At 59.5% G+C, this 230,686-nt stretch carries 200 protein-coding genes, 1 tRNA gene and 1 riboswitch; of the genes, 100 read left to right on the forward strand and 101 right to left on the reverse strand.

Going from position 1 to position 230,686, the window contains the following annotated elements:
- Window positions 1-496: 496 nt before the first annotated feature.
- On the reverse strand, window positions 497-718 hold the full coding sequence (gene thiS, locus OHL18_RS09505) for a sulfur carrier protein ThiS (RefSeq protein WP_263374628.1): 222 nt from the start codon (window positions 716-718) through the stop codon (window positions 497-499).
- A 139-nt stretch (window positions 719-857) separates the two neighbouring features.
- Here thiS and OHL18_RS09510 point away from each other — a divergent pair, with 139 nt between their 5' ends.
- Window positions 858-2,888 carry a DUF1800 domain-containing protein gene (locus tag OHL18_RS09510; protein WP_263374629.1) on the forward strand — a complete coding sequence of 677 codons (2,031 nt, stop codon included), beginning with the start codon at window positions 858-860 and terminating at the stop codon, window positions 2,886-2,888.
- On the opposite strand, the gene thiD is transcribed toward OHL18_RS09510, so the two are convergent.
- Entirely contained in the window at window positions 2,885-3,739 is an 855-nt protein-coding gene (gene thiD / locus OHL18_RS09515) for a bifunctional hydroxymethylpyrimidine kinase/phosphomethylpyrimidine kinase (protein ID WP_263374630.1), read from the reverse strand. The two genes, OHL18_RS09510 and thiD, sit on opposite strands and share 4 nt — an antisense overlap.
- Between thiD and pyrF the strand changes: the two genes are divergently transcribed.
- Window positions 3,738-4,490: an orotidine-5'-phosphate decarboxylase gene (pyrF, locus tag OHL18_RS09520; protein ID WP_263374631.1), complete on the forward strand. Its 753-nt coding sequence runs from the start codon at window positions 3,738-3,740 to the stop codon at window positions 4,488-4,490. The two genes, thiD and pyrF, sit on opposite strands and share 2 nt — an antisense overlap.
- A 178-nt stretch (window positions 4,491-4,668) precedes the next feature.
- Here pyrF and OHL18_RS09525 read toward each other — a convergent pair whose 3' ends face one another.
- Window positions 4,669-5,586 (reverse strand): dimethylarginine dimethylaminohydrolase family protein, encoded by a 918-nt coding sequence (locus tag OHL18_RS09525; protein WP_263374632.1) that lies wholly within the window; start codon window positions 5,584-5,586, stop codon window positions 4,669-4,671.
- Between the two features lie 214 nt (window positions 5,587-5,800).
- Window positions 5,801-5,980 (reverse strand): Rcat domain-containing protein, encoded by a 180-nt coding sequence (locus OHL18_RS09530; RefSeq protein ID WP_184217206.1) that lies wholly within the window; start codon window positions 5,978-5,980, stop codon window positions 5,801-5,803.
- A 262-nt stretch (window positions 5,981-6,242) separates the two neighbouring features.
- On the opposite strand from OHL18_RS09530, the gene OHL18_RS09535 reads away from it, so the two are divergent.
- Window positions 6,243-7,424 carry an acyltransferase family protein gene (locus OHL18_RS09535; RefSeq protein WP_263374633.1) on the forward strand — a complete coding sequence of 394 codons (1,182 nt, stop codon included), beginning with the start codon at window positions 6,243-6,245 and terminating at the stop codon, window positions 7,422-7,424.
- On the opposite strand, the gene OHL18_RS09540 is transcribed toward OHL18_RS09535, so the two are convergent.
- Window positions 7,418-8,560 carry a DUF2845 domain-containing protein gene (locus OHL18_RS09540; protein WP_263374634.1) on the reverse strand — a complete coding sequence of 381 codons (1,143 nt, stop codon included), beginning with the start codon at window positions 8,558-8,560 and terminating at the stop codon, window positions 7,418-7,420. The two genes, OHL18_RS09535 and OHL18_RS09540, sit on opposite strands and share 7 nt — an antisense overlap.
- A 98-nt stretch (window positions 8,561-8,658) precedes the next feature.
- Complete coding sequence (locus OHL18_RS09545) at window positions 8,659-9,690, reverse strand: CPBP family intramembrane glutamic endopeptidase (RefSeq protein WP_263374635.1); 1,032 nt, start codon at window positions 9,688-9,690, stop codon at window positions 8,659-8,661.
- Between the two features lie 143 nt (window positions 9,691-9,833).
- On the opposite strand from OHL18_RS09545, the gene OHL18_RS09550 reads away from it, so the two are divergent.
- On the forward strand, window positions 9,834-11,024 hold the full coding sequence (locus OHL18_RS09550; RefSeq protein ID WP_263374636.1) for a glycerophosphodiester phosphodiesterase family protein: 1,191 nt from the start codon (window positions 9,834-9,836) through the stop codon (window positions 11,022-11,024).
- Here OHL18_RS09550 and OHL18_RS09555 read toward each other — a convergent pair whose 3' ends face one another.
- Together OHL18_RS09555 and OHL18_RS09560 are read right to left on the reverse strand one after the other, a co-directional pair.
- The gene (locus tag OHL18_RS09555; RefSeq protein WP_263374637.1) at window positions 11,025-11,312 is read right to left on the reverse strand and encodes a pentapeptide repeat-containing protein; all 288 of its coding nucleotides are present in this window, start codon (window positions 11,310-11,312) and stop codon (window positions 11,025-11,027) included.
- A gap of 108 nt (window positions 11,313-11,420) precedes the next feature.
- Window positions 11,421-12,761, reverse strand: coding sequence for an inositol-3-phosphate synthase (locus tag OHL18_RS09560; protein ID WP_263374638.1), 1,341 nt, complete (start codon window positions 12,759-12,761; stop codon window positions 11,421-11,423).
- A 264-nt stretch (window positions 12,762-13,025) separates the two neighbouring features.
- Here OHL18_RS09560 and OHL18_RS09565 point away from each other — a divergent pair, with 264 nt between their 5' ends.
- Window positions 13,026-13,511 (forward strand): hypothetical protein, encoded by a 486-nt coding sequence (locus OHL18_RS09565; protein ID WP_263374639.1) that lies wholly within the window; start codon window positions 13,026-13,028, stop codon window positions 13,509-13,511.
- A 123-nt stretch (window positions 13,512-13,634) separates the two neighbouring features.
- Here OHL18_RS09565 and OHL18_RS09570 read toward each other — a convergent pair whose 3' ends face one another.
- Window positions 13,635-14,261: a DedA family protein gene (locus tag OHL18_RS09570; protein WP_263374640.1), complete on the reverse strand. Its 627-nt coding sequence runs from the start codon at window positions 14,259-14,261 to the stop codon at window positions 13,635-13,637.
- A 64-nt stretch (window positions 14,262-14,325) separates the two neighbouring features.
- Window positions 14,326-14,892: a TlpA family protein disulfide reductase gene (locus OHL18_RS09575; protein ID WP_263374641.1), complete on the reverse strand. Its 567-nt coding sequence runs from the start codon at window positions 14,890-14,892 to the stop codon at window positions 14,326-14,328.
- Between the two features lie 93 nt (window positions 14,893-14,985).
- On the opposite strand from OHL18_RS09575, the gene OHL18_RS09580 reads away from it, so the two are divergent.
- The 3 genes from OHL18_RS09580 to nth are packed head-to-tail and all read left to right on the forward strand — an operon-like array spanning window position 14,986 to window position 17,192.
- Window positions 14,986-15,819 (forward strand): chlorite dismutase family protein, encoded by an 834-nt coding sequence (locus tag OHL18_RS09580; RefSeq protein ID WP_263374642.1) that lies wholly within the window; start codon window positions 14,986-14,988, stop codon window positions 15,817-15,819.
- Window positions 15,820-15,855: 36 nt separating this feature from the next.
- On the forward strand, window positions 15,856-16,392 hold the full coding sequence (locus OHL18_RS09585) for a hypothetical protein (RefSeq protein ID WP_263374643.1): 537 nt from the start codon (window positions 15,856-15,858) through the stop codon (window positions 16,390-16,392).
- A gap of 44 nt (window positions 16,393-16,436) precedes the next feature.
- Window positions 16,437-17,192: an endonuclease III gene (gene nth / locus OHL18_RS09590; RefSeq protein ID WP_263374644.1), complete on the forward strand. Its 756-nt coding sequence runs from the start codon at window positions 16,437-16,439 to the stop codon at window positions 17,190-17,192.
- Here the strand turns inward: nth and OHL18_RS09595 are convergent.
- The 4 genes from OHL18_RS09595 to OHL18_RS09610 form a co-directional block, all read right to left on the reverse strand.
- Window positions 17,189-17,977 carry a uroporphyrinogen-III synthase gene (locus OHL18_RS09595; protein ID WP_263375727.1) on the reverse strand — a complete coding sequence of 263 codons (789 nt, stop codon included), beginning with the start codon at window positions 17,975-17,977 and terminating at the stop codon, window positions 17,189-17,191. The genes nth and OHL18_RS09595 overlap by 4 nt on opposite strands.
- Before the next feature lie 74 nt (window positions 17,978-18,051).
- Window positions 18,052-19,701: a GH35 family beta-galactosidase gene (locus OHL18_RS09600; RefSeq protein WP_263374645.1), complete on the reverse strand. Its 1,650-nt coding sequence runs from the start codon at window positions 19,699-19,701 to the stop codon at window positions 18,052-18,054.
- Between the two features lie 70 nt (window positions 19,702-19,771).
- Window positions 19,772-20,779 carry a hydroxymethylbilane synthase gene (gene hemC / locus OHL18_RS09605; RefSeq protein WP_263374646.1) on the reverse strand — a complete coding sequence of 336 codons (1,008 nt, stop codon included), beginning with the start codon at window positions 20,777-20,779 and terminating at the stop codon, window positions 19,772-19,774.
- Window positions 20,780-20,824: 45 nt separating this feature from the next.
- A complete protein-coding gene (locus OHL18_RS09610) occupies window positions 20,825-21,775 on the reverse strand; it encodes a diacylglycerol/lipid kinase family protein (RefSeq protein WP_263374647.1) in 951 nt (316 codons plus the stop codon).
- Window positions 21,776-21,921: 146 nt separating this feature from the next.
- Between OHL18_RS09610 and OHL18_RS09615 the strand changes: the two genes are divergently transcribed.
- A complete protein-coding gene (locus OHL18_RS09615) occupies window positions 21,922-22,725 on the forward strand; it encodes a cytochrome C assembly family protein (protein WP_263374648.1) in 804 nt (267 codons plus the stop codon).
- Window positions 22,722-24,026 (forward strand): glutamyl-tRNA reductase, encoded by a 1,305-nt coding sequence (gene hemA, locus OHL18_RS09620; RefSeq protein ID WP_317890483.1) that lies wholly within the window; start codon window positions 22,722-22,724, stop codon window positions 24,024-24,026. The genes OHL18_RS09615 and hemA overlap by 4 nt, the downstream gene beginning before the upstream one ends.
- 3 nt (window positions 24,027-24,029) lie before the next feature.
- Here hemA and OHL18_RS09625 read toward each other — a convergent pair whose 3' ends face one another.
- Window positions 24,030-24,251: a hypothetical protein gene (locus OHL18_RS09625; protein ID WP_263374649.1), complete on the reverse strand. Its 222-nt coding sequence runs from the start codon at window positions 24,249-24,251 to the stop codon at window positions 24,030-24,032.
- 124 nt (window positions 24,252-24,375) lie between these two features.
- On the opposite strand from OHL18_RS09625, the gene mutS reads away from it, so the two are divergent.
- From mutS to OHL18_RS09640, 3 genes are all read left to right on the forward strand, one after another.
- Complete coding sequence (gene mutS / locus OHL18_RS09630; RefSeq protein WP_263374650.1) at window positions 24,376-27,033, forward strand: DNA mismatch repair protein MutS; 2,658 nt, start codon at window positions 24,376-24,378, stop codon at window positions 27,031-27,033.
- Entirely contained in the window at window positions 27,030-28,205 is a 1,176-nt protein-coding gene (locus tag OHL18_RS09635; protein WP_263374651.1) for an anhydro-N-acetylmuramic acid kinase, read from the forward strand. The genes mutS and OHL18_RS09635 overlap by 4 nt, the downstream gene beginning before the upstream one ends.
- An 86-nt stretch (window positions 28,206-28,291) precedes the next feature.
- Window positions 28,292-29,746 carry an ABC transporter substrate-binding protein gene (locus tag OHL18_RS09640; protein ID WP_263374652.1) on the forward strand — a complete coding sequence of 485 codons (1,455 nt, stop codon included), beginning with the start codon at window positions 28,292-28,294 and terminating at the stop codon, window positions 29,744-29,746.
- A 535-nt stretch (window positions 29,747-30,281) separates the two neighbouring features.
- Here the strand turns inward: OHL18_RS09640 and OHL18_RS09645 are convergent.
- Window positions 30,282-31,193 (reverse strand): hypothetical protein, encoded by a 912-nt coding sequence (locus OHL18_RS09645; RefSeq protein WP_263374653.1) that lies wholly within the window; start codon window positions 31,191-31,193, stop codon window positions 30,282-30,284.
- Between the two features lie 245 nt (window positions 31,194-31,438).
- Between OHL18_RS09645 and OHL18_RS09650 the strand changes: the two genes are divergently transcribed.
- The 9 genes from OHL18_RS09650 (at window position 31,439) to OHL18_RS09690 (ending at window position 40,760) form a co-directional block, all read left to right on the forward strand.
- Entirely contained in the window at window positions 31,439-33,355 is a 1,917-nt protein-coding gene (locus tag OHL18_RS09650) for a glycosyltransferase family 4 protein (protein WP_263374654.1), read from the forward strand.
- Window positions 33,356-33,372: 17 nt separating this feature from the next.
- On the forward strand, window positions 33,373-33,672 hold the full coding sequence (locus OHL18_RS09655; RefSeq protein ID WP_263374655.1) for a hypothetical protein: 300 nt from the start codon (window positions 33,373-33,375) through the stop codon (window positions 33,670-33,672).
- Between the two features lie 27 nt (window positions 33,673-33,699).
- The gene (locus tag OHL18_RS09660; protein WP_263374656.1) at window positions 33,700-34,305 is read left to right on the forward strand and encodes a hypothetical protein; all 606 of its coding nucleotides are present in this window, start codon (window positions 33,700-33,702) and stop codon (window positions 34,303-34,305) included.
- Window positions 34,306-34,425: 120 nt separating this feature from the next.
- Window positions 34,426-35,031, forward strand: a complete 606-nt coding sequence (locus OHL18_RS09665; protein WP_263374657.1) for a hypothetical protein — start codon at window positions 34,426-34,428, stop codon at window positions 35,029-35,031.
- A gap of 86 nt (window positions 35,032-35,117) precedes the next feature.
- Window positions 35,118-35,708, forward strand: coding sequence for a hypothetical protein (locus tag OHL18_RS09670; RefSeq protein ID WP_263374658.1), 591 nt, complete (start codon window positions 35,118-35,120; stop codon window positions 35,706-35,708).
- Between the two features lie 51 nt (window positions 35,709-35,759).
- The gene (locus OHL18_RS09675; protein WP_263374659.1) at window positions 35,760-36,455 is read left to right on the forward strand and encodes a hypothetical protein; all 696 of its coding nucleotides are present in this window, start codon (window positions 35,760-35,762) and stop codon (window positions 36,453-36,455) included.
- A 110-nt stretch (window positions 36,456-36,565) separates the two neighbouring features.
- Window positions 36,566-37,681: a PspA/IM30 family protein gene (locus OHL18_RS09680; protein WP_263374660.1), complete on the forward strand. Its 1,116-nt coding sequence runs from the start codon at window positions 36,566-36,568 to the stop codon at window positions 37,679-37,681.
- A 110-nt stretch (window positions 37,682-37,791) separates the two neighbouring features.
- Window positions 37,792-38,673 carry a hypothetical protein gene (locus OHL18_RS09685; protein WP_263374661.1) on the forward strand — a complete coding sequence of 294 codons (882 nt, stop codon included), beginning with the start codon at window positions 37,792-37,794 and terminating at the stop codon, window positions 38,671-38,673.
- Between the two features lie 1,049 nt (window positions 38,674-39,722).
- Window positions 39,723-40,760 (forward strand): glycoside hydrolase family 5 protein, encoded by a 1,038-nt coding sequence (locus OHL18_RS09690; RefSeq protein ID WP_263374662.1) that lies wholly within the window; start codon window positions 39,723-39,725, stop codon window positions 40,758-40,760.
- A 4-nt stretch (window positions 40,761-40,764) separates the two neighbouring features.
- Here the strand turns inward: OHL18_RS09690 and OHL18_RS09695 are convergent, their stop codons facing one another.
- Entirely contained in the window at window positions 40,765-41,550 is a 786-nt protein-coding gene (locus tag OHL18_RS09695; protein ID WP_263374663.1) for a glycosyltransferase family 2 protein, read from the reverse strand.
- Between the two features lie 478 nt (window positions 41,551-42,028).
- On the opposite strand from OHL18_RS09695, the gene OHL18_RS09700 reads away from it, so the two are divergent.
- On the forward strand, window positions 42,029-43,603 hold the full coding sequence (locus tag OHL18_RS09700) for a S53 family peptidase (RefSeq protein WP_263374664.1): 1,575 nt from the start codon (window positions 42,029-42,031) through the stop codon (window positions 43,601-43,603).
- Window positions 43,604-43,772: 169 nt separating this feature from the next.
- Here the strand turns inward: OHL18_RS09700 and OHL18_RS09705 are convergent.
- Window positions 43,773-43,846: transfer RNA gene (locus OHL18_RS09705), tRNA-Gln, on the reverse strand.
- Window positions 43,847-43,943: 97 nt separating this feature from the next.
- Window positions 43,944-45,104: a VWA domain-containing protein gene (locus tag OHL18_RS09710; protein ID WP_263374665.1), complete on the reverse strand. Its 1,161-nt coding sequence runs from the start codon at window positions 45,102-45,104 to the stop codon at window positions 43,944-43,946.
- Between the two features lie 165 nt (window positions 45,105-45,269).
- On the opposite strand from OHL18_RS09710, the gene OHL18_RS09715 reads away from it, so the two are divergent.
- From OHL18_RS09715 to OHL18_RS09750, 8 genes are all read left to right on the forward strand, one after another.
- Entirely contained in the window at window positions 45,270-47,093 is a 1,824-nt protein-coding gene (locus tag OHL18_RS09715; protein ID WP_263374666.1) for a SpoIVB peptidase S55 domain-containing protein, read from the forward strand.
- Between the two features lie 134 nt (window positions 47,094-47,227).
- Window positions 47,228-48,235 carry an NAD(P)-dependent alcohol dehydrogenase gene (locus OHL18_RS09720; protein ID WP_263374667.1) on the forward strand — a complete coding sequence of 336 codons (1,008 nt, stop codon included), beginning with the start codon at window positions 47,228-47,230 and terminating at the stop codon, window positions 48,233-48,235.
- A gap of 199 nt (window positions 48,236-48,434) precedes the next feature.
- Window positions 48,435-50,570: a hypothetical protein gene (locus OHL18_RS09725; RefSeq protein WP_263374668.1), complete on the forward strand. Its 2,136-nt coding sequence runs from the start codon at window positions 48,435-48,437 to the stop codon at window positions 50,568-50,570.
- Window positions 50,567-51,001: a hypothetical protein gene (locus OHL18_RS09730; RefSeq protein WP_263374669.1), complete on the forward strand. Its 435-nt coding sequence runs from the start codon at window positions 50,567-50,569 to the stop codon at window positions 50,999-51,001. Before OHL18_RS09725 ends, OHL18_RS09730 begins: the two co-directional genes overlap by 4 nt.
- A 3-nt stretch (window positions 51,002-51,004) precedes the next feature.
- Window positions 51,005-52,279, forward strand: a complete 1,275-nt coding sequence (locus OHL18_RS09735) for an FtsX-like permease family protein (protein WP_263374670.1) — start codon at window positions 51,005-51,007, stop codon at window positions 52,277-52,279.
- A gap of 9 nt (window positions 52,280-52,288) precedes the next feature.
- Window positions 52,289-52,789, forward strand: coding sequence for a carboxymuconolactone decarboxylase family protein (locus OHL18_RS09740; protein WP_396274269.1), 501 nt, complete (start codon window positions 52,289-52,291; stop codon window positions 52,787-52,789).
- The gene (locus tag OHL18_RS09745) at window positions 52,786-53,517 is read left to right on the forward strand and encodes an ABC transporter ATP-binding protein (protein WP_263374672.1); all 732 of its coding nucleotides are present in this window, start codon (window positions 52,786-52,788) and stop codon (window positions 53,515-53,517) included. Before OHL18_RS09740 ends, OHL18_RS09745 begins: the two co-directional genes overlap by 4 nt.
- A gap of 250 nt (window positions 53,518-53,767) precedes the next feature.
- On the forward strand, window positions 53,768-56,245 hold the full coding sequence (locus OHL18_RS09750; protein ID WP_263374673.1) for an ATP-dependent Clp protease ATP-binding subunit: 2,478 nt from the start codon (window positions 53,768-53,770) through the stop codon (window positions 56,243-56,245).
- Between the two features lie 120 nt (window positions 56,246-56,365).
- Here the strand turns inward: OHL18_RS09750 and OHL18_RS09755 are convergent, their stop codons facing one another.
- Window positions 56,366-56,671 (reverse strand): YtxH domain-containing protein, encoded by a 306-nt coding sequence (locus OHL18_RS09755; RefSeq protein ID WP_184221510.1) that lies wholly within the window; start codon window positions 56,669-56,671, stop codon window positions 56,366-56,368.
- Window positions 56,672-56,761: 90 nt separating this feature from the next.
- Window positions 56,762-57,490 (reverse strand): uracil-DNA glycosylase, encoded by a 729-nt coding sequence (locus tag OHL18_RS09760; protein WP_317890502.1) that lies wholly within the window; start codon window positions 57,488-57,490, stop codon window positions 56,762-56,764.
- A 180-nt stretch (window positions 57,491-57,670) separates the two neighbouring features.
- Between OHL18_RS09760 and tig the strand changes: the two genes are divergently transcribed.
- From tig to lon, 5 genes are all read left to right on the forward strand, one after another.
- Window positions 57,671-59,104: a trigger factor gene (gene tig, locus OHL18_RS09765; protein WP_263374674.1), complete on the forward strand. Its 1,434-nt coding sequence runs from the start codon at window positions 57,671-57,673 to the stop codon at window positions 59,102-59,104.
- Window positions 59,105-59,134: 30 nt separating this feature from the next.
- Window positions 59,135-59,773 carry an ATP-dependent Clp endopeptidase proteolytic subunit ClpP gene (gene clpP / locus OHL18_RS09770; protein ID WP_263374675.1) on the forward strand — a complete coding sequence of 213 codons (639 nt, stop codon included), beginning with the start codon at window positions 59,135-59,137 and terminating at the stop codon, window positions 59,771-59,773.
- A 214-nt stretch (window positions 59,774-59,987) separates the two neighbouring features.
- On the forward strand, window positions 59,988-61,271 hold the full coding sequence (clpX, locus tag OHL18_RS09775) for an ATP-dependent Clp protease ATP-binding subunit ClpX (protein WP_263374676.1): 1,284 nt from the start codon (window positions 59,988-59,990) through the stop codon (window positions 61,269-61,271).
- Window positions 61,272-61,455: 184 nt separating this feature from the next.
- On the forward strand, window positions 61,456-62,013 hold the full coding sequence (locus OHL18_RS09780) for a hypothetical protein (protein WP_263374677.1): 558 nt from the start codon (window positions 61,456-61,458) through the stop codon (window positions 62,011-62,013).
- Window positions 62,014-62,165: 152 nt separating this feature from the next.
- The gene (gene lon / locus OHL18_RS09785) at window positions 62,166-64,592 is read left to right on the forward strand and encodes an endopeptidase La (protein ID WP_263374678.1); all 2,427 of its coding nucleotides are present in this window, start codon (window positions 62,166-62,168) and stop codon (window positions 64,590-64,592) included.
- A gap of 71 nt (window positions 64,593-64,663) precedes the next feature.
- Here lon and OHL18_RS09790 read toward each other — a convergent pair whose 3' ends face one another.
- From OHL18_RS09790 to OHL18_RS09805, 4 genes are all read right to left on the reverse strand, one after another.
- Window positions 64,664-64,810: a lmo0937 family membrane protein gene (locus OHL18_RS09790; RefSeq protein WP_263374679.1), complete on the reverse strand. Its 147-nt coding sequence runs from the start codon at window positions 64,808-64,810 to the stop codon at window positions 64,664-64,666.
- 156 nt (window positions 64,811-64,966) lie between these two features.
- On the reverse strand, window positions 64,967-65,248 hold the full coding sequence (locus OHL18_RS09795; protein ID WP_263374680.1) for a MoaD/ThiS family protein: 282 nt from the start codon (window positions 65,246-65,248) through the stop codon (window positions 64,967-64,969).
- A gap of 87 nt (window positions 65,249-65,335) precedes the next feature.
- A complete protein-coding gene (gene thrC, locus OHL18_RS09800; protein ID WP_263374681.1) occupies window positions 65,336-66,613 on the reverse strand; it encodes a threonine synthase in 1,278 nt (425 codons plus the stop codon).
- Between the two features lie 115 nt (window positions 66,614-66,728).
- Window positions 66,729-66,832, reverse strand: a riboswitch (SAM riboswitch).
- Window positions 66,833-66,953: 121 nt separating this feature from the next.
- Window positions 66,954-67,358 carry a response regulator gene (locus tag OHL18_RS09805; RefSeq protein WP_263374682.1) on the reverse strand — a complete coding sequence of 135 codons (405 nt, stop codon included), beginning with the start codon at window positions 67,356-67,358 and terminating at the stop codon, window positions 66,954-66,956.
- 238 nt (window positions 67,359-67,596) lie between these two features.
- Between OHL18_RS09805 and lpxB the strand changes: the two genes are divergently transcribed.
- The 3 genes from lpxB to OHL18_RS09820 all read left to right on the forward strand — a co-directional run bounded on the left by lpxB (window position 67,597) and on the right by OHL18_RS09820 (window position 72,151).
- Window positions 67,597-68,790 (forward strand): lipid-A-disaccharide synthase, encoded by a 1,194-nt coding sequence (gene lpxB / locus OHL18_RS09810; protein WP_263375730.1) that lies wholly within the window; start codon window positions 67,597-67,599, stop codon window positions 68,788-68,790.
- A 127-nt stretch (window positions 68,791-68,917) separates the two neighbouring features.
- On the forward strand, window positions 68,918-70,933 hold the full coding sequence (locus tag OHL18_RS09815; RefSeq protein WP_263374683.1) for a M1 family aminopeptidase: 2,016 nt from the start codon (window positions 68,918-68,920) through the stop codon (window positions 70,931-70,933).
- Between the two features lie 99 nt (window positions 70,934-71,032).
- Window positions 71,033-72,151: a Gfo/Idh/MocA family oxidoreductase gene (locus tag OHL18_RS09820; RefSeq protein WP_263374684.1), complete on the forward strand. Its 1,119-nt coding sequence runs from the start codon at window positions 71,033-71,035 to the stop codon at window positions 72,149-72,151.
- Window positions 72,152-72,248: 97 nt separating this feature from the next.
- Here the strand turns inward: OHL18_RS09820 and OHL18_RS09825 are convergent, their stop codons facing one another.
- Complete coding sequence (locus OHL18_RS09825) at window positions 72,249-72,938, reverse strand: L-ribulose-5-phosphate 4-epimerase (RefSeq protein WP_317890484.1); 690 nt, start codon at window positions 72,936-72,938, stop codon at window positions 72,249-72,251.
- Between the two features lie 118 nt (window positions 72,939-73,056).
- Here OHL18_RS09825 and argJ point away from each other — a divergent pair, with 118 nt between their 5' ends.
- The 4 genes from argJ to OHL18_RS09845 all read left to right on the forward strand — a co-directional run bounded on the left by argJ (window position 73,057) and on the right by OHL18_RS09845 (window position 80,577).
- A complete protein-coding gene (gene argJ / locus OHL18_RS09830) occupies window positions 73,057-74,325 on the forward strand; it encodes a bifunctional glutamate N-acetyltransferase/amino-acid acetyltransferase ArgJ (protein ID WP_263374685.1) in 1,269 nt (422 codons plus the stop codon).
- Between the two features lie 553 nt (window positions 74,326-74,878).
- The gene (gene aceE / locus OHL18_RS09835; RefSeq protein WP_263374686.1) at window positions 74,879-77,584 is read left to right on the forward strand and encodes a pyruvate dehydrogenase (acetyl-transferring), homodimeric type; all 2,706 of its coding nucleotides are present in this window, start codon (window positions 74,879-74,881) and stop codon (window positions 77,582-77,584) included.
- Between the two features lie 164 nt (window positions 77,585-77,748).
- A complete protein-coding gene (locus OHL18_RS09840; RefSeq protein WP_263374687.1) occupies window positions 77,749-78,606 on the forward strand; it encodes a thiamine pyrophosphate-dependent enzyme in 858 nt (285 codons plus the stop codon).
- Between the two features lie 63 nt (window positions 78,607-78,669).
- Window positions 78,670-80,577 (forward strand): capsule assembly Wzi family protein, encoded by a 1,908-nt coding sequence (locus tag OHL18_RS09845; protein WP_263374688.1) that lies wholly within the window; start codon window positions 78,670-78,672, stop codon window positions 80,575-80,577.
- A gap of 16 nt (window positions 80,578-80,593) precedes the next feature.
- On the opposite strand, the gene OHL18_RS09850 is transcribed toward OHL18_RS09845, so the two are convergent.
- Both OHL18_RS09850 and OHL18_RS09855 read right to left on the reverse strand, forming a co-directional pair.
- Window positions 80,594-81,547 (reverse strand): UDP-glucuronic acid decarboxylase family protein, encoded by a 954-nt coding sequence (locus OHL18_RS09850; protein WP_263374689.1) that lies wholly within the window; start codon window positions 81,545-81,547, stop codon window positions 80,594-80,596.
- A 171-nt stretch (window positions 81,548-81,718) separates the two neighbouring features.
- On the reverse strand, window positions 81,719-83,134 hold the full coding sequence (locus OHL18_RS09855; protein ID WP_263374690.1) for a UDP-glucose dehydrogenase family protein: 1,416 nt from the start codon (window positions 83,132-83,134) through the stop codon (window positions 81,719-81,721).
- Window positions 83,135-83,252: 118 nt separating this feature from the next.
- Here OHL18_RS09855 and OHL18_RS09860 point away from each other — a divergent pair, with 118 nt between their 5' ends.
- From OHL18_RS09860 to OHL18_RS09880, 5 genes are all read left to right on the forward strand, one after another.
- Window positions 83,253-85,523 (forward strand): GumC family protein, encoded by a 2,271-nt coding sequence (locus OHL18_RS09860; protein WP_263374691.1) that lies wholly within the window; start codon window positions 83,253-83,255, stop codon window positions 85,521-85,523.
- Between the two features lie 2 nt (window positions 85,524-85,525).
- Window positions 85,526-86,542: a polysaccharide biosynthesis/export family protein gene (locus OHL18_RS09865; RefSeq protein WP_263374692.1), complete on the forward strand. Its 1,017-nt coding sequence runs from the start codon at window positions 85,526-85,528 to the stop codon at window positions 86,540-86,542.
- Between the two features lie 63 nt (window positions 86,543-86,605).
- Complete coding sequence (locus OHL18_RS09870) at window positions 86,606-87,868, forward strand: glycosyltransferase family 4 protein (RefSeq protein ID WP_263374693.1); 1,263 nt, start codon at window positions 86,606-86,608, stop codon at window positions 87,866-87,868.
- 54 nt (window positions 87,869-87,922) lie between these two features.
- Window positions 87,923-89,107: a glycosyltransferase gene (locus OHL18_RS09875; RefSeq protein WP_263374694.1), complete on the forward strand. Its 1,185-nt coding sequence runs from the start codon at window positions 87,923-87,925 to the stop codon at window positions 89,105-89,107.
- 30 nt (window positions 89,108-89,137) lie between these two features.
- Window positions 89,138-89,734 (forward strand): LbetaH domain-containing protein, encoded by a 597-nt coding sequence (locus OHL18_RS09880; RefSeq protein WP_263374695.1) that lies wholly within the window; start codon window positions 89,138-89,140, stop codon window positions 89,732-89,734.
- An 88-nt stretch (window positions 89,735-89,822) separates the two neighbouring features.
- On the opposite strand, the gene OHL18_RS09885 is transcribed toward OHL18_RS09880, so the two are convergent.
- Window positions 89,823-90,206 (reverse strand): response regulator, encoded by a 384-nt coding sequence (locus OHL18_RS09885; RefSeq protein WP_263374696.1) that lies wholly within the window; start codon window positions 90,204-90,206, stop codon window positions 89,823-89,825.
- A 194-nt stretch (window positions 90,207-90,400) separates the two neighbouring features.
- Here OHL18_RS09885 and OHL18_RS09890 point away from each other — a divergent pair, with 194 nt between their 5' ends.
- From OHL18_RS09890 to OHL18_RS09900, 3 genes are all read left to right on the forward strand, one after another.
- Window positions 90,401-91,753, forward strand: a complete 1,353-nt coding sequence (locus OHL18_RS09890) for an ABC transporter ATP-binding protein (RefSeq protein ID WP_263374697.1) — start codon at window positions 90,401-90,403, stop codon at window positions 91,751-91,753.
- A 208-nt stretch (window positions 91,754-91,961) separates the two neighbouring features.
- Complete coding sequence (locus OHL18_RS09895; protein WP_263374698.1) at window positions 91,962-94,193, forward strand: hypothetical protein; 2,232 nt, start codon at window positions 91,962-91,964, stop codon at window positions 94,191-94,193.
- A gap of 99 nt (window positions 94,194-94,292) precedes the next feature.
- Complete coding sequence (locus tag OHL18_RS09900) at window positions 94,293-96,083, forward strand: ABC transporter permease (RefSeq protein WP_263374699.1); 1,791 nt, start codon at window positions 94,293-94,295, stop codon at window positions 96,081-96,083.
- A gap of 202 nt (window positions 96,084-96,285) precedes the next feature.
- Here the strand turns inward: OHL18_RS09900 and bshC are convergent, their stop codons facing one another.
- Window positions 96,286-97,893 carry a bacillithiol biosynthesis cysteine-adding enzyme BshC gene (gene bshC, locus OHL18_RS09905; RefSeq protein ID WP_263374700.1) on the reverse strand — a complete coding sequence of 536 codons (1,608 nt, stop codon included), beginning with the start codon at window positions 97,891-97,893 and terminating at the stop codon, window positions 96,286-96,288.
- 84 nt (window positions 97,894-97,977) lie between these two features.
- Here bshC and OHL18_RS09910 point away from each other — a divergent pair, with 84 nt between their 5' ends.
- The 4 genes from OHL18_RS09910 to OHL18_RS09925 all read left to right on the forward strand — a co-directional run bounded on the left by OHL18_RS09910 (window position 97,978) and on the right by OHL18_RS09925 (window position 101,470).
- Window positions 97,978-98,598 (forward strand): NUDIX hydrolase, encoded by a 621-nt coding sequence (locus tag OHL18_RS09910; RefSeq protein WP_263374701.1) that lies wholly within the window; start codon window positions 97,978-97,980, stop codon window positions 98,596-98,598.
- Between the two features lie 202 nt (window positions 98,599-98,800).
- On the forward strand, window positions 98,801-99,016 hold the full coding sequence (locus OHL18_RS09915; protein ID WP_263374702.1) for a cold shock domain-containing protein: 216 nt from the start codon (window positions 98,801-98,803) through the stop codon (window positions 99,014-99,016).
- 76 nt (window positions 99,017-99,092) lie between these two features.
- Complete coding sequence (gene polX, locus OHL18_RS09920; protein ID WP_263374703.1) at window positions 99,093-100,844, forward strand: DNA polymerase/3'-5' exonuclease PolX; 1,752 nt, start codon at window positions 99,093-99,095, stop codon at window positions 100,842-100,844.
- A gap of 200 nt (window positions 100,845-101,044) precedes the next feature.
- A complete protein-coding gene (locus tag OHL18_RS09925) occupies window positions 101,045-101,470 on the forward strand; it encodes a hypothetical protein (protein WP_263374704.1) in 426 nt (141 codons plus the stop codon).
- A gap of 38 nt (window positions 101,471-101,508) precedes the next feature.
- Here the strand turns inward: OHL18_RS09925 and OHL18_RS09930 are convergent, their stop codons facing one another.
- The 17 genes from OHL18_RS09930 to OHL18_RS10010 form a co-directional block, all read right to left on the reverse strand.
- Window positions 101,509-101,919: a hypothetical protein gene (locus tag OHL18_RS09930; RefSeq protein ID WP_263374705.1), complete on the reverse strand. Its 411-nt coding sequence runs from the start codon at window positions 101,917-101,919 to the stop codon at window positions 101,509-101,511.
- A gap of 35 nt (window positions 101,920-101,954) precedes the next feature.
- Complete coding sequence (locus OHL18_RS09935; RefSeq protein ID WP_263374706.1) at window positions 101,955-102,857, reverse strand: DMT family transporter; 903 nt, start codon at window positions 102,855-102,857, stop codon at window positions 101,955-101,957.
- A gap of 75 nt (window positions 102,858-102,932) precedes the next feature.
- Entirely contained in the window at window positions 102,933-105,356 is a 2,424-nt protein-coding gene (pnp, locus tag OHL18_RS09940) for a polyribonucleotide nucleotidyltransferase (RefSeq protein ID WP_263374707.1), read from the reverse strand.
- A 319-nt stretch (window positions 105,357-105,675) separates the two neighbouring features.
- Window positions 105,676-105,942 (reverse strand): 30S ribosomal protein S15, encoded by a 267-nt coding sequence (rpsO, locus tag OHL18_RS09945; protein WP_263374708.1) that lies wholly within the window; start codon window positions 105,940-105,942, stop codon window positions 105,676-105,678.
- A 137-nt stretch (window positions 105,943-106,079) separates the two neighbouring features.
- Complete coding sequence (locus tag OHL18_RS09950; RefSeq protein ID WP_263374709.1) at window positions 106,080-106,388, reverse strand: EthD family reductase; 309 nt, start codon at window positions 106,386-106,388, stop codon at window positions 106,080-106,082.
- Between the two features lie 25 nt (window positions 106,389-106,413).
- Complete coding sequence (locus tag OHL18_RS09955; RefSeq protein WP_263374710.1) at window positions 106,414-107,100, reverse strand: dienelactone hydrolase family protein; 687 nt, start codon at window positions 107,098-107,100, stop codon at window positions 106,414-106,416.
- Between the two features lie 74 nt (window positions 107,101-107,174).
- Window positions 107,175-107,405 (reverse strand): hypothetical protein, encoded by a 231-nt coding sequence (locus OHL18_RS09960; protein WP_263374711.1) that lies wholly within the window; start codon window positions 107,403-107,405, stop codon window positions 107,175-107,177.
- A gap of 80 nt (window positions 107,406-107,485) precedes the next feature.
- The gene (locus OHL18_RS09965) at window positions 107,486-108,385 is read right to left on the reverse strand and encodes a flagellin N-terminal helical domain-containing protein (protein WP_263374712.1); all 900 of its coding nucleotides are present in this window, start codon (window positions 108,383-108,385) and stop codon (window positions 107,486-107,488) included.
- A gap of 37 nt (window positions 108,386-108,422) precedes the next feature.
- Window positions 108,423-109,829, reverse strand: coding sequence for a flagellar hook-associated protein FlgK (gene flgK, locus OHL18_RS09970; RefSeq protein ID WP_263374713.1), 1,407 nt, complete (start codon window positions 109,827-109,829; stop codon window positions 108,423-108,425).
- Window positions 109,817-110,077, reverse strand: a complete 261-nt coding sequence (locus OHL18_RS09975; protein WP_263374714.1) for a hypothetical protein — start codon at window positions 110,075-110,077, stop codon at window positions 109,817-109,819. The genes flgK and OHL18_RS09975 overlap by 13 nt, the downstream gene beginning before the upstream one ends.
- Before the next feature lie 85 nt (window positions 110,078-110,162).
- The gene (gene flgM, locus OHL18_RS09980; protein ID WP_263374715.1) at window positions 110,163-110,477 is read right to left on the reverse strand and encodes a flagellar biosynthesis anti-sigma factor FlgM; all 315 of its coding nucleotides are present in this window, start codon (window positions 110,475-110,477) and stop codon (window positions 110,163-110,165) included.
- A gap of 61 nt (window positions 110,478-110,538) precedes the next feature.
- Entirely contained in the window at window positions 110,539-110,883 is a 345-nt protein-coding gene (locus OHL18_RS09985; RefSeq protein WP_263374716.1) for a hypothetical protein, read from the reverse strand.
- A complete protein-coding gene (locus OHL18_RS09990) occupies window positions 110,880-112,133 on the reverse strand; it encodes a flagellar basal body P-ring protein FlgI (protein WP_263374717.1) in 1,254 nt (417 codons plus the stop codon). The genes OHL18_RS09985 and OHL18_RS09990 overlap by 4 nt, the downstream gene beginning before the upstream one ends.
- 53 nt (window positions 112,134-112,186) lie before the next feature.
- Window positions 112,187-113,317: a flagellar basal body L-ring protein FlgH gene (locus tag OHL18_RS09995; protein ID WP_263374718.1), complete on the reverse strand. Its 1,131-nt coding sequence runs from the start codon at window positions 113,315-113,317 to the stop codon at window positions 112,187-112,189.
- Window positions 113,314-113,859: a flagella basal body P-ring formation protein FlgA gene (locus OHL18_RS10000; RefSeq protein WP_263374719.1), complete on the reverse strand. Its 546-nt coding sequence runs from the start codon at window positions 113,857-113,859 to the stop codon at window positions 113,314-113,316. Before OHL18_RS10000 ends, OHL18_RS09995 begins: the two co-directional genes overlap by 4 nt.
- 4 nt (window positions 113,860-113,863) lie before the next feature.
- Window positions 113,864-114,652: a flagellar basal-body rod protein FlgG gene (gene flgG / locus OHL18_RS10005; protein WP_184216993.1), complete on the reverse strand. Its 789-nt coding sequence runs from the start codon at window positions 114,650-114,652 to the stop codon at window positions 113,864-113,866.
- 60 nt (window positions 114,653-114,712) lie between these two features.
- Window positions 114,713-115,468, reverse strand: a complete 756-nt coding sequence (locus tag OHL18_RS10010) for a flagellar hook-basal body protein (RefSeq protein WP_263374720.1) — start codon at window positions 115,466-115,468, stop codon at window positions 114,713-114,715.
- A 424-nt stretch (window positions 115,469-115,892) separates the two neighbouring features.
- Here OHL18_RS10010 and OHL18_RS10015 point away from each other — a divergent pair, with 424 nt between their 5' ends.
- A complete protein-coding gene (locus OHL18_RS10015; protein ID WP_263374721.1) occupies window positions 115,893-116,720 on the forward strand; it encodes a methyltransferase, TIGR04325 family in 828 nt (275 codons plus the stop codon).
- 52 nt (window positions 116,721-116,772) lie between these two features.
- Here the strand turns inward: OHL18_RS10015 and OHL18_RS10020 are convergent, their stop codons facing one another.
- From OHL18_RS10020 to OHL18_RS10055, 7 genes are all read right to left on the reverse strand, one after another.
- Window positions 116,773-117,681: a hypothetical protein gene (locus tag OHL18_RS10020; RefSeq protein WP_263375732.1), complete on the reverse strand. Its 909-nt coding sequence runs from the start codon at window positions 117,679-117,681 to the stop codon at window positions 116,773-116,775.
- A 222-nt stretch (window positions 117,682-117,903) separates the two neighbouring features.
- The gene (ftcD, locus tag OHL18_RS10025; RefSeq protein WP_396274288.1) at window positions 117,904-118,830 is read right to left on the reverse strand and encodes a glutamate formimidoyltransferase; all 927 of its coding nucleotides are present in this window, start codon (window positions 118,828-118,830) and stop codon (window positions 117,904-117,906) included.
- Window positions 118,831-118,903: 73 nt separating this feature from the next.
- Window positions 118,904-119,728: an acyloxyacyl hydrolase gene (locus OHL18_RS10030; protein ID WP_263374723.1), complete on the reverse strand. Its 825-nt coding sequence runs from the start codon at window positions 119,726-119,728 to the stop codon at window positions 118,904-118,906.
- Between the two features lie 98 nt (window positions 119,729-119,826).
- On the reverse strand, window positions 119,827-120,570 hold the full coding sequence (locus OHL18_RS10035; protein ID WP_263374724.1) for a YebC/PmpR family DNA-binding transcriptional regulator: 744 nt from the start codon (window positions 120,568-120,570) through the stop codon (window positions 119,827-119,829).
- A 117-nt stretch (window positions 120,571-120,687) separates the two neighbouring features.
- A complete protein-coding gene (gene lysA, locus OHL18_RS10040) occupies window positions 120,688-121,965 on the reverse strand; it encodes a diaminopimelate decarboxylase (RefSeq protein ID WP_263374725.1) in 1,278 nt (425 codons plus the stop codon).
- 5 nt (window positions 121,966-121,970) lie between these two features.
- The gene (locus OHL18_RS10045; protein ID WP_396274291.1) at window positions 121,971-122,360 is read right to left on the reverse strand and encodes a PspC domain-containing protein; all 390 of its coding nucleotides are present in this window, start codon (window positions 122,358-122,360) and stop codon (window positions 121,971-121,973) included.
- An 88-nt stretch (window positions 122,361-122,448) separates the two neighbouring features.
- A complete protein-coding gene (locus OHL18_RS10055; protein WP_263374726.1) occupies window positions 122,449-123,687 on the reverse strand; it encodes a tetratricopeptide repeat protein in 1,239 nt (412 codons plus the stop codon).
- Between the two features lie 118 nt (window positions 123,688-123,805).
- Between OHL18_RS10055 and OHL18_RS10060 the strand changes: the two genes are divergently transcribed.
- Window positions 123,806-124,234, forward strand: a complete 429-nt coding sequence (locus tag OHL18_RS10060) for a hypothetical protein (protein ID WP_263374727.1) — start codon at window positions 123,806-123,808, stop codon at window positions 124,232-124,234.
- Between the two features lie 32 nt (window positions 124,235-124,266).
- Here the strand turns inward: OHL18_RS10060 and OHL18_RS10065 are convergent, their stop codons facing one another.
- Both OHL18_RS10065 and OHL18_RS10070 read right to left on the reverse strand, forming a co-directional pair.
- A complete protein-coding gene (locus OHL18_RS10065) occupies window positions 124,267-124,797 on the reverse strand; it encodes a hypothetical protein (RefSeq protein ID WP_263374728.1) in 531 nt (176 codons plus the stop codon).
- A gap of 109 nt (window positions 124,798-124,906) precedes the next feature.
- On the reverse strand, window positions 124,907-125,872 hold the full coding sequence (locus OHL18_RS10070; RefSeq protein WP_263374729.1) for a tetratricopeptide repeat protein: 966 nt from the start codon (window positions 125,870-125,872) through the stop codon (window positions 124,907-124,909).
- 158 nt (window positions 125,873-126,030) lie between these two features.
- Between OHL18_RS10070 and OHL18_RS10075 the strand changes: the two genes are divergently transcribed.
- From OHL18_RS10075 to OHL18_RS10095, 5 genes are all read left to right on the forward strand, one after another.
- Window positions 126,031-126,492 carry an SET domain-containing protein gene (locus OHL18_RS10075; protein WP_263374730.1) on the forward strand — a complete coding sequence of 154 codons (462 nt, stop codon included), beginning with the start codon at window positions 126,031-126,033 and terminating at the stop codon, window positions 126,490-126,492.
- 109 nt (window positions 126,493-126,601) lie between these two features.
- Window positions 126,602-128,659 carry a DNA polymerase III subunit gamma/tau gene (gene dnaX / locus OHL18_RS10080; RefSeq protein WP_263374731.1) on the forward strand — a complete coding sequence of 686 codons (2,058 nt, stop codon included), beginning with the start codon at window positions 126,602-126,604 and terminating at the stop codon, window positions 128,657-128,659.
- 20 nt (window positions 128,660-128,679) lie between these two features.
- Window positions 128,680-129,006, forward strand: coding sequence for a YbaB/EbfC family nucleoid-associated protein (locus OHL18_RS10085; protein WP_263374732.1), 327 nt, complete (start codon window positions 128,680-128,682; stop codon window positions 129,004-129,006).
- Window positions 129,007-129,020: 14 nt separating this feature from the next.
- Window positions 129,021-129,632: a recombination mediator RecR gene (recR, locus tag OHL18_RS10090; protein WP_263374733.1), complete on the forward strand. Its 612-nt coding sequence runs from the start codon at window positions 129,021-129,023 to the stop codon at window positions 129,630-129,632.
- 74 nt (window positions 129,633-129,706) lie between these two features.
- Window positions 129,707-130,702, forward strand: coding sequence for a metallophosphoesterase (locus OHL18_RS10095; protein ID WP_263374734.1), 996 nt, complete (start codon window positions 129,707-129,709; stop codon window positions 130,700-130,702).
- Here the strand turns inward: OHL18_RS10095 and gpmI are convergent.
- On the reverse strand, window positions 130,699-132,297 hold the full coding sequence (gene gpmI, locus OHL18_RS10100; RefSeq protein ID WP_263374735.1) for a 2,3-bisphosphoglycerate-independent phosphoglycerate mutase: 1,599 nt from the start codon (window positions 132,295-132,297) through the stop codon (window positions 130,699-130,701). The two genes, OHL18_RS10095 and gpmI, sit on opposite strands and share 4 nt — an antisense overlap.
- A 103-nt stretch (window positions 132,298-132,400) precedes the next feature.
- Here gpmI and OHL18_RS10105 point away from each other — a divergent pair, with 103 nt between their 5' ends.
- The 4 genes from OHL18_RS10105 to OHL18_RS10120 all read left to right on the forward strand — a co-directional run bounded on the left by OHL18_RS10105 (window position 132,401) and on the right by OHL18_RS10120 (window position 135,687).
- Window positions 132,401-133,123 (forward strand): hypothetical protein, encoded by a 723-nt coding sequence (locus OHL18_RS10105; protein ID WP_263374736.1) that lies wholly within the window; start codon window positions 132,401-132,403, stop codon window positions 133,121-133,123.
- A 26-nt stretch (window positions 133,124-133,149) separates the two neighbouring features.
- Window positions 133,150-133,683 carry a hypothetical protein gene (locus OHL18_RS10110; RefSeq protein ID WP_263374737.1) on the forward strand — a complete coding sequence of 178 codons (534 nt, stop codon included), beginning with the start codon at window positions 133,150-133,152 and terminating at the stop codon, window positions 133,681-133,683.
- 221 nt (window positions 133,684-133,904) lie between these two features.
- Window positions 133,905-134,294 carry an RNA-binding S4 domain-containing protein gene (locus OHL18_RS10115; protein WP_263374738.1) on the forward strand — a complete coding sequence of 130 codons (390 nt, stop codon included), beginning with the start codon at window positions 133,905-133,907 and terminating at the stop codon, window positions 134,292-134,294.
- Window positions 134,295-134,403: 109 nt separating this feature from the next.
- Window positions 134,404-135,687: a pentapeptide repeat-containing protein gene (locus tag OHL18_RS10120; RefSeq protein WP_263374739.1), complete on the forward strand. Its 1,284-nt coding sequence runs from the start codon at window positions 134,404-134,406 to the stop codon at window positions 135,685-135,687.
- Here the strand turns inward: OHL18_RS10120 and OHL18_RS10125 are convergent.
- The 3 genes from OHL18_RS10125 to eno form a co-directional block, all read right to left on the reverse strand.
- Window positions 135,684-137,129, reverse strand: coding sequence for an alpha-L-fucosidase (locus tag OHL18_RS10125; protein WP_263374740.1), 1,446 nt, complete (start codon window positions 137,127-137,129; stop codon window positions 135,684-135,686). The two genes, OHL18_RS10120 and OHL18_RS10125, sit on opposite strands and share 4 nt — an antisense overlap.
- Before the next feature lie 275 nt (window positions 137,130-137,404).
- Window positions 137,405-138,085 (reverse strand): hypothetical protein, encoded by a 681-nt coding sequence (locus tag OHL18_RS10130; protein ID WP_263374741.1) that lies wholly within the window; start codon window positions 138,083-138,085, stop codon window positions 137,405-137,407.
- 8 nt (window positions 138,086-138,093) lie between these two features.
- Complete coding sequence (gene eno / locus OHL18_RS10135; protein WP_263374742.1) at window positions 138,094-139,386, reverse strand: phosphopyruvate hydratase; 1,293 nt, start codon at window positions 139,384-139,386, stop codon at window positions 138,094-138,096.
- Between the two features lie 428 nt (window positions 139,387-139,814).
- Here eno and OHL18_RS10140 point away from each other — a divergent pair, with 428 nt between their 5' ends.
- Entirely contained in the window at window positions 139,815-140,798 is a 984-nt protein-coding gene (locus tag OHL18_RS10140) for a hypothetical protein (RefSeq protein ID WP_263374743.1), read from the forward strand.
- A 126-nt stretch (window positions 140,799-140,924) separates the two neighbouring features.
- Here OHL18_RS10140 and OHL18_RS10145 read toward each other — a convergent pair whose 3' ends face one another.
- The gene (locus OHL18_RS10145; RefSeq protein WP_263374744.1) at window positions 140,925-143,429 is read right to left on the reverse strand and encodes a serine/threonine-protein kinase; all 2,505 of its coding nucleotides are present in this window, start codon (window positions 143,427-143,429) and stop codon (window positions 140,925-140,927) included.
- A gap of 317 nt (window positions 143,430-143,746) precedes the next feature.
- Here OHL18_RS10145 and OHL18_RS10150 point away from each other — a divergent pair, with 317 nt between their 5' ends.
- A complete protein-coding gene (locus OHL18_RS10150; RefSeq protein WP_263374745.1) occupies window positions 143,747-145,330 on the forward strand; it encodes an EAL domain-containing protein in 1,584 nt (527 codons plus the stop codon).
- 11 nt (window positions 145,331-145,341) lie between these two features.
- Here the strand turns inward: OHL18_RS10150 and OHL18_RS10155 are convergent, their stop codons facing one another.
- Window positions 145,342-145,593, reverse strand: coding sequence for a hypothetical protein (locus OHL18_RS10155; protein ID WP_263374746.1), 252 nt, complete (start codon window positions 145,591-145,593; stop codon window positions 145,342-145,344).
- Window positions 145,594-145,647: 54 nt separating this feature from the next.
- A complete protein-coding gene (locus OHL18_RS10160) occupies window positions 145,648-147,459 on the reverse strand; it encodes a sodium:solute symporter family protein (protein ID WP_263374747.1) in 1,812 nt (603 codons plus the stop codon).
- 277 nt (window positions 147,460-147,736) lie between these two features.
- Here OHL18_RS10160 and OHL18_RS10165 point away from each other — a divergent pair, with 277 nt between their 5' ends.
- The 5 genes from OHL18_RS10165 to OHL18_RS10185 all read left to right on the forward strand — a co-directional run bounded on the left by OHL18_RS10165 (window position 147,737) and on the right by OHL18_RS10185 (window position 152,684).
- Window positions 147,737-148,150, forward strand: coding sequence for a response regulator (locus OHL18_RS10165; RefSeq protein WP_263374748.1), 414 nt, complete (start codon window positions 147,737-147,739; stop codon window positions 148,148-148,150).
- 145 nt (window positions 148,151-148,295) lie between these two features.
- Window positions 148,296-150,377, forward strand: coding sequence for a heme lyase CcmF/NrfE family subunit (locus OHL18_RS10170; RefSeq protein WP_263374749.1), 2,082 nt, complete (start codon window positions 148,296-148,298; stop codon window positions 150,375-150,377).
- The gene (locus OHL18_RS10175; protein WP_263374750.1) at window positions 150,370-150,978 is read left to right on the forward strand and encodes a cytochrome c-type biogenesis protein; all 609 of its coding nucleotides are present in this window, start codon (window positions 150,370-150,372) and stop codon (window positions 150,976-150,978) included. The genes OHL18_RS10170 and OHL18_RS10175 overlap by 8 nt, the downstream gene beginning before the upstream one ends.
- A complete protein-coding gene (locus OHL18_RS10180; protein WP_317890486.1) occupies window positions 150,975-151,268 on the forward strand; it encodes a hypothetical protein in 294 nt (97 codons plus the stop codon). Before OHL18_RS10175 ends, OHL18_RS10180 begins: the two co-directional genes overlap by 4 nt.
- Before the next feature lie 99 nt (window positions 151,269-151,367).
- A complete protein-coding gene (locus OHL18_RS10185) occupies window positions 151,368-152,684 on the forward strand; it encodes a carboxypeptidase-like regulatory domain-containing protein (RefSeq protein WP_263374751.1) in 1,317 nt (438 codons plus the stop codon).
- A 47-nt stretch (window positions 152,685-152,731) separates the two neighbouring features.
- Here OHL18_RS10185 and OHL18_RS10190 read toward each other — a convergent pair whose 3' ends face one another.
- The 3 genes from OHL18_RS10190 to OHL18_RS10200 form a co-directional block, all read right to left on the reverse strand.
- The gene (locus tag OHL18_RS10190; protein WP_263374752.1) at window positions 152,732-154,762 is read right to left on the reverse strand and encodes a glycoside hydrolase family 127 protein; all 2,031 of its coding nucleotides are present in this window, start codon (window positions 154,760-154,762) and stop codon (window positions 152,732-152,734) included.
- Window positions 154,759-155,922: a cellulase family glycosylhydrolase gene (locus OHL18_RS10195; RefSeq protein WP_263374753.1), complete on the reverse strand. Its 1,164-nt coding sequence runs from the start codon at window positions 155,920-155,922 to the stop codon at window positions 154,759-154,761. The genes OHL18_RS10190 and OHL18_RS10195 overlap by 4 nt, the downstream gene beginning before the upstream one ends.
- A 111-nt stretch (window positions 155,923-156,033) precedes the next feature.
- On the reverse strand, window positions 156,034-157,089 hold the full coding sequence (locus tag OHL18_RS10200; RefSeq protein WP_263374754.1) for a LacI family DNA-binding transcriptional regulator: 1,056 nt from the start codon (window positions 157,087-157,089) through the stop codon (window positions 156,034-156,036).
- A 160-nt stretch (window positions 157,090-157,249) separates the two neighbouring features.
- On the opposite strand from OHL18_RS10200, the gene OHL18_RS10205 reads away from it, so the two are divergent.
- Window positions 157,250-159,373, forward strand: coding sequence for a glutaminase family protein (locus OHL18_RS10205; RefSeq protein WP_263374755.1), 2,124 nt, complete (start codon window positions 157,250-157,252; stop codon window positions 159,371-159,373).
- Here the strand turns inward: OHL18_RS10205 and OHL18_RS10210 are convergent.
- Window positions 159,348-160,832 (reverse strand): glycoside hydrolase family 43 protein, encoded by a 1,485-nt coding sequence (locus tag OHL18_RS10210; RefSeq protein WP_263374756.1) that lies wholly within the window; start codon window positions 160,830-160,832, stop codon window positions 159,348-159,350. The genes OHL18_RS10205 and OHL18_RS10210 overlap by 26 nt on opposite strands.
- Window positions 160,833-161,150: 318 nt before the next feature.
- On the opposite strand from OHL18_RS10210, the gene OHL18_RS10215 reads away from it, so the two are divergent.
- The 3 genes from OHL18_RS10215 (at window position 161,151) to OHL18_RS10225 (ending at window position 163,356) form a co-directional block, all read left to right on the forward strand.
- Window positions 161,151-161,990, forward strand: coding sequence for a zinc metalloprotease HtpX (locus tag OHL18_RS10215; RefSeq protein WP_263374757.1), 840 nt, complete (start codon window positions 161,151-161,153; stop codon window positions 161,988-161,990).
- 37 nt (window positions 161,991-162,027) lie between these two features.
- Window positions 162,028-162,525: a DUF4149 domain-containing protein gene (locus OHL18_RS10220; RefSeq protein ID WP_263374758.1), complete on the forward strand. Its 498-nt coding sequence runs from the start codon at window positions 162,028-162,030 to the stop codon at window positions 162,523-162,525.
- 81 nt (window positions 162,526-162,606) lie between these two features.
- Window positions 162,607-163,356, forward strand: coding sequence for a ZIP family metal transporter (locus OHL18_RS10225; RefSeq protein ID WP_263374759.1), 750 nt, complete (start codon window positions 162,607-162,609; stop codon window positions 163,354-163,356).
- A 10-nt stretch (window positions 163,357-163,366) separates the two neighbouring features.
- Here the strand turns inward: OHL18_RS10225 and OHL18_RS10230 are convergent, their stop codons facing one another.
- Entirely contained in the window at window positions 163,367-165,133 is a 1,767-nt protein-coding gene (locus OHL18_RS10230; protein ID WP_263374760.1) for a carboxypeptidase-like regulatory domain-containing protein, read from the reverse strand.
- A gap of 165 nt (window positions 165,134-165,298) precedes the next feature.
- Window positions 165,299-167,053: a GWxTD domain-containing protein gene (locus OHL18_RS10235; protein ID WP_263374761.1), complete on the reverse strand. Its 1,755-nt coding sequence runs from the start codon at window positions 167,051-167,053 to the stop codon at window positions 165,299-165,301.
- 311 nt (window positions 167,054-167,364) lie between these two features.
- Here OHL18_RS10235 and OHL18_RS10240 point away from each other — a divergent pair, with 311 nt between their 5' ends.
- The 4 genes from OHL18_RS10240 (at window position 167,365) to OHL18_RS10255 (ending at window position 173,089) form a co-directional block, all read left to right on the forward strand.
- Window positions 167,365-168,765, forward strand: coding sequence for an efflux RND transporter periplasmic adaptor subunit (locus OHL18_RS10240; protein ID WP_263374762.1), 1,401 nt, complete (start codon window positions 167,365-167,367; stop codon window positions 168,763-168,765).
- A gap of 193 nt (window positions 168,766-168,958) precedes the next feature.
- A complete protein-coding gene (locus OHL18_RS10245; protein WP_317890487.1) occupies window positions 168,959-169,726 on the forward strand; it encodes an ABC transporter ATP-binding protein in 768 nt (255 codons plus the stop codon).
- Window positions 169,727-169,794: 68 nt separating this feature from the next.
- Window positions 169,795-170,340, forward strand: coding sequence for a GrpB family protein (locus OHL18_RS10250; protein WP_263374763.1), 546 nt, complete (start codon window positions 169,795-169,797; stop codon window positions 170,338-170,340).
- 85 nt (window positions 170,341-170,425) lie between these two features.
- Window positions 170,426-173,089 (forward strand): hypothetical protein, encoded by a 2,664-nt coding sequence (locus OHL18_RS10255; RefSeq protein ID WP_263374764.1) that lies wholly within the window; start codon window positions 170,426-170,428, stop codon window positions 173,087-173,089.
- Between the two features lie 85 nt (window positions 173,090-173,174).
- Here OHL18_RS10255 and OHL18_RS10260 read toward each other — a convergent pair whose 3' ends face one another.
- The 6 genes from OHL18_RS10260 to OHL18_RS10285 all read right to left on the reverse strand — a co-directional run bounded on the left by OHL18_RS10260 (window position 173,175) and on the right by OHL18_RS10285 (window position 180,273).
- Complete coding sequence (locus OHL18_RS10260; RefSeq protein ID WP_263374765.1) at window positions 173,175-174,773, reverse strand: amino acid permease; 1,599 nt, start codon at window positions 174,771-174,773, stop codon at window positions 173,175-173,177.
- A 122-nt stretch (window positions 174,774-174,895) separates the two neighbouring features.
- Window positions 174,896-176,365, reverse strand: coding sequence for an APC family permease (locus OHL18_RS10265; protein ID WP_263375736.1), 1,470 nt, complete (start codon window positions 176,363-176,365; stop codon window positions 174,896-174,898).
- 134 nt (window positions 176,366-176,499) lie between these two features.
- Window positions 176,500-177,126: a thiamine phosphate synthase gene (gene thiE, locus OHL18_RS10270; protein ID WP_263374766.1), complete on the reverse strand. Its 627-nt coding sequence runs from the start codon at window positions 177,124-177,126 to the stop codon at window positions 176,500-176,502.
- An 11-nt stretch (window positions 177,127-177,137) separates the two neighbouring features.
- Window positions 177,138-178,493, reverse strand: a complete 1,356-nt coding sequence (gene accC, locus OHL18_RS10275; RefSeq protein ID WP_263374767.1) for an acetyl-CoA carboxylase biotin carboxylase subunit — start codon at window positions 178,491-178,493, stop codon at window positions 177,138-177,140.
- A gap of 182 nt (window positions 178,494-178,675) precedes the next feature.
- Complete coding sequence (gene accB, locus OHL18_RS10280) at window positions 178,676-179,170, reverse strand: acetyl-CoA carboxylase biotin carboxyl carrier protein (RefSeq protein WP_263374768.1); 495 nt, start codon at window positions 179,168-179,170, stop codon at window positions 178,676-178,678.
- Between the two features lie 32 nt (window positions 179,171-179,202).
- Window positions 179,203-180,273 (reverse strand): M24 family metallopeptidase, encoded by a 1,071-nt coding sequence (locus tag OHL18_RS10285; RefSeq protein WP_263374769.1) that lies wholly within the window; start codon window positions 180,271-180,273, stop codon window positions 179,203-179,205.
- A gap of 62 nt (window positions 180,274-180,335) precedes the next feature.
- Here OHL18_RS10285 and OHL18_RS10290 point away from each other — a divergent pair, with 62 nt between their 5' ends.
- Window positions 180,336-181,229, forward strand: coding sequence for a metallophosphoesterase (locus OHL18_RS10290; RefSeq protein ID WP_263374770.1), 894 nt, complete (start codon window positions 180,336-180,338; stop codon window positions 181,227-181,229).
- Between the two features lie 25 nt (window positions 181,230-181,254).
- On the opposite strand, the gene OHL18_RS10295 is transcribed toward OHL18_RS10290, so the two are convergent.
- From OHL18_RS10295 to OHL18_RS10315, 5 genes are all read right to left on the reverse strand, one after another.
- Window positions 181,255-181,524: a helix-turn-helix domain-containing protein gene (locus tag OHL18_RS10295; RefSeq protein WP_263374771.1), complete on the reverse strand. Its 270-nt coding sequence runs from the start codon at window positions 181,522-181,524 to the stop codon at window positions 181,255-181,257.
- A gap of 117 nt (window positions 181,525-181,641) precedes the next feature.
- On the reverse strand, window positions 181,642-182,730 hold the full coding sequence (locus OHL18_RS10300; protein ID WP_263374772.1) for an MBL fold metallo-hydrolase: 1,089 nt from the start codon (window positions 182,728-182,730) through the stop codon (window positions 181,642-181,644).
- A gap of 59 nt (window positions 182,731-182,789) precedes the next feature.
- Window positions 182,790-184,577, reverse strand: coding sequence for an AMP-dependent synthetase/ligase (locus OHL18_RS10305; RefSeq protein ID WP_263374773.1), 1,788 nt, complete (start codon window positions 184,575-184,577; stop codon window positions 182,790-182,792).
- A 31-nt stretch (window positions 184,578-184,608) separates the two neighbouring features.
- A complete protein-coding gene (locus OHL18_RS10310) occupies window positions 184,609-185,289 on the reverse strand; it encodes a TetR/AcrR family transcriptional regulator (protein WP_263374774.1) in 681 nt (226 codons plus the stop codon).
- A gap of 240 nt (window positions 185,290-185,529) precedes the next feature.
- A complete protein-coding gene (locus OHL18_RS10315; RefSeq protein ID WP_449727816.1) occupies window positions 185,530-190,176 on the reverse strand; it encodes a glutamate synthase-related protein in 4,647 nt (1,548 codons plus the stop codon).
- A 199-nt stretch (window positions 190,177-190,375) separates the two neighbouring features.
- Between OHL18_RS10315 and OHL18_RS10320 the strand changes: the two genes are divergently transcribed.
- The 9 genes from OHL18_RS10320 (at window position 190,376) to OHL18_RS10360 (ending at window position 199,543) form a co-directional block, all read left to right on the forward strand.
- Entirely contained in the window at window positions 190,376-190,813 is a 438-nt protein-coding gene (locus OHL18_RS10320; RefSeq protein WP_263374775.1) for an arginine repressor, read from the forward strand.
- Between the two features lies 1 nt (window position 190,814).
- Entirely contained in the window at window positions 190,815-191,921 is a 1,107-nt protein-coding gene (gene argC, locus OHL18_RS10325) for an N-acetyl-gamma-glutamyl-phosphate reductase (protein WP_396274616.1), read from the forward strand.
- On the forward strand, window positions 191,918-192,700 hold the full coding sequence (argB, locus tag OHL18_RS10330) for an acetylglutamate kinase (RefSeq protein WP_263374776.1): 783 nt from the start codon (window positions 191,918-191,920) through the stop codon (window positions 192,698-192,700). Before argC ends, argB begins: the two co-directional genes overlap by 4 nt.
- Window positions 192,697-193,947 (forward strand): aspartate aminotransferase family protein, encoded by a 1,251-nt coding sequence (locus OHL18_RS10335; protein ID WP_263374777.1) that lies wholly within the window; start codon window positions 192,697-192,699, stop codon window positions 193,945-193,947. The genes argB and OHL18_RS10335 overlap by 4 nt, the downstream gene beginning before the upstream one ends.
- The gene (gene argF / locus OHL18_RS10340) at window positions 193,940-195,040 is read left to right on the forward strand and encodes an ornithine carbamoyltransferase (RefSeq protein WP_396274309.1); all 1,101 of its coding nucleotides are present in this window, start codon (window positions 193,940-193,942) and stop codon (window positions 195,038-195,040) included. The genes OHL18_RS10335 and argF overlap by 8 nt, the downstream gene beginning before the upstream one ends.
- A gap of 123 nt (window positions 195,041-195,163) precedes the next feature.
- Entirely contained in the window at window positions 195,164-195,490 is a 327-nt protein-coding gene (locus tag OHL18_RS10345; RefSeq protein WP_263374778.1) for a GIY-YIG nuclease family protein, read from the forward strand.
- A gap of 124 nt (window positions 195,491-195,614) precedes the next feature.
- Window positions 195,615-196,949: an argininosuccinate synthase gene (argG, locus tag OHL18_RS10350; RefSeq protein ID WP_263374779.1), complete on the forward strand. Its 1,335-nt coding sequence runs from the start codon at window positions 195,615-195,617 to the stop codon at window positions 196,947-196,949.
- 540 nt (window positions 196,950-197,489) lie between these two features.
- Window positions 197,490-198,917 carry an argininosuccinate lyase gene (argH, locus tag OHL18_RS10355; protein WP_263374780.1) on the forward strand — a complete coding sequence of 476 codons (1,428 nt, stop codon included), beginning with the start codon at window positions 197,490-197,492 and terminating at the stop codon, window positions 198,915-198,917.
- A gap of 8 nt (window positions 198,918-198,925) precedes the next feature.
- Window positions 198,926-199,543, forward strand: coding sequence for a GNAT family N-acetyltransferase (locus OHL18_RS10360; protein ID WP_263374781.1), 618 nt, complete (start codon window positions 198,926-198,928; stop codon window positions 199,541-199,543).
- Between the two features lie 58 nt (window positions 199,544-199,601).
- Here the strand turns inward: OHL18_RS10360 and OHL18_RS10365 are convergent, their stop codons facing one another.
- On the reverse strand, window positions 199,602-200,393 hold the full coding sequence (locus OHL18_RS10365) for an ABC transporter ATP-binding protein (RefSeq protein WP_263374782.1): 792 nt from the start codon (window positions 200,391-200,393) through the stop codon (window positions 199,602-199,604).
- Window positions 200,394-200,446: 53 nt separating this feature from the next.
- On the opposite strand from OHL18_RS10365, the gene OHL18_RS10370 reads away from it, so the two are divergent.
- Window positions 200,447-200,890 carry a MauE/DoxX family redox-associated membrane protein gene (locus OHL18_RS10370; protein ID WP_263374783.1) on the forward strand — a complete coding sequence of 148 codons (444 nt, stop codon included), beginning with the start codon at window positions 200,447-200,449 and terminating at the stop codon, window positions 200,888-200,890.
- Window positions 200,891-200,897: 7 nt separating this feature from the next.
- Here OHL18_RS10370 and OHL18_RS10375 read toward each other — a convergent pair whose 3' ends face one another.
- Window positions 200,898-201,656: an AIM24 family protein gene (locus tag OHL18_RS10375; protein WP_263374784.1), complete on the reverse strand. Its 759-nt coding sequence runs from the start codon at window positions 201,654-201,656 to the stop codon at window positions 200,898-200,900.
- 85 nt (window positions 201,657-201,741) lie between these two features.
- On the opposite strand from OHL18_RS10375, the gene OHL18_RS10380 reads away from it, so the two are divergent.
- The gene (locus OHL18_RS10380) at window positions 201,742-203,709 is read left to right on the forward strand and encodes a phospholipid carrier-dependent glycosyltransferase (protein ID WP_263374785.1); all 1,968 of its coding nucleotides are present in this window, start codon (window positions 201,742-201,744) and stop codon (window positions 203,707-203,709) included.
- A gap of 3 nt (window positions 203,710-203,712) precedes the next feature.
- On the opposite strand, the gene OHL18_RS10385 is transcribed toward OHL18_RS10380, so the two are convergent.
- The 7 genes from OHL18_RS10385 to tdh all read right to left on the reverse strand — a co-directional run bounded on the left by OHL18_RS10385 (window position 203,713) and on the right by tdh (window position 210,492).
- Window positions 203,713-204,405, reverse strand: a complete 693-nt coding sequence (locus tag OHL18_RS10385; RefSeq protein ID WP_263374786.1) for a glycosyltransferase family 2 protein — start codon at window positions 204,403-204,405, stop codon at window positions 203,713-203,715.
- A gap of 19 nt (window positions 204,406-204,424) precedes the next feature.
- Window positions 204,425-205,180, reverse strand: coding sequence for a hypothetical protein (locus OHL18_RS10390; protein WP_263374787.1), 756 nt, complete (start codon window positions 205,178-205,180; stop codon window positions 204,425-204,427).
- Between the two features lie 23 nt (window positions 205,181-205,203).
- On the reverse strand, window positions 205,204-206,340 hold the full coding sequence (locus tag OHL18_RS10395) for a radical SAM protein (protein ID WP_263374788.1): 1,137 nt from the start codon (window positions 206,338-206,340) through the stop codon (window positions 205,204-205,206).
- Window positions 206,337-207,743 carry a glycosyltransferase family 87 protein gene (locus OHL18_RS10400; RefSeq protein WP_263374789.1) on the reverse strand — a complete coding sequence of 469 codons (1,407 nt, stop codon included), beginning with the start codon at window positions 207,741-207,743 and terminating at the stop codon, window positions 206,337-206,339. The genes OHL18_RS10395 and OHL18_RS10400 overlap by 4 nt, the downstream gene beginning before the upstream one ends.
- Entirely contained in the window at window positions 207,740-208,492 is a 753-nt protein-coding gene (locus OHL18_RS10405) for a TIGR04282 family arsenosugar biosynthesis glycosyltransferase (protein WP_263374790.1), read from the reverse strand. The genes OHL18_RS10400 and OHL18_RS10405 overlap by 4 nt, the downstream gene beginning before the upstream one ends.
- Before the next feature lie 43 nt (window positions 208,493-208,535).
- Window positions 208,536-209,249, reverse strand: coding sequence for a class I SAM-dependent methyltransferase (locus OHL18_RS10410; protein WP_263374791.1), 714 nt, complete (start codon window positions 209,247-209,249; stop codon window positions 208,536-208,538).
- Between the two features lie 208 nt (window positions 209,250-209,457).
- Entirely contained in the window at window positions 209,458-210,492 is a 1,035-nt protein-coding gene (gene tdh, locus OHL18_RS10415; protein WP_263374792.1) for an L-threonine 3-dehydrogenase, read from the reverse strand.
- A gap of 142 nt (window positions 210,493-210,634) precedes the next feature.
- Here tdh and OHL18_RS10420 point away from each other — a divergent pair, with 142 nt between their 5' ends.
- Window positions 210,635-211,915, forward strand: coding sequence for a metallophosphoesterase family protein (locus OHL18_RS10420; RefSeq protein ID WP_263374793.1), 1,281 nt, complete (start codon window positions 210,635-210,637; stop codon window positions 211,913-211,915).
- Window positions 211,916-211,978: 63 nt separating this feature from the next.
- Here OHL18_RS10420 and OHL18_RS10425 read toward each other — a convergent pair whose 3' ends face one another.
- From OHL18_RS10425 to OHL18_RS10470, 10 genes are all read right to left on the reverse strand, one after another.
- Complete coding sequence (locus OHL18_RS10425) at window positions 211,979-213,232, reverse strand: MFS transporter (RefSeq protein WP_263374794.1); 1,254 nt, start codon at window positions 213,230-213,232, stop codon at window positions 211,979-211,981.
- A 141-nt stretch (window positions 213,233-213,373) separates the two neighbouring features.
- Window positions 213,374-214,192, reverse strand: coding sequence for a response regulator transcription factor (locus OHL18_RS10430; protein ID WP_263374795.1), 819 nt, complete (start codon window positions 214,190-214,192; stop codon window positions 213,374-213,376).
- Window positions 214,193-214,196: 4 nt separating this feature from the next.
- A complete protein-coding gene (locus tag OHL18_RS10435; protein ID WP_263374796.1) occupies window positions 214,197-214,523 on the reverse strand; it encodes a PilZ domain-containing protein in 327 nt (108 codons plus the stop codon).
- Window positions 214,524-214,640: 117 nt separating this feature from the next.
- Window positions 214,641-215,849: a hypothetical protein gene (locus OHL18_RS10440; RefSeq protein ID WP_263374797.1), complete on the reverse strand. Its 1,209-nt coding sequence runs from the start codon at window positions 215,847-215,849 to the stop codon at window positions 214,641-214,643.
- 102 nt (window positions 215,850-215,951) lie between these two features.
- The gene (locus OHL18_RS10445) at window positions 215,952-216,911 is read right to left on the reverse strand and encodes an aldo/keto reductase (RefSeq protein WP_263374798.1); all 960 of its coding nucleotides are present in this window, start codon (window positions 216,909-216,911) and stop codon (window positions 215,952-215,954) included.
- Between the two features lie 122 nt (window positions 216,912-217,033).
- Window positions 217,034-217,414, reverse strand: coding sequence for a hypothetical protein (locus OHL18_RS10450; protein ID WP_263374799.1), 381 nt, complete (start codon window positions 217,412-217,414; stop codon window positions 217,034-217,036).
- Between the two features lie 142 nt (window positions 217,415-217,556).
- Window positions 217,557-218,618, reverse strand: coding sequence for an aminopeptidase (locus tag OHL18_RS10455; RefSeq protein ID WP_263374800.1), 1,062 nt, complete (start codon window positions 218,616-218,618; stop codon window positions 217,557-217,559).
- 57 nt (window positions 218,619-218,675) lie between these two features.
- The gene (locus OHL18_RS10460; protein WP_263374801.1) at window positions 218,676-219,779 is read right to left on the reverse strand and encodes a carboxylate-amine ligase; all 1,104 of its coding nucleotides are present in this window, start codon (window positions 219,777-219,779) and stop codon (window positions 218,676-218,678) included.
- 159 nt (window positions 219,780-219,938) lie between these two features.
- A complete protein-coding gene (locus OHL18_RS10465) occupies window positions 219,939-220,952 on the reverse strand; it encodes an ATP-grasp domain-containing protein (RefSeq protein ID WP_263374802.1) in 1,014 nt (337 codons plus the stop codon).
- Between the two features lie 93 nt (window positions 220,953-221,045).
- Window positions 221,046-221,756, reverse strand: a complete 711-nt coding sequence (locus tag OHL18_RS10470) for an esterase family protein (protein WP_263374803.1) — start codon at window positions 221,754-221,756, stop codon at window positions 221,046-221,048.
- 64 nt (window positions 221,757-221,820) lie between these two features.
- Between OHL18_RS10470 and OHL18_RS10475 the strand changes: the two genes are divergently transcribed.
- The 4 genes from OHL18_RS10475 (at window position 221,821) to rimM (ending at window position 224,568) form a co-directional block, all read left to right on the forward strand.
- The gene (locus OHL18_RS10475; RefSeq protein ID WP_263375740.1) at window positions 221,821-222,774 is read left to right on the forward strand and encodes an alpha/beta hydrolase; all 954 of its coding nucleotides are present in this window, start codon (window positions 221,821-221,823) and stop codon (window positions 222,772-222,774) included.
- A 250-nt stretch (window positions 222,775-223,024) separates the two neighbouring features.
- The gene (rpsP, locus tag OHL18_RS10480; RefSeq protein WP_263375741.1) at window positions 223,025-223,279 is read left to right on the forward strand and encodes a 30S ribosomal protein S16; all 255 of its coding nucleotides are present in this window, start codon (window positions 223,025-223,027) and stop codon (window positions 223,277-223,279) included.
- A 268-nt stretch (window positions 223,280-223,547) separates the two neighbouring features.
- Window positions 223,548-223,874 (forward strand): KH domain-containing protein, encoded by a 327-nt coding sequence (locus OHL18_RS10485; RefSeq protein WP_263374804.1) that lies wholly within the window; start codon window positions 223,548-223,550, stop codon window positions 223,872-223,874.
- Window positions 223,855-224,568 (forward strand): ribosome maturation factor RimM, encoded by a 714-nt coding sequence (gene rimM / locus OHL18_RS10490; RefSeq protein ID WP_263374805.1) that lies wholly within the window; start codon window positions 223,855-223,857, stop codon window positions 224,566-224,568. The genes OHL18_RS10485 and rimM overlap by 20 nt, the downstream gene beginning before the upstream one ends.
- 12 nt (window positions 224,569-224,580) lie before the next feature.
- Here the strand turns inward: rimM and uxaC are convergent, their stop codons facing one another.
- Window positions 224,581-225,993, reverse strand: coding sequence for a glucuronate isomerase (gene uxaC, locus OHL18_RS10495; protein ID WP_263374806.1), 1,413 nt, complete (start codon window positions 225,991-225,993; stop codon window positions 224,581-224,583).
- 276 nt (window positions 225,994-226,269) lie between these two features.
- On the opposite strand from uxaC, the gene OHL18_RS10500 reads away from it, so the two are divergent.
- A complete protein-coding gene (locus OHL18_RS10500) occupies window positions 226,270-226,419 on the forward strand; it encodes a hypothetical protein (RefSeq protein WP_263374807.1) in 150 nt (49 codons plus the stop codon).
- 75 nt (window positions 226,420-226,494) lie between these two features.
- On the opposite strand, the gene OHL18_RS10505 is transcribed toward OHL18_RS10500, so the two are convergent.
- Window positions 226,495-228,093: a CRTAC1 family protein gene (locus tag OHL18_RS10505; RefSeq protein ID WP_263374808.1), complete on the reverse strand. Its 1,599-nt coding sequence runs from the start codon at window positions 228,091-228,093 to the stop codon at window positions 226,495-226,497.
- Window positions 228,094-228,466: 373 nt separating this feature from the next.
- Between OHL18_RS10505 and OHL18_RS10510 the strand changes: the two genes are divergently transcribed.
- The gene (locus tag OHL18_RS10510; RefSeq protein WP_263374809.1) at window positions 228,467-230,557 is read left to right on the forward strand and encodes a two-component system sensor histidine kinase NtrB; all 2,091 of its coding nucleotides are present in this window, start codon (window positions 228,467-228,469) and stop codon (window positions 230,555-230,557) included.
- Window positions 230,558-230,686 lie beyond the last annotated feature (129 nt).

Here is a 230,686-nt window from a genome sequence, read left to right on the forward strand (position 1 = left end):
GGAAATCGACAAAGAACGTCGATTCCCACATTACGCACCGCACGACGACGAAGGATTATTCAACAAGTACTTCAACAGATAGGCCTATACTGACATTTCTAATGGGCTAGCCACCCTGTCATTTCTAATGAGCTACAACAATTGTCACACCGAAGGGAGCGCACTATCGCCTGGCCGTAAGCTGTCTCCTCGCTCGATCTTTGGCGTATCCTAAAGGTGTATGGCGTTCCCTGTAAAAGTCTGCGTGGTCTGTTCTGAGGAGTTTGAGTTGAAGCCCAATAAGCCTGGCTTCGCAAACCGGTGCCCTAGCTGCAGTGAGCCAGAGTCGCAGGACTCAGGTGGCAAGCAAAGCATGGATGCGGACGAACGCAAAGCCAACGCTGAGGCGAACGAAGCCCGGCGTGCAGCGATGAAAGATCTGCTCTATCGAAAAGATCGCTGATTGCGGCATGACTGTAGGTTTTGAAGCTTCGCAAGAATTCGCCTGACGGTTGAACTACCTGGCCCCACCGCCCACAAAATGAACGAGTTCTACGCGGTCAGAATTGCTGACTTCGGTCTCCGCCCAGCTCGCTCTGGGCGCAATGGAGCCGTTGAGCTCAATCGCAACGCGATCGTCCTTGAGCCGGAGCGCTTCGATAAGCTTTGTGACAGTGGAACGACTCTCCAGCTCCGCGAAGACGCGAACCTGGCCGTTGAGGACAATTTCTAGTGCCATACGATTTTGAGAGTATCAGTTAGCCATGCGGTATGTTGATGGTCGACAGTACAACTCGGTGGAACACTACCCAGCTTAGGGTTCGGAACTTCTCTTGCCGATCTGGGTTCAAATTTTCGTAGCCTGCCGCGGAGGTCCCATGTCTCTACACGCAATCGGATCAAAGGCCTATTCGCTCATTGCCGGGCTCCTCATCCCTCTCTTGATTGCCCCAAACGGCAGCTATGGGCAATCCAGCGCAACAGCCCCTTTGGCGAAGCCGGCAAAGGTCGCTCAACTTAGTTCCGACGAGAAGTTGTTGCTTGTCCTGAACCGGTTTACCTATGGACCACGGCCGGGCGACATGGAAAAGTTGCGCGCGATGGGCTTGCAGGCCTGGTTTAACCGCCAACTGGCTCCTCAGACGATCGATGACAGTGATCTGGATCGACGGCTGGCGCGCTTTCCTGCGATGCAGCTCCCCCTTCCGCAGTTGATGGCGCTCTACCCCAATCGGCAGGCAATCCGGAAAGAGATGAATGGCAGAATGGATCGCCCTGGCGGTCAGATAGCGAACGCGATCTACAGAAACTCCATCGAGCGCTACAAAGACAAGTTGAAGAACAAGGCCGGTGAGGGCGAGCAAGGCCGGATGGCTGACGATCAGCCTCTGTCGCTTCCCCAGGATGCCGCGACGCTGATCGCGATGACCCCAGAGAGCCGTTTCGGTGCGCTTTGCAAGTTCACGCCCCAGCAGCTCACCGAGCTGCGTCGCTCTGCCCAACCTGCAGATCGAATCCGCCTGGTTGAGGGATTTACGCCGCAGCAGTTCGAGGCGCTGGCTGCCTTTGAATCTCCCGTAGGACTTGTGGGAGCCGAAGATGTGCAGACCAAACTCCTTCGCGACATCTACAGCGAGCGGCAGCTAGATGAAGTAATGGTTGACTTCTGGCTAAATCACTTCAATGTTTACATGAAGAAATCGCAGGATGCTCCTTATTATATTGAGAGTTACGAGCGTGATGTGATTCGACCGCACGCGCTTGGGAGTTTTGAGAGCCTGCTGGTTGCGACGGCTGGAAGTCCGGCGATGCTGAACTACCTCGACAACGCGCAAAGCGTCGGACCCAAGTCCTTGTTCGCGATGCGAGCCGGAATGCGGCCTGGGCAGCCTAAAAAACAGACGGGTCTCAATGAGAACTACGCCCGTGAACTTATGGAGTTGCACACGCTCGGCGTGAACGGCGGCTACACCCAGAAGGACGTGACCGAGGTGGCGAAGGTGTTCACCGGATGGACGGTTGGGTCGCCTGAGAAGGGCGGAGTTTCCTCGCGGGCGGAGTTCGACGAGACCAAGCACGAGCCCGGATCGAAGATGGTGCTTGGCGTGAAGATCAAAGAGAACGGGGAGAAGGAAGGCGTCGAGGTCTTGCACCTGCTGGCGACAAGCCCGCAGACGGCTCGCTTCATCTCCATGAAACTCGCCGTCCGGTTCGTGTCGGACGACCCTCCCCAGGCGCTTGTCGATCGGATGACGAAGACATTTCTTTCGTCCCATGGCGACATCCGCAAGATCTTGCTCGCGATGGTGAACTCTCCGGAGTTCTTCACCACGGCAACCTATCGCGCCAAGGTAAAGACGCCACAGGACTTCGTGATCTCGGCGATTCGCGCTTCGGGGGCGGAGGTGGAGAGCGCGGGTGCCATCTCCAATGTCATCGCCGATCTCGGGATGCCGGTATACGGGATGCAGACTCCGAATGGCTACTCCATGAAGGCAGATCCGTGGAACAGTTCGGCCTCGCTGATCGCCCGGCTGAACTTCGCTCTGGCTCTCTCGTCGAATCGGGTTGTTGGGGTGAAGGTGGACTGGAGCAAGCTTCTGGATGCTTCGGAGGGCGGGAAGTCGGGGGCGGAGCTCGGTCCGGAAGAGAAGGAATCGAAGCTCGAAGCGAACCTTATCCACATGGCTGCGAGCGAGCGCACGCGCGGCGCCATACTTGCGCAGGTGACCTCTGACCCTGAACAGCAGCAAGCGAGCCTGAAGCAGGTGGCGGTGGTTGACCGGAAGCGGGATCCCCTTGCTTTGGGCACTCCGGGCTTGCGCGGTGCAGTTCCATTGCCGACAGATACTCAGGCTTCGCTGGCGGCGGGACTGTTGTTCGGTTCGCCGGAGTTCCAGAGACGCTAGGCTGATCGGATCGGCCAGAGGTGGTTCATAGGCCCTCGGCCTTGACCGATGGGGACTGCGGATCGCAAGGCTTCGGCTACGTAGTTTTTGGCATTTTGTGCTGCTGTTGCCGTATCGTCCCCGAGAACCAGTCTGCTGAGCAGCGCGCTTGAGAGTGCGCAGCCCGTTCCGTGGGTCGATCTCGTCTCGATGTGCTCTCCCGCGATCCAGTGCTGCTCGCCTGCGGCAGTGACCAGAAGATCGTTGGGAGGAATCTGATCTCCTCCGGTCGCAAGTATGTGAATTGGTCTGCCTCCCAGGAGCGCCAGTTCCCTTTGCAGAGCTTCGGCAGCTCGGACGACCTGGTTTTGTGAGGCCAGATCTGAGTTCCCTGTCAGCCCACCCAGCTCGGCGTGGTTGGGCGTGACCCAGTCCACCAGCGGGAGTAGCTTTCTTCGCATGAGGTTGACTCCTGCGGGTTCGAGCAGCTCTCGGCCTGAGGAAGATCGAAGCACAGGGTCGAGCACAACCGGGATGGTTGAGCCGCGACTGCGGAGACGTTCAAGATAGTCACAGACCGCTGCGACCGCTGCGCTGGATCCCAGCATGCCGATCTTGATGCCGGCAGGTGGCAGGTCGTCGTCGAGGCACGCCAGGCTCTCTGCCAGGACTTCGCCTTCGACGGGGTAAACGGCCCGAACGCCCAAAGTCGATTGAACGGTCAAAGCCGTGATGCAGGAGGTGCCGAATAGACCATGCGCCGCGAAGACCATCAGGTCTGCTGTTACACCGGCACCTGATGATGGATCGAAGCCAGCGATCGTGAGGAGGGTCTGCACCTCTCCGATAGTATTCGTTACACTTGGAGGCATGGAAATCGCATCGCCTCACAGGCTGGGCCAGGCTGTCGTTGAAGGTCGACTGGATGCGAGAGACCGCCTCGCAGTGGCTCTGGACTTCCCTTCTGCCACTGCCGCGCTTGCCTTCGTCGACCGGCTTGAAGGGCGCTGCCGATGGTTCAAGGTGGGGATGGAGCTCTTCTACGCCGCTGGGAGCGGGCTGATCCACGACCTCCGCGAAAAGGGTTTTGAAGTCTTCCTAGACCTGAAGCTGCACGATATTCCGAATACGGTTGCTGGCGCGGTTCGATCGGTCACTGCAACCGGAGCCTCTCTGCTTACGCTTCACGCGTCTGGTGGCGAGCGGATGATGCTTGCTGCGGTTGAAGCGGCGCAGGCATCGGGATCGCCGAGACTCTTAGCGGTCACGGTCCTGACGAGCATGGACGCAGCCGATCTGAACGGGACGGGTGTAGCGTCGAGTCCACGCGACCAGGCTATCCGGCTGGCACTGCTGGCGCAGAAGTGTGGCGTTGCCGGGATGGTCTGCTCGCCGGAAGAGGTGGAAGTCCTGCGCGGCAAGCTTGATGTCGGCAATCTGCTGGTGGTGCCCGGGATTCGTCCGGCTGGCGCTCCCATTGGCGACCAGCGGAGGATTTCGACTCCTGGCTCGGCCATTCGCGATGGAGCATCGATGCTGGTTGTGGGCCGGCCGATCACGCAGGCGGCAGATCCGGCGCAGGCAGCGGCGTCGATTTTGGCTGAGATTGAAGCTGCCAGCTAGTAGCGACATATTGCGATCATTCTGAGGCGCAGCCGAAGAATCCCCACATTTTGCTCGTGCTGCCGGAAAGCTCTGTAGGCAGGACACAGAATGCGGGGATTCTTCCCCTTCGCTACGCTCAAGGGTCAGAATGACGGCCTCTTCGGATATGAAGAGGCTTGCGCGGACGATCTATCCCCTAATTCGCGATCTCCGTCTGCAGTTGAATATCGCTAAGCCGGAGCGCAAGCGATTTGGCGGAGCCGCCTCCCTTGAGAAACTCGCTCAGGTCGAGCTGAACGACGTCGAATCCAAGACGGGCCAGCCGGCGGGAGAGGTCGGGCGAGACCTTGTGCATCAGGATGGTCTCACCGACGTTAATGACGTTGCACGCAAACGCGGTGGCTTCGTCCTCGGAGACAGCGATTCGCTTTTCCGCAGGGTAGCTGGCTTCAATCGCCGCGCGTGAGGCTGCGTCGAAGGCATCCGGGAAGTACAGCAGATGGCCGCCGGAGAGCGGAGCGAAGCAGGTGTCTAGGTGGTAGAAGCGCGGATCGACGAGGTGCAGCGAGACGACCGGGAGATGCCAGGCTTGCGCCAGATGGCGGTGGCACTGGAGACAGGTGCGAACGCCGTGCGCCGCCCACAGGAGCTTGCCGTTGAAGTCGAAGATGGCATCGCCTTCGCCCTCGAAGGCGGTCTCGCGAGGCGTCTCCCAGAGGAGAAAGCCGTGATCGTGCAGCCAGCGCCGCACCGGTTGCTCTTCGACGCGGCGCTCGGGGTGAGCGAAGCTCGAGACGGCAGCGACGCCGTGCTGAACCACGGCGGTGTGGCCGACGAAGACCATGTCAGGCGATCCCTGTACGGCGGGAATCAACCGTACATCAGCGATCATCTGCAGCTGGCGATGCAACTCGCGCCACTGGGCGAAGGCGAGATCGCGGTTTAAGCGGTGAAGATTGCCCGCCATCCATGGGTTGATGACGTAGTCGACATCATACCACTGTGGGGCGCACATCAGGAAGGTCGGGGTATCGAATTGGGGGGGAGGTGGGGTGTTTCGGGAGGTTGTCGTGCTGCTCACTGTATCCAACTGCAAACCGGTACTGCTTTTCATGACAAGAGGTCCTGCTTTCAGTGCTTGAGTCTCCCCCTGTCCACACAGCTTCGTCAAGTGCTTCAAGCAAAATTAACGGTACCTCTATGGGATTGAATCAGAAGAGGTAACTTACGGCTGGGAGGGCGACTGCCGATTATTCGAGTCGACGCAAAAAGCCCCGTTGCCGGAGCTTATTTTGCTTATGAAACGAGTATGAGATCGATACCCTGGTTTAGAGCTTTTCGAAGAACTCGCACGCCGAGCAGGAGATGTACACTCCGCCGGGGATGCCGCGCTCGCGGTCTTTTACGCGCTTCACGATGCGGGTGGGCTTGGAGCACTTGGGGCAATCGGTGCTCTTGTTGGTATCCATGACTTTCTTGCGGTCGCCGGTCTTGGCAATCTTCGACATTGTCGTAATCTCCTGATGCTGATCTCTAGGCTGTCCACGGAAAGCACGACTCCAACCATGGCTGCCGGTTCGGGCAAGGCATCGGAGGGTCGGACGAGTGTTTGACGCCCTTCGATAAGTCTACATGAAGGAGCGCGATCAGGGGCTTTGCCATTGCATGAACATGATCCCGTGACGGCGTAGAGGCGGGAGGCCGCCTTGGGCCTCATGTATCCTTTCTCTATACGCAGCCTTGCCATACGACCGTTCGAGGAGATTGCCGTTGAAGCGAATTGTTGAACTGGACGGGGTGCGGACGGTAGCGGTTGCAGGCGTGATCGCCTGCCACTTCGCTCCCTTCTCGAACTGGTTCGGCCAGATTCCAGCGCACTACGGCGGTTTGGGAGTGGATATCTTCTTCGTCCTCTCCGGCTTCCTGATCACCACCATCCTGCTGGAGCTCAAGCACGCGGAGCATCCCTACAAGGTCTTCTACGCGCGCCGGTTCATCCGGATCATGCCGCCTTATATTCTGCTGCTGGTAATCGTCTACGGGATCGCCCTTTTCGCACACGATCCGATTGAGCCGCAGAAGTTCTTCGGACAGATCCTCTTCCTGCGAAGCTTCCTGAATATTGGGAGCGATCTGCATCGGCTCGTAGCGGTGATTCATCACCCAAGCCTGATCCCGAATCCATTTGCCATCACCTTCAACAAGTTTGTCGAACCGGATTACCCGATCCTGCCGATCACAGGTGCCCTGGGGCCGACCTGGTCGCTTTCGGTAGAAGAGTGGTTCTACGTTCTGTGGGCACCCGTGGTCCTGTTGCTCAACCGAACATGGATCGTCGCGGTGGGAGTTGCGATGTGCGTTGGGGGATTTCTGCTCCGGTGGATCATCAGCCCGCCTTCGATGATCCTGCGCTCGAGCGACATACTGATTGCGGGTGCGCTGCTGGCCCTTTGGATTGAGCACCGCAGAAGCCTCGATCCTCAAACGCAGCAGCGAAATGATCTTCTCTTCGGATTCGCTTCAGCGCTCTCGGGCGCTGTCTATCTGCTGCTTGTGATCGTGCATCGGGAACTTGTGAGCATGACGTTCGCCGAGTTCGCATTCGCGGGAGCCGTGGGTTGGCTGATCCTTCATGCGGGATCGTCGAACCCTGTCAGCTGGTTTCTACGGTTAAAGCCGATGGTCTATCTCGGTTCGATCAGCTACATGCTGTATCTGATCCACCTTCCCATGTACTTCCTAGTCCGGGCGGGTGTGACGCGAGTCGCAGGGGGAGTAAACCAGGAGGCCCGCTACTGGATCGTTTCCGTAACAACCGCCATTCTGTCGGTGGCGTTCTCTGCCGCGTCCTGGAAGTTCTATGAGTCGCCGATCCTGAAGCACAAAGACCGTTTCACGGACTGGGTGCTGGGGCGGAAAGAGCAGCTTGCAACGGTAGACACCACTCACTGAGTCGGTGGTGCCGGGGGAGATGCCGGCTGCTGCGTTGGGTCAGGAGCGGAACCGGTCTTCGACGGCGGAGGATACTGGACGCGATGGGCGTTGCTCACCGGCGCCGTATCGTCCTTCTCACCTGCCTGGCGAAGAGTCGGCGGAGCTACCGGGTGATTCGGGTCGATTCCATCGCCGAGAGCGATGTCTCGCTTGTCGGGCTCAGGAGCGAACTCGCCCATCTCGTTCTGGTCGTGAACCTCGATCGGCTTGCCTAACGCGGCAACCTTGACCAGCACGACGCGATCGCCTTTGAAGCGCACGAAGCGGACGGTCTGCGGGACATGGCCGTAGATCCATTCCTCGTAGTGAACGCCCTCCGGAGCGTCGTCGGCGTGTTCGCGGACTTTGCTTTCGGGTGCGCCTACAGAGGCGAGAACCATCTTGCGGTCCATCCCGACCAGGACCTCGTGTGCGGAGATAGATTCTTTGACTGGGGCGGGTAGGCTATCAGCGTAGGCGTCGGTGGAGGTCTTAGCACCGAAGTCGATCACAGGCGCGAGGAGAGCCTTCACCTCAGGCGCGGAGATCTCGGGCACTCCGTCCTTGAAGACGAGGGTGACGCGACTCCCCGTCGGGTCGTCACCCCGGCGCACGACCGGTGCATCGCCGAAGGAGACGTGGCTGAGAAAGCGATGCTTGGCGTAGGGGCCGCCGTTGACGTCGATCACGATCCGGTCGGGCTTGAAGGTCAGGGCCGTCACCACAACCCTGTCTCCGACGTTTGCGGAGGCGCCCTTCTCGTAGATCATCTTCTTGTACTCGGCAGGCCCGGGCGTGAGTTCGCCGTTCGCTTCGAGGGTCAGGCCCGGCCCCATGGGAAGCACGCGGTGGGCGAAGCCCTGCTCTGACTCGAGGTCGCGGATCAGCTCGCGGCGTCCGCGCTCTGAGAGGCGACCGTCGGGTAGCTGCATATGGGTGGGGGTGAAATCGGTCGATATTCCGGCGGTGGCGCTATGTTCGCCGACCACGAAGACATCCGGCTTCGGCTTCGCCGGTTCACCGTTCTGCGAGATGGCGGCGGTCGACGACGCGGCGATCAGAAATAAAGGGGCCCATCTGGACGCGGAGTTCACCATGTTGCACCTCAGATGCAAGTGATTCTCCGCTCATCCAGGAGGTTTGACAAGTCAATTGCGAAGGCGTAGCGACCGGAAGGTTCAATTTCGACACTGCGCTTTCAGCGGCGCCGGAACTAGCGGTCCGGCTCGACCGATCTAGACTGCGGAGTCGTGGGCAGAATCTGCACCAGAGCCGGAGGGGCTGGAGGAATCGACCGCTCCATCTCGGTGTGGGCGGCAGGCGGAGGAACATCCATTGCATACCCGGCGGGGATCAGCGGCTTCCGGGTGTAGTCCCATGCCCAATCGCTGCTAACGAGAACAACCGCAACGATGGCTGCGCCAAGCGGGATGAGGGTCCATGGGGCGGCCTCGATTCCGAAGAATCCGCCGGTCAGCCACGGGCGGCCGATCGCGCGAGTCTCCACGAAAGAGGCTAGATTATCGATGCCATTGACCGGCAGGCCAAACAGAATGCCCAGACTCGCGATCCAGGCAAAGTGAATTCCCCAGCCCAGCCAGAGGCCGTGGGTTCGCAGCCAGGCGAGGCAAAGGGCGACTCCGAAGAGCGTCCAGGCGATGACTGCTAGAAGAGTTGACTCACGGCTGAAGCTGCCGACGATCCCGAAGAGCAAGGAGATGACGACCGTCGCCCATGCCGGACCGATGGCGTCGATGAGGCGGCGAAAGGCGAAGCCGCGGAACCCGATCTCAGACGCGAGAGCCAGAACGGTGACGGTGGCGAGGTTCAGAGCCAGTAGGTAGATCGAACGCGGGGCGATCCAAAGGCGGACGTACATGGCCCCGAAGAGTGTCTGCGGGAGCACGGCCACCAGCACGATGCCCCAGCCGATCGCAGCTCCGGTCGCCCACTCTTTGCGTGACGATGGGCGACGCGGCAACCCAATCAGTTGGCGGATCGGGGTTCCAGCAGAGAAGATCGACTGTAGAAACATCGTGCCCGCGACGAGCAGGAAGAGCAGGAAGAGGGATTGAAGGAGTTGATAGCCGTCGCTTAGGTTCAGGCGTACCGTGATTCCACGGGCGGCCTGGGTCGCGAGTTGGTCTGCCGCAGCAAACCAGAGCAGCGAGGCGGCGACCACAGCCAATTGAATGGATCGGTGATGTTTCGATTCAGTTCGGATCTCGTTCTGCGGCAACGGCAAATTCATCTCCTGCGTCTATCGAGGCGTTCCTGTTGGGGCAGACCGTTCCCGACACCTCTAAGTTTATGCCTTTCCAGTTCAACCGGACTAGGACCGGGCGGTTCGTTCATCGCACTGTAACCAGAATCCCTGACGATCGATCGATGTTCTCTAAAGACTTGTTCGCCCTGCGGAGCTCCGCCGCTTTGCTTGTTGCCCTCGCTCCAACTGTGACCGTCGCTCAGCAGCCCGTGCAAAGTGAGAACCCGTACCAGCAGCTTATGAAGAGTGCGGCCGCGCACGCCAAGGCTAGCCACGATTCGACTATCCCGGCGCTCTCGCCGTTGGACTCGACCGTGATTGATGGGTCGGTGCCAGTTGCGGCGCTCCAGAAGCTGGGGATTAAGGTCGTTCCGTGGACGACGAACGATCCCGAGAAGATGCGGGCCGTAATTCGTACCGGTGTTGATGGGCTGATCTCTGACCGTCCCGATTTGCTGCAGAAGGTCATCGCGGAGGAGCGTGCGTCCTCACCGCAGATGGCCGCGAAGCTGAAGGACTTCAACGTTTCCGGCCATCGCGGTGGCCGTGGTCTGAGACCGGAGAATACGCTGCCTGCGTTTGAATCTGGCCTCGACAACCTGATCGACACCATCGAGACCGACACCGGGGTTACGACCGACCGCGTTTCCATGATCTGGCACGACCAGTTCTTCAACCCGCAGTCCTGCCGTAAAGCGGACGACTCGCCGTACACGATGGAGAACCGGATCTATCTTCGCGATATATCGAGCCACGATGCGCAGGCTACGCTGATCTGCGACAAGTTGAAGAATGCGCCAAACCAGTTTCCGGACCAGAAGAACGATCTTGCCCTCTCTCCGGTTGCGGTCGCCTTCGCCGCGCAGGAGCACCTCATCAGTCCTTACGTACCGACCTATGCAGAACAGCTCTTCCGCTTCACGGCTTTCTACACGGACTACTACCGCAACGGCGCGGGCAAGGCGACTCCGCATGCCGCCGAACGGGCGAAGGCTGGAGAACGGGTGCACTTCAATCTCGAAACGAAGATTCTGCCGGATTACGTTCCGCCGATGGACCCGAAGCTGAAGATTCCCGTGGAGATGCTGCAGAACCATACGGTCAGTCCGCAGGAGTTTGTGGACACGCTTTGCGGAGCGATCGTGCGGAACCACATGGAGGCGCGGTCGGATGTACAGAGCTTCGACTTCCGGACGCTGATTCTTGTGGAGCAGCAGTTCCCTGCTATCCAGACCTTTTACCTGACCCAGGATTCGAAGTCGTTCTCGACAGAGTTCGTGCCCGCCGCGTTGCGTCAGGAGCCTGCAAAGTAGCTACTTATTTGCTGCGTTGTAGGCGGCAAGAAGATCATCGATTGGGATGCCGTTGATCGTTGCGCCAGCCAGGTTGCAGTCAGCAATGGCGACTCCGCTCAGATTGGCGTCGTAGATCTTTGCGTTGTGCAGGTTGGCGTTGCGGATCGTCGCGCCTGCAAGGTTGACGTCATCCAGCAGAGCTCCGGAGAAGTTCACGTTCTGGAAGCTCGAGTCGGAGAGGTCGGCATCGACCGCGTCGATGCGCTGCCTCAAGTGCGCGAGTTTGCTGGTCTCAGGAGGATGCACGGGTGCCTCTTGCAGAGATGCTAATCCGCGCCGATGAAACCTTCAACAGAAGCAGGAACGCCCACTCGCGCATTGGAGTGGGCGTTTCCCGTTTGCGATGCGTCCCAGTTACTCGCCGTAGTACTCGAGGCCGAGGTGAGTGATGAGATCCTCGCCCATGATGTGGCGAAGCGTGTTCTTCAGCTTCATCTGTTGAATGAAGAGATCGTGCTCCGGGTAGATGCCGGGCGCGGTCTGCGGGGCCTTGAAGTAGAAGCTCAGCCACTCCTGGATGCCGAGGCCGCGCAGCGAAGGTGTGCGGGCCGCGAGATCGAGGAAGAGGCAGAGATCGAGCGCCAGGGGAGCTGCAAGGATGGAGTCGCGGCAGAGGAAGTCGACCTTGAGCTGCATCGGATAGCCGAGCCAGCCGAAGATGTCGATGTTATCCCAACCCTCTTTGTTATCGCCGCGGGGCGGGTAATAGTTGATGCGGACCTTGTGGTAGATGTCCTTGTAGAGGTCAGGATGAAGCTCCGGCTGGAGGATGTAGTCGAGCACGCCCAATTTGGACTCTTCCTTGGTCTTGAAGCTCTCGGGATCGTCGAGAACCTCGCCGTCACGATTCCCAAGGATGTTGGTGGAGTACCAACCGGAGATGCCGAGCAGGCGGGTCTTGAAGGCGGGCGCGAGGACGGTCTTGATGAAGGTCTGGCCGGTCTTGAAGTCCTTGCCGCAGATGGGCGCGTTCATCTTCTTTGAAAGCTCAACCAGTGCCGGGACGTCGACGGTGAGGTTGGGTGCGCCGTTGGCGAAGGGTATACCCTCTTTGAGTGCGGCCCAGGCGTACATCATCGACGGCGTGATGCCGGGGTCGTCGTCGACGAGGCCCTTCTCGAAGGCCTCGAGAGTCTGGTGAACCGCGGTGGGTTCGAGGAATATCTCGGTGGAGCCGCACCAGATCATGACCTGGCGATCGGTCTTCGTCTTGAACTCGGCAATATCATTGCGGATCTGGTTGGCGAGGTCGCACTTGTTCTTGCCGGTCTTCGACTTCTTTGCGGTAAGGCGCTTGACGTAGTGCTGGTCGAAGACGGCGGGCATCGGCTCGATGGATTCGAGATAGGGGCGGATGGATTCGAGTTGGTCGCGGTCGAGGACCTGTGCGGTCTTTGCTGCGTCGTAGAGGTTGCCGCCGAAGATGTCCCAGCCGGTGAAGACGAGGTCGTCAAGCTGGGCGATGGGGGCGAAGTCCCTGATGAGCGGGCTGCGGCCATCGGTGCGCTTGCCGAGCCGGATGGTGCCCATCTGCGTGGTCGATCCGATCGGCTTGGCGAGGCCGCGCCGTACTGCTTCCACACCAGCGATAAGAGTTGTAGCGACGGCTCCCATGCCGGGGATCATGATGCCGAGTTTTCCAGTTGCGGGCTTGATGCTGGCCGCGTCTTGCGTTGCGGCGCCGGGTGTTGACATGCTTGGCGATACCCTTCTTTTGCTTCAGTGTTCCGAGTTACGGACAATCTAAGTATCAAGCAGCAGGAAATTGCTTGCAAATCATTGCAAACAATAGGGATGCGGCGTTACCGGTAACTCCGGCGTTTGGCTGTCGATTGCCCCTTTGCTGCGCAGGCGACCCTTCACGCTCCTACATGGATCGTTATCGCTAACTTCATAGTCGCAGGAGCAAACGATCGCATCGGTCGCAAATGGCGCTACACTCGTGTAAGGTGAAGCGTCATGTTTGACTATCAGATCGAGCTCATTTGGCAAGGCCTGTTGGGCGCTGAAATTCGAGCAGCGTATTTCGGGGAGCTAAGCCATAGGCTGCTCCGTACCCAGAGATTGCTAACGTTAGCCAGCTTGTTGCTTTCTTCAGGAGCGGGTGTTTCTTTGCTTACATCCGTCCCGACCCAATACAGCTGGATCAAGCCGGCGATGGCCTTTCTCGCGGCGGGCATCAGCCTCTGGTCACTTGTGGCGAAGAACGAGCGCGGTTCGATCGACGCGGCAGATTTACATCTCCGGTGGAATAAGCTGGCCATGGGTTACGGTGACCTTTGGGCTAACGTTCACATTGATCGTGCCGCAGAGCAACTCGCAAAGCTGCGCGATCAAGAAGCGGATATCTCCAAGAGCAGTACCGCGATGCCCGACAAGAAAAGTCTTATGTTGAAATGCCAGGAGAACATCCTGATGCACCACCAGCATCAACTCGCTGCATGAGGAAGATCGCTTGAACGACGCTAACAAAAGAGCCAGCTACCCGCCGCTTCCAAGACCGCTCCCTCCGCCGCCAAAACCTCCACCACCGCCGCCACCACCGAAAAAGTAGGGATTGTCAGTAGCCTAAGCAGCCTCGACGCGGATGCGATTCTTCCAGTGCGTCCAGACGAACCACACGATTCCTGCAACCAGAACGACTTCCACGGCGAAGTGGAACTTGTTGAAGAAGGCCTTGAACTCTGGGTTGGAGTTCCATGTCGCTCCCAGCTTCATGCCAACGTAGGCCAGAGCGTAGCACCAGGGCCACGATCCGATGAAGGTGTAGATGTGGAAGCGGACCTGGTTCATCTTGGCTACGCCAGCGGGCAGAGCGATGAACGTCCGAACGATCGGGAGCATGCGGCCAATCAGCACCGTGATCGAACCGTACTTGTTGAAGAAGTAGTCCACGCGATCGAGGTCGTGGCGGCTGAGCAGGACGTAGCCGCCGAAGCGCTCGACCATTGGCCGGCCACCCCATGCGCCGACCCAGTATGCGGGGATCGAGCCGATATTCGAGGCCAGAGAGGCCACTGTCGCCAGGAGCACCAGTTGTAGCTGATTGTGTGCCAGGACAAAGCCCGCGAACGGCATAATGACTTCCGACGGGATCGGAATGCAGGCCGACTGGATGGCCATGAGCAGAGCGACGCTGGCGTAGCCGCCCGTGGAGATGAAGGCGACAAGGAGTGCAAGAATTTTCTCTGACATTGCCGAGAAGTATATCGGATGGCGATTTCAGGATCGTGTCTGGAAAGGTTTTTGGTCGACGTAACTACTTGTGCGGCTTCTGCAGGGCCTGTTCGATCTCGGCCTTCATGTGGTCGAAGTCGCCCTCGCAATAACCCACTGTCTGGAAGAGAATCTTTCCATCTCCATCCACAACGTAGCTGCGGGGAATGCCGGACTCAGCAAACAGGCCGTAGGTAGAACGCTTCGGGTCGGATGCGATGGGATAGCTGAAGTGACTGCTCTTTTGAAATGGCACGATCTCTTTGTCCGTCTGTTCGCGAGCGATGGCCATCATCACGAAGTTGGGATCTGACTTGTATCGCTGCCAGATTTCTTTTTCCAGACGCGGGATCTCGTACTTGCATGGGCCGCACCAAGTCGCCCAGAAGTTCAGAACGACGACCTTACCTCGCTGGCTCTTCAACGAGAATGTCTTCCCATCGCTGTCGGTCACCGTAAACGCCGGCATCTGTGTGCCAACCTTGGTGCGAGTTGCGGGGTCGCTTTCGGTGGAGCAGCTCTGCGCAGGCATGGAAGTTCCTCGCAGAAGAACCGTCAAGATGCAGCAGGTGAGCAGCTTCTTCAAGACGCCATTAGCAACTCTCTTCACAGGATCGCCTCTCGCCTAACCGTCGATTTGCATCAATCTATCATCCTGCGCCCGGATGCGTGAGGATTTATCATCTTGCCAGAGGGACAAGAGATGTCAGAGACAGTAATTGCTCCGGTCGAAGCCGGAACCGTAGAAGCACCGATTGGTACAGCCACAGCAGTGGCACCGCCCGCAGCATCGGGCCGTCCTGCGAGCAGCTATGGCGCGGCACCCCATGATCCATCGAAGCCGCCCGTGAAGCGACAGATTGTATGCTTCAGCTTTTACAAGGTGATGCCTGAGTGGCGGCGTCTTCCGAAGGAGACCAAGGCCACGCAGAAGGCGGAGTTTGCCGCCGTCATCTCCAAGTGGAACAAGCCGGGTGAGTTTCTCTCGCTGACCTACTCCACCATTGGAACCCGCGGCGATGTGGATATGTGCATCTGGTCCATTGGCTATGCCGTCGATGAGTTGAACCAGATGCGCAGCGAGTTGATGGGCACGGAGCTCGGCGGATACCTTACGTCGCCGCACAACTTCCTTGCGATGACCAAGCGCTCGCAGTACCAGATTGACCGCCCGGATGAGAGCGAAGGCGAAGGACGCGGCGCGATCCGTCCCGGCGGGCAGAAGTACATCTTCATCTACCCCTTCTGGAAGACGCGGCCCTGGTACCTTTTGTCTGCAGCTGAGCGGAAGCGACTGATGGACGAACACATTCGTATCGGCTTGATGTATCCGCGGGTGAAGCTCAATACTACGTACTCGTTCGGCATCGACGATCAGGAGTTTGTGGTGGCGTTTGAGACCAACTTCCCTGAGGACTTCCTTGACCTGGTGCAACAGCTTCGCGAGACGGAGATCAGTCTCTATACGCTCCAGGACACGCCGATCTTCAGTTGCGTCCGGCTGCCTGCTTCAGAGATGCTGAACCGGCTGGGATAGCGATGGCGAATGGGTAGGCAGATACGGTTTTACCTTATGCCCGACGACGTTGACTCTCTGATAGAGAAACTGAAGAATGAGCTGGAATGCCGTTCATTTCTCGCGAGTTCAACGTCATCTTTGCCGGTTGCTGTGACATCCAGCACCCTCTCGCGCTCCTCTTCGAAATTTGGCGGCTTAATCGGCTATGAGCGCTGTTATCTCACGCGCGACAGCACTGCACCCGAGATGCGATTCATTGAGAAGCAGGATTACTGGCTCGTTGATCCTAGCTCGGAAGCGATTGAGTTCGATGGCTGCGATTATGGTTCGCATTGGTTGTGTGAGGGACGTCTCTACTACCAAACAGACACCTTGAACAACACGGCAGACTGCTTACTTCCGAAAAGTCAGGCCTTCGTTGCATGGGCCGAGCAGATCTTCCGAGCGGCTAAGAAGCAGATGACTTGGAACAATGAGCTCAAGACTTACATAGGACGAGAGGCGGCGCAATGGGTAAGTCAAGGCGGCCAACTGGCAGATGAGCGAACGCGATCGCTCCTTCAACGAGCGGTAAGTGTGGGGTTGGTGTGAAGAAGTCGGCAGAGCTAAGTTTGACTCCACCGCAGAGGCTCAGCTTGGCGGCGCGAAAGCTCGCGATTGAGGGCGTGCCTGCTAAGAAAGCAAAGTCGATCGCCAAGTCTGAACCGGTAGCTCCAAAGGCAAACCCTGGGAAGACCAAAAAGCCGCTCGCACCGGAGCGCATCGCGGCAATTCTTGATGGACTGAGGAAGACCTATCCCGGTGTCGTTTGTGCGTTGAATCATCGCAATGCGTGGGAGCTTACGATTGCCACGATCCTCTCCGCGCAATGCACCGACGTGCGCGTGAACCTCGTCACGCCCGCGCTCTTCAAGGCTTTTCCGACACCGAAAGCGATGTCCGCCGCTTCCCTTCCCGAGCTTGAAGAGTTGATTCGGACGACGGGTTTCTTTCGCAACAAGGCGAAGTCGATTAAGGGCGCGTCTGAGGTCGTTGTGAAAGACTTCAAGGGACAGGTGCCGCAGACGATGGAAGAGATTCTGACTCTGCCCGGAGTTGCGCGCAAGACGGGCAACGTCGTGCTCGGCTCGTTCTATGGAATTGCTGTGGGCATTGTCGTAGACACACACGTGCTGCGGCTCTCAAAGCGGCTGGAGCTGACGAAGAACACCACTCCCGAAAAGGTCGAGCAGGAACTGATGAAGGTCATTCCGCAAGACCGGTGGATTCAGTTCTCACACGAGTTGATCCATCACGGAAGGCAGATCTGCGTTGCTCGTAAGCCGCGCTGCTCGGAGTGCTCGCTCGAGCATCTCTGCAACGCCTCCGACAAGACGTGGAGTTCACACTAGGGTTCCTTGAGATGTCGCGATATTGCAGCCGCAAGCGAGTCGATCGTCGGTTCATCCGCCTCGAAGGTTGGCTCGTATCCAAGTTCACGAAGAGTAGTTGAGGTGATCGGCCCAATCGAAGCCAGGGCGATTCCGTGTGGAATCTTCAGATCGATCGAGGCAAGCAGTGCCGCCAGATTTCTCGCCGTGGAGGAGCTGGTAAATGTAATGACATCCGGATAGCAGGCACGGTCTGCGAAGATCTCTTGAAGCGCAGGCAGCGTGCCGGGGGGCGTGACATTGCGATAGGCGGTAGCGATCGTCACGGAGTGCCCCGCCGCTTCGAGGGCCGTCGGAATCACATCGCGTGCCTCTTCGGCGCGAACCAGCAGGAATCTCTGCTGGCTACCGCACTCCGCCAGCAACGCATTAGCCAAAGACTCGGCGACGTACTCGGTTGGCACAAGCATAGGCTCGATCTCAGGCGCAAGTCGTGCCGCCGCGACCGCTTTGCCGGTCGCTGGACCGATGACTGCAATCCGCTTCAATCGCGGCAACGCTCCGAGCTCGCGCGCTCGCGTTGAAAGAGCTTGTGCCGCATTCGCGCTGGTGAAGACGACCCAATCCAGCTTGTCATCCGGTTGATCGAGCAGCCGAATCGCGGCGTCCAACTCCTCAAATGATCGCGGCGGAACGACCTCGATCATGGGCACGAGAACCGCCTCCGCACCGATGCGCTCGACCGCCGCAGCAAGCTCCGAGGCCTGGTGGCGCGTCCGCGTGATGAGTATCCGCGGCCGATTCAGGACCGTGCTCCGCTCGTATCGATTCGCTTGCTCACCGTGTCACTTTACAGCAAACCGCGCGATTCGCCCGGGAGCTATTCGAAGCGATAGAGCTTCACCTTCTCGATATGTAGTGCACGCGGATCGAAGCGGAAGTAGCTGCCCTGGTCGTTTTCGTCGCCGTTCAGTCGCCGCCCTGCGAGCCATGCGCCGTCGACGAAGTGCCCCTCGTCAATCGAAGCGATGCCGACTTGCTTGTCGCCTTGCGCGAGAGGCGTGAACGAGACCCTGTAGCCTTTGCCCGCTCCCAGGAACTCCTCTGGCCCCGTCTGAACCAGAAGCCCGAAGCCCTTCTCTGCGTGGTTACCAAAGATCTCGTCCAGGCTTACGTGAACGATGTACTCGCCCATCTTGAAATCAACGGAAGAGTTCGACTTATCCAGCAGGAAACCGTGGGTCTTCGCGTGGCCATGCTGGTCGAGTCCGCTGCCTTGCACTTCAAGCAGGGTGGGAACGATCTCTGCGATTGCCGCATAGCTCGCCGTCATCGCCTCTGTTCCTGGCTTGTCCCGCTCTGGTAGAGAGTCGATCGCGAAGGGGGAGAACCCGAGGGCTGCGTGTTCGCCCGTCGCGTAGAAGATATTCTCCGCGCCGGGTTCGCCGCCGTTTGTCTCCGGCAGAAAGAGCGGATTGCCATCGCGATGATATTTGGCTGTCCATCCCGCGAAATCAGACGCGTACAGGTCGGGCGTATACATGTCGAGGGACGGGCCCTTCTGCAGGCTTCGCGCTGCCTTCCACACATCCGTCACGCGGGGTTGCGGCCCGCCGCTGGGATAGTTGCCCGGCTTGCTGCTCCCTCCGCCAAGCCACGTGTTGACGAAGAGCGGCAAGGCGTATGCCTCTTTCCCCTTCGCGGCGACTGCGTGAACGTAAGTCGCGTAGTGCCATGCCATGAAGAGCTCCTCGGCACGGTCGGCGTCGCCGAAGATCTGCGTCCATGTCCCCGAAGACTTGCTGCCGTTCTCCTCCCATAGAGCACGGAACTCGGGATCGAGCGTCTCGCGATGCGCCACGAGGTACTTCATCAGCTCGGCTGGTACCTCCGCGGCGAACTCCTTGTCGGCGATGGCCGAGTGGTCGCGGGCCGCTCCAAGGATGCCCACCTCGTTCTCCACCTGCACCATCAGGACGGTGTGCTGCTCGGCGTCCACCTCTTTGATGTGTTGCATCAGGGCGGCGAAGGCGCGGGAGTCGGCGTCGCGGGTTGCAGGGGCGAAGGTGCTGAGGATGTTCACCTCTGCCCCATTGATCACCACACGCGGGAAGCGCTTCGTGTCCTGCTTGACCCACACAGGCGGATATCCCGACATGCCGTTCTTCCACGCCGCCAGCCATAGGAAGACGATGTGCTCATGCTGCTCGCGGGCCTGCGCGATCAGACCGTCGACGAGCGCAAAATCATAGTGACCTTCGGTAGGCTCGACTAGCTCCCAGGAGACAGGAGTCAGGACCGTATTCAGGTGCATCGCCGCCATCTGCGGCCAGATGGGCTTCATGTACTCCAGGCTGGACGAGCTGGAGTTGTGCAGCTCGCCGGCCAGCATGAAGTACGGTTTGCCGTCGACGATGAGCTGCGTCGTGGTCCCGCGCTTCTCCAGGTGGGGCATCGCCGGGGTTTGGGCAAACGATAGAGTTGAGGCTAGAAACGCACAGGAGACCAAGGCAACCGGGAAACTTCGCATGGTCGAACATTATGACAGCGCGGGGAAACATTTGTCAGCGGTAAACCGTTTCAGCATCGAAGTTTGGCCGTCACGCCACAGTCTCTGCCAGAAGCAGATCGAGTGCGCCTCTGGCCTTGAGATCGTCTGCGATTCTTTTACCTAATGCCTCTGCGTTCGGCTGCCGTACCATCGGCTCGATCTGGTCGAGCTGCACCATGGTCTCACCGTCGGGTGCGACCACCTGGGCATAGATGCGGTAGAAGTCGCCGGTCTGCGCGTCGCAAACGGGAGCTACGTGAATTCCCACAGGAAGCGAGCATCCGCCGCCCATCGCGTCGAGCGCGAATCTTTCTGTCTCAACACAGAAGCGCGTCTGAGGATGGTTGAAGAACTTGACCGCCCCGCGCACGAACTCGTCCCACTTTTCGTCAGGAGTGTCCGATGCGAGAAAGCCCTCGGCACGAGTCTCGATCGCCAGCGCTCCCTGGCCGGGTGCGGGACAGAGTTCGTCGGGGCAGAAGCGGTAATGGACCGACTCTGCGCGCTTCAAGCGGTCAAGGCCGGCTGCCGCTAGGACCAGCGCATCGCATTGCCCCGAAGCCAGCTTTTTCAAGCGGGTGTCGACGTTTCCACGAACTTCAACGAAGGTTACGTCTGGCCGGAGAGCAAGCAACTGAGCCTTGCGGCGAGGACTTGTGGTTCCAATGCGTCCGCCCTCAGGTAGGGTGTGCAGTCCCCAGAACTCTTCGCATACCCAGACGTCGCGAGCGTCGGCGCGTTTCGGGATGGCGACCAGCGTGAACTGCGGGGCGATCGTAGTCGGAAGATCTTTGAGCGAGTGCACCGCGAGGTCGATCCGTCCCGATTCCAGCGCTTCCTCGATCTCCTTGATGAAGATGCCCTTGCCGTCGAGGCCCGGCGGCAGAACGAACCCCGGCTGCTGCATTCGGTCGCCCGTCGTGCGGATCACTTCAAGTTCAACGGCGTAGCCGGCATCGCGCAGGGCGTAAAGGACATGGTTCGCCTGCCAGAGAGCAAGCTGCGAACCACGAGAGCCGATTCTGATCGGCCGTTTGCTATGAAAGTCTTTCGTCATCTGTTCTCTAAGAATACTTGAGAGCGAGGTGCGAGACGTATCAATTCAGCGAGAGGGAATGCCCGTTGGGATCAAGAGCGACAGGGCGTCCGGGACCAACCGGACGGAGATTGGAAGTCGACCGATCCACTCTCCATCCACCTGGGCATGCACATTCGAGTGCGGACCGATCGGTTCGCAGCGGAACTCGTCGGCGTCGATGGTTCGCAGCCACGGGTTCCTCCCGTGGATTCCCAGTTGTCCTGACACGAACCATGAGGGCAACGAGATCCGCCCCGGTGGCCGCAGATAAGAGAGCCGCAGGCTTGCCGAGTGGAGCGAACTCCCTTGCGTGAGCTTGCTGAAGAGGCCGCCGAGGTCTCCGACGCGGGCGCACATCGCGCTGACCGCGCGGTCCTCCTGCCAGCAATCGGAACCGGTCAAGCGGTAGGAGATGCGAAAGGGTGGAAAGCGGCGCGTCATGAAAAGCCGGGCAGCATGCGCGTAGTACGCCATGCGCCCCAAAGCCTGTTTCCCGGCGAGAAGGCTGTAGACCAACGCTCCGTCGGGTCCAGCGCCCGACAGTACTGAAAAGTATCTGCTCTGAAGTTCTGATCCGCCATTCCCTGCGGAGTACTCGACTCGGCCGACCGGGATCCTTGTGGCCGGAGCACCGGCGAGTTGCGAGATAGCCCGCAGCGGATCGGGCGATAGGCCGAGGTTTCTGGCCAACGCATTTGCGGTTCCCATCGGAACGACGCCAAGGGTTATGTTGGTTCCAACCACTCCCTGCATTACCTCGTGGACGGTGCCATCCCCGCCGCACGCGAAGAGAGTGTCCGCGCCTTCGCGAACAGCCTTTGCGGCCAGAGCGGCGGCTGTGTTGGGGCCGGTCGTCTCGATGCAGTTGGCGATAGTGCCCTGACCCTCCAGCTCTCGAATCATCGCCGGGAGGAGGGTCGCGAGATCGCGTAGTGAACCTGCCCTGGGGTTGACAATGAATGTGGCGCGGCTCATGCGATCAGCTTTACACGTCGGCGAGAGCTGGGCTAGAGGGCTGCCGTCAACGCTTTCAGCCCGCGCACCGCGATATACTCAGAGTTTGGGACAGAGTGTCGCGGGAACGTGTATCGCCCTGTCAACCGATATTGAATCATCAAGATATGTCTCTTCTCTGGCTCAAAGTCGCGGTTCTCTTGTACGGCGTTGCAGCGCTTGCGGTGCTGCCCGCCGCGCTCTACGACCGGCCGCGCTGGCGCCACGTTGCGATCCCGCTGACGATCGCGGCCGCCTTGTTCCACTTCGTCTCGCTCGCCGAGATGCTCTACGCTGCCCACCATAGTCGGCCGGTGGAGACGCACGAACTCCAGTCCCTGCTGGCGCTGATGCTGGTCGCTGGATTTCTGGTCGTCTATCTGCGATACCGCACCGTTGCGCTGGGAATCTTTGTTCTGCCGATAGCGTTTCTGCTCAGCGTCCTCGCGGCATTTCGGCCCGGGCAGGAGGAACTGCTACCGCTCCGCACAGGTTGGATCTTCTTGCATATTGCTTTGCTGCTTGCGGCTTACGCGGCGCTCTTTGTCAGCCTCCTCGCTTCCCTGCTCTATCTCATACAGGAGCGCCGGTTGAAGTCCAAGGCCCCGACCATACCGTGGCTTCCACCGCTCGAAACGACAGACCAGATAGCTCTGAAGAGCCTTCTCTTCGGCCTGCCGTGCATGACCGGCGGGTTGCTCATCGGCTCTCTCGTCGCCCAGCAGACGGTAGGCGCAAGCTACTTTCTTGACCCAAAGATCCTGCTCGCCTTCGCTATGTGGGTCGCCTACTGCGCGATGATCTTCATCCGGCGGCACTCCGGTTTGCGTGGCCGCCGGGCGGTCTATCTGTCGAGCTTCGTCTTTCTTGTCGTCATTACCGTCTGGGCCGCGAACCAGTTCTCCGCCGTCCACAGGTTCTCCGCCCCATGAGCCAGATATTGGACAACATGGATTCGAAAGGAACGGCGGTGGACGCTGCTGAGAGGCCAGCGACGCGTTCTCTTGTGCTGCTCGGCATCAATCACAATACCGCGCCGATTGAGGTGCGCGAACGTCTGTCGGTTCCTCTGACGCGGCTTGCCGACGCCACGCGATCCCTGCTTCATCAGCCCGGCGTTCGCGAGGGATTGATCCTCTCGACCTGCAATCGGATCGAGTTGCTCACCAGTCAGGAATCGCTGCCGTCCGCACCCGATCTTCCGCGGTTTCTTGAGGAATATTTTTCCGTGCCTGCGGCTCTGCTTGCCCCGCACCTGTACGAATACCGCGAGCGCGAGGCTGTCCGGCATCTCTTCCGCGTCGCCAGTTCGCTGGACTCGATGGTGGTTGGCGAACCGCAGATCCTGGGCCAGGTGAAGGAGTCATATGGTGTCGCCCGCCAGGTGGGCGCTGTGAGCTCTTCGCTCGAAGGGCTGTTGCAACGGGCGTTTACGGTTGCCAAGAAGGTGCGGAGCGAGACTGAGATTGGATCCTCAAGTGTCTCGATCGCTTCCGTTGCGGTCGATCTTGCGCGGAAGATCTTCGGCACGCTGCAGGGAAAGACCGTGCTCCTGGTCGGCGCGGGGAAGATGTCTTCGCTTGCAGCGCGGCACCTCATCCAGCAGGGCGCGTCAAATATCCTCGTAGCCAACCGCACGCAGGAACGCGCGGAGGCACTTGCGGTCGAGTTCCTTGGCACATCAGCCTCTACCGCCGTGTTGCCCTTCGACCAGCTCTACTCCCATGCGGATCGGGCGGACATCGTCATCACATCTACCGGCTCCGATCAGAAGATCTTCAACCGCTCGCATGGTCAGCACTTCCTCGAGCGCCGCCGCCACCGGCCAATGTTCTTTATCGACATTGCTGTACCACGCGACGTCGACCCTGCTATGAACCAGGTCGAAGGCTGTTTCGTCTACGATATCGACGACCTGCAGCAGGTCGCGCAGTCGAACCTTGCGGATCGCGGGCGCGAGGCAGAGGCGGCCGAGTCCATCGTTGCGAGAGAGGTCGATCGCTACCAGCAACGAGTGCAGTCCCTGGATGCCGTCCCCGCTATCCTGAGCCTGCAGCAAAACGCCGAAGCAGTCCGAGCGGCGGAGCTTGCGAAGTCAGCCAAGCGTCTGGCCGGCCTCACTCCCGAGCAGCAAGCCGCAGTCGAGGCGCTGACACGCTCTCTGACCGCCAAGCTTTTGCATCCGCAGATCGTCGCCATCCGCCGCGCCAGTACAGAGACGGACGAAGATTAGTGGCTACAGCCAGGCCTTCAACTGGTTCTCCACCATCGACTCGGACAGAAACATTGGCTTATCGATAATTGTGATGTTGAGAACACCGTTCTCATAAACGTAGTGCGCCTTCACGCCCATCTTTTCAATCGTGCCTTCGTGCCCTATCAGGTTAATTCCCTGCTGTGCGGCGATCTGTGCGGCCTTCGAATCGAACTGTTCGGGAGTCAGGGGAATCTGGATCATGGGGCTTCCTTCGGGCGTGAGATGGTCTTCGTGACCTCAGTCTACCGCGTGCGATATTCTGCAAGTCTTGGATCGGTTACTGGGTTAAGAATTGGCGACAGAGACAATCAACGAAATTGCGGGTATGGACGCGGCCTCCCTTACGCCGGTGATGCGGCAGTACTTTGCCGCGAAGCAGCAGTATCCGGACTGCCTGATGTTCTGCAGGATCGGTGACTTCTACGAGCTTTTCTACGACGATGCCATCCTCGTCGCGCGCGAACTCCAGCTCACGCTGACGGCACGCGATCGAGAGAAGAAGCAACCCATGTGCGGCGTTCCTTATCACGCTGCGGAGATCTATCTGCAACGCCTGCTGCGCAAGGGCTACCGCATCGCGCTTTGCGAGCAGATGGAGGACCCCAAGACGGTCAAGACCATCGTCCGGCGCGAGGTCACGCGCGTCCTGACGCCGGGAACGTCGCTCGATCCGTCGCTCGGCCCGGAGCAGAGCAACTACCTGGCTAGTATTGCGGTGAATGGCACTGGCGTCAATGCAAAGGCCGGCCTTGCCTTGCTGGACTTGTCCACAGGTGAGTTCCGCGCGACAGAGTTCAGCGGCGCATCCTCATGGACAGCGGCGATGGACGAACTTGGCCGCATCCGGCCTGTTGAGTTGATCCACGCTCTTGGCTTATTCGGGCCCGGTTCAGGCGGACTTCTCAATGCGAAGAATGGCAACGCTGAATCATCCGAAGACAGCGCCGGACTTGAGTACATTCGCACCCGAACGCCGGTCGAAGAGTGGGTGTTCACCGGAGACTACGCCCTTCCTCTTTTGACCGGGCACCTGCACGTTCACTCGCTCGACGGCATCGGCATGGGCGGCCATGACAGCGCCGCTATCGCCTCCGGTGCTTTGATTCACTACATGCGGGCCACGAAGCAGGGCGCGCTCGAACACATCGACGGCATTCGATACTACGAGCGATCCACTTGCCTCGAGCTCGACTCCGTAAGCGTGCGCAATCTCGAGCTCGTCGAGCCGCTCTTCTCCGGGGAGTCCGTGCAGACGACGCTGTTCCACACGCTCGACGCATGCTGTACGCCGATGGGCAAGCGCCTGCTGCGGGCTACGTTGCTTCGGCCATCGAACGAACTGGCGGAGATCAACGCTCGCCTTGACTCCGTTTCGGAAGCAGCAACGGATCTACGCAAGCGCGAGAATCTGAGGCGTTCGATGGATGGCGTCCTCGACCTGGAACGTTTGCTGGGCCGTGTTGCGCTTGACTCTGCTGGCCCGCGCGAGGTGATGTCGCTGGCGGCGACGCTCGGCTGCCTGCCGGGCGTGGCGCTTGCGAATAGGTCTTTTGAGTCAGCCCGGTGGCGAGAACTCGCTGCGGCACTGGATCCGCTTGAAGACCTGCACTATGCCATCGTGAAGACTCTTGCAGATGAGCCGCCGATTACATTCGCGGACGGGGGCGTCATTCGCGCGGGTGTCGATGCGGAGCTCGATGAACTTCGCGAGCTGAGCCGCAGCGGAAGGCAGGCTCTGATTGCCATCGAGGAGCGCGAACGTCAGCGCACCGGGATCGGCTCACTGAAAGTCCGGTTTAACAGTGTCTTCGGCTACTACCTTGAAGTGACCAAGGCCAATGCAAAGTCTGTGCCCGCGGACTACGAGCGCAAGCAGACACTGGTAAATGCGGAGCGATTCACGACGCCCGAGCTGAAGGACTACGAGACGAAGATCCTCACCGCGCAGGAGCGCTCGGGGGAGATTGAACGCCGTATCTTCGCAGAGCTTCGGGCGGAGCTACTGGTTAATGCAGGCCGCATTCGCGAGACGGCGCGCCGCATCGCCGAGATCGATATGCTCGGCTGCTTTGCTCACCTCGCCGCGCTGCGTGGATGGACACGTCCGCTGATCGAAGACTCGGGAGTGCTTGAATTCGTACAGGCTCGACACCCTGTGGTTGAGCGGCGCATGGAAGAGTCGGGCAGCGGCCGATTCGTTCCGAACTCGGTGCATCTCGATGCCGATGCCGGGCCGGCTGTGTTACTTATCACTGGACCTAACATGGGTGGTAAAAGCACGTATCTGCGACAGACAGCTCTGCTTGTCATCATGGCGCAGTGTGGCTGTTTTGTGCCTGCGGAGCGTATGAAGCTCGGCCTTGTCGATCGCATCTACACTCGGATCGGTGCCAGCGATAACGTTGCGCGCGGTCGCTCGACGTTCATGGTCGAGATGACTGAGACCGCTGCGATCCTCAACACCGCGACTGCACGTTCGCTCGTGCTGCTCGACGAGATGGGACGCGGCACGGCAACCTACGATGGTCTTTCTCTGGCATGGGCAACAGTGGAGCATCTGCACGATCGAATTGGCGCGCGAACACTCTTCGCCACGCACTATCACGAATTGACCCTGCTCTCTGAGCAACTGGCGCGGCTCAGAAATCTGCGGGTCACTGTCAAAGAGACGCCTTCGGGGATCGTCTTCCTGCACAGTGTTGAAGCGGGACCGGCGAGCAAGAGCTACGGCATCGAGGTCGCGAAGCTGGCCGGGCTGCCTGCCGCGGTCATCTCTCGGGCGCGCGATGTGTTGAAGGTCCACGAGCGCGTCGAAAGCTCCGCGCTTCGACCAGCGCAAGCAAAAGAACAGATGCAGATGACGATGTTCACTCCGCTCTCGCAGCGCATCGTCGACCGCCTCGGAGAGGTGGACGTCGACGAGATGACACCGCGTGAGGCCCTCAATCTGCTCGCCGATCTGCAGCGGGAGTTGAAGGCATGATCGTTGCTGGCGTGATGAGCGGAACCTCGGCTGACGGAGTGGATGTTGCGATCTGCCGCATCGCGACTCCTGCAAAGCCGGGCGGCACACCGAGGATCAAGCTGCTTCATCATGCGGGATTTCCTTATCCGAAGGCAGTACGCGCTGCCGTTCTTGCTGCAATGAATGCTGAGTCGATATCTGTTGCGGAGATGAGCCGTTTAAACTGGCGGCTGGGCGAGGTCTATGCGGATGCGATCGAGAGGGCGAGTGCAGAGGCCGGTTTGAAGCTCGATCTCGCAGCCTGCCATGGGCAGACGATCTACCACCAGGCTGTGGCGCAGACGTATCTTGGCAAACCAGTCCGCGCGACATGGCAGATCGGCGAAGCGAGTGTACTCGCAGAACGCCTGCGGGTTCCTGTCGTGAGTGACTTCCGCCCTGCGGACTTAGCTGCTGGTGGCCAGGGCGCGCCGCTGGTGCCGATGCTCGACTACACGCTGTTTCGTGATGCGAAGAAGAGCCGCGTACTGCTCAATCTCGGCGGAATCGCGAACCTCACCGCGATTCCCGCAGGTGCGTCCATCGATCGTGTGATGGCCTTCGACACCGGGCCGGCAAACATGGTCGTTGACGCCGCCATGCTTCGTCTGTTCGGTAAGAAGTTCGACGCCAATGGGACGATCGCGAATCGTGGCACAGTCCTGCAGGACGTCGTTGATGCTGTTTTGAAGGAGAAGTTCTTTTTGACCGCCCCGCCGAAGTCCTGCGGTCGAGAGGAGTTTGGCAGCAGCTTCGCATCGCGCTTGATCGAGGTTTGCCAAGCGGAGGCAGGTTCGGATAAGGACATCGTCGCGACGGCGACCGCGCTCACCGTGCAGTCCATTCTCTCTGCTTACCGGACCTTCGTATGGCCGCACCTCGGGCAGAGCGCACCCCTCGCGGAGACGGAGGTTATCGTTGCGGGGGGCGGGGTAAAGAACAAGACCATGATGCGCCTGCTCGCTACGGAGTTCATGGCACTGGGTGTGCAGGTAAGTCCGATGGACGACCTTGGCGTTCCCGCGCAGGCAAAGGAAGCTGTAGCCTTCGCTTTGCTCGGGTGGCTTACATGGCATCGTCTGCCCGGCAATGTGAAGTCAGCTACCGGAGCCGCTCGCGAAGTGATCCTCGGCAAGGTCACACACCCTTGAAGCGCTCTCTGTATTGCTATGTATTCGCGTGTCTGTTCTTCGTTGCAGGATGCCGCAGCCATCGACCCGCCCCGGACACACTGGTCATGATGATCGAGAGCAGCCCCAACAATCTCGATCTTCGCGTTGGCACGGATGCGCAGTCTGAGCGCATCGGCGCTCTCGTCTTTGATGCCCTCGTCAAAAAGGACGACCACTACAATCTGCAGCCTTGGCTCGCCACAAGCTGGGAGCAGCCCGATCCCGTCACCTGGATCTTTCATCTCCGTGATGGAGTCACTTTTCACGATGGGCGCGCTCTCTCAGCCGAGGATGTCGTTTGGACCATCGAGAGTCTGATCGATCCTGCCCACGGGCACCTGATCACTTCGAAGAGCGGTAACTTCGCCGCGGTTGCAAGCGCCGAAGCGAAAGACCGGCTCACTGTCGTCGTCCACTTGAAGCACCCGGACGCAGAACTTCTCTTCAATATGAGTGACGGCCTCTTCGGGGTCGTGCCCAATGGCTCGGGGAGCGACTTTGGCCTGCATCCTATCGGGACCGGGCCTTTCCGCTTCATCTCCAGCGTGCAGGATAAGGAGGTGCTGGTTGAGCGCAACCCCGGCTACTGGGCGGGATCGCCGAAGATCGAGAGAGTCCGCTTTGCTGTAGTGCCTGACGCGATCACCACGGCGCTCGAACTGCAGAAGGGTTCGCGCGACATGGAGAGCAACGCCATTACGCTCGACATGGTCCACGCTCTGCGTAACGAGCGGAGCCTCGCCACAGAGACGGGGCCAAGCTCAGTCGTGGTCTACATGAACTTCAACGTTCAGGACCCCATTCTTCGCGACCGGCGCGTTCGCCAGGCCATTGCCTGCGCCATTGACCGCCAGGCTATCGTGGATGCCATCTGGCGCGGCAAGGCAAGGCTGGCGAACTCGCTGCTTCCTCCTGAGCACTGGGCGCGTGCTGCTGACTCCGAGATGGCGAGCTATCCCCATGACATCGGGCGGGCGCAGAAGTTGCTTGGCGATGCCGGCTTCCCTGCCAGGAAAGATGGAGTTCGCCTACATCTCACTCTCAAGACAAGTACAGACGAGACCACGCGTCTGCTTGCAGCGATCCTTCAGCAACAACTTCGTCCCGCAGGGATCGACCTCCAGATACGCTCCGCGGAGTTTGGTACGTTCTATTCCGACGTCACCAAGGGCGCGTTCCAGATCTACGCTCTGCGCTGGATTGGCAGCAATGAAGATCCCGACATCTTTCGCTATGCTTACGGCTCCGCGAGCGTTCCTCCCAAGGGCGGGAACCGGGGTCGATACGCAAACCCGAAGTTGGACGATCTGTTGAAGAGTGCCGCGGCATCCTCCGATCAGTCTGAGCGGCGAAGAGACTACGTTGAGGCTCAGCAGATTCTTGCTGAAGACCTGCCTGGAATTCCCCTCTGGTATCCGGACAACGAGGTCATTCATAACCTGCGGGTGAATGGCATAAGGCCGGTCGGTGCAGGAGGCTTTGACTATCTTCGATTCGCATCCTTGCGCACTTCGCCGTGAGGATCTTCGGCATCGTTACCAGGTTGCGTACTTTGTGCCGTCGAGCGCGGTTCCACTAGACTTCGAGTACACGTTCCAGACGCTCACTCCATTCCAGGATGTGCCGTCGTTCTCATCCTGCATGGAGCGCAGCCCCGGTCGCGGGTGCCGGTCATAGGATCCACAGGAATCTCGCGTAGAAATTTCACCTTTGTTCCCGCAACATCGACGCCTTCAACGAGCCGCTCTAAGCTGTCCGGGTAACCGTGAGTATCCCCTCTGACTAGAAAGCCGCCGCGGTCGCAGGCTTCCTTATATTTATCGATCGCGCGTCTCATGCGTTCTAGGTCGCTGTGGAGTTCCTTCTCCTTTTGACGGCGAACTGTGAACCGTGCCACCGCCAACGCCATCCCAGCAAGGATTGAGAGAATGGTCATGGTGATGATGAGCAAGTTGCGATAAGAATTTACCCCAACAAACTGTTGGGTCGAAGACCACACCCGCTGCTATGGCAGCTACGATGCCTTGCAGCGGGTTTTATGTGCTTCCCATCTATTCATTCAACGTTGACAGCGACCCACCGCGCGCTCACGTCCAGGCGGTATTGCTTACGACGCAGATAGACGGGCATGGCGAGCCCTTCGGTGAAGAAGTCCTGCACGAGCGCGGGGCGAGTGCCAAAGATAGAAAGACCCGGGTCGTGTGCTGATCTTTGGGCGCTCGAGTCAGGGGGCACCGGGCTTGCCGGGTCGATCGCCACAACGGTCAGACGATCGGACAAGCGGCCTTCGACGGCGGCGATGCGAGCGTAAGTTCGGTGATATCCCCTCCCCAGCAGAAGCCGGTTGCCTACGCGCATGGTGTTGATGTATCCGAGGAACTCCTTCGGGCCGAAGGTCCCGTGAGCAGCGGAACGATCCACTGCGACTGCGCCGTCCATCTGCGCTGAATCCGTATTCACGCCGAAGATATATTCCCCGTGAGGGAGTTCGATGCGGATATCGGTGTCGAAGCGCCGCCGTGAGAAGGTCATCTCGAGCTGCGAACTCGGCCTATTGATGGGGAGAGCTGTCGTGAGCCAATCCGCTTCTACGTCGGTTGCATGGGAGTAGATCATGGAACGCTCGATCGCGATCTGGAACTGGAACACGATCAACTTCATCGGATCGATCTTGACGACGCGAACACCGGCGACGCCCAAAGTTGCCAGGTACTGCAGAAACTTCGCGGCGTGTTCTTCTTCCGCCGGATTGAGTGGAAGCTCCTCCGGAGCGACGGCCAAACGTTCTGGAAGAGTCGCTGCCCTCTCTCGCCAGACGTGCCACGTCTCTTCGGCTTCAGCCTCGGTGATGGGGCGGGCGAAGACGCAGTCGTGGACCAGGAAGCGAACTGCCTCTTCGTGAGACATCCAGCCCGGCAGCGCGACACCAACGAGAGTGTTAGGAGGTTGCGATCCGAGTTCCAACATAGGTCTCCGTTGCATACCAGGATGAGTTGGAAAGGCCGAAGCTGGCGAACCGCAGCGGCAGCTAAATTTACATGCGTGAGTCTATAACGATTCTTATCCATCCATGTTGAAATGTAATGCGCGCAGCTTGACCTGGAGCCAGCCACTGATACACTGGCCGCCAGATCAGGAAGCGGTAATCTCATTTGTCTGCCCTCGGCGCATCCTGCGTCCTGTTCAACAATTCTGTTCGGCGGGGATGCTCGATGCGCGTGCTCTGGATCTCGGATAGTCCGGATACGCCCTCGGGCTTCGGCAATGTAACCCGCTTCATCTGCGGGGGCCTTGCCAGCCGGGGACATCACGTCAGCATCCTTGGCTGGCAGACTCTGCAACAGCAGGAATGGAACGGGTGCCAGGTCTATCCCGCTTCCGTCGGTCTGGGCAGCCGATCGCTATTTCCCTTCCTCGTGAGGCATCGTCCAGAGATTGTGATCGCTTTGGCCGACGTATGGTGGTTGCCCTATTTCTCAGCTCCGCATATACGGCGGCAGATGCTGCTGACCGATACTCCGTGGGCCCTCTATTTCCCGATCGATGGCTGCCTGAAAGAAGAAAAACTTCCTGCGAGCTGGGTGCAGCTGCTTGGGGCGGTCGACATACCCATTGCGATGAGTGAGTTTGGGCGGGACACCGCGCAGCGAAGCGGGATCGATTGCAAGTACATTCCTCATGGCGTAGACAGTGGAATCTTCTATCCTCCAGTTGACCGGGAGCGTGCCAAGGAAGAGGTGGACGCTGCGGGTAAGTTTCTGATCCTGTCCGATAGCCGGAACCAGCCGCGCAAGATGCTGCCCCGCCTGTTGGACATCTTTGCGAAGTTCGCCCAGGGGCGGCCTGACGCACTGCTGCATCTGCACACCGACCCTGACGACGAGTTCACCAAGTCGGGACTTTACTCTTACGACGTGCGAGCCGATCTTCGACATCTGGGAATCGAGTCCCAGGTCAGATTTAGTTCTGGCCATGTGATGAGTCGCGGCGGAGGTCTGCCGCTCGAGGAGCTTGCTCGCTACTATCGCGCCGCGGACGTCCATCTGCTGGCTTCCAGCGGAGAGGGCTTCGGGTTGCCGACTTTACAGGCAGCCGCAGCCGGAGCTGTGCCCATGGCAGGCGCTTACAGCGCAAGCCTTGAGTTAGTGAGTGGACATGGCGAAGCGGTCGCGATCAGTGACTGGAGCGAGAATGAATTCGGAATACGTCGTGCGCTGATCGACATAGACGATGCCGTGACCCGACTTGCCAGGTTGTATGACGATCGCGAGCTTTTAGCGGAGCGTTCCCGGCTGTCTGCTGAATTCGCTCTGCCTTACAACTGGAACCTGGTGCTCGATCAGTGGGATGACCTCTTGCGATCAACCGCGGCCGCAAAACGACGTATCTCCAGGGTTCCTGTGGCAAAGGCAATGGATGCCACGCTGGCGTCGAGATTTGCGCCGCAGGTGCCGAGTGGGTCGGTTACGGTCAACGTTGTGGAGCATCAATTCGGCAGGCTGGAAGCCGGTTTAGTGTCCGATACCAAGGGGCACCTCTCCGATGTACGCATTCCTTCGGTGCAGGAGAGTTGCGTAGTTAATCGCCTCAAGGTAATTCGCACTGCTGGATATATTGGCGTTGCTTCCGGCGACCTGGAGCTTTTTTATCGCTTGAAAGCGATCTTCCCGATGATCCAGGGATGGGTGCCGCTGGCCTCTGGCGAAACCCTTGATATATCCGGCTTTCCGAGTCTACAAGCTAGCGAAAAAGATTCTCAGACCATTGCAAAAATTGCTGTTGACAGCCCCTGGAGGGGACGCTACGATCTTTCGCAATCAGTGCTCCTGTTCAACATGTGCGCTGAACTAAAGGATGAGCTACTCATCGAGGCAGCTTTATTCGGTGTGGTGTGCATCGGTTCCCCCGGGTCAGAAGCGCAGAAAATGTTGTGGCCTGAGCTCGCTCTGAGCAGCCAGGAAGAAGCTCTCCAAACAGCTCGAAGACTGTTGACGAACAATGCTTTACTGCGGAGGGTTTCGGTACGCGCTCGCGAGGTTTGCGTGAAGCGTTATGGGCCTGATGAGGCGAGGTTGGCAGACTCACTTCGCGAGTTGCATGCTTCGCACTCGGGAGTGTCCAGTAACTGATTCGAGGTGAGGATTCCGTGGCTTTTCAAATGTATATGGTCGCATTTCAGGGCAGCTATTCGGAAGAAGGCTCGCGCAGCGTGCAACAGCGAATTCGAGAATGTAATGGCGTTACGTTGATGGTGATGAAGACGGGAATTATCGCGGCGTTCGACGATGGGTTGGTTCCAGCGGTGCGGTCTCACCCCAGTGTCGGGATGGTGGGCGGTGTCACTCTGAACCCACATGGGTATGCCGCAGACAGGCTGCAGCGTATTTTTGCGGAAAATCTAAGTAAGCAGATTGAAGTCAGCGGCACGACCGGGCCTGTTACCTAAGTTGGAAGAGTTCCAAGGAGGTGTTCGGTGCCAAATGTAGGAGCTGAATTAGCGAGTGTTCCGTTCGGGAAGATGATCTATGACATGGCCTCTGCAATTGCCAGAAGTCAGATTGCCCTTGATAAGGCATCGATCCAGTTGGTTAATGTATTGGCGAACACCACCTTCGACTATGTGCCTGATGTCACTGAGGTGCTCCTGCCGAATGTGAAGAACGTTCCCGGCGTGATGGACTCACAGGGCAATCAACTGACGATCACGGGTGTCAAAGTGGAGAGCGTGGTGGGCGACTCCTTTCCGCTGACCCTTCTTCAAGCTGGCGTCAATCCTACGTTCTACGCCTTTACCAATTCAACGATCGAAGTCAAGATGTCGATCACCAGCACCCAGGAGTCCTCGAATACCCTGAGCGTGGGAGTGAGCGTGCAGGCGTCGGCCGACTTCCTGTTTGCATCGGGGTCGGTCTCTTCTCACGTCAATTACACCACTTCGAATAAATACTCTTACTCCGTGACGGGCTCCAGTTCTATGTCGACGACGCTCGCGCCGGTGCCACCGCCGAAGAACATGATGCCTCGTTTCTTCCTGGTGAATGCCATCGATCCATCGAAGGTCTCGGTGAGCCAGAGCTAAGGGAACGGGACGCAGGCACCCACGTTTTCTCAGGTTCCTTGAGTCCAGGTGACATCGACGTGCAGCCGGGACTTCAGACGTCCGGCTGCACGGGTTCGTGCTACTATGTGAGGCTTTATCGTGCCAACGAATGTAGGTGCAGAGTTAGCGAGCGTTCCCTTCGGCCAGATGATCTACGACATGGCTTCAGCCATTGCGAGAAGTCAGGTCGCCCTCGATCAAGCTTCCATCCAGCTGGTAAAGGTGCTGGCGGGTAGTTACATCGATTACGTGCCGGATGTCACCGAGGTTTTGCTGCCCCATACGCAGACAATTCCGGGAGTGAACGACTCTCAGGGCAATCCGGTGACCGTCACTGGCGTGACCGTAAGCGGCATTGTTGGCGAATCGTTCCCTCTCAGCCTGCTGCAGGCAGGCGTGAATCCGACCTTTTATGCCTTTACGAACTCGCAGATTGTGGTGAAGTTGGCCATTACAAGTACGACGGATGTCTCTGCAAGCGTCTCCACCGACACAACTTTATCGGGACAGCAGAGGTGGTTCGGGGGCGGAGCTTTGGCGACCCACGTCAATGCAACCTACGCCGCAAAATATTCTTATTCGGTAGATGGTTCTAGCTCACTGCAGACGACGCTCGCTACCCTGCCGCCGCCAAAGAACGTGATGCCACGTTTCTTCCTCGTAAATGCAATGAATCCAAACAGCGTGCAGATTACCCAGAGTTAGTCGACTGTGCGATGCCGCAAAGCCAGCTTGAGTCGGATATAGCCTTGGTTCCGCAAATTGGACCATAGGTTACAGGAGCGAGAAAAGTGCCAGCGCCAACTTTCAGCAATATCGGCAGTGAGCTCCAGGAAGCACCCTTCGGCGACATCATCAGTAGCGTGGCCCAAGGCATTGCCCAGGGTCAACAAGCTCTTGACCTCGCCGCTATCGATACCCTGGTGACCCTTTCGAAGACCATGATCGATGTGATCCCCGAGATCTCCGAAGTGATCACAGGGCAACCGATCTCGGTACCGATCTCCGGGCAACCCTCGATTGAAGTCACGGGGGCAAGGGTGACCGCAACCGCGTCCGACCCGGTGCAGATGACAGCTCTGCAAGCCGGCCTTTTGCCGACTTTTTATCAGTTTACCGAGGCACAGATCAGTCTGAATCTCTCCATCCAGATACGAGAGGCCACAGAGACTGACACGGATGGCACGCAAACGACGGGGTTCTTCATCTTTGCGTCCAACGTCAATTTCCGGACGCAGAATACCTACTCCTTCCAGGCGGACGCGTCGTCGACCGTGACCGCAACTCTGAAGCCGGTTCCGCCCAATGTGCGTCTCACTCCGTCCGTGATTACTGTCAACGCATTGAATCCGGCCGCGCCCGTCGTAACGGTTAGTTCCTAGACCGAGCTGTGGTCGCCGAGTTACCAAGTCTGTCCGAGGAAAGGTAGTTTTATGCCAGACGATCCATTGGCAACGGCGGTGGAGGCCTTTTCGGCGCCGATTGAGAGTCTTATCTTCGCGCTTGGTCAGGGCTTGGCGAAGGCGCAGCAGTCGCTGGACGCAAATTCGATCCAGACCCAGGAAGCGATCGATAGCGATCCCGTTCTGTCGCAATATGGCTTACAGGCTTCGTGGTATCAGTTTCCCACGGTGAACATGCAGCTGAAGATGAGCCTCAGCATCGCCGAGGACCCGACGACGTCATCGAGTCCCAGCGTGAGTCAGGCCCGTGTCAGTCCGGTCTTACTTCAGTCGGATATCACGCGGTTTCGTCTGATCGCTCAGCCGTTGAGTGCGTCCTTCCAAACTCAGTTCAATTACGATGCGCAGGCCGCAACTCAGATCAACATTACGATGGTGCCGGTACCTCCTCCAAAGTCCGGCAACTCGGTCAGCATGCCTGCGGCGATGACTCAGGACGCTGTTCTGGCGGCAGCTCTGGCCAGCGGAGCTCCCTTCCTGACGACCAAGAATGCAGAGGGAGCGGTCGTGGATGCTGCCGGCAATGTCTACACGACTGCCGTGAATTTCAATGCTGTTTCGCGCTTCTGGTACGTGATCCAATATGCGCCCTCGAACTCTGCTATTTCACCGATCGTCGTCGCGGTGGATGATGCGACGGGGACGACCCGGATCCTAAGCACATGACATGGAGCTTGAGCGGCGCATGGGCAAGCCTGAAAGGTTGGCTCACTCGCTCTCAGGCGGCCTCTACGGGATCGAAACAAGACTCCAACAGTGAGAGAAGGAAGGATGTAATGGACGGCAACAACGACCCGGAGACCAGTCAGCAGGAGCAACCGGACAACAAAGAACAGTCTCCGCAGACTGAGGACGCGACTTTCGCACCTGTAGCAGGAAGTCCGGTTCTGAAGCTGGATCCAGTGCTGAATTTGCCGATTCGGCCGATCTTCCCGCCTATTTTGTTGCAAATCTTTCCTAGTATTAGTTCGATCTCTCCTACGGGCGCGATCGTCGGAACCAGCGATCTGACGCTTAATGTGTTTGGCAGTAACTTCGGCACCAACTCCACGGTGCTCTGGAACCAGGTTCCGCTCACTACGACGGTCATCAGCGGGACGCAGCTCTCGGCTGTCATCCCCGCGTCGGACATGGCCGTTGCCATCTCGGCCACTGTAACCGTTTCGGTTGTTGTTACAGCGGGCCAGGCGCCACGCGTCTCCAACGGCGTTTCGTTCAACGTCATTGTGGACATTTCGGCGATCATCAGCCAGTTACAAGCTATCAGCGCGATCCCGGCTGCCCTGCTGACTGAGCTTCAGACCTACGTCACGATTCAACAGGGACAGGTGGACCAGCTTACGGCGCAGGTCAGCACCGACCAGACGACAACCGCTGGATTGAACAGCCAGATTGCTGGTCTACAGACTTCAGTCACGCAGCAGCAGGCGCAGATCGCGACATTGACGGCCCAGGTCAATGCAGCGCAGGCGCAGACGGCATCGCCGCTCGATGTAGCGCAATCCTTCAAGAGTGTGCTCGATACGATTCAACAGAACGCGCAAGCGGCAGGAGGCGTGCAGACGACGGTCTCGAACATGAACATCGCGATCAAATCGCTGGTGAACATCCAGGCTGCGACTACGACCACGGCACCTCAGGCAATGCTGATCTTCCCGAGCCCTACGGCGCTTCCCGACCCCGCTCATCTTTCGACGTTAAACCTGTCGTTCAGCTCGGTACCGCATCTCAACGCTCCGCAAACGCCAGTGTCCGCTCAGCCATCGCCCGCGCCGTCACCGACGCCCACGCCGTCACCATCTTCTGCACCTGCACCTGCACCTGCGCCTGCGCCATCACCATCGCCCGCGCCGCCAGCACCTTCGCCCTTGGCAGAGAACACAGATGCCTAGCGCTTCCCGGCCCCACTGGAGACGGACGCATCGCTCGGTTGTCCGTCCCAAGAGGTGACATACTTCCTCGATCCTTGAGATAGAGAGCGCGCCAAGTCGTTGGAGGACCAATGCCACTTATTACCGAGGATATTTTTCAGGCTCGTTCGCTATTCAACGGGGTGGAGGTGCGTGCGCAGAATGCGGAGGTCGCATCCGCAATCCTCCAATCGACCGTGGACCGCCTGACCACCGTCCATGCTTCGCTAGTAGAGCACGCGGTCCTGCAGCAGAGTTTTGTTCTCGGCCAGATTCAGGTGAATGCGCAGCAAACGGCCCAGCAAGCGGCTGCCGTGAGTCCCGATCTCACCCTCGACAACTTTATTGCGTCACTAGGCCTTTCGATCGCACTGGCCGAGGCGACGATGCCCGATCGAACGATCTCGGCTGCCTCGGCGACCGTCCAAAGCTTTCTCACCTTTGCGGTCGGACCCGACGGGAAGAGCAGTACAGTAGGCCTGCGGCTCTATCAGCCGGAATTGGGTGCGGCTACTGCCTTGGCGACTACGTCGTTCGATCTCACCAAGATCCCCGGTGGACTCACGAGTCCAGCGCAGCGGAGTCTCTACGCTGTTCTTCAGGAAAAGCAGGCGCTCTACAGCGGCAGCTTTTGGACGGCGCTCTCCAGCGGCAGCCCACCGGCGGCGCCGGCAACACAGCTGGTAGCAGAGATCGTCAATGTCTTCGCCGCCATCGGTAACTGGTCTTTCCCCTATCTTCTACAGGAGGCAGCGGCCATCGCAGCGTTCGAGTCCAGTATTGCGGTTGCTGTCGCGGCATCTCCTCCACCGGGGACGGCACCGTTGGTGGCGAACTATGCCTCCAGCGTGGCCAACCTTTCGACGTTGATTGCCGCGCTGAATGGGCGTGCCATGCATGTTGCTGGCGATCTCTATGCATTGACCTCTGCGCTTGATGTCACAACCACCTTTGCCTCAACGGTGCATCTGTGAGCCTGCGAGAGCGACTTGAGTCGCGTCTGTCGAAGAGGCGTGCGGAAGACCTCGCTGCCGAGGAGTCAAGGCGGAGGCGCGCTGCAGCGCGGGAATCTAGCGGCGAAACACCGGCAGAACGACCTCGGTCTCGCGGCAAGGAGGATGACTCTCCACCCTCTTCAGCCAGCCTGTTCGAAGCGAAGTTGAAGACGGAAGGGCTGGGCCGTTTCCGTATACCGGCGAAGGAATTGCCTGAGACAGACGGGAGCGCAAGGGCGAACCCGGTACCGGAAGAGCAGCCAGAAAGAAGGCCAAAACTTCCAATCGTTGAGAGTAGTCAAGGAAAGCACGCGCAGGAAGCTCCTCGCGGAGGAAGTGTCGGTATCGCGGCCAATACGACCGCATTCCGTCGAAGATCCTGGGACCATTTCGAGGAGAAGCGAATCACCTCGGGCAAGGTTCCCGAGCGGGACGCAGAGGCCTCGCAACGGGGAAAGCAAAAGCGAGCATCAACGCGTGTGGCCGAGATGCGGCAATCGGAATTAATGAGCGCGAGACAATCTTCGAGTGCTCGGGAAGAAGCTGGCAAGGGCTATCGTTCGTCTGAGAGACGCCGGAGTGCCGGGACGCCGCTCTGCGATGAAACGCCGGAACGCGCCAGGCCCGTGCGGAGCGAGCATCTTGCCGTCAGCACGGCTGTGCCAGCGATTCGAGCGGCTGAGGGACGTGAGGAGCACGCACAGGATCGTGCGAACGATCGCAGGTTGGAGGAAGCGTCGTCGTCGGCAAGGCCCTCCAGAAAGGTCCGCGCGGAAAGCTTCTCGGGAAAACAGAAGGCTTCGCATCTGGGTGGGCAAGACGAGAAGCCCGACGCACGCCGCGCGGCGCTGAACCAAGCGAAGCGACCGCAAGACGGAGCCTCCTCCACAATGCGCCCTCGCAACGACCCTCCGGCGCATCGTGAACGAAGCGCGCCAACGAAAGCGGTACAGGTAACTCGAGCGGCGAGGCCCAACCAGACACCTCAATTTCGCAAGATCACGGCTTCGGCGAGCGCAAGGAGTGCCTTGGTAGAGACAACGACAAGCACCGCTGCGATGGCGGATCCCGAGTTCGATCCAACGTTTACCTCCATTGCCACTCCCATCGGAATTTACCCTCCGGCGGCAGTGCCTTTGCCCGCGCTGAGCACCCAGGGGGCGTATGTATTGACGCCGGATTCGGTAGCGGTCGGAATGCACGGCGTCAATGTTGTTGGGTTCGACACGTTGCAATCAACATCCGCTGCACGGTCCACTCTTGGTCTTGATGATGTGAGCCTTGCTGTCCTGCAGCAACTGTGGCATTTCAACGTGGTTCGCTTGCCGGTGCAGGCTCAGACCATTCTCCAGGGGAATGGATCGCTGAATTCGGATGATGTTCTGAACGTCTTGACCGAGATCGTCGAGGCAGCCGCGCAAGCTGGGCTCTACACTTTGCTCGCAATTGAAGCCGTCCCCGGGATCCCTGTGCAGTTGCCCGACGCAGCCACGATTCAGGCACTCCAGAAGCTGGCGGGCAGCTACTCATCCAGTACAGCGCTGCTCTACGAGATTTTTGCAACCGCCGAATCGCTCTCCTCAAGCTGGGTAGAAACTGCGCCCTCCCTGATTGCGGCGATTCGCAGTCAGAGCCCAGCCGCCCTTATCTTCGTGAACAGCGGCAATGGCGGCTTCGATATGACGCAGTTGCCGCTGCTTTCTCCGATCGGCGAGGCTATCTTTGGAATTGTGTACACCATCAACCTGGGGGGCGACTTTCCGACGCCCGATGTGAATCTGCTAGCCAATCTCGCAGGCAGGTGTCCGGTTTGCGCTACACAGTGGACGAGTGATGACGGGCCGATCTCCGCTTACCACGCTGATTTGCTGGGGCGAAACGGGATCCACTGGATCGCCTCAAACTGGAACGCCGATCCCCTGTTAGCGAATGACGTAGTGGCGCATGATTACAGCGCCACAAGCTGGGGAATGCTTGCGATCCGGGCTGCGCTCTATCCTCTTCGGCCATTCCTCTTGCCTTTCGGACGAACGGTCTCGAAAGAGCCAGAGGTTGTTGCCTGTTAAACCTTTATATCCGCACGATGTGCCGATCGTTCCTATCGTGACTCGGCCCGTAAGGATGTTGTCGCTGAGGCGGCGCGATATAGAGATCAAGCCTGGGGTCGTTGAAGGGCTTTCGGAAGACTTCGGCTCCGGCGAAGCCACCCCACTTACGCTTGTAATAACGCACATTCAGGGCTTGCGTCAGCAGGTTCTGGCGATGTAACGCGGGATCTGCGTTGATACTATGGCTCCCGGCATGGACGAGTTCGGTGTCGGCACAGTTCTCCTCCGATAAGCCGGCCAGATGGGCGCGGTAGGCATAGTCCTGATCTTCGCAATACGCGGGAAAGATATTCTCGTCGAAAGCCCCAAGCTTTTCGAAGGCGATCGGATTAATAGCAAAGAAGGAATATCCCATACTGGCGACTCGCTTTCGATGACCGAGGTGGTAGCCGGCACAAGAGACAATGTAGCGGTCAGGATTGGCTAAACTTTTGGCAGCCAGTTTCTTGAGATCATCCAAAGAAAAGCTGACGTCATCGTTAGCAACTACCACAACGTCAGATTGTCTGGACTGTGCGGCAAGGATTCCGTCGTTCCAACTTCGACTAACCCCTCGGTTTGAACCATGGGGGTAATAAAACACTCCCGGTAGCGGCGCGCAGGCCGCACAGGCCTCTGCAATTTGAGGATAGGTGGAGTGCAGAAAGAGCTGACATTCAAGGAGAGGTTCTGCCGGGTTCAGAGCCTTGCGAACACTGTCTAGACAAGCCGGTGAGCTATAGGCAATCAGGACGACCGTAATTTTCAAATGGAACTCCTGCAATGAGACGTTATCGTAGGACTATCGGCGAAGAGGAACAGCAAGGACAGTAGTTACGTATTTCCATCTGTCGTAGCTCTTCGCGCCAAGAATGATCTTGACGCGAGATATGCCTGAGTGTACGAATATTCCGTCGAGAGTTTAGCTTTCTTTCGGGCAGTGAGGAATGTGACGGAATTAGCTCCGTGTTAAGTGGTAAAAAACTGACGCGCAAGCCCTTTTTGAGGCCGGTCCCCAGTGGCGAAGACTGAACGATTCTCTCCCTAACTCTCAGTTCTTCAATTCCCCATCGCCACATGCATAACCAAATGTCGCATTGTTCCTTGCCATGGGACAAACGGGCTATTGGCTTAGCCTCTGGGGGTGAGCGCATCGAGATGTAGAACGTTGATGCTCGTTCTTCTCGACCCTCCTATCCCTGCAAGCGGGCCAGGTATCACCTCATATCTTCTCGGAGGAGAATCTCATGGCGGAGTCTAGAGTCGTCCTTTCCGGCAGCGCACGGTCTGCCATCAGCGAAGCACGCGTCATAGGACCAGCAACCCCGGACGAGCAGCTTACCGTTACCGTCGTGTTGAAGCCAAGGAGTGAGCTCCTCCCCAGAGATGCGGGACGGTATCTCACTTCAGCAGAGTTCGCAGAGCAGCACGGTGCGAGTCCGGCAAGTATCCAGGCCGTGCGTGAGTTCGCCGGGGAGCATGGTTTGACCATTGTGGCCGAGAGCGCCGGTAAACGGACGGTTGAACTATCCGGAACTGTCGCACAGATGAATGCCGCGTTCAGCGTGAACCTTGAGCGGGCCGAATTAAACGGCAAGATCGTTCGGCAGCGCACAGGAGAGATCATGGTCCCGGCGAGCATCGCCAACGTCGCCACCGCAGTACTTGGGCTGGACAATCGTCCCACTGCGCGACCGCACCATGGCCTCTTCGACCCGCACGCGAACCCGCGCGCGGGTGTGGTCGCCTTGAATCCGGTTCAGGTCGCGAAGTTGTATGGCTTTCCTGCTGACGTCGATGGGACCGGACAGATCATCAGTATCATCGAGCTAGGCGGTGGTTTTTCGCAGCCTGATCTTGAGACTTACTTTACGAATCTGTCGGTGAAGGTTCCCACGGTGACTGCTGTGCCCGTGTCGGCACAGAATTCTCCGGGAACCGATCCGGACTCCGACCTTGAGGTGATGCTCGACATCGAAGTGGTGGGTGGCGTGGCACCAGGGGCGACGCAACTGGTCTACTTCGGGCAGAATAGCGATGCTGGCTTCTTGAACGCAGTTCTCGAAGCAATTCATGCGACGCCGGCGCCGGCAGCGGTTTCGATCAGTTGGGGACATCCTGAGAGCACCTGGACGCCACAGTCGATCTCCGCGTTTACGCAGGCCTTCACAGATGCTGGTGCGATGGGGATACCCTGTTTTGTCGCCTCTGGCGACGCCGGTTCGTCCGACGGCACACCGGCCCTGGAGGTCGACTTCCCTGCCTCTTCGCCTGCGGCATGCGGATGTGGAGGGACCACGCTTATCGGGTCCGGCAGTTCGATCTTGAGCGAAGTCGCCTGGAATGACGATCCGACTCACTCGTCTGGCGGCGGCGTCAGCGTCCTGAATCCGAAGCCGCCCTACCAAGCATCCGCCGGAGTTCCCGCTCCTCCGAGCGGCGCTGCGGGAGGACGCGGCGTGCCCGACGTGAGCGGTCACGCATCTGCCTGGCAGGTGTTTGTATCGGGGAACCCAATTGCTCTCTCCGGCACGAGCGCGGTTGCGCCGCTATGGGCAGGTTTGTCGGGGTTATTGGCGCAGAAGCTAAACAGTCAACTCGGCTTCCTGAACAATGCGCTTTACGCGAGTTCAGCCAAGAGCGCATTTCGCGACATCACGCAGGGGACGAACGATTCCACTGGGACGCTTGGCAAATATTCCGCCGGCGCTGGTTGGGATCCCTGCACGGGATTGGGCAGCCCGAATGGTAACGTGTTGGCTACCGTTCTTGGCGCGGGCACTCCGACACCTGCTCCTACTCCGACACCCAACTCCGCGTAAGTAGCAAGGTCGCACTCCGGCTGCGTCGGGAAGACATCTGTGACCATTTCGTGGTCTTACGAGGTTAGCCCGCAGACTCCACGTGATACAAACACCTATTTTGTTCGAGAATGGACGATGAGATCCAAAGACCGGTAAAGGGCGCGTCCCGACCGACGCGCACAAGTCATGGTTGCCCCCCAGGGATTCGAACCCCGATCGAGCGAGTCAGAGTCGCTAGTCCTACCATTGAACGAGGGGGCAATGCAGAGTTGTGAAGGATGCGAGATGTTCGTCACAGCCACTTGTTAGAGTGTACGAGGCATTGGGCTTAAGGTCAACGCGCGGCGATCCACAGAGGTCACTCCACTGGCAACTTCGCTTTATAACCATCGCGCGCAATAATCGAGTACTTCACCGACTTGCCCTTCTCATCGACCATCTTCAACGGATGCCCTTCATTGTCCACTAGCAATACCTTGACCTTGCGATAGGTACCGTCCGGCTTCGTGTTCGTTGGCCTGTAGGTCAAAACGTATTGATTGCGGATCGAGTCGTTGATCTGGGCAAATACATCCGGAAGCTCGCCCTGAAAGATAGGGCTGAAGCTTAGCCCGCCTGTCATCGCGGCGAAGGTCTTCAGCTGGTTCTGGGCCTGCAGATAGTTCATGTCGCGTATGGATCCACCTATACCGCCCCGGCCACCGTACAACTCATTTTGGAACGCTCCGGTTCCGATGGTGAAGATGGTCACATTCGGTGTCGCCTTAACCTTGGCAAGAATCTTGTCGAGCGTCAGCTTCGAGAAGGTGTCCCGGCCTGAGCCGATTAGGATGATGTACTTCCTTCCCTCGATGCGGCTCACTCGATCGAGCGTCTCATAGAGAGCGTCGAAGGTGTTGGTGTCGCTGAAGCCCGGAATGGTTAGACTCTGCAGAGCCTGGCCAAGGACGTCCTTGTTGTTCGTGAAGTCGTTCAGGATATGGGTCTTCAGATCGAAGGTGACTACCGCGATGTAATCGTCTGGCCGCAGGGAGCGAAAGAAGCTGTAGGAAGCGTTTCGCATATCCTGGATGTAGCCCCAGTTGTTGGCTGCGAACTCCAGCAGCATGACCGCAGTGATCGGAGTCTGGGTCATGCGGACGGTGTCTACTTTCTGCTCGACGCCGTCTTCGAGAACGAGAAACTGAGCCGGCTTCAAGCCAGGAACAAACTGTTTTGTCTTGTCCAGCTGAACGCTAACGTCCAGCGAGACGAGGGGGTTGTCGACGCGCAGGTTGTAGTTCGCGCCGTTCGGATTTTTGATCTTCTCCTCGGCCGGGGCTGCCGGTGGCGGAGGCTCGGGCGCATCCTTCTTCTTCTTGATGACAACGGGCCCATCGTCCGTTTGCGGGCCGCCCTCGTCGGGCGCAGGCTGCTGCTGTTGCGCAGGGACTGTAGCTGGAGTCGACGTCTGGGCGCGCCCGGTCTGGGGCAACGGAATCAGGACGGCGAGGAGTAGTAAGAGGTTACGAAACTTCATGATGAAAACTGTACCTCACGCATCGTTCTACTGGTGTCGCTATGGGTGTCGCAATGCCTATTGTGCATCGTCGGCCGGCTTTGAATCAGCAATAGAGAATCGGTCTGGACCTGGGCCCGATGATCTGGGCCGATGATCTAGTCTGTACAGGTGAGACGAATTCAAATGAGCCATACCCCGGGACACGGACGGCCGTGGCTCCGCCTGCTGATCTCTTGGACGTTCCTGGTGCCTGGTTGGGTAACTTGCACTTTGGCGCAGTCGGCAAATCCTTGCAGCTCCGCGTCCGTGCCGCTTTCCCCTCCGGCGACCACCGTAGTCTTCCCTCTCTTGGAGGTCCATCGTGGCCTCTGCGGCGTCGCGTATACGGTCTTTGAGGGCGTCAACCCGGAGCCGATGCAGGTTGAGATCCTCGGGCTTCTCAAGAACTCACGCGGGCCCGGCCAGGACATGATCCTTGCGCGGCTTCACGGCTTGAAGCCTGAGTACACGGGGGTGGTCGCCGGGATGAGCGGCAGCCCTGTGTACGTTGACGGCAAGTTACTGGGAGCGTTGAGCTTCCGTATCGGTCAGTTCAGCAAAGAGCCGATCGCCGGCATCACTCCCATTGAGGAGATGTTCGCGGTTCGCGATGGAGCAACGGTCGATTCTGCGGAAACGCTCAAGTCCGCCGCTTCGGCAGCTCCCGACGGAGCCTCTGTGACTCCCATCGAGACGCCGCTGGTCTTCAGCGGATTCTCCCAGGAGACCATCGACCGCTTCGGCGACAGGTTCCGCGCCCTGGGGCTGACGCCGGTGATGGGGCTTGGCGCCGCTGCAAGCGACCTCCATCAGCCCGAACCGATCGTCCCGGGATCAGCGATCAGCGCCATCCTGGTTCGCGGAGATCTCTCCATGGCCGGAACCTGCACCGTCTCTTACGTCGACAAGTCGAGCTTGCTCGCCTGCGGGCATCCCATCACGCAGTTTGGCCATATCTCGTTCCCTATGACGAAGGCCACTGTGCTCGCCACGTTGCCGTCGCCGCTGAACGCCTTCAAGATCATCGCCACCACGGAGACGGCAGGCCAGTTCACCGAAGACAGGAACGCTGCCATCCTCGGGCGTTTCGGTGAGAGCGCGAGAATGATCCCGGTAGAGATCGACATCACCGGCGACCCTGGCGCGCCAGGTGCCGCTGCTCCGAAAAAAAACGTTCACTTCGAGGTTGCCGACAACAAAGATTTGACTCCTTCGTTGATGCTTGTCTCGATCTTTCAGAGCCTGCAGCAGAATAATCTTGCCTCGGCCGAAGCCAGCTATCGGATGACCGGAGAGATGACGGTAGACGGCCAACGTCCAGTAAAACTCGACGCAGTGATGGTTCCAAACGAGTTGAACCCTGCGGCGATCAACGCCGCCCTGTACGTGAATGAGCGCTTCTCCCGCATTTACGGGAATTCGACGGAGAAGCCGGTGATCTCCGGCCTGAAGTTAACTCTCTCTTCGGTTGGGCCGACTCATTCCGCGACTTTAGACAGTGTTCGCCTGAGCCAGACTGAGGTTCGCCCCGGAGATGCCATCGACGTCGAAGCTACCCTGCGTCCCGTGCGTTCCGCACCCGTGATCCTGCGACTCTCTGTCAAGATTCCTTCAGGAACCCCGCCGGGCGACTTGCGTCTGGTAGTAGGCGATGGCGCGACAGCCGACCGCATTAGTCTTTCCGGGGGCACTCAAGGCCAAAACATCTCACTCCCCGACGCCGTCAGCCAGCTAAATCGAGCGCATACGAACCACCGGATGTATGTCACTCTTTTGACACATGACGTTCAGACCTCGCTTGAGGGTGGGACGATGCGAATGGTGCCACTCTCCCTGGCGAATGTCTACGAGTCGCAGAGATCCGAGCAAAAGATCCAGCAGACAGGGGAAAGCTCGGAAGAGCTTGGGTCAGTGGAGGGCGGATTCGCGCTTAGCGGTTCACAGGTTCTTGTAATCAAGGTAAAGTGAGCGGCGACCCCATGATCGTGGCCGTCCCAGCCTGTAGGCTTAAGGCCGCGAGGAATTCCACCGGGGCGGTGTTGTAGCATCAGAATATCTGGGCCTGAGTAAATACAGCGCACAAGAAAGTCGGGAACAGAAAGATGAAACAGATCCATGGTCTGGCCGTGCACGCGGCCGGGGCCCAGTTGCTGGCCTATAAATACGGCGTTGAAGAGATCGCGCCAAACGATGTCGAGGTCAAGATATCTCACTGTGGCGTGTGCCACAGCGACGTTCATCTGATCGACAACGACTGGGGCATTAGTAAGTTTCCCTTTATCCCTGGTCACGAGATTGTTGGTGTCGTTACCGAAGTGGGCAGCTCCGTCCGCGATGTCAAGGTTGGGGAACGCGTCGGGATCGGCTGGCAGGCGGATAGCTGCGGCATCTGCGAGTGGTGCCGCCAGGGCGATGAGCATCTCTGCGCCCAATCACAGCCCACATGCGTTGGTCGTAATGGCGGGTATGCGGACAGCATTCGCGTCAACTCACGGTTTGCCATTCCTGTACCTGAAGGTTTGGAGAGCGAGAACGTAGCTCCCCTGCTCTGCGCCGGAATCACCGTCTACGCACCGATCCGTAACCACAACGTTCGGCCTTCCTCGCGCGTTGGAGTGGTTGGTATCGGTGGCCTTGGGCATATCGGGTTGCAGTTTGCCCGGGCTTTTGGCGCGGAGGTTACAGCGTTCTCCACCTCGAAGGATAAGGAAGCCGAAGCGAAGTCTCTCGGGGCTCACCATTTCGTCAGCACGCGCGACACCGGAGCTCTGAAGAAGGTAGCTGGATCGTTCGACTTTATTCTTTCGACGGTGAGCGCCGACCAGGATTGGCCAGCTTACATCGCGGCACTTCGTCCCAAGGGAACCCTCTGCGTCGTCGGTGTTCCTCCGCATCCTATTCAACTCCCAGCCTTCGGCCTGATCGCCGGACAGAAGGCCGTCTCAGGCAGCCCTACCGGAAGCCCGCGGGACCTGCACGAGATGCTCGACGTGGCAGCGCGGCATGGCGTCAAGGCCATCACGGAAAGCTTTCCCATGGCGAAAGCGAATGAAGCTGTCGCGAAGGTCAAAAAGAATCAGGTCCGCTACCGCGCGGTACTGGGAAACTAGGCGCGTAGAGTTCAACCAGACGCGATTCGAAGAGGGAACGACAGCATGCGCTGCGTTCCCTCTTTTCATGCGCGATTCCTTCATCAGCCAGGCTCCCTTCTTCGTCGCAGCTTCCGCTTTCGCTTAGACTCAAAGGACGATGATGCGATGGATGGTAGTGGTGCTGACGGCAGGTTCAATCTCATTGGGAACTCTGTCCTTGCAGGCTCAGGGAACAAAACTGTGGACGCAATCCCGCTACGACGAACTTGAGCGCGGCACGGCGGAGGGTGTCGCGATCCGCAACGATGGCCGGCTCGAAGTGGCCCCTGAAAAAAAGCTCGTGTACACAACCAGCGGAAATTATGTCTGGTCCATCGCCTCCGATGCGGCTGGTAACGCCTATCTGGGACGCGGTGGAACTGCTTCAGGTTCCGCAGTGGTTACTCTGGTCAAACCTGATGGCACCGCGACGGACATCTTTGCTGGCAAAGAGATGGCCATCCAGGCGCTAAGAACCACCCCTGAAGGTACAGTATTTGCAGCCACTTCACCGGGGGGAAAGGTCTATCGGATCGACTCACCCAAGACGACTGCGACGGCGAAGGTGGTCTTCGACTCGGAGGAGACACCAGAGAAGCCGAAGTATCTCTGGGACCTGGCCGTGGGTAAAGCTGGCGAGCTCTACATCGCGGCAGGAGCCCCGGCGGTCGTCTACAAGGTCGCACCCGGAGCCAGCAAGCCTACAGTTCTGTTCAAGACCTCCGATCAACACATCCGTTGCCTGCTCCTCTCCCCCGACGGCACACTCTTCGCCGGAAGCGATGGCGCGGGCGTGATCTACAAAATCGACACGAACAAGGCGAATGCCAAGCCCTTCGCGATCTACTCCGCGACTCGGCGCGAGATCACCGCTCTGGCTCTCGACTCCACCGGAGCGCTCTACGCCGCGGGAGTCGGCGCAAGAGGTGCGATCCCTCTGCCGAATCTTCCCGTGACTGGCACGGCAGGCATCTCGATCACCTTCGTTCAGCCCGGATCGGCCACGGCGGCGACCTCAAGCACGATCCTTCCTGACGGTTCGGAGATCTACAAGATCGCGCCTGATGGCTCGCCCTCGAAGCTGCTGACGCTCAAGGAAGACGTCGTCTACGCACTCACGCTGCGCAAAGGCAGTCTGCTCGCGGCGACGGGCAATCGCGGCCGCATCTATCGCATCGACACCACGGTCGCAGGAAGATGGACAGACATCGCCCATCTTGACGCCACCCAGGCCATGGCGTTCGCGCCTGCTCCGAACGGGCTCCTGGTCGCTACGAGCAACAGCGGCAGGCTCTTCCAGATCTCTGACTCTGAATCAACCGACGCGACCTATACGAGTGCGGTCTTCGATGCGCAAATCTTCTCTCACTGGGGACGGGCGGAGTTGCTTCCGACGGCTGCCGGTGGAGACCTGAACTTCTACGTGCGCAGTGGCAACGTCGAAAATCCGCTTCTCGGATGGAGCGACTGGATCAAAGCGGCTCCGAACTCGGGAGAAGCCGCCGTTCCGTCGGCCCGCTACGTTCAGTGGAAGACGGTGTTACACGGACGGGCCGTTATCGACTCGGTCAGCCTCAACTATCTGACCCGTAATGTCGCTCCCGTGGTCGAAGAGGTCGTCGCTCAGCCAGGAGCCCGTGTAGCTGCTGCGCCACCGACACCCAATCTGACGGTTCAGGTCAATCTCTCGCCAACAAGCTCCGTTGTTTCGCAGTCCGACAATTCCGCCGCGCCTCTTACCGCGCAAAAGGACAAGACGGCGGTTACAGTGCGCTGGTCAGCTCGTGACGACAACGGCGATGATCTCGTCTTTGCTGTGTACTACCGCGGCGAAGGGGAGCAGAACTGGCGGCTGCTCAAAGAGAAGATCACGGACCGCTTCTACAGCTTCGACTCTTCCCTGCTGCCCGACGGCACGTATGCCGTCAAAGTCGTGGCTAGCGACCTACCCGCGCACTCGCAGGCAGAGGCGCTCTACGGAGAGCGAGTCAGCGAGTACTTCGTCGTCGATACGACGCCACCAATTCCCGGTGCCTTGACCGCAACGATGGAAGGAGGCAGCATCCATGCACGGTTCGATGCGAAAGACACGACGTCTCCGATCAGTCACGCGGAATACTCCGTAGACGCTGGGCCATGGCAGTATCTTGAACCCTCGGGTCGCATCTCGGACTCGTTTGCCGAAAGCTACGACTTTCTTGCGGCGATCCCTTCATCGACGACTCCGGTCGCAGACACAAAAGAGCACGTCATCGCAATCCGCGTCTATGATCGCTATGAAAATGCCGTGACGGCAAAGGCAGTAGTGCGATGACCATGGAAGAGGTGGAGTATCGGACTCCGAATGGGCTGCATGACGCTTACCTGAAGGGCTTTTCCGTCGACTACGAGACGGCCACTTTGAGCCTGGAGATCGAATGGTTTGTGGAAGTCTTGCAAGAAAAAACTGCTGAGCAAGAGTCTATTTGGAAGCGAGGGACACTCGTTATCAAGGGGCTTGAATATTTTGTGATTGAACCGCCGCGAAACGCCCTGAAAGACTTGAGCGACTTTGCTCCGGATCAGATGCAGGGATATGGGACAACGGACCGAGAGGTTGCAAGCAAAGGTCTCCCCGGCGTGAGTGACAATGCATTTCGGCACTCGCTCTACTTGGGATACTGGGAATCATTCATTCACTTCGCGGGCACCTCGGCAGAAGTCTCGCCCACCGAACTGCTAGTGCGCGAGATGGGCGCGGAATAGCCAATGCGATTTGAACTCTTCATTGCCAGCCGCTACCTCCGCGCGAAGCGCCGCCAGGCGGTCGTCGGTGTCATCACGGCCATCTCGGTCATCGGCGTTGCTGCCGGAGTGGCGTCGCTCATCATCGCGCTCGCCATTACCAACGGCATGCGACGCGACCTGCAGGAGAGGCTTGTTGGCTCCACGGCGCACGTGATGCTCATGAAGGTCGCCGGAGATGGCATCCGCGACTGGCAGCCGTTGCTTTCTCGGCTGCGCACAACTCCCCATGTCACCGCCGCAGCTCCCGGCCTCTGGGAGCAAGTCCTCATCTCGCGTGGTGCCCGCAGTAGCGGAGCCCTCATCAAGGGCATCGTCCCGGCGAACGAACGCACCGTAAGCGATCTTCTGAAGGGCATGGTCTCCGGCTCGGCGAACGCGCTCGAGCCCGCGGCCCCTTGCGATGGTGTTCTTGATACCGGCAACGATTGCAGCCAAACTCCAGCGATCCCGCCGATCGTCATCGGGAAAGATATGGCCGATACCCTCGGCGTCCAGGTCGGCGAGACCGTCCAAGTCATCAGCCCGCAAGGCGAGATGACACCCTTTGGCCTCGTCCCACGCTATCAGCGGTACACCCTTGTAGGCATCTTCAAATCAGGTTTCTACCAGTATGACTCCGCCTACGCCTTCACCCGCCTCGCCGATGCGCAGCGCCTTTTCTCCGAGCCTGATCTGATCTCCGTCATCAGCTTCAAGGTCGACAATCTGTACGCCGCCGACAAGATCGGCCGCACCATCGAGCAGGCCGCCGGCCCCGGCTTCCAGACGACTAACTGGATGGAGCAGAACATCGAACTCTTCCGAGCCCTAAGGCTCGAACAGTACGTCTCCTTCATCGTCCTCACGCTGATAGTCTTCGTCGCCGCATTGAACATTCTGATCGCCCTGACCATGATGGTCATGGAGAAGACCCGCGACATCGCCGTCCTCATGAGCTTCGGCGTTCGCCCGGAGCAGGTCCGCCGCATCTTCCTCTTCCAGGGCCTGCTGATCTCGGTCATCGGCACGGTCCTCGGCCTGATCGTCGGCTACGGGATGAGCTGGCTCGGCGGACACTATCGTTTCATCCACCTCGACGCCTCGGTCTACTCGATCGAGTACCTGCCGTTTGCGCCAACGCTGATCGACGGCCTCATCGTCACTGCTGTCTCGCTGGGAGTCAGCCTGATCGCCACGCTCTATCCGAGCGGAAGCGCTGCGAGTGTGCTTCCTGCTGAAGCTCTGCGATACGAATAGAGAAGGTTCATGGAGCCAGAAGAGAAATCACACAAGGATCCCCGCCTAAGGTACGCGCACCTCATCCCCGACGGGATGGCAAAGATGCACACTCTCGAGCACTATCTCAACACGGCTACAAGCCTTGAACCTGTCCTCCTCGAACTCGTCCGCCTACGCGCCTCCCAGATGAACGGCTGCGAGTACTGCATCACCCTCCACACCGCCGAACTCAAGAAGCACAACGAGTCCCCCGCCCGCATCGACTCCGTCGCCGACTGGCGCAACTCCGATGCCTACACCCACCGTGAGCGCGCCGCCCTTGCCTGGGCCGAGGCCGTCACCAACATCCAGGACGGCCACGCGCCCGATGCCGTCTACAACGAACTGCGCGCGCACTTCACGGATGTCGAGACCGCCAACCTCACCCTTGTCCTTACCACGATCAACGCGTGGAATCGTCTCGCGATTGCGATGGGCTCGTACTCCGGCAATCGATCGCCCGCTTGCGTTACTGTTGAATCAGCATGACGGAAGCAGTCGACACATCACGCCTGGAACCTTGGATTGTTGAGCCCCGGGACGTCGTCCTGCGAGCGGCGAAGCTCTCGAAAACCTACACCACCGGAAGAGGTCAGCTAGACCTCTTCCGCGATCTCGATCTCGAAGTCTACGCAGGCGAGATGGTAGCCATCGTAGGCGAAAGCGGCGTTGGCAAGAGCTCCCTGCTTCACCTCCTCGCCGCGCTTGATCGCCCAACCTCCGGTGAAGTCTGGTGCGGCGAAAGCAAGTTGAGCCAGTTCACCCCATCGCAGGCCGCCGAGTTCCGCAACCGGGACGTTGGTTACGTCTGGCAGTTCCACTACCTGCTGCCCGAGTTCACCGCGGCCGAAAATGTAGCTATGCCGCTGCTGGCTCGCGGCGACACCCGCCGGGCCGCCATGCAGCAGGCGATGGTCTGGCTTTCGGAGGTGGGCCTTGCAGATCGCGCCGAGCACCGTTCCGGCGAACTGAGCGGCGGCGAACAGCAGCGCGTAAGCCTCGCCCGCGCCCTGGTCACCGAGCCAAAGCTCCTTCTGGCCGACGAGCCGACCGGGGATCTTGATGGAAAGACAGCAGATATCGTCTTCGACCTGATCCAGAACCTGCACAAAGCGCACGGTCTGGGCAGTGTTCTGGTCACCCACAATCTTGAGTTTGCCGCCCGCTGCGACCGCATGCTGCGCCTTCGCGACGGACGCCTATCTCCCAGCATCTAAAGGGATCACCCGGGAGCGAGTCGTGTACCACCTTTTTCACATGGCCGGCTGAACTCATGGTGATGTAACGTAACGGTAACTTTGGCAAGACGCAAACAGTGTATTGGTGGTAGGCCGCCGGACAGATACACTATTCGCAGCGGATGGATGTCCTGGCCGGTTTGGCAGGCAGCCTGTTAGTCATTGCAAGTGGACCAAAGGCACCCATCGTGCCCCAGGGCCGGTGGTTACCCAGTCTGTGAGGGGAAACATGTTCGAACGCTATACGGAGAAGGCGCGGCGCGTTATTTTCTTCGCGCGGTATGAGGCCAGTCAGTTTGGGTCGCCTTACATCGAGACCGAGCATCTGTTGCTCGGATTGTTGCGGGAGGACAAAGCACTAACCAATCGTTTCCTGCGGTCGCACGCCTCTGTCGAGTCGATCCGCAAGCAGATCGAAGGCCATACTACGATCCGCGAGAAGGTCTCGACCTCGGTCGATCTACCCCTATCAAACGAATGCAAGCGGGTCCTCGCCTACGCGGCGGAAGAGGCTGAGCGGCTCTCCCATAAGCACATCGGCACGGAACATCTTCTACTCGGCCTCCTGCGCGAAGAAAAGTGCTTCGCCGCGGAGATCCTCCAGGAGCGCGGTCTCCGTTTGCCCGCCATCCGAGAGGAACTCCAGCGCACCACGCAGGAGAAGGCTCCCGCAGCCCAGGCAGCCGGAAAGCAGAGCGGACAACGTGGCGAGCAGAGCATGCTTGCGGAGTTCTCCCGCGATCTTACTCAGTCCGCGATGGATCAGCAGCTTGATCCGCTCGTCGGTCGCGATACGGAAGTCGATCGCGTCATTCAAATACTTTGCCGCCGCACCAAGAACAACCCTGTCCTTATCGGTGAACCGGGCGTCGGCAAAACCGCCATCGTCGAAGGTCTCGCGCAAAAGATCGCGGACGGCGAAGTTCCCAGCTTCCTCGCCGATAAGCGCGTGCTCGCGCTCGACCTCTCTCTGATCGTTGCGGGAACCAAGTACCGTGGTCAATTCGAAGAGCGCCTCAAGACCATCATGAAAGAGTTGATGGAGAACCAGAACTCCATCGTCTTCATCGATGAACTGCACACCCTCGTCGGCGCCGGATCGGCTGAAGGTTCGCTAGACGCCGCGAACATCCTCAAGCCCGCACTCAGCCGTGGGGAGATCCAGTGCATCGGAGCCACTACGCCTGCGGAATACCGCAAGTCCATCGAAAAAGACCGTTCTCTTGAGCGGCGCTTCCAGGCGGTCAAAGTTCCGCCGCCGAACGAAGAAGATGCGATCAAGATCATCATGGGCATCAAGGAGAAGTACGAGAAGTTCCACGCCGTCAGCTACACCGACGACGCCATCAACTTCTCCGTCTCGCACTCCAGCCGATACATTCCCGATCGCTTCCTTCCGGACAAGGCCATCGACCTCATCGATGAGGCTGGTGCCCGGGTCAAGCTCCGCCAGACTTCCCTGCCCGAAGAGTTGACCGAAGTTCAGAAGCGCATCAAGTTCATCGTGCACCGCATGGAGAACGCCATTGCGAACCACGAGTTCGAGAAGGCGCGCTTCTACTCGGACGAGGAACGCAAGGAGCGTGAGAACCTTCGCGCCCTCCGCGACAAGTACCACCTCGACGACTCCTCCGCAGGCATCGTGACCCGCGAAGACATTGAAGATGTCGTCAGCCGCTGGACCGGTGTTCCGATCACCTCGATCAAGGAAGAAGAGACGCAAAAGCTTCTCCGCGTCGAAGAAGAACTGCACAAGCGCGTCATCTCGCAGGACAAGGCGATCTCTGCCCTTTCCCGCGCGATCCGCCGCTCCCGCGCTGGCTTGAAGAACCCTGCTCGTCCCATCGGCAGCTTCCTCTTCCTCGGGCCTACTGGCGTCGGCAAGACGGAGATGGCTCGCACCCTGGCCCAGTTCCTCTTCGGCAACGAGAAGTCGCTGATCCGCTTCGATATGTCGGAGTTCATGGAGAAGCACTCGGTCTCGAAGCTGATCGGTTCGCCTCCGGGCTACGTCGGCTACGAGGAGGGCGGTCAGCTCACGGAGCGCGTCAAGCGTTCGCCGTACTCCGTCGTGCTGCTCGACGAGATCGAAAAGGCGCATCCGGATGTCTTCAACCTGCTTCTGCAGGTCTTTGAAGATGGCCAGCTCACCGACGGTCTAGGCAACCAGGTTGACTTCAAGAACACGATCATCATCATGACTTCGAACATTGGAGCGAAGCACCTGCAGAAGCGGCAGGGTCTCGGATTCCAGAGCGAGAAGGAAGACATGATCCTCGACAAGATGGAAGAGCTTGTGAAGGGCGAGGTTAAGCGAACCTTCAACCCCGAGTTCCTCAACCGCCTCGACGAGATCATCATCTTCATGGCGCTGACCGACCACGACCTGATGCAGATTCTCGAGCTCCTCGTGCAGCAGCTCAACACCAACCTCGTCCACAAGGCGATCACCATATCGGTCACCGACGAAGCCAAGCAGTACATCCTGGCCAAGACGGTCGCCGACCGCACATACGGTGCCCGTCCGCTGCGCCGTGCCCTGCAGCGCTTCATCGAAGACCCGCTCTCCGAAGCCCTTATCGGCGGCGGCATCTCCGAGCGGCCTGCGTTCCTCGAGGTCTACCTCGACAACAACGTGCTCCACTATCGCCCCATCGCTGCAGATGGCGAAGAGAAAGCCGCAGGTCTCGCTCTCAGCACTGTCTAACGCGACCTAAACAGAAAACAGAAAGGCCCCGGATCAATCCGGGGCCTTTCTGTTACAGCCATGCTCATTATTGTTTGTCATTCCCGAAGGGAATCTGCTTCTAAAATCGAGCCGCAGAACTTAGATCATCGACTTGACTTTATTTACAGACTTCGCCGCACTCGATACAAAGTCACCCGCCGCATCGACCGCATTGTCTGCATACTCCTTCGAAAGCTTGATCGCCTTATGAGCTTCCTTGCTGAGCTTCTCAGCCTGTTCCTTCAGGTAGTCACCCGCATCTTCGAGATAGTCTCCGGCATCGTCGATGTTGCGCTTGAGCTTCTTGCGCGTAACGGTGCCCGTCTGCGGCGCGTAGAGAAGAGCGATCGCCGCGCCAATCGCTGCACCCGCACCAAAAGTGATCCAGAAGCCTTTTTGACTCATACGTACCTCGTCCTTTGTATTTTCAACCAACCTCCATTCAGATTCTCACTTTCGGGCAGAGGTTGGATTTAATTCTTTTTCCTTCCGCGCTCAATCGAGACCCGCCAACTCCCGCGCCCGCACGAAAATCCGTGCAAACATCACCTTGTCCAGCCGTCCCGTATTCGTATTCCGCAGAGAGGGATGATAAGCCGCCAGCAGAAACAGCCCGTTCGGCAACAGATACTCCGCACCATGCCCAAACTTGTAGGCCGACCGCCGCTCGATCACGCCAGCAGCGAGGAGGTGCGCCAGATAGCCATCGAATGCGATCTTCCCCAGCGCCACGACCACCTTCACCCGCTTGAGTTCCCCAACCTCTGCCGTCAGGTGCCTCGCGCAGTTGCGGATCTCCTGGGGCGTAGGCTTGTCCCCCGGTGGAGCGCATCGGACCACGGAGCAGATCCACGCGTGCCGCAGCTTCAGGCCGTCGTCTCGCGAGACCGCGTTGCCGTGGTTCGCCAGCCCCACCTCGTGCAGCACGGGATACATGAAGTTCCCGGCCCCATCCCCGGTAAACGGCCTTCCCGTCCGATTCGCCCCGTGCGCTCCCGGAGCCAGCCCGATAATCAAGATCCGCGCCTTCGGGTCGCCGAATCCGGCCACCGGCTTCGCCCAGTACGTCTGGTCGATGTAAGCCCTTCGCTTCACCACGCCAAGATTCTCGCAATAAGCCCGCAGTCGCTCGCACTGCCGGCAGGCCACGATTCCCGCCTGGATCTCCTGCAGAACCGTCAACTTCCCATCTGCCACGACACTCTTCTTCGCAATCGCTTTCACTAGGTTCAATCCTATTCGGTTCCAGGGCGGGAAATCCCCGTTTTCAGCAGGACCCCGTTTGACCCCTCCCATTCAAGGCTCGTACAGTAAAGGTTGAGGCGTCGGTCGCATCCTGCGTGAATATCCGCGCACACCGGCCTAAAAGATTTCGTCACACGCACTCCGAAAGGCAACAAGACATTGACCCCTACCGAGCTTGAAACGACTCCTGAAGCAGCACACGACCACACCCACGATCACGATCATGACCACGCGCACGATCACGACCACAGCGATCTCGCGCCCGGCCTGCACCAGCACCAGCACGGCCCCACGCTGAACCCCGAACTCGCCCGCGAGATCGAAGTCGAAGTCCCCGCCGACGAAGTCTCGAAAGCCTTTAAGACCGTCACCAAGCGCTACCAGAAGCTCGCCCGCATCCCCGGCTTCCGCGCCGGCAAGGTTCCTGAGTCGCTCATCAAGACCCGATTCGCCAAGGAAGTCCGCCAGGAAGTCCTCGAGAGCCTCGTCTCCGACCGCTTCAAGCAGGCCATCGATTCGCAGAAGATCACCCCGGCCTCGCAGCCGCAGATGGTCGATATGCAGCTTCTCGACGGTCAGCCACTGAAGTTCAAGGCCGCCTTCGAAGTCTTCCCCGAGATCGATCTGACTGGCTACGAGACCGTCCACGTCGAAAAGCAGGACGCCACCCTGACCGACGAGGAGTTCCAGGCCGAGCTTGACCGCGTTCTCGAGAGCCACGCCGTCGTCGAACCCGTCGAAGAAGAGCGCGAGCTTGTCGATGGCGACTGGGCCGAGATCGAGTTCAAGGGCCAGATCAAGGACCTCGCTCAGACCGTTACTGAAGATGGCGTCGAAAACACCTCGCAGACCGAGCCCATCACCGGCGACAACGTCCTCGTGGAGATCGGCGGCAAGAACACCCTGCCTGCCTTCAACGACGCTCTGCGCGGCACCAAGCCCGGCCAGGAGATGAGCTTCGAGGTCTCTTACCCGGCGGATTTCGGTGAACCCAAGCTCGCCGGTCAGACCGTCAGCTACGACGTCACCGTCAAGGCCATCAAGAAGAAGACCTTCCCTGCCCGCGATGCCGAGTTCGCTTCGCAGCTCGGAGCCTTCGAGACCTGGGAAGAGTTCGAGTCGAAGCTCCGAGAGATGGCGTCTAGCCGCAAGGCGGAGTCGCTCCAGAACGTCGCCAAGGACAAGCTCCTCGGCGACCTCATCGAGAAGTATCCCTTCCCTGTTCCGGAGTCTTTCGTGCAGCAGCAGATCGATGCTCGTCTCGACCGTGGCCTTCGCGCGCTTGCCCAGCAGGGCATGAGCACCGACGACATGCGCAAGCTCGACTTCGCCCGTCTCCGCGCCGCGCAGCGCGACCAGGCTGTCAACGAAGTGAAGGCTTCGATGATCCTCGACAAGCTCGCCCAGGCGGAGAACGTCGAGATCAGCGAAGACGAGCTCAACAACGAAGTCATGATGCTCTCCATGCAGTCGCGCGAGCCCTACGAGACGCTTGCTGCTCGTCTCGCCTCCGACGGCGGCATCGACAGGCTTCGCGATCAGATGAAGCGCGAAAAGGTCGGCAACCTGCTCTACGAAAAGCTGGCTTCGTAAGAGAAACCCTCATACACACAACCCAATCAAGTGCATCAGAACCGCGGTGGCAACACCAGCAAAAGGAAAGAGCGTGTTATGGGACTAGTACCTATGGTGATCGAGCAGACGAGTCGTGGCGAACGTGCCTACGACATCTACAGCCGTCTGCTCCGCGACAACATCATCTTTCTCGGCACCCCGATCGACGACAACATCGCCAACGTCATCATCGCGCAGATGCTGTTCCTCAGCGGTGAAGACCCGGAGAAGGACATCCAGCTCTACATCAACTCTCCGGGCGGCTCCATCACCGCAGGTCTGGCGATCTATGACACCATGCAGTACATCAAGAACGATGTCGTCACCTTCTGCATCGGACAGGCCGCCAGCATGGGAGCCTTCCTGTTGATGGCCGGCAAGAAGGGCAAGCGTTTCGCTCTGCCCAACTCGCGCATCCTCATCCACCAGCCGTCGATGGGCGGCCTCAGCGGACAGGCGACGGACATCGACATCCACGCCCGCGAGATTCTTCGCATCCGTGAGATCACCAACAAGCTGATGAGCCATTCCACCGGCCAGCCACTCGCACAGATCGAACGAGACGTGGAGCGCGACTTCATCATGACCGCGCCCCAGGCCAAGGAGTACGGCATTATCGACGACATCATCGACCGGCCGCGCACCTAAATCCGCTTCACTCTGTCATCCGTTGTACAAAGCAATCGCCCGAGCACTCTCGGGCGATTGTTTTGGCACATTACCAGCACGCACCCTAACCGGTACCCGCCGGCAATTAACTTCGACTTGCCCACAATGCCGGTCGCAACGATCAGGTGTAAACTTCGATATAACGTGACACAAGTAATGGGTCACCTTGGTCTCGACAGGAGCTGTTCCCTCAATGAAAACGTCGCGCGGCACTGACGAATCTCTTCGCTGCTCGTTTTGCCACAAATCGCAGGATGCGGTCGCCAAGCTTATCTCCTCCCCCTCGGACTACCCTCGCGCCTACATCTGCGATGAGTGCGTAGCCGTCTGCAACTCCATCCTCGAGGACGATCGCACCGAAGCCGCTCCCGGCTCCGCGCCTGCCCACCTGCCTAAGCCGCAAGAAGTGAAGGCGTTCCTCGACGAGTACGTGATTGGCCAGGACCAGACCAAGAAGAAGCTCGCCGTCGCTGTCTACAACCACTACAAGCGCATCCAGATGAACAAGACGCGCGGCAACGATGTAGAACTCGCGAAGTCCAACATCCTCCTCGTCGGTCCCACCGGCTCCGGCAAGACGCTCCTCGCGCAGACGCTCGCGAAGATGCTCGATGTGCCGTTTGCCATCGTGGATGCGACTACCCTCACCGAGGCCGGCTACGTCGGCGAAGATGTTGAGAACATCATCCTCAAGCTCCTCCAGGCAGCTGAAGGCGACGTCACCCGCGCCCAGAGCGGCATCATCTACATCGACGAGATCGACAAGATCGGCCGCAAGGATGAGAACCCCTCCATCACCCGCGACGTCTCCGGTGAAGGCGTGCAGCAGGCGCTGCTCAAGATCCTCGAAGGTACCGTCGCGAACGTTCCACCGCAGGGTGGACGCAAGCATCCGCACCAGGAGTTCACCGCTATCGACACGACCAACATCCTCTTCATCTGTGGCGGCGCATTCGTCGGTCTCGAGAAGGTGATCGGTCGCCGCATCGGCAAGAAGGCCCTGGGGTTCCGCGCTATTGCAGATGCTGACGCGAAGGAGATCGCGACTCCGATCCGCGCCCAGCGCGACTCCGAGATGCTCCGCCAGGCCGAACCGCAGGACCTGCTGAAGTACGGCTTGATTCCGGAGTTCGTAGGCCGACTCCCTGTCCTCGGAATCCTCGACGAGCTCGACGAAGCGGCGCTCATCGACATCCTCACCAAGCCACGCAACGCGATCCTCAAGCAGTACGCCAAGCTCTTCGACTACGAAGGCGTGAAGGTCACCTTCACCGACGATGCCGCCCGCGGCATCGCCCGTGAGGCACTCAACCGCAAGGTCGGTGCGCGTGGTCTGCGCATGATCCTTGAGGAGCTAATGCTTGACCTCATGTACCACGTCCCCGGCAACAAGAAGGTCAAGGACCTCGTTATTACAGAGGCCATGGTGCAGAAGCGCGAGCTTACGCTGCCGCTGATGCTCGAAAAAGCTGGCTGAGCTAGATGATTCAGTAAAGAGCCTGAAGAGCCAACCTCTCTTCAGGCTTTTTCTATTGCGACAAAGAAAGTTTTTCTGACGACTGAACAGGATGAGGCAAACTGCCGATAGGGCGTCCAGGGTCGTGTGCGAGCCAAGCTCTCTCCATCTTCTCCCCGCGATCCTGTCAAAATGGAGAAGACCATTGACACAAACTTTCCGAAACATTGTGGTGTTGGTTTTCTTGCTCTGCCTTGTAAAGTCGGCCGAGGCGCAGACTCCGAACTTGTCCCCTGATGACACAGTCGCCTACATTAACGGCACCCTCCACAAATACCCCACCCTTGAGTTTGTCGATCATGGTTGCCCTGGATACGAGCAGTCCGTCGCTATCTCGGAAGATCGCCGGAGCCTGTTGATTACACAGAATTTAGGGCATTCCGTGGTCGGAACCTGCGGGGACATTCAAACCCTGACGGTTCCCATATTCAGCCTGGATCGAGAGGGATTTGGTAGTTGGTCCAAGGTGGCCCAGCACTCCGCCTTTGCCTTGGCCTGCATCAATGGTGTGGACTGCTTCAGTCGCCGGTCGTCTGCTCAGCTCTTTCCGCGGGCTGCAAACCGCTGGCATCTGCGGATTACAGCGCCGGATCAGGTCTCGAATGAACTCACGAGGGCAGTTCAACATCTTCTGGATTCGCTCTTGACCGAGGCAAACGGCCGCCTCGATGCCAATGATCCCTTCGCAAAACGCGCTCACTGATTCTTCGCTACACCTGGGATCGGCAATTTGATCGGGTGCTAAATCAGGCCCCGGTCAGATTCGCATGTTCCTCCCTCCCCAATTACAATCACGTAAACGCGCGGTAGCCCCGCTTGCATCCTGCAGCGCTGCCGAACGTCTAATGGGGATATATGACAAATCGAGCAAAAGAGACTCTGACCGGCGAACTCCGCAAGCTTCCAATGATGCCGATTCGCGACATGGTGATCTTCCCCCATATGATGACGCCCTTCGTCGTCGGCCGTGAGTCCAGCGTCCGCGCCCTCGAAGAGGCTCTCAACGGCGATCGCAAGATCTTCCTCGCGACCCAGCATGACGCCTCGGTGGACGAACCCAACGCCGATGACATCTTCGCTACTGGCACCATCGGCAACATCGTGCAGAGCGTCAAGATGCCGGATGGCAACATCAAGGTTCTCGTCGAAGGCGTAGAGCGCGCCCGCGCGACTGAGGTCAACGACGAAGACGGATTCTTCGTCGCGACCGTCCGCACAGGCAAGTCCCGCCTCGAACTGACCCCACAGATCGAAGCTCTCGCCCAGCGCGTGCACACCCTCTTCGAGCAGTACATCAAGCTCCAGCAGTCGTTGAACTACGAGACCCTGGCCGCCACCGTCCGCATGGACGAACCCACCAAGCTGGCCGACACCATCGCCGCCAATCTTCAGCTCTCCATCGAAGAGAAGCAGCAGCTCCTCGAGGTCTTCGACCCCGAGATGCGTCTCTCCCGTATTGCCGATGTCCTCGATGTCGCGATCGAGAAGCTCAACATGGACCGGACTATCCAGTCGCGCGTGAAGCGGCAGATGGAGAAGGCGCAGAAAGAGTATTACCTCAACGAAAAGATCAAGGCCATTCAGAAGGAACTTGGCCGCGGGGAGAAGTCCGAGTTTGACGACCTGAAGAAGAAGATCGACGAAGCGGGCATGCCAAAGGATGTGCTTGAGAAGGCGACGCAGGAGCTCAAGAAGCTCGAAGCGATGCCTCCTATGTCCGCTGAGTCCACCGTCTCACGCAACTATCTCGACTGGCTGCTGGCAGTGCCGTGGAAGAAGCGGTCGAAAGAAATCCGATCCATCGAGCACGCCGAGAAGATCCTTAACGAAGATCACTACGGCCTCGAAAAGATCAAGGAACGCATCCTCGAATTCCTCGCTGTCCGCCAGCTCGTCAAGAACCCCAAAGGCTCGATCCTCTGCTTCGTTGGACCTCCGGGCGTCGGCAAGACCTCGCTTGGTATGTCCATCGCCAAGGCGACCGGCCGCAAGTTCGTCCGCATGTCTCTCGGAGGCGTTCGTGATGAGGCCGAGATCCGCGGCCATCGCCGCACTTACATTGGCGCACTCCCCGGTCAAATCATCCAGTCGATGAAGAAGGCCGGCACCAAGAACCCCGTCTTCATGCTCGACGAGATCGACAAGATGGCCTCGGACTTCCGCGGGGACCCGGCAAGCGCTCTGTTGGAAGTCCTCGACCCTGAGCAGAACACCTCCTTCCAGGACCACTATCTCGATGTCGAGTACGACCTCTCGCAAGTTCTCTTCGTGGCCACTGCGAACGTCCTGCACACCATCCCCGGCCCGCTGCAGGACCGCATGGAGATCCTCCGCCTGCACGGCTACACCGAGGTCGAGAAGCTCGAGATCGCCAAGCAGTATCTCGTCAAGAAGCAGCTTGAGGGCACTGGCGTCACCGCTCAACAGATCAACTTCACCGACGACGCGCTCAGAGGAATCATCCGCGGTTACACGCGCGAGGCTGGCGTCCGCAATCTCGAACGCGAGATCGGCAACGTCTGCCGCAAGGTCGCCCGCCGTGTCGTCCAGAACGGCCCGGAGCACCAGGAAGATATCACTGCGGAGAACCTCGAATCCATCCTTGGCGTCGCAAAGTTCCGCGACTCTCAAGTGCACGAGAAGAGCGAGGTCGGTCTCGTCACTGGCCTTGCATGGACGGAAGTTGGCGGAAGCATTCTCCAGACAGAAGTGCAGATCCTCGACGGCAAGGGCAAGCTGACGACCACCGGTCAACTCGGCGACGTCATGCAGGAGTCCGCACAAGCTGCTCTCAGCTACATTCGCTCACGCGCACGTCAGCTTGGCCTCGAGCGCGACTTCTATCGCCATCTCGATATCCACGTCCACGTTCCTGAAGGCGCCATCCCCAAGGACGGCCCGTCGGCAGGCATCACACTCGCCACGGCCCTCGCCAGCGCGCTCACGAAGATCAAGGTGCGTCGCGACATCGCCATGACCGGCGAGATCACTCTGCGCGGCAAGGTGCTTCCTATCGGCGGCCTGAAGGAGAAGCTCCTCGCAGCTCATCGCGCCGGTATCTTCGAAGCGATCCTCCCTGCAGAGAATCGCCGCGACTTCGCGGATCTTCCTGAGCTTTTGAAGTCCTCGATGAAGCTCCACTTTGTCGAACAGATGGACGAGGTGCTTCACCTCGCGCTCGAAGAAGAGCTCCCTGTTCTTTCGGAAGAGCTGCCCGAAGCTCTGGCAGGCACGGTCATTCCGCCCGTCACCTCAGGACCTCAGCCTATGTCGCACCAGTAAAAACACCCTGCGCCATAAAAAAGACCGGGCTCAATCGCCCGGTCTTTTTATAGCCATAACCTAAATTGCCGCTAGGCTCTTCGGCCGGATACAAAGTGCATGACAATCGAGATGACCGCAAAGATCAGCAGCAGGTGAATCAGAAATCCGCTGACATGGAACAGGGTGAAGCCACCCACCCAACAGAGTACGAGAACAACGGCGAGGATCAGGAACATTGGTCTTCTTCTTTCTTACGGCGATTTAGCCGCGCGCCCCGCGCAAAGCCACATCTCGTAAGAGGCCGGGAAGCTCCGTCCCGTTGCTTCGTGTCGTCCAAAGCAAACAAAATGCGCGCCGTAAGGGCGCGCATTTGTCGTCTGTAGCACTTATCGTTAGACGCTTCCGCCGGCGATGGACGGGATCAGCATCACTTCATCGCCCTCCTGGAAGCTATACGTATCGCCGCCCAGGAAGCGGATGTCTTCGTCGTTGATGTAGATGTTGATGAACTTCCGCAGCTTGCCATCGTCGCCCTTGATCTGCGTCGCAAGCGCGGGGAAGGTCTGGTCGATATCGGCAAGCAGGCCGGGAAGATTCTCAGCGGTTGAAGCAAACTGCTTTTGCCCATCGGTATGACGGATAAAGGCAGTCGGAAGTACAACTTTTATGGACATTGATTCAGTTCTCCTACTTTTTCTTTCAGGGAAACCAAGGCTTTAGCCTTGGCAACAAAGCCGTCACATTCTGGGGTATGCCTTCTTCTACACTCCGGCCAGTTCCAACTCCGGCTCACGGACTCCATCCAGGTCGTTGATGTATTCGGCGAAGTCCGCCAGCCGCGGACGAACCGCGCGATCCAGCTCGTACCGGTTCGCAATCGCATCCGTGGTCTTCAAGCCGTTTCCGGTGATGCAGACTACCGTCGTCTCGTCTTCGGAGATGCGACCGTCCGCATAGAGTCGCGCTGCAACTGCCGTTGTTACGCCGCCTGCTGTCTCAGTAAAGATGCCCTCGGTCTCCGCCAGCTCCTGAATCCCCGACACGATCTCGACGTCCGAGACGTCCTCAGCCCAGCCATTCGTACCCGCGATCATCTTCGCCGCCGCCGGTCCATCCGCAGGGTTGCCGATCGCCAACGACCGGGCAATCGTGTTGGGACGCTGTGGCTCAATGGAGTCCGTTCCCTGCTTCACCGCGGTCGATATGGGCGAGCAGCCCGACGCCTGTGCGCCAAAGAACCGCACTGGCTTGTCTTCCACCAGCCCCAGCGCGATCAGTTCGTTGAAGGCCTTGCGAATCTTGCGAATCAGCGATCCACCGGCCATCGGGCAGACCATATTATCGGGCAGCTTCCATCCCAACTGCTCGGCAATCTCGTAGCCAACGGTCTTCGAACCTTCAGCGTAGTAAGGCCGCAGATTCACGTTGACGAAGCCCCACTTGTAGTCGTCGGCAATCAGTGTGCAGAGCCGGTTTACGTGGTCGTAGTTGCCATCGATCCGCACCAGCCGCGCGCCGTATACCAGCGTGTTGAGAATCTTCGCCGGCTCCAGGTCAGCCGGAACGAGAATGCAGGCCTTGAGGCCAAGGCGCGCAGCCTGCGCTGCTACGGAGTTCGCCAGGTTCCCAGTTGACGAGCACCCGACCGTCTCAAACCCAAACGCCTGAGCATTCGCCAGCGCGACAGACACAACGCGGTCCTTGAAGCTAAGGGTCGGAAAGCAGACAGCGTCGTTCTTGATGTAAAGATTGTTCGCGCCAATGCGCTTGCCCAGGCGCTTCGCCTTCACCAGCGGCGTAAAACCCACCGGAAGGTCTGGCTCGAATCCAGCAGGGATCGGCAGCAGGGCCTTGTAGCGCCAGATGTTTGCAGGGCCAGCAGAGATCTTCTCGCGGGTGAACTCCGTGCGAACAGCCTCTAAATCGTAGTGAACTTCAAGCGGGGCCAGGCAGTCGTCACATGCGGAAAGGGGCTGGTTGCCGAATCGCTTGCCGCACTCATTGCACTTCAACTCATACGCCGAACAGGAATACTCCATTGCACACTCTCTCGTGCTCGAGGGGTGCGGCTGGCTGAGACGTTCTCTTTTCTGGAGGCCTTACAGGAAGGAAATGCGGGGATGCCCACCCTGGACTAGCGGCAGCGTGCTCCGAATCTCATGTTCCCTGTTTCCAGGAGAGAGTTGACACCGGTACGCATGTTCTGTCCGGTTGTCGTGGCGTCTCAGGGCTCGTCCCTCAACCACTCTGCATGAAATTCAAATTTGCCCGAAGGCAAACTGGAATATTTAGTTTGTATCACGCGTGATTTTTGAATGCAACAAAGGCTGGCTTACCAAGGTCGTATCGTGAGGTGAAACGGTTCGAAAGCCCACGTCGTTACTGCTTGGCGACGATATCCTGCACGCCGCCGACAAACCTTGCGGGATCAAACTCCGTCCGCAGAATCTCGTCCGGGCAGTCGCTCAGGATCGCCACGCGCCAGTTGCAGACAAACGCCACGAGTTGCTCGGGCTGGGCTGTCTTGATCTCCGAGCACATCGCCTCCGCCTCCTGGATCGCCTGCTCGCCTTCCACATCGATCAGCACCAAGTCGTAGTGCTTCGCCCAGAACATGCTCAGTCCTTCAGCCGGAGACAGCGTCGAGTCCACATCGAATCCCGAGATCCGCAGGATCTGGTCGCGCAGCGGACGCAGCATCTCCCGCCGGCAGATATGCAGAATGGCGCGTTTCTCGTTCGGCAAAACTACCGGAGTACTCGTCGAATCTTCGTTGATAGCCATTGCGCCTGCCGGACCCATTTCCACCGCGTCATCCGTCCATTCATACTGCGGTGACTACGGTCAATAAAATCTGTTTGTTGAAACTATTTTACGGTGCGCTCGTAACGAGCAGCAACCAAGGAGTCACGGTGTAGCGTTCACACTATCTTCCCCCAATACCCACTGTTCGTCTGTCGCCCGTCACACCTTCTCATCGACCGTCTAAACTGGACAAATCGCTAACCTACCCAATCCGAGCATCTTTCTCTCCGCCGGGGAAGCGAGCGGCGATCACTACGGTGCGCAGCTCATCGCCGATCTTAGGTCGAAGCATCCGTTCGTGACGTTCTTCGGGCTTGGCGGCAGGGAGATGGAAGAAGCTGGTCAGCGTCGCATCGTCCGAGCCGAAGACGTGGCTCACATGGGCATCACCGAGGTGATCCGCCACGCTCCGTTTATCTATGCGCAGTATCGAAAGCTGGTCAGCGCTATCCGCCGCGAACGGCCCTCAGTCGCCATCCTCATTGACTTCCCTGATGTCAACCTTCGGCTCGCGAAACATCTTCACCGGCTCGGCATTCCCGTCGTCTACCTCGTAAGTCCGCAGCTCTGGGCCTGGAAGCGCAGCCGCCTGCAATGGGTGCAGGAACGTGTCACCAAGATGCTCGTCATCTTTCCCTTCGAAGAGCCTTTCTACTTGAACCGCGGCGTCGACGCGGAGTTCATCGGCCACCCTCTTGCAACACTTCCCATGCCCTCGGTCACGCGCGAGGCCTACGCCGCGCACTACAAGCTCGATCCCGCCAAGCCCTGGATCGCGCTATTGCCCGGCAGCCGATGGAAAGAGATCAGCGCCAACCTGCCCACCATGGTGCAGATGGCCAGTCTCATTCCATTTCCCTGCGAATACATCCTTCCGGTTGCTTCCACCATCGATCGCGCCCGGCTTCAGGAGTTCGTCAAGGGATGGATCACCTTTCGCCCAACTGCCAGCTCAGCGCCTCTGCCCTACATCCATCTGGTTCCGGATGCCCGCGAAGCGCTCTTCCATGCTCGCGCGTCAGTCGTCGCCAGCGGGACCGCAACCGTCCAGGCTGCGGTCATCGGCAATCCCTTTGTCGTCGTATACCGTGTCTCACCGCTCACCTTCGCGCTCGCGAAACATCTGGTCAGGTACCCGACGGAGATCGCCGCCGAAGTCGACAGGCATGGCAACCTGCCCATCGCGATGGTGAACCTCATCGCGGGTAGGAGGATCGTGCCGGAGCTCCTCCAGCAGCAGTTAACACCGGAAGATCTCGCCGCCGCACTCACTCCGCTGCTGGCTGATACCTCAGAGCGCAATCAGATGATCGAAGACCTCGCCGGCCTTCGGATGCAGCTGCTTCCCGATCCGGAAGCTCACCCGATCGCTCGGGTGTCGGAGATCATCAGTGGCCTGCTCGGGCTCTGATCTTTTCGCGCTCTCCCGAATCCAGACCTCGCCCCGCAAAGTTTTGTGCAATCTCAATCGCCCACTCGCAGCGTCTAACCTATTGAAGATATCGTTGTTATCGTTGGTTGTGAGGAACTTCACGCGCATGAACCGCATTCTCCGCTCCCCCCTGGCGCACATCTCCCTCTGCATGCTCGTGCTGTACTCCAGCAGACTGCTGGCCGCCTCCGTGCGTGCACAGGTGCAGGCGACTGGATATGTCATTAACGCCGATGTCGATCCAGCCACGAACAAGCTGACAGCGACGGTTGCCGTCACGTTGACCGCGCTCGAAGATGTCTCCCAGATCACGCTTGAGCTGAACAATGGCCTCCAGATCTCGAAGCTTGTAGACGCTGCGCAGCACGCGCTCACGCCGGAACGCCTGACGACGAACTCAACTGTTCGCATTCCGCTTGCGTCGCAGCTCGCCAAGGGCTCAAGCACGACGCTCACCTTCGATTATTCCGGTACTCTGACCGGCTCTGACACCAGCCCCGTTGAAGGCATCAAGCTTGCCGCCGTCGCCGATCCTGTCTCAATCCTGCTCTACGCCGGGAGATGGTTCCCGCTCGCCACCCCTGGGTTGTTCACTAACCGTTTCACCGCGGAGATGCACATCCACGTTCCGTCGGAGTATCGCGTCGTCGGCAGCACGACGACAGAGTCGACGCCGAAGAGCATCGCTGGCAATCGCACCGAGTACAACTTCAACTGGACCAAACCCGGTTTCCCCGGCACCCTGATCATCGGCAAGTTTCTCGCGCCGATTTCGGCTCCTGGTATCCCGAACGTCCGCATCTGGGTGACAGAGAAGCACAAGTCGCCCGCAAGCGGATACGCCGAAACCGCGGCGGAGCAATTCGAGTACTTCAGCTCCATCTTCGGCCAGCCTGAGTCCGGACGCCTGAACATCGTCGAACTGCCTGATGACGCGGTTTCCGCGGCATGGGCACCCCAGATCGCTGCCATCGCGGGCAATCGCATTGGCGACAAGAACAGCCGTCGCCTTCTGGCCAACACCATCGCGCACCAGTGGTGGGGGTCGGAGGTCTCACCGGCAACCCTCAACGATGCCTGGATCACCAACGGCATGTCGCGCTACTCCGAGCTGATGTATCTCGAAGAGACTGCCGGCAAGACGTCCTTCCAGAACGCGATCACGGACGAGTCCGCCGCCGCGCTGGCCTATGACACCGAACCGCTCACAACGCTGGGCCGTCTCGACTACTTCTCCCCTCAATTCCAGAACATGACCATCGAAAAAGGCGCGATGGTCTTCCATATGCTCCGCTGGGAGATGGGCGACGAGGTCTTCAAGAAGTTCCTTCGCGGCCTTCTCTCCCAGTACACCGACAAAGGCATCCGCAGCTCCAACGTCGAGACGGTGGCCGAAGCTCAACTTGTCACTCCCGCCAACGGCAGCGCTCCGAACTTGCAGGCATTCTTCGCTCAATGGCTCGACGGCACTGGCGCACCGCAGTTCCACAACAAGTTCACCGTGTATCGTCTTGGCAACAACAAAGGCTTCCGAACCGTCGGCTCCATCGATCAGGATCTCGACCTCTTCCGCATGCCGGTCGCCCTGCGCATCGAGACGGACGGTAAAACCGAACTTCGCCGCGTCGACGTCTCCGGCAGCGAGTCGCAGTACACCATTGAGACCTTCGGCCGCCCTCGTCGCATCAACATCGACCCGGACAACTGGCTACTGAAAAGCACCCCCGACCTCGCTGTCCGCGTCGCCGTCCTTCGCGGTCAAAACCAGGCCGCCCAGGGAGACCTGATGGCTGCGCTCGGCGAGTATCAGAAAGCGCTCGATATCAACAAGACCAGTTCACTTGCCAACTACCGCATCGGCGAGATCTTCTTTACCCAGCGCAACTATCAGTCCTCGGCGAACTCCTTCCGCGATGCACTCCGAGGAGACGGCGATCCGAAGTGGGTCGAGGTCTGGAGCCACATTCAACTAGGCCGCATCTTCGACGTAACCGGCCAGCGCGATCGCGCCGTAAACGAGTACCGTCTCGCTGTTCAGACCAACGACAACACCCAGGGCGCAGTCAACGAAGCTCGCGCCCTCATGCAAAAACCGTATCAACGTCCCCGCGAAGAGAACTGAGTTTCGATCTCGTCTCGCATAGTGAGCCTCAGCGATCAGCCATTGAGCCGTTTGCAAGCCTGACCACTCCGGTAAACCTTCTCTTCAAAGGAATAAAGAATGCCGCCGCAAGTAGAAAAAGACTCCATCAAGGCCGCTGTACTCGGATTCGGTCTGGCTGGCCGCGTCTTCCACGCTCCCTTCATCAGCGCCGTCCCCGGTCTTCAGCTCTCGTCCATCATGCAACGCAAGGGTGATGAGGCCTCGAAGGCCTACCCCGATGCCACAATCCTTCGCAGCGTCGACGAAGTCCTCGCTTCAGACGCCCAACTCGTCGTCGTCGGCACTCCCAACGAGACCCACTTCGATCTTGCCATGCGGTGCCTCGAAGCAGGCAAGCATGTCGTCGTCGACAAGCCGCTGGCTGCCACCAGCGCTGAAGCCGCTACGATGGCGAAGCTCGCGGCGGAAAAGAAGCTGATCCTCGCGCCCTTCCACAACCGCCGTTGGGATGGCGACTTCCTCACCGTCCGCGCCCTTCTCTTGCAGGGAGCACTCGGTCGCCTGACCACCTTTGAATCGCACTTCGACCGCTTCCGTCCCATCCCGCGCACAGGAACCTGGAAAGAAGCTGCTCACCCCTCGAACGGCATGCTCTTCGACCTGGGCCCCCACCTCGTCGACCAGGTCCTGTGCCTCTTCGGCGTGCCACAGGCGATCACCGCCAGCGTGCGCACCGATCGCGACAACTCCGAGATCGAAGACGCCTTCGACATCACGTTGCATTACCCGCGAATGTTGGCGATCTGTCGCGCCACCATGATCGCCGCCGATCCCGGCCCACGATTTCACCTGCACGGCACCAAGGGCAGCTTCCGCAAGTACGGTCTGGACCCCCAGGAGCCGGCTCTTGTCGCAGGGGCCAAGGTTCCACGCCTCGGGAGCAACGGCAAGCCTGAGCCCGGCGACGACTGGCTCGGCGAGAGTTCTACTCGATGGGGCAAGATCTTCATCGCCCCCGACCCCGAGAAGCCCACAGAGCTGACAACCTACGAAGTCGAGACCGAACTCGGCGACTATCGCGGCTTTTACCTCAACGTTCGTGATGCCATCCGCGGCACCGGCAAACTCGCCGTCACGCCCACCGACGGCTACCAGGTCATCCGTCTGCTTGAACTGGCCCGCGAGAGCAGCGAGACCGGCCGCACGATCCCCGTCGTCTTCGAGCCTCTCGACTAACCCGAATCCGGGAGCCCCATCCATCGCCGTTTCACCGCGATGGGTGGGACATTTGTGCAGAGCACGAACCGCGTTATCTACCTCTGGCACATGTGCCTTACTGCCCGTACGTAGCCTTCGCGCCATGCTTTCGGAAGTAGTGCCGGTCCAGCAGCGCCTGTGAAACACCGTCACAGTCCGGGTTTAGCATCAGCGTCTTGTACGCCATCTTCGCAACTGCTTCGAGCACCACCGCATTGTGCGCCGCATCATGCGCGTCCTTGCCCCAGGCGAACGGAGCATGTCCGGCTACCAGTACCGCGGGAACCGCCATCGGATCAATGCCTTCAAATCGCTTCACGATCGCGACACCGGTCTCGTGTACGTACGCTCCACCGATCGCATCATCGGATAGCACCGCCGTTACCGGCACCGGCCCGTAGAAGTAGTCCGCATGCGTCGTGCCGAGCGCCGGAATCTGCATGCCTGCCTGCGCGAAGCTCGTCGCAAACTCAGAGTGCGTGTGCACGACCGCCCCGATCGCGGAGAACTCCCGATAGAGCAGCGTGTGCGTATCCAGGTCCGAAGACGGCTTCAGGTTACCATCGACGATCTTCCCGTTCAGGTCCGTCACCACCATGTGCTCCGGGCGCAGATCGTCATAGTCCACGCCTGACGGCTTGATGACCACGAGCCCTTGCTCCCGGTCGACGCCCGAAGCGTTGCCAAACGTATACAGCACCAGGCCCCGCTTCACGAGTTCCAGGTTTGCTTCCAGCACCTCGGTACGCAACTCTCTCAGCAACATCGATCTACTCTCCAGTTCCCTTTCGCCCTCGACTCCAGCGGCTCGAGAAATCGTTTTCTCAAACAGAATATCCCGTCCCTTTCTCTCCCGTCGAGATTCGCTTGATAAAGTAATTTCTATGAGTTCCGAAGCAACGCCCCCCTCCGCAGATCTTCCCCTCGGCTTCCAATGGGGAGCAGTCAAAGCTGGCATCAAAGTCAGCGGTAAACTTGATCTCGCCGTCGCCCTTGCCCCCGGTGGGGCCAACGCCGCGGCCATGTTCACCCGAAACCGCGTCGTTGCCGCTCCCGTCATCGTTGGCAGAAAGCACCTCGCTGCCACCGGCGGTCGCGTCTCCGCGATCCTCGTCAACTCCGGTAACGCCAACTGCATGACCGGAGAAGCTGGCATCGAAGCCTGCATCCAGACCTGCGTAGCCGCTGCTGAAGAGTTCCACTGCATCTTCGACGAGGTCTTCCCCTCCTCGACTGGCATCATTGGCGTCCCGTTTCCCGCCGAAAAGATCGTCGCAGCCCTGCCCTCGACAGCCGGTGCGATCGGACCCTCCGCCGCCCACGCCGAACTCTTCGCCAGCGCCATCCTCACTACAGACACCCGGATGAAGGTCGCTCGCGCCATCGTGGGCATTGATGCCACCCACCCCGACTACGCCGGGATGGAGTTTCGCATCTTTGGCGTCGCCAAGGGCGCGGGCATGATCCATCCCCAGCTCGCGGCTGCCATGCCGCCCCACGCGACCATGCTGGTCTACCTCTTCACCGATCTCGACGCCACACCGTCGGAGCTTGAGCCTCTTCTCGCGCTCGCTGCGGAGGGCAGCTTCAACAGCATCTCGATCGACGGCGATACCTCCACCAATGACACCGTCCTTCTGATGGCCAGCGGTGCCAGCGGCGTGAAGCTCGACGCCACCGGCAGCGGTCGCATAGGCGAGGCCTTCGCGAATGCCCTCGGCCTGGTCTGCAACTCGCTCGCCCACCAGATCGTCGATGACGGCGAAGGCGTGACTCACCTCGTCAATCTCCACATCACCGGAGCCGCGACCGAAGCCGACGCTCGCAAGGTCGCCAAGGCGATCGCCCACTCGCCGCTGAACAAGACTGCATGGTCGAGCGGCGATCCCAACTGGGGCCGCCTGCTCGCCGCGGCTGGTTACTCTGGCGTGGACTTCGATCCAAACAACGTGACCGTATGGATTGGGCCACACCTTGTGCTTGCAAATGGTCTTCGCGTGCCTGAGTTCGACGAAGCGGCCACCCACCAGACCATGCTGGAGCGCGAATACACCATACGGCTCGATCTTGGTGTGGGCACGGCAGAGACGAAGTTTCTCACCTGCGATCTGACTGCGGAGTACGTCGCAATCAACGCGGATTACTCCAGCTAGGAAACTAAGTTGCCGAAAACAACGACTTCGCGGGAACTATCAATTCACCCTCACCCTTTCACCTTCAAGGGAGCGATGATCAGTCATGCGGATACTCTGGTGCTGGCGTTGTAAAGCTGAGGTACCAATGCTTGACGACCAGGAATTTAGCGAGATCACCCCACTCTTTCGGGCCGGGTTGCAATCTGTGAAAGACCATCGTGCTGCGACGGGCATGCCTCTCAAGAGCGTTCCTTTGACGGAACGTTTCGCTCCAATGCTAGACCGCTACGAAGCGATGACAGGCTACAGAGAGACAAATCCCAATGCGGTGTGGCACCACCGTCTCTCCCTTTACGGTCCCCCCTGCAAGCGTTGCGACAAACCGCTGAGAACCACTAGAGCGAAATTCTGCGGCAGTTGTATGCTGCCAGTGACGAATACGCTAGAGCGCGAATCTTTGTAGATGGGGTCTACGGAAACGGCCACGCTTAGCATTCAACGATCGGAAGATGACGTTTCCCCGCACACCTATTATCTTTATCAATAGCGCCATTAGAGGAACCCCACACCCATGTCGACCAAGCTCGAAGCACCCGATCTCACCGCTGTCCAAATTGACCACTCCGCAGAAGTGTCCGAGTGGATTGAAGCCTTCGACGATGTTGTCGCAGCCGACTGGCAACACGGTGCCGAGCTCCTCGAGGCCCTTCGCCAGCGTGCACGCGAGGCCGGTGTGCCCACTCCCACCGAACTGACCACGCCCTATCGCAACACCATCCCCAAGCACGATGAAGTCCCCTACCCCGGCGACCGCGTGCTGGAGCGCCGCGTCGAGAGCCTGATCCGCTGGAACGCCATGGCCATGGTCCACGGCCAGAACAAGAAGGACGCCGGCATCGGCGGCCACATCTCCACTTATTCGTCGCTCGCGACGCTGCTCGAGGTCGGCTTCAACCACTTCTTCCACGCCAAGTATCCTTCGCCCACTGGCGGTCCGCAGCAGCCCGGCGACTTCGTGTACTTTCAGGGCCACGCCTCGCCCGGCGTCTACGCCCGCGCCTTCCTCGAAGGCCGCTTTGACGAGTCCCGCCTCGGCAACTTCCGCCACGAACTTCGCGGCGAGCCCGGCCTCTCGTCTTATCCACACCCGTGGCTGATGAAGGACTTCTGGAACTTCCCCACTGTCTCGATGGGTATTGGCCCGCTGAACGCCATTTATCAGGCGCGGTTCATGAAGTATCTCGAGAACCGCGGCCTCATCGAAGCCACGCCGCGCAAGGTCTGGGCCTTCGTCGGCGACGGCGAGACCGACGAGGTCGACACCCTCGGTGCCATCTCTCTCGGCGCACGTGAGAAGCTCGACAACCTCATCTTCGTCGTGAACTGCAACCTGCAGCGCCTCGACGGCCCGGTTCGCGGTAACAAGCGCATCATCGACGAGCTCGAAGGCGTCTTCCACGGCGCTGGCTGGAACGTCATCAAGGTCATCTGGGGCAGCGATTGGGACGCTCTCTTCGAGCGAGACCACACCGGCCTTCTTCTGCGTCGCATGGAAGAGTGCGTCGATGGCGACTACCAGAACTTCAAAGCCAAGGATGGTGCGTATCTTCGCCAGCACTTCTTCGGCAAGTATCCCGAGCTGCTCGAACTGGTCAAGGACATCCCGGACGACGAGCTCGCAAAGCTGCACCGCGGCGGTCATGATCCCATCAAGATCTACAACGCCTACAAGCGTGCGCTCGAGCACAAAGGCAGTCCCACCGTCATCCTTGCGAAGACCGTGAAGGGTTACGGCCTCGGCTCCGCGCAGGCCCGCAACGCGACGCACTCCGAGAAAAAGCTGGCCGACGATGCGCTCGCCGCCTTCGTAAAGCGCTTTGACATCCCTGTTCCCGAAGAGGCCGCGAAAGATGGAAAATTCTACCGTCCCGCGCAGGATTCCCCTGAGATCGTGTACATGCAGAAGCGCCGGACAGCACTCGGTGGTTACTTGCCCACGCGCGAGATGCCCAAACTGAACTTCGTTGCGCCAAATCTTGACTACTTCAAGGAGTGGACTGCAGGCTCAGGCAAGCGCGCCGTCTCCACCACGATGGGCTTCGTCAACATCCTGAAGCACCTGCTCAAAGACCAGACCTTCGGCAAGTTCGTAGTCCCCATCGTCCCGGACGAAGGCCGCACCTTCGGCCTTGAGTCCGTTATCCGCCAGGTAGGCATCTACGCCCCCGAAGGCCAGAAGTACACGCCACACGACGCGGACATGCTGCTTTACTACCGCGAGGCGAAGGACGGCCAGATCCTTGAGGAGGGCATCACAGAAGCTGGTTCCATGGCCTCCTTCACCGCCGCCGGAACTGCCTACTCAAACTACGGCGTCCCCTCGATTCCCTTCTACATGTACTACTCCATGTTCGGCTTCCAGCGCATCGGAGACATGGTCTGGGCCTTCGCGGACTCGCGCGGCAAGGGCTTCCTGATGGGCGGAACCGCCGGCCGCACCACCATGCTTGGTGAAGGTTTGCAGCATCAGGACGGCCACTCGCTCGTCCTCTCGAGCACCGTCCCCACCTGTGTGACGTACGATCCCGCCTACGTCTTTGAACTCGCGATCGTCCTCCAGGACGGCATCCGCCGCATGTACCAGGAAGGCGAAGACGTCTTCTACTACGTGACCATGTACAACGAGGACTACGAGCAGCCGGCGATGCCGGAAGGCGCAGCCGACGGCGTTCTGAAGGGCCTCTACAAGTTCCGCGCCGCCACTTCAGGCCCAGCGCAGGCGCAACTCTTCGGCAGCGGCCCCATCCTCAACGAGGCACTCCGCGCACAGACAATCCTCGCCGAAAAGTATGGCATCCCTGTCGACGTCTGGAGCGTTCCCAGCTACACCGAGGTTCGCCGCGAGGCCCTTGCCGTCGAGCGCTGGAACCGTCTGCATCCGGCCTCTCCCGAGCGAAAGCCCTACCTCGTCACCGCACTCGAGGGCGCAGTCGGCCCCATCATCGCCGCCAGCGACTACATGAAGTCCATTCCCGACGCGCTTGCCCCGTGGCTCAACGTCACCAGCCAGCGCCTCGTCACCCTTGGCACAGATGGCTTCGGCCGTTCCGATAACCGCGAACACCTCCGCCGCCACTTCGAGGTCTCTGCCGAGGCGATCGCCGGAGCCACGCTCTCGAAGCTCGCTCGCGATGGCAAGATCAAGCCGAAGAAGGCGCAGCAGGCGCTCGTAGAACTTAACCTCGACACCGAAGTCGCCGACCCGGCCCACGCTTAGCTTGCACACAAGACAGCGCTACACTCCAACGATGTTGTTTATCGTGGCAGCTAGCGCTGTCTTGCTTAAGGGCACGGCTTCAGCCGTGCCAAAACCATTTGTCACCTGTCGCGGCTTTAGCCGCTGAGGTACGCTTTCGCACTCGCAACCGCAAGGAGTAGCTCTTGAAGGCCGCAAAAAAGACGGACATACCCGCCGTCGAGATACCCTGGGAGAACCCTCTCATCCCCAACAAGCGCCTGCGCGAGCTCTACACGGCCATGGCCGAGCTGCGCCTGCTCGAAGAGCACATCGCCCTACTTCAGCGCCGCGCGAAGCCCGCAGCACGCATCGAGATCAATCCTGGGGAAGAAGCCTGCCGCGTCAGCGCCGTCCTCTCGCTACTCCCCGGCGACGTTACCAGCGAACCGGCCCCCGGCCTTGCAACCCGGTTTCTTCGCGGTACGAAGCTCTCTGAGATTCTCCATAGCGCAACTCCTGCGGCCAATACACCTCGGCTGGACTCCACGGAACTTCCTTTCGCACTGGATCCGGAGAGACGCCTCCTCCTCGCCATCGGCGCTGCCCTTGCGCTGGCCGCTAGGAAGAAAGGCCCGCTCGTCGCTGCCTTCATCTATCCCGGCGAACTCACGCTTCCTGAGTGGAAGCCTATCTTCCGCCTCGCCTCTGCGCACGCTGCTCCCGTACTTTTCGTCGCTTTGCCTGCCTCCGGCGTCTCGCCCAAGCACGGCAAGCTCGCGGAACTATCGACCTCCGCCGGCGTTCCGGGCATTCCTGTCGACGCTGTCGACGCTGTCGCGCTCTATCGCGTCGTGCAGGAGTCGATGGTCCGCGTTCGCGCCGGTGGCGGCCCTGTTCTGATGGAGTGCATCCCCTTCGAGATCCCCGGACAAGACGCACAACCCACGGACCCTGTGCTCGCCATGCGCGCCTCGCTGCTCCACCGCAACGTCGCCGACGACGCCTGGTTCGCCTCGGTGGACGCCCGGTTCAGCGCCCGCCTGAAGGCCATCAAACTCTAGTCACGTTACCTGATTTAGACTCAAGCTATCGAGGTGCAGGTGCGTACAGGATTTCTACTTGCCGTGGCGAGTATCGCTTCGGCTCTCTGTTCTTCGCTGTCGGCCCAATCGACAAACCCGTCAATCACCTTCACTCCCATCGTTCCCTTCGAACTGACGGAGGCGGCCCTTACGCCCGCTTCTGGCCAGCAGGTGCAGTCCGTGCCTGCCCCCACACCGAACCAGGGCCCAATCCCTTCGCTGCCGCCCTACCTGCCCGCGCCGCAGCCAATGCCCGAACTCCCACCGCCCACGCCGCCGTCTCATCCCTTCCCCGAGTACAACGCATACGACCCCGGCGTCCTCCTCGCGCTCCCCGACCGCTCCGGCTCCGTCTTCATCCCTGTCGACAACTGGATCTATCCTGAGCTCGTCCGCCTCTATGAACTCGGATACGCTGACACCCTCTCGCTCGGCCTTCGCCCCTGGACCCGTCGCTCCGTCCTCCACGTCCTCGAAAAATCTCAGGCCGCGATACTCAACGGCGACAGCGAAGAGGCAAAAGGCATCTTCGCAGCGCTTGTCGATGAGCTCGACACCGAGCGCGAGACCGGCCACGCTGCACGCCCCATCGTCTATGGCACGGAGTCCGTCTATACGCGGCTGATGGGCATCTCGGGCACGCCTCTTCGCGACAGCTTTCATCTTGGCCAGACCCTCGTCAACGACTACGGCCGTCCCTACGAACACGGCTTCAACGCCCTTGCCGGCTTCTCCACGATCGCGGAGGCTGGTCGGTTCTCCCTGTATGTTCGGGCCGAGTACGAACATGCTCCCTCGGCCACTGGCTACTCGCTGGCGCTGGCCAATCAGCTTTCGCTGGGAGACAACATCGGGCCCTACGCCGCCCCTAATGCCCCACAGGCCACCATCCCCGCAGGCCCCATCGCCGCGCAGAATCCCTTCCGCATCGTCGAAGCGAATCTTTCCTATCATCTCCTCAGCCACGAGATCTCATTCGGCAAGTCCGATGCCTGGCTTGGCCCCGCTGCGGGCGCATCGATGGCGTGGTCGAACAACGCGGAAGACATTTATTCGTTCCGCATCAATCGCATCGAACCCCTGCGGATTCCTCTGCTCTCACGAATCACCGGCCCTTTCCGCTACGACTTCTTCTACGGCAGCCTGAAAGGCCACACCTACCCGAACAGCCCCTACGTGCACTCCGAGTCGCTAAGCTTCCAGCCCACGGGGAACCTGCAGATCGGATTCCAGCGCACAATCATCTTCGGTGGCAAGGACCATGCTCCGGTGACGCTTCATACATTCCTCAAGGGTTTTTTCAGCACCAGCGGTACCAGCGCTGCCATGAAGTACTCCCGCGACGACCCAGGTGCCCGCTTCAGCAGCTTCAATCTTAGTTACCGGCTGCCTTACATCCGCCACTACGCCACGTTCTACGTCGACTCCAACGTCCACGACGATCTCTCGCCCATCGACGCTCCTCGTCGCGCCGCCTTTCGCACAGGCATCGACCTCTCGCAGCTCCCCGGCCTCCCGAAGCTCGAACTCCGCGTCGAGGCCGTCTCTACCGACCCGCAAATCACCCAGAGCCAGCAAGGCGGCTTCTTCTACGTAGAGACCATCCAACGCCAGGGCTACACCAACAAGGGTTTCCTGCTCGGCGACTGGATTGGCCGCGAGGCGAAGGGTGGCCAGGCATGGCTGACTTATCACATCGCTCCAAAGGAGTGGATTCAGTTGGAGTACCTAAACAAAAAGATCCCCAACGACTTTGTAGGCGGCACCACTCAGAACCAGTTCAAGGCGTCGGTCGTCAAGCGCTTTCATCAGGACATCGAGCTCAATGCGTCGGTCCAGTACGAAGCCTGGAAGGCACCTATCTACCTCACCACCAGGCAGTCAGACACCACCGCGGCTTTCCAGGTCACCTGGTTCCCCAAGCTCAAGACATCCAGCTTCTTCAAATAGTCCTTGCGCTGGAAGACTACGCTTTTGCTGCGGCCCGTTCGACGCACTCGCGAAAGTATCCCACGGACATCTCCAGCCCCTCGCGCAGCGACACCTTCGGCTCCCAACCCAGCAGGGTCTTGGCCTTCGTGATGTCTGGCTTCCGTCGCGCCGGATCGTCGACGGGCAGATCCTTGAAGACGATCTCCGCCTTCGATCCCGTCACTTCCAGGACCTCTCGAGCGCACTCGAGGATCGTCCACTCAACGGGATTTCCGATATTCACGGGCAGCACCTCGTTCGACTTCGAGAGCCGCACAATCCCGTCGATCAGGTCCGACACATAGCAGAAGCTGCGCGTGTGCGATCCATTTCCATAGACTGTCAGCGGCTTTCCACTCAACGCTTGAATCAACAGATTGGAGATGACTCTCCCGTCGTTTGCCTGGAGTCTCGGACCGTACGTGTTGAAGATGCGTACCAGCCTCGTATCGAGACCGTGATAGCGGTTATAGGCCATCACAGCGGCTTCGGAGAACCGCTTTGCCTCGTCGTACACCGAACGCGGCCCGATCGGATTCACCCTGCCCCAGTACGTCTCCACCTGCGGATGGACGTCAGGGTCGCCATAGCACTCCGACGTCGACGCGTGCAGATATGCCGCGTCATAACGCTTCGCGATTTCCAGCGTGTTCAGCGTTCCCGCTGACCCCACCAGCAGCGTCTCAATTCCCAGTCGCGCGTAGTCCACCGGGCTGGCCGGGGATGCGAAGTTGAAGACGTAGTTCACGCGCCCGCAGTCGAACGGCGTGCAGATGTCCTGCTCGATGAACTCAAACCGCGCTTCGTTCTTCAGGTGGGCGAGATTCGCCGCGTCTCCGGTCGAAAAGTTGTCGACACCGACGACAAGTTTGTCCTCGGCAAGAAGAGCGTCGCATAGATGAGAACCCAGAAAACCGGCAGCTCCCGTAATCAGAACTCGTTGTTGCATAGTCTTACGTTCCTTCTTGCATGGAGAAAGCCGTGACCGTCTCTTGTCCGCAGTCTTCCATCGAGTGTTACTGGCCAGAATGAGCCGACCGGTGGAAGATTATGCCTCTCAACAAATGAGGCCGTTCCATCAGGAAACGGCCCCTTCGATCGAGGACACAAACCAGCTTGCTTATACAGTCGCCGGCTCTGGGACGGATTCACGAACCGGGTAGGAGGTAGGCCGTCCGATGCTGACGTAGGTGAAGTTATGGTTCGCCATGACGATCGGATCGAACATGTTTCTTCCGTCGATCATGATCGGATAGCGCATCGAGCTGTTGAGCTTCGCCAGGTCAAGATTCTTGAACTCAGCCCAGTCCGTCAGGATCAGCAGTGCGTCCGTATCCGCCGCCGCCTCGTAAGCATCGTTCGCATACTTCATCTGCGGCCCAGACGGAACCACCTGTGCCGTGCGCTCCATCGCCGCCGGATCGTAAGCCACGATGGAGCAGCCCTCGCCCATCAGCATCTTCACCAGCTCAATCGCCGGGGAGTCGCGGATATCGTCCGTCTCGCCCTTGAACGCTAGTCCCAGAACGCCGAGTTTCTTACCGCGCAGCGTCCAAAGCGCTGCTCGAACCTTGCGCACGAAACGTACCTTCTGGTTTGCGTTGATCTTCTCCACCTCAGTCAGCAGGCTGAAGTCCACGCCAAGCTGGTCGGCTACGGAACGGAACGCCGCCACGTCCTTCGGGAAGCAAGAGCCGCCGTATCCGATACCCGGCCGCAGGAACTTCGGTCCGATGCGCGTATCGAGTCCCAGCCCATGCGCTACCTGCTGTACGTTTGCGTCGGTCGCCTCACAGAGGTTTGAAACTGCGTTGATGAACGAGATCTTCAGTGCGAGGAACGCATTCGAAGCGTGCTTGATGATCTCGGCGCTCTTAGTCGAGGTGAGCAAGAGCGGCGGGACAGCCGTCTCATTGCACATTCCTGGGATCGCATCGGCGGTCTTGTAGTAGCTGCCTTCAGTCAAAGGAGCGTAGATCTTCGTCAGGATCGCAGCGGCCCGCTCGCTGTCGGCACCGACCACGATGCGATCCGGGTGCAGGAAGTCTGCAACCGCTGTTCCTTCGCGTAAAAATTCGGGGTTCGACACCACATCGAACAAGTTTCGCGCCACGCCGTTCCGTTCCATCGCGCGGCGGATCCACTCGTTGGTATACACGGGCACTGTGCTCTTCTCGACGATCACCGTGTACTTGTTCAACGATCGCGCAATCTCGCATGCGACGGCTTCAACGTAGGAGAGATCTGCGTCGCCCGTCTCGCTCTGCGGTGTTCCCACCGCGATGAAGATCGCGTCGCTCTCTCGGGTAGCTTCAGCCAGGTCCGTCATGAAGCGGATCCGCTCGTTCCGGTAACGTCCCAGAAGCTCCGGAAGATGCTCCTCATGAATCAAGGTATCGCCTGCGCGAAGTGCGGTGACCTTGCGCTCGTCGTTATCGACGCAGATAACCTGGTGTCCCATCTCGGCGAAGCACACGGCGGCGACCAGTCCAACATATCCTGAACCGACGACCGCAATCTGGATCGAAGATGACATGAGGTGTTCTCCTGTTTTCATTTTGGCTACATGCCCATTCTAAGCGAAGTGCCCTGACAGTCCACAACCTCGGCGATTCACGGTTCGATCTCGCAAGTCTTTCGGCTACAATCCACTTATGGCGTTACAGATAGAGCAGCCTGCCTCACCCAGGGAGCCGGCGAGTTTCACTCCTGTGGGTACAGGTGTTACGACAGAGACCTCACTCTCTGAATCAATCATCGTCCTCAGAAAACGTAAGCTTATCGTCATTGCTGCCGTCGTTCTTGGACTTATCTATGGGGCCTATCGAGCGGTAACCCAGATCCGCATGTTCGATTCCTCGGCTAAGATCGAGGTTCGAAACGGAGCGTCGCAGGAGTACAAGATCGATCCTGCGCAGGCGCTTCAGGGCGATTCGACAAGCAACAAGATGGCCGCCGAGGTCGTCATTTTGCAAAGCGACTCACTGATGATGACAGTCGCTCGTGAGATGAACCTTTGTAATAACCCTGCCTTCCTTGGCGAAAAGGGACCTGTACCTTTCAGTTCGCTCGATGACCTGGCCACCCGTGAGAAGACACTCCATCGCCTTCACTCGGAGTTGAAGATTCAACTCGTCCCCAAGACGGACATCATCAAGCTCAACTACTCCAGTCTTGACCGCAAGCTCTCTGCCGACATAGTCAACCGCGTCATCGCGGACTACATCCAGAGGAGCTATGAGACGCGCTATCTTTCCACGCAGCGTGTCTCGCAGTGGCTTTCGGGTCAGCTCGACGACTTGAAACACCAGGTCGAAAGCTCCCAGGAGCAGATGCTCGATCTTCAGCGCAAGCTCGGCATGCTTGGCCTTGATCCGACCAAGAACCAGAACACGACGACCCTTGAAGATCTCTCCGTTGCCGTCGCTCAGGCCAAGATTCAGCGCATCCTGGCGGAATCACGCTACCGGGCGATGACACAGATGGACCCGAACTCCATCGAAGACTCGATCGATCCGAGTAAGGGGGCGGCACCGCCGGCCCTCACGACGCTTCGCACCTCCATCGCGACCGCCAAAGCCACCCTGGCCGACCTGGAGGCGAATCTTGGACCCAATCACCCACAGGTCAAGGCTCAGAAGGCCCAGATACTCTCGCTGGAAAAAGAGCAGGACAAGGAACAGGCCCGGTTGCTCGCACAGGCGAAGGAGAACTTCGTCATTGCCAAGGCCAGCGAAGACCGTATCGACGCATCGCTCGACGCGCAGAAGCAGGACGCCTACAAGATGCGCAACGATCTGGTCGAGTACACCCTTCGTGCCCGAGAGTTTGAAAGCAATCGCACCTTGTACGAAGGTCTGCTACAGCGCCTTCGTACTGCCGGTGTAGAGGCTGGCCTCGAGTCGTTGGAGATCGACATCGTCGATCCCGCGGTCCCTGCTGCCGCCCCGACACTTAAGCCGAAGTCAACCATCCTGATCACGGCCTTCATTATCAGCGCGCTGGCTGGAATCATGATCGCGTTCATCCTCGAGAGCCTCGACACGGGGCTGAAGAGCATCGCCGACGTCGAAGCCGTCACCGGCCTTCCTTCGCTCGCCATCATTCCCCGGTATAAGCGCGGTGCGGGCGAAGTGACTGACAGAATGTCGATCGCGCAGAAGAATCTCTCGGTGCTCACCTCACCGAAGTCTCAATTTGCCGAGGCTCTCCGCTCGCTCCGAACATCGCTGCTGCTCTCGCATACCGGGAAGCCGCCGAAGTTCATTCTCTTCACCAGCGCAACTCCGTCCGAAGGCAAGACAACCGTCTCCACCAATACCTCCTGCATCCTTGCGGGTGGGGGGACAAGGGTTCTTCTCATCGATGCCGATATGCGGCGGCCAGCCGTGCATCCGCGCTTCGGGCTTAGTGGAAAGATCGGTCTCAGCACGCTGCTGACCGGTGGCACCACGTTGGAAGAGACCATCCAGAATGTGCCCGAGGCCCCCACACTCGACATCATCGCAAGTGGTCCGGTTCCACCTTTCCCCGCGGAACTTCTCGGCTCCCAAGCCATGAGAGATCTTCTGGCTCGCGCGGGAACAATCTACGACTACGTCGTCATCGACTCGCCACCCATTCTGTCCGTGACCGATGGCGTCATCCTGGCGCGCGATGCGGACGCTGTGGCTCTTGTCGTCCGCCACGGAAAATCCAGCAAACACATCGTCCGACGCGCACGCGATCTCCTCATCCGTGCAGGAGCACCGATTACCGGCATCGTGCTCAATGCGGTCGATCTCAACGCTCCCGAATATCAGGGATACTACGGGCAGTCCGGCTATCACTACTCGGGAAGCGACTCCGAGACATGGGAGCCGCAATCCGCAAAGTCGAGCTCGTCGAAGTCGTCCAAATCAGACGACTCAGACAGGAAGGCATAACGATGAACCTCCTCGCCACTCTCCTCAAAGGAAGCAAATCGATGCCCCGCCTCCGGATGCTCACCTGTTCGCTGCTTGCGGCCCTGCTTCTATCGTTCGCGACCGCATCGGCCAACGCTCAATTCAGCGGCCCGGGCGTGAAGAGTCCCGTTCCGGCAGACACCGGAACTCCCACGACCGATGCTGCTCTTCTCCATCCGGCAAACCGTTCGATCTACCTGACCCCGGGCGACCTCGTCACCGTACACATCTTCGGTTCGCTGGACTATACACCCGTCGTACGGGTCTCACTGGACGAGACGATACAGTTGCCGCTGATCGGTATCGTCTCCGTGAAGGGACTCACCGTCCAGCAGGCCGAAACCCTCATCGCTACGAAGCTCAGGACCTCCGGGATGTACGTTGATCCGCAGGTGAGCATTCAGGTCACCGAATCCACCAACGGGGTCATCACAGTCGCTGGCGAGGCCCACGCAGTCATTCCCGCCAGCTCCGAACGCCGCCTGCTGGAAGTCCTCTCGGCGGCCGGCGGCCTCCCGCCAAACGCCAGCCACACGCTCACCATAGACCGTCCCGGTGTAGATAAGCCTCTTGTCGTCGATCTTGGGAACGACCCCATGCATAGTCGCGAGGTCAACATCCCCCTCTACCCGGGAGACACCGTCGTCATCTCTCGCGTTGGCGTCGTCTACATGCTCGGCGAATTCAAGACTCCTGGCGTCATTCCGATCCAGCAGAACTCCCCTTTGACCCTTCTGCAAGCGACCTCGGTCGCCGGTGGCACCCTCTATGCGGGCAAATTTCAGGACCTCCGCATCATCCGTACAGTGGATAGCAAACGCACCTTCGTCCAGGTGGATGTCAGGCGCGTGATGCTGGGTAAGGATCCCGACCCGATCCTTCAGGCGGACGACATCGTCTACCTTCCCACCAGCGCCCTCAAATCCGCCGTTGTATCAGGAGGCCTGAATCTCCTCATCAGCGTAGCCAACCTCGCCGTCATCTCCGCCCGCTACTAGGCAGTTGTCTACCACCTTCCGCTGCTCAACCGCACACCTGTGTCACGTAGGCTATGCCCCTAAATGCTTAGCGAAACTCAAATCCACCGTGGCCAGACACGCCGAATCAAGCTGGCGTACCTCGTCAGCCACCCGATTCAATACCAGGCTCCACTCCTGCGCCGAATTGCACAGGAACCGGACATCGACCTGACCGTCTTTTTTGGTTCGGATTTCTCCCTGCGCAACTACGCCGACAAGGGGTTTGGCGTCACGGTAAAGTGGGACGTGCCTCTCGTAGAAGGCTACCGGCACGAGTTTCTTCCAACTCTCCGCGACAACGCCACCGTATCCACCTTTGCTCCGATCAGCCACGGCATCCTGAACCGCCTCAGCGGTCGCGGCAGCGGGCCCGCGTTCGACATGCTGTGGGTCCACGGATACGCCAGCGTCAATGCCCTTCAGGGAATCTTCGCGGCGAAGGCCCTGGGCATACCGGTCCTGCTGCGCGCCGAGTCGACCCTTATCGACCGTGAGCGAAGCACCGTCAAGCTCGCCGGAAAAGAGCTCTTCTTCCGGACCCTGCGCCGGTTCATCTCCGGAGTCGCTCCCATCGGCAAATTGAACTCCGAATATTGGCAGCACTACCTCGGCCCGGACATCCCGTCGTTCACGATGCCTTACTGTGTCGACAACGCGTACTTTCAGGCTCGCAGCAAGGAGGCACAACCGGGCCGGGCGGCTCTGCAGCAGGAGCTTGGTATTGATCCCTCGCGACCGGTTATCTTGTTCGCCTCGAAGCTCCAGGAACGCAAGCGCTGCATCGACCTGTTGGAGGCGTATCTCCAGGTGATCGCGCGACCGGGTCTGCGACCATACCTGGTGATCGTGGGCGATGGCGAGGAGCGGGCCGCGCTTGAGGCACGCGCCGCACAGAGCGGTGTCGACAGCATTCGTTTTTGCGGCTTCCGTAACCAGTCGGAGCTTCCACGGTTCTTCGATCTGGCCACAGTCTTCGTCCTGCCATCGCGGCACGAGCCATGGGGCCTCATCGTCAACGAAGCGATGAACGCGGGCCGGCCGGTCATCCTCTCAAATGATGTGGGGTGCCAGCCTGATCTGGTCACAGATGGTGTCGAAGGCTTCGTATTTTCTGTGGGCAACGTCAATTCCCTCGCTTCGGCCCTGGTCCGCTTGCTCGAGGATCCCGGATGTGCTCCGCGCATGGGTCTCCGCGCACTGAAGAAGATCCAGGGGTACGACTTCGAAGCCGACGTCCGTGGTCTGCGCGCTGCCATCGCATCACTCACCCGGATCATTCCTGAAAATTCAAGGCATCTATCTTAGTGCGCTCAACCTCGGGCGCGTGAATCATCATCGAAGCTGGTAGGCTTCCATTTGATGCGAACGCTTCACATTATCGGCACGCTCAACCCGGCCTCTGGCGGTCCGGCAGCAGCTGTATCCATGCATATCGAGTTTTCCCGGCCCGGTCACGTGAGCGAGGCGGTCACGCTCGATGACCCTGCATCGCCGTTTCTAAAGAACTTCGCCTACCCGGTAACAGCATTGGGACCCACTCCGACGAAGTTCGGCTACAACCGCCGTCTCGTTCCCTGGTTGCGCGAAAACGCAGCCCGGTTCGACAACGTCATCGTCCACGGGCTCTGGCAATACTGCGGATTTGCGACATGGAGAGCGTACTCGGGAAAGGTTCCGTACTTCGTCTTCGTACACGGCATGCTGGATCCGTACTTCAAGCGAGCGTTCCCCTTCAAACATTTCAAGAAGTGGGCTTACTGGATCGCAGCGGAATACTGGGTTCTTCGCGGTGCCGTGAACGTTCTTTTCACCTGCGCCGAAGAAGAACGGCTGGCTCGTAAGAGCTTCTGGCTGAACCGCTGGTCTTCGGTCATCGTCCCTTACGGTTCGAGAACTCCGGACGTCGATCTAGCGCAGTCCGCCGCAGACTTCCACGGACGATTTCCCGATCTTCAAGGCCGGCGGTATCTCCTGTTTCTCGGTCGCATCGATCGAAAGAAGGGTTGCGACCTGCTGATCGACGCCTTCATCACCACTGCCGCAAATGATCCCCAACTCGATCTCGTCATGGCCGGTCCGGACGAGACCCGCTGGAGGCCTCAACTAGAAGAAAAACTTAGGAGAGCCGGACTCAGTCACCGCGTTCACTGGACCGGAATGCTCAGTGGCACTCAGAAATGGGGCGCGTTTGCTACTTGCGAAGCCTTTATTCTGCCTTCTCACCAGGAGAACTTCGGCATCGCCGTCGCGGAAGCCCTGTCTTGCGGCAGACCGGTTCTGCTCTCGGATAAGGTGAATATTGCACCGGAGATTCTGGCCGACCATGCGGGCTTCATGGAGGCCGATACTCTTCAGGGGACAACCAATCTGTTCCTGCGCTGGATGAAGCTCTCGCAAGCGGAGCGCGAGAGGATGGGAGCCAACGCGCTGGCCTGCTTTCACTCGCGTTTCGATATGAAGGTAAATGTCTCCGTCTTCAACGATCTGCTGGAGACTGCGGCCCATTTACAATCGAACGAGCATCTGGCCTCCGCATCCGGTTAGTAGTCTTCACTCGGGACGCTTGTTCGAATCATGCCCAGACAACCTCTTTACAACGCGGCTGAGCATCCTTCGCTGCACACATCAAGCGACCCCTACCTCCGGCCAGCGTTCTCTCTTTCCAGCCGGATCGGGCGGGCAAGCTGGAACATCGTATGGCTTCTGTTTTACAGGCCTTCGCCCCGTCCCTTGCACGCATGGCGCTCGGCGCTACTAAGGCTGTACGGCGCAAAGATGGGGCCGAACTGCCACTTTTATCCCGCCTCAAAGGTCTGGGCGCCCTGGAACCTTGTATGTGGCGAGCAGGTGACCGCAGCCGATGGTGCCGAGATCTACAACCCGGCACCCGTAACCTTTGGGGGGCATGCGATCCTCTCGCAGGACGCGTTCGTCTGTGGTGCCACGCATGACTACGACGACCCTGCGTTCCCCCTAATCGCCTTCGCCATGTCGATCGGCTCGTACGCCTGGGTCTGCGCCCGGGCTTCGGTAGCTCCCGGCGTAAATCTCGGCGACGGGGCTGTCCTGGGACTGGGTTCCGTGGCCACGCGAGACCTCAAGTCGTGGACCGTCTACGCCGGCGTCCCCGCAGTTGAGATTAAATCACGCCAGCAGCCCGAACTCAGGTAGTTGAGAGGTGATCGAGGCCAAGGAATGCAACCTCCGGCTGGCAAGGAGTCCGAAAACCTTCCCTTGCCAGCCTGCCAGCTCAACTCGCTTAGCTTCTCAGCTTGGCTAGAAGGTCCGTCGGATGTACGGGCTTCGCGAGAATCTCGAATTCGTGTCCCTCGGCCCGTGCCTTTTCCAGAAGATCGGCCGTGGCGGCCTGACCTGAAAACAATAGAATCTTGCACTTGGGAAGTTTTTCCCGCGTGATGATGGCGGTTTCGATCCCGGTCAATCCTGTCATGATGACATCGCTGATCAGCATATCCGGTTCAAAAGTATCGAGTGCCTCGATCGCCTTTTCTCCGCTGTAGACCGCCTTTGCTTCGAATCCAGCCTGGTTGAGAATGATGGCAAGTGTATTTGCAATCACCTGTTCATCGTCGGCAACAAGTACCTTGGACTTCGGTGCGCTGGTGGGATGTGTCTCTGGCATGTCTCTGTTTTCCTTGGGGTTATCGCTCTTTGTGTGACGTAACTTTTCTATCTGGGACTACAACGCGTACGAGTCCTCAGTCCACTTCATCATGCTCTGCTCCGTCTAATGATACGCTGACCGCTGAGTAGCTTGTCTATCGAACACCGATTTCCGCCCGACGACTCGCTCTAAAACCAAATCCAATGAGTCTTATGCCCGAAGCGATTATCCGCGCCGAACGTGTCGAAAAATATTACGCCCAGCCAAGCGAGAACCGCATCCAGGTCATCTCCCCGACCGATCTTGCGGTGGTCCCGGGCGAGATCGTCGCCCTGCTCGGTCCCTCCGGCTCAGGCAAATCGACCCTCCTGCGCATGCTCACCGGTTTGTCCACCCCGTCCGCCGGGCAGGTGTACTGGCACGACCGCCCCATCGGCAGCGCCGACGTCAATGTCTCCATCGTCTTCCAGAGCTTCGCCCTCTTTCCCTGGCTCACCGTCTTCGAGAACGTCGAAGCTCCTCTCAAGGCCCGCGGCATGGAGCCCGCCGAGCGCCGCCGCCGAGCGATGAACATTCTCAACACCGTGGGTCTTGAGGGCTTCCAGGCTGCCTACCCGAAGGAACTCTCCGGCGGCATGCGACAGCGCGTTGGCTTCGCGCGAGCGCTTGTCGTCGAGCCCGAAGTCCTCTTCATGGACGAACCCTTCTCCGCCCTCGACGTACTCACTGCTGAGAATCTGCGCTCCGAACTCCTGGAACTCTGGCAGAAGAAGACCATCCCCACCCAGGCGATCTTCATCGTCACCCACAACATCGAAGAGGCAGTCCTACTCGCGGACCGCATCATCGTCCTCGGGCGCAATCCGGGCCACATCCGCACCGACTTCAAGGTCACCCTCGCCCACCCTCGCGACCGCAAGGCCAGCGCCTTCACCCAGTTGGTTGACTACATCTACAAGGTACTCACCCAGCCCGACGCCAAGCCGCCCGCCCTGCCCCAAACGGGCGACGGCAAGCCAGTCCGCGACCAACGCCAGATGCACTACCAGATGCTTCCCCACGCCCGCCCCGGGGGCATCGCCGGCCTGCTCGAGATCCTCATCGACCACGCCGGAAAGGACGACATCTACAAGCTCGCCGACGACCTCGCCTTCGAGATAGACGACCTCCTACCGATCGTCGACGCAGCCCAGCTTCTCGGCTTCCTCAAGGTCAACGAGGGTGATGCTGCCATCACCCCCACCGGCACCGAGTACGCTAACTCCGAGATCCTTCGCCAGAAGGAACTCTTCCGCATCGCCGCCGTCGAAAATGTTCTTCTGCTGCGCCAGATCGTCCGCGCCGTCGAGGCTAAGAGCGACCGCAGCGTTCCCGAGGAGTTCTTTCACGACATGCTCGACGAGCAGTTCAGTGAGGAGGAGACCCTCCGCCAACTCGAAACCGCCATCAACTGGGGCCGCTACGCCGAACTCTTCGACTATGACGCCTCCCGCCGCCGGTTCATTCAGCCCGAAAAGCTGCACGAAGATGCCGAGACCGAGGCGGAAGCGGAGATCGACGCCTGAGCGGCGGCCATACAGCAGACTCCCGAAATGGCATTGCGGTCGCAGGTGATCCGTAACCCATTGGCCGCAAGGGACATACGCGTCCGTCCAGGCAGGTTGTCAGAGCTTCTCGCAAACCGGCGCGACAAATCGCTTGCACTCACCATCCCGGCATGTCACGATCCTCTCGTTCGCTGCACAGTGGTGCAGCCCGTCACGGAGGAACACAATGGCCGCTCCCCCTACCGCTGCACCGACAGCACCGACACTCTCGATCGACGTACTTCACGACCTTGATTCCGCCAGCTCCTTGTTGTCCCAGTTGACCTCGGACAGAGACGCCGTCTTCAACCTGGGCGGTGACGTCGTGAAGTTTGCGACAGGCTCGGTGAAGGACGCAGCCGTCGCCAAGGCTGCGACCGCAATCGCCATCAATGCTCCGGCAAGCTGGACTCTCCCCAACGGAATCGTCTTTTCTCTCTCGGGCCGTGCGAAGTGTGCCATGTGCATCAGCACTGTCAGCGAAACCTTCGCCGTCGCCACGACCCTCGATGCCACCACCCCCAGCAAGATCCTCGCAGGCCCGAAGGCCGGCATGGCCTATATCAATATCGATCTGGACTTCGATATCAAGGCGTCCGCGAAGGCTTCCGGAAGTGTCGGCGGCGTCGGCATCGCAGGAGCCGTCTCCGGAGGCAGGTGCGCAACCCTCTCCTTCTGCCAGCCCGTCGACGACTCCCTGAATGCCATGGATGCCATTAAGCTCGCATTCTCCCAGATCGTCTTCCCGCTCGATCCCACCCGGATCACGGAGATGCAGACAGGCTCACTCTGCCGCGTTCTCTTCGACGGAACGTTTAGCGCGGAGCTCGACGTGACTTACGGCATCGGAAGCCATACCTTTGCGGCTCCGGGAGTAGCCAGCGCTCTCGCCAGCGCACAGAAGGCCGTCTCCATCACTCCGCCCTCGCCGGGCATGGATGCAGGGGTGACAGGTTCGGTCTGCTACTCCCATACCGATCACTTTGGTCTCGTCGTCGACAAGTCCACCGATAGTGTCGCAACCGTCTATCTCATCCGCGCCCTCGAAAACGACATAGGCGTTACGGCTGGTATCGACGTCGGCATCACTGCTTCCGACGCCTCCATCTCCATCCGGCAAGATGACGTTCAGAAAATCGTGAAAGAGGTAACGCATAGCGACAAGCTCGCGGCCGAGGCAGGAAGCGCGGCTGGAAGTGCGGGCAACAGCCTCGCCAGCAGTCTCAACGCGAAACTTGCTTCCTGGGCCGAAGATCCCTCAAGCCAGGTCGGCCTCAGCGCCAGCCTTTGTCGCCAGCAGAACCACACGACCCTCTTCGTCTTCGACGCCGACCTGAGCAATGCAGCCCTTACCAGCGCAGGCTGGCCGGCGTTGATCTCCGGGGATATCTTCAAAGCACTCAACCAGGGCGGCCTGACGCTCCAACCCGGTTCCGGGGTGTCCGAAAGCCTCAAGCGCTCCTGCACCATCAGCTTTCACTTCTTCAATCTCTTCAACTTCAGCGACGTCAACGACTTCTTTTCAAACGCGAACGTTGAACTGGGCCCCGACGGTACCATTCGAATCCACGCGGCCGTCGGCGACGAGACCAAGGCCGGGACAAAGACATCCTTTGACTCATTCCGCGTCTACTTCGTCGTCGGAGCCATCCGGGACGCGGCTGGCAATGTCTCTCACACCGATGTCGATCTCCGCCTCGAACTCTGCGAAGCCAGCAGGCAGCGCAGTGGAGCATCCTTCTCCGACACTCTTGCCATCGCGCCGGCTCTGCCAGCCACAGCGGCGATGCAAAAAGCCATAGCCAGCTACCTTGGAGGACATCCCGGCGGCAAGCTGACGCTCACCTATCAGATCAAATCGCCGGTTTACGAGAAACTTACTTTCACCCCGTTCAACGGGGGCAATCCAGGGCCGCTTCCCCAGTCCGCCGATCAAAATAATTGGAATGCCTTCCGGTCCGCCACGACCGAACTCATCCCGGATCTTTCCATTTTGTCCGCGTACACCTATGACAACTGGGTCGCCTTCAACCGCGCAGCCATTGACGAGATCGGATCGACAATCGATCCCAACCGCCGCCAGACTGGAGTCATCGCGCAGGGACTGAAGGCGCTGCCCGACGACAACAACCGCATCTCTGCGGGCTATTTCATGCAGGCAAGCCAGGGATTCATGAACCTGGTGGAAGACCTCACTAACCTTGCAAGCGCTGCGGAAGCGGTTACCGACCTCACACGCTACAACGAATTGCTCGCATTCGTTGCACAGGTGATTACCAGCGATGTCTTCATTCCGTACGGCGTCCCGACCGCAGGTGCTCTCCTGAAGCTGTGCGGCGCGAGCACCACGCAGGTAGCCGGTGATGTTCAGCGATCCACCGACAATAGCTCCATGAACTGCACCCTCACACTGTCCTAAGCCCAAGCAATCGCAATTGAGGCAGGAATGTGCCCCACTTCCGTTGGGAACTATCGCCACGTTGCGGACACCGAAACACGGCTCACATACAATCGTGGGATGATCCAGCTCCCGAACCCATTCCAGCCCCGCGAGACCCTCGCCCGCGCTCAGGTGCTGGAGCGCGGCACGCCCTTTTTCATCGACCTCGGCGTCGCTGCCATCGGCCTTGCTTGCTTTTATGCCATCCTCCGCATTGCCATGTTCTGGGCCGGTCGCCCTGAACCCGAGATGGTCGTCTCGCTTAGCCCGCGCTCACTCCCGCTCTACGCCTTCTACTCCGTCGTCCGTATCGGCCTCGCCTATCTGCTCAGCCTGCTCTTCGCCATCACCTACGGCTACATCGCCGCCTACAACCAGCGCGCGGAAAAGGTTATGATCGCGGTCCTCGACATCCTCCAGTCGATCCCCGTTCTCAGCTTTCTCCCGCCGGTCATGCTCGCCATGATCGCCCTCTTCCCTACCCGCCAGCTTGGTGTCGAGATGGGCGCAATCGTCCTCATCTTCACCGGCTCGGTCTGGAACATGGCCTTCAGCTTTTACTCCTCGCTGAAGAGCTTGCCCCGCGAGCTAAAAGAAGCGACGGCAATCTACGGCTTCTCCGGCGTCCAGCGCCTCTTCCAGCTCGAGCTCCCCTACGCCGCCATCGGCCTCATCTGGAACTCCATCATGTCCGTCGCGGGGGCCTGGTTCTTTCTCATGGCCTGCGAGATGTTCCATCTCGGTTCGCGCGACTTCAGGCTTCCCGGTCTCGGCTCCTATCTCCAGACCGCTGCCGACAAGGGCGACGGTGCCGCTATCGCCTGGGGCCTCTTCACCATGGTCGCCATCATCGTCGCCACCGATCAGCTTCTCTGGCGTCCTTTGATCTCGTGGTCCAACAAGTTCAAGTTCGAGCAGGTGGAGAGCAACAAGCGGGTCAACTCCCCGATCCTGCATCTCTTCACCCACTCGGACGCGCTCGCTTCCATCCGCCGCCACACCCTCGACCCATTCACCGAAAGCCTCTACGGCAAGCTCGCGTCGCGCCGGATGGAGCGCCTCCACAAGCTCGCCACCTACGATCCCGATGCCAGGCCCAGCCGCTCCTTTGCCGACCGCATCCGCGCCTACGGCGTTCCTGCGCTCCTCGGCATTATCGCTGCCGTCGCAGTAGCCTTCGCGGCACTGCAGGCTGTCGCTCTTCTCCGTCCCCTTCCCGGTCGGGAGTACCTCCACATCCTGCTCGGCGCAATCATCACGTTCCTTCGCGTGAATCTCGCTCTGCTGCTCGCCTCTGCCTGGACCATCCCCGTCGGCGTAGCCATCGGCTCGAACCCGCGCCTCGCCCGCATCGCGCAGCCATTGGCGCAGATCGCAGCATCAGTCCCCGCCACGGCGCTCTTCCCTATTCTTCTTCTCGCTCTCGTCCAGATCGGTGGAGGCATGGGCATCGGCTCTATCGCGCTCATGCTCCTCGGCACTCAGTGGTACATCCTCTTCAACGTCATTGCCGGAGCTATCGCCATCCCCAACGATCTGAAGGAGGTCGCCACCCTCTTCCACTTCGGCACCGTTCAGCGCTGGAAGACCGTCATCCTGCCCGGAATCTTCCCCTTCCTGGTGACCGGCCTCGTCACCGCGTCGGGTGGAGCGTGGAACGCCAGCATCATCGCCGAGTACTTCCCCATCAAGGGCAAGATCCTTCAGACCCTTGGCCTGGGCGCGATCATCAGCGAAGCGACCAGCACCGGTCGCTTCCCTGTTCTTCTGCTCTCTACCATCGTCATGGCGATGATGGTCGTGACGACCAACCGCCTTGTTTGGCGGCCGATGTTTCGTCTGGCGGAAACCCGCTACAAGCTCAGCTAGAACTTCGCCGACGAGAAATTTCTTTGAAGTATCTACGCTCAGAACGAGTGGCGCAGCCTGGAGGAAGTTCGCCAGGGAAATTCTTGAAGTACCCGGTTTTGCTTAGGGCACGGCTTCAGACGTGCCTTTCGTGCCTCATTTGCAGAGCGGCTTCAGCCGCTGAGGTACGGCTTTCTTTCTGCTTCGACCTTTTCAACGAGTCCTAAAGCCGAACCACAACGTGCCCAGGGCAGAGGTTCTTCGCCTCTTGAATAAGCCGCTCAATCAGTTCATCTCCAGAGCGAGCTAAAAACCAGACCCCGCCGAGCAGGCGTTCCTGTAGATGCCCGTCAGGATAAAGGTTCAGAGTCATCGCATCGGCATGTTTGCGAAGACTCGCCTCTTTCTGCAACTCAAAAGTCGCAGCCATTCGCCGCAGCCGGTTCATCTGGTACCGCATCTTCGAGGCCGATACAGTTGCTGAGCGTCCCAGGCTTTCGTCCATCTCCGATAGATACTCCGTCAACGCCTTAAGCTCCACTTCCAGGGCATTTCCTACAGCCGCGATCTTGCGCTTCCCGGCAATCGGCATGGCACGTGCTCCAAGACGCTGTGCGAGAGCCTCAGCGGTCGTCATCGCATCGGGCAGCGAGACCTCATGCCGCGCCATGACTTCGCCGATTGCCGGCTCGATCAAAGTGGCGCTAAGTCTTGGCAGTACAGGGGTGATCCGCCCGAGGAGCTTCTCGTAAAGGACGGCGCTCTGGGCGAAGTACGCGATCTCGGCGGGCCCGCCGATGTAAGCCGCGGTCGGCAGAATCACATCCTGAAACACTGGCCGAAGCAGAGCGTTCGGGCTGATTCGTTCTGGGGCCGCATCCAGGATCGCCAGCAACTCATACTTGGAGTAGCTGCGGCCACCAGCCTTCCAGACATCGCTGCCCAGCCGCCTCAACGCAAGCCGCTCCCCGGTAAGCTCATCCACTAGAAACAACAACGAAGCTCCCGGCTTCACCAGCACCTGGGCGTGGTAGCCGTCGCGCTCCAGCTCTGTCGAGCGAGCCAACAGCGCCGTTTCCAACTCCTCAGCGCGTTCAATAGCCTCCCGGAGTACGGGCGACCCAAGCGCATGGAAGTCTCGACCAGCCGCGTCCATCACGATCAGGCCATGGGCCGAAAAGAGATAAGTCAGTAGTCTCGCGAAGGCTCCGCCCAGCGTACTCTCCGGCCTATAGAACTCCCTGAGCTTTTCGGTGATGGGCGCCCATGCCAGCAACTCACTTGCCTGATCCAAAGCTTCCGTAATCCCCTGTCCCGGGATGACGCTGCCCACCGGAACGGGTACAGCCGTCTTCAGATTTGCCTTGATCAACTCGACCGAAGTCTTTGTCAGCAGCGAAAGCTGGTCTACCTCGGCGAGGTCGTGGTCTTCAGTCGCCAGCCAGAAGACGGGCACATGATCGACGCCCGTCAACCGTGAAGCCTCAGCTGCCCGGGCAATCGCCGTAGCGGCCTTCAGCAGGGTCAGCAACGGGCCGCCGAAGAGTCCAACCTGCTGGCCCGTGACCACCGCCCTCGCTCCGTTGCGAAGCTTCTCTACATTTGCCAGCGCCTGCGGAGCTGCCCGGAATTCGATGCTCTGCTTGCGTAACGCATCGGCCAGTTCATCGCTCTTCGCGGGAACCACAGAGTTCGCTCGCATCCAGCTGTCGTTGGTTGGGTTAGTCCCGTACCAGGAGGCAACGACAGGGTTCTCTTGCATGGCAACGTAGTCGCGGTAGAGCCGCGTAACGTGTGGGAGAACGCTGATGGGATAACACTCTGTGCTCATATCGCTTGGGCCAATGCAGGTTTGGATGCCCGGTTGCCGGTCTCCGATGCAGATTCTCCTGCTGCTGGATGATACCGTAAGGTCATGGCTGCCAAGGTAAAGACCGCGCTCCAAGCGACCCCGTCGAAGAAACCCTCCTCAAAATCGGCTCTCGCGAAGTCCCGCCTGATCTCTTCGAAGCTCGCGTACAAGGGCCGCGTCATCAATGTCTACAGGGACACCGTAGAGGAACCGAACGGCCTGATCTTCAAACGTGATGTGATCCGCCACAACGGCTCCGTAGTTGTGCTGGCGATCGACGAGTCCATTGACCCCAAAGACCCCATCATCATCCTTGAGCGTCAGTATCGCCACGCCGTCGGCGAGTTCCTGCTGGAGTTGCCCGCGGGCCGTATCGAACCAAACGAGCCACCGCTTACTGCCGCAAAGCGGGAGATGATCGAAGAGACCGGATACCGCGCCAAGAGTTGGAAGCTGCTGACAAGGTACTTTGCAAGCCCGGGGTTTCTAGGCGAGTCGATGCACATCTATCTCGCGCGCGGCATTCGTGCGGGCGAGGCCCAGCCCGAACCCGACGAGCAGATCGAAATCCTGCAGATTCCCCTGTCAGAAGCCATGAAGCTCATCGCTTCGGGGAAGATTCACGATGGCAAGACCCTGATCGGCTTGCTGCTCTTGCAGGGTCAGCTTCGTGCGTCCAGCTAGAGTCACGCGCAGCGGCTGTGACTCGCTGAGAGAGAATGAGTTAGTTCCCGCGTCTGCCTCGAATCCAAGCTCAATCACCTGCGGGGAAACCCTCGGGCGCAACCCTGCGTCTTAATGATCAATACCGCGCTAAAACCGCACGGCAGATAAGGGCCTCCCCAGAAACAGGCCTGGAACTCATGAATTCCTCCAGGAGCGCAACTTGGCACAGTACAAAGGAACGGTAAAGTGGTTCAACAACGCAAAAGGTTACGGATTCCTCGGTCGTGACGATGGCGCGGATGTCTTCGTTCACTACAGCTCAATTCAGCTCGAGGGCTACAAGAGTCTGAAGGAGGGCGATTTAGTGGAATTCGACATCATCCAGGGTTCCAAGGGGCCCCAAGCGGATCAGGTAGCGCGAATCAAAGAGGCCTAAGGGAATCTAGCACTCCGGATAGGATCACTTACAATCAAAGGGGCAACCGTGACGAGCGGTTGCCCTTTTGTCTCCTATGGATAACATAACCATTGCCAGGCTTCTCGATGAGACGGCCGCGCTTCTCGAGATCGACTCGGCAGACCCATTCCGCATTCGCTCTTATCGCCGGGCTGCCGAAGCGGTAGAGCAGCAGACGGTCCAACTGGCAACGTTGGCAACGCCCGAAGCAGACCCTAAAGCGTTACTTGCGATCGCTGGCATCGGCAAGGGCATGGCTGCAAATATCCGCGACCTCGTCGCGACGGGTTCCATGCCGCTGCGCGAGGAGCTGCTGGCGAAGTACAAGCCAACCATGCTGGAGCTGCTACGCCTTCCCGGAATGGGACCGAAGACAGTGGCGCTCATCTGGTCGGCGCTCGCGGTGGGCGATATCGATGCCCTCGAAGAGGCAGCTAAGGCTGGTCATCTGAACACGCTTCCCCGCATGGGCGAGAAGTTCACCACGAAGCTCCTCAAAGGAATAGAAGACTACCGCAAGAACTCGAGCCGGTTCCGCATCGACGAGGCGGAAGAGTTCGCTGCCCGGATCTCCGACCTGATTCGCGCATTTCCCGGCATAGACCAGATCACTCCGGCAGGCTCTCTGCGCCGCGGCAGAGAGACGGTAGGCGATCTCGATCTCCTCGTCACCGGCCCGGCCTGCGAGCCCGGCGTGGTCAGCGCCGCCGTCGATCACGTCGCCAGCCTGCCGCTCATCGACAAGCTTCTCGCAAAAGGCCAGAACAAGGTCTCCTTCACACTTCGCAATAATTTACAGGTGGACGTCCGACTGCTCCCGCGCGCCAGCTATGGAGCGGCCCTCCAGTACTTCACCGGCTCGAAGATGCACAACGTCGCTCTGCGTCAGCGCGCCATCAAGCGCGGCCTCACGCTGAGCGAATACGCCCTACTACGGCTTGAAGACAACGTGATCGTCGCTGCAGCCAGTGAAGAGGAGATCTACCGCGCGCTCGACCTCGATTACATCGCACCAGAGCTCCGCGAGAACTCCGGCGAACTCGAAGCAGCGGCCAATCACACACTCCCGCAGCTAATCACGCTCTCTGACATCCGCGGCGATCTGCACATGCACACCAACGCGACGGACGGTCGCGACACCATCAAGCAGATGGCGGAAGCCGCGATCGCGCGAGGTCTAAGCTACATCGCCATCACCGACCACTCGAAGAATCTTGCGATGACCAATGGTCTTGACGACGCTCGAGCGCTTGAGCACGTCAAGCGCATCCGCGAAGTGGACGCCGAGATGGAAGGCCGCATCCGCGTGCTCCCCGGCATCGAGGTCGATATCCTCGCCGACGGCACCCTCGACCTCGACGACTCTACGCTCGCCCAGATGGATATTGTCGTCGCCAGCATCCACAGCCGCTTCGATCAGCCGATCGAAGAGACTACGGCGCGAGTTCTTCGAGCGCTCGAGAATCCGCATACGCGCATCCTTGGACATCCGACCGGCCGCAAGGTCCTCAAGCGCGATGCCTATGCTCTCAACATCGACACGGTACTCAAGCGGGCCGCCGAGCTTGGAGTCGCTGTCGAGCACAATGCCGCACCCGCCCGCTCCGATCTCAACGATCTCCATCTCCGCCTTGCAAAACAGCACGGCTGCAAGATCGTCGTCGACACCGACGCGCACGCCACCGAAGAGCTCGACCAGATGCGCTTCGGTATCACGCAGCTTCGGAGAGCATGGCTGTCGCCTGGTGACGTGCTCAACACGCTCCCGTTTGACGCGTTTACGGCAGCTCTGCGACAGAAGCCCTGATGCACAGAGTTGTTGACGGCAGTCAGGCTGTCAGAAAGAATTTCAGCATGCTACCACTCCTGTTCGCCATGATTGTTTTTCTTTTCATGCTGGTAGGAGCAGTGACGTTTTTAGTCTTCGTCGCTTTACCTCCGTTTCGGCGCTTTGCTCTCAGCGCCGCGTTGTGGTGTGCAACATGGGGACCATGCACGATAGCGCTCATGACGCTTGCGGGCCTTGCGCTTGTAGCGGACGCCTTCATCAGTACCAATGGAGGTGCTCAGTCACTTCATTCGCCAACGTTACTCACAACCTTCGGTTGGGCATACCTGGGCGCGGGAGTGCTGTTGACAGTCGCCGTCGCTACTGTGGTCGCATGGCTGCATCAGTTCATCGTCCACCGCTTCACGTTTATGTTATTTCGCGTGTATGCGACTTTGATCGTGGCGGGGATTGGTAGCGTCTTCGGTTGGTCTCTGAGTTGGTGGATGATATCGCGGGGATTTGCTCATGTTTGGGTCTGGTCGGTTCTAGGCATGGCGATCCTTGTCGGAGGCTTTGGCGCTGCCGCCTACAGCGGAGCGCGGAGTCTTCGTGGAGAAGCACCGAGCAGCGTATGGGTTTCGCAGGAAGAGTTCACCGGCTAGTGGATAGATAGAGTTTGAGGATTTGTTTGTCCGGGATACTACCGCCAACTCACCGCAAGATGCCACCGCAATCCGCGCTCCTCCGCCTTGCGCAGTACGATCACATACTCTTCCAGTTCAGCCAGTACGAGAGCGCCTTCAGCGCCAATCTGCAACGGATCTTCTCGTAGCGCATGAATCAGCGCAGAGACCGTCTCCAGTCCGGCGGCTGGCGCGTACCACTGCGGCGGAGGCAACTGCGTAAGCAGCTCAGGATTTCCTGCTCCCTCTTCGATCAGAAGCGCCATGGAGTTCTCATCGGCTGAAAAGAACTCGAGCAACGGCTTAACTCCCAGCCGCAGCGCGAGCCGTTCCACCGCGTCCTCGTGCTGCGCCAGCGATGTGCCGTTCACAAAGATGTCGTAACCGGGGTCTTCACCTTCCACGACGATGTAAAGAGAAGCAGCCATTCTCCGCATCTTATCGCGAAGCGCCTGTAGAAAAGTCAGCGTAGATGCAGGCTGGAGGCATCGTCGTCGCCCGCTGAAGCTTCGTTCCGGATCAGCATGACTCCGCTCACCGTCAAAAGGATCATGCCGACGCCTGCCTCGAACTCAATCCCTCCGCCCATCGCGGCGTAACCCTCGGCGGCGGTGATGAGCGGCACCAGAAGGAACCGGGCGGAGAGTCTGCCCGGATCGACCTCGCGGATGAGCCAGACGGTCAACCACATCACCGGAAGATCGAAGAGCAGACAACGGACGCTCTCGAATGTTACGGAGTGCAGTGTCAGCGAAGGCCAGCCCGTAACTAAACCGTAGACGCCTAGAGGAGCCGCGCAGCCAAACGCCGTGAGTGCCACGGCCGTCGCGATTGCAACGCTCCGGATCAGCTTGTGCATCACAATGCCACTGACGGCCACAAGCAGGCAACATGCGGCTATGACGCTGAAGAAGAGCCATCCCCGCACAGAGCCGGGGAGCTGACCTCGAAATACGAGAAATGCGCCGCCCATGCCGAAGACGCTCGTTAGCAGAGAGCGCGGCGCGACCCCGCGCACGCCCGTCCAGTCGAAGGCGCTCAGCAGGAGCACCGTCAGCAAAGGTATCGAGCAGAATAGCAGCACGCTGGTAAACTCCGACACCGCGCCCGCGGAGACACCCAGCGCCAACGCGGGAGCCGCGAAGATGCCCATCCCAGTCAGCGCGATCGCACCGGCCACGGGGACCTTCGGCAGACTCGTGCGCCGCGCAAGACAGTAGCCCATCGCGACCAGCCCGATCACCGCGAAGTGGATACACCCCGCAGCCGGAAATTCGATCTCGCGCGGATAGATCTGCAGCAGGATCCATCCGCTCCCGGAGAGCACGCAGAGCAAGGCCAGCCCAAGGATGTGCGATTGCTTCATGACGTTCCCATACCCGGCAAAACGAAAGGGCCGCGCCGAAGCGCGACCCTCTTATAGACATCTGCTGAATGCGGCTTAGCGATTGCCGCCACCCTGAGGTGCGCCTCCGCCGGAGTTTCCACCACCGCCGCCCTGACCCGGACGACGTCCGCCACGGCGGCGACGTCCACCACCTCCGGGACGACGCTGACCGTCTCCCTGCGGACGGCCTGGCGCGGTGCCTGCGGGTACCGGAACGCCATCGGCGCGGTTGAAGTTGGGCTCGTCGGAGCCCTCTTCGCCCTCACCGTCGCCTTCAAACTCCTCGCCATCTTCCTCGTCCTCGTCGAAGTCCGCAGCCTCACCGACCGTGGCCCCAGGTGCAGGAGCATCAAGTCCAATCTGGTTGCCCTCAGGCAGGCCGAGCTTGGCGCGCTGCTCACGTAGCACAGCCTTGCGGGAGAGCTTGATGCGGTTGCCTTCGATCGAGAGGACCTTGACCAGAATCTGGTCACCTTCGCGAAGCTCGTCCTTCACGTCCTTGACGCGGTGTTCTGCGATCTCGGAGACGTGCAGCAGACCATCGGTGCCGGGGAAGATCTCGACGAATGCGCCAAACTCGGCGATACGTACAACCTTGCCCAGGTAAGTCTTGCCGATCTCAGGAACAGCGGTGATGTCGGAGATCATCTGGATAGCGCGCGCCAGACCGTCAGCGTCGCTTGAGGCAACGTTGACGCGGCCCGAGTCGTCGACATCGATCTTCACGCCTGTCGCATCGACGATGCCACGGATGACCTTGCCGCCGGGTCCGATGAGATCGCGGATCTTATCGGTAGGAATCTGTATGGTGTGGATGCGCGGGGCGAAAGCAGACTTCTCTTCCTTCGCGGTCGAGATCACGGCGTCCATCGTGTCGAGCAGGAACATCCGTCCCTTGTTCGCCTGGGCGAGTGCTTCACGCATGATCTGCGGCGTGATGCCCATGATCTTGATGTCCATCTGCAGCGCTGTAATGCCCTTGCGCGTTCCAGCCACCTTGAAGTCCATGTCCCCGTAGTGGTCTTCAGCGCCTGCAATGTCTGAGAGGACGGCGTAGTTATCGCCTTCCTTGACGAGTCCCATGGCGACGCCAGCGACCGCTCCCTTGATGCCGATACCTGCCTGCATCAGCGCCAGCGACGCTCCGCAGACAGTTGCCATCGAGGACGATCCGTTCGACTCGAGGATGTCCGAGACGACGCGAAGCGTGTACGGCGACTCACTCTCATCCGGAAGCACAGCCTCAATCGCGCGGTATGCGAGCGCTCCGTGGCCGATCTCACGACGACCCACTCCGCTCATGCGGCCCACTTCGCCGACTGAGAAAGGCGGGAAGTTGTAGTGCAGCATGAAGCGACGCTTCTGCTCGCCCTCGTAAGTCTCGATACGCTGTGCGTCATCGGTGGTGCCGAGTGTCGCAGAGACCAGCGCCTGGGTCTCACCACGCGTGAACAGAGCCGATCCGTGAACACGAGGAAGAACGCCAACCTCGATGTCGATGTGGCGGATCTGGTCGAAGGCGCGGTGGTCCGGGCGGATGCGGTCGTTCAGAACCTGCTTGCGGAAGATGTCTTCGCGGAGGAGTTCGTAGTACTTGCTCAGCTTCTTCGGGGCAGCGGCATCGTCCGCTGGCAGTTCCTTCTTCAGTTCGCTCTTGATCTCTGCAACCAGAGCGTAGCTCTCGAACTTGGGGTGCTTCTGCGTGTCGAGCGCGTCCTTCAGACGGTCGCCAACCTTCGCATAAAGTCCGTTCAGATACTCGTGATCGATCTCGACCGGGGTTACGGTGCGCTTCGTCTTGCCAGCGCGGCTCACCAGGTCTTCAATCGCCGCGCAGATCTTCTTGATCTCTTCGTGAGCGAACTCGATCGCGCCCACGACCTCTTCTTCAGAACATTCCTTAGCGCCCGATTCCACCATCACGATGCCGTCCTTGGTGCCGACAACCATGATGTTCAGGATGCTGGTCTTGCGCTCCGTGTAGGTAGGATTAACGAGGAAGTTGCCATCGATCAGGCCGACGCGCACAGCGCCGACGGGACCATGGAAAGGAATGTCCGATAGAGCAAGCGCGCAGCTTGCGCCGTTGATGCCGAGAACGTCTGGATCGTTATCCTTGTCGGCCGAGTAGACGAAAGCTACAACCTGGGTCTCGTTGCGGAAAGCCTCCGGGAAGAGAGGGCGGATCGGACGGTCGATCTGACGGCTGGTCAGGATCTCCTTCTCGCTCGGGCGTCCTTCGCGCTTGATGAAGCCACCAGGGATGCGTCCGCCGGCATACGTGAACTCGCGATACTCAACGGTCAGCGGGAAGAAGTCGATGCCTTCCTTGGGGTCGGGCGAAGCCACAGCCGTTGCAAGAATTACGTTGTCGCCGCTCGATGTGAGGGCTGCGCCGGAGGCCTGCTTGGCCATCCGTCCGGTTTCAAACTTGATCTGCTTGCCGCCGGCAAGCTCTACTACGACGTCCTGTTTCATCGTTGTCTTCCTCTTCTGTTTTATCGTTTTGGGAACTTGTGGCGCGCTCCGCCAGTTGTCGCAACGGCGCTGAAAGCGCGACAGGCGCAGCCCCGACGCGACGCTTCACGCGTCTTCGGCTGGCTGCGCCTGTTTTGATTCGATCCTGTCAAGAGGGCCGTTATGCCTGAGCCAATGCCCGAGTTTGTCATCATGGTTAGCTGCACCCGCAGACGAATCGTGAAAGATTCTGTGCGATCTCCGCAGCCGTTACTGGGCAAGCCAGGCAATTATCCATGAATCAACTGTCTCTCTGGACTGTCTCTGGGAGGGGTAGAGGCTACTTGCGGATTCCGAGCTTTCCGATGACGTCGCGGTAGCGGTCTGCGTCCACCTTCTTCAGGTAGTCCAGAAGACGGCGGCGCTTGCTCACGAGCATGAGAAGTCCGCGACGCGAGCCATGGTCCTTCTTGTGCGTCTTGAAGTGTTCCGTCAACTCGCCGATTCGTTCACTCAGAATGGCAATCTGAACCTCTGGGCTCCCGGTGTCGGAGTCGTGCGTACGAAACTTCTCGATAATGTCTGTCTTTTTTACGGATGCCAACACAGCTGTTGTTACTCCTGATCTTCTCTTATGTCCACTCTTCGTAGTGTCTCTAAGAGGATAGCATCGGTTGCCGCAGGGGGCAACGCGAGCAGAATCAAGGAGGATTCGTCTGGTTCCGGCATAGGGAGTAATGTTCTCTAGAACTCGCGGCTGTCGAAGATCAGCATTCCGGAACCCGGCGCCATGATCGTCTGCGCGTCTGCCGCCGCCGCCTGGCCCTCGGGGCTCGAAAGCCCCGCCTGAAGAGATGCCATGTCGTCAAAGTGAAGGATTGCAACAAGATGCACAAGTGAAGGGCCGGCTGGCGTGACGACCGGCCCTTCACTGGTCTCGAACTTCTTCAGGCCCGGAAGCTTCAGTGCAAGCGGGATATGGACTTCCTTGTAATGCCGGTCGAAGGCTTCCACATCACTCGGAGTGCCGTACGTTACGACGACCTTTGCCATAATTCCTCCGCTGCCGACTGCCGTCCTATACGATGTGCTTCTTCAAAAATTCCAGAGACCGTTCGCGTGCAAGCTTCGCCGCCTCAGAGTTGTAGGACGAACGCTGATCGCAGTTGAAACCGTGTTCCGCTCCATCGTAAACGTAGATTGTGACATGAGGATGAGCAGATCTTACCGCCTCAATCTGCTCCGGACCGATATGCGTGTCCGCTCCGCCGAAGTGCAGCAGTACCGGGCAGCTTGGTTCTTCCGTAGCCACATTCCCCACCCCGCCAGCGTAATATCCGACGGTGCACTTGGGTTCCATCTCGACGCTTGGGCCGCGGGTAGCCGAAAGCCAGCTCATCAGGCCGCCGTAGCAGTAGCCGATGACACCAACTCCTTTGCCCGATTCCTCCGCCTTGGCGAACGCAGCCGCAACATCCAGCAGAGCTGTCTTCACATCCAGCTTGCCATAGAGCTCATAGGCCCGCTTCATGTCTTCGCCGTCGTACTTTAGTTCAACGCCCTTTTCGGTACGGTCGAACAGCGCCGGAGCGATGGCGAGAAAGCCGTCCTTCGCATACCCATCCGCGATACTGCGAATATGGCTGTTGACGCCAAAGATCTCCTGGATGACGACCAGTGCTCCGATCGGCTCGCCCTCCGGACTTGCCACATATGCATCCAGTTGGTGCCCATCCTGGGCCTTCAATTCGATCGTCTGTCCCATATTTCTCCTAGTGCGTTTATTAGTAGCTTTCTGTTTTGAAGTGATGCAAGGTCGCGCCGCCGGGTTTCAAACTCTCAGTCAATACCCTTGCCATCGGCGTATCCCTTGATCTCGCCCGTCCATGCGAGGAATCGCAAAAACTGCCGCTTATCGTTCCAGAAGAGATCCCAGAAGTCGCGTGGCTGAATCTCGCCCGCAGGCTTGCCTGTGTAGGTCTCAAGACGCCAGCGCAGATACTCGCTTCGCCAGGGCTTCAATCGATGCCCGCGCGTCGCGTTCCACAAAAAACTGACCGCCTCCAGCAATCCCGGCCTCCTGTTCTTCGAACAATTTCAAGAACAAGAGTACCGGATCGCCGAAGGCGGTCGCCCTCACGGAATCCGAATTACTTGATGTAGTCGAAGAGGCTGCCCTTGGCCAGCGACGCGATCACGCTGCTCAGTGCCGAACTCTGCGTCTCGGCGGTGCTCAACTGGGTCGCAACCTGCGCCGCGTCCGCGGAGATCAGGTTTGTCTCCGAGGCCGTAAACTGCGCGGCTGTAGTCTGCGCGTAGGTGCTGCTGGTCTGTATCTGGGCCAGCGACGTGCCGATAATGCTCCGCTGGCTGTCGACCGTGTTGAGCGCGCTCGTCAAGAGCGACGCGTCCGACCCGATCTGCGAACTTGAAGCGTTTGAGGTGAAGTCTGCGATCACGATATTCAGCGCTGTGAAGACTCCGGACCCCGGAGCTGTGAAGAGGCTCGAGCCGGCAAGATTGGTCTGGATCTTCTGCCCGTTGGGCGTGGTCGTGTACTGCAGCGCGCTATCGCCGGCATAGGTCACGGTCGCCGGCGTGGATGTCGTGTTCAGCGTGAACGGCTTTAGCTGACCCTGGCTTCCGGAGAAGATGTACTGTCCCTGGTACGACGCGTTCGCCAGCCCAAGGATCTGATCGCGAATCGCGACAATCTGCTGGCCGATGATGGACTTGTTGGCTGCACTCAAGGTACCGTCGCCGCCGGACACAGCCAGCGAGATTGCGTTCGTCAGCGCCGTCACCACCTCTCCCAGTGTCGAGTCGGTGACCTGCAGCTTGCTCGTTGTGGTCGTGGCCACCTGCACGTAGGAGTCGGCCGCGCTGATCGCCGCCGCCAGGACCGTGCTTTGACCGACCGCAACCGCATCTGTGGATAGCTTCGAGACGCGAAGACCGCTGGCAAGCTCCCCGCTCAGATCGGCCTCATTGCTGGTGATGTTGTCCAGTGCCGTGGACAGGCCCTGGATGTAAAACGGATCAACGCGCATGGTCTGCTCCTGATGGTTATCGTCTGCGAATACTTCTCTACTGAACCGTTGTCTCGACTCCGAGGTTCAACGCGCTCGCAAACAGCGTGTCGATGATGGAGAAGAGCTGCGAGGCCGCCTGATACGACCTCTGATACTGCGATAGATCGGCTGCCTCATCATCGAGCGATACCCCGGAGAGCGCGTCTCTTTGCGTCGTCAGTTGTGTAAGCGTCGCCTGCTGTAAGGTGCTGTCGTTGTTGGCCGTGGTCGCTGCCTCACCGATCGTTGCCAGCGTCGAAGCAAGATAGCTCGAAGCCGTCTGTCCTCCAGCAATCAGAGCCGTACCGAGCGCCGCGAGCGCCGAGGCGTTCGTGTTTCCCGAACTGCCTTCACCCGCCGCAGCCGTTGCCACCAGACTCCCATTGGTCGTCGCAGCTGCGATCGTAGCGGCAGACCCAGGAGCGGTTGTACCAATGGTGAAGAGCGCCGCGCCCGGATTGCCGTTTGCATCCACTCCAGCCTCGTTCTGCGTGTTCACAGCCGTGGCAATGGAATAAGCCAGCGTGTCAAGCTGTCCCAGCAGCGGAGGGATACTCGTCGTGAGAGCCTGCAAAGTCCCACCCAGCGATCCTCCCGTAAGTCCCGACGTGACATTGGTGTTGTTAGGGCCGGCCAGCACCGTCACCGTTCCTCCCAGAATCGAGGCGCTCAAGGGATAGCTGTTCGGCCCCGAGACCAACACGCCACCATTCGATGTGGTGATATCGATTTCGTTGTTCGAGGTCGCGATCTGGTCCAGCCCGATGTACTGCGACAGCTGGGCGATCGCCTCCTGGCGCTGGTCTTCAAGTACGCCCGCATCGGCGTTCGGACTCTGCGTCGCAATCTTCGCATTCAGGGATGCAATCGTTGACAGCAGGGTATTCGCCTGGCCAACGATGTTCAACGCACTTCCCTCCAGAGAGGATGTGATCTGCGAGATCTGAGAGGACTCGGCGTTGAAGGTCGATGAAAGCGTGGAGGCTGTGCTCAGAACCTGTTGCCTCGTCGGTCCATCCGAAGGATTCGCGGCAAGCGCCGTCAGCGAGGAGAAGAACGCGTTCACCGCCGTGCCCAGTTGGGTCACGCTGGAGCTCGTCGTCGTCGACGTAACCCCAAAGATGCTCTCCACGTCACTGAGCGCCGATTGGATCGTCGCGCTCTGCGACTGGATCTGCGTCTGCTGCTGCACCCGCTGCTCCAGCACCCGGTCACGCACCGAGGTCGTCGCCGCGATCTGCACGCCGTCCCCTATGTTTAGCCCGTTGAGCAGATAGGTGTCCTGCGCCACGAAGTTCGGCACCTCGCGGGTATAGCCGGGAGTGTTCTGGTTGGCCACGTTGTTGGCCGTTACGTTCACGGCAGATTGCTCGGCTGCAAGCGCCTCCCGCGAGATGTTGAGGACGGAGATTAGAGTGCCCATTCGTTGCCTGCCTTCCGCTCACGCAGCCGCCGCAACAGCGCAAGGTTCTGCTCCGTCGACATCAGCACGCCAGCCAGTATCCTCTGATTGTTTTCGATCGCTTCCGCTGGTTCACTCTCGAGCAGGAGATCGCCGTCAAGCGCGGCCTGCATGCGGTCGGCGAGTCTATCGAGAGCTGCATGGTCAAAGTTGGCAAGGGCATCCGCCACAGCCCTCGAAGCATCGCTCAAACGCACTGACTCAACCATGATTCCCTCATGTCGTCGTTGCTGCTATCGATTTTCCCGATGGAAGACTTGTCCCACACGTCGTTCACGTCGAAAGCCACGCCGATCACTTCAAAAGCGAGCTGATCAACTTGTCCGCCACATCCGATGAGGACACCTGGTAAGTCCCTGCGGCGATCGCTGCCTGCAAGGGCTGAATCTTGTCCAGCCGGACATCCGACCCGCTCAGCGCCCGCGTCAACAACTCGCTGGTCGAACTGATGACAGTCTGGTCCGTCACCGGGTTTGTCTTCGCACCCCCGGGAGCGAGCGATGCGCTCGACTTGATCTGTTCTTCCTTGCCCGCCTGCACCGTCGCCGACGCGGGCGTTACCGGGTTCGACAGGCCCTGCAAGTTTCCAATTCCGTTCGAGATGCTCATAAGACTTCCTCCGTCCAATCACTTCATCGGCTAGTCCCTCTGACACTTTAGTACTTGATGACTATTTCCTGCGCTGCCCGTCTGCAATCCCAATCTGGCGCATGACCTGCTTCGCAATCCCCAGACCGCCATGCTTTGCAATCGCCGCCGCGACCGCCTCGGTGCCATAGCTGCTCATCGTATCGAGCGACGTGTCCCGGTCCGGATCGCCGGTGCCGAACCCTCCGCCACTCTCGTCCTCAGCGCCATCCTTACCTGCCTGCATCGGCTTCAGCAGCTCCTGCAGCATCATTCCTTCGAACTGTTGGGCCGCATCGGCCAGCTTGGCCTGCCGAGCCCGATCCGTCGGACTCAGTGCGCTCAAGCTCGCTGCAGCGTTTGCACTCTGCACTCTCGCAATGTTCATAGCACCTCGATCTCCGCCTCAAGAGCGCCCGCCGACTTCATCGCTTGAAGGATGGAGATCACATCGCGCGCCGTCGCTCCAATGCTCTGGAGGCTGCGTACAAGATCATCCACCGTCGATCCCTTCTTCAACTCGATTCGGTTGACTGGCTTATCCTTCACCTGGATCTGGGTCTGCTGCACGACCTGGGTCGTTCCCGTATTCGAGAAAGGGCTCGGCTGCGAGACCTGAAACTCACTGACGACGTTGATCGCCAGTCCCCCATGCAGGATCGATACAGGCTGAAGCACGACCGTTCCTCCGATAACGACGGTACCCGTTCGCTCATTCACGACCACCTTGGCCGTTGGATAGAACGGGACTTCGACAGCCTCCACCCGAGCGAGCAGAGAAGGGATATCTTCCCCAGGAGTGACCTCAAGGTCGATCTCGCGGCTGTCTACCGAACGTGCTGCCTCACGCCCCAGGTCCTTGTTAATGTAGGTCGCCATGGCCCCCGCGCTGCGAAAGTCCGCCTCATTCAACAGCAGGGTAAAGTTGTGCCGCCCGGCGAGTTCGAATGCCAGGCCACGCTCCACAATGGCTCCGGCAGGAATGCGCGCAGTCGTCGGGTGGTTGTAGGACTTCACATTGCCGTTGACGCTGAGCGCATATCCGCCCACCACCAGCGGCCCCTCACCTTCGGCATAGATCTTCCCATCGGGACCATAGAGCGGCGTCAACAAGAGAAGCCCACCCTCGAGGCTTTGCGCGTCGCCGGCAGATGCGACAGTTACATCGAGCTTTGTCCCGGGCCGCGAGAACGGAGGCAGCGTCGCCGAGATAAATACGGCGGCTAGGTTCTGTACCTTGATCGAGGACGCCGGCACACTCACTCCCATGCGCAGCAGCGTCGCTGCCAATGTCTGCAGCGGAAACGCTGTCTGCTGGCTGTCACCCGTGTTGTGCAGCCCCACCACGATCCCGTATCCAACCAGTTGATTGTCGCGAATGCCCTCGATGGACGCTATGTCCTTCACCCGCGCCAGGTGCGGTATGTCGGCTGGAGTAGCCGGGGCGACTGGCTCCACGGCCCAGCCCGCCGGGCCGCAAGCCAGCAGCCAGAACGCCCAGCTCAGGCGTAGAAGCGTCCGCCTCGTAAACCTGAGGCTGACCGTGAGAGCCCGCTTCCCCATCCTTGCCAGAGGGGACAGAGTCGCTCGCGAGCCTTGTAGATCGGATTGATGGATTCGCAGTCCTGACTGACTCATTGCATCCTCGGTCTCTAAACACAACTGCTTGGACAACATCGAAACGCGCTCGATCAGAAGACCAGAATCTGCTGCAGCAACCGCACCAGCGGATTCTGCCGCCTTGTATAGTCGTTCACGATTCCTCTGCCTTTGACTTCCAGTTCCAGGCTCGAGATCGCCGTCGACTTGACCTGGTTCTCCTGCGAGATGTCCTCCGGCCGAACCAGGCCGCGAAGGATAATCGTCTGCGTCTGCTGCGAGAACTCCACCTGCCGCGCGGCTTCGATCACCAACATTCCGTTGGGCAGCACCTCGATCACCTGGCCGCCGAAGGTAGTTGTCAAACTGGAGTTGGTCGCGCTTGCACCCGATGCGTTCAGAGAGTTTGATGAGGTCTGACTCAGCAGGTTCTGCAATGCGTTGCCGGCATGAAGAGCTCCGATCAGGCTCGATACAGAGGAGTTTGCCGCCGACGCCCGCTGGTTCTTCACCGTGCCGTCGGTCTCGGCAGCAAGATTCTCGGCCACCACGACCTGGATCAGGTCGTTGGGTCGCATCGCCCGTACATCCGTATTCAGTCGCGTCAGTCTTCCTGACTCGCTCCAGATCGCCCCTGCCGCAGGCTGCGCGCTCGATGTCTCCCGGCGCAGCCGCTCGACATAGGCGTTCAGGGAGTTTACGGCGATATTCGGACTCGCGGGGACGATCTTTTTCAGGAGCGTCCGCTTTACCGGCGGAGGCGCAGGCGCGACAATCGGAGTTATTGCAGGTATCTCAGAGTAGCCAGGATCGCTCTTCGGATCAGGCAGGCTCCGTGCCGCCACTGGATAGGGTGGCGGAGGATCTGTAGCCGTAGCCGCGGCGGGCGCTGTGGCAGGTGCCCCCGCCGGCGGCGCAGCCTGTGTTGCAGCGGTCGCGGCGAGCGCTGAGGCTGAAGGCCTGCTCAGAGGCCGTGGCGCAATCCTTTGCGATGTTGCTGGCCGAACGGGAGTGGGTGCTACAGTCCTCGGCGCTGTTCCAGAAACCGGAGCGGCCGCTTGTTCTGCTGCCTGTCCCGTCGCCACAGCTGAACCTGGAGTGGCGGGGGCAACAGCCGGCGGCGGCACAGTCTGCGAGAGTGCTACCGCTGCCATCAGCCACCAGGCCACAAAGCAGGCCCGAACGATCCACCCACTGCTGCCTTCATCCGAGAGTATCTTCACTGCGTCATCTCCACATCTCCAGGCCCATGTACGACACCGACCACGCGCCAACCCGTATCGCCGTCCACCCCAGAGCTCGGAATTCTGAGCTTTACCTCTTCGCCCGCTGCCGCGCTTCCCTCCGCGATCGCACTCATCTCAATCCGGACATTCCTCTCGGTCTTCCAGAGCCTCACCCGGTCGCCGTAGTGAACCAGCGCAAGGTATGGCTTGGGAGGAGCTACCGTTTCAACAGGCCTTGCCACGACCGTGGTTCCACCGACCACCTCCACCGGCCCTACTGTGTCCATGCGCTCCGACCACAACGGATACTCGGGATGTTCCACATCTTCGAGCACCGCCCAGTTCTGCTTCAGCACCGCGTCCCACCGGACCTCTCGTAGCCGCATGCCGCGCAACTGCGCACGCGCCATAATCGCGGCGAGTGGAGCAGGCTTCGCGTGGGAGGGAACCAGTCCCGCCCCACCCAACTCTCCTGCAAGGCCCGGCGCGCAACAACAGAAGAGCGCGGTACAGCAGGCGAATTGGATGACATATTTCATTTCGTTACCGGATCAACCCGTTGATCTGCGAGTACATGTCATCAGCCGTGCGAATCACCTTCGAGTTGCTCTCGTAGGCCCGCTGCGCCAGAATCATCTGCACAAACTCCGTCACTACATCCACGTTCGAGTTCTCGAGATATGCCTGCTGCAGCGTCCCCATGCCTGTGTTCCCGCCCGGGTTATCGGTGATGGCGTTGCCCGACGAGGTCGAAGGCTGGAAGAGGTTGCTGCCCAACGAATTCAAGCCCCCGGGATTGGGAAAAGTCGCCAGCTGAATCTGTCCCAACTGGCTCGATGTCGTCTGGCCGGGCAGCGTCGCCGTCACCACGCCATAGGGAGAGATCGTCACCGACGTCGCATTCGACGGGATCGTGAGCGAAGGAATCAGAGGATTTCCATTGGGGTCGACGACATTGCCAACGTTCGTCAGCGTGAAGTTTCCGGCGCGGGTATAGGCGAGCGTTCCATTCGGCAACTGCACCTGAAAGAACCCTGTGCCCGAGATCGCCAGGTCATACTGATTACCAGTCTGGTTGAACTCGCCCTGGGTCATAATCACCTCGCTGGTGATCGCCCTTGTCCCCAGTCCAATCTGCAGGCCTGCCGATGTCGTCTGTTGGCTCGAAGCCGACCCCGGTGCCACCAGGTTCTGATAGACCATGTCCTGAAACTGCAGCCGGCGCTGGCGGAACCCTGCAGTGGCGGAGTTCGCCAGATTGTTCGCCACCGTATCCAGGTTCAACTGCTGGGCGTCCATGCCGCTCGCCGCGGTGTACATAGCTCGAATCATTGCTTCTCCCCTTATTCCCGTCTTTCTATTCCCTTGGCCCTACTCTCTGTTCCCTGCCCTTCAGACCTTGCCCAGCTCCTCAGCCGCGGGCTTATCGAACTCCGTGTAGAAGACGCTCAGAGCCCGCTGCATCATCTCGGTCTGCCGCTGCACCAGCACCAGCTGCATCGACCCCTGAATGGCGTTCTGGTTTGATCCCTCAACCGCACCCTGCCGAATCGTTGCGCTCCCAACGACTGGAACGGTGCCCGCCGGCGCTTTGAGCCGATTGGTCCCCTCGGCCTTCAAAATCTTTTTGTCAGGAAAGGTGAAGATGCCGATCTGGCCGACGATGGTATTGCCCTCCGGCGTCGTGACCGATACAGTCCCATTCGAAGAGACCGCTACAGTCCCCGTTGGAATCTGTATGGGCTGGCCGAGCGGATCATTGACCGGCTCGCCCTCAGCATCCTGCAGCACACCGGTCGCAGAACGTGAGAAGCTGCCATCACGCGTGTAGAGCACGCCACGCGGTGTCTGAAGAGCGAAGAACCCATCGCCTTCAAGCCCCAGGTCCAGGGAGTTTCCCGTCTCCGTCAATTGCCCTTGGCTGAAGTCAAGCGCATTGCCGCCAAGCACACCAAAGTCGTTGACCGATGAGCCAACCTGCGAATCACCCTCGAGCCCGCCGAGGTTGTCCACGAGCACCCCGCGGAACAGACCCTTCTCTGCCCGAAACCCCCCGGTTCCCAAATTGGCCAGATTGTTGGCCGCCGTATCGAGCGCCTGGGTGCGCGAGAGTAACGCCGTATATGCCGCATAGAGCCCGCTGTCCATGCCAGGTGATGATGCAAGCGCGTGGCCGAATTCTCTGCCGAACCCGTTAGAGCGGACTAAGCAGAGGGTCACTATTCCGCGATTCAGCCTAACCGCTCCTGCATCTTGACTTGGCCCAACGGGAGGGATCGGCATCCAGGATGCGAGTCGTTACTGATGTAATCGAACCGCGTGACCGTCGGTTGCGAATCGCCGCATCTGTGACCTTTATCTGAAGCCCGGCAAGCTAAGGTTGCGTCAACTCACCACATCGAAAAACTGGGCCCTCGAACCTCCATCTATCTCAGCGGAGACGATTATGTCCAATGTCAGTTCAATCACCCGTCTGCGTTTTCGCCAGATTCGATTTCTTGCGAAGACACTTGAACACCTCTCCTGCCATCACCAATCCCGCAAAATCCTTGCAGCTCTTGGAAGCAATTCTTTGCTCGATCAATCCCTGTCGGGTTTCCGGCGGACGTTTCCATCCTTTGAAGAAGCACGTCGTCAAGCGAGCAAGTATGGAGTTCCCTCGCATGAACACCCAGGCAACATCAGCATTCACACCTACCGCACCGAAGAGGTTCGTCCCAGCGACTACCCAATCCTGTTCCACATGCAGCGGCTCATGGGAGAGGTCAACTCCGTGCTCGATATCGGCGGCAGCATTGGCAATCTCTTCTACTGCTATTCAAAGTATCTTTCCTATCCCCCGGGGATGACCTGGACGGTCTTTGAGGTGCCCGCGACAGTAGCCGCCGGCACTCGCGTGGCACACCAGCGAAACGAACACCGCCTTCGCTTCGTCGAGCGAATCCAGGACTGCGATGCCGTAGATGCTGTGATCATCTCGGGGGCGCTGCATTACTTCGAACAACTTCCGCCGGCCCTGATGGAGGGCCTCCGCCGTCAACCGCGCCATATCTTCATCAACCGTACACCTGTGATCAACGGGCCTTCGGTATTCACCATCCAGGACCACGAACAGTATTTCGCCATCTCTCCAGCCCGGGTCCTCTCTCGCGACGCGCTCTTGCAGGCGATGGGCGAGGCCGGGTACGAACTGGTCGACGAATGGAAGGCTAACGAACTCAAGCTACATATCCCCCTTCATCCGGAGGCGTCCGTCTCCGCCTACTCTGGCTTCTACTTCCGGATGAAGCAATCCGGCACCGCCCGGCACCCCCGACCGAATCGGCAGATTCTGAAGCGCGCCCTGAGCACCCGTCGCGCGTCGCGCAGAATGGCGGGAGTAGCCGCACACTCTGGTTAAAACAGCTCGGGCGGCCGTAAAGGCCGCCCGGCACTTCAATCGGAATAGCTGTCTACTTCACAACGGACTGGAACAACGGCGATCCAAGCAGGCTGGAGAACTGGCTGTCCGTCGAAGAGTACGAGACCGTCAGCGTTCCGGAGTTGGAATCGATCGTCGTCTCGTCGAGTGCCTGCTTCTCCAGCGGCGATCCCTGCGTCTTGCGCAGCAGCGATACGCCCTTCATCAGGGTCGCGGCGGTCGCTCCGGTCAACGTGTCAGACATCACCACAGCCATGTCGAACTTCACGCCGTTTGAGAAGTCCATCGTGTACCGAGAGCTCTTCATCCGGTCGCGGACCGTGTCGTAGTCCGTCAACTGGGCAGCATCGCCCAGCACGCTGCGCATCATGGTCTGCGTGCCCTTCGCGTCCAGAAGGCTCCAGACCGCCTTCGAATCGACGGCACCCATCTCGTTGACCATGTCGCTGTCTGCGAGGAAGTTCTGCTGCAGGCCATCGCGCGCATCAAGGGCCGCATCGATGGACTTCTTGTCGCCGAAGATCATCGTCGTCTGGTTCAGAAACACCACATCAAAACCAGCCGAACCCATGGGATACACGGTGTTATTCCGTACCACGCGGGTCTTCACTTTGTCCTTCGCAAACTTGGCCAGGATTGAGCGGGTCTGAAACTGTCCCTGCGCAATTCCCAGGATGCGGGCCGAATCCGCATTTGGTCCGGTGCGGAACGCTGCGAAGCAGAGAATATCGGCGTCCTGGTCGACCTTCAGCCCGGAAGACTTGAGCGCCGTCTCCAGCCGCTTCAGCTCCGGTGGAAGGACGCGATCTTTCAGGTTCATGGCTGCGGGAGAGTTCTGCATCGCCCGATAGTCAACCACGATCAACTGCTGCACATCCTTGGGAATGGCGGACTTTGCATCATTGCTCAACTGCGCGGCCCGGGCGACAACGGGTGACATCACCAGAACAGCTGTAACTGCGGCTACGGCCAGACCCTTGGCAACATCGGGAATCAAACTCTTCAACTTGGAATTCACGGGTAAATCTCCTGATCTCGTTCGCAACGGGGCGACAACCTGATTGTCTCTATCTGATACGTCGAATGCAAGCTGTTGGATCATGGCGAGCGACCTGAAGCCGGTCGGAATCGTTGCCATTCGATTCCCTCAATCCTCAACTAGCTAGACCGCAGGCCACTCCAACGGTCGATGCAGCTTTCTTTCCAATACTTTCTGTTCTGCATCGAACCCTACGGTTTGACGCACCCAATCGGAATCCGGCTCAAACGCAGCTTCGGGAATCAGCCCGATCAGCTCCCCATCCGAGACTTCAACCCCGTGCCGCCGCGCAATCGCGCTCACTGCGGCATGGACCTGGCCCATCGGCGTCAACTGGTAGTCGGTGATGTTCATGCTGATCTGAGCTCGACCGTCAGCCATCACCCCGATGGCCTTCACCCCCGGCAGGCCACCGTTCGATACTCTGAGGTCGCGGATATCCCGCGCAATCGCCCTCGCCGAAGCAATTTCGGTTTGCTGGGGCAGAATGGGCGCGCTGCCCCCATTAATTTTGCCTGGTTGCCGGATGTAGACGTTATAAGCAATCAGGAAGTTACGGGCTCCCACGGCGCTTGCTCCGGCTTTGGAGTGCAGTTCGGGACCGCCGACGTCCGGACGGCGCATCGCATCGCGGAGCGCCGCCTCACGCAGCCCTTCGAACTGCCCACGCCGGACATCTTCTAACTGCACCCGGTCGGGACGGGTCGCAGCGGCACCGTAAAAATAGACAGGGACACCGTATCTCCGCCATATCTGCAGCCCCGCCTGACGGGCAAGCATGGCGCACTCCGCCACCGAGATTCCACTCACCGGCACAAACGGCACAACGTCGGCTGCACCGATTCGCGGATGCACTCCGCTCTGCTGGGTGAGATCGATCAACTGCGCGGCTCTGCCCACAGCGCGTACCGCGGCTTCCACCACGGCTTCCGGGCTTCCCGCAATCGTCACCACGGAACGGTTATGTGCCGCGTCGCGCGACCAGTCCAGCAGACGCACGCCGTCGACCCTCATTGAGGCAACGATGGCGCGGACCTTGTCCTCGTCCATTCCTTCGGAAAAGTTTGGAACACACTCGATGATCGATTCGGCGTTCATTCGCGCAGTACCATTTCAGACTCAACTACTTCCAGAACGTATACCCAATGTTGAACTGCACGCTGGCATTTACGCCGGGGTTCTTGTCCCCAAGGGATGCGCTTGAAATATGAACTGCGTTCGCACCGAAGTCAATCGATCGCGTCGGCGACAGGAAATAATGAAGCCCTACTCCGCCCTGGGGAGTGAAGTTCCACACACTGGCGTCGGTGTTCGGCCCGTCGTTGGTCAGGTTGAGCGTTGGCGATCCAAACGCAGGGTACTTGTGGTCAGTCCACAAGAGACCGCCCGCAGCCTGCGCCCAGGGAACGAGTCGGCCATGACCGGTAAAGTTCCAGCGCAGAATGATCGGTGTAAGGGTAACGCCGGTGAACGTCCCACCCACCGTGTAGTAAGGCGAACAGGTAATCCCACCGAGCAGCGGACCTGCCACGCATTTTGCCCGTTCAAACTTTGGCGTATACGACTGCCAATAGGGAAATAGCTCCATCGCATACTCGAAGTTCCCCCGGAGAAGGCCCGTTTTGTCATGGCTGTACAGAACCTTGCCCGCATGGACTCCGGCCATGATGAACTTGAAGCCGTCCCGGTTTTCTGTAAGACCCAGCCCCCCCTGCACGATCGCGCCATATTCAATGGGCATTCCCCGCATCTCGAAGCGGTTCTTCGCCGCGGCCACGCTATTCCCGCCGCCACCTGCCCCGGCTGTAAGCCCGCTGACCGCTTCACCAGAGCCTGCATCATTGGTGGAGTACTGCAACTCCTGGGCGAAGATCGCCGGCCAGGACACTCCAAGGAGGAAACCTAACGCAAGCATACTCAAAACGGTCGATCTCACAGCAAGCTTCATGTGTTCTCCACTTTCAGGTTTGGCTCGTCTCTAAGCATAATCGCGTGCAGTAAAAAGCCGCCGAGACCCGGCGGCTTTTCAGGAAATCTCCGCCCTGCTCAACCCGCTGCGACAGCCTGGCTCTCCATATCGAAGTTCGAGTAGACGTTCTGCGCGTCATCCAGGTCCTCGAGCGTCTCCAGCAGTCGCATCATCTGATTCGCCGGCGCGCCCTCAAGCTTCGTGTAGGTCGATGAAATCATCGTGACCTCGGCATGTTCCGGCGTAATCTTCGCGGCCTTTAGAGCGTTCGTCACGTTCTCGAACTCCTTCGGATCGCAAAGAATCTCCCAGTTGTCGCCTTCGTCTGAGAGATCGTCAGCACCCGCGTCGAGCACGATCTCCGTCAACTTGTCTTCAGAGACGGCATCCTTGGCAACGACAATGACGCCCTTCTTCGTGAACATCCACGAGACCGAGTTCGATTCGCCCAGGTTTCCGCCATTTTTCGAGAAGGCATGACGAATCTCGCTCACCGCGCGGTTCTTGTTGTCCGTCAGCACGTCGACGATGACTGCCACTCCGCCGGGCCCATAGCCCTCGTAGGTGATCTCTTCGTAGTTGACGCCCTCAAGTTCGCCAGTACCGCGCTGAATCGCCCGCTTGATGTTGTCCGCAGGCATGTTCTCAGCCTTGGCCGCGGCGATCGCCCCGCGTAGTCGCGGATTGCCGTCAGGATCTCCGCCGCCGGTCTTCGCCGCGATGGTGACTTCCTTGATCAGACGGGTAAAAATCTTGCCGCGCTTGGCGTCGAGCGCGCCCTTCTTATGCTTGATTGTCGCCCATTTTGAATGGCCTGACATAGTTCAACCTCTTCTGCTGAAACTTCGGAAATTCGCACCGGCCGCTGCTCTCCGCAACCCGCGTTCGACTTTCGATAGTAGCATTTGCACCTTCCCCGAGTCACGGAGCAAGCGTTCTTAAACGGTCTCCCCCCCCATCAGCTCGGCCACCGTCTCCCGCCGCCTCACCAACCGTGCCTGTCGACCCTCCACCAGCACCTCCGCCGGCCTCACTCGCGAGTTATAGTTCGATGCCAGCGACATCCCGTAAGCCCCTGCATCCTCGACCAGGACAAGCTCACCCGGCTTCACCGCGGGCATCGCGCGGTCATGCGCGAAGAAGTCGCCCGACTCGCACACCGGCCCCACCACATCGACTTTCCCTGCGTCTTTGCCCTGCTTCACCGGCAGAATCTCGTGGTGGGCTCGGTAAAGCGACGGCCGGATCAGGTCGTTCATCCCCGCGTCCGTAATGACGAAGGTCTTCGCCCCATTTTTCTTTACATACAGCACCTGTGTCAGCAGGCCTCCCGCCTGGCCAACGAGGAACCTCCCCGGCTCCAACAGGAGATGAAGATCAAGGCCCTCAATCACGCCGCCTAAAGCAGCCGCATAACGGGCGACCTCCGCCGCCGGATCAAAGTCCGCCTGCGAGTAGTCGATCCCAAGCCCTCCGCCGGCATCAATGTAGCGGATGTTATGCCCATCCGCCCGCAGCTCCGCAATCAACGACGTGACCCGGTCCATCGCCGCCGCGAAAGGCTCGACCGAACGTATCTGCGAGCCAATGTGGACGCTCACACCCGCCGCGTCGAGAGACCTATTCTTCGCGGCCTTCTTGTAGATCGCCCTCGCCAGGCCAATCGCGATTCCAAACTTATGCTCGCTCAGCCCGGTCGAGATATACGGATGAGTCTCCGCAAAGACATCCGGGTTCACGCGCAAGGCAAACCTCGCTCGCTTGCCCATCGCGGCGGCGCGCGCCGCCAATAGATGAAGCTCCGCCTCCGACTCCACATTGAAGATCAGAATTCCGGCCTTCAGCGCCGCATCAATCTCCCAGACCTGCTTGCCCACTCCGGAGAAGACAACCTTCTTCAGCGCTGGCTTCCAAGCCTTTCGGACTCGCTCCAACTCACCGCCAGAGACGATATCGAATCCCGCTCCCCGCTCTCCGAGCAGCTTCAGGATTGCGAGTGAGCTGTTCGCTTTTACCGAATAGCAGACAGTGTGCGTGTGCTCCTGAAAGGCAGCCTCGAAGAGCTCATAGCGGTAGCCAATCTGTTCGGCTGAGTAGACGTAAAGAGGAGTTCCAAACTGGTCCGCAAGCTTTCGGAGGTCGGCACCGTCGCAGAATAGCGCCTTCTTGTTATAGCGAAACGGACGGGCTTCGGGAGCGTGCACTTTCTTCTTCAATTGATTCAAACCGCCGAATTATCTCTTGAACTGTTTGCGGGAGCAGCCGCCGCCGGATAGGCTGCAGATTGGCTCGCGTTAGGTGGAAGGGCGTAGGCCCCCTCGGGGATGATGACCCATGCGGCCAGGTAGCAGAGGCCGCCAAATCCGCTGGTCACAAGAGCGAAGACCACGGTGATGATTCTCACCAGGCTGAGATCCCAACCGTATTGCAGCGCGAAGGCGGAACAAACTCCCGCGATCATGCGCGGATATCGAGGGCGCACAAGTTGCCGCGCAGGAGGCACGGGCTGAGCATAGTTGGCGTTCCCCGTTTGGGCACCTATCTGGGCTCCGCAGTTTGTGCAGAACCGCACTCCCGCCTCTGCTGTTCTTCCGCAACTAGGACAAAACATACGTCACCTCGGAATTCCTAATTCTGCCATACCTCGGGCAGCTTAGAAAGATACGCAGAGAGGCGAAGCGTCGTTCCATTCGGCCAAATCACTTGCCGGTGTATGGCTCCTTGAGGTACTTCCTTGCCATGTCCGCCTGGGATTGATCGCCACCACCGGCCGCGGCCATCGCATAAAGCTGCTTCGCGCGGTCCCGCTTGTGCAGCAGGTCAAACATCTCCCCGGCGTTCAACTGCGCCCGCTTCCTCAGCCAGTCGCTGCACTTCGGCTGCTGGGCGGCGTTCACATAGTCGTTCGCTGCATCGAAGATATCGTTCTGTCCACGCTCCGTGTCCGCCAGCCCAAACCAGACCATCTGTAGTCGCGCATCGGTAAAGTACCCGGGCTTCTGGGCATCGCCAAGGACCTGCTTGTAGATCGCGATGGCCCCCGGCCCGTTCCCCGCGTCCTTGGTCAGGTTTGCCTCTTCCAGCCGGAAGAGATAATCGTGCGGAAACTCCTCCGCGAGCCCGTGCTGCACCACGATCGCCTCCGGATACCGCGCGTCATGCCGCAGGAAGAGCGAGAGCACCGTCCGCGAGCTCACATTCGTGACGTAGCCATGCGCCGCTGCGTCACGAAGCATGTCCAGACCCTTCTCTTTGTTCCCACCCACGCCGACGATACCCACCATCACGCGAATCAGTCGGGGCAGGCTTGCCACGGCGAACTGCTGGATGCCGACGGCCATCTTCGCATCGGCATACTGCGGGTCGATCTTGAGGGCCTGTTCGCTGTCGCTCCTGGCCGCGTAACCCTGTCGCGCTGCGCTGGCAAAGCTGTGATCGACCAACGTGATGAACGCCGCATGCAATCCCTTTGCATACCCTCGAGCAAAGTAAGCGTCCTTGTCGCGTGAGTTGTCCCTGATGCGTTGGTCGCATATGCGTTCAACGCTATTGGTCAGGTCGTCGATCCGCTGTCGCGTCGCCGCGGGCACATCGACATTGCGCTTGGAACTCAGGAAGCTGTCGTGAGCGTAATACGTGGTGTCGAGAAGGTCCTGGTGGTAAAGCTCGCGAAAGATCACCACCGTCAGCACATAGTCCATCGCCATGGGATTCTGCGGATGGGCCTTCAACACGGTCTCAAAACGCTGCAGCGAACCCTCATAGTCCAGGTTGTAAAAGTGCTGAAATCCGTCCCGGACCATCGGGTCCAGGTTCAGCGGATCGGTGTGCAGATCCTCTGCAACCGTGCTCCGAGCCGTCATCACCAGCAGAAGGAATACGAAGATCCACCCAGAAGTCTTTCCCAACCCATGCCCCATAATCTTTATATTCTTCATAGTCCGAATGACGTACTCTAAGCTCCCGTGGCCGCACGGACCTCGCTAATGACTATACCGTTCTATGGAGCGCGGCACGTTCCGTACGATCATCCCGCATCAGGAGGCTGACCTCCGCATGACGAAGATCGAACTGATCCGGCTGCTCGTCGGCCAGGCGCGGGCCAATGGCTTCGAGTTCCGCAAGTGGTACACCAGCAAGCTGGGGCGACCATGGGTCGATGCAGAAACATCCATTGCTGAACTGGCGGCGGAGCGACGGTACTATGTGCTGCTCTTCTCTCATGAGTTTGCTTCGAACTTCTGGAAGGCGGGCGAGACCATTACCTTCCAGGTTCCCAAGCAGACCTTTCAGAGAAAGATGCCCGACGGCAGCATCGGCACGGTGAAGCGGAAGGCTTACGTCCGCCGCTCCGCGCGGGAGGATGTCTGGCGATATCACTTGCAGGAGCTCGCTATCGCGGAAGAACCACTCCGATATATGCGGCGCTATCTCCGTGTAGAAGAAGACCTCGACAGCGAACCAGACAGTGAGCCTATCTCGTAAATTTGTATTGTCGCCGGGGCGGACAGGATTCGTCAGACTCCGTGCTGTTTGCGGATGGCGACGATCTGTTTGATGTGATGCCTGCCGTGGGCGAGATGAAACTTCGACCACTGGTCGAAGTTCAGCGGACCGAGGATCATATGGTTCACCGCCCTGTGTCTGCTTCCAAACAATGTCTCCGCGGCCGCCAGCTTCTTGTTCATTGCTGAGAGCGCGAGTTCGATCTGCGTAAGGAGAATTCCCGCCGGTGCAGCCTCCTCGCCGACAGGTGCCCGCACGGCCTCCGGAGCGATGCGCCCACTCGGAAAGTATCCCACCCTGAGCACAAGGCATTGGGCGGCCCACTGCATCGGACTCACCTTCGCCTTGGTCGGCTGACCCTTTACGATCCTGGCCTCCATCGCCTTTTCGGTGGCGGCGTAGGTCCTCAGCAGATGGCCAACGATCTGCTGAATCGTCCACTTATCCTGCGCGCCGACGGGCCGGAGCTGCGTCTGGCTGCTGTCGAGTCCACCCAGAGCGAGTTCCAACTCCTCGCTCAGCACTTCCAGATCATCCTTCATCGTCGTTTTAATCTACTCCGGAAGTTTGAATCGAGAAATCGCACAGGCATGCCGCGGAAATCCGGAAGTACCTTGACCTTGGTCCTAGAGGACGGATGCCGTAACTGCGCTATCGGAGGCCCTCGAGTGCCTTCTCTGCCGCCTTGGCCCGCTCTCCGTCAGGCGCAAGCTTGAGATACGTCGTGAATTCCGCCAGCGCTTCGTCGTTCTTGCCCAGTCTCCGAGCCGCCTCACCCAGCACGAAGTGCGCTTCAGGGTAGTCGGGCTGGATCTTCACAGCGTCCTTGGCGCGAAGATACGCTCCCATCTTATTGCCGCTCTGTCCGTAGTATTTGGCGATGCTCAGGTCTTCGTCGACGCGTTCCGTATCAGTCTGGGGTGGAGGAACTTTCTTGTGCTTCTCCTTCAGTTTCGGTGCCGGGCTCTCATCGTCATCGTATTGGCCCTTTGGTCCAGGGGCGTCCGCTGCGGAGGGCAGGTTGTTGCCTGGATCCTTGTCCGGGCTGTCACCGGAAGAGGATGAGGACGATGAACTCGACGGCGAAGGGGCTTCGTCCGGCCGTTTCTCCGATGCCGGCATGTCGGGGTCGGTTGGCATATCCGCAGTCGAGCCGCCGGGAAATGGAAAGGCCTTCCCCGCAGGGGTCTCCGCGGCCTTCTTTTCGGCCGCTGGATCGTGCTGCACGTCCGCGTCTCCCGGCTTATGCTCGACGCTGTCGGAGCCTGGGTAAGGAAACGCTTGCGCAGCGGGTGTTTCGCTGGGCTTAGGCTGTTGCTCGCCGGGGAATGGGAACTGCTGAGCGGCGCGGGTGGAATTGGTTGGAGTCGCCTCCGGCGCAACCTGGTCCGCCGACTTCTTGCCGGTCTCCACCTTTTCCGCAGGGTAGACGGTGGGATCGCAATCCTTCTGCTTCTTGGGCTTCACGGGCTTGCCGTCCTTGCCCAGTGGACAGGGCGGCAGCGTCGTTAAAGGCGGCGGAGGCGGTGTGTAGGTCTGAGCTTTCGCCGTAAGCGGCACGCCCACGAGAAGACAACCGGCCAGCGCTAGACGAATTCCGAGCCGTGTTTCCATCATCAACGAGTTTACCCGTTCCATTCCGAGCTGAGCATCTCAGGGCGCCTCATCGACAGCTTCGCAGTACCCTTCGTTACCTTTGCTATAGTTCGAGAAACGCCCTCTGCTTCATCGCTCTGCCGCACCGCATATCTGACTCGATCGGACACCGAAACGTCATGCTTCCAGGCCTCATCATTCGCTCCTCGTCCATCCACGCTGCCGGCTGTTACACCATGCGGGCAATCAAGAAAGGCGCTCGCGTCTGTGAGTATGACGGCCCGCGCCTGACAAAGGAGGCCGCCGACGATCTTTATCAGGACCGGATGGTCACTTATCTCTTTGGCTACGGCGACAAGGACATGGTCATCGACGGCTTCGGGACTGGTATGTTCGTGAATCACTCCTGCAATCCGAACTGCGAGACGATCGAAGAGGATGAGCGCATCTACGTGAACGCTATCCGGGACATCGCTGCCGGCGAAGAGCTACTCTACGAGTACAACCTCTATGACTCCGACGACGCCAGCCAGGACTGCTACTGCGGAGCGAAGAACTGCCGGGGGACGATGTTCTCGGACCTGGAGTTGAAGCGAAGGAAGAAGCTCGCGAAGGCTGCGGCGAAGGGCACCGCAAAATGACCGAAACAGCCTTCACCCTCACGGATGACGACGGCGGCTCCGCTGCGAACCATATCCCATCGATTTAGCACCACGAAATCCTCGGTTCCAACCCGAATACAATAGAGCCGTGGCCTACCAAGTTCTCGCCCGCAAGTATCGTCCCCAGCGCTTCGCCGATGTCGTCGGCCAGGACCACGTGACCGTCACCATCATGAATGCGCTGACCCAGCAGCGCATCGCTCACGGGTACATCTTCAGCGGCCATCGGGGCATCGGCAAGACCACCATCGCCCGCATTCTGGCCATGGCGCTCAACTGCCGCAACACCATCGGCAGCGAGATCCGCCCGAACGCCGAGCCCTGCGAGGTCTGTGAGTCCTGCACCGAGATCCGCGCCGGAAACGCCGTCGACGTCATCGAGATCGACGCGGCCACAAATCGTGGCATCGACGAGATCCGCGAACTCCGCGACGCAGCCCGCTACCGGCCCAGCCGCGACAAGTACAAGATCTACATCCTCGACGAGGCCCATCAGATCACCGACGCGGCGTTCAACGCACTGCTGAAGACGCTTGAAGAACCGCCAGACCACATCGTCTTCATGATGGCGACGACGCAGCCCGAGGACATTCCGCAGACCGTCCGGTCGCGCTGCCAGCACTTCAGCTTTCACGCCGTCAAGCTAGTCGACATCCTCGGCCAGCTTCGCTACATCGCCAACCAGGAAGGCATCCACGCCGATGATGCCGCGCTTGCCCTGCTTGCTGAAGCCGGTGACGGCTCCATGCGCGATGCGCTCTCCATTATGGACCAGGCCATCGCCAGCGCGCCCACAGAGGACGGCATCGCCCGCCTCGACGCCTCGCAGATTCGCGAGCTGATGGGCACGGTTCCCAATGCAGTCTTCGAGCGCATCCTCGAAGCGGTAGACGCGAATCAATCGGCAGAGGTAATCACCGTCGCCAACCAGCTTCTCGATGCTGGCAACTCGCCCGCGCAGCTTGCCCGGCAGTGCGTCCGCTACCTGCGCAACTGCGTCATAGCGAAAATCTCCAATCTCAATCCGGACGGTTCAAACCTCGATGGCCCTGCCGCCGAACTGCTTCAAATCTCACCCGACGAGCAGCGCCGCGCGGCACGTTCCGCCTCGCTCTTCAGTGAAGAAGAACTGACACGCTTTCTGCAGACCATGCTCCGCACCTTCGACGAACTCGGCTACCGTCAGGAACAGCGCTTCCACTTCGAACTTGGTCTGTTGAAACTGGTCCACCTGCGCCGTCTGCTGCCCATCGAAGAGGTGTTGAGCAAGTTCAGCGCAACTCCGGCAGCAGCAGCCACATCCTCCCGTCCAACGGCCTCCGGCGCATCCAGAGCGGCTGCCGCAGCCAGTCCGTCCGCATCCATGCGCAGCGCGCCGGCCTTCGCTCCCATGCAGGCGAGCCCTCGCCCTGCCGCTCCGGTTGCACCACCTCCGCCCATCCTTCCTCAGCCGCCTGCTCTACCCGCCGTTGCAGCGCAGCCCAAGGTGGCTCCCGCGCCAGAGCCAGTCAAGGTTGCGGCTCCCGCCCCAGCACCTCCGCTAATCGCGCCAGCCGAGCCGAGTGCCCCACATCTCGCTTCTGAGATGTGGGATGCTGCGCCACGCACGACCAGTGCCGCGCCAGTTGTTCCAGTTCCCGCAACTCCAAGCCGTGAAGTCCTTCCCGACATCTACGCAGTGGCAGCGGTAGTCGAGCCAGAGCCCCTCTCCGCTCCCGAAACCCTACCCGCAACTGAAGCCGCAGCGTCGGCTGACACGGACCATCTCCAGCAAGCCGCTGTCGATGCTCTCATGGCTGCCCGCAGCCAGACCACCGCAGCCGATGCCATCGTCGACTCCGACCTCAGCCTCAACGGCAAGACCCTCACGGTGCAAACACAGCTCTCGAAGACCATGCTTCCCATGGTCATCAACGCCGAGGCGGAAAGGATCATCCGGTCGGCGATTCAGGCTATCCTGCCGGGCGTCACTATCACTTTGGTACCTACCACCGCCGCCGCGAAGGCCTCAGCCACAAAGAAACCCCGCGCCGCGGCCTCGGGCTCCGCGCAGGCACGCGCGATGGAGCATCCAATCGTGCAGGAGGCGCAGCGCCTCTTCAACGCTGAGATTCGTAACATCATCGACCTAACCCCGAACGACTAGCCACACGCAGGAGCAGCGCCATGAACTTTTCCGATCTCTCAAAGATGAAAGACATGATGGGCCAGGCCAAGCAGATGCAGGAGCAGATGGAGCGCAAGCTCTCTGAGACTGTCGTCGAAGCCTCGACGGGCGGCGGCGTTGTGACCGCCCGCATGAACGGCAGGAAAGAGCTGCTGAAGCTAAAGATCGACCCCACTGTGCTCGGCAGCAGCAGCGGCGACATCGAACTGCTCGAAGATCTCATCACCTCCGCCGTAAACGAGTGTGGCCGCCGAGCCGACGAGGCGATGAAGTCCAGCATGCAGGGACTGATGGGTGGTCTGAACATCCCCGGGCTCACCAACTAGTACCTAAGGAAAGCATGACGACTCGCTTTGCCGAACCGATGTCACGCCTGATCGAAGAGCTTCGCAAGCTCCCCGGTATCGGCACCAAGTCCGCGCAGCGCCTGGCGTTTCACGTCCTCCGTAGCAGCGATGAAGACGCTCGCGCTCTCGCTCATGCCATCGAGCAGCTCAAGCGACACCTTCGCCTCTGCTCCATCTGCAACAACATCACCGACGTCGATCCCTGCAACTACTGCGCAAATCCGGCACGCAATCAGCGCCTTATCTGCGTACTCGAGGAGCCAACCAACATCGCTACCATCGAGAGGACGCGCAACTACCACGGTGTCTATCACGTCCTCCACGGAACGCTCTCGCCGGTGAATGGTGTCGGACCGGAGCAGCTCCGTATTGCCAACCTGCTGACTCGCGCCGGTAACCTCGCCGAGGTCGACGAGATCATCCTCGCCACCAGTCCAACCACCGAAGGCGAAGCCACCGCCAACTACATCGCGCATGAACTTCATCGCGTCAATCCAGCGCTGCCAGTGAGCCGCATCGCGACCGGAGTTCCTGCGGGTTCAGACATTGAATACGCTGACGAAGTCACGATATCGCGCGCGATGGAGCACCGCCGGACGCTCTAATCAGAACTCGTCGTAAGCCGTGGTATAAACCAAAAATGTTTCAACAGAATTCCTTCCCGGGAGCAGCACAAGACATGTCCAGCCGCCGCCAGTTTCTTCGTCAAAGCCTCGCCTTCAGCGCACTTGCAGCCATGGGCCGGAGTGACGCTTTTGCGGCACCAAAACCGGGCAAGGATGCGCGCCACCTGCTGGTGGTTGGCGACTGGGGCTACGAAGATCCCACGGCACAGATCTCAGTCGCACGCGCCATGGGCGACTACGCGCGCCAACACTCGCTCCATGCTGAAGCCTTGTTGATGCTTGGCGATAACTGGTATGGCGAACTTCCGGGCGGTGTAGACTGCCCGCGCTGGAAGAGCAACTTCGAAGATGCCTATCCAGCTTCCCTCTTTCCTGGGCCTGCCTATGCCATCCCCGGCAATCACGACTACCAGGTGATGCCTGAGAGCAAGCTTGCAGCCGAGCTAGCCTATGCCAAGCGTCCCGGCACGCGTTGGACCATGCCCTCACTCTGGTACCGCGTCGAGTTGCCCGCAAAGAATCCGGTCATGACGGTGATCGCGCTCGACAGCAACGTCAATATTCCGGGACATCCAGCGAAGCATCCCAACTTCACGCTTACCGAAGCCCAGCAGGCGGAGCAGTTGTTGTGGCTTGAAGCGGAGCTCTCAAAGCCACTCAATACATCGTTTCTGGCCGTGATGGGCCATCATCCCATCTACTCCGACGGCCCGCACGGTGACCACTCGGTTCTGATCAGCGACTGGGAGCCCTTGCTTCGCAAGCACAAGGTACATCTGTACCTCGCAGGTCACGACCACGACCTCCAGCACCTGGAGTTCGCCAACCATCCCACCAGCTTCTTCCTCTCGGGTGGTGGAGGAGCGGATCTGTATAAGCTGAAGATTCAGCAGTCGGAGCGCGGCCCTTTTGCCCAGAAGGTCTATGGCTTCTCCCATATCGAGATGACGCCGGAGCTGCTAACCTTGCGCCATCTCAACGAACAGGGTCAGCAGCTCCACGCCTTCACCAAACGACCGGATAACTCGGTTCAGATCATCTCGACCTAACCGGCTATCACCCTCAGGTCGCCACCGGTCATATCCCCGGGTTGCTCCATCTTCAGGAGCGAGAGAATCGTCGGCGAGATGTCGCGCAGGCTTCCACCATCGCGAACGCTCACGCCCTTTTCATCCGTGACCAGAAGAAATGGTACTGGGTTCGTTGTATGTGCCGTATGTGGTCCGCCGGTCGCCGGATCGATCAACATCTCGGCGTTGCCATGGTCCGCTGTGACCAGCAGGCTTCCGCCATACTGCTTCACCGCTTGGTAGATTCGCCCAAGCTGCGTATCGACCGTCTCAACAGCGCGAATTGTCGGCTCGATCTTGCCCGAGTGCCCCACCATGTCCGCGTTGGCAAAGTTCACAATGATGACGTCGAAGGCCGTATCGTTGACCGCCTTCACCACGGCATCGGCGATTCCTGCTGCCGACATCTCCGGCGCAAGATCGTACGTCGCTACCTTCTGCGAGGCGACCAGCTCGCGGTCTTCGCCACCGAAGGGCTTCTCAATGCCGCCATTGAAGAAGTATGTGACGTGAGCGTACTTCTCCGTCTCCGCCACGCGGAGGTTGCGCAGGTTCGCCTGTGCCATCAGGTTCGCGAGCAGGTTGTCCATCGACTCGGCCGGAATCACAATCGGCAGCTTGAAGTTCTTGTCATACTGCGTCATGCAGACGTAGTGCAGCCCTTGTGGCACCAGGCTCCGCGGAATCTCCGCATCGAGTTCCGCGGCCTTCGGTAGCTGCGCGCCGCCATCCGCCGTCAAGCCGGAGTTCCGCGCCAGCACGCGCGTCACCTGCCGCACACGGTCGGCCCGATAGTTGAAGCAGATGCAGACATCCTCATCGCGGATCGGGCCAACGGCCTTGCCATCGAGATCGACGCAGGTAAACGGAGGCACAAACTCATCGGTCACACCGTTCGAATAACACTCCTTTACGCGGGCGATGGCGTCGGTATAGACACCACCAGCCGGAGTTCCGGTGACCATCGCGTCGAAGCCCTGCAGCTCTTTTTCCCAGCGCAAATCGCGGTCCATCGCGAAGTAGCGCCCGCTCACACTCGCCAGCCGACCCACTCCATACTCGGCGAAGTGCTGTTGAAGCTCCTCCAGGTATCCGACGCCACCAGTTGGCAGCGTATCGCGGCCATCCATGAAGGCATGCACGAAGACGCGCGTTAGTTTGTACTGTGCGGCCATCTTCAACAACGCGTACAAATGGCGCTGATGCGAATGCACCCCGCCATCCGACAGAAGGCCCAGCAGATGCAGTGCTCTTCCCTTCTGCCCCGCAAGCTCCATCGCCCGAACCAGCGTTGGATCGGAGAAGAACTCCCCTGTCATGATCGCGGTATCGATGCGCGTCATGTCCATGCGGACGATCCGGCCCGCGCCGAGATTCAGGTGGCCGACCTCGGAGTTCCCCATCTGTCCATCAGGCAAGCCCACGAAGTGTTCGCTGGCCCGAAGCAGCGTATTGGGATACTGTGCCAGCAACTTGTCGTACACCGGCTTCCGCGCCAGCGCAATCGCATTGCCGTTGGTATCCGCGCGATACCCCCACCCATCAAGAATCGTTAGAACAATCGGTCTCGCCATAGGTTCAAGAATAACAAGCCGCGAGTTATTCCTTGACAGCGGAACTGTTCCCGGCAAAGATCGGTGAAACGAAAAACCTTCAGACTTCACTCTTCAAGGCGCTATGGCCACGCTTGTCGCTCCCACCGTAAGAAAGAAACGCGCCGACGACATCTTCTTCACGACGATGTCGGTCATTATGCTGGCGATCATCGTCGTTGGCTTCGCTCCCAGTTACTTCCTTCGCGGAGCCGTCTTTGCCCATCTTCCCAGCCTGCTCGTCCATCTGCACGGCGCGGTCTTCTCATCCTGGATTCTTCTATTTGTTATACAGTCCTCGCTCGTCTCTGCGGGAAACACCCGACTCCATCGCAAGCTTGGGGTTCTCGGAGCCGTGATCGCCGGTCTCATGGTCATCCTCGGCATCCTCACGCCCTTAGGCACGATCCACCGCGCAGCTCACCTACCGTCTTTCTTTACCAACGAGTCGTTCCTGATCGGCAACATCTTTGGCATCCTCATCTTCGGCGCATACGTCGCCGTCGCCATCTGGAAACGCAACAATCGCATCGTCCACAAGCGCATGATGCTCATGGCGAACGCCATGCTGATGAGCCCCTCGCTCTCGCGCATGCCGTTCATGGACCGCCATCCTTACCTGATCGGCCTCATCCCCCTCGGGATGGTCGTCGCCCTCTTCGTCTTCGATCTCTTCACTCAGAAGCGCGTGCTTGCTGTGACCGTCATCGGAGGCATTCTCTTCTGGGCCGCCGATCCGGTCTCGGACTGGATCATAGCCATGCCTCTTTCACACCAGCTTGTACTATGGGCGCAGCACCACCCCTAGGCTCCTTCAGCAGGAGACCATACTACATGGCCACACTCGTCGCGCGCCCCGTCAAAACCCGCACCGACGACATCTACTTCGTTGGCATCTCCGTCGCCATGTTGATCACGGTTGTCGCTGGTTTTTCTCGCACCTATTTCTTCAAGGGCATGTTCCTTGCGCCGCTGCACAGCACACTGCTCCATTTTCACGGCGCCGCCTTCTCCGCGTGGATCATCCTCTTCGTCGTCCAGACACTCCTGGTCGCTGGCCGCAACCTGCCTTTGCACCGAAAGCTCGGCTACGCTGGTGCGGTTCTTACCGGACTCATGGTGATCCTCGGCATAACAGTGACCGTGATCTCCGTTCACGAAGGGCGCACGCCAGACATCTTCACCCCGCCCATGTTCCTCGTCCTCAACATCTACGGAGTGCTCCTCTTCGGGAGTTTTGTAGCGCTTGCGGTCATCCTTCGCAACAATCGCACCGTTCACAAACGTCTCATGCTGCTGGCGACCCTCAATCTTTTCCCCCTGCCACTACGCGGATTTTTGTTTTCATCGTTCATAAGCCTGCGCTGAACGCGGTAACGCTGATTGCCTTCACGCTCAGCCTCCTCGTCTTCGATCTGATCTCCCGCCGCAAACCCTACGCGGTCACCACCATTGGCTCGCTCATCGTCCTATCGGTCTTCCCCATGGCCAACGCTCTCGGACATCTCCCCTTCATGCAGCACTTCGCTGCTTATGTGCTTCGGCCCTAGCTATTTGGTTGCCGCTTTCAATTGCGTCACAATAGTTGCATGGAGACGGTTCGCATCGACAAGTGGCTCTGGGCTGCGCGTTTCTTCAAGACCCGCGCTCTTGCCTCAGACGCCTGCGATATCGGCCGCGTCGAATCGAACGGTCACCGCGCCAAGGCGGCACGCGATGTCCGGCTCGGAGACAAGCTGCGTATCACCAACGAAGCGGGCATCTTTGAGATAGAAGTCCTACAGCTCACCGAAGTACGCGGTCCGGCTGCCGTTGCTCAAGGTTTGTATCGTGAATCAGCAGAAAGCAGGGCCGCGCGCGCTAAGGTGACGGAAGAGCGTAAACAGATGCTCGAAGCCGGAGGCATGACCGAGGGGCGTCCCTCCAAGCGCGACCGCAGGGACATCAACAAACTTCGCGGCCGCATCCATCGCTTTTGATCGAACACTGCAATACTTGCCTTCGGCACCCACGGCCCCTGATACTTTGATCTTCGCTAAAATAGTATCCGGCCAACCAGCACTCGCGGTCGCAGAGGGAGCCTCGCAGATGGCCGATAGGGAACATGTAGACCGCCTGCTATCCGGTGTCGTCGCCTGGAATGAGTGGCGCACCGCCAACCCAAACATCGTTCCCAAGCTTACCGAGGCTGACCTCTTCCGCGGCAGGCTTGATAAAGCCGACCTCCGCAACGCACGCATGCACGGAGCAAACCTGAATCAGGCAAGCCTCAACGGAGCTCACCTCGAGGGCGCGCGTCTGGGTGAGGTGAACCTCAGCAACGCTAAGCTAACCGAAGCCCGCCTTGACGGTACCGACCTCGTCGAAGCTAACCTCAAGGGCGCTTCGCTTTATCGCGCTTCCCTCCGCAATGCGAACCTCGCCGGAGTCAATCTCTCCCACGCCAATCTGCGCAACGCCTGGATATCTCATGCGAACCTGGAGCGAGCCAACCTGAGCGGAGTGATGGCCCAGAGCGACCTCGACCAGTTCAACAGATCCAACCTCGACCAGGCGAACCTGAAGGGGGCGAATCTCTCTGGCGCGAACTTCAGCGGCGCGGACCTCAAAAGAGCCGATCTCAGCGGCGCGAATCTCACCGACTCCGTCCTCTCCTATGCCGAGATGCAGGGCGTCCGGCTCGACCGCGCGATCCTCATCGACACCGACCTGCGCCACGCCGACCTGACAGGCGCGTCCATCTACGGCATCTCGGCCTGGAGCCTGAAGACCGAAGGGGCCAAGCAGCTCGACCTGGTGATTCAGCGCTCCGAGACCGATACGCCCTTCATGCTCGACGACATCGAAGTGGCCCAGTTCATCTACATGATGCTCGACAACCAGCGTGTCCGGAGAGTCATCGACAAGATCACGTCCAAGGTCGTGCTGATCCTTGGCCGCTTTGGTCCGGAGCGGAAGGCGATACTCGACGGACTCCGCGTCCAGCTTCGCCTGCACAACTACCTGCCGATCATCTTCGACTTCGAGAAGCCCGACAATCGAGACCTGACCGAGACCGTCCGCACACTGGCGCACCTTGCGCGGTTTGTCATCGCCGACCTGACCGATGCGAAGAGTCTGCCGCAGGAACTGGAGACCATCATCCCCGGCCTGCCCTCGCTCCCAGTGCAGCCCATCATCCTGACCGGCTCGCCGGAGTACGCCATGTTCGAGCACTTCGAGCGTTATCCCTGGGTGCTGCCGGTCGTCGAGTACCCCAGTCTGTCCGTGCTCGTCGACGCACTTCAGGTCAGCATCATCGAGCCCGCCGAACGTCTGGCCCAGCAGCAGATCGAGCACGCCCCGACCTCAAGGCCGCGTGTCGTCCTCTAGCTCGTGGTCAGCACCAGCACCGTCGCGATCGGGTCAAGCGCCTTTGCGGGCAATGTAACATCGGTGCCGCCGTCCGACTTCGTTACTTTCAGCTTCTTGTGCGCCGGATCGCCCAAGAGGTATGCACCAGTCACATTGCGCTGCACGTTATCGAGGTGAAACGACGCTCCCGGCCACTGAAACAGCTCAATGTAGATCTTGTCCTTCTTCGTAGTAGACCGCCACTTCCACTCCGGAATGAACTTCGGCTTGCCTTCGCCGTCCTTCTCGGTCGCGCTGAAGCTGCCTGCCTCCGGGCCAAACAGTGTCGGTTGCGTTCCGTAGATCGCCTCGCCATTCACCGCCAGCCATTTGCCAACCTGTTGCAGGCGCTCCACCTCAGCCGGCGGCACATCGCCCATGGAATCCGGCCCGATGTTCAACAGGTAGTTTCCACCTTTGCTTGCGATGTCGATCAGATTACGCAGAAGCGTCTCGGTCGACTTGAAGTTCATGTCGTAAGACTTGTAGCCCCACGTGTCGTTCATCGTCATGCAGGCCTCCCAGTCGCGCCCTGGATAACCTTGCGGGGGGATGTACTGCTCCGGAGTATCGGTGTCGCCCTTGTAGCCGCCACCAAGCCGGTTGTTCCAGATGAGGTTGGGGTGCTGGTTCAGCAGCGCGACGATCTCGCCTGCAAGGGCGGGAGTCATGTCCTCGGTCGGTGTATCGAACCAGATGACGACCGGAAAATCTCCATAGTTCGTCAGCAACTCCTTCAACTGAGGAATCGCCTTGGTATGCAGATAGGTTGCAAAGTCACCATCCTGCGCCTTGTCCCAATGATGCGTCGGCAGGTTGTGGTCGCCGGTCTTATAAGCCGCGCCGCCCGGTGCTGTCCAGTCCTGGTCCTGCGAGTAGTAGAAGCCCAGCTTCAAACCCTGCTTGCGGCACTCCTCGGCAAGTTCGCGGATGGGGTCGCGATGGAAGGGCGTCGCCTGCACGATGTTGAATGGATCGGCCTTCGAATCGAACATGGCGAAGCCGTCGTGATGCTTAGCCGTGATGACGATGTACTTCATGCCCGCAGCTTTTGCGAGGGAGACAATCGTATGAGCGTTGAAGTCGGTCGGATTGAACTTCGGTGCAAGCGCCTTGTAGTCGGCCACGGGTATCGATGCGGAGTTCATGATCCACTCGCCGATAAAGCCGACGGGCTTGCCGTCCCACGTCCCTGCCGGGATCGAGTACAGACCCCAATGAATAAACATACCGAAGCGCGCCTCGCGCCACCATGCCATACGCGCATCGCGCTGAGCGGGCGTTTCGGTGTCCTGAATCGCGGCCACTGGATGGGCCGATGCGACGGTGTAACGCTCGCCTTCAACCTGCGCTGATGCTGAACCGGCCCGCGCACCCAGCGCGACCGCAACTCCTGCTACGACCCAACGGCTGATCTTCAATCGCTGCTCCTGGAGCCAGAGCGTCGCGCTCTATGCTCCGAGAAATATCTCACACAGTGCCCACGACACGCACCCCAGCATCAGCAGTCCACACTTATGGTGCAGCGGACTGCTGTAAGTGGAGGGATGAGTGAGCGACACATGAACGTGGTTCTGGATCTTGCAGATCGCGATGCCGACCGCCGCCGCACTGATTGCAATCATGCGCCGGGCAGCGGGTCCCAGGAAAACGATCCTCACACCGGAACGTAAACTCCGCGACAGAGCGTCGATTTTCACGGTGACTTCTCCGGATGTTCCTTGAACCAATTCGCTTGAGCTGTTGCAAGTTCCATACGATGTACTTCGATCACTGCCTGCGCCGCGGCCTGTTGCCTGGCCTTCATGACGACCGCCGTCTGCGCCAACGCTTTGTTTGTGCATTGCCGGAGGATCGCAGCCTTCTCCGGCGTGAACGTCTTTGCCGCGAGTGCCTTCTCTTGTGGCGTCAACATAGCCGCCATACTACGCCGCTCTTCCTCGCTTACTGCTTTAGCAGTTTTGTCGGCTGCATCTTCACCCGCACTCTGTGCACCGGCGAGTTCGTCACCGTTTAGCGCGGCGTTTGAATGGGCCTTCAATGCCGCGCTGGAGACCTTCTGCCCGGCACTCGAAGTTGCTATCTTGGCAAGCAGCCGAGCTTGTGGGTCGGTTAGGCACGCTTCATAGAAAGGCACCGCCGCGTCGACGAAATCAACCTTCGCAATGGCCGCCTCTTCTTCGGAATAAACGTCTGTCGGCCACCAGGGAGGAAGCCCTGACCGCTGTTGCTCCATCTGGTCATGGACAAGCTTCGCATTTGACTCAAAGAATCCGCCCGCGCTAAGCCAAGCGCGAAGACCATCCGGCGTCAGCGAATCACCCGCTGACGCCGGGCCAATCATCAAAAAGAGGAGCAACTTCGGCAACACGGTCAAGGCGTCTCCTACTGTCCGCAGTTGATCGACTCGATCCCCAGGAACTCTGCCGACTGCCCAAGCTCTTCTTCGATACGGAGAAGCTGGTTGTACTTCGCGATACGATCCGTCCGGCTGGCCGAGCCCGTCTTGATCTGTCCCGCGCCTGTGCCGACAGCAAGGTCCGCAATGAACGTATCTTCCGTCTCGCCCGAACGATGCGAGATGATGCTTGTGTAACCGAAGCGGCGGCCAAGTTCGATCGCCTCAAGTGTCTCGGAGACCGTGCCAATCTGGTTCACCTTGATCAGGATCGAGTTCGCGACCTTCTCCTCGATGCCGCGCTGCAAGCGCCGGGTATTGGTAACAAACAGATCGTCGCCGACGAGTTGAACGCGGTCGCCTATCTTGTCCGTCAGCAGCTTCCAGCCGTCCCAGTCATCTTCGGCAAGTCCGTCCTCGATGCTGACGATCGGATACTGCCGCGACCACTCCGCCCAGAAATCCGCCATCTCTTCCGACGTCTTTTCGCTCTTGTCGGACTTCTTAAAGACGTAGCGTCCGGTGGCCTTGTCGTAGAACTCGCTCGCCGCAGGATCAAGCGCCAGAGAGATCTCTTCGCCCGGCTTGTAGCCGGCAAGTTCGATCGCTTCGAGGATTAACTCGATCGCCTCGGCGTTCGACTTCAGCGACGGCGCAAACCCGCCCTCATCGCCGACAGCCGTGTTGTAGCCCTTCTTCTTCAGCACGCCCTTCAGGGTATGAAATACCTCGGTCCCCCAGCGCAGCGCATCGGAGAACGTCTCCGCGCCGACCGGCATCACCATGAACTCCTGGAAGTCCACGTTTGAGTCCGCGTGCGATCCACCATTCAAAATGTTCATCATCGGGGTCGGCAGCAGGCAGGCATTCACGCCGCCGAGGTAGCGATAGAGTGGCAGCTTCAAAGCCTTTGCCGAGGCCCGCGCAACGGCCATCGAGACCGCGAGAATCGCATTCGCGCCCATCTTCGACTTGTTCTCGGTGCCATCGATCGCGATCATTGTCGCATCGATCAGCCGCTGGTTGCTGGCATCCATGCCGTTTAGCTCCGGCCCGATGATCGACTCCACATTTTCTACCGCCGTCAACACGCCCTTGCCGAGGTAGTACTCTTTGTCGCCATCGCGCAGTTCGACCGCCTCGTGCTCGCCAGTGGAAGCTCCGCTGGGCACGGCAGCGCGGCCCATCGCGCCTCCTTCAAGGGTCACATCCGCTTCTACGGTCGGGTTGCCGCGCGAATCCAGAATCTCGCGCGCGTGAATCGATACGATCTCGGTCATAACACTCCTGTCGGTTGATGTTTCAGATGTCTGGGATGAAACTCTCGCTGCTGGATCTCCAGCGACAATGCGATGGGCAAGCCGGTCGTTGAGCTTGGGGCGGCGATCGACCGCAACAGCGCGGCCACCCACGCCGCCGATCGTCTCGACAAGTTCTATACGTTTGCTTGTAGTCAATGCACTCCCCGCACACCGGATTCTAACAAAGCTGCATGAAGACAGTTGTTTCTCGAGATTCTCTTTTGTCGCGACGGTCAGCGAATCGCCCGGCTACACGTCCAAATGACGGGGTCGAAATGTCCGCCAGAAGTTAGTAGCACGCGCGGTTCCTGTCACGGATATTTGTTCTTGCCGCACGCCGCTACTTTTATTCTTCGTACAGGGTTATCAGAATGTGGATTGAATCCATTCCCCGAGGTATTGCACGCATGAATATGACATTCGCAAGAAGGTACACCGGACTTTGGCTCGCAGTCTGCTCGTTCGCCGCCGCTCCCATCCTCACAGTGGGTCACGCCCAGGCGCAGGCCACGGGCGTCTCAAATCCCCCGCCGGTCACGATTGAAGCTACGCCGGATGAGGCTCCTGTGCTGCATCAGAAGCCCTCCGCCGCTGTCGCCTATGCACCTGGTTCACCGGAGGCCCACGCAGTTCAGGCGCAGCCGCAATCGCAGGTGCCACCGGCCTCGGCGACCACCTATGGCGCCTATGTTCCCTATCGCCCTGCGGGCAGCGCAATGGCCGCCACACCACACGATCCCGACGGTGACATCGTGACGACTCCGGTCACGCAGCACGAGGCCAACGAGGACGCGGGAATCGTGACCTACGTTCCCTCTCGCCCGAATGAGGTTCCGAGCGGAACTCTTTTCACGGTACGCATTCGCGAGACCATATCGACCGCAAGCACTCCGGTCGGAACCAGGTTCACCGCCGAAGTAACGCAGCCGATGCAACATGAAGGCCGGGTAGTGATTCCGGTTGGCTCAGTTCTTCATGGCCGAGTGACGGTTGCGCGTGGCGGCCGCCGTATCGGCGGACCAGCGGCTATCCATCTTCTGCCGGAGTCCGTCACCCTGCCCGATGGCACGCACTACATTCTTCATGCGCAGGTGATCGACACCAGCGAGCACAATGTGACCCGCATCAACGATGAAGGGACGATCCTTCGGCGCGACCACGTCAAGGGCACCCTGGCCGCGATGTCGCTTACCACGGGCGGTGCCGCTGCCACAGGTGCGGTCTTCGGCGGAGTCCCCGGAGCCTTCATCGGCGCAGGAATCGGCGCGGGTGTGAGCACCGTCTGGTGGCTCAAGCAGGATCGTCAGGAGACTGTGCCGCAGAATACCACCCTGGTCTTCAGTCTCAGCACTCCCATGTCCATCACACCGGTCACGATGGGGACAGAATAGGTTTGTTTCACTTGTTGAAGATGAAGAGCCCCGGCAATCGCCGGGGCTTTCTGTCTTCGATACCAAACGGTTCGGGGGCCCAATCCATCGCGCCTTTGTTTCACGCGATGGATAGGACGTAAAGAGCTAATCCCTCACCTGCGCCAGCAGCCGTTTCCAGTTCTTCTTATTCCTGCTGTAACTCTTCTTCAGGTCTTCGAGAATCCGCTCGAAGTCGCCATGCCCTTGCAGCTTGCGCCACGCCGGATTCTTCGAGAACCAAGGATAGTTCTCATTCCCCAGATAGATCGCCCGCCTCAGCCAGTGAAGCGCTTCGGACTCATCCCCTTCCAGCGCAAAGTACGTTGCCAGGCGATAGGCCATCTCGCTATCCGCCTCAGCCGCTGAAAGCGTTTCCTCGAGAATGAAGGATGCAGCCTTCTGCCGGTCGCCGAGTTGGACGTAGCAAAGCGCGATCGTCGGAAACACAATTCGCAACGAAGACTCGTCGCTGACTACTGCTTCCAGCGTCTCAATCGCCTTATTCAAATCTCCCAGGCGCATCTGCTGGTAGCCCTGAGAGATCCGAAGCAGTGGCTGCCGTGGCTCCAGCGTCAACCCTTTATCAATCTCTTCACCGGCAAGCTCAAGCTGATTCTGATACTGATACACCCGCGCGCGATGGTTGTAGATCATCGCCGCGTTAGACGGATTCATGCGCAGCGAGATGTTGAACTGCTCCAGCGCCTCTTCGTACATGCCGTCGATGCGCAGCGTCTGACCAGCAACCAGATGCACGTTCCAGTCGTTCCCGGCCGTCTGCAACAGATTCTCGATGCCGTGGCGAGCAGACTCTTTCTCGCCCCGTGAGAGCAGCATGTAGACGCGATAAAGATTGGCCTCGACGGATGATGGATCGAGCGAAAGCGCCTTATCGAACGCACGCCGCGCCTCCAGAACGTGCATCTGGCCGCCTAGCCCATGCCGCGCATACTGCAGGTGCGTGATCCCAAGCCCGGACCAACCCGGAGCATAGTCCGGATCCTGCTTCACCACCGAATCAAAGAGATAGCGCGCCCGATCCAGGTCGTCCCGGCTTCCGGTCCGCGAGATGAACGACGAGAGCACGGCCCGCGCTTGCAGATAGTCCTCGGACAAGATCTGCGTCAACGAAGCATCGCGTGCATTGTCGCTGCTCGTCTTCAGGTCGCCGAATCCGTGTAGCGTGCTGAAGACCTCGTTCGTGATCTCCGATTGCACCGAGATCAGATCGAACGACTCCACATTGATCGATCCACCCGCGCGAACACTCTGCCCCGGAACATCCAGAAGCTGCCAGTTCAGGTCGAAGCCCTTGTCCGAGCTCATGAAGTTGCCGGCCAGGACGTACTGCACCAGCAGTTTTTTGCCCACGCTCAAGGGATCAAGCTGCTGCGTCGATACCGCCATCAGAGTGCTCGATGGCCGCACGACGAGGGAAGGCATCCGCGCCAGTCGCGCCCCGATTGCGTCCGCAAGCGCATATCCATAAAGAGGGGCTGTCGCTCCTGTCTCCGCTGTTCCGAGAGTGCCGAGGTTCACGAAGGGCAGCACCACAATGCTGTTCTGCTTCGCTGCCGTGGTCGCTCCAGGCTCGCGAAACCGCTCCGCGAGCATCGATAAAATACCGGTCGTCCGCTTCTCCTCTTCCGGAGTTTGCAATGCCAGCCGGCTCTGCGATGGCAGCAACGCGAGTGAATCGCCCGGCATGCCGACAGAGTCAAGCTGCATCTTCATCATGATCGTCTTGAGCGACTCGCGAACATCGGCGGCAGAGGCGAAACGCGCCGAGGGCTGTTTCTCCAGGCAGCGCAGGATTACCGACTCCAATTCGACCGGCAGGCTGGGAACGATCTCACGAATAGGCGTCGGATCGGCAAACTGAATGGCACGGATGCTCTGGAACTCCTGCGCGTCGGGACGATGGAACGGGTGCCTTCCCGTCGCAAGCTCGTACAGGATCAACCCCAACGCGAAGATGTCCGACTGCACGCTCGACTGCCCGGTCACAAACTGCTCCGGTGCCATGTAGGCGATCGTCCCTCCGCGCGCGGTGTAAGTGCCGCCCTGCGCCGCTGTCCGCTTGTTCGTCGGTCGTGCCGGGTCGAACTCCGCCTCATCCGCGTTCAGCCGCCGCGCCAGACCGAAGTCGAGAATTTTGATCAGACCGCCCTCGGTCAGCATAACGTTCGCAGGTTTCAGGTCACGGTGGAAGATGCCTAACTGGTGGGCTGCGGAGAGCCCGTCGGCGATCTGAATACCGCCCGAGAGAACGAGCTGAAGACTCGACGGCCCCGCCTGGATGAGCTTGTCCAGGCTCTTTCCAGGGATGTACTGCATGACGATGTAGGCCTCTTCAGCGTCCCCCGATTCGTTGGGAGTTTCGCCCACATCATAGATAGCGCAGACGTTAGGATGATCGATGGCCGAGGCCAAACGTGCTTCGCGAAGCTGTGTCGTCCGCATCTGCTCCAGCGTCAACGCGCCTCGTTTCAACAGTTTCATGACGACCGGGCGCTGCAGCAGCGTGTCGTTCGCAAGGTACACGACTCCGCTTCCGCCAGCTCCAATCTTGCGGACAAACTCGTAGTGCTCGATGATGCGTCGGGCCATGCCTTCATTATCGCAAGTTGTTGCGCCGAAAAGATGAACCTTCTGATACAGCTGCGCCTCGGGATCAGTGCCAATCCGTTATGAGAACGGAGCTTCCACGACATCTTTTCAATTGGAGGTCAATATCAGACAAGTGTTATTGGACGCCTTGATAATGAGGCGTGATAGGCTGGACAACCCCTATCTTCCGTGTTGCAATCACAGTTCCAAGGCTCTGCATAGGGTTATCTCTATGCAACGCACAGATCCCAGCAGATCGGTCCTAAACGTCACTTGAGTTTGGAAGGTGCTGAATGCCCCTCGGGAAGTACAGACGTTTGTCGATCACTGGGCTCGCCCTCTTCGGGGCGTTCGTGGGAGCGGCCGGTGGCTACTGGCTCTGTCATCTGTCGCGGGTTCGGGCAGCCAATCTCGCTCTCTCCAGCTATGCTTCCGACCTCGCGAACCACGCCAACGACTATGGTGCGGAACTCCGCGCCATCAAGATGGCTTTCAACCCCTCCGGCTTTCCTCTGTGCTCGCCCGAAGAGATCTCAAAGATGCGTGACCTCGCTTTCCGTTCGCTCCAGGTCAAGGACATCGGGCGGCTCCAGAACGACAAGCTGGTCTGTTCTGGTTGGCTTGGAAAACTCCCCAAACCCTGGATCATGCCGAAGCCCAGCATGACACTCCGCGACGGCTCCCTGGTCTACTCGGACATTCCTCTTGCCATCGCCGGCGATAGTCGCGGCGTCGTTCTGTCCCATATGGGAGTCGACGTTGTCCTTAGTCCGAAAGCATTCGATAGCTGGGACCGTCCCGGCATGCGGAATATGATTGTCATGGTCAACTTCGCCACGGGGCAGATCACCCACATCGCCGGCGACAACATGCCCGTTGAACCGGCCCTGATACTCGCCGAAGGCCAAACTGAGATGGACGGCAAACTTTACTCCGCCCGCTGTTCCCGGCAGAACGCCCTATGCGCCGTGGCCGAGGAGCCGACTCAAGTCGCCTTGAGCGACACCAACTTGCTCCAGTTTGAGTACATCCTCATGGGGGCATTGGCTGGCTTTGGCCTTGGCCTGGCCATCGCCCAGTTCTATCTGCAGCGCATTGGCCTCGCCCAGCAACTCCGCCGCGCCGTTCGCGATGGCACGCTCCGCCTCGTCTACCAGCCGCTCATCGAACTGCCCTCCGGTGCCTGTGCGGGCGCTGAGGCGCTTCTCCGCTGGTCCGACGACGAAGGAAACCCCATCGCACCCGACTTTTTCATCCGTATCGCCGAAGAGCGTGGTTTCATCAGCGAGATCACCGCCTTCGTCATCCGCCGGTCCATTCAGGAGGTCGGCGATATCCTCAGAAACCACCCTGAACTTACTCTCGGCCTCAATATTGCCCCCGCCGATCTGCAGGGCGAAGCCCTTTTTCAACTCCTCGACCTTCACGTCCGGCAGGCTGATATCCGCCCTCGCCAGGTCGCTCTCGAAATCACCGAGCGATCCACCGCCGATATCACTCAACTCCGCGAGGCCGTACTCCGCCTCCATATGGAGGGCTATCAGGTTCACATCGATGACTTCGGCACCGGCTACTCCAGCCTCGCCTATCTCCACGAACTGGCCGTAGACGCAATCAAAATCGACCGCGCCTTCACCCGCACGATCGGTACCGACGCAGTCACCGCCTCCATCCTGCCCCAGATTCTCGCTCTTGCCGCATCCCTCCACGTTGAGGTTATCGTCGAGGGCGTTGAGACCGAAGAGCAGGCGAACTATCTCACCGCCACGGGCAGCGTGATGCAGGTCCAGGGTTGGTACTACGGCAAACCAGTCTCGGCAGACGAACTGCCTAAATATAAAGAAGACATGGCCCGCAGCACCGAGGCTGCTCTTTCTGGTTTGCAGTTACATGACCACTAACCGAGCATAGCCTAGAGCCTGGGGCCCTCGCTGCGCTCCCACGGTCTCGGAGTTACAGGATCGTCCTGCCACTTTTGCTGCCTTCCAAAGAAGAACATGATCCCGCCGAAGATCAGCATAGCCACGCCCCACCACAGGTTGAGGTTGATGCCCATGGACTTCTCGTAGATTCCACTGTTCCGCGTGATCAGCCCATAGACCGACATCATCCCGCCCGTAATGAGGAAGATCAATCCTAGCGGTACGCGAATATCAAGTCCCATCGAAACTCTCCAATTCTTATGAAGGCTGGACCTAAGTCCGAACCTAGGCCCAAACTAAGCAAAGATGAGGTTCAGCGCCACCAGCAAGACGAGCACCCCGATGCCCAGCGTCGCTGGCTTCTGCCACCAACTCAGATGGGCCTCAACCGGCCTCGGCGTGAGCGAATAGACAAGTCCCACCAGCTCCGACTCCCGGCGCGGCTTCGTCACCAGGCTTACCACCACCGTCACGACAAAGTTCACGCTGAACGCAAAGATCGCCGTCCAGAAGTTCTGCGCCATGTCGCTCGGATAATGATGAAGCACCTTGATCCATCCGCCGTGAAGTCCGGCCAGAGCTCCGTCGGGAAGGGTGAGGCCGTGATGCACCAGCGCGGCTGCCGTTCCGGCGATCAAGCCCGTAAACGCTCCATGCCCGGTGGTCCGCTTCCAGAACATTCCCAGCAGGAAGGTCGCAAAAAGAGGCGCATTCACCAGCGAGAAGATCAATTGCAGAGCGTCCATGATGTTGTTGAAGCCGGTCGCCGCGTAGGCCGCACCGATTGAGAGCAGGATTCCGCCAACCGTTGCCACTCGTCCCATCCAAAGATAGTGCGCGTCCGTGCCCCTTTTATTGATGTAGGCCTGGTAGATGTCATACGTCCAGACTGTGTTGAAGGCAGTGACGTTCCCAGCCATACCCGACATGAAGCTGGCGAGCAACGCGGTCAGACCCAACCCCAGGATTCCCGTGGGGAAGAAATGCAGCAGCATCACAGGGATGGCTAGATCGTAGTTGTAAACCGCGTTGCCGTCGGTATCGAACTCTTCCCGGCCACTGCGCGGGTCGGTCTTCACTGGAATCAGCCCATGCGGCCTACCCGGTCCTTCAGGCAATGCCTGGTGTGCAGCCGTCAGAGCCTGCGGATGTTGTACCGGCATCGCCGCTGGCTGCGCCATGTGCGAGGTTACCGACACGGCGATCAATCCTGGCAGGATCACCAGAAACGGAAAGAACATCTTCGGGATTGCTGCGATCAGCGGCACCTTGCGGGCTGACTCCTCGGAGTCAGCCGCCAGTGCTCGCTGGACCACGAGAAAGTCGGTGCACCAGTATCCGAAGCTCAGCACGAATCCGAGGCCCATCGCCAACCCAACCCACTCGACCCCCAGCGAATTCGTTGACGCGTGCTCCATACCGTGCCAGGAGCGCGTCATCGTGACCGGAAGGGTGTGCTTGATGCCCTGCCAGCCGCCGACATTCTTCAGACCAATCCAGACCAGCGGCGCGAAGGCCGCCACGATCAGGAAGAACTGCAGTACCTCGTTATAGATAGCGCTCGTCAGGCCGCCAAGAAAGATGTAGCCCAAAACGATCGCCGCAGAGAGAAGCACCGAGACATGAAAGATGTACTGGTCCGGGATGATGCCGTGAAAGAGTCCCAGCGTCTGGATCAGCAGCGCCATGGCGTACATGGAGATGCCCGAACTGAAGACCGTCATGATCGCGAACGTGAACGCGTTCACTGCCCGCGTCTTTTCGTCAAAACGCAGCCGTAGATACTCCGGGACGCTCCGCGCCTTGGAACCGTAGTAGAACGGCATCATGAAGACGCCGACGAAGACCATCGCTGGAATCGCGCCGATCCAGTAAAAGTGGCTGGTTACGATGCCGTACTTCGCACCCGAGGCACCCATGCCAATCACTTCCTGGGCTCCCAGATTCGCCGAGATAAACGCCAGTCCGCAGACCCACGCCGGAATCGACCGGCCGGCCAGGAAAAAATCGTTGCTCGTCCTCATGTAGCGCTTCAGCGCGAAGCCGATGCCGAGAACGAAGACGAAGTAGACCAGCATGATCAGCCAGTCGATGTAAGAGAGGTTCACGGTTTCCCTTAAGTGATTCAGTGGTAATTCGTTGCGGCCGCAGGCTTCCCCACGCGGCACCTGAAAACATAGCCTCGCAGCAGGGAAAACTGCCACTTGAACCATGATACGTGTAGCGACCGCTATATCCCTCGAGACCGCACCACTCTGGCGATAGATTTTCTGTGATCAGAAGACACCCCAATCCGAGTTGTGTGCATCAAATCGTTTTGAACTTTGCCCGATTTTGGTTGAAACACCCTATAACGAACAGCAACCGTCCCCAGAGCCTCTTCATTTGACGACGACACCGGCACCGACCATCCTCCTCATCGATGACAACGCCATCCAGGCGGCGACCCGCCAGACCATCCTCAAGCGCGTTGGGTACTTTGTGATAGCGGTTCTCAGTCCGCAGCGTGCCCTCGAACAGTTGCGCGCCGGAGAGTTTGCCGCTGACATTAGTCTTGTCATTACCGACCACGTCATGCCCGGCATGAATGGGTCGGCCTTCGTGGGGGCCTTGCGAGAGACCCATCCGAATCTTCCCGTTCTCGTTATCAGCGGCCTGATGGAGGCCGAAGCAGAGTATGCGGATCTCAATATCGTATTCCGCCTGAAACCGCTGCTTCCAGACAGCCTTTTGGCCACCGTTCATTCGATGCTTCGGGGACCCAACGAGGGCGACGGCCCTGAACCCGCGGTGGTCTAGTTTCACCGATCTCAGAGGAATTGCTTGTTGACGTCCAACTTCCGATGGGGTTCCGCCTATATCGTGCGATTGACTGAAATCCGATAACCGGCATTCACATTGCCGATTCCCGCTCCAGTTGAGAGAATTACGCTGGAGCCAAAAAATGACGTCGCACCCTATGCCGGAGTTCGGGAGCTTTTCGCTCCTCCTCGCGCTCGTCCTCAGTGCCTATACCCTGGTCTTCGGGGCAATCGCACTCCTCCGCTCCTCCGCGACCCAACGCATAGACTCCGCCAGCCGCCTGGGTGAGACCGCCCGCCGCGCCGGCATTGGCAGCTTCATTGCGATGACCTGCGCCGCCTTCGCTCTGGTCTGGGCGTCCTACACCAACGACTACTCCGTCGCCTACATCATGCACCACACCAACCGGTCACTCGCCAGTTGGTACAAGTTCTCCGCCATTTGGTCGGGCCAGGAGGGTTCGCTCGTCCTCTGGGCTTGGCTGCTGACTACCTACGGCTTCGTCCTCCGTCTGCGCCATCGCACCGATGTCCGGCTCTTCGCCTTCGCCTCGACCATTCTCGCTGGCATCCAGGTCTTCTTCCTTCTTTTGCTGAACTTCGCCGCGCCGCCGTTCTCCATCCAACCCGGCCCGACGCCGCTCGATGGCAACGGTCTCAATCCCCTGCTGCAGTATCCCGAGATGGTCATCCATCCCCCGATGCTGTACCTCGGCTACGTCGGCTTCGCTGTCCCCTTCGCCTTTGCCCTCGGTGCTCTGATGATGCGCTACCCCGGCGAGAAGTGGATCCACATCACCCGCCGCTGGACGATGGTGACCTGGCTGTTCCTCACCTGCGGTATCTTCCTCGGAGCCCACTGGGCCTACTCCGTCCTCGGCTGGGGCGGCTACTGGGGATGGGATCCGGTCGAGAACGCTTCGCTGATGCCCTGGCTCACCGGCACCGCTTTCCTGCACTCCGTCATGATGCAGGAGAAGCGCGGCATGATGAAGAACTGGAACGTCTGGCTGATCTTCTCGACGTTCATGCTGACGATCCTGGGAACGCTGCTCACCCGCTCCGGCCTCGTCAGCTCCGTTCATGCCTTCGCGCAGTCAAACATCGGAGACTGGTTCTATGGCTTCATCCTGATCGTCTTCGCCGTCTGCCTCTTCGCTTTCTTCAAAAACCGCGACCACCTGAAGTCCGAGAACAAGCTGGAGTCGCTCGTCTCACGTGAGTCCAGCTTCCTCTTCAATAACCTCGTCCTGCTGGTCGCCTGCTTCACCGTCCTCTGGGGCACGCTCTTCCCTGTTCTCTCCGAGTACGTCACCGGCTCCAAGGCCACCGTCAACGCGCCGTACTACAACCGCGTCAACGTTCCCATCGGCCTCTTCCTCCTCTTTCTGACCGGGGTTGGGCCGCTCCTCGCCTGGCGTTCTACTTCCCTGCGTTCGATCCGCCGCAACTTCATCCTTCCCGGCGTCGCGACCGGCGTTACGGCAATCGTTCTGATGATCGCTGGCGTTCGCCCTTGGCTCGATGGCGACGATATGCACGCGACGATCTTCTCGCTGGTAACCTTCTCGCTCGCCGCTGGAGTCATCACTGCGATCAGCAGCGAGTTCCTCCGCGGCGCAAACGTCGTCCGCACTCAGAGCGGCAAGAACCTCTTCGCCTCGACTCTTCAGCTCGTCCGCAAGAACACCCGCCGTTACGGTGGCTACGTCGTCCACTTCGGCATCGTCGTGATGTTCACAGGGATCGCCGGTGGGGCCTTCAACACCTCGCACGAGATGGAGATGAACTTCGGCGACTCCATCCAACTCGGCCCGTACCGCCTCGTTTGCCAGTCCTTCAGCCAGGAAAGCAACCCGAACTACGACACCGAGTTCGCCCTCCTCGACGTGTACAAGTACGGCAAGAAGATCACCCAGCTAGCGCCCGAGCATCGCTTCTATATTGCCAGCCAGCAGCCCTCAACCATCGTCGCCCTCCACTCGACGCTGCAGAGCGACCTCTACGTCATCTACGAAGGCAAGAACCCCGATACCGACCGCCCGATCATCAAGGTCTTCCTGAACCCCTTGATCGCCTGGATCTGGATCGGCGTATTGATCGTGATCGCTGGAACCTTACTGGGCCTCGCCCCGAACCTCGCGCGCAACGCCTTCAAGACACCCGTAACCTCGGAGCAGACGAATCCGTCTCAGCTTATGGAAGCTGAGGTTCATCATGTCTAGATTCCTCCCCAAAGAAGCGTCATCTCGACCGAGCAACGCGAGTGGAGAGACCCCCGCATTTCGCCGTTACGCCGGCTTATTCAGCAGCCGTTTTCTGCAAGCCATCCTTATCGGCTGCCTCTCCATCGTGATGCTCGGCGCAGGAGATACAGCTGAGAAGCGTTTCGAGCGCGTCGGCCACAACATGATGTGCGCCTGCGGCTGCGGGCAAATCCTGCTCGAGTGCAACCATGTTGGCTGCCCCGACTCCGAGCGCATGCGCCACGAGTTACAGGCACAGATCTCCGGCAACGGCACTACTCCCGGAGATGGCTCCGCGGGAGGAGGCTTCGGCTCCGGCGGCTCCGACAAACAAATCCTCGACTGGTTCATCGCCAAGTACGGCGCGACCGTCCTCGCCGCTCCCCTTCGTGGCGGATTCGATAATGTGGCTTGGATCACGCCCATCGCCCTCTTCCTTGCAGCGATTCTTGGCACAATCGTGATCATCCGAGTCTGGAAATCGCGCACGCAACAACGAGCGCCGCTCAAGATCAAAGGCATGACCACAGCCAGTACCGACGAGCTTCGCGAGCGTATTCGCCGGGAGACACTCTATTGAACGGCCTCCTCCCCATCATCGTCCTCACTCTGGGCATCTTTGCTTACATGTTCTGGCCGGAGAAGAACCCCTTCGTCCAGCGTGACAAGACCCGCGCCGATTATCTCCGCGAACGCAAGGATGTCATCTACGACAACTTGCGCGACCTAAACTTTGAGTACCTCGCCGGCAAGCATCCCGAGCCCGACTACGCCGAGCAGCGTGCTGCTCTCGAAGATGAAGCCGCACAGGTCGTCGCCGAACTCGAAGGCCTCTCGCCACCGCCTGCTAGACTTCGCAAGAATGCATAGTCATCTGTGGTCGAGAGTGCCGTCATTCTGAGCGCAGCGAAGAATCCCCGCATTTCGCTTTTCCGTAGCCACCAAGAAAGTCCGGAACACAATCATCCTATGAGCTTCTTCAAGACATCCGCAGCACTTTGCCTGCTCTCTCTCGCCGCACTCACCGCCGCAGCCAACGCCCAGAGCTCCATCAAGGGCACCGTCACCAACAAGACCACGGGCAAACCGGCCGCCGGCGATGACGTTGTCCTTATTCGCCTGCAGCAGGGTATGCAGGAGAGCACCCGTGGCAAGACCGACAGCAAGGGCCGCTTCTCGCTTGCCGTGCCCGATCCCGGCGGCGTACATCTCGTCCGCGTGACGCATGACAAGGCGAATTACTTCCAGCCGGTCCAGCCCGGCACTGACACCATTGACGTCGAGGTCTTCACCGCCGCCGCCAAGGTGGAAGGCATCACCGGCGAAGCGGATGTGATGCGTCTCCAGACCGATCCGAGCGGAGCATCGCTGAACGTCGTCGAGAACTTCTTCGTCAAGAACGATTCGACTCCGCCCAAGACCCAGTTTAGCGATCACCCCTTCGATTTCTACCTGCCCGCGGGCGCAGTCATCGAAGGCTCTGCCGCGCTCGGCCCGGGCGGCATGCCCGTCCGGTCTGCTCCGGTTCCGGTTGGCGATCCCAACCACTACACCTTTATCTTCCCCATCCGCCCCGGCGAGACCCGTTTCCAGGTCAGCTACAAGCTTCCCTACAAAGGCAGCCTCGCGTTCACGCCCAAGCCCGGTATGGTCACCGACACGATCGCCGTCATGATGCCCAAGAGCATGACCTTCAAGGCTGATAGCAGCGCTCCCTACTCCTCGGTCACGGAAGAGACGACGGCCCAGACCTACGTAGCCCGCAACGTCTCCCCATCGCAGCCGCTCGGCTTCACTGTCTCCGGCACAGGCCAGCTACCGCGCGAAGACAACGCACCTGCAGGCGATGGAAACTCGGCGCAGGGTGCAAATGGAGCCGCAACGGGCGGTCCGGTCACCTCCGCGAACGACACCAAGCCTGGTATTGGCCTCAACAATCCCATCGACCCCGAAGGCAACAACGACCCCTGGGCCAAGTACAAGTGGTGGATCATCGGCGGCCTCGGACTCGTCCTCGCCGCGGGCGCAGGCATCATGCTGAAGCAACCCTCGCCGCAACCAGCTACCGGTCCGGATGGGCGCGTCGCGGTAATTCCGGTTGCAACCATGGACACAAGCTCTCCGACACCGGCATCAACATCGGGCGGTGGAGTTCTTTCAGCCCTCAAGGAAGAACTCTTCGCGCTTGAGACGGATCGGCTCCAGGGAACGGTCTCTGAGTCGGAGTATGCCGAACAGAAGGCCGCTCTTGAAGTCCTGATGCGACGTGCACTGGCGCGCAGTTAGCCACCGCATTCATCTCCTCCAACATCCGAAGTCCTGATCTTTCGAGATCAGGACTTCGCCATCTCGGCCTTTACTGGAAATGCCGTAATACGCAGCTTGCCCGCCGCGTAGGGATGCAGAGCGATCATCTCCGGTGCATCGGCTGCAGAGACCGGACTAACCGGAACCGCCGCAGCGACGCCGTCCTCTGCCCGCCACGATGGAACTTTGTGAGCCGAGGCCATGATGCGAACGGGAGCTCCCCTTAGCGAGAAGGGCGCGTCCCCGATGGGAAGCTCTTCCACCTTCAGACCTGCCTTCGAGCTTGCAGAGACATCCAACGCATAGTTCCACGCCGTCGCCGGATAGACCTGCCAGTCGCTAGCCTTGTCTCGCTCCACCAGCTTCAGCCATGACCCGCCAATGGCATACGAGAAGACCAGTGGCCCGCGATGGATAGAAACGGATTGATGGAACCCCGGTAACACCCGAGGTTCCATCGGCAAGCGGAGCTCCACGGTATCGCCGGCATGCCACTCCCGCTCGAGGTGAATGAAGCCATTCGCTCCGCTGCTCTTGACCGCCTTCCCGTTGAGCATGACCTCATGCGAACTGGCCCACCCCGGAATCCGCAGCCGAACGGAAAACTTCAGTGGCCTCGCCGGACTCACCGCAACGTGAATCGTTCCGCGAAAGGGATAGTCCGTTGCTTCCACTAGCCGCACCGGGACGCTGTGGACCTTCGTATTTACCTCGCAGGGCGAGTATGCCGCAGCAACCAGACCGCCGTCCGCCGAGGCCATCCACAAGCTGTTTGTGAACTTCGGCCATCCCTGGTGGAAGTTCGCCGTGCAGCAGCCGAAGTTCGGCTCGAGCCCATAGATATTCGACTCCGGTCCGTCTGTGGTCCACGGCTTTCTGTGCAGACTCACCTCAACCTGATTGGGCTCCTGGTTATACTGGTGCGCCCACATGTCGTCGGTGAACGCGCCGGGAAGCGCGTTGAAGGCAAGCTGCTCCAGTCGGTCGCCAAGCGAGGCATCGCCGAGAATGGACATACCCACCTCGAGCGAGTACATCGCTTCAACGACGGTACACAGCTCGCTGCCCTGCGATGGGTTCCGCCCAGCGAAGTGCTCGTCGCAGGAGAACATGCCGTTGGGCAAGCCATGATATTTGTCGAGCGCCGCCAGCATCTGCTCCATGCCCTTGCGATCTTCTTCCTTGCCCGAAAGCAAAGACCAAACAGGCGCGGCCTTCAAGGCCTGCCCGTTGTTCACCCCATGCGTTGAGAGCGCCGTATCACCCAGCCCATTCTTCTCATCCAGATGTATCCGCTCGGGCGTGACCGGCTCGGTATACTTGAAGTCAGCGAACTGCGCCTGCCAATCGTGCCCCTGTTCATGCAGCAACTTCGCTAGCGTTAATAGGCTCTCATCGCCCGTCCGGTTGTAGAGCCATATTGCCGAGAGTGCATTGTCCTGCCAGCGGAATTTTCCCCAGTCGCGAAGCGGCCGCGTGGGCAATGTTTCAAGCTGATACTTGAAGTATCTTGCCATGAGCGGCATCACGCGTGGATCGCCGGTAGCCTCTTCATATTGCGTGAGCACCTTCAGCATGACCATGCGCGGCCACCAGTCATCGTTGCTGGCCGGACCGATCATCCCGTTCGGCTGCTGATGGGTCAGCGTCCACTCGATGAAGCGCTGCGCCTTCGCCTTCAGCTTCGCATCGTCGAGTTGATATGCGAGCGGGAGGAGCCCGTCGACGAAGTAAGGCCCACGCTCCCACGATTCGCCCGTACCGCCGAGCCATCCACTGTTCGGGCCAACGTCGGCCCATACCTCATCGAGATGTCCACCAAGTCCGTCGGCCTGGATTTGCAACTGCCGCTTGAGCCATCCGCGCGGAGCAATCGATCCCATCGGTAGCGGATAGAACGCGCTGGCTGCGAGTAGTGACTTATTGGTCGCAACTTCACGCTGGGAGCCGTTGCTGTCCTCCGTACTCGCAACCGCCGAGAGACCGCTCATCGCGACCGAACCACTTGCCGCTATAGCAGCGGAGGTCTTCAGGAATCGGCGCCGGCTCGCGATCATTGCCCGACTTTCCCTGTTTCTCCAATCGCCGCAGAGGCCACCGGCGTTCCCCGTCCGGTAAGCTCCCGGATCAGGTCCACCTCGTGCTGACGATAGGGCGTCCCATCATTCCTGAAGACCTCGTGGAACCAGACCGTCGGCTGCGATAGCGTATACGGGCGGTCCCACGAATCCCACGGTAGATAGGTCTGCGTCTGCCCCGCGACCAAGCCCCAGTTGATTGCGCCAACGTTATATTTCTTAGCGATGGGAAGGCTTCCATCGAACGTCGAACCAGCCCCGCGAGCCATGTACTCCGTGCAGATGATCGGCCGGTGCAGCCGCTGAAGCTCCCTGATGCGAGCCTCGAACTCCTCAGGCCAGCCGTAGTTATGGAAGGAGATTACGTCCGACTCTGCAAGCTGAATCTTCGTCGTCTCGCTCTCCTTCGCAGGATTCGACCAATCTCCTTGCCAAACGCCGCTGGTAAGCGGCTGCGAAGGATGGACCGAGCGAGCCCACTCAAAAGCCTTTGGCAGAAGTTCATCTACCCGCTTCACCTTGGCTGCTTCGTCTGCCGCCTTGTCGCCGCCTTTGTTGTCCGGCTCGTTCCAGACATCCCAACCGAGGATTCGCGGATCATTGGCGAACGCTCCAACCACTCCTTCAACGTAAGCCTTCAACTCCGGCTCCACGGAGCGATCGAGCAGCCTCTGCTTCCCCGGACTCTGTACCCATCCAGAGTTGTGTACCCCCGGGATCGGTGGGTGTTGTGGTCCCAGGTGGGGGTCCGTCTCCCAGCAGGAATCGAAGAGCACCAGCAGCGGACGGATGTGATGCTTCGCGGCGATCCCGAGAAACGTGTCCAAACGCTTCTTGAAACCGTCGGGGTCCTGCTTCCACAACTGGTCCTGCAGGAAGACCCTTGCGGTGTTCATGCCAATCGACTCAGCCAGCCCAAGTTCGTGATCGTTGATAGCTGGATCGAAGGTCTCGGCCTGGAACATGACCAGCTCATTGATCGCATTTGAAGGGATGAAGTTCGCACCGACTAGCCAAGGCTGTTGGGCGTACCAGTCGTTTGCTTTTTGTTCGGACCATCGTCCCTTGGTTTGTGTACGGGCCTGGCCTGGAATCATGGCGAGCAAGAGTGCAAATGCAAGGGCGGTGCGGAACTTCATACGGAAACCTCTAAGCGAAACGGGTTACTTGAACATCAACAGTGGAAACGTACATGATCCTGCAAGCGGTTACATTCCCCGGGAGATTGAGACACGCCCCGGCGTTTCTCCTCAGACGTGCAGCCTATCCGCGCGGCGTCTTTTTAGGCTGTGCGCCTCACCGGGTATAGGTCCCGCCGACCGGCGAGGTACGAAGATCGGTTGTATCTTGTACTGCGCGCCGTCCCTGGGCTCCTTGGACGGCGGATCCTGTGTGCCCAGCAACGCCTCGATCGCCGTACGCGCGACGTCCTTGTGGGGGATACGGACGGTCGTGAGAGGAGGCTCGGTGAAGGCGCTCAACTGAATGTCATCAAATCCGATAATGGATATGTCCTGGGGGATTCTCATTCCCGCCTCGAAGATCGCCCCCATCGCTCCAATGGCTGTGAGGTCGTTCGAAGTGAGCACCGCTGTCGGTCGATGCTCGAGGGCCAGGATGCGCTGCATCGCCCGGTAGCCTCCGTCCGGACGGTGATTTCCCTCCTGCACATACTCTGCTTTGGCAGAAAGATGCTCCCGCGCGGAGCTCTCCATAAATGCCTGATAGCGAGTTCGTGCCGAGTTGAGATTGAGAGGGCCACTGATGAATGAGATGTCTTTATGCCCGAGTTGGGTAAGGTAGTGCATCGCCATCTCGACCCCTGCGGGGTAATCGATGTTAATGCGGCTTATCCCGGGGGCTGGCTCGCCTGTATCGAGGAACACGACAGGAATCTTCCGTTTCAGGAAAAAACTGATCACATGCTCGCTGATCTCAGAGGTCATAATGGCGACGCCGTCGACCTTGCGCTGCAGCATCCGAGTGACGCAGTGCATTGTGCGGTCGGGATCGTAGTCGGTGTTGGCGATGAGTACTTCTTTTCCCTGGCTTACGGCGATGTCCTCGAAGGCCTTAACCAGCTCAGGAAAGAAGGGATTGGTGATGTCCGAGATGATCAGTCCTAGAAGATTGCTACGCCCGGACCCAAGCGCGCGGGCGTTCGTATTCAAGACAAAGTTCAACGTTTCCATGGCTTTACGCACTCGCGCAGCCGTGTCTGGACTCACCTTGGGTGAGCCATTGATCGTGCGCGAAACAGTAGCCGTGGAGACGTTGGCGAGCTTTGCAACAGCTTTGATGTTCATAGGCGGGTCAGTTCGCGGGTGCAAAATACGCGTTTGAAGAATCTTGCTAAGATAGCGTGAATTCGGTTACATCGTCTACGCGGTATGCGAGAACAAACGATCTTCTACCGGAATTCGATCAAATAAAGCGTCTGTTCCTCAAGTTGAAAGGTTCTTCTCGATGCCAAGATTTCGCATTTTGCTGGCGCTCCTCTTCCTATTGGTAACCTGTTTCACCACGAATAGAGTCCTTGGACAAGAGGCACCAGGTCGGACATCCTCACCTCGTCCGCCGGCAACGCCATTGATCGTGCATGATCCCTACTTCAGCATCTGGTCGACCGCGGACAAGCTGACCGATCGTCCCACCACGCATTGGACCGGCCATGAACAGCCCCTCATCGGGCTCGTCAGGGTCGACGGCAAGCCGTTCCGCATCATGGGACGCGATCCCTGGGACATCCCGGCACTGCCGCAGACCAGCATGGAGCTCACTCCGCTGCACACTCGCTATCGCTTCGCTGGTGCTGGCATCGAGATCGAACTTAGCTTCTTCACCCCGGCATTTCTCGACGATATGGACCTCATGTCCCGCCCCGTAACCTATGTGACCTGGACATGCCACTCCACGGACGCAGCGCAGCATGACGTGTCGATCTACTTCGACGCAGACGCGAACAGCGCCACCAGTTACGAGCATCAAGCGGTCACCTTCTCCCGCCAGCAGACAGCATCCGGGCAGTCCCTCAGCGTCGGTTCCCGCGACCAGGCGGTACTCAATCGCTCTGGCGACGACCTTCGCATCGACTGGGGATACTTCCACCTCTGGGTTCCGTCATCCGAGACTTCGCAGAGCGTCATCGCACCCCATGCAGCAGACGATTTCGCCAGCACAGGCGCGCTGCCCAAGGCCGATTTCATGGACGGCGCCGTCCCCAACGACCGATCCGCGCCTCACCTTGCCGTCGCTCTTGCTCTAGGTTCTGTAGGAGCTCAACCGGTCGCGCGACATCTTTTAGTCAGTTACACCGAAGGCTTCGGCATCCAATATATGAACCGCAACCTGCGGCCTTATTGGCAGCGGCACGGCAAGTCAGTCTCCGCGATGCTGGATGAAGCAGAGGCACAGTACACGGCTCTGGAGGATCGCGGCAACAAGTTTGACAAGGAGCTGATCGCCGACATTACCCGCACCGCCGGAGCGCACTACGCGTGGCTCTGCACTCTCAGCTATCGGCAGTCCATCGCAGCCCACAAGCTCGTCGCCGATGCCGACAATCAACCCATGCTCTTCGCTAAGGAAAACTTCTCAAACGGAGACATCGGCACGGTCGACGTTCTCTATCCCTCCGCTCCAATCTTCCTCTTCTTCAATCCCAGGCTGCTCGAGGCCCAGGTGCGCCCCGTGCTTCAATACGCGGCCATGACCGATCGCTGGCACTTCCCGTTCGCTCCCCACGACCTCGGCCAGTATCCGCTGGCGAACGGCCAGGAGTACGGCGGCGGCGAGAGGACCGAAGAAGACCAGATGCCCGTGGAGGAGAGCGCGAACCTGATCATCCTGGTTGACGCCATCGCTCGCACCGAGGGATCGACCGCTCTCGGCGAACGCTTCTGGCCGCTAATTACTCAGTGGGCGGAGTACCTCAAGCTCCACGGCCTAGACCCCGAAACCCAACTCACGACTGACGACTTCGCCGGTCACGTCGCTCACAATGCCAACCTCTCCATCAAGGCGATCGACGCCCTGGGAGCCTACGCCGATCTTGCCCACCTGCTGCACCACGATGCCGAGTCGAAGCAGTACGGTTCTCTCGCGAAGACCATGGCTGGCGAGTGGGTCAAGATGGCTGCCGAAGGAGACCACTACAAACTCGCCTTCAACAGCCCCGGAACCTGGAGCCAGAAGTACAACCTCGTCTGGGACAAGGTGCTCGACTACAACCTCTTCCCGCCGAGCGTTCGTGAGAGCGAGATCGCCTTCTATAAGACGAAGCTCAATCTCTACGGACTCCCGCTCGACAGCCGGAAGACTTACACCAAGAGCGACTGGACGCTTTGGACGGCGACCCTGACGGACAATCAGTCGGACTTCAACGCCCTCGTCGATCCCGTCTACAAGTGGTCCACCGAAACGACCAGCCGCGTCCCCATGACCGACTGGTACGACACGGTCACCGGCAGACAGTCAGGCTTCCAGGCTCGCAGCGTGGTCGGCGGATTCTTCATCCGAGCCCTCGCCGACAAGCAGCTGGCCGCAAAGTGGCGCGCGCGAGCGGCTACTGGCTCGAATCCTCCGCAGTAACGGCAAACTGCCCGAACCCGGCATGGTTGCCTGGATCGCCGTCAACGACCAGGCCAATTCGCATGCCAGAATCCCACGGCAGGAGACCCTTCAGATCGACGGGCTCTCCTGCTGCGGCCCACGCATCGGTTCCCAACCGGTAACGAAACTGTGCCTGCCCAGCAGTCTTCGACTCGACCCCGAGCAGGATCTTGCCGTCGCCCGGAATGTCCTTCTTCCAGAGAGTCTTTCTGGTTCCGTGGTCGGATAGCCAAAGCTCCAGGGAGGCACCGTGCCGTGAAAGAACCACGTCATCCTGCGCCCCGCCAATCAATCCGATGCCTCCGTCTGGGTCGACCTGAACCGTGGCCTTGTACTGAGCAGACAGCAGCGACCGAGCCACGAAGCTCTGCTGTCTTCCATCGGGAAGTGTCAACGACAGCTTCCCACCCTCGACATGTGTCTGGGGCTCATGCCCAATCGGCCACTTCCACTCTGCGTCTAGCGTCGTGCCTGAAAAGGAATCAGCGATTCCTCCAGTCTTACCTAGCCCGGACTGAAGAGTACCCGGCCCGCGGCCACGATTCACAACCGGCCACCCCTTTGCATCCCATTCAATCGAATCGATGACGGACTCCCGCCCAAGATAGGCGAGAGTTCCCGCCGGATAGGCGTGATACAGAAAGACGTCTTCGCCCTTCGGCGTCCGCACAGCCGTTCCATGTCCAGGACACTTCCACACGCCATTGGGACGGATGATCGGGTTCGCCGGATCTTTCTCCCACGGCCCCAGAAGATGATCGGCCCTCGCCACGCCCTCCGCATACTTGCAGCCCACCCCGCAGCACGCGTTTCCGGCGTAGAACAGGTAAAACTTCCCACCGTGCCGCATGATGTAGGGAGCTTCCACAACGCCGCCCTCCCAGCTCTCTGGCTCGTTGACGATCAGTTGCGTCTTCTCTCCGGTCACATGCACCAGGTCGTCCGTCAAAGGCTGCGCAAAGATGGGCGTCAACTTGCCCTGTGAGTTGCCATCCTCCTTCCAGATGAGAAAGGGCTTGCCGCTCTCATCGCGAGCGAAGGCAGGATCGATCGAGCCGTCCTCCTGGCACATAATCGGCCCATGGTCTTCGTAATGCCCATCGGGAGTTGCGGCCGTCGCGACTGCGACGCAAAGTCCCCCGCCACGCTTCCTGGCTACGTAGTAGACCAGTACGCGCCCGCCATCCGAGACCAGCTCCGGTGCCCAGAAGTCGCGGTCAGCCCACTCCGGAGTATGAGGAAAGATCGCACCCGCCGACGCCCAGTGCAGCAGATCCTCGGATCGGTAGAGGGAAAACTCGGGTGCCCAGTTCCCGGCCGTACTGGTCGTCCAATAGGTCTTTCCAACGCGGATGATGGATGGGTCGGGATGGTCTCCGGGAATGATGGGGCTGCTCAGCGCTCCGTCAGTCTGTGCGATGAGATTTCCTGACGCCATGATGATGAAAACGGCAAAGATCGTTAGCACTCGAACAGCAAAATGCGCCCGCCTCGGAGTCGATCGCGCCAAAAGAAGATTATCGCCTTCGGTTCCGCGGCACGCATCCCTTGCAACCCAACCCACAATCATCTTCATCTCCCGGTAAACAGCTGAGGAACAGTCGTGTGAAACGGAAGCCATCCTGCAAACGGCTCGTCGTGTCTTAGAGATACTACTGGAGGGCAACAACCCGACGGAACTGCGATACGGGGCAACACGAGTCAAAGCCGATCCAGTAGCGTCTAATCGGTAGATACATTCTCGGTGCACGCGAAAATGAACACCTTTAAGTCGACTTTACTTCTCACTGCCCTCACTCTTCTTCTTGTGTTTCTTGGCGACCGTCTGGGCGGCCGGAATGGAATGGCTCTCGCGCTCATCCTTTCCGTCGCGCTGAACTTCTCCAGCTACTTCTTCTCGGATAAGATCGCCCTCTCGATCTACGGTGCTCAGCCTGTCACCCGCGACCAGCTTCCCCGCGTCTACTCCGTCGTTGAGCGCCTGACCGCGAAGCAAGGTCTGCCGATGCCAAAGATCTATGTGATCCCAAACGAGTCGCCCAACGCCTTCGCGACCGGACGGAACCCACAGCACGCCTCGGTAGCCGTGACGCAGGGAATCCTTCGTCTGCTGGATGACGAGGAGCTCGAAGGCGTGCTGGCCCACGAGCTCGGCCACGTCAAGAATCGCGACATCCTCACCAGTTCGATCGCTGCTACGGTCGCCGGTGCGATCACCATGCTGGCGCGGATGGAATACTTTGCCGCACTCTTCGGCGGACGCAGCAGCCGAGACCGTGGAGCCGCAGGCGGCATCTTCATGCTGATCCTCGCGCCTATCGCCGCGTCGCTGATTCAGCTAGCCATCTCGCGCTCTCGCGAGTACGAGGCCGACGCAACCGGCGCTCACGCAACCGGCAATCCCTACGCCCTCGCCCGCGCCCTGCAGAAGCTCGACGACTACTCCCGCCGAATCCCCATGCAGGCCTCGCCAGCAAGTGCGCATCTCTTCATCGTCGCTCCGCTGCTTGGCGGTGGAGGCTTTGGCAATCTGTTCAGCACGCACCCACCTATCAAGCTGCGGATTCAGCGCCTCATCGGCCGCGACCATGTCTAAAACGCCGAGGCGGGTACCCAGGAACTAAGATCAAGGTATGGCCACGCTGATCCGTTTCCTCCGCCTGCTCTCGATTGTCGTCTGGGTAGGCGGAATCATCTTCTTTGCCTTCGTGCTCGCGCCCATTGCCTTCTCCGTTCTACCCTCCCAACACCTGGCCGGAACCGTTGTCGGTGGTTCGCTTCGCGTCCTCGACATCATCGGTCTTATCTGCGGAGCGATCTTCTGGTTGGCCACGGTCGTTCCCTTCCGGAGTTCTCCGACGGCTCACAAAAGACGCTATGAGATTCAGCTTCTGTTGTCCGCAGTCATGCTTATGGCGACCGCTTACCTGCACGCCGGAATCCTGCCTGCGATGGAGCGAGACCGCGTGCAAAGCGGAGGAGACATTGAAGTCGCACCGAAGGACAATCCCGCAAAGATGCACTTCGAGTTGTTGCACAAGCGCTCTGAACGGCTTGAAGGCGCGATCCTCTTCATGGGCCTTGGCCTCGTTCTGCTGATCGCTCGTGAATCACCACCGCAGACACAGTAGACTTAAGCCTTGATGAGATTTCTCCATCCCAACCCCTCGAAAGCCAGCTTGTCTCCCCTGACCCGCTGGGAGCGATAGGGAATGTCCACTTTCTGGCTCAGTCTTCTGCTCGGCCTTGGTGCCGGCCTCGCCGACTACCTCGGCGGCGTGCTGCTCGTAAGACGTTCTCCGTCTGCGAAGGCGCTCCGCTACTTCGTCGCGCTTGGTTCAGGTTTCATGCTCTCCGCCGTCGTTCTGGAGATGCTGCCCGAAGGCATGAAGGCGAACCCTGCATGGGCACCAGGGCTTATGCTCGTCGGCTACTGCGGAGTCCATCTGCTCGAGCACACGCTCGTCCCCCACTTCCACTTCGGCGACCCGTCGTTGCACTTTGATGGCGGCCCGCATCATCACGAGTTCATCTCCGCGAAGACGAGCTACTCGGTCCTTCTGGGTCTGGCGACCCACACGTTCTTCGATGGCATCGCCATCGGCTCGGGATTCGCTCTCTCCCACTGGCTCGGCTGGGTGCTGTTCTTCGCTATCTTCCTGCACAAGATTCCCGAGGGATTCACCGTCGCCAGCGTCATGCTGGCCGGAGGCCGCAGCAAGACCGCCGCGCTCAACTCGGCGCTCTTTCTGGGGGCGACAACCGTTGCTGGAGTGCTTGTAATCAGTCTGCAGCCATCGCTGGTAAAGGCAGGCCTTCCGCTCTCGGCGGGCGTGACTTTTTATGTCGCCGCGACCGATCTGGTTCCCGAAGTAAATCGCGAACCCGGAATCCGCATGGCCCTGGTCTTTTTTCTGGGAGTGATGATCTTCGTTCTTCTGCGTCAGTTCGCGCCCGCGTAAAGCGCGGCGACTAGAACGTTACTGAAAGCCCTGCCTCAAGCGTCCTTGGCGATTGCGCAAGCACCAGCGTGCTGCCATCGGAGGAGAGAAAAGGCTTATATCCCTGTGCCAGAAGATTCGTGACGTTCAGGGTGCCTTCCAACCCCGGAGGAAGAAGCCGCCCCATGTGAATCGGCTGCCTGACAGCCATGCTCAAGTAGGCCTGATCGCTGAATGCCCGGTAAGGATCGATCGCGGTAACCAGGCCCGTCGGCTGCCAGCGATACGCCGCACGCAGCTTGGTCCCGCTCCGAATCAGACGGCCCTTGACCGCGAACGTTGCAGACTGTCCGCTGGCGATGTAGAGCTGGTTCGAGGCCTCCGTCAGCGACATCCCGTCTCCAACCTTCTTGCCCGAGAGCGCGGAACCGGTACTGTACTCAAGCGCCGCCCATAGCCCCGGCCCGAGCGGCTCGCTGACCATCAGGTTCATGCCACCGGCAGAGTACGCCGAAGCCAGGAAACGGAAGCTCGCTGTCGAAGGATCCTGCAGCACGCCAAGTCCTGCGCTCCCGAGCGACTGCAGCACGGGCTCGCCGTCCGCTAGAACACCCCGTCCAGCGACTGCCGGATGGTCCATGGCGTCGTGATAGTAAGTCACCTCTGCCACGCCATGGCCGAGCTTGCGAGACACCGAAACCTCCTGGTGCCGCCCATGCTCTGTCTCCATGTGTGAGCCTGAAGAGACAGTCACCGGAAGGTCGCGCTCCACGGCATCCAGGTCGGCGAATCCCTGCAACTCGCGCGACGTTGCCATGCGGTAGCCCAAAGTCCAGTTCTCCGTAGGCTGCACCGCTGCCCGGAAGAACGGATCGGCCCCCATAGCCGCTCCAACCGCCTTCACCGCATAAACTTCGCTGCCAACTTCAATCTTTACCGTGTCGCCAAGCGCTATTTGCTCCGCGCTCGCCATCTGGAATGCTGTGATCCCTATACCGCTGGCAGTCCCGCCGCCCGAACTCAATACCTCCGGATGTCCTTGATAGCTGACGACCGTCCGGACCGCGCTGCCGTATCCCATTTTGCGCCCAAAGCCTACCTCAACTTCGGTCGAAGGCCCGACTCCAGCAGGCTCCGTTGGCGTGCCCACATCCATGCGCATCATCAACTCGGAGCCGTCGCCAAACTCGCGGCCTTCGGCGAGCAGGCTGTGCGTACCGCCGTGCCCGAAGCCCCCATCGCCGCTCGTAAAAGCCGCCCGCGCCTGGGTCAGATCGCGCTTGGTCTCCGTGGCGCTCGATGACGTCAGGACACCTGTCGCTTCGCCCGTATCGTCGTCCGCCATGCGCAACATGGGCCGATTTGCGGACGAACGCAGAGTCCACTTCCAGTCATCCCCTGGCTCGTCGGACTTTCGCCGCTCCGCCGGTAGCCACGCCGAGGTGTCGAACAGTGTCGCCAGCGTCAGATTCACGACCGCCCATTTGCCCGGACGGAGTTGAAGATTGTCTTTCGATGTAGAGACGAAAAGCGCGGCAGAGGCCTGCACTGCGTACTTGCCTGGAGTCAGATTCGCGATCGAGTACCGGCCATGAATATCGGTAAACGTGCTCCGGGGAGCATCCACTCCGGCGGTCATCACCTGCACCAGCGCACCAGCCTGCGCGACCCCTTGAACGTCGCGTACAACACCGGTTACCGCTGCGGCGGGACTGAACTGTGCCACAGCCGGCAGGCAAACCGCAAAGCCGGTGAACAGGACCAGGGTGGTTCCGAGTTGATTGAATCTGATCTGCACAGAATGTCCCCTGTGCGTCGTTGGCCAGCTCCGAAGACTTGCGATTCGGGATACTCTCCGAACTCCTGCCGATCGCGCGTTCAACCAGCTATCGAACCTCTCACCGTAGCTGCGCCGCCGTGGATCCATGGATTTCAAAAATCAGTAGACCTCAAAAATCAGTGCTTAGTCGACTGTGAACGGTGCCGATTCAGCTACCTCTTGCTTCGAGATTCCATCGTTGACCTTGATCGTCACCTTGTATTTGCCGGGCTGAAGGCTTGCCAGCGGCATACTCTTTTCGAGTGTCACCTGATCAGCATTCGGGCTCAACTTGGACGTCAACTCTTGTGTCTGGAGTACGGCTTTATTGGTCGCCATATCCATCACCTGATACTCGATGGTGGCGTCATTTTTCTTGCTCTTCTCATCGATTCCCAGATTATAAACCTGCATCCAGAAGTTGAGATTTTGTCCGCGATGGAAGGTAACCGGAACGGCGACTCCACTGGGTACCCGCGGGCGAATCCGAGTGTTACCAATGACAAAGTTCCCCGCTCCGATGTCCTTGCTCGGCACTCGTTCCATCTGATCCGCAAGGATCAGCGAAGAAGTTGCGAGCTTGTCGTCGTCATACTTGGGAACGTTGATGCTCCGAGTCCAGGTACCAACGTGATCAGGATTGTTGACGTCCTTAATCACGATGTCGACTCGATACAGCCCCGGACGCAGCGGCAAAGACTTCCAGTACACCGACATATTGTTCTTCGAGCGCTGCAATAACTCGCTCGGCGTCTGCACGCTGACCGTATCTTCGAATGTCTGAACCGGCTTGTGGTTGATGTTTGTCACGCGACCGAGGATGTTGACCGTCCCCATCGCCACGCCGTCCTTGTTCGAGAAGGTAATGTCGCTGTTGCGGAGCTGAAGCGTCAGGGGCACCAGGATGGTGTCGTTCGTCACCTTCACGTAATCCGTGCGTACGTCAAAAAGGAACGGCGGTCCCGTAAGAATCTTCGAGGTCGTGAGGAACTGCTCCATATCCTTGAACTTGATCGGTGGCGGAGCGAAGATCTTCGCAAACCGGTCTAGACGATCGAATTGCTTACTCTGGTTCATCGACGAAAATGGTCCGGCGCCGAGCTGCTCGATGCCGCCGCCGGAGAACCGATCAGCCTTCTTTGACTGCCCGGTCTGCTCGGACTGGGTAAGTCCAGCACCCGGCACGGTCTTGAGAGCGTCCTTCTCGGAGCGGTCGATGGTTGCGTGATAGTCCCCGCACATGCAGGTATCCACAAACTCGATATCGACGTTATCGCCTACACCTTCAAGATAGCGGTAGTGCCAGACCTCGAATGGGAAGGTGGATGTCTCTCCGCCGCCCTCTTCCTGCGGCCTCTGGTAGCTTCCGCCGCTTGGGTGCGACTCGATGCTGTCCGGCTTGCCGTAGGCGATATAGATATGTCCGCGGTCGGTCTTCCAGCCAGGCTTGCCGGCGGCAAAGTGCTCATCGGCATAAGCAATGCGGGCGTAGTGCTCTTCGCGGTACTCGTTGTCGGGAGAGTCAGGATTCGGGTTGCGCCGCAGCCAAAACTGCTCGATGAACTGGTCGCGCTCTTCATCGTTACCCAGGCTCTTGAACGCCTGAAGTTCCGTGTCCGTGATGATCCAGTGGACGTCCTCGTCGACCCACTTCTTATAGACGCCATGGAGTTCGCCCTTCAGCTCCTTCTGCTGCTTGAAGCGCTCTTTATCCGTCAACCGTCGCTTCAGAGGATCGGGCTTCTCTTCCGTCACCGGCCCCTTGGAGACACCGTCGGCTGGGGCCGCAGGCTGGGCCGCGGTCTGGGCCTTCAGGCCGGGCGTGAAGATGCCTGCAATAAACAGCAAAACCAACAAGACGGACGAGATAACGGGCAGAGGCCGAAGGAAAGACTTCATAAAAGGGTGCTCCTGATTCAATCGCTATTGTAGCCCGCCGAAGGCATCGTGCGACAGTACGACGGCATCAAATCCGCCACTTCCCCTGCTATCATCTCGGTACTCGAAAAAGGCAGTTCCTAGCGTTCTGAAAATCATCCGTGCCTTCTACGCGAAGGAGATAAAGCGATTCGAAGCCAGTGCCGTATTTCTACCACTGTGTCTGGAACTTGTAAGACTGCTTTGCCGTACCCGATGTGAGCAACTTGCACGCAACACTACCCTGAAATGCAGCAACCCGTACGCCGTAGCCAGGCGTCGAGAAAGCCGGAATGAGCGCTAAGAAGATCATCATTGTCGTCGTCGTTCTACTCGTTGTGGCCGGAATCGTCTTCGGGACGATCCGTCATAATGCTTCGAGCGTCACCAAGGTCTCCACCGCCAAAGTCTCCCGCGAAGACCTTACCTCGATCGTCAGCGGGACCGGCCAGATCAAGCCAAAGACCTACGTCAACATCGGCGCGACCGCGTTCGGCAGGATCACCCACCTCTACGTAAAGGAAGGCGACCACGTCAAGAAGGGCGCGACTCTCGCCACCCTGGAGAACGTCCAGCCCACTTCCATCGTCGCCGCGCAGGAGGCCACGATCGAATCCTCTAAGACAGACGTCAACTCCATGATCGCCGCCGAACAGACCGCCGAGGCCAATATCGCCCAGGCCAAGGCCGACCTGGTCCAGAAGAAGTTCGACTACGATCGTGCGCTTGCGCTCTATAACGACAAACTCATAGCCAAACAGGACTACGACTCCAAGAAGGCAGCTTACGACGTCGCCGTAGCGACGCTTGCCCAGCGTCAGGCCGCCCTCGCGCAGTCCCGCGCCCAGACTGCGTCGCAGCGGGCTAAGGTAAATCAAGCCATCGCCAGCCAGCGTTCCAACTTCGACTCTCTGGATAAGACCATCAGCCGCGCTCCTTTCGACGGTCTCGTCACCAACGTCCCCGTCCGTGAAGGCGAGACCATGGTCACCGGCATCCAGAACGCGGAGGGCTCGACCCTCATGACGCTCGCGGATATGTCCGTCGTCACCGCGGAGGTAAAGGTCGACGAGACGGACATCGTCAATATCAAACTGGATCAGACCGTTGACGTCACCGTCGACGCGCTCCCCGGACGTACCTTCAAGGGCCACGTGACGAACGTGGGCGACCAGGCTTTGCTGAGGACTACCGGAATCGCCACCAGCCAGAGCACGACCGGAACCGAGGAAGCGAAAGACTTCAAGGTCGTCGTCACGATCGATGCAAGCGACGCCAATCTTGAAGATCTCCGTCCAGGTCTTTCGGCCACCGCGAAGATCACCACGGCTCACAAACCTGACGCACTAACGATTCCCATCCAGGCACTCGTACAGCGCGACCCCGTGGCCGAGAAAGCGCTCTTCGACAACGGAGGCAAGCCGCCATCAGGTTCTCCGGTGGCGGCCGCTTCCAAGGAAAAGCCTAAGCCCACTCAGGGAGTCTACGTTCTCACGAAGAACGCCAAGGGCAAGCTCACCGTAAACTTCGTTCCCGTCATGACCGGAGTTACCGGAAGCACGGACATCGAGGTCCTGAGCGGCTTGAAGGAAGGGGACGAGATCGTGACCGGCAGATACAAGATTCTCCGAACGCTCGCCAGCGGGACTAAAGTTAAGGAAGACAACTCCGCCGAGGTCTCAACCGACAGCTAGCGGAGGGTATCGGCCTGGATACTCCGGGAATGTCAGACCCAGGTGAGGCCGTCGGAACCTTTGTCCTAGACTTCGCGTAAATAACTTTGCTCGGCATATCGGTCACACTGATTTCAAGCATTCGACCTTGCCGCCCGTCCAACTTGTATTGTTCACGATTTTTGCTTGCAACAGAGTTACACCGGAGAACCGGATGCCCACTGAAGTCCAGGAAATAGTCAGCGCCGAAGCCCACCCCAACGCCGCCGGTCCCGGCCCCGGAGACGTCATCGTCACCGACGCACTCTGGAAGACCTATGAGATGGGCGATCAACAGGTGAACGCCCTGCGCGGGGTCAATCTCCGCATCAAACATAATGAGTATGTCGCCATCATGGGCCCCTCCGGCTCCGGCAAATCCACGCTGATGAACCTCATCGGCTGCCTCGACTCCCCGACCAAGGGAAAGTACTGGCTCAACGGCCATAACGTCTCGGAACTCAATGACGATGAGCTTGCCCGCATCCGCAACAAGGAGATTGGTTTCGTCTTCCAGACCTTCAATCTTCTGGCCCGCGCTACCTCGCTGCACAACGTCGAGCTCCCGCTCATCTACAACGGCACGCCGGCTGCCGAGCGTATCGCTCGCGCCAAGGCCGTTCTCGAATCGGTCAACCTCGGCTCCCGCATGATGCACAAGCCGAACGAGCTCTCCGGCGGACAGCGCCAGCGCGTCGCCATCGCCCGCGCCCTGGTGAACAAGCCATCCATCATCCTTGCCGACGAACCTACCGGTAACCTCGACTCGAAGACAGGCGTCGAGATCATGGCGCTCTTTGATGACCTCCACGCCAAGGGAAATACCATCGTCGTCGTCACCCACGAGCCAGACATCGCCGAGTATGCCCACCGCATCGTGACTATTCGCGATGGCGCGGTCGCCTCGGATCATCCTTCTGCGAGAATGACCGCGGGCGCCTAAGGGCTCGTCGTCGGGTACTCTGGATGTGCGCCTGAGAAGCTCAAGCTGTGACGCCGGGGACACCGATCTTGCTTGGACTAAAGAACGATGTAAATCTTCTGGCCGACTACGACCCGTCGTGGATCGATGCCTATGCGGAGGAAAAAGCTCGCCTCGATGTTGCGCTCGGCGACATCGCGAAGGCGATCGAACACTTCGGCTCGACGTCTGTTCCGGGAATGCGCGCTAAACCAATCCTGGACATCATCGTCGGCGTCAGTCCTTTCGAAGATTGGGAGCGCTGCAAAGCTCCACTCGAATCAATAGGCTACGACTTCGTCGCCAACGCCGGGATCCCCCGCCACCACATCTTCGGACGCGGGCGCGACCTCACCGAACGCACGCATATTCTGCATGTTGTGGACTACGACACGGAGGAGTGGAGCCTCAACCTGGCCTTCCGTGATGCCCTTCGCAACGACGCCGCGCTCCGTGAAAAGTACATCGCTGAAAAGGAACACGCTGCCGCTGTGGCACCCGAGGGCCGCGCCCGCTACACCGCTCTCAAGAGTTCCTTCATCTCGGGGATGAAGGGCAGGCTCGCTTCGATCATGCGCCCGTTCACGCGCGCGTAATCTGATAGATCTTTCAAGCTGAAATTGACAGGCAAAACCATCGCCGCCAATACCCTTCTGAGGGGTCGCGCATCTAAAATGAAGTATGTTGACTTTGCGCCGCAGATTTTTATTCGCAACGATTGCCGCGCTTCTCGTCTCAACCGCCCCCGCCCACGCTGATCCGGCGCGATTCGATCTCGCTGGCCCCAAGGTAGAAGTACGCGTTACGCGCGACGGCGTCACCCTGCCCATCGCACAGGTTCCCAATCTCAAGGCCGGGGACAAGCTTTGGCTGCACCCCGACTTCCCTCCCAGCCAATCGGTCAAATACCTCCTTGTAGCCGCATTTCTCCGCGGCACTACCAACCCTCCGCCCGACAACTGGTTCACCCGGATCGAGACATGGAACAAGGGTGTTCAGAGCGAAGGCGTCTTCATCACTGTTCCGCCGGAGGCTCAGCAGGTCATCCTCTTCCTTGCCCCTGAGACCGGCGGCGACTTCGGCACGCTCCGCTCGGCAGTCAAGGGTCGCCCAGGCATCTTCGTTCGCGCCTCGCAGGACCTCAACGAGGCTGGCTTCGAGCAGGCGCGCATCGAGAAGTATCTCGACAGCATGAAGACCGTCGACCCGAACGACCCTAAAGCGCTCTCCGAACACTCCACCCTGCTCGCCCGGACTTTAGCCCTCAAGCCCAATGAAAACTGCTTCAAGCAGCCCGTTGACGCGCAGTACAACTGCCTGACTCAGTCCGGAAATCAACTTCTCCTCGACGACGGACATGGTCAGACCGTCGCCTCCGCTCTGGCGAACGGCCCTAGCAGCGACTTCATTCAGGCCGCAAGTTACACGGGCATCGGTGGTGGCGGACTCTACAGTGCGTATGTCGGTGCCATCGTCGACCTCGTTCGCCTCACCAGCACGCTGCACACCGCGCAGTATCAGTACATTCCGGCGATTGCGTTTCCCAGCGATCAGCAGCTGAACCTGCGCCTAAACGCTCCACCCTCTTTCCATAACCCTAAGTCCGTCATCGTCATCGGGCTGCCTGCAATTCAGGCCGCAACGACTCCGCCGCTTCGAGCCGCCGATCCGAAGCAGGTCGCCTGCCTGCTCCGTCCCGACCTCGTCCTCGGCCTCGAAGGAGCTCCTCTCGTCTATTCAACCTCCTTTGCCCATGAACTGACGCTTCACGTCAATTCGGCTGACCACATTCCAGACGTCCCTCTTACTCCTGACGCCTTTCGTGGTGGCCTGATCGTGGCTCATGCGACGCACCGTGAACTTCTTCCGCCGTCCACACCGGATGACTCCGGCATTGTCACTACGCCGGTTCAAGAACCGACGAGCGAAACGAAGGCCAGTGCTCCGCCCAACTCGAAGCCCGCTCCCACGGCGACCTTTCCTCCAGGAACCCTGACAGGCACAGTGAATGGAATGTGGGGGTTCGACCACTTCACCGGCCCAACGCTCCCGCTGCAGAACGTGCCTGGCAAAGGCTGGAAGCTGGTGACAACCGATCCGCTCATTGTCGGGCAGGACAATCACCTCACACTTGCTTCGACCGGCACCGCCTGCGTTCAGGCCATCATCTCCGACTCGGTCCCAGGGACGGAGACCAAGCTCGACTGGAAGCGAGCGGACAAGGCCGACGAGATATCGCTGAACCTGCCCTTGAAGTCTCTGAACAAAGACACGGTTGAGCTTGCCATCAAGCAGTACGGCGATCCCGCAATCGACAAGGTGACCGCGAAGACCTACTCGGAGCCCGCCAAACTCGAGTCTCTGAACCTCCACGCCGGCGATGCTACCGCGGTGCTCTCTGGCAGCAGTCTCGACCAGGTCAAACAACTGGAGCTCAAGGGTCTCATCTTCACGCCCGCTCCGAACCGTGATGTCTCACAGGCAAACGAAGCGAAGAGCGACCTGCCGATGGAGCTCGATGCAAAGGCGAGCGATCCGAAGGCCATCGACGGCAAGACCTCCGCGCCGAAGCTGTCTCCCGGTGATAAGTTGACCGCGACAGCCACGCTGAAGGACGGCCGAACCCTCACATTGCCCTTCACCGTCGGTAGCGCCCGGCCATCGATCACGCTTCTCAGCAAAGGCATCGATCAGCCTAAGGGATCGCCTATCCATCTCTCGCAGGACGATCTCCCTATCAACGACAAGCTGACTTTTTTCCTGAAGTCTGCCGACAACTACCCGCGCGGCCAGCAGGTTGAGATCGCCAGCATCGACGACTCCCTCCACACCAAGCTCAGCATTGCCGACGGCACGCTCGTCCTGCAGAACAAACACACCGTTCTCGCGACGCTTGAGCCGCTCAAGGTCTTTGGCCCGTCAGCCTTCGGTCCGCTTCATCTCCGCGCGATCGCACCCGACGGCACCACGGGCGAGTGGATTCCCCTCGGAACGATCGTCCGCCTGCCCACACTTACGGATCTCCACTGCCCCGCCCGCGCCCGGCAACAGCCATGCACGCTCGAAGGATCAGACCTCTACCTCGTCGATGCCTTTTCGACCGACCAGGCATTCACCTCACCGATCGAAGTCCCTGAAGGGTTCGTGGGCAACTCCGTCGCCATCCCGCATCCCGGTGCTGACACCGTCTTCTATGTCCGTCTGCGCGACGATCCATCCACGACAAACCAGGTGACTCTGCCTGTATTGCCCATCGCGACGCCTCCAGCACCGGCCGCCCCTGCGAGTTCAGCCGTGCCCCTTCAGCCGGCTGCCGCGAGCGCGGCGACTCCTCCCACCAAGTAGGAAAGCGAAAACGCTGCCCATTAGGAGGCAAGCGAAAGGCCCGGCGACTATGCCGGGCCTTTCACTTGTCCTCCTCTAGGTGGACCTACTCTAGTTCAGCAGCGATCTGTTTCTGCAACCGGCTGTTCTTCTGACTGTAAGTGAAGTAAACCACCAGCCCGATGAGGAGCCAGACAATCAAACGGATCCAGTTCCACTTGCCCAGCGTGTACATCATGTATGCGTTGAAGGCGATCCCCAGGATGGGCACCAGCGGAACTAAGGGCGTCTTGAAGGGCCGCTCTCGCGTGGGATCCTTGCGTCGAAGCACCATGATCGCGATGCATACGATGACAAAGGCGAGCAACGTTCCGATGTTCACCATGTCGCCGATGATCTCAATCGGGGTCACTGATCCAACGATCGCGGCCAGTGCTCCTGCCAGGATTGTAGCCTTCCAAGGCGTGCGGAACTTTGGGTGAATCGAGCCGAAGAATGCCTTCGGGAGCAATCCATCATTGGCCATCGCATAGAGCACGCGGCTCTGGCCAAGGAGCATCACCAGCATCACGCTTGTGAGGCCAGCAATCGCTCCAATCGTAATGATGTTGGCGGCCCAGACGAGGTTGTGATCTAGAAACGCTCTCGCGATCGGCGCTTCGATATTGATCGATGGCCAGTAAACCATCCCGGTCAACACTGCGGCCACGCCTATGTAAAGCAACGTGCATACCGACAGCGACACGATGATCCCTATCGGCATATCGCGCTGGGGGTTCTTCGCCTCCTGCGCCGTGGTGGATACCGCGTCGAAGCCGATGTAAGAGAAGAAGATCAGGCCAGCCGCTTTACCAATCCCCGCCCAGCCAAAAGGGGCAAAGCTGTGCCAGTCGTTGCCCCAGTTCGCCCGATTGACATAATGGGCACCCAAATACAGAACGAAGAGCACCACCGAAACCTTCAACACCACAATCGTCGCATTGAACTTTGCGGACTCTTTGATCCCGATCACAAGAACTGTAGTGATCACCAGCGCGATGAGGAATGCTGGCAGGTTGAACCCGATCTCAACACCGAAGATCGTAGGTGCTCCAAGCAAAGCATGCGCCTGGTCAACCATGGCCTGCGACGGATGAGCAACCAGCGCCGCGAGAGCGTCACTGAAGGGCCTGGATCCGACAACCAGAGAGGGATCGGACTTTGCCAGCGCTTGACGCGCCACAATCTTCAGCGCTGTCGCTTGACCCGTCCAGTGGTCGTACGAGAGCCACAAGGGGAAATTAATATGCACGATCGCCAGCAGTTCGATGAAATGATTCGACCACCCGGAGCTCACCGTGCTCGCACCCATAGCGTATTCGAGCGTCAGGTCCCAGCCGATGATCCACGCCATCAACTCACCCAGCGTGGCATAAGCATAGGTGTAGGCCGAACCAGCGAGAGGGATCATCGCGGCGAATTCTGCGTAGCAAAGGCCGGCGAAGAGACACCCCAACCCCGACAACACAAAAGAAAGCATCAACGCGGGACCGACCTTCTGAGAGGCCAGGCCCGAAAGAACGAAGATCCCGGCGCCAATCACAGCGCCTACGCCCAGCGCCGTGAGCGAAAACGGCCCAAGAGAGCGTTCCAGCGTCTCTGACCCTTCTGCCTGGGCCTCTGCCATGAGTACGGTCATTGACTTCTTTGCGAAAAGCTTCGACATCGTTGCTTGTTTCTCCCTGATTCGATTGCTGTTGCTGGTGTCATACAAAGCCTAGGAAGCAGACTCTGGCTTAGCTATGTATTTCATGCGGCTGCGAATCCGGCATCGCTCACCAACGCGAGCTAATCGGCTACTTTCGGCTCCGGCGTCTTGGCCGAGCCGCCTCGCTTCCACAGCAGATATACCGGAACGCCGATCAAAACCAGAATCAGCCCCGGCCAAGTGTACTGAGGTTTGTAACGCAAGAGTACAACACAAATCCATGCTGCCATCGCGATATACACTGCCGGGAGCACCGGGTAGCCAAACGCCTTATACGGCCTCACCGCATCCGGGCGCGTCCGTCGCAGCACAAAGAGTCCGACAATCGTGAGGATGTAGAAGACCAGGACCGCGAAGACGACGTAATCCAGCAACTGCCCATAGCTGCCCGAAAGACAGAGAAGACACGTCCACGCCCACTGTACCCAAAGTGAGTTCACCGGCGTATTCGACTTCGGACTCAGCTTGCCCACGCCCTTGAAGAAGAGCCCGTCCCGGCTCATCGCGTAGTACACCCGGGCACCCGCCAGCAGCATCCCGTTCACACATCCAAATGTTGATATAAGTATGGCTCCAGCCATCAGCTTCGCGCCGACGCTGCCAAAGACTGCCTCCATAACGGCTGTCGCGACTCGATCCTCTGCGGCGTACTGAATGCCCCGTCCTGCCAGCGTAGTCGCATTCGGATCACCGACAAGCGGAAGTGCGCTCAGATAGACAAAGTTACAAAGCACGTAAAGTAGCAACACGACGCCCGTGCCTATCGCCAACGAGAGCGGCAGGTTGCGCTTCGGATTTCGGATCTCCCCTGCCGTGAACGTCACGTTGTTCCAAGCATCCGCCGAAAACAGCGATCCCACCTGCACCACTGCTACAACCGTGAGTACACCCACAAGCACGGTCGGCCCACTCGCCCCGACCTGCACCGGATGCAGCGCTGTCAGCCCGGAGCCAGCCCAGAACGCGTGCCATCCCGCTCCGAAGTTCGCCGCCATCGCCACGGCATTCTTCGCCAGAGCACCTACCAGCACCACCGCAGCAAGGGCCACGATCTTCGCTGAGGTAAAGACATTTTGCACCGCCGCACCCAGCTTCACGCCGAGCGTATTGGTGAACGTCAGCAGCGTGATAATGAGGATCGCGACAAGGTTCGCCGTGTTCAGGCCGATCGTGCCCGAACCCACATGCCATATCCAGTTCTTCGTGCTCACGCCCGGAATGAAGACACCCAGAAACTTCCCAAAGCCCACGCCAACCGCCGCAATCGTCCCTGTCTGGATCACCAGGAAGAGCGTCCATCCATACAGAAATCCCCACAGCGGCCCCAGCGACTCGCGAAGATACACATACTGGCCGCCCGCCTTTGGCATCATCGCCGCCAGTTCACCGTAGCTGAGCGCACCGATGATCGTCATCACCGCCGTCACTAGCCACGCCGCGATCAGCAGTGCCGGCGACCCCAGAGTCCGCGACATGTCCGCCGACACAATGAAGATCCCCGACCCGATCATCGACCCCATCACGATGGCCGTCGCCGAGAACAACCCCATTCCCTGCACAAAGTGCGGAGTTCCCGCAAGGGCCCCATCCTTCGTCGACGCGCCCGAAACCTTGTCATCCTTCGTTGAAGGCGGAGGATCTGCTTGCGTCTTTGTCGTTAATGGAATTGTCACGTTCCCCAGTTCTACCGCAAAATCTCAAGAAAGTCCCGCGCCACTTTCTCGACACTCTCCCCTGGCACAAACAACCCACTGATCACCGCCACGGAATCCGCCCCGGCCCCAATCACCGACCGCGCATTCTCCCGCGTAATCCCACCAATCGCGACCAGAGGCTTGCGTGTCAGAGCCCGGGCCCGCCGCACTCCTTCCAGCCCCACCACTGGCTCCGCATCAAGCTTCGTCCCCGTAGCGAAGACCGGCCCAATGGCCACATAATCCGCTGCCCCCGCATCCGCCGCAATCACCTGCGCCTCTGTATGCGTCGACAGGCCGATCACCTTGTTCACTCCCAGAACAAGCCGGGCATCCTCGGGCGGCAGATCCTCCTGCCCTACATGCACGCCGTCCCACCCGGCAATCACCGCCAGATCGCTACGGTCATTCATAAGGAGCGTCGTACGACTTCCCGCAAACGCTTCGAGAATCAACTCAGCGTTTCGCAGAACCGCCTGCGGCCCGGCATCCTTGTCACGATATTGCAGAAGCGTAACGCCAGCCGCTCGGAGCTCAGTCGTAAATGTAAGAAGCGTGACTCCACGCGACAACAGCACACCAGCATCGGCAATGACATAGAGTCGAGGAAGCGTCATCACAGGCCGTCTTACTTCGCGGCCTGCCGCTCGAAGAACCGCTCCATGAACTTCGTATCGAACGCCCCGGACCGGAACTCTTCATCCGCAAAGATCTTCTCGTGTAGCGGAATCGTCGTATGGATGCCCTGCACCACGAACTGGCTCAGAGCGCGCTGCATCTTGTTCATCGCTTCGTCGCGATTTTTGCCATGGCAGATCAGCTTCGCAATCATCGAGTCGTAGTACGGGGGCACCACGCCCTCGGAGTACTGCGCCGTATCCACTCGCACGCCGTTACCACCGGGAACGTTGAACGCCGTAATCTTGCCTGCAGATGGCGTGAACTTCTCCGGATGCTCCGCATTGATGCGGCACTCGATCGCGTGCCCGCGAATCGTCACCGGCTCCGTGATGATGGAGCTCAGCTTCTCGCCCATCGCAATCCGCAGCTGCGCCTTCACCAGGTCGATACCTGTAACCATCTCGGTTACACAATGCTCCACCTGGATGCGCGTGTTCATCTCGATGAAGTAGATCTTGCCGTCCTCATCCATCAGAAACTCGATCGTTCCCGCGTTCCAGTAACCGATCTCCTTCAGCGAGCGCTCGATGGTCTTGCCAAGCTCTGCCCGTAACTTCGGGCTCACCTGCAACGATGGGGCCTCTTCAATCAACTTCTGATGACGCCGCTGAATCGAGCACTCGCGTTCGCCCAGGCTCATCACGTTGCCGTGTTCATCGGCCAGTACCTGGAACTCGATGTGCCGTGGCCGCTCGATGAACTTCTCCATGTACATATCGCCGTTGCCGAACGCATTCGCAGCTTCGGTCGATGCCTGGTTATAAAGCTCCGGCAGCTCCGCAGCGTTTCTGCAGATACGCATGCCTCGTCCGCCGCCGCCTGCGACGGCTTTCAGGATCACCGGATAGCCAACCGACTTCGCCCACTCCAGCGCGTCGTCCGCGCTCGCGATCACGCCGTCGGATCCCGGAAGAATCGGCACCTTGGCCTTCTTCATCGTCTGACGCGCAGTGGACTTCTCGCCCATCATCCGCGTCACCTCCGGCGGAGGCCCGATGAACTTGATGTTCGAAGCCCGGCACACCTCGGCGAAATTGGCATTCTCGCTCAGCAGTCCATAGCCCGGATGGATCGCATCGACATCCGCGATCTCCGCAGCCGAGATGACAGCAGGAACATTCAGATACGAGTCCGCCGAGCGTGCCGGGCCGATGCAGATTGCTTCATCAGCGAACCGAACGTGCAGGCTGTTCCTGTCGGCCTCGCTGTACACAGCGACCGTGCGAATGCCCATCTCCTTGCACGCGCTGATGACGCGCAGTGCAATCTCTCCCCGATTTGCGATCAATACCTTACGAAACATTTCTGCCTTTCAGAAGATGAGGTGCAAGAATGCAATAACGACCGCACCGATGCACTCGGCAAACAACTCAGTCAAGAAATCAAGGAGCAACACGTTCCCCCATCCATCCTTCGGAGAGCTCAAGTCGCGAGCCCACTCGCGCATCTCTTGCGCGTCGTGCACGGGGCTGGGAGCTAGCGTCTTCATACCGCCTTAATCGAAAACAGCGGCTGCCCGTACTCCACCGGCTGTCCGCTGGTCGCAATCCGCGCCACGATCTCACCAGCCGCATCCGCCTCAATCTCGTTCATCAGCTTCATGGCCTCGACGATGCAGAGCACCTGCCCTACCTCGACCACATCGCCGACCTTCACAAACGGAGCTGACCCCGGCGAAGGCGAATCGTAGAACGTCCCAACGATGGGCGACTTCACCTGATGCAGCGCAGCCTCCGGCACAGCCGCTGCAACCGCTGTCTGTGCCGCTGAAGGAGCAGGAGCTGCAGCATTCTGCCCGCCCGAAGCACTCAGCCACTGCGCTAAAGTCGCCGGATCCAGCGCCGTCGCCGGTCCTGCCGCCGTCGCAAACTTGATCCTGATCTTCGTGTCGCCGCGCTCCGCCTCGTACTCGGCGATGCCGTTCTCTTTCAAAAAACCAACCAGATCCTGCAACTTCTCCAGATTCGTCTCGTCTTCCATCGGATCTCTTTCTTCCCTCTCAAAATCGGACTTTACAGCTGTGTCCATGCCTTTACGCTTGGCGTCAAAACCTCACCGCCAGAAGCCGTAACCAGCACCATGTCTTCGATGCGCACACCGAACTTACCCGGCATATACACTCCGGGTTCAACCGTTACCACCATACCGCGTTTCAGAACTTCCTTCTGATCCTTCGCCACACGCGGGCCTTCGTGAATCTCAAGTCCGACCCCGTGCCCGGTAGAGTGCGTGAAGTATTCATCCAGCTTCGCCGCTCGCAGGATGCTCCGCGCCGCCTCGTCCACATCGCCCAGCGCAACTCCAGGAGCGATCTTCGCGACGGCGGCTTCCTGCGCTTCCAGTACCGCATGATACACGTCAAACTCCTCCTGGCTCGCCTTGCCGAGGTGGATCGTCCGAGTCATATCGGAGCAGTAGCCGTCCATGACCACGCCGAAGTCGAGCGTCACAAAGCCGCGCTTCGGCAGCCTAGCTCCGGTCGCCCGACCGTGTGGCAGCGCGGATCGTTCGCCGCTGGCGACGATCGTCTCAAAAGACATCCCTTCAGCCCCGGCAAGCCGTGCCGCATGTTCCAACTCTGCAGCGACCTGAATCTCGGTCAACCCCGAACGCAGATAGCCGAGCATGTGGTCAAAGAGTTTGCACCCGGCCAACGCAGCCCGCCGCATCACTTCGATCTCAGCGTCGTCCTTGACTTCGCGGAGTCCCGCCACGATCGGCCCGCTCGGCTGGAAGAAACTCCTTCGCACTTTGCCCGGAACAGCCTTCCGCATCGCCTCAAACGTGGCTACAGACGTATGCACGGCGTCGAATCCGCAGCGCTCTATGCCCGCCGCCGCTGCCTCCTCGCACGCTTTAGCCAGCGTGGCCTTGGGGACGATTACTACCTTTGACCCGACCGCCTCGGCCTTCGCCTGCGCCGTATAGCGCCCGTCGGTAAAGAGCGTCGCCCTGCCACCATGCAGCAGGAGCGCCGCACTCGATCCAGTAAATCCGCTCAAATACCGAACATCCGGAAGGTGTGTCACCAGCAGGGCGTTCATCCCCCCGCTCAGCAACGCGGTGGCCCGCCTCTGTCTCACTCGAAAACTCATCGATCTCTATTCTATCGGAGCGGAGTCGTCCCAAACCGTTATCATAGAGTATGACCGTCGATACTCCATCGCAGCAGCGGCCATCTGCCTCGCCTCGCTTCTCCCGGCGCAATCTCCTCGCGGGCGGTGCTCTCTCTATCGCAGCTCTCGGCCTCTACTCCAGCGAACTCGAGCGCCACTTCATTGAGGTCGTCGACCAGACCTTCCACATCCCCGGCCTCCCCGAAGCCTTCCACGGCTTCCGCATCGCGCAGCTCTCGGACATCCATCTCGAATGGTTCACCGAAGACTTCTTCCTTCGCGAAGCTGTCCGCAAGATCAACGCCCTCAAGCCCGATCTCGTCCTCACCACCGGCGACTACATCAGTAACAACTCAAGCGGCACCGACAACCGCGCTTACGCCGCGATGCCGCATTGCGGAGCCATTCTGCGTGGCCTCGAGTGCCCTCAGCGCTACGCCATCCTCGGCAACCACGACGTGAACGTCGACGCCGCCGCGGTCACCAGCATGCTCACCACCTACGAGATGAATCCCCTCGTGAATCGCTACGTTCCCATCGAACGCGCAGGTCATCACATCTGGCTCGCGGGCCTCGACGACGCCGAATCCGGCAATCCCGACCTCGAACTCGCAGTCCCCGAGAAGCCTGACGCGCCGGTCATCCTGATGTGTCACGAACCCGACTTCATGGACGTGATCTCGCACCACCCACGCGCGCCTCACATCGACCTCGTCCTGTCAGGCCACAGCCACGGTGGACAAGTCCGCATGCCTCTCGCAGGACCGCTTCTGCTTCCACCACTCGGTAAGAAATACTCCATGGGGCGGTATCAGTTCGATAACATCCAGCTCTATGTGAATCGCGGAATCGGTACCGTCGGACTCCCGCTGCGCTTCAACTGCCCGCCGGAGATCACCCACATCACGTTACAGCCCGCCTAAGAGACAGGTATTCGATCGGCGGAACTTAGCCTAGCCGAGCCCGACCCGCCGGCTTCTTCTGCTCCGGGGCCACCACGGTTAGCCCGGTCGTCGCCAGGGGCTTCACACCGCTCTTCTCGTCCATCCAGGCGTCCAACAGCGACTTCTTAAAGCGCCACCGGTTCCCCAACTTGAACGCCGGGATAAACCCTTCAGAGGCATAGCGATACAGCGTATCGCCGCTTATGCCCAGATACTCCGCTGCCTGCCGGATATCCATCACCTCGCGCAACATCGCCTGCACCGCACCCGCCATGATCTGTCTCCAAACCGGGAAATAACCGGAGTCTTCCGGAAGAATGCCGAACTTCCAGCCTCCTCTTTGTACCCTCTTTCATCCCACCGCACAAGAGATTTCTGCCCTTGTTTGCTACTACTCCTGTGCCACGTTCCCTGTAGGCAACATCCCGGAGGAGGTGACCTTTGCTGACTCCGGCACGGCCTCCCACCACTTCGCCCGCAACTGCTGCCCCGCCAAAACCTCCGACGGCACTCCCGGCGCCGGAGACCACAACCGAATCTCTCGTTCGTCCGCTAACTCGGTCATCCTTTCGATTGGCTCCCGCCATGCATGCAGGGCAAGGTCGAAAAGTCCCCAGTGGATCGGCATAAACAGCCCTGCCCCGCCCATCCTCACGAACGCCTCAGCAGCTCCGTCCGGGCCCATATGAATGTCCTTCCAAAGCTCGTTGAACGCCCCAATCTCCAGCATGGTCAGATCAAACGGCCCATAACACCTTCCAATCTCAGCAAATCCATCCCATAGCCCCGAGTCTGCACCGTAGTAAACCTTGTGCTTCGAGCCGCTCAGGACAAAGGACGACCATAGCGTCTCAAACCGGTTCGACAGACTCCGGCCGGAAAAATGCCGAGATGGCACCGCCGTCACCGTTACTTCCGCCCCGGTCGGCGATTTCACAGCGGCAGACTCCGTCCAGTCCAACTCCTTGATCCGCCCAGCAGCTACTCCGAACTTTTGCAGCAACTCTCCCACTCCAAGCGAGGTCACCCACACCGCGTCCCTTACCGCATTGAGCTTCGCCAGCCGCTCCACCGTCATGCGACCTAGATGGTCATAGTGATCGTGCGAGATGATAACGGCATCGATCCGTGGCAGCTCATCCAACCTCAGCGGCGCGGCAAAGAACCGCTTCGGCCCAAACCACCGCGCTGGAGAAGCCCGTTCATCCCACACGGGATCGATCAGCACCCGCACACCGTCAATCTCCACCAGCATCACCGAGTGCCCCATCCACGTCACCCGCAGCCCGCTCTCAGGCGGAGTCGCATAGATACTGGCATCCGTCCGGAACGGCCCCAGCGGCACCTTCGGCACACGCTCTTCCTTGTTCCTCAGATACAACGGAAGGATCTTCCACATCATGCCCGGTCCGCCCACACCCGTTGGAACCGGATTCAGAAACTTCTTGCCCTGCTTCTCAGCCTTCTTCAACATGCCCATGCCGAATTGGATGCTCCGTGAGGTGCGATGCTACATATTCTCTTCCAATATGCTGGGATCTACTTGGATGCCGTCGCCTCGTCTTTGTAGAACTCGGCGATCTCTGCCGCGTACTTCTTCTCCACGACACGCCGCTTCAACTTCATGCTCGGAGTCAGTTCGCCAGTCTCGACGGTCCACTCATCCGGCACTACGCAGAGCCGCTTCATGTCCTCGAAGTGCGCCAACGTCCCGTTCACCTGCGTCACAATGCCCTGGTAGAGAGCCACCACCTTCGCGTCCTTCACCATGGCCTTGTGGTCAGCAACAGAGACGCCCTGCCCAGCCGCCCAACTCTCAAGCGCCGCCATATTCGGCGAGATCAGCACGCAGGCAAACTTGTGCTTGTCCCCCACCAGCGCCGCCTGACCCACCAAAGAGTTCGCCTTTAGCTTATTTTCGATCGGCTGCGGCGCGATCAACTTGCCGCCACTCGTCTTCAGCAGCTCTTTCTTCCGGTCCGTGATCGACAGGTACCCATCGCCATCGATGTTCCCGATATCGCCCGTCTTGAACCACCCGTCGGCGGTAAACGCCTCTTCCGTCTCCTTCGGCTTATTCCAGTAGCCACTGAAGATCGATGGCCCGAAGACCTCCAGTTCGCCGTCCTCCGCAAACCGGCACTTCACATTCGCAAGCGCCTTTCCGACAGTTCCGATCCGGTGTGCATTCGGCTTGTTCACTGCAATGACAGGAGAAGTCTCCGTCAGCCCATATCCCTCGAAGATTCGAATTCCCACATCCGCGAACCAGCCAGCAGAATCCATCCCCAGCGGCGCTCCGCCCGACACGAAGATCCTCACCCTGCCGCCAAACGCGTCGCGAATCTTGCTGTACACCAGCTTGTCAGCAAGCGCATGAGCAAGACCGCCGGGCGTCTTACCCGCAAGCACCTCGCCCCGATGCTTCGTTCCGTTCGCAACCGCCCACTTCAGAATCTTTGACTTCAGCGGCGACGGCGCGGACTTGCCCTCGACCGCCTGCCGAATCTTCTCGTACACCCTTGGCACGGCAATCAACACCGTCGGCCGCAGTGCCTTCATAATCGGCGGCAGCCGATCGAACTTCGGGCAATACGCCAGCGACACTCCGTGCGCCAGCAGCGCCAAATCCGTATGCCGAGCCGTAACGTGCGACAGCGGCAGAAACGAGATGCAAAGGTCGCCCGCACCAAAACCTATCCCATCGGTTGAGTAGTTCAGGTTGCTAGCCTCGTTGCCATGGGTCAGAATCACACCCTTCGGCTCGCCCGTCGTGCCCGACGTGTAGATGATCGTCATCAGGTCGTCCGCCTGCACAGCAGCCGCCGTCGCATCAAACGCCGCGTTGCGCGTCTCCATCTCTTTGGCAGACTCCATCAGCGACGCGAAGTTCACCGCGTTCGGCAGGTCCCCGCCGTCCATCACCACCACGTGCTCGAGTGCCGGAAGCTCTCCCGCTCCCGCCAGCTTGTCATACTGCTCCGCGGACGAGAACACCGCCACCTTCGCGCCAGAATCGCGCAGCATGTAGCCAACTTGCTCCGCCGTCAGCGTCGCGTAGAGCGGCACATCCACCGCGCCTAAAGCAAGCGTTGCGAAGTCGGTCACCTGCCACTCCCAGCGGTTCTCGCTTAGAATCGCAACTCGGTCGCCCTTCACCACACCCCACTTCGCAAAGGCCGACGCCAATGCCCGCACCCTCCCATACAGCATCGCGGAGGTGATCGGTTGCCACTCGCCCGTCGCATCCTGCGCTTGCATCACCAGTTGGTCCCCACGGCTTGCAATCAACTGGAAGACATCATTCACCGTCTTGAAATCAAACATCTGTAGCTCCCTTATCCGATCTCGACGGTCCCTAAGGCCGATTGATTCCGTTCAACAAAACGTCCAAAACCTGCTTCGCGGTAGCCTTCGCATCATAGCTCCGCCCGGTGAAGACCGCCGAACTCAGCAACTCGTCGATCGCCCCAAACATGCAGTGCGCCACCACACCGTCCGATATGTCCTGCCGGAAGATTCCCTGCTGCTGCCCGCGCCGGATCACCTCGCGCACGACCTGGATGTACTTCACCAGGTGATGGTGCGAGAACTCCGCGATAAACCGCGCGCTCTGCCTGACTTCGGTCTGCATCACGATCGCCATCGCGCGATTGACCGAGCCGCTCTCAAGATGGACCTGGGCGATGTACTCAAGCTGTTCTCGCGGATCGTGGACCGTCTGGAAACGCTCGATGACCTGCCGGTGGAAGCGATCGAAGTTCCGGTCGATCGCCGTTCGCAGAACATCGTCCTTGCTCTTGAAGTAGAGATATACAGTCCCGTCCGCGACTCCAGCCCGCGCAGCAATCGCGCTTACTGGCGCGTTGAAGTATCCTTTTTCGGCGATTACCTCTACCGCCGCGTCCAGAATCCGCTGGTACTTCTCGCTTGCCGGGACCGGGGGAAAGATGTCCCGGGGCTCGAGGGATGTAACGGATTCTGCCGGGCCTCCGGTCTGCTCCGACTTTACCGATCCTCGTGCTGGCCTACCCTTCACGCTCGACCTCTCCAGCTAGCCACTGTAAAGAAAGGCTGCCGCAATTGCCAGCGATCACGAGGAAGAGGTACCAAGCCGGGTATTCACGCGGGCCAGGGAGAACCCCCTGCGATGACACACCAATGCCCGAGGCACTGGTGACCGCACTCAGTGTTAGCGTTTTGTCGAGCGTCGTCGGTGATTGGATCGGTAGCGGCCTTGATCGAAGAGCACCGCAGCCTTGAGCCTTTTCGCAACTGCTCAGGCCTGTGGTTTCGGCGACAACATCACAAAGGCACCCGACTTCTCCGACCAGTTCGCCAGCATCGACTTAGCCAGACTGCTCTCCGACACCTCCGCATGCCTGGAGATGAGCTCCTTCAACTTGACTTGCTCGGCAGCATCAGCAAGAGTAAATGCTATCGGTTCAATGAAATCCGGGTGAAACCTCTTCCGCTGAATGAACTTTCCGGCTGCGTCATAGACCCACGCGAGACCACCGGTCATGCCCGCCCCGAAGTTCATTCCCGCCTCGCCCAGAACCACGACGACACCACCGGTCATGTACTCGCAGCCATGGTCGCCAACGCCTTCGACGACCGCCGTCACCCCCGAGTTCCTCACGGCGAAGCGCTCCCCGGCGCGTCCGGCAGCGAATAGCGTCCCAGCAGTCGCGCCATAAAGCGCGACGTTCCCGAGGATGACATGATGTCCGCTCTCCCGCGCCGCTAGACCACGGGCCCGAATCACAATCTCGCCGCCCGAAAGTCCCTTGCCGACAAAGTCGTTCGCCTGCCCGGTCAGAATCAGCTTCATTCCCGGTGTGATGAAAGCTCCGAAGGACTGTCCCGCAGTTCCTGTCAGGTTGAAGGTGACGTCGACCGGACCGCTCTCGCCCCGGGCATCGCGCATTGCCAGTTCGCCTGCAAGCCGCGATCCCATGGAGCGGTTCGCGTTCGTGATCGGCGAATCAACCACAAAGGGCTGACCGGCATCGACCGCCTTGATCGCAGGCACAACCCACGCCTCATCCAGGGGTGGCTGAGGATCGGGCCGGTCATTACGAACTCCCATCCAGCGCGCGGGACCATCCGTTACCTTTGCCAGCAAGGGCTGCAGATCCAGATTCCCGTCGAACCGTACCTGCTCCAACAGATCCGTCCGTCCTACCGCGTCTTCAATCGATGCCAGCCCATAGCGTGCCAGCAGATGCTGAAGGTCTCCCGCCAACTGCTCGAAAAACTTCACCACATGCTCCGGCTTGCCACGGAACTTCGCCCGCAACTCCGGCTTCTGGGTTGCTATGCCCGTCGGACAGGTGTTCAGGTGGCATTGGCGCGCCATGTCGCAACCCAGAACCACCAGAACAGCCGTACCGAAGGCGTACTCATCCGCTCCCAGCATGGCCGCGATCAGGACATCTCGTGCCGTCGCCAATCCACCATCCGTGCGCAGCCGCACGCGATCGCGCATCCCGTTGGCCATCAGCACCTGCTGCGCCTCAGCCAACCCAAGCTCCCATGGGTTGCCCGCGTACTTGATGCTTGAAAGCGCCGCGGCACCCGTGCCGCCGGTGTTCCCTGCGATCACGATGAAGTCCGCATACGCCTTGGCAACACCCGCAGCGACTGTTCCCACACCGCAGCTTGAGACCAGCTTCACTCCGACCGCCGCGCGAGGATTCACGCGCTTTAAGTCGTAGATCAGTTGCGCAAGGTCCTCGATCGAATAGATATCGTGGTGTGGTGGAGGCGAGATCAGCGAGACTCCCGGCTGAGCATGGCGAAGGCGAGCGATCAGACCGCTTACTTTGAACCCAGGAAGCTGTCCACCCTCACCGGGTTTCGCGCCCTGGGCCACCTTGATCTCAATCTCTTCGGCGTGCGCCAGATACTCGGCAGTCACGCCGAAGCGTCCAGAAGCCACCTGCTTAATCTTGTTGTTCAGAAGATGCTGGACCGAAGGAGCTTCCACCACAGGCTCCGCGACGGCAACCGAACCCTCCGCCTGCATCTGCATGCGGGAAGACCCCGCTGGCGCGCTTGCGATCACCGGCTCCGAACGATAGACGTCCCTATCTTCGCCACCCTCGCCCGTATTCGACCGCCCGCCGAGTGTATTCATGGCAATCGTGATCGTCGAATGCGCCTCCGGACTCAGCGAACCCAGCGACATCGCGCTCGCAATAAACTTCTTGCAGAGCTCCGCCGGTGTCTGCACATCCTCAAGCCGCAGCTCCGCGCCAGCCGGACGGATCTCCAGCAGGTCGCGCAGCACAGAGGGATCGCGGGCGATCACGTCGCGCGAGTAGATGGCGAACGCCGCTGCCGGATCCGTCGACAATGCCACTCCACGCGCGCTGCCTACAACCGATTGCAGTGCTTTCACCGTAGCCGGTTGCCATGCGTGGGGCTCTGCCCGCTCCGTCTTGCGGAAGCGCACCCAGCCATAATCGGGAAGGTCTGCGCTGGGCGCTGGCACTGCCGACGCAGCTTCGCCAATCCACGTCTCACGAAGGTGCTTGTCCAACTCCGCGAATCCAATTCCTGAGAGCGGTGCAGGCGTATTCGGGAAGCACCGGTCTACGACGCTCGAATGCAGGCCCAGGATGTCGAACAGGTGTGCGCCGCGGTAGCTGTCCACCACGGAGATACCCATCTTCGACATCACCTTCGCCAGTCCTGCGTCCAGCGACTTTAGCATCTTCGCTTCCGCTGCCGTCGCATCGCTGCCTGCAGGGGCAAGACTCAACGCCGTCTCCAAAGCCAGCCACGGACACACCGCGCCCGCGCCATAACCGATAAGGACTGCGGCATGATGAATGTCGCGGCAGTCTCCTGCCTCCACCGCGAGGCCGGCCAGCGTCCGTAGTCCAGCCGCAACCAGCGCCTGGTGGACTGCTCCCGTCGCCATCGCCATTGGAACCGGCAGAGCTTCGGCGGTCGCGCCACGGTCCGTCAGCAGCAGGATGCGAGTTCCGCCACGAACCAGTTCAATCGCTCTCATGCAGACGGCGTCCAGCCCTTGGAGCAAGCTCGAAGACGGCGCAAACAGGCAGGGTAACTCCGCGAAGCGAAGATCGGAGAGATGCGGGTACTTGCCTCGACGGAGCGACTCCACCTGTCCCAGCGAAAGGAACGGCGACTTCAGGCTGAGTCCAGGCAGGGGTGCATTTTTATCCAGCAGATGAGGCCAAGGTCCCAGCCGCGTATCCAGCGATACCACGCACGCCTCGCGAAGCGGATCGATCGCTGGATTCGTTACCTGGGCGAACCGCTGCCGAAAGAACGCGTACACCGGACGCGGAGAGCGCGCCAGGAACGCCAACGGCGTATCGTCCCCCATTGACCAGACTGCATCCTTGCCCTCCACAGCCATCGGCTGCAGGATCATCTTCACGTCTTCGCGCGTATAGCCAAATCCACGCTGCATTGCGAGCAACTTCGAGCTCTCGGGCAGTTCATGCAACGGAAGAGCTGCAAGGGGCGAGATCTCCGCAAGCTGGGCGTATGTAGCGCCGCGATCAAACAGGTCGAGCAGGGCCTCGTCGTCATAGACCTTCCCAGCCACCAGATCGACAACCAGCATCTGCCCCGGCCCGAGGCGACCGCTTTCGATCACCTTCTCCGGATCGAGATCGACAAGTCCAGCCTCCGAACCCGCAACCACCAGGCCATCACTGGTGATCGCAAACCGGCACGGACGAAGACCGTTTCGGTCCAGCGCCGCGCCGACAACCTGGCCATCCGTAAAGGCAATCGCGGCCGGACCGTCCCACGGCTCGGCACATGCGCTGTGATAGCGCAGAAACATCGACCGCTGGTGTCCCTCGGCTGCCGGAGGCATCAGCATTCGGACTGCTTCAGAAAGCGTGCGACCATTCATCGAGATCAACTCTATAGCTTCGTCCAGGCTGGTCGAGTCCGTTCCGCCCTTTGTCAGCACCGGCTTGCACTCGACCGGGAGCGTAGAATCCCGCGCGGCCATTCGGACCCGATTGCCCCAGACGGTGTTGATCTCGCCGTTATGCGCCAGCGTCCGCCCCGGCTGCGCTCTGTGCCACGTCGGGAGCGTGTTCGTCGCATATCGCTGGTGGAACAGGGCAAACGGCGTCACAAAATCAGGCGACGCCAGGTCGGGAAAGTAGTCCGCCAGATGGTTCCCCGTACACATTGCCTTGTAGACGACCGTCCGCGAAGACAATGAGCAGATGTATCCTGTGATCTCATCCTGCTCGTGGATCTTTTCGAACTGCTTCCGCGCCAGGTAAAGCCGGCGTTCGATGTTCTCGTCGCTCACGCCCTCCGCGCTCGCCACCAGTACCTGGCGGATCTTCGGCATGGTGCTGAGGGCAATCTCACCCAGGCAGTCCGTACAAGTTGGAACATCGCGCCAACAAAGCACCTGCAGGTCGTTGGACTCCAAACAACGCGTCAGCACCTCTTCGGCACGCGTCTCCTCAACGGGCAGAAACAGCATGCCCAGGCCCAGTGTTGCATCATCGGGTAGCGTCACATCCGTCGCGCGCAGCAGCAACTCCCGCGGCACTGCCGCAGTCACGCCAACCCCGTCGCTGCTCTTGCCATCGGATGCCACCGCGCCACGATGCGCAAGCCGTCCCAGAGCCGTCAAAGCCTGCTGCAGAATCTCGTGCGTCGGCACCGCGTCCACGCTGGCAACAAATCCCACGCCGCAGGAGTCATGATCGAACATGGGATCAATCAGCGACTTGCCCGTATACACTCCATGAATCAGAGACCCGCTGGACTTCGTCGTTGGCCGTTTCGGGCTCAGCAACGGATCGACAGCGAGGTTCGATGCGACACTCCCGGAAGAGCGCCTGCAGCCCATGCTTTGAGTGTTTTGCGTAGAGATGGCCATGATGTCAATATACTTCGGAATCGACAACGATCCCTCCTCCGAAGCCCTCTTCTAAATTTTGAAATTCGTCGTCGCTCACCGCTCAGTATGTGTATATTTATACATGAGAAATGTATTTTTATACATTCTCCCGGGAGTTCATTCACCATTCATCGCCGGACGTTCCACTGAGAACTCAGAGGAAACAGATAGAAGGCCCAGAATCCGAAGCAGGATCAACCCGATCATGAAACAGCAGCGCCACAACGCGATCCGAGAACTCCTGGTCAACACCCCGGTGACCAATCAGGATGACCTGCGCATCAAGCTGGCGGGGCTCGGATTCCATGTCACGCAGGCGACCCTGTCTCGAGATATACACGAACTTCGGCTCTTAAAGGGGCCTTCCGGCTACGCCCTGCCAAATAATTCAACCGAGGAAGATGAAGGCCCCGGTATTCGTGAAGTCCTGCGAAGTTTCGGCCTCGAAGTCCGTCTCGCCTCCAACCTCCTCGTCCTGATCACCACCACCGGCAGCGCCCAGCCTGTCGCCGCTGGCGTCGACTACGAAGACTGGTCCGAGGTCGTCGGCACCATCGCTGGAGACGACACCGTACTCATTATCTGTCCCGACGAAAAGCAGGCCCGCACGTTGAAGGCCAGAATCGAGGTCCTCATTGGCTGAAATCTCTGTACTCACTCCCCAGGAATCCGGCCTCCACGCGAAGTACGTTCCCGTGCCCAGCACTGTTCGCACCGCCGTCGCTGGCGTCAGCGGCTACGCCGGCGGCGAACTCGCGCGGCTACTCCTGCATCATCCTCGTCTCGCCGATACCGCCCCAACTTTCCTGGGCCGCCCCGGAGAAGAGGCTGCGAAGCTCTACCTCACTGACCTTCAGCCCCAACTCGCGACCAGCGGCCCGTCGCCCGAAGTTGTTCCCTTCTCCTGGGACCGCCTCGTCGACGAAGGCATTGAGGTTCTCTTCCTCGCCACCCCGCACGAGCAATCCCGCGAGTGGGTTCCCGAGGCCATCGCCCGCAACATCCGCGTCGTCGACCTCAGCGGAGCGTGGCGTCTCAACGACGATGCCAACCGCGCCGTCTACAAGCTCACCGACGCCAACCCCAGCCTCGCTCGCAACCTGCAGGCCGAGGCCGTCTACGGCTGCCCTGAGCTCCATCGCAAAGACCTTCGCGACGCCCGCATCGTCGCCAACCCCGGCTGTTACGCGACCTCGATCATCCTCGCCCTCGCTCCCCTGCTTGATGCCGGGATCATCGATCTTGCCCCGGGAATCATCTGCGACGCCAAGTCCGGTGTCAGCGGAGCGGGCAAGGCCGCAACCGCGAAGACCCACTTCATGTACGCGGCGGATAATCTCTCCGCTTACGCCGTGTTCGGCCATCGCCATACCGGCGAGTTGCTTGAACAACTCAACCTCGACGCCGCCGACATCCAATTCACGCCGCACCTGCTGCCGATCCCGCGCGGCATTCTGTCTACCATCTACGTCCGCCTGCTCGAGAACACACACCCCGAGAAGATCGAATCGATCTTCCGCGCTTTCTACGCCACCAGCCCGCTCGTCCGCGTGCGCGGCAACGGCAATCTTCCCCAGATCCAGTACATCGTTCGCACGAACTTCTGCGACATCGGCTTCGAGCTTGAACCCGGCGGCAAACGCCTCGTCATCGTCTCCTGCCTCGATAATCTACTCAAGGGCGCTGCCGGTCAGGCCGTCCAGAACCTCAACCTCATGTGCGGTTGGAATGAAGCGGAGGGTCTCCTTTGAAATACGTCGTCAAGCTCGGTGGAGCATCGCTCGAAAATAAAGAGCTACTCCACTCCTGCGGAAAGGCCATCGCCGAACTCGTCGGCGACGGCAACCAGGTCGCCGTCGTCCACGGCGGCGGTGTCCAACTCACCAAAACCCTCGCCCAGATGGGCAAGGTCAGCCAGTTCATCTCCGGTCTCCGCGTCACCGACGCCGAGACCCGCGACGCTGCACTGATGGTCCTCGCCGGCCGCGTAAACAAGTCGCTCGTCGCTGCGCTCGGCCAGCACGGCTGCGCTGCCGTCGGTCTCTCGGGCGGTGACGGCCACGTATTCCGCGCGCGCAAGAAGATCACCCAACCCGATCTCGGCTTCGTCGGCGAGATCGCCGCCACCGACTCGCGCTGGCTCGACGCTATCTGGACCATGGGCGCTGTCCCCGTCATCTCGTCCATCGCCCTCGGCTTCGACGGCGAGTACTACAACATCAACGCCGACGAGATGGCCTCCGCCTGCGCCGTCGCCACCAAGGCCGACGCCCTTGTCTTCCTTACCGACGTCCCCGGCGTCAAAGGAGCAGACGGCGAGGTGATGCGCTGGCTTACGCTGCCGCAGATCGTCGAGCTCGAAGCCGCCTCCGTCATTACCGGCGGCATGTTGCCCAAGCTCCACGCCTGCCGCGACGCCCTCACCCACGGCGTCAAGCGCGTTCGCATCCTTCCTGCAGAGTCCGCCCAACTCCTGCCCGATCTCATTTCAACCCGCGTCAATGAAGGTACGGAGGTGATGGTCGCATGAACTTAGAATCCCTACAGGCCGCTGAAAAGAAGCTGCTGCTGAACACCTACGAACGCAACCCTTACCTCTTCACCAGCGGCAAGGGCGTCTATCTGCACGACGAGAACGGCGTCGAGTATCTCGACCTGCTCAGCGGCATCGGCTGCTCCGCGCTCGGCTACGGCCATCCAGTGCTGGAAGAAGCCATCATCGCTCAGACGAAGAAGATCCTTCACACTTCGAACCTGTTCTTCCACGAGCACACTGCTCCGCTCGCCCTTCGCCTGACAGAGATCAGCGGCCTCGACCGCGTCTTCTTCACCAACTCCGGCACCGAAGCCTGGGAGGCAGCGATGAAGCTGGCCCGCGCCCACTCCGTACGTCTCCGCGAAGAGGATAAGCACCTCGGCAAGAAGTTCCTTGCGCTCGAACACAGCTTCCACGGCCGCACCATGGGCTCAGTCTCGACGACACACAAAGCCAAGTACCGCGAGCCGTTTTCGCCCTTGATCCCGACCGTCGACTTCGTGCCATTTAACGATGTCGCCGCTCTCCGCGCCGCGTTCTCGTCTGACTACTGCGCCATCCTTCTCGAGACCGTTCAAGGCGAAGGCGGCATTCACCCCGTCTCGCAAGAGTTCTTCACTGCGGCTCGCGAACTTTGCGACTCCACCGGCGCTCTGCTCATCGCCGACGAGATCCAATGCGGCATCGGACGTACCGGCAAGTGGTTTGCCTACCAGCACTACAATGTGCTGCCCGACGTCACCACCCTCGCCAAGCCCATCGCTGGCGGCGTGCCCATGGGGGCGATGCTCTGCACCGAAGAAGCTGCCAAGGCCTTCCACCCAGGTATGCACGGAACGACATTCGGCGGCAATCCTCTGGCTCTTTCGGCCGCGATCGCCGTGCTCGACACGATCAAGCGCGATGGCATTCTCGAACATGTAACCAAAGTAGGCACATACTTCATCGACCGCCTGAACGACCTCGCAAAGTCGCACGAAGCGATCACGGAAGTCCGCGGCCTCGGCCTGATGATCGGCGTCGAACTCAACAACGCCACCCTAGCAGGAGACATCGCCCGCGAACTGATGGAGCGCAAGATCATCATCAATCGCACCAGCGAGACGGTCCTCCGCTTCCTGCCGCCCTATATCCTCGAAAAGCAACACGTCGACATCGCCATCGCCGCGCTCGACGAACTCTTCACTCTTCACGAGAACAAGGTCAGCCCGGTGCTGGCCGGAGACACCGCACATGCCTAACAAGACCGCCGCCCTGAGCCAGAAGGCCATCGACAACGAGGAGGGCCTGATGTCCCGCCCAGCTCCCAGCACCCTCGGCATCCAGTCAGACACGGCATTCAGCGAAGCCGCGAAGCGCCTCGCTGGTCGCGACCTGTGTTCGATCGCAGACTTAACGGTCCAGGAGATGGCCGCCATCATGGAGCTCGCCCACGCCGTCAAGAACCACCCCGAGGACTTCCGCCACGCGCTCGACGCGCGCCAGATGGTCCTCTTCTTCGAGAAGGCGTCGCTCCGCACCCGGCTGACCTTCGAGACAGCGATCAACACCCTCGGCGGCAATGCCATCTTCGTCGACCAGACGCAGTCGCCGCTCGGCGAGCGCGAGTCGCTCCCCGACATGGCCCACAACGTCGAGCGCTGGATGTCCATCATGGTCCTCCGCACCTACTCGCACGACACCATCACGGAGATGGCCGCCTGCTCGAAGATCCCCGTCATCAACGCGCTCTCGGACCTCGAACACCCCTGCCAGGCCATCGCCGACTTCTTCACCCTCGAAGAAAAATTCGGCTCAGCCGAAGGCCTCCACTTCACCTACGTAGGCGACGGCAACAACGTCTGCCATTCGCTGATGCTCACCGCCGCGCAACTCGGCACCCACTGCACCGTCGCCACGCCCAAGGGCTTCCAACCCAAGCTCGACATCATCCACAAGGCCATCGAGATCGCCGAATCCACCGGCGGCAGCATCACACTGACGCACGACCCCGTCAAGGCCGTCACCGGCGCAGACGCCGTCTACACCGACGTCTGCACCAGCATGGGCTTCGAGCACGAAGCCACCAAGCGCGCCCCCATCTTCAAGCCCTACCAGGTCAACGAAGCCCTGATGGCGCACGCCCAGGCAGACGCCGTCTTCATGCACTGCCTGCCCGCCCACCGCAACGCCGAGGTAACGGATGCCGTTCTCGACGGCCCGCAATCGGTAGTCTTCGACCAGGCTGAGAATCGTATGCACGCCCAGAAGGCTCTTCTGCTCATGTTGCTTGGCGGAGCAAAAAGGATCTCAAATAGTCGCAGCCGCGGCATACAAGCACGTAAGCGCAACTAGAGTGTTTCGCTGTTGTTTGTTTTTGCTGTCATCCTGAGCGTAGCGAAGGATCCCGAGGGTGCTGACGCCACCTCAACCGCCCGAACCTTTCAACCCAAACCGCCCGTGTAAAGGGGGCCACGAATGCCAGAAGGCCACGTCTACATCCTAGGCAGCGAGACTGGCTCCCTGTACACGGGCGTCACCAGCGACTTCGACAAGCGCCTCTGGGAACATCGCAACGGCATCAAATCCACCTTCGCGACCAAGTACGGTTGCAAAAGAGTCTTGCTCCACGAAGAGTTCACCGACATACGCTCCGCAATCGCGCGCGAGAAAGAGATCAAAGGCTGGACCCGCGCGAGGAAGCTCGCACTCATCGCAGAAACTAACCCTGAGTTCAAAGACCTTTGCGCACAGCATCACTGGCAGATGCTTCACCCGCAACAAGCTATCGCAGACCAGAAATAGCTCGTGCCCGAAAGGTACGGGCGGCTGAGCTAATGTCAACTCCCTCGGGATTCTTCGCTTCGCTCAGAATGACAGCAAAAACAAGAGCGTCGCAAACCATTGAAACATTGAGGCAAGCCAAAAAATGTCCGTAATCCTCGAATCTCTCCCCCTCGGCCAAAAGGTCGGCATCGCCTTCTCCGGCGGCCTGGACACCAGCGCCGCGCTGCACTGGATGAAGCAGAAGGGCGCAATCCCCTACGCCTACACCGCCAACCTCGGCCAGCCCGATGAGGCCGACTACGACGAGATCCCGCGCAAGGCCCTCGAGTACGGCGCTGAGCAAGCCCGTCTCATCGACTGCCGCCTCCCACTCGTCCGCGAAGGCATCGCCGCCCTGCAGTCGGGCGCCTTCCACATCACCACCGCCGGCGTCACCTACTTCAACACCACGCCCATCGGCCGAGCCGTCACCGGCACCATGCTCGTCACCGCGATGAAGGAAGACGACGTCAACATCTGGGGCGACGGCTCGACCTTCAAAGGCAACGACATCGAGCGCTTCTATCGCTACGGCCTGCTTGTCAACCCCGACCTCAAGGTCTACAAGCCCTGGCTCGACGCCGCTTTCATCGACGAGCTAGGCGGTCGCGCCGAGATGTCCGCCTTCATGCAGAAGTCCGGCTTCGGCTACAAGATGTCCGCCGAGAAGGCCTACTCCACCGACTCCAACATCCTCGGCGCAACCCACGAAGCCAAGGACCTCGAACTCCTCACCAGCAGCATGAAGATCGTCGTCCCCATCATGGGCACCGCCTTCTGGAACGACGACACACCCGTCAAGCGCGAAGAGATCACCGTCCGCTTTGAAGAAGGCTTCCCCGTTTCACTCAACGGAAAAGATTACGCGGACCCTGTAGCCCTGATGCTCGAAGCCAACCGCATCGGTGGCCGCCACGGTCTCGGCATGAGCGACCAGATCGAGAACCGCATCATCGAGGCCAAGAGCCGCGGTATCTACGAGTCGCCCGGCCTCGCCCTGCTCTTCATCGCCTATGAGCGCCTGCTCACCGGCATCCACAACGAGGACACCATCGAGCAGTATCGCGACAGCGGCCGCAAGCTTGGCCGCCTCTTGTACCAGGGCCGCTGGTTCGATCCGCAAGCCATCATGCTCCGCGAAGCCGCCCAGCGCTGGGTCGCCAAACCCATCACCGGCGAGGTCACGCTGGAGCTGCGCCGCGGCAACGACTACACCATCCTCAACACATCCTCGCCCAACCTCACCTTCCACCCCGAGCGCCTCACGATGGAGAAGGGCGAATCCACCTTCAGCCCCCGCGACCGCATCGGACAGCTCACCATGCGCAACCTCGACATCACCGACACCCGCGCCAAGCTCATCACCTACGCTGAGAGTGGCTTGATTAAACTGAGCAAAGGCACGGAAATGCCGCAACTCAGTAGCGGCAAAGAGTAATACTTTGTCATTTCCGAAGGGAATCTGCTTTTAGCTCATAGCGGCACAACCGCTACATGGAAATGGTGACCCTGGAAGAAAGAGGAAAGTCGATTGACGGACGTACGAGACCCCCGAGCAATCCAGCATGAAGACGCGCTGATACGAGCGTTCGTGGTCAAAAGTCGGGTCGAGCGCTTTTTATATCTGCTGGCCGATCCAAAGAGGCGTCACAAGTTCACCGACGAATTGGGCCACTTCAAGTGGTTCGATCCTGCATTTTCAACTGCAGTTAAGTGGCAAGTCGATCCATCCTTGCCATTATGGGAGCGGCATCTTCAGGGCAAACGCCGAATCGTAGAGCTCTTGAGGTCGAAAGGCGCAACCCGCAAGTGTTGGGTCATCTCTAATCGGCCTACCAAAGATGCTCAAGAACTCGACATAGAAGAAGGAGTTGAACATATTTCAGACGGAAGCATTTTGTCCTGCATCCCTGGACGTCTAGCCTACTTTGAGGGCGAAGACGAGTCTCTGATACTAGAACGTATAAGGAAGTGACAGATGTCTGATGCAAAGCGACACGCAACAAAAATGTGGTCAGGACGCTTCCGCGAGCCACTCAACGCAGCCTTCGAAGAATGGCAGCGCAGCTTCCCCTTCGACTGGCGTCTCCTCCCGCAAGAGGTAGCCGCATCGAAGGCGCACGCCCGCGCCATCGCAGCCGCAGGCATCCTCACCGAAGCCGAGCTTACGAAGATGCAAGAAGGCCTCGATGCCGTCCTGGCCAACAATCCCCTGCACGCTGAAACGATCCTCGCCAAGGCCACCAACGCCGAAGACATCCACCACTTCGTCGAGCTCGAACTGACCAAGCAGATCGGCGACCTCGCCCTCAAACTCCACACCGCCCGCAGCCGCAACGAGCAGATCGCGACCGACATGCGTCTCTTCGTCCGCGACGCCATCGACAACACAATCGACGGCCTCCGCGCCTGGCACGGAGCCCTCACCACGCTCGCAGCTGAAGCTGGCGAAAATGTGATCCCTTCCTACACCCATCTCCAACGCGCCGAACCCGTGCTCGTCGCCCACTGGCTCCTCGCCTACGCCAGCATGATCGAGCGCGACATCTCGCGCCTCACCGACGCCCGCGCCCGCATGAACTACTGCCCTCTTGGCTCAGGCGCAGTGGCAGGAGCAACGCTTGCCCTCGACCGGACCATCGCCGCACGCGAGCTAAACTTCACCGCGCCCACTCCCAACAGCATGGACGCCACATCCGACCGCGACTTCGCCCTCGACTTCACCCAGGCCGTCGCCACGCTCGGCATCCACATCTCGCGCTTCGCAGAAGAGTTGACGCTCTACTCCACAGCCGAGTTCGGCTTTCTCGACCTCCCCGAGGCCTTTTCCACCGGCTCGAGCGCGATGCCGCAGAAGAAGAACCCCGACCTCACCGAGCTCATCCGGGGCAAGTCCGGTCGCCTGCTCGGCGCGGCCACCACGCTGGCCACGCTCATCAAGGGCCTGCCGCTCGCCTACAACAAAGATCTGCAAGAAGGCCAGGAGCCGGTCTTCGATTCGGCAGACACCATCGCCGGAATCCTATCCGTCCTTCCCGCCTTTACTCGCGCATTGAAGTTCAACTTCGACCGCATGAAGACCGCCGCCACCACCGGCTATCTCAACTCCATGGCCGCCGCGACGTACCTCTCGAACAAGGGCGTCCCTTTCCGCAAAGCGCACGAGATCATCGGCAACGCCGTGCGCCTCGGCATCGAAACCAAGCGTGAACTCGACGACATCACGCTCTCGGAACTACAACAACTGTCACCCGCCTTCGCCGAAGACTTCTTTGCCGCAATCACGCTGGAAGCTACACTGGATTGTCATGACGTTATCGGCGGAACCGCACGCCCTCGCGTCGCCGAAGCCCTTGCCGCATCTAAAAAGAAGGTTTCTTCACAAGGAACCGAAAGCGAGAAGTAAGCAAAGAAATGTCCGTACTCTCCACACTCGTCGGAGCCATCAGCGACTCCACCTCAACCGACTCCTCGCGCCCCCGCGTCGGCGGCGCGGTCGTCCGCCAGGCCAAGCTCCAGGACGCCGTCCACATCTTCGAGCTCGTCAACTCGCTCTCGCACGACGGCACCCTCCTCCGCCGCAACTACGCCGAGATCTGCGAGAACGTTCGCGACTTCCACATCGCCGAGTCCGAGGCCGGAGTCTTCCTCGGCTGCGGAGCGCTGCATCTCTACGGGCCGCACCTCGCCGAAGTCCGCAGCATCGTCGTCAAGCCCGAAGCCAAGGGCCAGGGCGCGGGCGGCCGCATCCTCAAGGCTCTGCTCGCCGAGGCCGAAGAACAAGGCGTCGTCTGCGTCAGCCTCTTCACCCGCATCCCCGACTTCTTCTTCCACTTCGGCTTTCGCACCGCCGACCGCACCGCACTGCCCGATAAGATCTACAAAGACTGCCAGGCCTGCCCGCGCCTCTACGCTTGCGACGAGGTTGCCATGGTCCGTGGCCCTCTGCCACGCATGGCCGTGCTAGGTCCCAGCCGCCTGCCTCAACCGGAGCTAGTGAAGCTTCAAACGGGCGTCATCTCCCACAGTTAGAAGAAAGCCGGGTGCCCCACCCATGCAGTTTCATCGCATGGGTGGGACGTAAGCCCCATCACCAGGCAAAGTAAAACCCATCCCTTTCCACCAGCTCCACGGTAGTCCCCAGCAACCCGCCGAGCCTCTCGGCAGTCAACAACTCCGTCTTCGCTCCATCCGCCACAATCCTTCCCTCTCGCATCATCAGCACGCGGTCGATCTCCGGCAGAATATCGGCGATGTGGTGCGTGATCAGCATAATTCCCGTGCCCTCCTGCGCGAGTCCACGCAACAAATCCCGCAGATCCTTTTGAGCAGACAGATCCAGCGCATTCGAAGGCTCATCGAGCAGCAACATGTCCGCCGACCCCACCAGTGCGCGACCAATCATCACCCTCCGCTGTTGCCCTGCGGACATCTCCCCAACAACTTTGTCCGCCAGCTTCTCCGAGTCAATCCGTTTCAGCACCTCGCGGGCCTTGTCTCTCATCTCCGAAGTCACAGTAAGATTCGGCCACAGCGTCGAGCTCGAAAAGAATCCCGTCAGCACCGCGTCAAACCCCGTGATCCCGAGCGTTGGCTTGCCCGGCAGCTCCGCCGACACCACGCCCAGTTTCTTCTTCAGCTCCGTTAAATCCCAACGCTCACGCCCAAAGATACTCACCTTCATCCCCGGCTTCACCAACGGATAGCACTCGCAGGTGATCGTCTTGATCAGCGTCGACTTGCCGCAACCGTTCGGCCCAAGGATCGCAATATGCTCTCCCCTCCGCACCGACAGGTTCACATCATGCAGCACTACGTTTTCGCCACGTGCCACATTCACATTTTCGAGCGATAGAAACGTCTCAGTATTCAAAGGTCCCATCGCAAAAGAATAGCCGGTATAACAGTGTCGCTTGAGGCGCATCATAATTGCTTATGAGCATTGAAGGCCCCACCATTCTTCCGCCAAACGATCGCGACAAAGTCACCGCTTACGCGCTCCTGCGTATCACGCTCGGAACGAACATCGCAATGCACGGCGTGAGCCGCGTCATCGCTGGCCCCGCCGTCTTCAGTACGAAGTTAGCCACGCAGTTCGCCGCCTCACCCTTACCGCAGCCACTCGTCCACGCCTTCGGGCAAAGCCTGCCCTGGCTCGAAGCTCTCTTCGGCCTCCTCCTGCTCATAGGCCTTCGCACCCGAGCCGCTCTTATCGGCGGAACTCTCCTGATGCTCGTCCTCACCTTCGGCTCATCGCTCATCCAGGATTGGCAGGCCGCTTCGACGCAACTCATTTACGCTGCCGTCTACGCCGCGCTGCTCTTCCTTCTGCGCTTCAACGGCTGGTCCATCGACGCTCTGCTCGATCGCAAAAAGTAGCCGTGCTCTAACGCATGTTCCGCAGCACCGATCCAACAACCCCGCCGATCACACCATCCTCCACGCTCTCCGCGCGGCGTTCTGTCGGCATGTACTCCATCAGCTGATGCGCTAGTCTTGAGATCGGCAGCGTCTGCAGCCACACACGCCCCGGCCCGGTCAGCGCAGCCAGGAAGATCCCATCCCCACCAAAGATCATGTTCTTCAATCCCGGCACACGCGTGATCTGGAAGTTCACGCTCGACTGAAACGCGCCCACATGCCCCGGATGAACCCGTAGCGTCTCACCAGGTCGAAGGTCCTTCACGATCACCTCGCCTGAGAGCTCCAGCCATGCCATGCCGTACCCGCCGACCTTCTGCAGCAGAAACCCATCGCCGCCAAAGATGCCCGCACCCAACGATTGCTGAAACCCGACACCAAGTTCAATCTGAGCCGTGGCGCACAAAAATCCGTGACGATGGATCAGGTACTCCACCCCCTGCCCCACCTGCACCGGAACGATATGCCCCGGCACCCGCGCGGCAAACGCAACTTCGCCGGGAGCGCCTATCGCCCGGTACTCCGTCATGAACAGCGACCCGCCGCCCGCCATCCGCTTGATCGCCCCGAAGAAGCCCCCACCACCGCCCATCTGCGTGTGCGTCGTCATCTGGATCGTCTGCGTCATCCATGAAAGCTCACCCGCCTCCGAGATGATCGCGTCGTTCGCCCCCAGCGCGAACTCCAGTACCGGCATAGTCGTCCCAACAATCCGATGCTCCATGGCTTCTCCTCCGCTGCTAACGAAAGCAGTATATCGCTTGCTATCATCTCCGTATCCGCAATCGCTAGCGCTAGACCGAGGTCCCTTGGCCCTACTTCTGCCCGTCGCCGTCGCTGCCCTTCTTTATTTTGCCTTCCGCTCCCGTGGCGACAGCTCACGCGTCGCTCTCCTTCGCGCCGCCATCTTTTCTGTAACCATTCTGGTTACGATCTCTGAAGTCCTCAGCATTCCCTATCTCCTCACCCAACCTGCCCTTACCGTCGCATGGGTCATAGCCCTCGCGGGTGCCGGCTTCTTTCTCTTTCGCTCCCGCAAGTCACGCCCTTCCGTACCCGCGGGCGAGTTCCGTCCGGCGATCCACATTCCTCCGCACCTCGCCAAGATAGACATCGTTCTCGCGGCCATCGTAGGCGCCATCCTCGCCACAATCGGGCTTATCGCCATCGTCGTTCCGCCCAATAGCTGGGACGTCATGGAGCACCACATGCCGCGCGTCCTCTTCTGGGTCAGCAACCATACCCTGCGTCCCTTCCCCACACCGGACTACACGCAGATCGTGCTCGGCGACGCCGCCGAAATGGTGACCCTCAACACCTACCTGCTCTCCGGCTCCGACCGCTTTGCCAATCTCGTCGAGTTCCTCTCCTTCGCCGGCTCAGCCATCGCAGTCACACTGATCGCTAGCCGTTTTGGAGCACGCCGGACCGGCCAGCTACTGGCCGCGATCTTCGTCCTCACTATCCCAGAGCTTGTCCTTGAATCCTCCGGCTCCATGACCACCGGCGTCGTCACCTTCTTCACCGTCACCGCGTGCTGCTTCCTTCTCAAGGCTGGCGCAGAACCGAACGAGTGGGACCTGATCACGGCTGCCCTCGCAGCCGGACTCTCTTTGCTCACCAAGGGCATGACCTTCGTCTACCTGCCTGTTCTGCTCATCGGCTGCATGGCCTTCCGGCCATCGCCTATTCTCCTGTGGGCGCTTAAGCGGCTACCCCTCTTCATCGCGCTTGTACTCGCTATCAACACTGGCCAGTTTGTTCGCGCTTACCAGATCACCGGCACGCCCTTCGATGCTCCCTTTCCGAATGGTGGGCCACGTCTGGCCTTCGGCAATGGCCACATTACGCCCGCGACGATCGCCGCCAACACCCTTCGCCAGGTCACGCTGCAGATGGGCACGCCCTCCGACAAGCTCAACGCGTACGTCGAGTCTTCGACCCGTAAGGCGATTCACTTGCTAGGACAAGACGCCGACGATCCGAATGCCCTCTGGTCGAATCTTCCGTATGAGGTTGACCGTCCTACGCGCCTCGAAACCCAGGCCGGGAACCCGATTCACTTCGCACTTATCCTCGGCTGCTTCGCCATCCTGATCTTTCTTCGTCTCGACGTCAAAGACCAACGCGTCCGCTTCTACATACTCAGCATCCTCATTGCGTTCATCGCCTACTCCGCCGTCATCCGGTGGCAGCCCTGGGGCAGCCGGTTTCACATGCCGCTCTTCGTCATGGCCGCCGTTCTCGTCGGCTGCACTGCGGAGCGCATCCTGCGTCGACCATGGCAGGTTTTCGGGTTCGCCGCGCTTTTGCTGGTCATCGTAGCGCCGTATCTACTGTCTAACTCCATCCGCTCCATCCTCCACACCAAGGGCTTCCCAACGATCTTCGAACCAAGGCAACTCCTCTACTTCGCGAATGAGCATAGCGCCGAAGCGTCTTCACAGATCGCTCTCGCCCACGCCATCGACGCAAGCCACTGCAGCCACATCGGGCTCGATGCCTACCTTCCAACTCCCGAACCCGAGATCGGCATGAGCCCTCCCTCCTTCTTCATCTACCCTCTGCTTGCGCAGTTGCACATCGACGGCCGCTCGCGATTCCTGCGTTACATCAACGTCCAGAACCCCACCCAGACCTTTGCCGCAGCAACATCAACGACCCCGCCCTGCGCCATCATCTGCCTTAGCTGCCGCCAGTCCAACGGCCGCAAGTCCGACGCCAGCATGGGCGACACGCACATCTTTGGTGACGATGAACTTGTCTTCCCCAAATGATCCCTACGAACTCTTTCCAGCGCTTACCCGAAACAGCACCTCAAGGATCCGCACCGCGGCCTTCATCGAAGCCTTGAAGTCTCCCGACACCTTCGACTCCCCGCCAATCCTCTTTCGATAGTCCACCGGAATCTCGACGATCCGCAGCCTCTGCTTTACCGCCTTGATCTGCATCTCGAGATTCCAGCCATAAGTCAGTTCAGACATTTGTAACTTCTCGAGTGACGTTCTCCGAATCGCCCGGAACGGCCCCATATCCGTGTACTTCGCTCCAAGAAACACCCGCAGCAGCAGCCCCACAAAACGCCCTGCAAAGACCTGTGAAGCCAGCATCGAGCCCGGTTCGCGCTTCCCTCGCATGCGCGAGCCAATCACAAAGTCTGCTTCGCCGCGCTCGATCGGACCCAGAAGGTCAGATAGTCCCGCGATCACGTCCGAGCCATCTCCGTCCATATAGACCAGAACCTCAGAATCACTCCGCGCGGCATTCGACCCAGCAAGGCACGCTGCACCATACCCGCGCGGCGATGTCACAACGCGTGCGCCGGCTGCCCGTGCAATCTCCGCAGTGTCATCCTTTGACCCGTTATCGACAACGAGGCACTCTGCGATTAGATCCCACGGCATCTCCGCAACAACCCGGCCGATCGATTCAGCCTCGTTCAACGCGGGAATAATGATGGAGACAATAGCCATTAGGAGATATCTCGCTGACTCAACCTAGTCCCAGTGAACTTCCGTTCGCCTTCAGCCATGCAAGCGATCTTTGAAAATAAGCCGCGACATTCGTGGTCAGATACCTTGCCCAATCCGGCTTCATCTCACCACGTTCGAAGGCAAAACGAGCGAGCGCATAGGCAAACATCTCTTGCGATAAATATCCAAGCCGCCGCGTCGACCAGCCCTGGCTATCGTTGTTCGTAAATTGCTTGAACTGAAATGCAGCATTCGCGTTGAAGACTCCGAACCCAAGAAAGACCGTGAGCAGATCATTCAGCGGCTCCATATCTTCTTCATCGCCGCCAACTAATCCAGGCCGAAGCAAAATGACATGTCCGAGCTCGTGAGCGATCGTCGCGACAAGAGACTCAGGAGTCTTCAGCTGGGAAGTATTGATGAGCACTTGCGTCTTCGTATCGTCATGGTGGCTGTAGATTCCGCCAGCTGAAGATGACTTCCCAGATACGAGAGGCATAAGGGTACTCGTAACATTTTCTGTGTCCTCAAACAGATCCAGCTCAACAGTTTCAGGATCGACCGCCATCCGCTCGGCGATTCGGCAAAACATCTTCCCTACGGCCGTTTCACTCCGGTCATACGTATCTGGAAAGTGTTCAGCGATCGGCAGCATCACCGTAGCGCTCATCATTCGATCAGCACCCAGCAGTCGAGAGAGCCTCACAAAAGACTCATCCACCCAGAGCCTCTGCGAATCGGAGACAGGAAGTTTTGGCTTGAAGATTCCGAGCATCCTCTTCGTTATAGCAGAGCGACCTACAAGCTCCACCGCAGTCCGCAGTTCGAGCAAGCCGGTGGCGGCGCACTCGTCAGCAACCCCTCGCGAAAACGCTGATACTCCGCGCCATTCCATATCTCACGCAGTGTCTCCTGCGTCGCATCGCCCAGCGTGAAGCTACCGTATCCCTTCATGGAGAACGGAGCGATGCAGCAAGGAAGTACCCGCCCATTCGCCGTGATGTACATCAGTGACCACGGCCTCCGGCACAGACTCCATGGATTGTCGGTTCTCGTCATGCGGATCGACTCGCCCGGATCGACCGCCCCCGAAGCCGAGAACATCACGCCAAGCTCCTTCGCAACCTCTTCTGCCTCGCGGATCAGCGCCTCTTCCGATTCCGTCGTATGCTCGAACAGCGCAGACTCTGCCCGCGCCAGCGAATTCTCATTCGCCTCGCCGCTCTCAAAGAAAACGAGTCGCTGCAGATACACCTCGGTCACGCCAACGTCATGCGCCAGCCGCACAAAGTTCGGCAACTGGTCCACCGTCTCCCGAAGCCCCGTCAGCCAAAGCGATACTCGCGGTTTAGGAGCGTTCAACTCCCGCTGTAGCCGCGTGAAGTTCCGCACGTTCTCAACGATCTTCGCGAAGAAGTCTTTCCCCCGCACCATCTGGTAGACCTCGGACTCAGCAGCGTCAAGCGATACTCGCAACTCGTCCAGTCCGGCTTCGATCAGCGCCCGTCCATTCGCGTCGTTCAGCAGCGTACCGTTCGTGTTGAACAGCACGTAAATGTTCCGCGCCTTCAAATATGCGACGCGCTGCGCGATGTCCTTCACCAGCATCGGCTCGCCGATCCCATGCAGCACAACGCGCGCAATGTTGGGATACTGATCGATCAGCGAAGTAAACATCTCCCACGGCATGTCTGCCTCGGGCTCAAGCTGCTCATAGGTCCGCGGGCAGGTGACGCACAGCAGGTTGCACCGATTCGTAGTCTCGAGATAGAGACACACCGGCTCATGGTTCGCCACCGGAAGCAGGGCCTCTTCCGGCTTCTGGAAGTACCGCCGCATCTCGTTCTTCTCTTCTTCAGCGCGCTGCGCCTCGGGCGAAAGCCGGTCGTCTTCAGCCGTCTTACTGGATGGAATGATGGGAAGCAGTGTGCTCATAGGGTCTCTCTCGCAGGTTCAGCCTGGATCATGTACTGCCGGTGTACCGGCCACTTGCGCATCACTGCCTCGATTATCGCGGCAGCCAGCACCATCGCATAGAGATATTTATTTGCCAGGAACATCTTGGGCCCGGGCTCCGCCAGATCGGTCGTATACCAATAAAAAAATCCCGTGAGATACGTCAACACCGTCAAACTCGGCACCAACGCAAGGAACGGCACCAGCCACACGATGTACCAGGGATAGTGCGGCGAAAACAGAAGCATCAGAGCGAACGCCAGCCCAAACGCTGGCAACAGAAACTCACTCTGATTCGATTCCTTCGCCACCTTGAGCGCCCAGAACGTGACCGATGCAAACACAACCACGCAGAATCCCAGGAACACCGCCGCTGGCAACGCATGCAGCCCCGGGACCTCCTGCACCAGCTGCAGCAGGAAGTACCTCGCTCCCGACTGCATTCCTTCTTCTTCGACATAGCCACCGAGAAATCCAAATACCATCATTCCCACCGAGGAGTAAGCCGCATACCCCGCTACAATCAGCGCGAAGACCACAGCCGGCATCTTCCAGTCCCATCCGCGTAACCAGATCTTCCCCGTTCTGGGCTCCCTCAGCATCAACGCTGGCAGCAGCACCAGCGGGTACATCTTGGTCATCACCGCCAGCCCGAGAAACAACCCAGTCACCACCGGCTTTCGTCGATATCGAAACAATAGAGCCAGCGCAATGAACGCCATCGCCACTGAGTCCAGATGCCCCGAGTCCCCAATCTCCCAGATCAACAACGGGCACCATGCATAGATCAGAGTCTGCTCTCGCCGCACGCCCATCTCTCTCAGCAGCGCCACCAGAGCCCACATCGTCAGACCTTCAAACAGCACCATCGCCGTCTTCATAAACGTCATGGTCGGACTGATAAACGTAATCAGGTAGAAGAGAGCCTGCGCCGCCGGCGGATAGATCGTATGCGCGTAATCCCGCCGATTCATGTTGTCGAACAGGTCCTGGTTCGGCGCCCGCAGAGACGCCAGCGCCTTGTCACCCGGCACATAGCGATACGGGTTGATATGCGCATGCTGAACCACCCCATCCCACGCATACCGGTACACATCGGACGACATCGCCGGATCGTCATAGAGCGTCACCAGTCTGCACGCAATCGCGACCGCAAGAATAATCGGAAACGTAAAGCGGTCTATCTCGCTCGTCAGAAGGATCACGATGGCCGCCACATACAGCACCACCGAGTACCCCGACACACCCGAGTGCCCAATCGTGAAGTGATCGTTTTCGCTCACCAGCTGCCGTGCAAGCGCCAGCATCCCGGCACCAATCAACAGCAACGCCGAGTTCGTCTGCCATGCCCTGCTTCGGTGCCACTCTAACTGCGTCGTCATACGGCCACGATCTCGCGCAATCCCGCCAGAAACTCCTTCGTATGCGGTGCCTCGTACCCTGCAATCCCCGCAAACTCTGGCATCTTGCCGTCGATCAACTCACCGCGCAGAATCGCGAGCGTGGCTCCATCGTCCACGTCATACCACAGCGGCAGCCGCACGACTTCAATGCCCGCCTCGCGCGCCCGTTCTATCGTCTCTTCGCAGACGCTGGCTGTGCTCCACGTGATGTTCTCGAACACCGCTGCATGGGCGAGTTTCAAGCCAATAAGGTAGTAACCCCCGTCCTGCGATGGCCCCAGCACGATGCGGTCGCCCTCGCGCGCAAGCTCTGCCACTGCCTGTTCAAACGCCGCCTTCGGCACCGTGGGAGAGTCAGAATCGATCAGACAGACACTCCCGTATCCACAAGCAAGTATGTCCTCAGCTGCTGCCAGCAACCGCTCGCCAAACTTGTCTCCTCGCTGCGCAATCAGCTTGAACTTCGCCGGCAGCAAATCATCGAACGCCGCCTCGTCACCGGCCGGCGTATAGCAGACCATACCCTCAGCGCCGGAAACCTTTGCCAGCCCATCTGCCGTGTCTTTGAGAAAACAGATATTCAGCGCCGCAGACTGCTCGAGCGTAAGCGGCGGAGCCAGCCGCGTCTTAACCTTTCCCACCCGCGGAGCCTTCGCCATGATCGCCATCGCGCACTGCGAAGCCCGCCCACCCACACCCTCACCCGACCTCAAAATCTGATAGCCCATCAAGTCTGCTCGTCCTGTTGTTTTTTTTGTTCTAGCCGTGATCCTATGCTGCGGCTTCTACTTCGCTGCTCTTCTCACACACCGCGTACTGATACCACCCGTCGTACTCAATCTTCATCGAGCCCCAGGGTTGCGACCCAATCAACTTCGCGAAATCCAGTCGCGACATCACATCCGCCTGTTGCGGCTCGCGAAACCCTCCCGCCGGCGTATACGGAAACTTCGAGAGGATCCACATACAGCTCAGCGGAATCCTCGTCCGAAATCCCGAGGTCGGTTCCGCAATAAAACATCGGCCGCCCGGCCTCAGTACTCGGAACACCTCACGCACGACCGTCTCCCGGTCGGGCACTATCAGGAAGAGTCTTGACATCACCACGGCATCGACACGACAAAGACCCTCTGGCAGCGCATGGGCATCGCCCTTGCGAAACTCACAGTTCGCCAGCCGCCGCCGGAGCGCCCGACGCTTCGCTCTTGAGAGCAGATTTTCAGAGAGATCGATCCCGGTAGTCTGCAACTGCGGATACTCATCCGCCAGCCGGCACGAGTAAAACCCTGGCCCGCAGCCCACCTCTAAAACATGTGTTCCTGGTTCCGGCCCGCCCGCCGGGAACAAAGAACTTGCGATCTCCGGTGTGTGATCGCGAAAGAGATACTCCCGGCACAGAGCATAGAACCACGAACATCGCTCAAACAGGCTCTCCGGCTGATGAACGAAGACTGAGCCGGGAAGTTTACAGTCGCTTGTATCCATTCGATATGGCCTCTGTCCTTATCTGTCGTGCGATCGCATCTTTTTGATAGTTAGATCGTTTCGTCGTCAGTTAGTTACACCAGGTCGTTCGATTGGCCGTTGTCCGTATATCTGTGATCCCCAAGATTGTAAGCGGAGCCGTCATCGCTGACCATCGCAATCTTACGATGCAACTATCGGCTCAAAAACGGCTCCGCTCTATTTACAACTACCCAACGTCGTTCCAATCCAGAATGACCTTGCCGGAGTTGCCCGAGCTCATCGCCGCGAACCCCTCCTCAAAGTCCCTCCAGTTCAGCCGGTGCGTAATGACGCCTGAAATGTCCAGGCCACTCTCCAGCATCACCGTCATCTTGTACCAGGTCTCATACATCTCCCGGCCGTAGATGCCGCGCAGCGTCAGTTGATTGAAGATCACCTTGTTCCAATCGATTGCAATCTCTGTGGACGGAATCCCCAGCATTGAAATCTTCCCACCGTGGCTCATCGCTCCAATCATGTCGCGAAACGCCGACGGATTGCCCGACATCTCAAGGCCGACATCGAAGCCTTCGTACATGCCGAGCTTCGCCATCACATCCTTCAGCGAGGTCTCCCGCGGATCGATCGCGTGCTCGATGCCAACCTTCTTCGCCAGCTCGCGCCGGTAGGCATTCGGGTCCGAGATCACCACGAACCGTGCCCCAGCATGCTTGGCCACGGCCGCAGCCATAATCCCAATCGGCCCCGCGCCCGTCACCAACACGTCTTCACCCAGCACGGGAAACGCCAGCGCCGTGTGAACTGCGTTCCCGAACGGGTCGAAGATGGCCGCGACGTCGTGTGGCACGCTCGGGCTGTGGTGCCATATGTTCGACATCGGCAGCACAATGAACTCCGCAAACGCTCCGTTCCGATTTACTCCAACGCCCAAAGTATGGGCGCACAGATGACGTCGCCCCGCCAGGCAGTTCCGGCACCGTCCGCAGACAACGTGGCCTTCTCCACTTACAAGTTGCCCCACGACGACGTCGGCCACGTTCGAGCCAAACGCAACTACCTCACCCACAAATTCGTGTCCGATCACCAGCCCCTGCGGAATCGTCTTGCTCGCCCATGCGTCCCAGTCGTAGATATGCAGGTCTGTCCCGCAAATTCCCGTCTTCAGCACGCGAATCTTTACGTCGTTGATGCCCATCTCCGGCTCGGGAACGTCCTCCAGCCAGATGCCTTTCTCTGCCTTCTTCTTTACGAGTGCCTTCACTTGAGTCGAACCCTTTCGCGCCCACCAACGAGCGCCCAAACCATTCTATGCGTCCTCACAATTCACCCGCTTTCAACAGAATTCCAGATACACTTCACCCCACGGATGCACACCCCAAATGAGCGCTCTGGAGAAGTCGACAATGGCAACGCAATCCTCCCCTGACAAGAAAAAGAAGCACCCCAAGAAGCCCAGCCCGCCGAAGCCTCCTGTGACGCCTCCCACCCCGTCCGGACAGCCCATCTTTGGACAGCCCACGCCCTCGCCCGATCCCACCGGCTTCAAAAATCCGGTGACAGATCAGAACTTTTCGGGCATCAACGTTCCCTCCGCCGTACCCATGCCCCTCATCGCGGCGGTAGAGCCCGTCCTTACTCTCGCCCAGGTCTACGGCTCAGCCGGAGCAGCCAAGGAAGCCGCCATCGAAAAGGCAGGCCAGCTCGTCTTTCACTCCGTCGGCGACACCGGCGACGTGACCGGCCCGCAGACCCAATCTCTGGTCGCCGATAAGATGGTCTCCGACTTCACCGAAGCCAATCCCGCCGACGTTCCATCGTTCTTCTTCCATCTAGGCGACGTCGTCTACTTCTTCGGCGAGTCGACCTACTACTACGACCAGTTCTACGAACCCTACCGCGACTACCCGGCGCCCGTCCTCGCCCTCGCCGGCAACCACGACGGAGTCGTGTACGCCGCGGACCCCGCACCCACACTCGCCGGCTTCCTCGCCAACTTCGTCACCCCCGCGCCCGCCCAGTCGCCAGACTCCGGTGGCCTCTTCCGTACCACCATGACCCAGCCCGGCGTCTACTTCACCTTCGAAGCCCCTTTTGTTCGCATTCTCGCCCTCTACAGCAACGTCCTTGAAGATCCTGGTGTGATCTCAGCCCAGACTGGCACCGCGCAGCCGAACACTGTCCTCGACAGCCGCCAGGTCGACTTCCTCACTGCTGCCCTTACTCGCATCAAGAGCGAAGACTTCACCGGCGCGGTCATCATCGCTGTCCACCACCCTCCCTTCACCGGAGGCGCGACCCACGGCGGTAGCCCGCTCATGCTCGCCGACATCGACTCCGCCTGCATGGCTGCCGGCGTCTGGCCTCACGCCGTCCTCTCGGGCCACGCCCACAACTATCAAAGATTTACCCGGAGCTTCTCGGACGGAACGGAAGCCGCTTATCTCGTTGCTGGATGCGGCGGCCACTCGCCGCTCTCACCGATGAGCGCCACCCTACGCACACCCTTCCCCATCGACAGCACCCTCACGCTCGAGAACTACGACGCCTCCGACTTCGGCTACCTGCGCATCCTCGTCAACGCGACCGAACTCACCATCGAGTTTCACCCCGCATCAGACGGCGCCACCACGAAGACCCCCAACGACACCGTCACCATCGACCTCGCCACCCACACCGTGGTCTGATCCACCACGAAACATCGGGTGCCCCATCCATGCGGTCTCATCGCATGGGTGGGACCCCACACTCTACCCGACCCCGGAAAGGTCGTTCCCCTTCGCTTCGCCACCCAACATCGTCACCCCCGCCACAATCACGGCAACGATCACCACCGTCCCCACCATCGCAGTCTGCAGCATCCCACCCGAATACCGCCCCGCATATGCAGCTTGAAAGACACTGTTGCGCGAAGTCAGCAGATTCCCCAACTGATACGCCAACCCCGGGAAAACCGCCCGCACCGGCCCCGGCGACAGCTCATTCAGATGGGCCGGGATCACGCCCCATGCACCCTGCACCATGAACTGCATCAGGAACCCGCCCACCGCCATCATCACTACCGTGTGCGACCACACCCATAACGGCACCATCGGAATGGCCAGCAACGCCGCGCACACAATCGCCTTGCGCCGCCCGATCTTTTCGGACAGCGTACCGAAGCAGATCCCGCCCAGCAGAGCTCCCACGTTCCCGACCACGACAATCAGCCCCACATTGCCCGCAGCGAACCCACGATCATGCTCCAGAAACGTCGGATACAGATCCTGCGTCCCATGGCTGAACGAAGTGAACGCCGTCATGAGCAAAATCAGGAAGAGGAACGATGGGAGGTACCGCACAAGCGTTCCCCACTCGAACGCCTTCTTCGCCCGGCCAGCCTCTCGCGACTCCAGCCACGCCGGCGACTCTTTCACATGGACGCGCAGATAAAACGCCAGCACGGCCGGCAGCGCTCCGATCATGAACATCACCCGCCAAGGCGTTAGCATTCCGGTCCCATGGAGATGCGGAAACAGTATTCCGTAGAGCGCCGCCGCCAGCAGGCTTCCCACGACATAGCCTTCCTGCAGAAGCCCGGAGAAGAATCCTCGTGCTTCGCTCGGCAGCGTCTCAAACGCCAACGCCGCGCCAACGCCCCACTCCCCACCCATCGCGATCCCAAACAGGGCCCGGCACACCAGAAAGCTATGCAATCCTGGCGCAAACGCCGAAGCCAGCTCGAAGATCGAAAACGAGATCACGTTGACCATGAGCGTCGGCCGACGGCCGAACCGCTCAGCCATCGCGCCAAACAACAACGCCCCAACGGGCCGCATTACCAGCGTCCAGAAGATTGACTCAGCAATCTGCTTGATACCGACATGAAAGTCCGCTGCGATCGCCCGCAGGCACACCGTCAGCAGGAAAAAATCGAAGGCGTCCAGCGTCCAGCCCAGGAAACATGCGCTGAATGTGTTGCGTTGAACTTTTGTAAGAGATTTGATCTGACGCAGCAGGGCCATATCTTCGCCATGCTAGCATCTCGGGCGAACTTCACCCGCCTAAGCCTATGTCACCCTTCGCAAACGGGTTCCCCGGCGAGCGCACTTTGCTCCCTGGGGTGGGGAGGCGGAGGATCTGCTGTCCTCCCCTTGCCACAGCTCCTACAGCTTCGCTCCCAGCGGAGTCTGCATCCGCTGCATTACCGCAGGCTCAACAGCCGTCTCGTCCACGTACTTACTCAGCAACTGATGATGCAGGCAGTACAGCGCCAGCTCCAGCCGATCGGAAACCCCCAGCTTGTCGTACACCTTCCGCAGATAGTTTTTGATCACCTGCTCGGTCGTGCCAATCTGGTACGCGATCTCCTTGTTCCGCATCCCTCGCGTGATGCACCCGATGATCGCAATCTCTTTCTTCGAAAGCTTCGGCTGCACCCGCGGATTGGTCAGTGAACTGGCCTGCGATCGGTACGCATCGATCACCCAACTGATCGACTGGTTGTCGATCCATGTCTCGCCTTCGGCAATCTTCCGCACGCACTTGATGAGTAGATCAGGCGTAATCGAGCGTGGCACCACTCCCCGAACTCCACGGCGATAGAGCTCTACCGTGTTCATCTCATCGCTCTCGACAACCTGCACAATCAGCTTCGCGCCCGGCGCGCGCCGAACCAGCTCGGGAATCGCATCGACCGTCCCCGAGATCAACTGCCCCTCCAGCACCACGACGTCTGTCGGAAACCGCTGCAGCGCCGCGTACAGGTTCGCCAGGTTCTCTGCCTGTGCCACCACACGGATATCGTCCTCGAGCGCAAATACTTTTCTCAGACCAACGCGGTAGATGGCCTGTGAATCGGCAAGGATCACGCGAATGCCTGCGCCCGCCTCGGGTGCCGGGGCGCCAGCCGACGTTCCCACGGTGGCAGAGGGATCCCCATCTCGTGAGGTTGCTGCCTTCGGTTCTGTCTTTTCAAACATCATGAAATTACACCTTTAGAAAGTATTCATCGATTACAGCAGCGGCTCGCATTACGTCCTCTGCGTGCTGGTGTCGCACGATGCGACCCGTGCAGTGAATCATGACGTCGTTCGCTGCTCCCATCACTGCGGAGGGCATCGTCATCGTGAAAACAACCCGGCTGCCAACCGGAGGCAGGCGATCTGCGGAGAAGAGAAGCCCATTTGCCGAAACATCCACCGTCACTGCCTCCAACGGTCCGCTTTCGGTTGCGAGCACCACTGCAAGCTGCATCGGGAACCGCACCGACGCCCGCACTGCATTGCGCCCATCAAACTGCTGCAATTGTCCCATGCCCCTGTTACCTCGGTTACCTGCCAATATCAAACTCGCACATCGATCGACAACAGTCACTTTATTTTCTGCCGGCTCCGGGTACGGCAGCCCATGAGCCTGAATTACGATCGTTCTCTACCGAAACAGAGCAGCCGATCCTCCGACCCACTCCTGGTTCCGATTCTGGTCGACTCCCATCATCAACCCGCGCCCCATGCGCACCAGGCTGATCACAGGTTCCATCTGGCCGCCTTCCGGCCAAAGGTACATGATCCTTACTTCGGCCATCGTAGCTCCCTTCGGAGTCGCAATCACTGGCTCGAAAGTGGCACGCTCCTGCAAGAGCCACTGGTTCCGCTCCTCTGGAGGAATTCGCCCAAGATCCTCATCGCTTGGCGCAAACTTGATTCCCTGCCCGGCGAACGAATACAACGGCTTCAACAGTATCCGCTCCCGATCCTCCGGCAGACCCTCACGGCCCTTGCCTGTGAACCACTCGTCAAGAAAGACCGCCTTCGGAACCGATGGATGATGGAGATAAGGCAGAGAGAACTTGCTCACCCGGAAGTACCAGTTCGGATGCCCTGCCCACTCCACATCCAGCTCATCGCGATAGTCGAACGGCAGAGCAATCCCCTTCCGCTCCATCTCATCGACGATCGCCCGGTTGAAGATCCGCTCAATCTCAATCCATCGCCCGGCCTTCTCATAGAGAAGACGCCGCCCCACCTTTTTCACCTTTTCAATATCGACAATCGAAATTCCCAGCCGGTCTTCATAGACGTGGAAGTCCGGCAGCGTCTTCTGCGCCTCCGGTGTGACCTCCAGCAGAACCACACTCTCCGGATCATGGCTGCCGACGATCACCCTCCGCAGCAGCTCCCAATAACTCTCCGAATCATGCCCGCCCAGATGCCACCGCCAGCCGTCGCCGAGCCCGTACTCCTTCACGTACTGGTCGGCCAACACATCCTGGTAACCGAACACCGAAGGAAACGCCTGCATCTCAACCAGCTTCGGCCGAAGTGCACCCGCATCGTCCCGCACCAGGCCAAAATCCACGGTCATGAAATTGGGATATCGACTCTCGTTACCTAAACGGAATCGTTCGGGGATTGCGTCCGCTGAGAGCTTCATATACTCAGCGGATTCAACGAGCTGATTCGTCAGCTCGGTGCCCGTTGCAGCCATCTCATCCAGCAACGCCTTCGTGAAAAAGCACGGAGTCTCCGCTACCCGGAACTGGATCGAGCTGCGGGTAGCCGCATCGAGCCGCGAGAGCAGCCCTCTGTACTTCTCCGGCGTGAAGGCCGCGTTGAAATCGTCACGGAACGGCTGCAGCATCGTCTTGAGTTTGGCCCCTTGCGACCCGTGGCTCACCCATCAGAGCAGGAGAGCGTGCAATCCTAAGTAGCTGCGCCGCTCCCGTCGACTTTAGACGACGTTTTACGGGTGTGCAGCGAGGTAACTATTTATTACAGTTACTTCCTCTTCGGTCAAGCGGAAGGCCGCCGCAGGGAAGACGCCGTCTACCTGCTTCCCGCTCCTCCCACCTACTATCGCCGCTGTAATCGCCGGCTGTGCAAGCGTCCAGGCAATCGCCACCACTCCCGCGCTTACCCCGTGCTTCGCACCAATCTCGCCCAGCATCGCAGCCAGCTTCAGATTCCGATCGAGAGCCGGCTCCTGAAACGCCTTCGCATTTCGCCGGAAATCGTCCTTCGGGAACGCCGCCACCCGCTCCTTCGTCATCGCGCCCGTCAGCAGCCCGGACTGCATCGGCGAATAGTTAATCACGCCAATGCCGTGTTTCTCGCAGAAGGGCAGAATCTCCGGCTCAATCGTCCGATTGATCATGGAGTAAGGCGGCTGCAACGACGTAAGCGGTGCTATCTTCATAGCCCGCTCCATCTGCGAGACATTGAAGTTCGACACGCCGATCCACCGGACCTTTCCTTCTTTCTTCAACTCGGCCATCGTCGCCCAGCCTTCTTCAATCTCTTCGTCCGGATTCGGCCAGTGAATCTGGTAGAGATCGATCGTCTCCACCTGCAATCGCTTGAGGCTCTCCTCCACCTCGCGGCGAATCTGCTTCAGCGACCTCCCGATCGTCCGCGTCTCGTCCCACACCATCGAGCACTTGGTAAACACATAGGGCTTCGCTGAAGTCGTTTTCAGCGCCTTGCCCACGATCTCTTCCGAGTGTCCCAGCCCATAAACCGCTGCCGTATCGATCCAATTGATTCCCAGATCCAGCGCCCGGTGAATCGCCTCAATCGACTCCTGATCGTCCTGGGGTCCCCAGGCAAACTGCCAGTCGCCGCCGCCAATCGCCCACGCGCCAAATCCGATCCGTGTCAAAGCCAGATCGGAGTTCCCCAACACCTTCTTCTCAAGATCGCTCATAACCCCATTTGATGCGATTTTGCGTCGAGCTTCAACCCTGCGACTGTCTTCGTTTTTGATCGCTTCATCACGAGTCGCGAAATCCGAGCACTCTCAAGAAGGCTGAGATCACTCGCCCCTCGCTACGCGCTGGACTCCTGCATCTCTCGCACGAACTGGATGAAGTGGGGAAACCTGACGAACTGCGGCTTCTGTCTCTCCCACTCCAGCCGCACCATCGGCGTAGTTAGCGTCCGGTCGAAGTCCCGGCGCAGCATGTCCCAGAGACTCCCCGAAAAATATCGACCACGGTAAAGCTGATACGCCGAGCAGATCAAACTGAAATACTCGTAGCTCAGCACCGACACCTCAGCCTTCTGCTCCGGCGATAGGACATCGCCCCGGGCATTCGCCGCGCGCACCTCTACCGAAAGCGACCGGTACAGTTGCGCAAGCCGGGCCGTCAGCTCCAGATAGATCGTCGCGTTAGTCTGCCTCTGTTGCAGCATCAAAGCAGCTGCCACGCTTCCCGAGCTGAAAATAACACCAAAGAGCGTTCCGTAATGCAGCAATGAGTTCATCCTGTAGCCCCGCGTTCCAACCCGGCGCACTCAGGAACGGCACACCTCAATCCACGATATCCCGTATGGAACCACACCGCCGACCTTATGTATCGAGCAGGAAGACCCCCTCCCGCATAATCTGCTCTTCGCCTTCCGCATTCCCCAGCCAGATATTGAACTCCAGCCCCACCACATCGATATGCGTCGAAGACTTCCACTGCGCTCCGGTATGCGCCCCATATGGGTCGCCAAAGGCGATATGCACACCGGGAAACTTCTCGTCCTGCAGGATGTTCCCGATCACCCGCTCCACGCCGATGTTCGTCCCAATCGCGAACTCGCCCACACGGTCCGAGTTCTCATCCGTGTGCGTGTAGTCCCAGAACTCTTTCTCCAGCGCCTTGTTCGCCGAAGACACCTTCACGATCCTGTTTCCCTCGATCGCGATCGTCAGCGGCGTCTCTTTGAGAATCCCATAACGCTTGCAGAGAAAGTCTCCGACGACACCATCGACGACAAAAACCCCATTCACCTCGCCCGGAGCCGTGAAGCACTCTCCACCCGGCAGGTTTCCCCACTTCTCCGTGCTGATGATCCCCGATGTCTTGAACCACTTGTATTGCGGGCTCAGCTCGGCATGGATGTCCGTACCTGCAGGAGTGGTGGCCCGCACATAAGTCGCCGCCCGCACCTTCTCCAGCACCGCCTGGCTCAACCGGTCCACCGCCAGAAAATCCGCGCGCATCCCCTGCGTCATGATCTCCGGCGTAATGTTCACCATGTGCGCATGACGCATCCGCCGCCGGTTCACGACATCCGTCATCTGCATCCGGCTGCGAAGCTCGTTCGGCTGCACCTCGACCGCGAAGATGCTCACCTGCGAGCTCTCCATGTCCTCGAGAACCTCTTCAGGCATCCCCGTCAGCGGTCGCGGTGCAAGATCTTCCAAGACAAACGCATTCCACTGACACCCCACGTGCTCCAGTTCCAGCGCCATCGAGGCCGCAATCTCCGCGCAGGCTCTGTCGGTAATCAGCGTCACCTTCTCGTCAGGCTGAATCCGCAGGCAAGTCGCAACCGCATTGTGGGCCCCAGCCGTGAACTCAGGAGAGAAGCTCAAAGTACGTAAATCGATTGCCGCAGGGTGTTCCACCGTGTTTGTCATGTTCTATTCATTTTCTCCCAGAAACAGCGGATCAACATGACGAAATTCCTATACTGCCTATAACCCGGCCTTCGTCTCCGAAGCCATGTAGTCGACCACAGCCCGCAGACTCCCCGTCTCGCGGAAGACCTTCAACTGCCGATCAGCCCCCGAGCCCCGCTCCATCATCGTCCGGATATACCCGATCTCGTTCCTGCTGCCCAGTTCATCGAGCGTATCGTCCACAAACGCGAGGTACTCCGAGATCAACTCCCGTGCCGGCACCTCGATCTGCTTTCCAAAATCGATCATCTTGCCGTCCAGCCCATACCGCACCGCCCGAAACTTGTTCTCCATCAATAGCGCCCGCGAGTATTGCCGGAAGTCCTGGTTCCGCGAGTGCAGGTCCCACAGCTTCCGAGCCGTCGCCTGGATCAGCGCCGCAATCGCCACCGTCTCCTGCGCCCGCAGCGGAATGTCGCAGATCCGCACCTCAATCGTGTCGAAGAAAGGATGCGGTCGCACATCCCACCAGATCTTCTTCGCGTTATCGATGCTGTTTGTCTTGATCAGCAGGTTTACGTAGTTCTCAAACTCCGAGTAGCTCGAAAAGCTGTCCGGCAGGTTCGTCCGCGGAAAGTTCTCAAACACCTTCGCGCGATAGCTCTTGTACCCCGTCTCCATCCCCAGCCAGAACGGCGAGTTCGTCGAGAGCGCCAGGATATGCGGCAGAAAGTACCGCAGCGAGTTCATGATGCGGATCGCCGCCTCGCGGTCCTCGATCCCCACATGCACATGCAATCCAAAGATCAGGTTCGCCCGCGCAACCAACTGAAGGTCTTCGACTACCTGCGCATACCGTGGGTCAGGATAGATCTCCTGCACCCTCCAGTCCGCGAAAGGATGAGTCGCGCCGGCCACGAGCACCAGCCCATGCTTCTCCGCCAGGCCAATCATGTTCCGCCGCAGGTCGAACAGATCCTCCTGCGCCTCCTGGATGTTCTTGCAGACCCGCGTGCCCACCTCGATCACCGACTGGTGCATCTCGGCCTTGACGCGCTCCTCCAGCCGCAATTTCCCTTCAGCCAGCATCTCTGTCGCAATATGAGACCGCAGATCCCGCGTCTCCGGATCGACTGTCTGGTACTCCTCTTCAATCCCTAAAGAAAACGATGGCCGCATGAGAATCCTCGATGTTTTGGGTAAATATGGAGAGGTCCGTTATTAGCTTCTCAACGAAAGATCCGTCATCTCGACCGGAGCCGGGTGGCCTCATCGCCCGGCGGAGTGGAGAGACCCCCGCATTTTCAGTGCTCAATCCGAAGATATCTTCGGATCGGGCTACTCCTTCTTCTTTGCCGCCTTCTTCGCCACAGCCTTCTTCGCTGCCACTTTCTTCGGAGCGGCCTTCTTCTCCACCGTCGTACCGCTCAAAAATGCAGACCAATTCATCCCGGTGGTCACCTTATCCGACGCCTTGGCCTTCTTCACCGCAAGCTTCGCCACCGCATCCACAATCCAGTCGAAGCTTTCACGCCCAACCGAGTGCAGATCGGCATCCGGAGCCGGGTTCATAAAGTCGATCGCATACGGCACGCCATCCTCCACCGCGAACTCGACCGTGTTGAGGTCATACCCCAGAGCCTTGCACAGCGTCAGCGCGTCCTTCTCTACGCGCTTGAGCAGCTTCGCCGGAGCCGTATTCGGCCCCATTACATATCGCTCCGCATGAGGACGCTTCGGGTCGTACGCCATGATCCGAACTTCACTCTGCCCCACCACATAACAGCGGAAGTACTCCTTGAAGTTGACCGCCGCCTGCAGCGTCATGCAAAGGTCGCGAGTCTGGTGATACGCACGGAAGAACTCCTCAGGATTGTGCACATGGAAGACATCCCGCCACCCACCGCCGTCATGCGGCTTCAGAAACGCCGGGAACTTCACGTAGTCGAAGATCCCTTCCCAATCCAGCGGATACTCCAGGTTCCTCAGCGACTGTGCATTGATATCCGGCGGATAGTCCTTATGCGGCAGCAGCACGGTTCTAGGCACCGCAACGCCCAGTTTCTCGGCCAGCGCATAGTTGAAGAACTTGTCATCCGCCGACCACCAGAACGGATTGTTGATCACCTGCGTCCCATTCAGGATCGCGTTCTTCAGATAGGCCCGGTAGAACGGAAGATCGTGCGAGATCCGGTCCACGATCACGTCGTACCCCGAAGGCACACCCATGTGCACCCCGCCCAGGTGTACAAACTCAGCCGTCAGCCCATCGATCTCCATCGAGTTGATCTTGTCGACCAGCGCCCCCGGAAACGTGTTCTCCTGCCCGAACAACACACCAATCTTCTTCAAAATCAACCTCCGCCAAACGTTTGCTACAACTTGGACAATCTGTGCCCCATTCATTCGCAGCCTCATCGCGAATGGGTGGGCCGCCACGAATCCCTATAGATAAGTCTGCAACATCCTTTGCCACCACGGCCAATCATGCCCGGTCCCATCGCCCCAGACATCCAGCCGCACCGGAATCCCCTTCGCCCGCATGATCCCGCCCAACTTCTCATTCTGACTCCAGCATTGGTCATGCACTCCGGTCGCCAGCACGTAGGTATTGTGCCGGTATCGATCGAGAAACCACGGGTCGCTCATCCCCGGCAGAAACTGCGTCGGCTGATTGAAGTACACATCCTGGTCGTGATATCCGTCGAGGAAGTTCCCCATATCGAACGCCCCGCTCATCGACAAAAACGCCGTAAATACATCCGGATGCCGCAGTGCCATCGTCACCGCGTGATATCCGCCAAAGCTGCATCCCACCGCCGCCCGCAACGGAGACCAGTTCAGCTGCTTCACCAGCGGAATCACCTCGTGAACGATGTACTCGTCGTATTGCACCTGTCGCGCCACCTTCGACCGCGGCGGAACGCTCCGGTTATACCAGCTCTCCGAGTCAACAGAATCAACGCAGAAGAGCTGCACCTCGCCATTCTCGATCTTGTTCGCGATCGCACCCACCATCCCGCGATCTTCAAACTCGAAGAACCGTCCCTGCGAGGTCGGAAAAACCACCGCCGGCATCCCCGCATGACCAAAGACCAGCAGCTCCATATCGCGCCCCAGGCGGGGCGAAAACCACTTGTGGTAATCCCGTCTCATAGCGCCCTTTCTGCTAACCTAACGCAATCCTAGCGTAATCGAGGTTACTTCCCCACCCTTGTCCGTGCATAACCAAACTCAACACCCCGCCCTCGCCTCCCCGTACGATCTCTCCCGTCTGGGAGGGCGCAATGCGCCCGATCGTCCCTTCCTCGTACCCGAAGAGACCCATCAGGCTCTGGAACAGAACACCTCCGATCCTCTACTTCCGTCGCTCGCCAGGCCAGCCGAGGTCACCCCCTCCGACATCCCCCGTCTCGACCGGCTGCGCCTGCACTCCGCCATCCTGCCTGAGCCCTACGACCGCAGCGTCTCCGTTTACCTGCCCCGCGCCTATTTCTCTGAGCCTGACCGCAGCTTCCCCGTCTTCTATCTCCACGATGGCCAGAACCTCTTCGACGAGCGCACCTCCTATGTCCCGGGCCACCCCTGGCACGCACATACCACTGCGGACCGTCTCACCGAGAATGGCGAGATCGAGCCCATCATCCTCGTCGGCGTCGCCAACACCGGCATCCGCCGCATGGCGGAGTACACCCCCACCCGCGACTTCAAGCTCGGCGGCGGCGAGGGCCGCAGCTATGCCCGGCTCCTCATCGAAGAGCTCAAGCCAGCCATCGACGCCAACTACCGCACCCTCCCCGGACCTGCCACCACCGCTGTAGGAGGATCCTCGCTTGGCGGCCTCATCTCCCTCTTTCTAGGAATCGAGTTCCCCGGAACCTTTGGCAGGATCGCCGTCATGTCGCCGTCCATCTGGTGGAATAACCGCAGTATCCTGGGCTTCGTAGAAGGTCTCCCTCTTCGCCCCGACCTCCGAATCTGGCTCGATATGGGGACCAGCGAAGGGGCGAAGCACCTCCGCGACACCGACCACCTCTTCCGTCTCTTGAAACGACGCGGCTGGCAGGAGCACGTCAACCTCGCCTACCAGCGCGTTCCCGGCGGAATTCACAGTGAAGACGCATGGTCGGACCGGTTCGACGATGTGCTGCGCTTTCTCTTTCCCACCACTTGACCAATTACGACCAAATTCGTGCAGGTGAACGACCCGGTTGCAGAATCTCGCATCCGACGCACCTATTGGACCCGTTACAAGCATCGACAAACAGTTTTGTTATCCCTAGAACAGCATCCAAACGTTGCGAAAAACGTCATTCTCCGCCATACTTAGTTGTTGGGTCGTAGAGCCGACGTGAGTTTTTCCATCGTCCGTCAGCTTGAGATTACCCACATAACCGAGCTCCTGAAAGGCATTCCCAGTGTTGATGATCCGTCTGGCGCGCGTTGGCGCGCGCAAGCAGCCCCACTACCGCATCGTTGTAATCGAAAAAGACCGCGCCCGCAATGGCCGCTCCGTGGAAGTCGTTGGAACGTACAATCCGCGCACCAACCCCGCCAGTGTCTCGCTCAAGCATGACCGCATCGCATACTGGACTGGCAACGGCGCGCAACTCTCCGAGACCGTAGGAAAGATCCTCAGCAAGAATCCCGCCGTGTCTGAAGCTGCAACAGTGGCCTAGTAATCCGTTCGTCTAACCTTTGGGTTCCTGAGAGCATACCCGAAGGGTGTTGAAAGCAGCGTTTTCCCTTCACTTGTTTGTGAAAATCGTTCATTCTGTTTTCAGGAAAGCGTCAAGCTTGTCTGGGCTTTCCAAAAATGCTGTATTACAACTGACAACTATGATCGAAACATCACCTTCATCTGAGAGCTACACGAAGCCTTCGCATTTAGACGAAGCGCGTGGTCACACTTCAGAAAGAGGCATCACTCTCCCGACAGGTGCCTACATGCTTCAACCGGATCTACCACTCACCCCTGAAGCCTCTCGCAGGATTCAGGAACTTGTCTCGGGATTGGCGAAGGCTCTCGTCGACGATCCCGAAGCTGTAAGCGTAGAGGTCATTCCGGAGGCAGCCTCAACTGTCCTCCGCCTCCGCGTCGCCTCCACCGACATCGGTAAAGTGATCGGCAAGCAAGGCCGTACCGCTCGCTCTATCCGAACCATCCTGAGTGCTGCCAGCATGAAGATGCAGCACAGGTTCTCTCTCGACATCGTCGAAGAGGGTATCGCAAAATCAGCAAACCCGGACTCCAGTGGCACGCAACAGGCCTGATTCACTGAAGGTCATCGTTAAGCCCGGAGATCCACACAGAGACCCGCACTTCTCTACACCGGAACCTGCCTCGTCTCAAAATAGTGATCAGACGACGCAGGATCCTCAGTGGATCGTTCTCGCACATCTCCTGCGCCCGCAAGGCCGAAAAGGCGAAGTTCTCGCGGATCTACTCACCGACTTCCCCGAGCAATTCTCATCCTCTCCGCGCGTCTTCCTCGCCCCCGAACACTTTACCGGCACCGAATCGCAGGCCCGCGTTGCGGAAGTTCGTGACTTCTGGCTCCCTGTCGGCAAGAACAGCGGCCGCATCGTCCTTCATCTGGCTGGCATCGATTCCATCAACCAGGCTGAGGCCCTTGGCGGTCTCGACGTTATTGTCCCAGCCTCCGAGCTCCCCGAACTCGAGGACGACGCCGAGTACATCAGCGACCTGGTGGGCTGCACCCTCTTTGACCATGCCAACCCCGAGGTGACTCTTGCGCTCGGAGCGGTTACCGATGTCCACTTCACGACTACTCCGGACGGCTGTCGCCGACTCGAAGAAGCGGCTCCGCTTCTGGTCGTCGAAACGCCCTCCGGCGACGAGATTCTCGTCCCTTTCGTCAAAGCCTTCCTCATCTCGGTGGACACCGATGCCAAGCGTATCGACATGAACCTTCCCGCCGGCCTTGCGGATAGCCAAAAGAGCTGATCGGCAAAGTTTCTACAACTTGTACCCGCGCTTCACCAGCCCGACGGTCAACTCCTTCGCCACTTCGAACGCTTCATCCTCATCCAGTCGCCCCTCGGCTACCAGCCTACCGAGAAACGAGCAGTCCACCCTCCGCGCCACATCATGCCGTGCCGGGATCGACAGGAACGCCCGTGTGTCGTCGTTGAACCCCACCGTGTTATAAAAACCCGCTGTCTCCGTCGCCTGCTCGCGAAAACGCATCATCCCCTCAGGCGAGTCGTGAAACCACCACGGCGGCCCCAGACGCAACGCCGGATAATGCCCAGCCAGCGGCGCAAGCTCCCGGCTGTAGGATGTCTCATCGAGCGTAAACACAATCAACGTCAACCGTGGATCGTTCCCATACTTCGTCAGCAGCGGCCGCAGGCTTCTCACATACTCGGTCGGCGATGGAATATCCGCTCCCTTGTCCCGCCCGAATCTCTCATAAACCTTCAAGTTGTGGTTGCGGATTGACCCTGGATGTAGCTGCATCACCAGCCCATCCTCAACGCTCATGCCCGCCATCTCGGTCAGCATCTGCGCCTGGAAAAGCTCGACATCGCCCGCGTTCAACCGTCCCTCGTAGACTCGCTCATAAAGCCGCGAAGCCTCTGCGGGCGAAAGGTCTGCGGTCATCGCCGTCAGGTGCCCGTGGTCCGTCGCCGTCGCGCCGTTTGCTATGAAGAACTGCCGCCGGCTCCGCAGGGCCTTCAAATACCCATCCCACCCGGAGACATCCTCGCCGGTAAGCTCCCCCAACGCCTCCAGGTTCGCTCGAAACCCTGCATATTCCGCATCGATCACCGCATCCGGCCGGAACGTAGGCAGCACCCGGCCCTTCCACCCCGACTCGCGGATCGCCCTGTGATGCTCCAGCGAGTCCACCGCCGCGTCTGTAGTCGCCAACACCTCGATCCCGAACCGCTCGTATAGCGCCCTTGGCAGGAACTCCGGAGTTACCAGCTTCGCGGCGATCTCGTCATAAAACGTGTCCGCATTCTGCTCGGATAGCCGCTCAGTGAGCCCAAAGAGCGTCTCAAACGAGTGGTCCAACCAAAGCCGTGTCGGCGTCCCGCGAAACAAATAGTAGTGCCGCGCAAAGATCCGCCATACCTCTCTTGGATCCACCGCGATCGCCTGTCCCGGGTTTGTCCCCTGCTGCGGTACGCCAAGCGATTCCAGGCTCACGCCCTGGGAATACAGCATTCTGAACACATAGTGGTCAGGCTGAATGAACAGCGCCGAAGGGTCGGGAAACGGCCTGTTTTCTGCAAACCACCTTGGATCAGTATGGCCATGTGGGCTGATGATCGGCAGGTCCTTCACCGTCTCATACAGCGCTTGCGCCATGCGTCGCGCGGAGCCGCTCTCTGCCGGAAATAATCTGTCTTTGTCGAGCATAGCCCCTCGCTTGAGTGGTTCGACCACCGTCAAAGAGAGTATCAAACTCGGATCATGAACCGCACTCGACAATTCCACAACCCATTTTGGGAACCCAAATGCGTTTGGTAACGTCGAATCACTAGGTTACCCGTCAACACTTCGGTTATCTTGCCGATAGAGGCAACAACTCAAATAAGGACGAACACGACTCTCCCCATGACTGCTTCCAGGCCAACACCACACTGCAAATACTGCGGCTCCGAGCGAACTTCCCGCACCGAACGAAAAGGCTTCATGCAAAAGGTCGTCATGTTCAAACTGGGCCTCTTCCCCTGGGAGTGCAACGCCTGCTGGAAGGTCTTCATGTCCTCCGAGCGCGGAAAACGAACCCGCCGCAGCCGGACCAGCGCGGAAGGCTCTTCGCTCGAGACACATAACGCCTAGCACCTCTTGCGCAAGAAAAAACAATGCCACTCCCGCAGCCAGGAGTGGCATCGTTCTTTTATCAGGAATCCGTCGCTACTGCGGCTCCTCAATCTTCAAAACCTGATCGGCCTTTACATCCTGTAGCTTCTGCACCCTCCCACTCGGCCAACGCACCTCAACCTGCTTCACCACCGTGTCCGTCCCGAGCCCAAAGTGCGCCCGCTTGTCCTTCGACGACAGATACCCGCCCGCCGTGCTGACGGTCACCAACTGCTTGTACTTCGAGCCCGTCACCTCGATCTCGGCTCCAATACCATCCCGGTTACTCTTGTGCCCCACCAGCGAGATGGTCAACCAATGGTTCGCCGTCACCGTCTCATTATGCAAAATATGCGCCGCTCCCCCGTTCGTGGTCACGACCGCATCAATTCGCCCATCGTTATCCAGATCTCCCACGGCCATTCCACGCCCCACCCACGGTTGCTTGAACACCGGCCCTGAGACCGAACTCACGTCCACAAATCCCTTGCCCGTATTCCGAGCCAGCAGCATTGGCTCCTTGTAGTGAATCTGCGGCGAAGTCAACTCAACGGTATCCACGTCATGCCCCTGCGCGATCAGCAGGTCCTTCAAGCCGTCATTGTCGTAGTCCACAAAGTATGCGCTCCACCCCGAGTGCAGCAGCGTCATCGCAGCAATCCCCGACATGTACGTGTCATAGGTAAAGCTCGAATCCCCATTGTTCTTGTAGATCGCATACTTCTGGTTCGCCAGGTTCGTCATGATCAGGTCCGGCAGCCCGTCGTTGTTGTAGTCCGCGAAGTCAATCCCCATCCCGGCATAGGTGCGACCGTCGCCATCCACCGCAATCTCCGACGTCAGTCCCGTCTCCTCGAACGTCCCATCGCCCTTGTTGCGATAGAGAAACTCCAGCATGGAGTCGTTCGCCACCGCGATATCCACCTTGCCGTCACGGTCGAAGTCCGCAATCGCGATCCCCAATCCCTTGCCCGGCACAGAGATCCCCGTCTTCGCCGATACCTCTGTGAACTTCCCCTTGCCATCGTTGTGATAGACCAGCGGAGCGATCGCCGGAAAGATGTCCGGATGGCAATACGACCGATACCCTTCGCGGTGCTCTCCGCACCACACATCGTCGAAGTCCCACTTCACATAGCGCAGTACCACCAGGTCCAGCAGCCCGTCGTTATCCAGGTCCACCCACGCCGCAGACGTGGACCACCCACTCCCGCCCGTCCCGGAAGACTCCGTCACATCGGTAAACGTCCCATTCCCATTGTTCCGGTAGAGCTTATTGCCACCATAAGCCGTGACATAAAGATCATCGAAGCCATCGTTATCGAAGTCGCCCACGGCGACTCCCATCCCATATCCGACGCCCTGCAATCCGGCCTTCTCGGTCACGTCTTCGAACGTCCCATCCTTCTTCTGGTGGAAGAGACGGTTCCAGTCCTTTGGCCCTGTCTTCGCCGGAATGGTTCCCTTCGCCGTCGGATCGCTCAGCGGAGCCCCGTTTACAAAGAAGACATCCAACAGCCCGTCGTTGTCGTAGTCAAACAGTGCTACCCCAGAGCCCATCGTCTCCATCAAGTACTTCTTCGAGGTATGCGAAGCGACGCCCTCGAAGTTCACTCCGCTTGTCGCCGTCGTATCGACAAAGTTCCCGGGCACGATCGTCGCTGCAGCACTTTTACCCGCCCCTTGCCCAAGTGCCGTTGAAGCCACCAGGAACGCACATAACATGTTGATCAACGAAAAGCTGGTCCCTCTATCTTCTGCATTCATCCGGTAGTTCTCTCCACTGTGGGCGTAAACAGTCTTGAACCCTCAACGCACTCAAGTGTACCCACTTCGACATAGCCTGATCTCAACCATTCGGAGGAGAAACCCCTTCGCCATAACAGCCTAACCGCAACCGGGGCACGCGCGAGAAAAACGCAAGCCGAACTCCCGCACTGGACGTCCCGAATGTATCCCGTGATAATGAGGCAGCGAAACGACTTTCAACGATGTCTGACTGTAAGATCAACATTTGAAACCTCGTATGGATAAAAGGCCCTCCCGAGCCCGCACGACATCCTTCTCCACTGCACTTCCCGCATTCGGCAGCCAAGCCGACATGCGCGGTGCCGTGCGCCGCGTCGCGAGAACCTGCGCTGCCCTATCAGCCATCCTTGGCGTCATCGTTCTTTGCGGATGGGCCCTCGGAATTGAGATCATCGAGACCGTCCTGAGCGGACACGTCAGCATGAAGCCCAACACCGCTCTCGGCTTTCTCTCGAGTGGAATTGGCCTCAGCTTCGCTCTCTCGCGCCTGCCCGCTTCACGGACACTCTCACGAATCTTTGCCGCAATCACAATCTTCATCGGTGCAGCCACAATCTCCGAGTACGTCCTTGGCATCAACCTCCGTATCGACGAGCTTCTCTTCCGCGATGTCCAGCGTCTCGTCGAGCCCGGCCGCCCCTCTTACGTCACAGCCATTGCATTCTGTCTTGCCGGCTCTTCCCTTTTCTTCTTCATAGGGAACAAGCTCTCGTGCCGCATCTCGCAGGTCTTCGCTTTGCTGCTCGGAACGCTCGCCCTGACCAGCATCACCGGCTTCCTGTACGGCGTGCCTGTCCTCTATGGCTCCTCCATAAGAGCCAACTCCATGGCATTCCACACCGGAATCGGATTTCTCGTCCTGAGTTGTGGACTCATTCTCGGCCAGCTCGACTCAGCGGTTGGGAAAGTCCTTACAGCTTCGGAACGTGGAAGCTGGGTCGCGCGCCGCCTTCTTCCCGCACTGATCATCTTTCCAGTCCTCATGGGCTACCTCTACCTGCGACCTGCCCTCAATCTCGGGCAGGTCAGATTTGCTATGGCGCTCTTTGCCGTCACCCTGGTAGTCGGCGGCAGCCTCTCACTCGTTCTTATAGGCAACTCCCTCAACGCCGCCGAACGCCGTCAACGCGAGTTCATGCAGGTCTCCATGGAGGCCGCAGCAGCAGTCGAGATCAGCGAGCAGGAACTTCGCCTGATCACCGACAACCTGCCCATGCTCATCGGCTATATCGATACATCCGGAAGATTCGTCAGGGTGAACCGAACCCACGAGCTGTGGCTCGGTCTCCCGGCAAATAGGCTGCTCGGCCGAACCGTATCCCAAGTGCTCGGCGAAGCCTATTGGCATAGCACCAGACCCGCGCGAGACGCTGCACACCGGGGCGTCACTAGTTCTTCCGAAACCATCTGCCCCACCATCTACGGCGACCGCCGTGTTATCGCGACCTACGCCCCGGACATCGATGAAGCCGGCGATCTCCGCGGCTTCGCGGTCATGGTCGTCGACGTGGAAGACCAGCGCCGCGCCGAAGCTGCGCTCCGCCAAAGCGAAAAACTGGCCGCCGTCGGAAGGCACTCCAGTTCGATCGCCCACGAGATCAACAATCCAGTCGACGCGGCGATGAACCTGGTCTATCTCGCCCGCGAGCAAGTCCGCGACGAAGAAGTGAAGTCGCTCCTCGAGATCGCAGACGGCGAACTGAAACGCGTCGCCACCATCGTGAACGAGACCCTCCGCTTCCAGAAGCGCAGCTCTCACTCCGAACTCATACTGCTCGCCGACCTCTTCCGCTCGGTTCTGGTCCTCCATAGCCGCCGCATTCGCGACAACCGGATCACGGTCGACAGGCGCGATCGCGCCACCGAGCCCTTCGAGTGCTTCGAAGGCGAAGTGCGCCAGGTCCTCAACAACCTCGTCGCCAACGCCCTCGACGCGATGCTGCCCGGAGGCCGCCTTACCCTGCGCAGCCGTCCCGCAACCGAGTGGAAGTCCGGCCGCCGCGGCGTCGCTCTCACCATAGCCGACGACGGCAAAGGCATGGACGAGAGCACCAGCGCCCGCGTCTTCGAAGCCTTCTTCACCACAAAGGGCTTCGGTGGCACCGGCCTTGGACTTTGGATCAGCGCCGAGATCCTCGGCCGCCTCGGCGGCAAACTGCACGTCCGCTCCAGCACCAGCGCGCAACATCATGGATCTATCTTCGTGATCTTCCTTCCATTCGCGAACGCACCGCCAGAGTCCATCAATCCGCTTGAAGCAGGAGCCGCTCTGAAAGAATCCGGCATAACAGACGCAGCCTGGGGTTGATCCCGTCCTGTACTTGCCATGATCGTGCGCGCGACGAGAACGCCCTAACTTTCCTGTATTTGCTGTCATCCTGAGCGCAGCGAAGGACCCCGGCGCTGCCCACATCCCCACAGCCGCTCGAACCTTTCT

Source organism: Granulicella aggregans, assembly GCF_025685565.1.
GTDB classification, from domain to species: Bacteria; Acidobacteriota; Terriglobia; order Terriglobales; family Acidobacteriaceae; genus Edaphobacter; species Edaphobacter aggregans_B.

Bases quoted from the DNA above. Each gene is read 5' to 3' on its own strand.
- OHL18_RS09510 (WP_263374629.1), top strand. From the start codon at position 858: ATGTCTCTACACGCAATCGGATCAAAGGCCTATTCGCTCATTGCCGGG.
- OHL18_RS10215 (WP_263374757.1), top strand. From the start codon at position 161,151: ATGAACACCTTTAAGTCGACTTTACTTCTCACTGCCCTCACTCTTCTT.
- OHL18_RS09640 (WP_263374652.1), top strand. From the start codon at position 28,292: ATGATGATCGAGAGCAGCCCCAACAATCTCGATCTTCGCGTTGGCACG.
- OHL18_RS10370 (WP_263374783.1), top strand. From the start codon at position 200,447: ATGAGCATTGAAGGCCCCACCATTCTTCCGCCAAACGATCGCGACAAA.
- OHL18_RS09930 (WP_263374705.1), bottom strand. From the start codon at position 101,919: ATGGCTGCTTCTCTTTACATCGTCGTGGAAGGTGAAGACCCCGGTTAC.
- OHL18_RS10375 (WP_263374784.1), bottom strand. From the start codon at position 201,656: ATGGAGCATCGGATTGTTGGGACGACTATGCCGGTACTGGAGTTCGCG.
- OHL18_RS09550 (WP_263374636.1), top strand. From the start codon at position 9,834: ATGTTCTCTAAAGACTTGTTCGCCCTGCGGAGCTCCGCCGCTTTGCTT.
- OHL18_RS10300 (WP_263374772.1), bottom strand. From the start codon at position 182,730: ATGGGCATGTTGAAGAAGGCTGAGAAGCAGGGCAAGAAGTTTCTGAAT.
- aceE (WP_263374686.1), top strand. From the start codon at position 74,879: ATGTCGACCAAGCTCGAAGCACCCGATCTCACCGCTGTCCAAATTGAC.
- OHL18_RS09985 (WP_263374716.1), bottom strand. From the start codon at position 110,883: ATGAACATTGCGAGAGTGCAGAGTGCAAACGCTGCAGCGAGCTTGAGC.
- OHL18_RS10420 (WP_263374793.1), top strand. From the start codon at position 210,635: ATGGCAACGCAATCCTCCCCTGACAAGAAAAAGAAGCACCCCAAGAAG.
- OHL18_RS09755 (WP_184221510.1), bottom strand. From the start codon at position 56,671: ATGAGTCAAAAAGGCTTCTGGATCACTTTTGGTGCGGGTGCAGCGATT.
- OHL18_RS10455 (WP_263374800.1), bottom strand. From the start codon at position 218,618: ATGACAAACACGGTGGAACACCCTGCGGCAATCGATTTACGTACTTTG.
- flgK (WP_263374713.1), bottom strand. From the start codon at position 109,829: ATGGGCACTCTAATCTCCGTCCTCAACATCTCGCGGGAGGCGCTTGCA.
- OHL18_RS09860 (WP_263374691.1), top strand. From the start codon at position 83,253: ATGGCGTTACAGATAGAGCAGCCTGCCTCACCCAGGGAGCCGGCGAGT.
- argF (WP_396274309.1), top strand. From the start codon at position 193,940: ATGCCTAACAAGACCGCCGCCCTGAGCCAGAAGGCCATCGACAACGAG.
- pyrF (WP_263374631.1), top strand. From the start codon at position 3,738: ATGGAAATCGCATCGCCTCACAGGCTGGGCCAGGCTGTCGTTGAAGGT.
- thrC (WP_263374681.1), bottom strand. From the start codon at position 66,613: ATGGAGTATTCCTGTTCGGCGTATGAGTTGAAGTGCAATGAGTGCGGC.
- OHL18_RS09870 (WP_263374693.1), top strand. From the start codon at position 86,606: ATGCTTAGCGAAACTCAAATCCACCGTGGCCAGACACGCCGAATCAAG.
- polX (WP_263374703.1), top strand. From the start codon at position 99,093: ATGGATAACATAACCATTGCCAGGCTTCTCGATGAGACGGCCGCGCTT.
- OHL18_RS09715 (WP_263374666.1), top strand. From the start codon at position 45,270: ATGAGCCATACCCCGGGACACGGACGGCCGTGGCTCCGCCTGCTGATC.
- OHL18_RS10205 (WP_263374755.1), top strand. From the start codon at position 157,250: ATGCCAAGATTTCGCATTTTGCTGGCGCTCCTCTTCCTATTGGTAACC.
- OHL18_RS10225 (WP_263374759.1), top strand. From the start codon at position 162,607: ATGTCCACTTTCTGGCTCAGTCTTCTGCTCGGCCTTGGTGCCGGCCTC.
- OHL18_RS10185 (WP_263374751.1), top strand. From the start codon at position 151,368: ATGAGCTTCTTCAAGACATCCGCAGCACTTTGCCTGCTCTCTCTCGCC.
- OHL18_RS10245 (WP_317890487.1), top strand. From the start codon at position 168,959: ATGCCCACTGAAGTCCAGGAAATAGTCAGCGCCGAAGCCCACCCCAAC.
- OHL18_RS10500 (WP_263374807.1), top strand. From the start codon at position 226,270: ATGCAAAAGGTCGTCATGTTCAAACTGGGCCTCTTCCCCTGGGAGTGC.
- accB (WP_263374768.1), bottom strand. From the start codon at position 179,170: ATGGAAGACGAGACGAATCTGGAGAAGTTGCAGGATCTGGTTGGTTTT.
- thiS (WP_263374628.1), bottom strand. From the start codon at position 718: ATGGCACTAGAAATTGTCCTCAACGGCCAGGTTCGCGTCTTCGCGGAG.
- OHL18_RS10105 (WP_263374736.1), top strand. From the start codon at position 132,401: ATGGCCACGCTTGTCGCTCCCACCGTAAGAAAGAAACGCGCCGACGAC.
- OHL18_RS10145 (WP_263374744.1), bottom strand. From the start codon at position 143,429: ATGGCCCGACGCATCATCGAGCACTACGAGTTTGTCCGCAAGATTGGA.
- hemA (WP_317890483.1), top strand. From the start codon at position 22,722: ATGAGCCAGATATTGGACAACATGGATTCGAAAGGAACGGCGGTGGAC.
- OHL18_RS09740 (WP_396274269.1), top strand. From the start codon at position 52,289: ATGGAGCCAGAAGAGAAATCACACAAGGATCCCCGCCTAAGGTACGCG.
- OHL18_RS10170 (WP_263374749.1), top strand. From the start codon at position 148,296: ATGACGTCGCACCCTATGCCGGAGTTCGGGAGCTTTTCGCTCCTCCTC.
- OHL18_RS10120 (WP_263374739.1), top strand. From the start codon at position 134,404: ATGGCCGATAGGGAACATGTAGACCGCCTGCTATCCGGTGTCGTCGCC.
- OHL18_RS09730 (WP_263374669.1), top strand. From the start codon at position 50,567: ATGACCATGGAAGAGGTGGAGTATCGGACTCCGAATGGGCTGCATGAC.
- OHL18_RS10425 (WP_263374794.1), bottom strand. From the start codon at position 213,232: ATGGCCCTGCTGCGTCAGATCAAATCTCTTACAAAAGTTCAACGCAAC.
- OHL18_RS10445 (WP_263374798.1), bottom strand. From the start codon at position 216,911: ATGAGCGATCTTGAGAAGAAGGTGTTGGGGAACTCCGATCTGGCTTTG.
- OHL18_RS10260 (WP_263374765.1), bottom strand. From the start codon at position 174,773: ATGTCGAAGCTTTTCGCAAAGAAGTCAATGACCGTACTCATGGCAGAG.
- OHL18_RS10070 (WP_263374729.1), bottom strand. From the start codon at position 125,872: ATGATGGAAACACGGCTCGGAATTCGTCTAGCGCTGGCCGGTTGTCTT.
- OHL18_RS10430 (WP_263374795.1), bottom strand. From the start codon at position 214,192: ATGATGTTTGAAAAGACAGAACCGAAGGCAGCAACCTCACGAGATGGG.
- OHL18_RS09645 (WP_263374653.1), bottom strand. From the start codon at position 31,193: ATGTTGGAACTCGGATCGCAACCTCCTAACACTCTCGTTGGTGTCGCG.
- OHL18_RS10115 (WP_263374738.1), top strand. From the start codon at position 133,905: ATGGAGACGGTTCGCATCGACAAGTGGCTCTGGGCTGCGCGTTTCTTC.
- OHL18_RS09600 (WP_263374645.1), bottom strand. From the start codon at position 19,701: ATGCGAAGTTTCCCGGTTGCCTTGGTCTCCTGTGCGTTTCTAGCCTCA.
- thiD (WP_263374630.1), bottom strand. From the start codon at position 3,739: ATGCCTCCAAGTGTAACGAATACTATCGGAGAGGTGCAGACCCTCCTC.
- rpsP (WP_263375741.1), top strand. From the start codon at position 223,025: ATGATCCGTCTGGCGCGCGTTGGCGCGCGCAAGCAGCCCCACTACCGC.
- OHL18_RS10405 (WP_263374790.1), bottom strand. From the start codon at position 208,492: ATGGGCTATCAGATTTTGAGGTCGGGTGAGGGTGTGGGTGGGCGGGCT.
- OHL18_RS09525 (WP_263374632.1), bottom strand. From the start codon at position 5,586: ATGAAAAGCAGTACCGGTTTGCAGTTGGATACAGTGAGCAGCACGACA.
- argG (WP_263374779.1), top strand. From the start codon at position 195,615: ATGTCCGTAATCCTCGAATCTCTCCCCCTCGGCCAAAAGGTCGGCATC.
- OHL18_RS10335 (WP_263374777.1), top strand. From the start codon at position 192,697: ATGAACTTAGAATCCCTACAGGCCGCTGAAAAGAAGCTGCTGCTGAAC.
- OHL18_RS09910 (WP_263374701.1), top strand. From the start codon at position 97,978: ATGGCTGCCAAGGTAAAGACCGCGCTCCAAGCGACCCCGTCGAAGAAA.
- OHL18_RS09720 (WP_263374667.1), top strand. From the start codon at position 47,228: ATGAAACAGATCCATGGTCTGGCCGTGCACGCGGCCGGGGCCCAGTTG.
- OHL18_RS10265 (WP_263375736.1), bottom strand. From the start codon at position 176,365: ATGGGGTTGTTCTCGGCGACGGCCATCGTGATGGGGTCGATGATCGGG.
- OHL18_RS10440 (WP_263374797.1), bottom strand. From the start codon at position 215,849: ATGCTGCAGCCGTTCCGTGACGATTTCAACGCGGCCTTCACGCCGGAG.
- OHL18_RS10220 (WP_263374758.1), top strand. From the start codon at position 162,028: ATGGCCACGCTGATCCGTTTCCTCCGCCTGCTCTCGATTGTCGTCTGG.
- OHL18_RS09565 (WP_263374639.1), top strand. From the start codon at position 13,026: ATGTTTGACTATCAGATCGAGCTCATTTGGCAAGGCCTGTTGGGCGCT.
- OHL18_RS09635 (WP_263374651.1), top strand. From the start codon at position 27,030: ATGATCGTTGCTGGCGTGATGAGCGGAACCTCGGCTGACGGAGTGGAT.
- OHL18_RS10305 (WP_263374773.1), bottom strand. From the start codon at position 184,577: ATGTTTGATTTCAAGACGGTGAATGATGTCTTCCAGTTGATTGCAAGC.
- OHL18_RS10510 (WP_263374809.1), top strand. From the start codon at position 228,467: ATGGATAAAAGGCCCTCCCGAGCCCGCACGACATCCTTCTCCACTGCA.
- OHL18_RS09975 (WP_263374714.1), bottom strand. From the start codon at position 110,077: ATGGTTGAGTCAGTGCGTTTGAGCGATGCTTCGAGGGCTGTGGCGGAT.
- OHL18_RS10320 (WP_263374775.1), top strand. From the start codon at position 190,376: ATGAAACAGCAGCGCCACAACGCGATCCGAGAACTCCTGGTCAACACC.
- OHL18_RS10345 (WP_263374778.1), top strand. From the start codon at position 195,164: ATGCCAGAAGGCCACGTCTACATCCTAGGCAGCGAGACTGGCTCCCTG.
- OHL18_RS09745 (WP_263374672.1), top strand. From the start codon at position 52,786: ATGACGGAAGCAGTCGACACATCACGCCTGGAACCTTGGATTGTTGAG.
- OHL18_RS09805 (WP_263374682.1), bottom strand. From the start codon at position 67,358: ATGGCTATCAACGAAGATTCGACGAGTACTCCGGTAGTTTTGCCGAAC.
- OHL18_RS09615 (WP_263374648.1), top strand. From the start codon at position 21,922: ATGTCTCTTCTCTGGCTCAAAGTCGCGGTTCTCTTGTACGGCGTTGCA.
- OHL18_RS09875 (WP_263374694.1), top strand. From the start codon at position 87,923: ATGCGAACGCTTCACATTATCGGCACGCTCAACCCGGCCTCTGGCGGT.
- OHL18_RS09735 (WP_263374670.1), top strand. From the start codon at position 51,005: ATGCGATTTGAACTCTTCATTGCCAGCCGCTACCTCCGCGCGAAGCGC.
- pnp (WP_263374707.1), bottom strand. From the start codon at position 105,356: ATGAAACAGGACGTCGTAGTAGAGCTTGCCGGCGGCAAGCAGATCAAG.
- clpX (WP_263374676.1), top strand. From the start codon at position 59,988: ATGAAAACGTCGCGCGGCACTGACGAATCTCTTCGCTGCTCGTTTTGC.
- OHL18_RS10460 (WP_263374801.1), bottom strand. From the start codon at position 219,779: ATGCGGCCATCGTTTTCTTTAGGGATTGAAGAGGAGTACCAGACAGTC.
- lon (WP_263374678.1), top strand. From the start codon at position 62,166: ATGACAAATCGAGCAAAAGAGACTCTGACCGGCGAACTCCGCAAGCTT.
- ftcD (WP_396274288.1), bottom strand. From the start codon at position 118,830: ATGGACGAGGACAAGGTCCGCGCCATCGTTGCCTCAATGAGGGTCGAC.
- OHL18_RS10010 (WP_263374720.1), bottom strand. From the start codon at position 115,468: ATGGACAGCGGGCTCTATGCGGCATATACGGCGTTACTCTCGCGCACC.
- OHL18_RS10385 (WP_263374786.1), bottom strand. From the start codon at position 204,405: ATGGCTATTGTCTCCATCATTATTCCCGCGTTGAACGAGGCTGAATCG.
- OHL18_RS10255 (WP_263374764.1), top strand. From the start codon at position 170,426: ATGTTGACTTTGCGCCGCAGATTTTTATTCGCAACGATTGCCGCGCTT.
- OHL18_RS10030 (WP_263374723.1), bottom strand. From the start codon at position 119,728: ATGAAGCTTGCTGTGAGATCGACCGTTTTGAGTATGCTTGCGTTAGGT.
- OHL18_RS09790 (WP_263374679.1), bottom strand. From the start codon at position 64,810: ATGTTCCTGATCCTCGCCGTTGTTCTCGTACTCTGTTGGGTGGGTGGC.
- OHL18_RS09750 (WP_263374673.1), top strand. From the start codon at position 53,768: ATGTTCGAACGCTATACGGAGAAGGCGCGGCGCGTTATTTTCTTCGCG.
- OHL18_RS10400 (WP_263374789.1), bottom strand. From the start codon at position 207,743: ATGACGACGCAGTTAGAGTGGCACCGAAGCAGGGCATGGCAGACGAAC.
- OHL18_RS09700 (WP_263374664.1), top strand. From the start codon at position 42,029: ATGGCGGAGTCTAGAGTCGTCCTTTCCGGCAGCGCACGGTCTGCCATC.
- OHL18_RS10360 (WP_263374781.1), top strand. From the start codon at position 198,926: ATGTCCGTACTCTCCACACTCGTCGGAGCCATCAGCGACTCCACCTCA.
- OHL18_RS09855 (WP_263374690.1), bottom strand. From the start codon at position 83,134: ATGTCATCTTCGATCCAGATTGCGGTCGTCGGTTCAGGATATGTTGGA.
- OHL18_RS10395 (WP_263374788.1), bottom strand. From the start codon at position 206,340: ATGAGCACACTGCTTCCCATCATTCCATCCAGTAAGACGGCTGAAGAC.
- OHL18_RS09885 (WP_263374696.1), bottom strand. From the start codon at position 90,206: ATGCCAGAGACACATCCCACCAGCGCACCGAAGTCCAAGGTACTTGTT.
- OHL18_RS09680 (WP_263374660.1), top strand. From the start codon at position 36,566: ATGGACGGCAACAACGACCCGGAGACCAGTCAGCAGGAGCAACCGGAC.
- mutS (WP_263374650.1), top strand. From the start codon at position 24,376: ATGGACGCGGCCTCCCTTACGCCGGTGATGCGGCAGTACTTTGCCGCG.
- OHL18_RS09935 (WP_263374706.1), bottom strand. From the start codon at position 102,857: ATGAAGCAATCGCACATCCTTGGGCTGGCCTTGCTCTGCGTGCTCTCC.
- OHL18_RS10410 (WP_263374791.1), bottom strand. From the start codon at position 209,249: ATGGATACAAGCGACTGTAAACTTCCCGGCTCAGTCTTCGTTCATCAG.
- OHL18_RS10365 (WP_263374782.1), bottom strand. From the start codon at position 200,393: ATGGGACCTTTGAATACTGAGACGTTTCTATCGCTCGAAAATGTGAAT.
- OHL18_RS09900 (WP_263374699.1), top strand. From the start codon at position 94,293: ATGATCCAGCTCCCGAACCCATTCCAGCCCCGCGAGACCCTCGCCCGC.
- OHL18_RS09880 (WP_263374695.1), top strand. From the start codon at position 89,138: ATGCCCAGACAACCTCTTTACAACGCGGCTGAGCATCCTTCGCTGCAC.
- OHL18_RS09850 (WP_263374689.1), bottom strand. From the start codon at position 81,547: ATGCAACAACGAGTTCTGATTACGGGAGCTGCCGGTTTTCTGGGTTCT.
- OHL18_RS10020 (WP_263375732.1), bottom strand. From the start codon at position 117,681: ATGTCACCCGTTGTCGCCCGGGCCGCGCAGTTGAGCAATGATGCAAAG.
- eno (WP_263374742.1), bottom strand. From the start codon at position 139,386: ATGACCGAGATCGTATCGATTCACGCGCGCGAGATTCTGGATTCGCGC.
- OHL18_RS09990 (WP_263374717.1), bottom strand. From the start codon at position 112,133: ATGAGTCAGTCAGGACTGCGAATCCATCAATCCGATCTACAAGGCTCG.
- OHL18_RS10055 (WP_263374726.1), bottom strand. From the start codon at position 123,687: ATGAAGAATATAAAGATTATGGGGCATGGGTTGGGAAAGACTTCTGGG.
- OHL18_RS10060 (WP_263374727.1), top strand. From the start codon at position 123,806: ATGACGAAGATCGAACTGATCCGGCTGCTCGTCGGCCAGGCGCGGGCC.
- OHL18_RS10470 (WP_263374803.1), bottom strand. From the start codon at position 221,756: ATGAGACGGGATTACCACAAGTGGTTTTCGCCCCGCCTGGGGCGCGAT.
- OHL18_RS10065 (WP_263374728.1), bottom strand. From the start codon at position 124,797: ATGAAGGATGATCTGGAAGTGCTGAGCGAGGAGTTGGAACTCGCTCTG.
- OHL18_RS10240 (WP_263374762.1), top strand. From the start codon at position 167,365: ATGAGCGCTAAGAAGATCATCATTGTCGTCGTCGTTCTACTCGTTGTG.
- gpmI (WP_263374735.1), bottom strand. From the start codon at position 132,297: ATGGCGAGACCGATTGTTCTAACGATTCTTGATGGGTGGGGGTATCGC.
- OHL18_RS10195 (WP_263374753.1), bottom strand. From the start codon at position 155,922: ATGAAGTTCCGCACCGCCCTTGCATTTGCACTCTTGCTCGCCATGATT.
- OHL18_RS09815 (WP_263374683.1), top strand. From the start codon at position 68,918: ATGAACCGCATTCTCCGCTCCCCCCTGGCGCACATCTCCCTCTGCATG.
- OHL18_RS09580 (WP_263374642.1), top strand. From the start codon at position 14,986: ATGTCAGAGACAGTAATTGCTCCGGTCGAAGCCGGAACCGTAGAAGCA.
- OHL18_RS10140 (WP_263374743.1), top strand. From the start codon at position 139,815: ATGAATATGACATTCGCAAGAAGGTACACCGGACTTTGGCTCGCAGTC.
- OHL18_RS09560 (WP_263374638.1), bottom strand. From the start codon at position 12,761: ATGTCAACACCCGGCGCCGCAACGCAAGACGCGGCCAGCATCAAGCCC.
- OHL18_RS09610 (WP_263374647.1), bottom strand. From the start codon at position 21,775: ATGAGCCGCGCCACATTCATTGTCAACCCCAGGGCAGGTTCACTACGC.
- OHL18_RS10235 (WP_263374761.1), bottom strand. From the start codon at position 167,053: ATGAAGTCTTTCCTTCGGCCTCTGCCCGTTATCTCGTCCGTCTTGTTG.
- OHL18_RS10000 (WP_263374719.1), bottom strand. From the start codon at position 113,859: ATGAAATATGTCATCCAATTCGCCTGCTGTACCGCGCTCTTCTGTTGT.
- OHL18_RS09895 (WP_263374698.1), top strand. From the start codon at position 91,962: ATGGCCGCTCCCCCTACCGCTGCACCGACAGCACCGACACTCTCGATC.
- OHL18_RS09650 (WP_263374654.1), top strand. From the start codon at position 31,439: ATGCGCGTGCTCTGGATCTCGGATAGTCCGGATACGCCCTCGGGCTTC.
- OHL18_RS10390 (WP_263374787.1), bottom strand. From the start codon at position 205,180: ATGCTCGGAATCTTCAAGCCAAAACTTCCTGTCTCCGATTCGCAGAGG.
- argH (WP_263374780.1), top strand. From the start codon at position 197,490: ATGTCTGATGCAAAGCGACACGCAACAAAAATGTGGTCAGGACGCTTC.
- OHL18_RS09585 (WP_263374643.1), top strand. From the start codon at position 15,856: ATGCCCGACGACGTTGACTCTCTGATAGAGAAACTGAAGAATGAGCTG.
- OHL18_RS10295 (WP_263374771.1), bottom strand. From the start codon at position 181,524: ATGGCGGGTGCGGTGCAGGCGATGTTGCGCGAGGTGATGGATATCCGG.
- OHL18_RS10210 (WP_263374756.1), bottom strand. From the start codon at position 160,832: ATGGCGTCAGGAAATCTCATCGCACAGACTGACGGAGCGCTGAGCAGC.
- OHL18_RS09925 (WP_263374704.1), top strand. From the start codon at position 101,045: ATGACGCTTGCGGGCCTTGCGCTTGTAGCGGACGCCTTCATCAGTACC.
- OHL18_RS09685 (WP_263374661.1), top strand. From the start codon at position 37,792: ATGCCACTTATTACCGAGGATATTTTTCAGGCTCGTTCGCTATTCAAC.
- OHL18_RS10075 (WP_263374730.1), top strand. From the start codon at position 126,031: ATGCTTCCAGGCCTCATCATTCGCTCCTCGTCCATCCACGCTGCCGGC.
- OHL18_RS09865 (WP_263374692.1), top strand. From the start codon at position 85,526: ATGAACCTCCTCGCCACTCTCCTCAAAGGAAGCAAATCGATGCCCCGC.
- OHL18_RS10035 (WP_263374724.1), bottom strand. From the start codon at position 120,570: ATGTCAGGCCATTCAAAATGGGCGACAATCAAGCATAAGAAGGGCGCG.
- accC (WP_263374767.1), bottom strand. From the start codon at position 178,493: ATGTTTCGTAAGGTATTGATCGCAAATCGGGGAGAGATTGCACTGCGC.
- OHL18_RS09825 (WP_317890484.1), bottom strand. From the start codon at position 72,938: ATGTTGCTGAGAGAGTTGCGTACCGAGGTGCTGGAAGCAAACCTGGAA.
- argJ (WP_263374685.1), top strand. From the start codon at position 73,057: ATGAGTTCCGAAGCAACGCCCCCCTCCGCAGATCTTCCCCTCGGCTTC.
- OHL18_RS10155 (WP_263374746.1), bottom strand. From the start codon at position 145,593: ATGGGACTTGATATTCGCGTACCGCTAGGATTGATCTTCCTCATTACG.
- OHL18_RS09675 (WP_263374659.1), top strand. From the start codon at position 35,760: ATGCCAGACGATCCATTGGCAACGGCGGTGGAGGCCTTTTCGGCGCCG.
- bshC (WP_263374700.1), bottom strand. From the start codon at position 97,893: ATGAGCACAGAGTGTTATCCCATCAGCGTTCTCCCACACGTTACGCGG.
- uxaC (WP_263374806.1), bottom strand. From the start codon at position 225,993: ATGCTCGACAAAGACAGATTATTTCCGGCAGAGAGCGGCTCCGCGCGA.
- OHL18_RS10045 (WP_396274291.1), bottom strand. From the start codon at position 122,360: ATGTTTTGTCCTAGTTGCGGAAGAACAGCAGAGGCGGGAGTGCGGTTC.
- OHL18_RS09795 (WP_263374680.1), bottom strand. From the start codon at position 65,248: ATGTCCATAAAAGTTGTACTTCCGACTGCCTTTATCCGTCATACCGAT.
- OHL18_RS09570 (WP_263374640.1), bottom strand. From the start codon at position 14,261: ATGTCAGAGAAAATTCTTGCACTCCTTGTCGCCTTCATCTCCACGGGC.
- OHL18_RS09530 (WP_184217206.1), bottom strand. From the start codon at position 5,980: ATGTCGAAGATTGCCAAGACCGGCGACCGCAAGAAAGTCATGGATACC.
- thiE (WP_263374766.1), bottom strand. From the start codon at position 177,126: ATGACGCTTCCTCGACTCTATGTCATTGCCGATGCTGGTGTGCTGTTG.
- OHL18_RS10095 (WP_263374734.1), top strand. From the start codon at position 129,707: ATGTCCAGCCGCCGCCAGTTTCTTCGTCAAAGCCTCGCCTTCAGCGCA.
- flgM (WP_263374715.1), bottom strand. From the start codon at position 110,477: ATGAGCATCTCGAACGGAATTGGAAACTTGCAGGGCCTGTCGAACCCG.
- flgG (WP_184216993.1), bottom strand. From the start codon at position 114,652: ATGATTCGAGCTATGTACACCGCGGCGAGCGGCATGGACGCCCAGCAG.
- OHL18_RS09820 (WP_263374684.1), top strand. From the start codon at position 71,033: ATGCCGCCGCAAGTAGAAAAAGACTCCATCAAGGCCGCTGTACTCGGA.
- OHL18_RS09890 (WP_263374697.1), top strand. From the start codon at position 90,401: ATGCCCGAAGCGATTATCCGCGCCGAACGTGTCGAAAAATATTACGCC.
- OHL18_RS09625 (WP_263374649.1), bottom strand. From the start codon at position 24,251: ATGATCCAGATTCCCCTGACTCCCGAACAGTTCGATTCGAAGGCCGCA.
- OHL18_RS10435 (WP_263374796.1), bottom strand. From the start codon at position 214,523: ATGGGACAATTGCAGCAGTTTGATGGGCGCAATGCAGTGCGGGCGTCG.
- OHL18_RS10190 (WP_263374752.1), bottom strand. From the start codon at position 154,762: ATGATCGCGAGCCGGCGCCGATTCCTGAAGACCTCCGCTGCTATAGCG.
- OHL18_RS10175 (WP_263374750.1), top strand. From the start codon at position 150,370: ATGTCTAGATTCCTCCCCAAAGAAGCGTCATCTCGACCGAGCAACGCG.
- recR (WP_263374733.1), top strand. From the start codon at position 129,021: ATGACGACTCGCTTTGCCGAACCGATGTCACGCCTGATCGAAGAGCTT.
- hemC (WP_263374646.1), bottom strand. From the start codon at position 20,779: ATGACGAAAGACTTTCATAGCAAACGGCCGATCAGAATCGGCTCTCGT.
- OHL18_RS09950 (WP_263374709.1), bottom strand. From the start codon at position 106,388: ATGGCAAAGGTCGTCGTAACGTACGGCACTCCGAGTGATGTGGAAGCC.
- OHL18_RS09955 (WP_263374710.1), bottom strand. From the start codon at position 107,100: ATGGGACAGACGATCGAATTGAAGGCCCAGGATGGGCACCAACTGGAT.
- OHL18_RS10290 (WP_263374770.1), top strand. From the start codon at position 180,336: ATGACCGTCGATACTCCATCGCAGCAGCGGCCATCTGCCTCGCCTCGC.
- OHL18_RS09965 (WP_263374712.1), bottom strand. From the start codon at position 108,385: ATGCGCGTTGATCCGTTTTACATCCAGGGCCTGTCCACGGCACTGGAC.
- OHL18_RS10485 (WP_263374804.1), top strand. From the start codon at position 223,548: ATGCTTCAACCGGATCTACCACTCACCCCTGAAGCCTCTCGCAGGATT.
- OHL18_RS09710 (WP_263374665.1), bottom strand. From the start codon at position 45,104: ATGAAGTTTCGTAACCTCTTACTACTCCTCGCCGTCCTGATTCCGTTG.
- OHL18_RS10085 (WP_263374732.1), top strand. From the start codon at position 128,680: ATGAACTTTTCCGATCTCTCAAAGATGAAAGACATGATGGGCCAGGCC.
- OHL18_RS10200 (WP_263374754.1), bottom strand. From the start codon at position 157,089: ATGAACATCAAAGCTGTTGCAAAGCTCGCCAACGTCTCCACGGCTACT.
- OHL18_RS10110 (WP_263374737.1), top strand. From the start codon at position 133,150: ATGGCCACACTCGTCGCGCGCCCCGTCAAAACCCGCACCGACGACATC.